At 60.9% G+C, this 230686-nt stretch carries 201 protein-coding genes, 2 tRNA genes, 1 other RNA gene and 1 pseudogene (1 of these 205 cut by a window edge); 77 read left to right on the forward strand and 128 right to left on the reverse strand.

What is annotated here, in order from left to right; translation table 11 throughout:
- A partial coding sequence (locus tag ACXJKE_RS12840) for a cysteine peptidase family C39 domain-containing protein (RefSeq protein WP_457280994.1) occupies positions 1–420 on the reverse strand: 420 nt, incomplete at its 3' end.
- A gap of 98 nt (positions 421–518) precedes the next feature.
- On the reverse strand, positions 519–1229 hold the full coding sequence (locus ACXJKE_RS12845) for a 4'-phosphopantetheinyl transferase family protein (RefSeq protein ID WP_457280995.1): 711 nt from the start codon (positions 1227–1229) through the stop codon (positions 519–521).
- A 573-nt stretch (positions 1230–1802) separates the two neighbouring features.
- Here ACXJKE_RS12845 and ACXJKE_RS12850 point away from each other — a divergent pair.
- Positions 1803–2255 carry a helix-turn-helix domain-containing protein gene (locus ACXJKE_RS12850; protein ID WP_457280996.1) on the forward strand — a complete coding sequence of 151 codons (453 nt, stop codon included), beginning with the start codon at positions 1803–1805 and terminating at the stop codon, positions 2253–2255.
- 395 nt (positions 2256–2650) lie between these two features.
- Positions 2651–2974: pseudogene (locus ACXJKE_RS12855) on the forward strand (IS3 family transposase); the annotation flags it as partial.
- Positions 2975–3043: 69 nt separating this feature from the next.
- Here ACXJKE_RS12855 and ACXJKE_RS12860 read toward each other — a convergent pair.
- Positions 3044–3283, reverse strand: a complete 240-nt coding sequence (locus tag ACXJKE_RS12860; protein WP_457280997.1) for a hypothetical protein — start codon at positions 3281–3283, stop codon at positions 3044–3046.
- A 428-nt stretch (positions 3284–3711) separates the two neighbouring features.
- On the opposite strand from ACXJKE_RS12860, the gene ACXJKE_RS12865 reads away from it, so the two are divergent.
- Positions 3712–4854, forward strand: coding sequence for a hypothetical protein (locus ACXJKE_RS12865; protein WP_457280998.1), 1143 nt, complete (start codon positions 3712–3714; stop codon positions 4852–4854).
- Positions 4855–4871: 17 nt separating this feature from the next.
- On the opposite strand, the gene ACXJKE_RS12870 is transcribed toward ACXJKE_RS12865, so the two are convergent.
- The 7 genes from ACXJKE_RS12870 to truD form a co-directional block, all read right to left on the reverse strand.
- Positions 4872–5330: an NUDIX domain-containing protein gene (locus ACXJKE_RS12870; RefSeq protein ID WP_457280999.1), complete on the reverse strand. Its 459-nt coding sequence runs from the start codon at positions 5328–5330 to the stop codon at positions 4872–4874.
- A gap of 17 nt (positions 5331–5347) precedes the next feature.
- On the reverse strand, positions 5348–6265 hold the full coding sequence (locus ACXJKE_RS12875) for a radical SAM/SPASM domain-containing protein (RefSeq protein ID WP_457281000.1): 918 nt from the start codon (positions 6263–6265) through the stop codon (positions 5348–5350).
- Between the two features lie 52 nt (positions 6266–6317).
- The gene (locus ACXJKE_RS12880) at positions 6318–7058 is read right to left on the reverse strand and encodes an SDR family NAD(P)-dependent oxidoreductase (RefSeq protein ID WP_457281001.1); all 741 of its coding nucleotides are present in this window, start codon (positions 7056–7058) and stop codon (positions 6318–6320) included.
- A gap of 8 nt (positions 7059–7066) precedes the next feature.
- Complete coding sequence (locus ACXJKE_RS12885; RefSeq protein ID WP_457281002.1) at positions 7067–7876, reverse strand: aminoglycoside phosphotransferase family protein; 810 nt, start codon at positions 7874–7876, stop codon at positions 7067–7069.
- Positions 7873–8874, reverse strand: a complete 1002-nt coding sequence (locus tag ACXJKE_RS12890) for an ATP-grasp domain-containing protein (RefSeq protein ID WP_457281003.1) — start codon at positions 8872–8874, stop codon at positions 7873–7875. The genes ACXJKE_RS12885 and ACXJKE_RS12890 overlap by 4 nt, the downstream gene beginning before the upstream one ends.
- Complete coding sequence (locus tag ACXJKE_RS12895) at positions 8871–10313, reverse strand: hypothetical protein (protein WP_457281004.1); 1443 nt, start codon at positions 10311–10313, stop codon at positions 8871–8873. The genes ACXJKE_RS12890 and ACXJKE_RS12895 overlap by 4 nt, the downstream gene beginning before the upstream one ends.
- Positions 10314–10478: 165 nt before the next feature.
- A complete protein-coding gene (gene truD / locus ACXJKE_RS12900) occupies positions 10479–11519 on the reverse strand; it encodes a tRNA pseudouridine(13) synthase TruD (protein WP_457281005.1) in 1041 nt (346 codons plus the stop codon).
- A gap of 857 nt (positions 11520–12376) precedes the next feature.
- Between truD and ACXJKE_RS12905 the strand changes: the two genes are divergently transcribed.
- The gene (locus tag ACXJKE_RS12905) at positions 12377–13018 is read left to right on the forward strand and encodes a hypothetical protein (protein WP_457281006.1); all 642 of its coding nucleotides are present in this window, start codon (positions 12377–12379) and stop codon (positions 13016–13018) included.
- Between the two features lie 117 nt (positions 13019–13135).
- Here the strand turns inward: ACXJKE_RS12905 and ACXJKE_RS12910 are convergent, their stop codons facing one another.
- The 4 genes from ACXJKE_RS12910 to ACXJKE_RS12925 are packed head-to-tail and all read right to left on the reverse strand — an operon-like array spanning position 13136 to position 19504.
- Positions 13136–13939, reverse strand: coding sequence for a DUF7281 domain-containing protein (locus ACXJKE_RS12910; protein ID WP_457281007.1), 804 nt, complete (start codon positions 13937–13939; stop codon positions 13136–13138).
- On the reverse strand, positions 13936–15168 hold the full coding sequence (locus tag ACXJKE_RS12915; protein ID WP_457281008.1) for a hypothetical protein: 1233 nt from the start codon (positions 15166–15168) through the stop codon (positions 13936–13938). The genes ACXJKE_RS12910 and ACXJKE_RS12915 overlap by 4 nt, the downstream gene beginning before the upstream one ends.
- Complete coding sequence (locus tag ACXJKE_RS12920; protein WP_457281009.1) at positions 15165–15821, reverse strand: hypothetical protein; 657 nt, start codon at positions 15819–15821, stop codon at positions 15165–15167. The genes ACXJKE_RS12915 and ACXJKE_RS12920 overlap by 4 nt, the downstream gene beginning before the upstream one ends.
- Positions 15818–19504: an ATP-binding protein gene (locus tag ACXJKE_RS12925; protein ID WP_457281010.1), complete on the reverse strand. Its 3687-nt coding sequence runs from the start codon at positions 19502–19504 to the stop codon at positions 15818–15820. Before ACXJKE_RS12925 ends, ACXJKE_RS12920 begins: the two co-directional genes overlap by 4 nt.
- 2422 nt (positions 19505–21926) lie before the next feature.
- Here ACXJKE_RS12925 and ACXJKE_RS12930 point away from each other — a divergent pair.
- From ACXJKE_RS12930 to ACXJKE_RS12940, 3 genes are read left to right on the forward strand one after another with little or no spacing between them, the layout of a single operon-like run.
- Positions 21927–22862, forward strand: a complete 936-nt coding sequence (locus ACXJKE_RS12930; RefSeq protein WP_457281011.1) for a PD-(D/E)XK nuclease family protein — start codon at positions 21927–21929, stop codon at positions 22860–22862.
- On the forward strand, positions 22863–26237 hold the full coding sequence (locus ACXJKE_RS12935; protein ID WP_457281012.1) for a UvrD-helicase domain-containing protein: 3375 nt from the start codon (positions 22863–22865) through the stop codon (positions 26235–26237).
- A gap of 30 nt (positions 26238–26267) precedes the next feature.
- Complete coding sequence (locus ACXJKE_RS12940) at positions 26268–27263, forward strand: 5'-nucleotidase (protein WP_457281013.1); 996 nt, start codon at positions 26268–26270, stop codon at positions 27261–27263.
- 1317 nt (positions 27264–28580) lie between these two features.
- On the opposite strand, the gene ACXJKE_RS12945 is transcribed toward ACXJKE_RS12940, so the two are convergent.
- The 7 genes from ACXJKE_RS12945 to hutC all read right to left on the reverse strand — a co-directional run bounded on the left by ACXJKE_RS12945 (position 28581) and on the right by hutC (position 34710).
- Positions 28581–28657 (reverse strand) — tRNA-Ile (locus tag ACXJKE_RS12945).
- Complete coding sequence (locus ACXJKE_RS12950) at positions 28635–29819, reverse strand: tyrosine-type recombinase/integrase (protein ID WP_457281014.1); 1185 nt, start codon at positions 29817–29819, stop codon at positions 28635–28637. The genes ACXJKE_RS12945 and ACXJKE_RS12950 overlap by 23 nt, the downstream gene beginning before the upstream one ends.
- A gap of 186 nt (positions 29820–30005) precedes the next feature.
- Positions 30006–31409: a formimidoylglutamate deiminase gene (locus ACXJKE_RS12955; protein WP_457281015.1), complete on the reverse strand. Its 1404-nt coding sequence runs from the start codon at positions 31407–31409 to the stop codon at positions 30006–30008.
- Positions 31399–32217 (reverse strand): N-formylglutamate deformylase, encoded by an 819-nt coding sequence (gene hutG / locus ACXJKE_RS12960; protein ID WP_457281016.1) that lies wholly within the window; start codon positions 32215–32217, stop codon positions 31399–31401. The genes ACXJKE_RS12955 and hutG overlap by 11 nt, the downstream gene beginning before the upstream one ends.
- Entirely contained in the window at positions 32214–33428 is a 1215-nt protein-coding gene (gene hutI / locus ACXJKE_RS12965) for an imidazolonepropionase (protein WP_457281017.1), read from the reverse strand. The genes hutG and hutI overlap by 4 nt, the downstream gene beginning before the upstream one ends.
- Positions 33425–34003, reverse strand: coding sequence for a HutD/Ves family protein (locus tag ACXJKE_RS12970; protein WP_457281018.1), 579 nt, complete (start codon positions 34001–34003; stop codon positions 33425–33427). Before ACXJKE_RS12970 ends, hutI begins: the two co-directional genes overlap by 4 nt.
- A complete protein-coding gene (hutC, locus tag ACXJKE_RS12975; protein WP_457281019.1) occupies positions 34000–34710 on the reverse strand; it encodes a histidine utilization repressor in 711 nt (236 codons plus the stop codon). Before hutC ends, ACXJKE_RS12970 begins: the two co-directional genes overlap by 4 nt.
- Before the next feature lie 234 nt (positions 34711–34944).
- Between hutC and hutU the strand changes: the two genes are divergently transcribed.
- The 5 genes from hutU to ACXJKE_RS13000 all read left to right on the forward strand — a co-directional run bounded on the left by hutU (position 34945) and on the right by ACXJKE_RS13000 (position 40890).
- Positions 34945–36651, forward strand: a complete 1707-nt coding sequence (gene hutU / locus ACXJKE_RS12980; protein WP_457281020.1) for a urocanate hydratase — start codon at positions 34945–34947, stop codon at positions 36649–36651.
- Between the two features lie 86 nt (positions 36652–36737).
- A complete protein-coding gene (gene hutH / locus ACXJKE_RS12985) occupies positions 36738–38282 on the forward strand; it encodes a histidine ammonia-lyase (RefSeq protein WP_457281021.1) in 1545 nt (514 codons plus the stop codon).
- 53 nt (positions 38283–38335) lie between these two features.
- Entirely contained in the window at positions 38336–39292 is a 957-nt protein-coding gene (locus ACXJKE_RS12990) for an ABC transporter substrate-binding protein (RefSeq protein ID WP_457281022.1), read from the forward strand.
- A 12-nt stretch (positions 39293–39304) separates the two neighbouring features.
- Positions 39305–40084, forward strand: a complete 780-nt coding sequence (locus ACXJKE_RS12995; RefSeq protein WP_457281023.1) for an ABC transporter permease — start codon at positions 39305–39307, stop codon at positions 40082–40084.
- Positions 40081–40890 carry an ABC transporter ATP-binding protein gene (locus ACXJKE_RS13000; RefSeq protein ID WP_457281024.1) on the forward strand — a complete coding sequence of 270 codons (810 nt, stop codon included), beginning with the start codon at positions 40081–40083 and terminating at the stop codon, positions 40888–40890. The genes ACXJKE_RS12995 and ACXJKE_RS13000 overlap by 4 nt, the downstream gene beginning before the upstream one ends.
- Here ACXJKE_RS13000 and ACXJKE_RS13005 read toward each other — a convergent pair.
- The 4 genes from ACXJKE_RS13005 to ACXJKE_RS13020 form a co-directional block, all read right to left on the reverse strand.
- Positions 40887–42302 (reverse strand): MFS transporter, encoded by a 1416-nt coding sequence (locus ACXJKE_RS13005; protein ID WP_457281025.1) that lies wholly within the window; start codon positions 42300–42302, stop codon positions 40887–40889. The two genes, ACXJKE_RS13000 and ACXJKE_RS13005, sit on opposite strands and share 4 nt — an antisense overlap.
- Positions 42303–42639: 337 nt before the next feature.
- The gene (locus tag ACXJKE_RS13010; RefSeq protein ID WP_457281026.1) at positions 42640–43212 is read right to left on the reverse strand and encodes a hypothetical protein; all 573 of its coding nucleotides are present in this window, start codon (positions 43210–43212) and stop codon (positions 42640–42642) included.
- A 69-nt stretch (positions 43213–43281) separates the two neighbouring features.
- Positions 43282–43503: a CsbD family protein gene (locus ACXJKE_RS13015; RefSeq protein WP_457281027.1), complete on the reverse strand. Its 222-nt coding sequence runs from the start codon at positions 43501–43503 to the stop codon at positions 43282–43284.
- Positions 43504–43985: 482 nt separating this feature from the next.
- The gene (locus ACXJKE_RS13020; RefSeq protein ID WP_457281028.1) at positions 43986–45596 is read right to left on the reverse strand and encodes an ABC transporter permease; all 1611 of its coding nucleotides are present in this window, start codon (positions 45594–45596) and stop codon (positions 43986–43988) included.
- A 124-nt stretch (positions 45597–45720) separates the two neighbouring features.
- Here ACXJKE_RS13020 and ACXJKE_RS13025 point away from each other — a divergent pair, with 124 nt between their 5' ends.
- The gene (locus ACXJKE_RS13025) at positions 45721–46815 is read left to right on the forward strand and encodes an ABC transporter ATP-binding protein (RefSeq protein ID WP_457281029.1); all 1095 of its coding nucleotides are present in this window, start codon (positions 45721–45723) and stop codon (positions 46813–46815) included.
- 4 nt (positions 46816–46819) lie between these two features.
- On the opposite strand, the gene ACXJKE_RS13030 is transcribed toward ACXJKE_RS13025, so the two are convergent.
- The 6 genes from ACXJKE_RS13030 to ACXJKE_RS13055 form a co-directional block, all read right to left on the reverse strand.
- Positions 46820–47566, reverse strand: coding sequence for a lysophospholipid acyltransferase family protein (locus tag ACXJKE_RS13030; protein ID WP_457281030.1), 747 nt, complete (start codon positions 47564–47566; stop codon positions 46820–46822).
- A 15-nt stretch (positions 47567–47581) separates the two neighbouring features.
- Positions 47582–48889: a dihydroorotase gene (locus tag ACXJKE_RS13035; protein ID WP_457281031.1), complete on the reverse strand. Its 1308-nt coding sequence runs from the start codon at positions 48887–48889 to the stop codon at positions 47582–47584.
- A gap of 17 nt (positions 48890–48906) precedes the next feature.
- Positions 48907–49869 carry an aspartate carbamoyltransferase catalytic subunit gene (locus tag ACXJKE_RS13040; protein WP_457281032.1) on the reverse strand — a complete coding sequence of 321 codons (963 nt, stop codon included), beginning with the start codon at positions 49867–49869 and terminating at the stop codon, positions 48907–48909.
- Positions 49870–49935: 66 nt separating this feature from the next.
- On the reverse strand, positions 49936–50439 hold the full coding sequence (gene pyrR, locus ACXJKE_RS13045) for a bifunctional pyr operon transcriptional regulator/uracil phosphoribosyltransferase PyrR (RefSeq protein ID WP_457281033.1): 504 nt from the start codon (positions 50437–50439) through the stop codon (positions 49936–49938).
- Complete coding sequence (gene ruvX, locus ACXJKE_RS13050) at positions 50436–50858, reverse strand: Holliday junction resolvase RuvX (protein WP_457281034.1); 423 nt, start codon at positions 50856–50858, stop codon at positions 50436–50438. Before ruvX ends, pyrR begins: the two co-directional genes overlap by 4 nt.
- On the reverse strand, positions 50855–51442 hold the full coding sequence (locus ACXJKE_RS13055; RefSeq protein ID WP_457281035.1) for a YqgE/AlgH family protein: 588 nt from the start codon (positions 51440–51442) through the stop codon (positions 50855–50857). Before ACXJKE_RS13055 ends, ruvX begins: the two co-directional genes overlap by 4 nt.
- 109 nt (positions 51443–51551) lie before the next feature.
- Between ACXJKE_RS13055 and ACXJKE_RS13060 the strand changes: the two genes are divergently transcribed.
- Positions 51552–53024, forward strand: a complete 1473-nt coding sequence (locus ACXJKE_RS13060) for a cryptochrome/photolyase family protein (RefSeq protein ID WP_457281036.1) — start codon at positions 51552–51554, stop codon at positions 53022–53024.
- An 83-nt stretch (positions 53025–53107) separates the two neighbouring features.
- On the opposite strand, the gene ACXJKE_RS13065 is transcribed toward ACXJKE_RS13060, so the two are convergent.
- From ACXJKE_RS13065 to ACXJKE_RS13090, 6 genes are all read right to left on the reverse strand, one after another.
- Entirely contained in the window at positions 53108–59290 is a 6183-nt protein-coding gene (locus tag ACXJKE_RS13065) for an Hpt domain-containing protein (RefSeq protein WP_457281037.1), read from the reverse strand.
- Between the two features lie 68 nt (positions 59291–59358).
- Positions 59359–61650, reverse strand: coding sequence for a methyl-accepting chemotaxis protein (locus ACXJKE_RS13070; protein ID WP_457281038.1), 2292 nt, complete (start codon positions 61648–61650; stop codon positions 59359–59361).
- Between the two features lie 31 nt (positions 61651–61681).
- Complete coding sequence (locus ACXJKE_RS13075; protein WP_092131850.1) at positions 61682–62212, reverse strand: chemotaxis protein CheW; 531 nt, start codon at positions 62210–62212, stop codon at positions 61682–61684.
- Between the two features lie 21 nt (positions 62213–62233).
- Positions 62234–62599, reverse strand: coding sequence for a response regulator transcription factor (locus ACXJKE_RS13080; RefSeq protein ID WP_007864987.1), 366 nt, complete (start codon positions 62597–62599; stop codon positions 62234–62236).
- Entirely contained in the window at positions 62599–62997 is a 399-nt protein-coding gene (locus ACXJKE_RS13085) for a response regulator (RefSeq protein ID WP_457281039.1), read from the reverse strand. Before ACXJKE_RS13085 ends, ACXJKE_RS13080 begins: the two co-directional genes overlap by 1 nt.
- A gap of 73 nt (positions 62998–63070) precedes the next feature.
- Positions 63071–63244, reverse strand: a complete 174-nt coding sequence (locus ACXJKE_RS13090) for a rubredoxin (protein ID WP_092131853.1) — start codon at positions 63242–63244, stop codon at positions 63071–63073.
- An 82-nt stretch (positions 63245–63326) separates the two neighbouring features.
- On the opposite strand from ACXJKE_RS13090, the gene thiD reads away from it, so the two are divergent.
- Both thiD and hemL read left to right on the forward strand, forming a co-directional pair.
- Entirely contained in the window at positions 63327–64292 is a 966-nt protein-coding gene (gene thiD, locus ACXJKE_RS13095; RefSeq protein ID WP_457281040.1) for a bifunctional hydroxymethylpyrimidine kinase/phosphomethylpyrimidine kinase, read from the forward strand.
- Positions 64273–65613 (forward strand): glutamate-1-semialdehyde 2,1-aminomutase, encoded by a 1341-nt coding sequence (gene hemL, locus ACXJKE_RS13100; protein WP_457281041.1) that lies wholly within the window; start codon positions 64273–64275, stop codon positions 65611–65613. Before thiD ends, hemL begins: the two co-directional genes overlap by 20 nt.
- 242 nt (positions 65614–65855) lie before the next feature.
- On the opposite strand, the gene purH is transcribed toward hemL, so the two are convergent.
- Genes purH through dusB form a run of 3 tightly spaced genes read right to left on the reverse strand, consistent with a single transcriptional unit; the run spans position 65856 to position 68819 of the window.
- On the reverse strand, positions 65856–67439 hold the full coding sequence (gene purH, locus ACXJKE_RS13105; RefSeq protein ID WP_457281042.1) for a bifunctional phosphoribosylaminoimidazolecarboxamide formyltransferase/IMP cyclohydrolase: 1584 nt from the start codon (positions 67437–67439) through the stop codon (positions 65856–65858).
- Between the two features lie 58 nt (positions 67440–67497).
- The gene (locus tag ACXJKE_RS13110) at positions 67498–67734 is read right to left on the reverse strand and encodes a Fis family transcriptional regulator (RefSeq protein ID WP_348047983.1); all 237 of its coding nucleotides are present in this window, start codon (positions 67732–67734) and stop codon (positions 67498–67500) included.
- The gene (gene dusB, locus ACXJKE_RS13115; RefSeq protein ID WP_457281639.1) at positions 67731–68819 is read right to left on the reverse strand and encodes a tRNA dihydrouridine synthase DusB; all 1089 of its coding nucleotides are present in this window, start codon (positions 68817–68819) and stop codon (positions 67731–67733) included. Before dusB ends, ACXJKE_RS13110 begins: the two co-directional genes overlap by 4 nt.
- 143 nt (positions 68820–68962) lie before the next feature.
- Here dusB and ACXJKE_RS13120 point away from each other — a divergent pair, with 143 nt between their 5' ends.
- A complete protein-coding gene (locus ACXJKE_RS13120) occupies positions 68963–69445 on the forward strand; it encodes a YqaA family protein (RefSeq protein WP_457281043.1) in 483 nt (160 codons plus the stop codon).
- A 15-nt stretch (positions 69446–69460) separates the two neighbouring features.
- On the opposite strand, the gene ACXJKE_RS13125 is transcribed toward ACXJKE_RS13120, so the two are convergent.
- From ACXJKE_RS13125 to ychF, 3 genes are all read right to left on the reverse strand, one after another.
- A complete protein-coding gene (locus tag ACXJKE_RS13125) occupies positions 69461–70198 on the reverse strand; it encodes an rRNA pseudouridine synthase (protein ID WP_457281044.1) in 738 nt (245 codons plus the stop codon).
- A gap of 41 nt (positions 70199–70239) precedes the next feature.
- Positions 70240–70596, reverse strand: a complete 357-nt coding sequence (locus ACXJKE_RS13130; protein ID WP_457281045.1) for a RidA family protein — start codon at positions 70594–70596, stop codon at positions 70240–70242.
- Between the two features lie 192 nt (positions 70597–70788).
- On the reverse strand, positions 70789–71880 hold the full coding sequence (gene ychF, locus ACXJKE_RS13135; protein WP_457281046.1) for a redox-regulated ATPase YchF: 1092 nt from the start codon (positions 71878–71880) through the stop codon (positions 70789–70791).
- 64 nt (positions 71881–71944) lie between these two features.
- Between ychF and ACXJKE_RS13140 the strand changes: the two genes are divergently transcribed.
- Positions 71945–73792, forward strand: a complete 1848-nt coding sequence (locus ACXJKE_RS13140; protein WP_457281047.1) for a sensor domain-containing diguanylate cyclase — start codon at positions 71945–71947, stop codon at positions 73790–73792.
- Here the strand turns inward: ACXJKE_RS13140 and ACXJKE_RS13145 are convergent.
- The gene (locus ACXJKE_RS13145) at positions 73780–74691 is read right to left on the reverse strand and encodes an MOSC domain-containing protein (RefSeq protein ID WP_457281048.1); all 912 of its coding nucleotides are present in this window, start codon (positions 74689–74691) and stop codon (positions 73780–73782) included. The two genes, ACXJKE_RS13140 and ACXJKE_RS13145, sit on opposite strands and share 13 nt — an antisense overlap.
- Before the next feature lie 93 nt (positions 74692–74784).
- Between ACXJKE_RS13145 and ACXJKE_RS13150 the strand changes: the two genes are divergently transcribed.
- From ACXJKE_RS13150 to ACXJKE_RS13160, 3 genes are all read left to right on the forward strand, one after another.
- On the forward strand, positions 74785–75906 hold the full coding sequence (locus ACXJKE_RS13150; protein ID WP_457281049.1) for an FAD-dependent monooxygenase: 1122 nt from the start codon (positions 74785–74787) through the stop codon (positions 75904–75906).
- A 27-nt stretch (positions 75907–75933) separates the two neighbouring features.
- The gene (locus ACXJKE_RS13155) at positions 75934–76650 is read left to right on the forward strand and encodes a DsbC family protein (RefSeq protein WP_457281050.1); all 717 of its coding nucleotides are present in this window, start codon (positions 75934–75936) and stop codon (positions 76648–76650) included.
- Positions 76651–76811: 161 nt separating this feature from the next.
- The gene (locus tag ACXJKE_RS13160; RefSeq protein ID WP_457281640.1) at positions 76812–78614 is read left to right on the forward strand and encodes a M61 family metallopeptidase; all 1803 of its coding nucleotides are present in this window, start codon (positions 76812–76814) and stop codon (positions 78612–78614) included.
- A gap of 32 nt (positions 78615–78646) precedes the next feature.
- On the opposite strand, the gene ACXJKE_RS13165 is transcribed toward ACXJKE_RS13160, so the two are convergent.
- Positions 78647–79465: an enoyl-CoA hydratase-related protein gene (locus ACXJKE_RS13165; protein WP_457281051.1), complete on the reverse strand. Its 819-nt coding sequence runs from the start codon at positions 79463–79465 to the stop codon at positions 78647–78649.
- A gap of 104 nt (positions 79466–79569) precedes the next feature.
- Here ACXJKE_RS13165 and ACXJKE_RS13170 point away from each other — a divergent pair, with 104 nt between their 5' ends.
- The 9 genes from ACXJKE_RS13170 (at position 79570) to mdoH (ending at position 89933) form a co-directional block, all read left to right on the forward strand.
- Positions 79570–80367, forward strand: a complete 798-nt coding sequence (locus ACXJKE_RS13170; protein WP_457281052.1) for an enoyl-CoA hydratase — start codon at positions 79570–79572, stop codon at positions 80365–80367.
- A gap of 138 nt (positions 80368–80505) precedes the next feature.
- Positions 80506–80582, forward strand: a tRNA-Met gene (locus ACXJKE_RS13175).
- An 89-nt stretch (positions 80583–80671) separates the two neighbouring features.
- A complete protein-coding gene (locus tag ACXJKE_RS13180) occupies positions 80672–81136 on the forward strand; it encodes a hypothetical protein (RefSeq protein WP_457281053.1) in 465 nt (154 codons plus the stop codon).
- A 115-nt stretch (positions 81137–81251) separates the two neighbouring features.
- Positions 81252–82595, forward strand: a complete 1344-nt coding sequence (miaB, locus tag ACXJKE_RS13185) for a tRNA (N6-isopentenyl adenosine(37)-C2)-methylthiotransferase MiaB (protein ID WP_457281054.1) — start codon at positions 81252–81254, stop codon at positions 82593–82595.
- Between the two features lie 32 nt (positions 82596–82627).
- Positions 82628–84049: a sensor histidine kinase gene (locus ACXJKE_RS13190; protein WP_457281055.1), complete on the forward strand. Its 1422-nt coding sequence runs from the start codon at positions 82628–82630 to the stop codon at positions 84047–84049.
- A complete protein-coding gene (locus ACXJKE_RS13195; protein WP_457281056.1) occupies positions 84033–84722 on the forward strand; it encodes a hypothetical protein in 690 nt (229 codons plus the stop codon). The genes ACXJKE_RS13190 and ACXJKE_RS13195 overlap by 17 nt, the downstream gene beginning before the upstream one ends.
- Positions 84719–86080 carry a sigma 54-interacting transcriptional regulator gene (locus tag ACXJKE_RS13200; protein WP_457281057.1) on the forward strand — a complete coding sequence of 454 codons (1362 nt, stop codon included), beginning with the start codon at positions 84719–84721 and terminating at the stop codon, positions 86078–86080. Before ACXJKE_RS13195 ends, ACXJKE_RS13200 begins: the two co-directional genes overlap by 4 nt.
- 266 nt (positions 86081–86346) lie before the next feature.
- Positions 86347–87957 (forward strand): glucan biosynthesis protein G, encoded by a 1611-nt coding sequence (locus tag ACXJKE_RS13205; protein WP_457281058.1) that lies wholly within the window; start codon positions 86347–86349, stop codon positions 87955–87957.
- Positions 87933–89933: a glucans biosynthesis glucosyltransferase MdoH gene (gene mdoH / locus ACXJKE_RS13210; RefSeq protein ID WP_457281059.1), complete on the forward strand. Its 2001-nt coding sequence runs from the start codon at positions 87933–87935 to the stop codon at positions 89931–89933. The genes ACXJKE_RS13205 and mdoH overlap by 25 nt, the downstream gene beginning before the upstream one ends.
- Positions 89934–90075: 142 nt before the next feature.
- Here the strand turns inward: mdoH and ffh are convergent, their stop codons facing one another.
- Positions 90076–91434, reverse strand: coding sequence for a signal recognition particle protein (gene ffh, locus ACXJKE_RS13215; RefSeq protein ID WP_457281060.1), 1359 nt, complete (start codon positions 91432–91434; stop codon positions 90076–90078).
- Positions 91435–91536: 102 nt separating this feature from the next.
- On the opposite strand from ffh, the gene ACXJKE_RS13220 reads away from it, so the two are divergent.
- The 10 genes from ACXJKE_RS13220 to ACXJKE_RS13265 all read left to right on the forward strand — a co-directional run bounded on the left by ACXJKE_RS13220 (position 91537) and on the right by ACXJKE_RS13265 (position 102462).
- Positions 91537–92337, forward strand: a complete 801-nt coding sequence (locus tag ACXJKE_RS13220) for a cytochrome C assembly family protein (RefSeq protein WP_457281061.1) — start codon at positions 91537–91539, stop codon at positions 92335–92337.
- Positions 92334–92576: a PP0621 family protein gene (locus ACXJKE_RS13225; protein ID WP_457281062.1), complete on the forward strand. Its 243-nt coding sequence runs from the start codon at positions 92334–92336 to the stop codon at positions 92574–92576. Before ACXJKE_RS13220 ends, ACXJKE_RS13225 begins: the two co-directional genes overlap by 4 nt.
- Positions 92577–92841: 265 nt before the next feature.
- Positions 92842–94557, forward strand: coding sequence for a two-component system sensor histidine kinase NtrB (locus ACXJKE_RS13230; RefSeq protein WP_457281063.1), 1716 nt, complete (start codon positions 92842–92844; stop codon positions 94555–94557).
- Positions 94558–94562: 5 nt separating this feature from the next.
- Positions 94563–96011, forward strand: coding sequence for a sigma-54-dependent transcriptional regulator (locus ACXJKE_RS13235; protein WP_457281064.1), 1449 nt, complete (start codon positions 94563–94565; stop codon positions 96009–96011).
- The gene (ampD, locus tag ACXJKE_RS13240; RefSeq protein WP_457281065.1) at positions 95980–96597 is read left to right on the forward strand and encodes a 1,6-anhydro-N-acetylmuramyl-L-alanine amidase AmpD; all 618 of its coding nucleotides are present in this window, start codon (positions 95980–95982) and stop codon (positions 96595–96597) included. The genes ACXJKE_RS13235 and ampD overlap by 32 nt, the downstream gene beginning before the upstream one ends.
- A gap of 443 nt (positions 96598–97040) precedes the next feature.
- Entirely contained in the window at positions 97041–99950 is a 2910-nt protein-coding gene (locus ACXJKE_RS13245; RefSeq protein WP_457281066.1) for a ribonucleoside-diphosphate reductase subunit alpha, read from the forward strand.
- Between the two features lie 131 nt (positions 99951–100081).
- Entirely contained in the window at positions 100082–101305 is a 1224-nt protein-coding gene (locus ACXJKE_RS13250) for a ribonucleotide-diphosphate reductase subunit beta (protein WP_457281067.1), read from the forward strand.
- 50 nt (positions 101306–101355) lie between these two features.
- The gene (locus ACXJKE_RS13255) at positions 101356–101490 is read left to right on the forward strand and encodes a hypothetical protein (RefSeq protein ID WP_457281068.1); all 135 of its coding nucleotides are present in this window, start codon (positions 101356–101358) and stop codon (positions 101488–101490) included.
- 14 nt (positions 101491–101504) lie between these two features.
- Positions 101505–101978, forward strand: coding sequence for a histone H1-like DNA-binding protein (locus ACXJKE_RS13260; RefSeq protein WP_431098248.1), 474 nt, complete (start codon positions 101505–101507; stop codon positions 101976–101978).
- A gap of 130 nt (positions 101979–102108) precedes the next feature.
- Entirely contained in the window at positions 102109–102462 is a 354-nt protein-coding gene (locus ACXJKE_RS13265) for a DUF167 domain-containing protein (protein ID WP_457281069.1), read from the forward strand.
- A gap of 82 nt (positions 102463–102544) precedes the next feature.
- Here the strand turns inward: ACXJKE_RS13265 and ACXJKE_RS13270 are convergent, their stop codons facing one another.
- From ACXJKE_RS13270 to ACXJKE_RS13300, 7 genes are all read right to left on the reverse strand, one after another.
- The gene (locus ACXJKE_RS13270) at positions 102545–103447 is read right to left on the reverse strand and encodes a carbohydrate kinase family protein (protein WP_457281070.1); all 903 of its coding nucleotides are present in this window, start codon (positions 103445–103447) and stop codon (positions 102545–102547) included.
- A gap of 18 nt (positions 103448–103465) precedes the next feature.
- Complete coding sequence (locus tag ACXJKE_RS13275) at positions 103466–104575, reverse strand: DUF3426 domain-containing protein (protein ID WP_457281071.1); 1110 nt, start codon at positions 104573–104575, stop codon at positions 103466–103468.
- Positions 104576–104646: 71 nt separating this feature from the next.
- The gene (gene prmA, locus ACXJKE_RS13280; RefSeq protein WP_457281641.1) at positions 104647–105531 is read right to left on the reverse strand and encodes a 50S ribosomal protein L11 methyltransferase; all 885 of its coding nucleotides are present in this window, start codon (positions 105529–105531) and stop codon (positions 104647–104649) included.
- Between the two features lie 131 nt (positions 105532–105662).
- Positions 105663–107012, reverse strand: coding sequence for an acetyl-CoA carboxylase biotin carboxylase subunit (gene accC / locus ACXJKE_RS13285; protein ID WP_457281072.1), 1350 nt, complete (start codon positions 107010–107012; stop codon positions 105663–105665).
- A 41-nt stretch (positions 107013–107053) separates the two neighbouring features.
- The gene (accB, locus tag ACXJKE_RS13290; RefSeq protein WP_457281073.1) at positions 107054–107509 is read right to left on the reverse strand and encodes an acetyl-CoA carboxylase biotin carboxyl carrier protein; all 456 of its coding nucleotides are present in this window, start codon (positions 107507–107509) and stop codon (positions 107054–107056) included.
- A 345-nt stretch (positions 107510–107854) separates the two neighbouring features.
- Positions 107855–108412, reverse strand: coding sequence for a TlpA disulfide reductase family protein (locus ACXJKE_RS13295; RefSeq protein ID WP_457281074.1), 558 nt, complete (start codon positions 108410–108412; stop codon positions 107855–107857).
- A complete protein-coding gene (locus tag ACXJKE_RS13300; protein ID WP_457281075.1) occupies positions 108409–109020 on the reverse strand; it encodes a hypothetical protein in 612 nt (203 codons plus the stop codon). The genes ACXJKE_RS13295 and ACXJKE_RS13300 overlap by 4 nt, the downstream gene beginning before the upstream one ends.
- 273 nt (positions 109021–109293) lie before the next feature.
- Between ACXJKE_RS13300 and mpl the strand changes: the two genes are divergently transcribed.
- Positions 109294–110721, forward strand: a complete 1428-nt coding sequence (gene mpl / locus ACXJKE_RS13305) for a UDP-N-acetylmuramate:L-alanyl-gamma-D-glutamyl-meso-diaminopimelate ligase (protein WP_457281076.1) — start codon at positions 109294–109296, stop codon at positions 110719–110721.
- A 113-nt stretch (positions 110722–110834) separates the two neighbouring features.
- Here mpl and ACXJKE_RS13310 read toward each other — a convergent pair whose 3' ends face one another.
- The 6 genes from ACXJKE_RS13310 to rodA all read right to left on the reverse strand — a co-directional run bounded on the left by ACXJKE_RS13310 (position 110835) and on the right by rodA (position 117516).
- Positions 110835–111146 carry a hypothetical protein gene (locus tag ACXJKE_RS13310; protein WP_457281077.1) on the reverse strand — a complete coding sequence of 104 codons (312 nt, stop codon included), beginning with the start codon at positions 111144–111146 and terminating at the stop codon, positions 110835–110837.
- Between the two features lie 88 nt (positions 111147–111234).
- The gene (locus ACXJKE_RS13315) at positions 111235–112359 is read right to left on the reverse strand and encodes a 3-deoxy-7-phosphoheptulonate synthase (protein WP_457281078.1); all 1125 of its coding nucleotides are present in this window, start codon (positions 112357–112359) and stop codon (positions 111235–111237) included.
- Positions 112360–112606: 247 nt separating this feature from the next.
- Entirely contained in the window at positions 112607–114130 is a 1524-nt protein-coding gene (gene tldD / locus ACXJKE_RS13320) for a metalloprotease TldD (protein WP_457281079.1), read from the reverse strand.
- A 139-nt stretch (positions 114131–114269) separates the two neighbouring features.
- Positions 114270–116015 (reverse strand): tetratricopeptide repeat protein, encoded by a 1746-nt coding sequence (locus ACXJKE_RS13325; protein ID WP_457281080.1) that lies wholly within the window; start codon positions 116013–116015, stop codon positions 114270–114272.
- A gap of 33 nt (positions 116016–116048) precedes the next feature.
- Positions 116049–116348 carry a hypothetical protein gene (locus ACXJKE_RS13330; protein WP_457281081.1) on the reverse strand — a complete coding sequence of 100 codons (300 nt, stop codon included), beginning with the start codon at positions 116346–116348 and terminating at the stop codon, positions 116049–116051.
- 13 nt (positions 116349–116361) lie between these two features.
- Positions 116362–117516, reverse strand: a complete 1155-nt coding sequence (gene rodA, locus ACXJKE_RS13335) for a rod shape-determining protein RodA (protein WP_457281082.1) — start codon at positions 117514–117516, stop codon at positions 116362–116364.
- Between the two features lie 206 nt (positions 117517–117722).
- Between rodA and ACXJKE_RS13340 the strand changes: the two genes are divergently transcribed.
- From ACXJKE_RS13340 to ruvC, 8 genes are all read left to right on the forward strand, one after another.
- The gene (locus ACXJKE_RS13340; RefSeq protein WP_457281083.1) at positions 117723–118319 is read left to right on the forward strand and encodes a YqiA/YcfP family alpha/beta fold hydrolase; all 597 of its coding nucleotides are present in this window, start codon (positions 117723–117725) and stop codon (positions 118317–118319) included.
- Between the two features lie 66 nt (positions 118320–118385).
- Positions 118386–120446 carry a ribonuclease catalytic domain-containing protein gene (locus ACXJKE_RS13345; protein ID WP_457281084.1) on the forward strand — a complete coding sequence of 687 codons (2061 nt, stop codon included), beginning with the start codon at positions 118386–118388 and terminating at the stop codon, positions 120444–120446.
- A 38-nt stretch (positions 120447–120484) separates the two neighbouring features.
- On the forward strand, positions 120485–121333 hold the full coding sequence (locus ACXJKE_RS13350) for a TonB family protein (RefSeq protein WP_457281085.1): 849 nt from the start codon (positions 120485–120487) through the stop codon (positions 121331–121333).
- A 48-nt stretch (positions 121334–121381) separates the two neighbouring features.
- A complete protein-coding gene (aroE, locus tag ACXJKE_RS13355) occupies positions 121382–122221 on the forward strand; it encodes a shikimate dehydrogenase (RefSeq protein ID WP_457281086.1) in 840 nt (279 codons plus the stop codon).
- Positions 122222–122234: 13 nt separating this feature from the next.
- On the forward strand, positions 122235–122984 hold the full coding sequence (locus ACXJKE_RS13360) for a transglycosylase domain-containing protein (protein WP_457281087.1): 750 nt from the start codon (positions 122235–122237) through the stop codon (positions 122982–122984).
- A 29-nt stretch (positions 122985–123013) separates the two neighbouring features.
- Entirely contained in the window at positions 123014–123646 is a 633-nt protein-coding gene (locus ACXJKE_RS13365) for a lysophospholipid acyltransferase family protein (protein WP_457281088.1), read from the forward strand.
- Positions 123647–123665: 19 nt separating this feature from the next.
- The gene (locus ACXJKE_RS13370; RefSeq protein WP_457281089.1) at positions 123666–124646 is read left to right on the forward strand and encodes a phosphatidate cytidylyltransferase; all 981 of its coding nucleotides are present in this window, start codon (positions 123666–123668) and stop codon (positions 124644–124646) included.
- 42 nt (positions 124647–124688) lie between these two features.
- The gene (gene ruvC / locus ACXJKE_RS13375) at positions 124689–125237 is read left to right on the forward strand and encodes a crossover junction endodeoxyribonuclease RuvC (RefSeq protein ID WP_457281090.1); all 549 of its coding nucleotides are present in this window, start codon (positions 124689–124691) and stop codon (positions 125235–125237) included.
- A gap of 18 nt (positions 125238–125255) precedes the next feature.
- Here the strand turns inward: ruvC and ACXJKE_RS13380 are convergent, their stop codons facing one another.
- The 23 genes from ACXJKE_RS13380 to ACXJKE_RS13490 form a co-directional block, all read right to left on the reverse strand.
- Positions 125256–125684, reverse strand: coding sequence for a hypothetical protein (locus ACXJKE_RS13380; RefSeq protein ID WP_457281091.1), 429 nt, complete (start codon positions 125682–125684; stop codon positions 125256–125258).
- 197 nt (positions 125685–125881) lie between these two features.
- A complete protein-coding gene (locus tag ACXJKE_RS13385) occupies positions 125882–126058 on the reverse strand; it encodes a hypothetical protein (protein ID WP_457281092.1) in 177 nt (58 codons plus the stop codon).
- A gap of 17 nt (positions 126059–126075) precedes the next feature.
- A complete protein-coding gene (lpxC, locus tag ACXJKE_RS13390) occupies positions 126076–126999 on the reverse strand; it encodes a UDP-3-O-acyl-N-acetylglucosamine deacetylase (protein WP_457281093.1) in 924 nt (307 codons plus the stop codon).
- Between the two features lie 86 nt (positions 127000–127085).
- The gene (locus tag ACXJKE_RS13395) at positions 127086–128063 is read right to left on the reverse strand and encodes a dienelactone hydrolase family protein (protein WP_457281094.1); all 978 of its coding nucleotides are present in this window, start codon (positions 128061–128063) and stop codon (positions 127086–127088) included.
- A gap of 99 nt (positions 128064–128162) precedes the next feature.
- Positions 128163–129392, reverse strand: a complete 1230-nt coding sequence (ftsZ, locus tag ACXJKE_RS13400; protein WP_457281095.1) for a cell division protein FtsZ — start codon at positions 129390–129392, stop codon at positions 128163–128165.
- 146 nt (positions 129393–129538) lie between these two features.
- Positions 129539–130768 (reverse strand): cell division protein FtsA, encoded by a 1230-nt coding sequence (ftsA, locus tag ACXJKE_RS13405; RefSeq protein ID WP_431098281.1) that lies wholly within the window; start codon positions 130766–130768, stop codon positions 129539–129541.
- A 4-nt stretch (positions 130769–130772) separates the two neighbouring features.
- Positions 130773–131576, reverse strand: a complete 804-nt coding sequence (locus tag ACXJKE_RS13410; RefSeq protein WP_457281096.1) for a cell division protein FtsQ/DivIB — start codon at positions 131574–131576, stop codon at positions 130773–130775.
- Positions 131573–132550 carry a D-alanine--D-alanine ligase gene (locus ACXJKE_RS13415; RefSeq protein WP_457281097.1) on the reverse strand — a complete coding sequence of 326 codons (978 nt, stop codon included), beginning with the start codon at positions 132548–132550 and terminating at the stop codon, positions 131573–131575. Before ACXJKE_RS13415 ends, ACXJKE_RS13410 begins: the two co-directional genes overlap by 4 nt.
- Positions 132547–133980: a UDP-N-acetylmuramate--L-alanine ligase gene (murC, locus tag ACXJKE_RS13420; RefSeq protein WP_457281098.1), complete on the reverse strand. Its 1434-nt coding sequence runs from the start codon at positions 133978–133980 to the stop codon at positions 132547–132549. Before murC ends, ACXJKE_RS13415 begins: the two co-directional genes overlap by 4 nt.
- On the reverse strand, positions 133977–135059 hold the full coding sequence (gene murG / locus ACXJKE_RS13425; protein WP_457281099.1) for an undecaprenyldiphospho-muramoylpentapeptide beta-N-acetylglucosaminyltransferase: 1083 nt from the start codon (positions 135057–135059) through the stop codon (positions 133977–133979). Before murG ends, murC begins: the two co-directional genes overlap by 4 nt.
- On the reverse strand, positions 135056–136312 hold the full coding sequence (gene ftsW, locus ACXJKE_RS13430; RefSeq protein ID WP_457281100.1) for a putative lipid II flippase FtsW: 1257 nt from the start codon (positions 136310–136312) through the stop codon (positions 135056–135058). Before ftsW ends, murG begins: the two co-directional genes overlap by 4 nt.
- Positions 136309–138099: a UDP-N-acetylmuramoyl-L-alanine--D-glutamate ligase gene (gene murD, locus ACXJKE_RS13435; protein ID WP_457281101.1), complete on the reverse strand. Its 1791-nt coding sequence runs from the start codon at positions 138097–138099 to the stop codon at positions 136309–136311. The genes ftsW and murD overlap by 4 nt, the downstream gene beginning before the upstream one ends.
- 5 nt (positions 138100–138104) lie before the next feature.
- Positions 138105–139283, reverse strand: coding sequence for a phospho-N-acetylmuramoyl-pentapeptide-transferase (gene mraY / locus ACXJKE_RS13440; protein WP_457281102.1), 1179 nt, complete (start codon positions 139281–139283; stop codon positions 138105–138107).
- Entirely contained in the window at positions 139273–140682 is a 1410-nt protein-coding gene (locus tag ACXJKE_RS13445) for a UDP-N-acetylmuramoyl-tripeptide--D-alanyl-D-alanine ligase (RefSeq protein ID WP_457281103.1), read from the reverse strand. Before ACXJKE_RS13445 ends, mraY begins: the two co-directional genes overlap by 11 nt.
- Positions 140679–142166 carry a UDP-N-acetylmuramoyl-L-alanyl-D-glutamate--2,6-diaminopimelate ligase gene (locus ACXJKE_RS13450; protein ID WP_457281104.1) on the reverse strand — a complete coding sequence of 496 codons (1488 nt, stop codon included), beginning with the start codon at positions 142164–142166 and terminating at the stop codon, positions 140679–140681. Before ACXJKE_RS13450 ends, ACXJKE_RS13445 begins: the two co-directional genes overlap by 4 nt.
- A 2-nt stretch (positions 142167–142168) precedes the next feature.
- Positions 142169–143902, reverse strand: coding sequence for a peptidoglycan D,D-transpeptidase FtsI family protein (locus ACXJKE_RS13455; protein WP_457281105.1), 1734 nt, complete (start codon positions 143900–143902; stop codon positions 142169–142171).
- A complete protein-coding gene (gene ftsL, locus ACXJKE_RS13460; protein WP_457281106.1) occupies positions 143899–144207 on the reverse strand; it encodes a cell division protein FtsL in 309 nt (102 codons plus the stop codon). The genes ACXJKE_RS13455 and ftsL overlap by 4 nt, the downstream gene beginning before the upstream one ends.
- Before the next feature lie 40 nt (positions 144208–144247).
- Positions 144248–145165, reverse strand: a complete 918-nt coding sequence (gene rsmH, locus ACXJKE_RS13465) for a 16S rRNA (cytosine(1402)-N(4))-methyltransferase RsmH (RefSeq protein ID WP_457281107.1) — start codon at positions 145163–145165, stop codon at positions 144248–144250.
- Between the two features lie 9 nt (positions 145166–145174).
- A complete protein-coding gene (gene mraZ, locus ACXJKE_RS13470) occupies positions 145175–145603 on the reverse strand; it encodes a division/cell wall cluster transcriptional repressor MraZ (protein ID WP_457281642.1) in 429 nt (142 codons plus the stop codon).
- A gap of 491 nt (positions 145604–146094) precedes the next feature.
- Complete coding sequence (locus tag ACXJKE_RS13475; protein WP_457281108.1) at positions 146095–147939, reverse strand: STAS domain-containing protein; 1845 nt, start codon at positions 147937–147939, stop codon at positions 146095–146097.
- A gap of 39 nt (positions 147940–147978) precedes the next feature.
- Complete coding sequence (gene dksA / locus ACXJKE_RS13480; RefSeq protein WP_457281109.1) at positions 147979–149028, reverse strand: RNA polymerase-binding protein DksA; 1050 nt, start codon at positions 149026–149028, stop codon at positions 147979–147981.
- A gap of 341 nt (positions 149029–149369) precedes the next feature.
- Positions 149370–150446: a CobW family GTP-binding protein gene (locus tag ACXJKE_RS13485; protein WP_457281110.1), complete on the reverse strand. Its 1077-nt coding sequence runs from the start codon at positions 150444–150446 to the stop codon at positions 149370–149372.
- A gap of 267 nt (positions 150447–150713) precedes the next feature.
- On the reverse strand, positions 150714–151904 hold the full coding sequence (locus ACXJKE_RS13490) for a class I SAM-dependent rRNA methyltransferase (RefSeq protein WP_457281111.1): 1191 nt from the start codon (positions 151902–151904) through the stop codon (positions 150714–150716).
- A 133-nt stretch (positions 151905–152037) separates the two neighbouring features.
- Between ACXJKE_RS13490 and ACXJKE_RS13495 the strand changes: the two genes are divergently transcribed.
- Positions 152038–153873 carry a sensor domain-containing diguanylate cyclase gene (locus ACXJKE_RS13495; RefSeq protein ID WP_457281112.1) on the forward strand — a complete coding sequence of 612 codons (1836 nt, stop codon included), beginning with the start codon at positions 152038–152040 and terminating at the stop codon, positions 153871–153873.
- 30 nt (positions 153874–153903) lie between these two features.
- Here the strand turns inward: ACXJKE_RS13495 and ACXJKE_RS13500 are convergent, their stop codons facing one another.
- The 3 genes from ACXJKE_RS13500 to dapF form a co-directional block, all read right to left on the reverse strand.
- Positions 153904–154968 (reverse strand): tyrosine recombinase XerC, encoded by a 1065-nt coding sequence (locus ACXJKE_RS13500; RefSeq protein WP_457281113.1) that lies wholly within the window; start codon positions 154966–154968, stop codon positions 153904–153906.
- A 24-nt stretch (positions 154969–154992) separates the two neighbouring features.
- Positions 154993–155688 carry a DUF484 family protein gene (locus ACXJKE_RS13505; RefSeq protein WP_457281114.1) on the reverse strand — a complete coding sequence of 232 codons (696 nt, stop codon included), beginning with the start codon at positions 155686–155688 and terminating at the stop codon, positions 154993–154995.
- Positions 155689–155769: 81 nt separating this feature from the next.
- The gene (gene dapF, locus ACXJKE_RS13510) at positions 155770–156657 is read right to left on the reverse strand and encodes a diaminopimelate epimerase (protein ID WP_457281115.1); all 888 of its coding nucleotides are present in this window, start codon (positions 156655–156657) and stop codon (positions 155770–155772) included.
- A gap of 183 nt (positions 156658–156840) precedes the next feature.
- Between dapF and ACXJKE_RS13515 the strand changes: the two genes are divergently transcribed.
- Both ACXJKE_RS13515 and ACXJKE_RS13520 read left to right on the forward strand, forming a co-directional pair.
- Entirely contained in the window at positions 156841–158487 is a 1647-nt protein-coding gene (locus tag ACXJKE_RS13515; RefSeq protein ID WP_457281116.1) for an MBL fold metallo-hydrolase, read from the forward strand.
- A 267-nt stretch (positions 158488–158754) separates the two neighbouring features.
- On the forward strand, positions 158755–159633 hold the full coding sequence (locus ACXJKE_RS13520; RefSeq protein WP_457281117.1) for a basic amino acid ABC transporter substrate-binding protein: 879 nt from the start codon (positions 158755–158757) through the stop codon (positions 159631–159633).
- Positions 159634–159704: 71 nt separating this feature from the next.
- Here ACXJKE_RS13520 and rnpB read toward each other — a convergent pair.
- An RNA gene (gene rnpB / locus ACXJKE_RS13525) (RNase P RNA component class A) lies at positions 159705–160045 on the reverse strand.
- A 63-nt stretch (positions 160046–160108) separates the two neighbouring features.
- Between rnpB and ACXJKE_RS13530 the strand changes: the two genes are divergently transcribed.
- The 3 genes from ACXJKE_RS13530 to ACXJKE_RS13540 are packed head-to-tail and all read left to right on the forward strand — an operon-like array spanning position 160109 to position 163123.
- Positions 160109–161779, forward strand: coding sequence for an NAD(P)/FAD-dependent oxidoreductase (locus ACXJKE_RS13530; RefSeq protein ID WP_457281118.1), 1671 nt, complete (start codon positions 160109–160111; stop codon positions 161777–161779).
- On the forward strand, positions 161779–162399 hold the full coding sequence (locus tag ACXJKE_RS13535) for a flavin reductase family protein (RefSeq protein WP_457281119.1): 621 nt from the start codon (positions 161779–161781) through the stop codon (positions 162397–162399). The genes ACXJKE_RS13530 and ACXJKE_RS13535 overlap by 1 nt, the downstream gene beginning before the upstream one ends.
- A 43-nt stretch (positions 162400–162442) precedes the next feature.
- Entirely contained in the window at positions 162443–163123 is a 681-nt protein-coding gene (locus ACXJKE_RS13540; protein ID WP_457281120.1) for a ProQ/FINO family protein, read from the forward strand.
- 40 nt (positions 163124–163163) lie between these two features.
- Here ACXJKE_RS13540 and lepB read toward each other — a convergent pair whose 3' ends face one another.
- The 11 genes from lepB to ACXJKE_RS13595 form a co-directional block, all read right to left on the reverse strand.
- Positions 163164–163832, reverse strand: coding sequence for a signal peptidase I (gene lepB / locus ACXJKE_RS13545; protein ID WP_457281121.1), 669 nt, complete (start codon positions 163830–163832; stop codon positions 163164–163166).
- Between the two features lie 67 nt (positions 163833–163899).
- A complete protein-coding gene (gene htpX / locus ACXJKE_RS13550) occupies positions 163900–164775 on the reverse strand; it encodes a protease HtpX (protein ID WP_457281122.1) in 876 nt (291 codons plus the stop codon).
- A gap of 97 nt (positions 164776–164872) precedes the next feature.
- Complete coding sequence (locus ACXJKE_RS13555) at positions 164873–165613, reverse strand: DUF3025 domain-containing protein (RefSeq protein ID WP_457281643.1); 741 nt, start codon at positions 165611–165613, stop codon at positions 164873–164875.
- 47 nt (positions 165614–165660) lie between these two features.
- Positions 165661–166443 (reverse strand): NYN domain-containing protein, encoded by a 783-nt coding sequence (locus tag ACXJKE_RS13560; RefSeq protein WP_457281123.1) that lies wholly within the window; start codon positions 166441–166443, stop codon positions 165661–165663.
- Positions 166443–167510, reverse strand: coding sequence for a dihydroorotase (gene pyrC / locus ACXJKE_RS13565; RefSeq protein ID WP_457281124.1), 1068 nt, complete (start codon positions 167508–167510; stop codon positions 166443–166445). Before pyrC ends, ACXJKE_RS13560 begins: the two co-directional genes overlap by 1 nt.
- Positions 167511–167607: 97 nt before the next feature.
- On the reverse strand, positions 167608–168345 hold the full coding sequence (locus ACXJKE_RS13570; protein ID WP_457281125.1) for an amino acid ABC transporter ATP-binding protein: 738 nt from the start codon (positions 168343–168345) through the stop codon (positions 167608–167610).
- Between the two features lie 55 nt (positions 168346–168400).
- Positions 168401–169090, reverse strand: coding sequence for an amino acid ABC transporter permease (locus tag ACXJKE_RS13575; RefSeq protein WP_457281126.1), 690 nt, complete (start codon positions 169088–169090; stop codon positions 168401–168403).
- 1 nt (position 169091) lies between these two features.
- Entirely contained in the window at positions 169092–169814 is a 723-nt protein-coding gene (locus tag ACXJKE_RS13580; RefSeq protein WP_457281127.1) for an amino acid ABC transporter permease, read from the reverse strand.
- 106 nt (positions 169815–169920) lie between these two features.
- On the reverse strand, positions 169921–170811 hold the full coding sequence (locus ACXJKE_RS13585) for a transporter substrate-binding domain-containing protein (RefSeq protein WP_457281128.1): 891 nt from the start codon (positions 170809–170811) through the stop codon (positions 169921–169923).
- Positions 170812–171352: 541 nt separating this feature from the next.
- Positions 171353–172315, reverse strand: a complete 963-nt coding sequence (locus ACXJKE_RS13590) for a LysR substrate-binding domain-containing protein (protein WP_457281129.1) — start codon at positions 172313–172315, stop codon at positions 171353–171355.
- Positions 172316–172477: 162 nt separating this feature from the next.
- Complete coding sequence (locus tag ACXJKE_RS13595) at positions 172478–174328, reverse strand: ABCB family ABC transporter ATP-binding protein/permease (protein WP_457281130.1); 1851 nt, start codon at positions 174326–174328, stop codon at positions 172478–172480.
- A gap of 48 nt (positions 174329–174376) precedes the next feature.
- Between ACXJKE_RS13595 and ACXJKE_RS13600 the strand changes: the two genes are divergently transcribed.
- The gene (locus ACXJKE_RS13600; protein WP_457281131.1) at positions 174377–174814 is read left to right on the forward strand and encodes an acyl-CoA thioesterase; all 438 of its coding nucleotides are present in this window, start codon (positions 174377–174379) and stop codon (positions 174812–174814) included.
- Positions 174815–174930: 116 nt separating this feature from the next.
- Here ACXJKE_RS13600 and ACXJKE_RS13605 read toward each other — a convergent pair whose 3' ends face one another.
- Positions 174931–175299 (reverse strand): AtuA-related protein, encoded by a 369-nt coding sequence (locus ACXJKE_RS13605; RefSeq protein ID WP_457281132.1) that lies wholly within the window; start codon positions 175297–175299, stop codon positions 174931–174933.
- Complete coding sequence (locus tag ACXJKE_RS13610) at positions 175296–176681, reverse strand: acyclic terpene utilization AtuA family protein (RefSeq protein ID WP_457281133.1); 1386 nt, start codon at positions 176679–176681, stop codon at positions 175296–175298. Before ACXJKE_RS13610 ends, ACXJKE_RS13605 begins: the two co-directional genes overlap by 4 nt.
- A gap of 108 nt (positions 176682–176789) precedes the next feature.
- On the opposite strand from ACXJKE_RS13610, the gene ACXJKE_RS13615 reads away from it, so the two are divergent.
- From ACXJKE_RS13615 to ACXJKE_RS13650, 8 genes are all read left to right on the forward strand, one after another.
- Positions 176790–177665 (forward strand): branched-chain amino acid ABC transporter permease, encoded by an 876-nt coding sequence (locus ACXJKE_RS13615; protein WP_457281134.1) that lies wholly within the window; start codon positions 176790–176792, stop codon positions 177663–177665.
- Between the two features lie 124 nt (positions 177666–177789).
- Entirely contained in the window at positions 177790–178866 is a 1077-nt protein-coding gene (locus ACXJKE_RS13620; RefSeq protein ID WP_457281135.1) for a branched-chain amino acid ABC transporter permease, read from the forward strand.
- Positions 178863–179660, forward strand: coding sequence for an ABC transporter ATP-binding protein (locus tag ACXJKE_RS13625; protein WP_457281136.1), 798 nt, complete (start codon positions 178863–178865; stop codon positions 179658–179660). Before ACXJKE_RS13620 ends, ACXJKE_RS13625 begins: the two co-directional genes overlap by 4 nt.
- Positions 179657–180454 carry an ABC transporter ATP-binding protein gene (locus ACXJKE_RS13630; protein WP_457281137.1) on the forward strand — a complete coding sequence of 266 codons (798 nt, stop codon included), beginning with the start codon at positions 179657–179659 and terminating at the stop codon, positions 180452–180454. The genes ACXJKE_RS13625 and ACXJKE_RS13630 overlap by 4 nt, the downstream gene beginning before the upstream one ends.
- A gap of 4 nt (positions 180455–180458) precedes the next feature.
- Positions 180459–182312, forward strand: coding sequence for an AMP-dependent synthetase/ligase (locus ACXJKE_RS13635; RefSeq protein ID WP_457281138.1), 1854 nt, complete (start codon positions 180459–180461; stop codon positions 182310–182312).
- Between the two features lie 62 nt (positions 182313–182374).
- Positions 182375–183550, forward strand: a complete 1176-nt coding sequence (locus ACXJKE_RS13640; RefSeq protein ID WP_457281139.1) for an ABC transporter substrate-binding protein — start codon at positions 182375–182377, stop codon at positions 183548–183550.
- A 177-nt stretch (positions 183551–183727) separates the two neighbouring features.
- Positions 183728–184348: a YdeI/OmpD-associated family protein gene (locus ACXJKE_RS13645; RefSeq protein WP_457281140.1), complete on the forward strand. Its 621-nt coding sequence runs from the start codon at positions 183728–183730 to the stop codon at positions 184346–184348.
- A 114-nt stretch (positions 184349–184462) separates the two neighbouring features.
- Positions 184463–185011, forward strand: coding sequence for an MgtC/SapB family protein (locus tag ACXJKE_RS13650; RefSeq protein WP_457281141.1), 549 nt, complete (start codon positions 184463–184465; stop codon positions 185009–185011).
- Between the two features lie 25 nt (positions 185012–185036).
- On the opposite strand, the gene ACXJKE_RS13655 is transcribed toward ACXJKE_RS13650, so the two are convergent.
- Positions 185037–185480 carry a hemerythrin domain-containing protein gene (locus ACXJKE_RS13655; protein ID WP_457281142.1) on the reverse strand — a complete coding sequence of 148 codons (444 nt, stop codon included), beginning with the start codon at positions 185478–185480 and terminating at the stop codon, positions 185037–185039.
- A 180-nt stretch (positions 185481–185660) separates the two neighbouring features.
- On the opposite strand from ACXJKE_RS13655, the gene ACXJKE_RS13660 reads away from it, so the two are divergent.
- The 7 genes from ACXJKE_RS13660 (at position 185661) to otsA (ending at position 193671) form a co-directional block, all read left to right on the forward strand.
- On the forward strand, positions 185661–186617 hold the full coding sequence (locus ACXJKE_RS13660) for a complex I NDUFA9 subunit family protein (protein ID WP_457281143.1): 957 nt from the start codon (positions 185661–185663) through the stop codon (positions 186615–186617).
- A 439-nt stretch (positions 186618–187056) separates the two neighbouring features.
- Positions 187057–187740, forward strand: a complete 684-nt coding sequence (locus tag ACXJKE_RS13665; RefSeq protein ID WP_457281144.1) for a glutathione S-transferase family protein — start codon at positions 187057–187059, stop codon at positions 187738–187740.
- Between the two features lie 12 nt (positions 187741–187752).
- Positions 187753–188058, forward strand: coding sequence for an NIPSNAP family protein (locus ACXJKE_RS13670; protein ID WP_457281145.1), 306 nt, complete (start codon positions 187753–187755; stop codon positions 188056–188058).
- 53 nt (positions 188059–188111) lie between these two features.
- Complete coding sequence (locus ACXJKE_RS13675; RefSeq protein WP_457281146.1) at positions 188112–189401, forward strand: multifunctional CCA addition/repair protein; 1290 nt, start codon at positions 188112–188114, stop codon at positions 189399–189401.
- 55 nt (positions 189402–189456) lie between these two features.
- Positions 189457–190305, forward strand: a complete 849-nt coding sequence (gene otsB, locus ACXJKE_RS13680) for a trehalose-phosphatase (protein ID WP_457281147.1) — start codon at positions 189457–189459, stop codon at positions 190303–190305.
- Positions 190302–192161, forward strand: a complete 1860-nt coding sequence (locus tag ACXJKE_RS13685; protein ID WP_457281148.1) for a glycoside hydrolase family 15 protein — start codon at positions 190302–190304, stop codon at positions 192159–192161. Before otsB ends, ACXJKE_RS13685 begins: the two co-directional genes overlap by 4 nt.
- Before the next feature lie 127 nt (positions 192162–192288).
- Positions 192289–193671, forward strand: coding sequence for an alpha,alpha-trehalose-phosphate synthase (UDP-forming) (gene otsA, locus ACXJKE_RS13690; protein ID WP_457281149.1), 1383 nt, complete (start codon positions 192289–192291; stop codon positions 193669–193671).
- 661 nt (positions 193672–194332) lie between these two features.
- Here the strand turns inward: otsA and ACXJKE_RS13695 are convergent.
- From ACXJKE_RS13695 to cadR, 7 genes are all read right to left on the reverse strand, one after another.
- Positions 194333–194824 carry a thioesterase family protein gene (locus tag ACXJKE_RS13695; RefSeq protein ID WP_457281150.1) on the reverse strand — a complete coding sequence of 164 codons (492 nt, stop codon included), beginning with the start codon at positions 194822–194824 and terminating at the stop codon, positions 194333–194335.
- 46 nt (positions 194825–194870) lie between these two features.
- Positions 194871–196841 (reverse strand): acetyl/propionyl/methylcrotonyl-CoA carboxylase subunit alpha, encoded by a 1971-nt coding sequence (locus ACXJKE_RS13700; protein WP_457281151.1) that lies wholly within the window; start codon positions 196839–196841, stop codon positions 194871–194873.
- A 39-nt stretch (positions 196842–196880) separates the two neighbouring features.
- A complete protein-coding gene (locus ACXJKE_RS13705) occupies positions 196881–198059 on the reverse strand; it encodes an acyl-CoA dehydrogenase family protein (RefSeq protein WP_457281152.1) in 1179 nt (392 codons plus the stop codon).
- Positions 198060–198092: 33 nt separating this feature from the next.
- Positions 198093–199751 (reverse strand): acyl-CoA carboxylase subunit beta, encoded by a 1659-nt coding sequence (locus tag ACXJKE_RS13710; RefSeq protein ID WP_457281153.1) that lies wholly within the window; start codon positions 199749–199751, stop codon positions 198093–198095.
- A complete protein-coding gene (locus ACXJKE_RS13715) occupies positions 199748–200632 on the reverse strand; it encodes an SDR family oxidoreductase (protein WP_457281154.1) in 885 nt (294 codons plus the stop codon). The genes ACXJKE_RS13710 and ACXJKE_RS13715 overlap by 4 nt, the downstream gene beginning before the upstream one ends.
- The gene (locus ACXJKE_RS13720) at positions 200629–201357 is read right to left on the reverse strand and encodes a TetR/AcrR family transcriptional regulator (RefSeq protein WP_457281155.1); all 729 of its coding nucleotides are present in this window, start codon (positions 201355–201357) and stop codon (positions 200629–200631) included. Before ACXJKE_RS13720 ends, ACXJKE_RS13715 begins: the two co-directional genes overlap by 4 nt.
- 72 nt (positions 201358–201429) lie before the next feature.
- Entirely contained in the window at positions 201430–201963 is a 534-nt protein-coding gene (cadR, locus tag ACXJKE_RS13725; RefSeq protein ID WP_457281156.1) for a Cd(II)/Pb(II)-responsive transcriptional regulator, read from the reverse strand.
- A 92-nt stretch (positions 201964–202055) separates the two neighbouring features.
- On the opposite strand from cadR, the gene ACXJKE_RS13730 reads away from it, so the two are divergent.
- Positions 202056–204314, forward strand: a complete 2259-nt coding sequence (locus ACXJKE_RS13730; RefSeq protein ID WP_457281157.1) for a heavy metal translocating P-type ATPase — start codon at positions 202056–202058, stop codon at positions 204312–204314.
- Positions 204315–204448: 134 nt separating this feature from the next.
- On the opposite strand, the gene ACXJKE_RS13735 is transcribed toward ACXJKE_RS13730, so the two are convergent.
- From ACXJKE_RS13735 to ACXJKE_RS13765, 7 genes are all read right to left on the reverse strand, one after another.
- Positions 204449–205516 carry an ABC transporter substrate-binding protein gene (locus ACXJKE_RS13735; RefSeq protein WP_457281158.1) on the reverse strand — a complete coding sequence of 356 codons (1068 nt, stop codon included), beginning with the start codon at positions 205514–205516 and terminating at the stop codon, positions 204449–204451.
- A 66-nt stretch (positions 205517–205582) separates the two neighbouring features.
- Positions 205583–206737: an NAD(P)/FAD-dependent oxidoreductase gene (locus tag ACXJKE_RS13740; protein WP_457281159.1), complete on the reverse strand. Its 1155-nt coding sequence runs from the start codon at positions 206735–206737 to the stop codon at positions 205583–205585.
- A complete protein-coding gene (locus ACXJKE_RS13745; protein WP_457281160.1) occupies positions 206737–208119 on the reverse strand; it encodes an FAD-dependent oxidoreductase in 1383 nt (460 codons plus the stop codon). Before ACXJKE_RS13745 ends, ACXJKE_RS13740 begins: the two co-directional genes overlap by 1 nt.
- A complete protein-coding gene (locus tag ACXJKE_RS13750; RefSeq protein WP_457281161.1) occupies positions 208116–208448 on the reverse strand; it encodes a (2Fe-2S)-binding protein in 333 nt (110 codons plus the stop codon). Before ACXJKE_RS13750 ends, ACXJKE_RS13745 begins: the two co-directional genes overlap by 4 nt.
- Positions 208445–209239, reverse strand: coding sequence for an ABC transporter permease (locus tag ACXJKE_RS13755; protein WP_457281162.1), 795 nt, complete (start codon positions 209237–209239; stop codon positions 208445–208447). Before ACXJKE_RS13755 ends, ACXJKE_RS13750 begins: the two co-directional genes overlap by 4 nt.
- A 10-nt stretch (positions 209240–209249) precedes the next feature.
- Positions 209250–210113, reverse strand: coding sequence for an ABC transporter permease (locus tag ACXJKE_RS13760; protein ID WP_457281644.1), 864 nt, complete (start codon positions 210111–210113; stop codon positions 209250–209252).
- A 23-nt stretch (positions 210114–210136) separates the two neighbouring features.
- Entirely contained in the window at positions 210137–211207 is a 1071-nt protein-coding gene (locus ACXJKE_RS13765; protein ID WP_457281163.1) for an ABC transporter ATP-binding protein, read from the reverse strand.
- A 208-nt stretch (positions 211208–211415) separates the two neighbouring features.
- Between ACXJKE_RS13765 and ACXJKE_RS13770 the strand changes: the two genes are divergently transcribed.
- Positions 211416–212237 carry an IclR family transcriptional regulator gene (locus ACXJKE_RS13770; RefSeq protein WP_457281164.1) on the forward strand — a complete coding sequence of 274 codons (822 nt, stop codon included), beginning with the start codon at positions 211416–211418 and terminating at the stop codon, positions 212235–212237.
- Positions 212238–212287: 50 nt separating this feature from the next.
- Positions 212288–212566, forward strand: coding sequence for a hypothetical protein (locus ACXJKE_RS13775; protein ID WP_457281165.1), 279 nt, complete (start codon positions 212288–212290; stop codon positions 212564–212566).
- A gap of 11 nt (positions 212567–212577) precedes the next feature.
- On the opposite strand, the gene ACXJKE_RS13780 is transcribed toward ACXJKE_RS13775, so the two are convergent.
- Positions 212578–213492, reverse strand: a complete 915-nt coding sequence (locus ACXJKE_RS13780) for a LysR family transcriptional regulator (protein ID WP_457281166.1) — start codon at positions 213490–213492, stop codon at positions 212578–212580.
- Positions 213493–213573: 81 nt separating this feature from the next.
- Between ACXJKE_RS13780 and ACXJKE_RS13785 the strand changes: the two genes are divergently transcribed.
- The 3 genes from ACXJKE_RS13785 to amaB are packed head-to-tail and all read left to right on the forward strand — an operon-like array spanning position 213574 to position 217351.
- A complete protein-coding gene (locus ACXJKE_RS13785) occupies positions 213574–214602 on the forward strand; it encodes a 2-oxoadipate dioxygenase/decarboxylase family protein (RefSeq protein WP_457281167.1) in 1029 nt (342 codons plus the stop codon).
- Positions 214599–215843, forward strand: a complete 1245-nt coding sequence (locus ACXJKE_RS13790) for an aminotransferase-like domain-containing protein (RefSeq protein ID WP_457281168.1) — start codon at positions 214599–214601, stop codon at positions 215841–215843. The genes ACXJKE_RS13785 and ACXJKE_RS13790 overlap by 4 nt, the downstream gene beginning before the upstream one ends.
- On the forward strand, positions 215840–217351 hold the full coding sequence (amaB, locus tag ACXJKE_RS13795; RefSeq protein ID WP_457281169.1) for an L-piperidine-6-carboxylate dehydrogenase: 1512 nt from the start codon (positions 215840–215842) through the stop codon (positions 217349–217351). The genes ACXJKE_RS13790 and amaB overlap by 4 nt, the downstream gene beginning before the upstream one ends.
- A gap of 172 nt (positions 217352–217523) precedes the next feature.
- Here amaB and ACXJKE_RS13800 read toward each other — a convergent pair whose 3' ends face one another.
- The 13 genes from ACXJKE_RS13800 to ACXJKE_RS13860 form a co-directional block, all read right to left on the reverse strand.
- Positions 217524–218321 carry an enoyl-CoA hydratase gene (locus tag ACXJKE_RS13800; RefSeq protein ID WP_457281170.1) on the reverse strand — a complete coding sequence of 266 codons (798 nt, stop codon included), beginning with the start codon at positions 218319–218321 and terminating at the stop codon, positions 217524–217526.
- 56 nt (positions 218322–218377) lie between these two features.
- Entirely contained in the window at positions 218378–219202 is an 825-nt protein-coding gene (locus ACXJKE_RS13805; RefSeq protein WP_457281171.1) for an acyl-CoA thioesterase, read from the reverse strand.
- Positions 219203–219230: 28 nt separating this feature from the next.
- Positions 219231–220109, reverse strand: a complete 879-nt coding sequence (locus tag ACXJKE_RS13810) for an alpha/beta hydrolase family protein (protein ID WP_457281172.1) — start codon at positions 220107–220109, stop codon at positions 219231–219233.
- 43 nt (positions 220110–220152) lie between these two features.
- On the reverse strand, positions 220153–221010 hold the full coding sequence (locus ACXJKE_RS13815; RefSeq protein ID WP_457281173.1) for an alpha/beta hydrolase family protein: 858 nt from the start codon (positions 221008–221010) through the stop codon (positions 220153–220155).
- Positions 221011–221100: 90 nt separating this feature from the next.
- The gene (locus tag ACXJKE_RS13820; RefSeq protein WP_457281174.1) at positions 221101–222300 is read right to left on the reverse strand and encodes an acetyl-CoA C-acyltransferase; all 1200 of its coding nucleotides are present in this window, start codon (positions 222298–222300) and stop codon (positions 221101–221103) included.
- 23 nt (positions 222301–222323) lie between these two features.
- Entirely contained in the window at positions 222324–222830 is a 507-nt protein-coding gene (locus tag ACXJKE_RS13825; RefSeq protein WP_457281645.1) for a DUF4442 domain-containing protein, read from the reverse strand.
- A 17-nt stretch (positions 222831–222847) separates the two neighbouring features.
- On the reverse strand, positions 222848–225262 hold the full coding sequence (locus tag ACXJKE_RS13830; protein WP_457281175.1) for a 3-hydroxyacyl-CoA dehydrogenase/enoyl-CoA hydratase family protein: 2415 nt from the start codon (positions 225260–225262) through the stop codon (positions 222848–222850).
- Positions 225263–225264: 2 nt separating this feature from the next.
- Positions 225265–226149, reverse strand: coding sequence for an alpha/beta hydrolase family protein (locus ACXJKE_RS13835; protein ID WP_457281176.1), 885 nt, complete (start codon positions 226147–226149; stop codon positions 225265–225267).
- Positions 226150–226173: 24 nt separating this feature from the next.
- The gene (locus ACXJKE_RS13840) at positions 226174–226608 is read right to left on the reverse strand and encodes a DUF2147 domain-containing protein (protein WP_457281177.1); all 435 of its coding nucleotides are present in this window, start codon (positions 226606–226608) and stop codon (positions 226174–226176) included.
- Between the two features lie 31 nt (positions 226609–226639).
- Positions 226640–228436: an acyl-CoA dehydrogenase C-terminal domain-containing protein gene (locus ACXJKE_RS13845; protein WP_457281178.1), complete on the reverse strand. Its 1797-nt coding sequence runs from the start codon at positions 228434–228436 to the stop codon at positions 226640–226642.
- Between the two features lie 16 nt (positions 228437–228452).
- Positions 228453–229172: a TetR/AcrR family transcriptional regulator gene (locus tag ACXJKE_RS13850; RefSeq protein WP_457281179.1), complete on the reverse strand. Its 720-nt coding sequence runs from the start codon at positions 229170–229172 to the stop codon at positions 228453–228455.
- Between the two features lie 260 nt (positions 229173–229432).
- Positions 229433–230281, reverse strand: a complete 849-nt coding sequence (locus ACXJKE_RS13855) for a fumarylacetoacetate hydrolase family protein (RefSeq protein ID WP_457281180.1) — start codon at positions 230279–230281, stop codon at positions 229433–229435.
- Positions 230282–230312: 31 nt separating this feature from the next.
- Positions 230313–230686: the 3' portion of an SDR family NAD(P)-dependent oxidoreductase gene (locus ACXJKE_RS13860; RefSeq protein WP_457281181.1), read on the reverse strand. It continues 373 nt past the right edge of the window; the window shows 374 of its 747 coding nt (coding positions 374–747); its start codon lies off the right edge, out of view; the stop codon is at positions 230313–230315.

Raw genomic sequence — 230686 nt, forward strand, 5'->3', positions numbered from 1 at the left:
ATAGATTTCTCTATAGATTTCTCTTGTGAGGAGCTCTATCTCTGAGATTTTGTAGCGGTATCTCTTTCCAGCTGCAGGATCCCAAATCCAAGCGCCCCCGCCATTCGGCTTAACAACTACAAATCTTTCATCATTAAATCTAACTACAAATGGATGCCCAAATTTCATTACCTCTCGTATGTTCGCAACAGGCATTCTTAAATTGAGGTCAAGCTCCCTTGCAAGACCAACAAGCCGGTCATAACTGTCAGCAGTTTTCTCAGAAAAACGCACTCGAATCTGATCAATATTCGGATTGCCCTTGTAATATTCACATAACATTACAAAGCATGAAACTGGAGCATCGCTTGATGAAATACTTCGGACCAATCGCATCCGCCGCATAAATCCCATATTTAAATCATCAAGATTCAGCTTCATATTCTCTCGAACTTGAAATTCATTGATTCAAAGCTATTCTGCGCCAGTAAATTCACTTATTGCTCAAGAGAATGTTCGGTCAGATTCAATATATTTTTTTAAATTTGCCATTCAATGCCCGTCCATACATGCCCAAAAATTATCTTGTAATTTCCTCTTAGAAGAGTTTTTTTTGGCAATTGAATTGCCAAGTTGATTTTTAACTCAACTTCAAATTTTTGAGCAACATCATCCAACTTCACGATTTCTGCGTCTAGAAAATCAAAATAGATGTCACATATCGGATTTAAGCATTTGAAAAGCGCTTCCTTCGCCGAAAACCCAATGAGGCGGCCATGCTCAACTGCTGATATGAGTCGCTCTTCTTCTGCTGAGAAGCAGACCGTCAAAGCTTCAAATGCACTTCTCGATTGCGCTAGAGATTCAACATCTGTTCCTATCGCGGCCTCAGAAGTTTGAACGATACAGACTGAAACCCAGATGAGTTCGTTGCTATGTGTGATCGAGCCGGCCACCTTAGCTGGCCAAATGGGCCGTCGCTCTGCGGAAGAAATCCATCCTCCTGCAGAAGTGACACCGCACTCTGAAATTAGAACATCTACAGCCAGCCGGCCAAGGATGTATTCGTATTGCCTAGCGGGAATGGAGCGACGAATCGCCTTGGGTAATAGGCTCTGAAATACGGATCGCGTAGTTTCGATTCGATCATCTCTTTTTGACAGCACGACACTCTTGACACTCGACGACCAAGGAAGAGGGGTCAGATCTAGAACGTCTGAAAATTCGACTAGCGCACTACGCAACGTCATAACGGCATTTGTCGGTTGCACTGGCGCTCTCGTCTTTCTCTGAAAGAAGTCGCTACATCCCCCACAGACGATTAGAAATATCGGCGAATGCCAATATCAGAAAGTACTAAAACGCCTTAGTACATTTTCTTTTTCGTCTATCAATCCAGAAGCTGAGCATCGTTAAAGAAAAATCTGTTTAGGCGTGAAATCATAGCTGAAATGGAAAAAATTAGCCCTGTAAATATTCGCATCGATGCCTTTGTTGTTTGCATTGAAATCAAGCTTTGAATTTTTAGAATGTTTGGTAGACAAAGTCGGCGTATAGAGCGAATTACTATCGATCTAAAGGAGCTTTTAGTTCCGCCAACACCAATTTGCCGCCTTAACCATTGCCGGTCTATATATAGAGACAACCGATAGCTAAAGCGTTATCAGCCATTGGGTATTTCCCATTAGAGTAGCCCTATCTTCCTATTTGCTGACTGAGCTTGCTTCCTAATATCCTACAATTGGGGTAGAAGATCGGCTTTGCGGCGCATTGCAAATTTGAACCATCACGCCGCCTGTATCTCAACCAGAACGGAGTGCATCATGGCTAATATTGCGGAAATTCTTAAAACTGAGATGGCTCGGCTGGCTCGTAAGGAGCTTCGCAACGAGCTTTCGCAAGTCAGGCAAGCGTTAGCGCAAAACCGCTTAGATGTTGCGGGTTTGAATCGCCGTGTGGTCGTACTGGAGAAACAACTCGCTGGGGCATTAAAGGCGAAGGCGAAATTTCCAACGGTGCCTTCCATCCGCGAATCGCAATCCCTAGGTTCCTTGCGATTCAGTTCAAAGGGATTGGTCTCGCTGAGGCGCCGGCTTGGGGTGTCCGCACCTCAGCTAGCTGCGTTGCTATCTGTTTCAGCGCAGTCCATCTATAAATGGGAAAACGGACAAACGCGTCCGAATGTCACCCAACTTCAGACTATCGCCGCACTCAGGAAGATGGGTCGAAAAGCGGTTGCCATTCAACTCGCCGACATCAGAACCGGCGAGTCTTAACTGCGCGTCAAGACAAGCTCGTTAAGGAAAAGCATTTGTTTGTCGAAACTGCAGCGATTCACCGAAATCGCCGAGCCATCCCCACTTCGATAGACATACCATTATTGAATACGTCAGGCGCTCGACATTGCCGAAATGCGTACTCATCACGAGATACAAGGCGTATATACCCGGCTCACCGCCAAGTGAGGACCGACGATCAAGTGGATGAAGGCTGGTCCCGGGTACTCACGGCGGGTCAGCGCAAGTGAGCGCTATCCCTCCGCCGAGAAGCGCCACGTCAATAACTCCTAAATTCCCTCTGCTTTTAAAACAAGCAGGGTAGTGCCAACGTGGGCCAGTTTTGGATGGAAATTAGGGTATGGACAAGAACTTGGACTACCAGGAGGTAGTTCATGTATTCATACGAAGACAGGATTGAAGCGGTCGAGCTCTACATCAAGCTCGGCAAACGCGTGAGGCCAACCATTCGTCAGCTAGGTTACCCAACCAAGAATGCCGTGAAGGGCTGCTACTGGGAATATGAGCAACGGCTCGATTTTCCGGTGGGCTATGCGGGTCGGGAACCCAAGTACTCGCAGACGCAGAAGGAGGCCGCTGGTGAACACTGCCTCACCCATGATCGCTGCATTGCCGCCACCATGAGGGCGATGGGCTACCCCGGTCGTGAGACATTGACCGCATGGGTTCGTGAGGCACTTCCTGAAAGCCGTAATTCGCAGCGCTGAGCGCCGAAGCTATCCATACGGCCTCCTTGAAAAAGGGGATCATATGGCTCAAGTTTGCTGTCAGCCTGTAGGACAGCTTCTAGGATTGCCTGCATCAAGGCCGCATTTTTTAGCTGATGATGTGCGTGCGATACCTTGGCACCAAGGGCGCACCACGGCGTTTGTGGTTTTGAGCCGCGAAATTCCTTCGATGCCAGCGACGACCTCAGCCGGCACGTCTACAGAAAGTGTCACCAGCTCATGCATGGCGCGGCACGCTGCAATTCTTGCGGCGCCGTTTTCATCACTTTTACTGGACATCTATGAAACCTTGGATCTGCGGACCGATCTGCGCAGCCCTTATCGTTGTCGGTGTTGTCGTGGCGCTCGCAATGACGCTTTGGTAGATTGATTCGTTCCTCGTTGCGCTTCGACTGCAACAGGAGACAGGCACTGATCCTCGGGTTGTAAGTGAACGAATAGTTAAAGCTACCAGCCAACTCAAGATCAAAAGGACTGCTTTGCTCTATACACACACCCTGCCAAGCAATCCGTTTCAGTTATCATCAAATCAATCTGAACTTCATACGTTAGCAGTTCCACAATTTACTCCTAAGTTACGAAGAGATGTTCGCTTCGAGATTTTCCCGTAAATTCCGCTCAGAGGAAGCCATTGAGTGGCCCAATAAACCTCAAGTGAAATTGTGCTTACTACCATTCGGGCACCCGTCACCGGATACAAAACGATAATGATAGCCATCCATCGACTTTTGGGTACGGCAGTCTCCGCCTCACAAATCAAAGCAGCGTTTAATGTGTGCGGTTGCAACGTTGAAATGTATGGAGACTTAGAGGAAAGAGATATCGCGCATGTACGCGATTTCCTACCGTACAAAAGTTCTTTGAGCTACCAGAGCACAGAGAAGATTTACTCCATTCGGGTTAAGAATATCCAGCATTTGAAGGACGAATGCGAACGGAAGGGCACCAGACAACCTGCGCGAATAGTGCATCTGGGAAGAGAGGTCACTCCGTATGATTTCGGAAATGGCCGCTACCTGTTCCTCAGCTCCGACCCGAGCGAACCAATTTTTGGCAGAGTCGATGGAACACGATTACTGTTCTATGAACAAACGGGAACACCCATAGGCCGACCACTGCACTGGCTTATTCTAGATATTTTGCGACGCAGAGCAGAGGGAGATGGCGGTGTGGCACTCCATGCGGGGGCATTAGCAGTTGGATCGGCTGGAGTTCTTGTTGTCGGCCCATCTGGGGCAGGAAAAACCACAACGTTGCTTTCCGTACTTACGGCCAGCAAACAGGCAAAACTATTGTGTAACGACCGCGCCATTATCACCAAAGACGCAACCTCGTTAAAGTTTTTACCTCTGCCAGTCCGATTGGGAATTGGGACAGCCCTGAATTGGATAGCCTTGACCGAAAACCCCGGATCTATTCCAAACACAGAACTTGCAAAAATCCCTAAGAAGCTCAACACCTCCATGCCCAATCAGATCGGGGATTTTGGTTCCAACGAAAAAATCATTCTGACACCCAAGACGTTTTCTAGTCTTTGCCAAGCAGAACTGACTGATCAGTCCAGCTTGACCGGAATCATCATTCCAAAGATCGCGGTATCTGATGCGAGGCCTCTGATTCGCCAGCTGCCTCGAAGCAAGCTAATGTCTTTGCTTTATGCAGAATGTCGAACTCCAATTGATAACGTTTGGCCAGAGGTGTGGCTTGAAACTGATAATCAAGTCACGCTAGATAACGTGTGCGGCGTACTAAATAGGCTGTCCCACATCCCGGCTATTGAGATTAGCTACGGCACCTCCAACGCTGAACCGGCGGCACACGAAGCTCTTTCATGGCTCAGTAAGCTATAACTAATTCGCCGATAAATTTAACGGCTCAACTTTGTATTCAGCAAAGAGTAGACATGCATCTGAGCTGGAAATAAATCGTACTTAGATAGCTCGTCATAGGTAACAAAAATGTGGTCATCGTGCAGGGTTGAATCCAGCACTATGCGCTTCGAAATTTCAGCGGAAGCAGCCGGGACGACCATTACCGTATCGTAGTAGTCGTCAAAAAACATGTTCACATAATCGACCTTCTCAAAGGCAATTGGCGACTGCCCCGTCTTCTTTTCAACCTGCCGAATAAATGCGTCTTGAATTCGCTCATTCTCGTTAATTTTCCCGCTGATTGCTTGCCATTTCCCCGGCATCACTACATCAGCTCGCCTTTTTAACAATAAGAACTGAATGCGATTGTCTTGATCCTTGAAGTACGGGTAGACATCTACATATAGCACTCCGACAGGCTTAGTCCGGCTCACAAAATTCGCGAAGTCTTTCATTTGGGTAGCTCCTTGGTTTATTCGAAAATTGCCAGTTTGCATCGATGGCACACATTTTGATCAACCGGAGTAATCGCTCCAGTAAATCGATTTCTCAAGGCTTCGTACGCCGCGCTATTCCAGACAGTCGATATATCAGTGTCTGCAACGTTACCGAGAATTACTTCCCGATGCCAATCTTGTGAGCAAATTATGCAGTCACCGTTACTCAGGATGCAGATGCGCTCAAACGGTCGATTTAAATCACATCCAATGACGCGCCGCTTGTGGGCGTTATACGGAAGAAGGTTTTGAACAGCGCCCGATCCAACTCGATCTAAATATCCAAAAATCGTTACTTTCGCGCCCAGGGGAGTCCAAATAGCCCTGCATGCATCAATCTCTTCTTGCCTCAGATCGGAGGTGGCAACCATGACCAACTCAACCGCCATTCCTATGGATTGTGCGGATCTAAGAAGGTACTCGATATTCCGCCTTGAGCGCTCCCAGGGCAACTGCATTCTACGTTCATAGGAATCTGGATTTCCTCCGAAAAACGAGATGCGCAATGTCGAGACGAACAGTTCACTACACAATTTATCAATCAGCGCGGGTACTAGAGCCGAAGCGTTAGTTGCCAACTCAACAGGAGCGCCAATCTCGCGCTTTATGAATGCAAGGACTTCGACCATCCTTTTATCCAGAAATGGTTCATTATTGTGATAGGGCACGATTTGAGCGATACGCTCACGATTCCGTACGCAATCTTCTAGGATCTTCCATAGCAGATCGTCGTCCATTCGGCCATGATGCTCCGCGTTGCTCAGCGCTTCGTAGGGGCAACATATGCACTTTGCATTACAACGAGTATGAGTCTGTATCTCTACCACAGAAGGGAAAGAAAAAGCCTCGTTGAGGTCCGGAAATAGACCTGGTTTCTGAACGCTTTGATGCATGGTATTCCTTATTCATTGGTAGCCCAATAAGCTCGCCTTCGATCAGCTATGACTACGACTGCATTACTCGCATGCCACCATCTACAACAATTTCAGTTCCGTTTATGTAACTTCCCTCCGAGCTACATAGAAAGGAAATAACCGCGGCTATTTCACTTGCCGAGGCTCCGCGACGAGCGGCTATTTTTGGTGCCAAAGAGCGGGCGATATCTGAATAGTTGAGACCTAACTTAGCGTACAGAGCCGTCTCCACTAACCCCGGGGAGACTACATTGCATCTAATTTGACGATCCGCAAACTCATTGCATAGGCTACGGGCTGCTCCGATGAGACCGCACTTGGCCGCGGCATATGCGGATGCCCCAGGAATACCCATAGTTGAGACAGAAGACCCCAGAAACACGATCGTTCCATTTCGCGCGATTGCCAGATGAATTTTCGAAAGCAATGACAAGGGGCCGCTCAAATTGATGGCCAATATATCTTGCACGTAAGTCGGCGCGGCAGTGCTAAGCTCGGAAAATCGGCCACCTCCCACCGCAAATATTAGGTTCTCGATGAGAACGTTGTCACATAGGAACTCACCGAACTGGTCTATTTCGGAGGGCTCCCGTACATCAAGTTTGATTTTTGTACCGAACACTTCTGGGCACGCCATACTCGAGTAATCGGGAAGATCACCAGAGAGACCCGTGAATATCACATTCTTTCCTTCACCGCAGAATTTCTGGGACAAGGATCTCCCTATCCCATCACTACCACCGATAACTATTTGGCAAAGAGGTTTGTTCATCAGCGCCTTTACGACTCATCCGCTCGTAGCTGATTCCACAAATCCGGGTCGTGTAAAAGTTCAACGCAATGTTTACTCAAAATCTGATTCATCGAGGGAGAGATATACCCCCCATGATTGCGGCTGAATAGCGCAAATTCCAAAACAAACATCAGAGCAGAGAGTTTTTTCCATTTTTTATAGGCATCTTGATTTAACTCGTATCCGGCACAAAATAGCTCAAGGCAGTTACGGGGTAACTCTGTTGCCTCTACTTCCAAAAATCGCCATACATCCGTGTGCGACACCCCAATCGCAGCATTTTCAAAATCTAACAAGAAGCATTTTTCGGAGATGGGATCGTAGATGGCATTTTTCAGCGAGATATCCCTGTGTAGAAAACATAATTCCCCATCCGGTTCTTTATAAGCCTCAGCTGCAATGGAATTTGCAATCATTAACGCACTGTCGGTTAGAAGCAATTTCGATAGTTTCGCCGCATAGGCTTCGTCTCTCACAGGAAGTGTCACACTGGGCAACTCCCGAATGCTAATTTCGTGCAACTCGCGAACTGATCGGCCCAATTGATAGCATGCCTGCGGAAGATGGAACGAACGTTCCTGAGCCAATTGGTCTAACGTATGACCTGATATCTTCTGCATCGTCACTTCACAATAGTCAGCCCGTGTAGTCACCTGTAAAACCGAAGGAGCCAAGCCAGTTTTTTCTAATAGTTTGAGAACTGCCAGCTCGATCAATCCGCTTCGTTTATCTGTGTAAACCTTAACTACCTCAGAACTGTTCTCGGTAACAGCTACCTCATTACGACTAACACTCATTGCATTGCTCCTGGCAGCGTAGTCATCGCCGCAGGAAACTCATCCTCCACATAAAAAACCGCTTCGTGATATCGCGTCATAGTCATTTTGTCGTCTATCACTGGCGATGAGGAAAGAATCTTGTCGAATAGGAAAAATTCAAGGATGTAAGTTGGAAAATCCGCGCCAGAAGCTATAGAAAGATCGGTACCACCACCGAAGCGCGGATTAGCCTCGATGAGAAAAGCGTCTTGCCCATTTCGAATGTATTGAAAATTGAAGATTCCGACAAACGGATTGAGAGCGCAAAGTTTCATTGCTATTTCTAAATAATGATGGTCCTTCTCTACTTTTGCAATCAACACCTCGCCCCCTCTAGTTTTAATTCTTCTCCGTGGAACTGCGGTGAATACCTGCCCGGGGGGCCAGCAAAAAACATCGACCGTGTATTCAGGTCCTTCGATAAATTTCTGAATTAAAGGTTGCTTTGCCAATTTGATTGCATATGCGAGATCCACCGAGTCGGTACAGGTCGTGACACCAACGGAGCCCTGGCCAAATCGAGGTTTCACCACGCACGGGAAATTCGCGGACGGTGGGAGATACTGCTCAGGAGTGAGCAGTCCTTCGCTAGAACACCAATCAGAAAAAGCGAATTTATCTAGGAACAGCCTAGTTGTACTTTCTGGTGGAAGTAAGACGCGGATACCTGCGGCCAAAAACTTGGCTCTATGCTCATTAATTATCTGTATTTCCGCATCATTCCAAGGTATGACAAGGTTTACTTCGGACGCCAAACATACTTCAAGAAGTCTATCGATATAGCCGTCTTCCCTACAATTTGGCACCAACAGGAATGGCCAGTCCAATCTAGCGATTGGATCTAGATCGTCAGTATCCGCTGTATATATATCCACAGCGTAATCTTTCTCTTCTGCCTGCTTCTGTAGCTTTTTGATAAAATTAATCCTCCGGCGAGCGCCTAAGAAGAGAATCGTAAGTTTTAAACAAGAGCTCATTTGAAGCCTCTCTCCGTTTTATATTTGACATATGGTTTTCCGGAGACGCACGTAGCTAGATACTTTGCTATGCCTACAACCCCGCCCCATCCGTGAAGGAGATAGCAAATAGGCAGCATTGCAAAAGCCCACCGGGAGAAATTAGAAATGCTTTGACTTTTTTCTTGAGGGGCTCTCCCAAGCCATTTCCCCGCGCAATAGCGCATCGCAATTGTTGGCAGCCAAAAATAGCCTCCCCATACGACCAAAGTTCCAAATATTAACAACGGCGATTGCCCTTTATCGGAAGGTATATCCACCAGTTGAAGTAAGGTATATAGGAATAGCAATGGCCCAGCTACCCACCAGAAGGCGTCAGAAAATGCTCGCGTCGCATACACCAACACTCTCCAACGACCCCGGGAAGGGATCTCAAATATCTTGAGTATTTTGCTCATGTAGTTAAAGCTCAGCAGCGGTCCCACTATCCATCCCTCCTGCTGCCTCAGTGTTGCCCCGACAGTTGATGCTGATTCCGCTATATCCAATGAATCCAATACCTGAGGATGGTGTCCGTAAAAAGGCAACGCGAAGCCAAATTCCGCATCTTCATTCGGTTGCTTCGCCGGAAGATAGTTCATCTGAATAAACTCACTTAACCTTATGTAGAGGCCATGAGCTACTGTGTAGCTGAACGGCAACCTCTCAAATGGTACGTAAGCCAAATCTCTCTTATCGAAAGATCTTGAGTTCACGACAAAAAGGCGCTCCGACTGTTCATACCTTACCTTCTCAACCAATAAAGACCAACGCGTTTGCCACAAAGCAAAGCCCTCACAGATCATCCTTTGTATCCATGTTGACGCAGGGCTCGTCACTACGTGGTACGCCGAAAGTTGCTGGAAACAAATGTGTTGCGAGGCTATAAAACGTCTCGCCACCTCCATGCACACGCCGACCTCCGGTTTACTATCAACGTTATAGACAGCAATAAACGTATTGTCTGGGTCAACTGCAACGTCGTAAGCCTCAAAAATGTATCGCACAGCGTAATTGACTTGATCGGCCATATTGCCGTGTGAGTATGGATAGTGAATATGCCGAAATATTCTCCGACCAGAGCTGTCTTCCACAATCGGAATTAACCTAGAAAGTGCTTCCGATGTGAGCTCTTTGTAATGCGGATGGGGATTCTTTAGTTCTTTCTCTGTCGTAACAAGGACTACGCGAATTCGCTCATCTGGATATTCAATTTGGCCAAAATGCTCAAGGCAGCCTTGAATTGCCGCTTGTTCACGTAAAACAGGAATCACAACCAAAAGATAAGGGAGATTCTCCGAGGGCGGCGTCGGCTCGCATGTTGAAGGGCGCTGCAAGGCCAATGCCCTAAGGATCAGAAAGCACGTATATGCTCCCACTGTCGAAATTGAACTTACGTTAATCAAATCAGTGAGACTCATAGGTTGTGCCTGAGCAGTTAAATTAGGCTTCCACTCGTGAAAGCAAACCTGATGAATGGAGCATCCCGGCCACCTCCTGAGCACGCGCCGTAGGCAAACGACGTTGCAGGTCCTGTGGCAGCAGACCCCTACACATTTTCTTGTCCTCATCTCGCATAGCTTTTCCTATGAAGCGAGAGCAGCCGATTGAAAGACAGAACACGCGTGTTCCAGCTGTTTCAATAGCATTGTTGCGTAGCAACCGCTAGGTAGAAAAAAGGACAGCTTTACGTGCTCAGTCCCTGAGGATTCCTTGCTCGGCGTGTGAACATAGAGTGTTGCTTCCGCGATTGAATTTCTTCGTCCGGCACCAGACGACGGCGCATGATCTAAATTTGAGTGGCGCCTCATCGTTGGTGCGCAACGATTAAGTAGCAGACTTAAATCGGGGAAATCATTAGGGAAGACGTAGATATGCCCTTCCCCATCGATATCATCGCAAGCGGTTCCGCATTTCTCGCGGACAAGCGACGCCAATGATATGTTCCAGTTGTATGCCTCGAATGCGTTTTTATATAAAACCGTCTCTTGTGGAGACGGCACGCTCCGATCATCACACTTGTCCGCCTGACCATTTCGCTTTTGCAGATAAAGTTTTTCGGCAAGAGAATCGTCACCTGCGAGCAGCGCCTTACCTATAAGGTGATTGATCTTCGGTTCCGACGGTCGCCCGAAACGCTGAACATCGTAATAGTTCAAGAATTGGAAAGTGACTCCCTTCATTGTTCGCAGCTTGGCCTGCGCCTCCTCGTTTACATTGCCAATGGTGACCGTAAAGGCGTTACCCAAAAGCAATCCAGGTCGAAGTCTTTCGCTGCCGTATCCGTATGCTGACAACGAAACTATTTGGCTTGCCGAATGTGTCGTTTTCAGTAGACCCATCCACTCGTCTGCACTCGGAGTAACGACTGAGCGGGGAATGCACAGAACCTGCTCTGTTACTCCTTCTTCATCCTTTAAGCCAGCCCAACTTATTGCGCTCTCGTCAATGGCGGCGGCAGCAGCAAGTTCAGCAACGGCATCCATCGTACTAATGCCTCGCTTCAGAAGTCGAAGGTAGGCGTACTTCGCGCCATCAGGGGATTCAAGGTTAAATGGAAGTAGCATTTCCCTGACCAAAAAATGCTCAGGTAAGGATTTGATTCTCCAATGGCCGCTTTGATTCATGTACTCCCTCTGTAAACCTCAGATGGTGGGAATCAGACTTGAATAACTGCCTTAGGTGCTCGTCAAGCGACTTAACAACCGACGCTCCACGAAGCACTTAATCAGCCTCTTCCCCGAAGTCCACTCTCATCTACAACTCTCGCGTTGAGGACATTTTTTATCGAAGATGGATTTCGTTCCCGAAAGAATACTAGTGTCAAATCAAGAAAAAATGTTTGCTAATAATACCGACACACGCGAGAAAGCGTAACTAAATTTTCTTGGAGCTAGCTATCCGTTGTGGAATGACAGTCCGTAAATAAACTAGTTATGAAGACGGCCGCGCCAGCAAACTCACTATGTTGGTAAGAAAGCGCTCAGCAACAGATGCGATGAGCCCATCTAAATAGTACTTGAGTGATAAGCGAATTGCATTCGAGCCGACCCAGGCAATCACGTAAATTAACACTGAAAATCGGTTGAGCAGTCGGATCTAGTTAAATGGAAACCGTAGCTCAATATTCGAGAAAAATAATGTGGCTAAACTTATTTTCTAGCCAGTGACGATAGCAACTTTGCCAGCTCTTAATCATGCCGCTTATGGTCGGAAGCGGGCATGTAAGCGTTGGATTTTGGGACGTTACTGAATATGCACCATGTAAGATACAAATAGATTGGTGAGCGGAGCGTCGACCGCTACCCCGACGTTGACGCCCAGTTGTCCTCTAAGGCGGCTATCGGCTCAACCGCTTCAGGCGAATTGCAAATACAGTATGCAAGGATCGTCGTGTGGCAATAAAGTTGTTCGACAAAGACATAAAAATGCATAGGTGCATGGTGCTCGTTGACCCGCCGATCAATTCAGACACGACAGCCGCATGGGAAAGATAGTTCCCATTCCTGACTGGGCAGCGCCTTCGCTGCAGGGTCTTGCATATTGGCTGGGTTCTCAGCATGCGTTGGGCCTTGCGGCGAATATCAGCGAAGGGGCGATCGCTTGGGAGTTGATGCGCCAGGTGTTCACACATCGAGTGGCTGAACGATTTCTAGAAGCCGAAGTGTTCTACCGGCACATCCCGGAATTTCGGACCACAGGGGTCGCTCAGAACTCGCGCGAGCGGGCTGATCTCGTGATCTCTAACGCGATTCGTGCTGACCGAGGTGCTTCATACTCCGTCGGCAATATTGAGGCTGTCATAGAAATCAAACACAGCAGATCAAGGAAGGACTTAGTGTGGCAAGACATTGATTATCTTGCGGAGAGACGTGCCCAAAATCCGGCGGTCCGAGCATTTCTGATTTATGCGTCAATTAATGAGCGGCCCGAGGAATTCACGAACACCAACGGTTCGTCCATAACTCCGCGCAACCGCCTGACTCCTGCCGGCAACCGGTACCGTGTTCGAAGAGTGTGCCGGGCGACGCAAATTATTCCCTCTCAAAATAAGACTGCGCGCGGGCACTACGCTGTATTGGTCGAAGTCGCTCCGCCAAAGGGGCCCGCCGCCAATGATGCCTAACTGCTAACTGTCGTCTAAGTCCAAGCCTCAGTGAGCGCGGCTCCTACGTCTGATTACCTTCGCTTTCGGATACCGCGCTCGTTGGGTCCTGAGCTATCCGCTGCACCCAATAAATGATCAATTATCTTCAGATGGAAAGTGCTCCTGATCCAACCCCAACGTAAGTTTTTTCATTCGAGACCACGCCAACGCTATGTCTGGATCCTTGCAACGATCCAACTGAGTTCTTGATTGGCCCACAGACTGGGCAAAGAGGTTAAGGCGGTTTTGTTCGAGGACTCGTGCCTGAAGAGACGCCCATGGCGGAAGACACAAGGCTTGCCGGCGCGGCAAGATGGCGGCCATGGCAAGCCCTGCTGGATCAAAATCAAAGAAGGCCAGCGTTGGTCGTGTATCGTCTCTGATCAATTTGGCCGCTACTTCGGTGCGAAACCAGGTGGGGGCCCCGCGGTAGAGAGCCAGTATCCTTCGATCTTTAGTGAAGACCTGCAGCCATTTATATTTGGACAATTGCAGCATTGGCTCCAGATTTTCAACCACCAGGATTGCATCGTAAGCCAACAACAACGCATCTTCCAGGGACGTGGCCATGAAGGTCCCTGTCGGAACCGGTACTTCTGGCATGTTCAGCGTAGAGACAGCAACCAGATTCTCAGTGACACGCAATGCGCCCGCTTTTTCCGAGGCTCCACGAGGAGCCTGCCCTCGCGTATATACACCGACAGGAGCTTGTACGTCATGCCCTCTGGAGGTGAGCATATTGGCTGCCCGCTCGTAATCTTGGGCGGTGTAAAGAATTCGGCTGCCCCGCAGCACACCGATGCCTTCTGTTTCCAGAACGACCATAGCTATCCCGGACTTGGAACGGCTGGCAGCCTGATCGGCAATGAGGCGGCGCAGAAAATTAACCTTGTTGCTCACGTCTTGACCTCTCGGCACTTCGGTCCTCGCGCCATAGCGTCAAAGAACACATCCCGGCGCCGAACCTTGTAAGTGGTGGGAACATAGGGCGTTAGCGGCGTGACGTCGATGCTTCTGGAGCGCAGGTCGAGCGTTGCGAATACTAGCCACACATTGGGTGGCAAGGACATGGCATCAGGATCGGTTCTACGCCACTGCATAACGCTCACGGCATCGGTCGCTTGCCGAACATGCTGGTTCAGCCGCTCTGCGGCGAGCATCGCTGGCGTCTTAGGTGGCCGAATCTTTGTGTCCACCAGTCGTTTGACCTTTTTGGGCGCCTCTGCGGGCGGCGGACGATCCAACATTGGTGGTAGGCTGCGCGCGCATTCCTCTAAAGCTCGTTGTACATCGGCATCCCCATCAAACGGTTCAACGTGCGGGGTGATGGCTGGGAGCCCGGCCCGCAGCAAAAAGTCTGGAATCACTCCTTCCAGATCGACCTCCACACCCGTCCAGCCAGGTTGCTGGCGCATCAGCATGTCTAGGCGGGCTAGCTGGCGATGATTGAGCTCCACCTGGTGAGTGCGAAATATTTCGTTGCGCATGCGCGTCTGCATCTCGCTTAGGCCATGCTGCCAAGCGCTCATGCGGGCGAGCAGGCTGCGACGAATGAACCGGGTCAATTCGTGGAGGCTCATGACCGAGGCATTCCGGGCAATGTCAGATCCCACAGTCGAGAGCCTGGCCAAATCCATGATCAAGGCAGAGCTTTGCTCTTGATACCACTTGTTCTGGCTCTTCTTTGCGGCAAGGGTCTTCACGTTGCCGTAACTGGTGCTCAGCAAATTCTGTAGCTTGAGAAGGTTGCGGTCCAAGCTGTCAGCCACATCCAACACTGTGTCCTGCAGAGCCTCGCGTAGCCGCATGGTTGCCTCACCCTCACCGGCCGAGATCATGTCTTCTATCTGTATCCACAAGGACTTGAGGCGAGACACATTGGAGCCAATTTCCGAAAGATCGGAATAGGCAGGGTACATCTGCAGGTGATCGAACAAATATTCGCGCAGGCGCGGGTGAAGGCGGTAGCCGTCCTCGCCCGCCGGGCGCAGCGCGCTTGCCTGTCTCAGCGCTAGGATTGAACTGGCCGGCGTTCCTGTTCGGGTGTCGAGCTGGCGCTCTAGTCCCTCCGAGACAAGATCGGCATGTCTTGAAAGGGTTTGCAGGGCATCCTTGATTGGGCTGCTCACGCGCCCTCCCTAGCCGACTTGCCATCCAGCCGAATTTGGGCGCCTTCCGCGCGATCCCCCTCGGTCTCCGCCAACTGGGGGGCGTTGGCAGTGATGAAGGCGATCATCTGGTATAGATAGTCAATTTTTCCGGTAATGCGGTATCCGCCGCTGGCCTCTTGAGTCTGATCCAGATAGCCGGCGTTTTCAAGTTCTTGAAGCATGCGTTGGATACGCTGGGGGGTCTTGTCGTCGAGCTTGGCATGACTGATGTAGCGCATTTCTTGGATACGGTTTTCCAGCATCGTCGACTTCCGAGCTTCTTCGGCTATCTCGGACACGTAGAGCATGTCACCGGCATGCACTCGAGGGTCGCGACCTTGGGACTGGCGGATGGCCTCCAGTATTCCGATATAGGGATGCATCTCCTTGCGGATAATGCGCATCTCTTCACGCAGCTGCGTCCGCATTTCGGCAGTGACCGTCGAATGAGCCATGAAGAATGCCCCCTCGTCAGAGAGCCTGGCCAGTCGGTAGCCGATGGCGGCCAGCCACTCCTCTGCCGCTTTCTGGTCTAGTTCGTTGCTCAAAGCGTCGTACTCGTCAGGAAAGCGCTGAGTGCAGATGAATTCGCCCTGGGCGAGCTTCTTGAGGGCTGATGTCAGGAAGGTCATGCTCCACCTTCCTCTGTGGTCAATGCGGTCAGGATCGATCCGTCCGGCTCAAAAATGCATTCCGTTTTGAAATGCCGCGCAATAGAAGGGTCTGCCGTAGGGGCCGCACATACAACGTTGATCTTCACTTTCTGCAACGTATCAAGGTAGGCCTGCATGTTCTCGGAGTCGAAACGCCCGACTTCATCAGTAAGCCACGTCATGTAGACCGGCGCGTCGTTGCGAACCATCTGCACAAAGCCCATCAAAAACATGGCAGTGATCAGGGCCGTCAACCCGTTGGAGGAGACCGCCTGGAACTGTTCCTGGTTGGTGATAATGTGGTGGTTCTTGTTCTCGCGCAGGTAGCAAATCATCTCCACCTGTTCACGCAGATTTACCCTAAAACCGCTATCGGTCTGCAGGCTGTCGCGAAAGGCGCGCATGAGGTTGGTATCTTCTTCGCTGGGCAATGCCCGATCACCCGCCACAAAACTGACTCGAGTACCGAACAGCGCCCGCGCTCTGTCTTCGATCTGTTCCAGGGTCTTGATGAACTCCAGCTTTCCTACGCGGGAGCGGATCTCTACCCGTAGCTCCCCGAAGCTTTCAAAGGCAGTGACTTGCCCCAAGGCTTTCAGAAGCTTCGAGTTGAAGCTGTCAATGCTGCTCTCCAGTGCCTTGATGTCGCGGATGAAACCGCTGACCTTGCCAAACATAGCTTTCATTTCATGATTGAGCTGGCTCAGGTATTCTCCGTGCTCCGCAGGCTCGAACCATCGGCTGACGAAGTCGGCACGAAGAGCGAGGTATTGATGCGGACGTACTGTCTGCTCATCGGGCAGATCACGCTCCCGTAGCTCAAGCCAATCGGCAGGTGCGCCCCCATGGCGCAGGAGTTCGCCGCGCAATAGTTTGTACTCCATGCGAAGGGATTCACCGCTGGCCTCCAGTTCACCAAGGGATTCGCGGACCCTGGCCTCCAAATCGGCCGGATTCCAGTTGGTTTGCAACGATGCGGAAACAAAATCCATAAAGTCCTTGAGTTCGTGCCCGTGCAGAGTCGCGAGCCGGTGCCGGCTACCGTCGATGCGCAAGATCTCTTGGTCCATTTCCTCGATATCTTTCGCGTGTTCTTCCTTAAAGGCTTTCAAATCCTCCCGAAGCTTAGTGGTGGCCGCTGACCTGGTTCGAATCTCATCAGTTTTGACTTGGAGCTCCCTCTTTCTAGCTGGCAGTCCGGGGATCACGTCGGCCTCAAAAGTCTTCCATGACTGCAAAACCGCAGCGGTCTCGGCTATGCGCTGCAGCGCTGAGAGGAGCTGCCCCTCTTCTTTTTTAAGTTCATCTATGCGCTCGGTGTTGATTCCCAAGGTCTTCTGTTCCTGCCGCAGATCTTCTTGGACGGTTCTCAGGTCCTTTTCTTTCTGAGCTTCCAGTTTCTCTCCTTGGTCTTTGAGCCCTTTCAGGAGGCGGTCCAGTTCATCATTCACTACCTGGCGTCTCTTCTGGAAATCCTCCCGAGTTTGCTGCTGGCGAAGTTCCAACTGCTGAGCCAGTTTCTGACTTTCCTCATTCAAGGCAGCGAGCTGCTCCTGAAGCGCGGTCAGTTCCAGAACTGTCGCTTCTCCCGCCGCCTTGACCTCGTCACGCAGGAGTTCACGCAGTCCAAGCAGGTTGTTGCGCGCATTCTTGAGCGCCTCATGGGTCAACGCATACTGCGCACCTGCAGCGGACAAGGCCAGTTCTGCTTTTTCCAATGCCTTACCTGATTTTTTGGCTTCGGACTCTGCATCCCGGAGCTGGCCGCCGAGTGTGACTAGCGCATCCTGCTGCTGGCCGATTTCCTTACGCAAGCCAGCCATGCTGACCCAATCAGGCTGGAAAACAGGCGAGACGTCCAGGTCCAATCCACCGACCTGCACTCGATCTGTCGCGGGCGGGGTTTCTTCAGTCCATACAGGCCGCAGGTCTTTTCTGGACAAGAGCTCCTCATTCAGAACTTTGGCTACAGGTTCCCAGTGATGTGCCTCCCGTTCTCGCAGGAACGCCATGAGTGTTCCTGGATCTGGCTCCAGCCGAGCCTGCAGTTGCTGCAATTTTTCGCGTGCGCGCCCAACGAGTTGCTCTAGTTGGGCGACTTTCCCCAAGGCTTCGTCATTCTCGGCTTTGGTTTGGCCGTGTTGGTGACGGGCGCTGGCAACGGCTTGGTCCTTGGTTTCCATGTCACGTTCGAGGGCCTGACACTGCTCATCGGCGGTTGCCATCGCGCTCTGAGTCTCGTTGCTGCCTTGAGGATTCTTTTGGCGAGCACCTAATTCTCCCTCCTGGCGTGTGAGACGCAGGGTCTGTTGCTTGATTTCTCCGGCTCGAGCCGGCGCTTGTAGCGCATGCAAGGAGCGCAATTCATCCTCATTAAGCTTGTCCTGTTGGTCCTTATCTCCAAGCAGCAAGTTTTCACGCTGCGCTCCAATGCTCTTTCCTGACTCATGGGCTGCAGCCTCTATTGTGCGGGCGCGAGCTTGGGCCCGGCTGATGGCATCCAATGATGCATTTTGCAGATGGATCAATTGCTGGCTTAGTGCGCCATGCTGGTCTTTTATTTGCGGCGCTTTTTCGTGGAGAGCCAGCACTTCATCGGTGAGTTCCTTCTTGAAGTGGGTGTGGCGGCCTTCATCCGCCGAGAGTGTCGACTTAAGTTCCTCATGTGCGGCGATAAGCTTATTGACATCGTTAGATTGATTTTCGATTTGATTGTCACGCTGGGTGACCTGTGCGTTGAACTCCTCGCCAAGGTGCGTTTTCGTGGCACTCTTTTCCCTCGTCGCGGCCAGAAGCTGTTCAATTGTTGCTTTAACCGCCACGTGCAAGGTGCACAGTTTTCGATCAAGATCCTTGATGCTGACAATGCGTTGTCGCAGTTTTTGCACTTCCGGTTCTTTGGTCAACAAGCTGGCCATGTGCTGGCGTGCCTCGATCCAACGAGACACCTCGTCGCGGCCTTGCTTGAGTGGGATACCTTCTTCACTGCCGGTTGATCCCGTGTGGTCTGTGACTTGGTCGAAAACGATGTTGAGCAAGTCCCGATAGGAGATTTTCTCGGTGGCCATGGCCACTGCAATGTGGTCCAGGTTATGCAGCGCGGCGGGTCCCAATGAAAACTCTGTCGCTAACTCCCACAATCCGAGCTTCTTCGCCTCTTTGGTGATCGCACGATCCCGAAGGATCACACTGCGGTACTGATGCATGCGCAAGGCCGGTGAAACGCGCTGGCCGCTGGCTTCCATGCGCGGTTTGAACTCTTCACGGGTGACGAATTCCCCATTCTCGTCCACGAAGAAGCTCTCATCGAAGCCTGTACGCAGTAAATAGAACTGCGGGGAATCCTCTCCAGGTAGGCAATACATGACTACGCAGCGCAGATCGTCTTCGCTTTCCCGCTCGTACTCGAAAACCATGGCACTACTCGGGTCGCGCAGCGTGTAGGCAACCATCGAGTTGCGGTGGGCTCCTTTTAAGATCTGTTGGGGCGTGGCCCCGTAGAACATGGGAATCATGCGCAACATAGTGGTTTTCCCCACTCCATTGGCTCCTAAAGCCAGGACGCCGCCGCGCAAGTCCAGACTGGCAATGCGAGCCGAACACTGCCCCAGCTTGGGAGCCCAAATATTGATGGCGTAAACACGCCGGAGCTGGTACGCCAAGAAATCTCCCTTGAACTATTGATTTGGGATGGTTATACCCGCTTGCATGCACGACTGAAAGCGCATTGCCTTGTTAAGGCATTTAGCACGCAGTGAAACTCTCCAGAAAACCTCTCACCAAAAATATCAATCGCTGATATCTGCGCAGGCCGTCTACTTCTCCCCTAAATGGAGGAGGGGTTAACCCGCTACATCTCCACAAAGACTAGGCCCACATTTGTTTGATACTAATAGTCGATTTTTATTTAAGAATTGCATACAAGTGAAGCGTTTTCTAGGTGCAGCCGCGTTCAGCTTGCTTTGCGTGTGCGGACAGACAAAAGAATTGCCGACCGTTGATCCAGGCCAAGTGATTGCGAGGCATGGAAAACCTGATCGGATCAAGTCAACGGAGTTCGACAAGCCACGCCCACCTTTCGTGACCAAAATCTTTGAGTATAAAAAGCAGAACGTAAAGATCGTTTTTTTGGCGAATGCTCCGATAGGGTCGCCTCCGCCATATTCGTCGTGGAAATTAATGGGTTTTCAAGATCTAAAAGGCAATAGCGTAATTTCCTCGGAAGAGGCGGAGCGCAGGATGGCCGTGCAAAAAAAATAGGCCGGCTGGTCTGTCCAACGCAGGGGAGATAGGAGAGTTTGAAGTAACCTCTCTCAGAACAAGCTTCCCCCCTATGGAGGCATAACCACAAGAAAGAGGCGGGGAGATATGAACACACCAATGCGTCACACGAAGGTTGTGTTTGGGAGGCTACAGGCTCGCGAACTACGGCTGGCTGCGGCGAGGCAGCGGCAGCACGGCATGCAAGTTCTGACTATCGAGCAGTTGGCATGCCGCCTTGCCGGGGGCTTTCACCAAGCTATTGATGACGAGTCCCTGCGTCCGGCTATTCAGGCAGCGCTCCCGTCCACTGATCTGGGTGAACTCAACGCAATTAAGCTTCTACCAGGTATGGTGGATGCTTGTGCAGATAGTCTGCGCAAGATCTGGACTGCGCAGATTCATCTTCAAGTCGACGGCGGTCATCCACGTTTAGTGTCTATGGTTGCTCTTGAGGCGGCCGTCCTCGCTGGTTTGCCGGCGAGCATGAAACGCCCCAACGAGCTGGTCGCTGCGGCTCTGGTGCGAGTCGACTGCGCTCCCAAAGTGCTAGGAACCATCGACATTCTAGGCATGACGGAACTTGAGCCCTGCTGGCGCCCTTTGTTGGTCGAACTCGCAAAGGTTACAAAGGTGACCTGGGTGGCCGGTGCTAGGTCCGTTCCTACCTGGTTGGCGGGCTGTGGGGTCGAAGTCATCACTCTCCCACGCTGTAACCCCCACATTAATGTCGTAAGTGGCTCCAACGCACTCCACGAGGCAATTGAAGCCTTGCGTTGGGCCCGGCATCTTATGGCCACAGGAGGTGTGTCTCCCTCTAACATTGCCATAGCATCGGTATCGCCCGGCGAGTTTGATGATCACTTTCTGGCGTTGCGTGCGGACGCAAACCTGGAACTTCATTTCGCACACGGCACTAAGATAACCGCCAGCCGCGACGGCCAAACGGTGGCAGCTTTGGCAGACATCCTTCTCAGGGGTATTTCTCAACGTAAGCTCAGGCGACTGGCTGCTCATGTTGCAGGTTCAGGCGGACTTCTGGCGGAGCTACCCTCCGAGTGGTTACAGGTGCTACCCAAGGATGCACCACTGTCATCGCCAGAATCTTGGCGTCGATTGCTCACAAACCTAACAGCGTCCAGCTGGCCGAGTGGTGCAGACCGTACGGCTGACCTTGGAGCAGTGGTGAATATGCTCCTGCAGGGAATAGATGCCGCCGCCGTGGTTGGTGAAGCGCTGCTGCGAGGCCGCCCGTTGGTGATATGGCGTAAGGCCCTTATCGCCGGCCCGGCCGCCTCACTCGATTTGACGTTGGAGTCAATGCGAGAAGACGATGGCTTGGAGGCTTGCGCTAGCGTTGCGTTTATGCCGGCAAGCTACTTGGCCGCATCGCCTCGGCGGCACGTGAGACTGCTGGGATTGAACAGCTCCCGGTGGCCCCGGCGCCTCTCGGAGGATCGGCTCCTATCGGACCACATTGTTCCAAGAGCTCTGCTCGATCCCCTTCCTGCTGCGGAGGCCGATCGCAGGGATTTTCAGACCATCCTGGCGACTACCGAGTGCAATGTCGTACTATCATTTTCTCGGCGTGACAGCGATGGACGACTTCTTGGTCGAAGTGGTCTGCTGCAGGGAATGCCCGAGCCCATTTACCTTCGCCGCCATCGAGTCGCAGAGCACGCATACAGCGAGACTGACCGTCTAGCTGCGCGAGGGGCAGAGTATCGTGAGCAGCCTCAGGCAGTTTTAGCAATCCAATGCTGGCGCAACTGGCTGAGTACAGAGCTGACGGCGAACGACGGACTTTTGCGCCAAGACCACCCTATGGCTCTTACGGTTCTGCAGCGTTTGCAGTCGGCAAGTTCTTTATCGTTACTACTGCGCAATCCACTGGGTTTCGTATGGAAGTACGGCCTACGACTTAAGACTCCGCAGAGTGCCGCGGAACCGCTTGTGCTGGATGCACTGGACTTCGGCAATCTCGTTCACGAAGTATTGGATGTCGCGCTTCAAAGGCTGATGGCAAATGCGCAAAGGGGAGGCGCAGCCGATATGCCAGCTGCGGTTCGAGCGGCAGTCCACCAGGTATCGACCTCATGGGAAGCCCTGCGGTCTATTCCACCGAGACTGCTATGGCGGCACACTCTCCTGGAGGTGGAGCAACTCGCGCTATATGCCATGGGTGCGACACAAACGAACGTTGAGGCCTGGCGCTCCTTCAGTGAGATTCCTTTCGGAGGTGCTGTCTTAAGGACTGATGCCCCACTCCCTTGGGACGCAGCCGCTGCCGTAGAAATTCCGACTACTGGCTTCCAAATTAGTGGGTATATCGATCGGCTCGACATCGATGCCGACACGCAATTAGCACGCGTTTACGATTACAAGACAGGAAAAGTGCCGAAAGACGCCATTGTGTTTAACAAGGGGCAAGAGCTACAACGCTGTCTTTACGCCTTTGCTGTTCGGGAGCTCTTGGGCGCAAATGTTCAAATTTCCGCTGCACTACTATACCTACGAGCGCAACAACAACTGTCCTTGGATGACACTCCATCGGCTCTGGCACAGTTGCAGACCTTTCTGGTAACTGCTCGTGCCAACCTTGTATCCGGCGGTGCCGTACCAGGGGTGGCTGCGGGCGGTGACTACGACGACCTGGCATTCGCTCTGCCCTCAAATGCTGGTAGCAGCTATTGCGTTCGCAAGATGCCTGCAGTATTGCAGCGGCTTGGCGCGGCAACTGAAGTATGGGAGGCAAATTAAGTGGCCACACAAGCTCTTATAGACGTCGAGGCACGCCGCGCCGCACTTATGGCTCATGACCGTACGCTACTTGTAGAGGCTGGTGCCGGGTCAGGAAAGACGGCGGTACTTGCCGGCCGCATTGCGATGATGATCGTACAGGGAATCGCACCAAAAAGTATCGCAGCAGTGACATTCACCGAGCTTGCTGCCAGCGAGCTATTGTTTCGTGTACGAGAGTTCGTTGCACGCCTTCGTCAAGGGAACATTCCGCAAGAGCTGCGCCTGGTGATACCAGACCAGTTGTCTGAGATACAACTGGAGCACCTTGCCGCGGCCGATGCCTTTATTGATGACATTACCTGCTCCACGATCCACGGCTTCTGCCAGCGTCTCATTGCACCCTATCCTGTCGAGGCAAATATTGACCCTGGTGCTTCCGTCATGGACCCGGACCAAGCCAAACTGGTCTTCATTGAAATCGTACAGGAATGGCTGCGAGAGCAGCTCAATGGGGATGCTAATGGCCTGCTGGCCGAACTGGTAATGGCCAACCCAGGCCAAGCTGTCGCACTTGTGAATGTCATAGTCAAGCACCAACGTGAGAACGAAGGGTTGCAAGCTCCTGCGGCACCGTCACTAGCAGGTCTGCTGTCCGCCTTCCAGGCAGCAGCAGCCGCCTACTCCAGCTTCATTACTACTGCTGCTTTTGTAGAGGAGAATACCGCCGGCTTCGCTACGATGTTCGCGACCATGGCTGCCGACGTAGAGCAGCTTGACAGTCAGTCGGCAGCTGGTCTGGTGGCCATCGTAATTTCGACTGCCGATTCCAGACTATGTACAGCGAATGGAAGTTTCAAGGTTTACAAGTTCAAGGGAAAATGGGTGGACGCAGCGAAGGCAGTGGGTCGCTCCAAGGTCGATGGCGAAGCACTCAATACGCAGGCAGAAGCACTGCACCAAAATTGCGGCCGAACTTGGAGTGACCTATTGGCGGGAGCTGCCTGTCAAGCGCTTCACGACCTTATGCCTCTACTACAACCGGCGGTGGAGCGAATGCAACAGTACAAGCGTTCCGCTGCATTGCTAGATTTTGACGACCTTCTGCGCTCGGCACGTAATCTCCTGCGCGCGCATCCTATGGTGCGTGCGGCACTTGCCGACAGGTACCGACACGTACTCGTAGACGAGTTCCAAGATACAGACCCCGTCCAAACGGAGATTTTTTGGCGACTTTGCGGTTCTCCTCCTACTGGCGTTGCCGATGGGGATTGGCAGCGCTATTGCATTCGTCGGGGTGCCCTGTTCTTAGTTGGCGATCCCAAGCAGGCCATTTACAGATTCAGAGGTGCTGACGTCAATGCCTACGTGTGGGCAAGAGACGCCTTCCAGCAGCAAGATGCGGCGAGCGTCGTCTCCATCTCCGTGAACTTCCGCTCCTGCGCTCCCATTCTGCAGTACGTCAACGAGAAATTTTCCGGACCGCTTACAGCAGCGGGGCAGCCTGGTTTTACAGCTTTGGATTCGTTTCACCCTGCGCGCGAAAACGGTCTTTCCGTCGCCGCATTGGACGTGACTGTTGCCAACGAGCAGGGAAGAGCTTCCGCAACTGAACAAAGGGATGCCGAAGCCGAGGCAGTAGCAAATCTATGCGAATTTCTAATTGGCCGCGAACAAATCGTCGACCCTGACACTCGCGAAGGCCGAACTTGCAGGGCTGGCGATATTGCGCTGCTGGCTCCCACGGGGGCAGATCTCTGGCGGTATGAGCAGGCCCTTGAAGACCGTGGCATCGCCGTAGCAACTCAGGCCGGAAAAGGCCTATTTCGTCGCCAAGAAATTCAGGATTTGCTCGCAATTACCCGCGTGCTTACTGACAGCCGTGACACCCTTGCCTTAGGCGCACTTCTGCGCGGTCCTCTGGTAGGCATTCCCGATGAAGAACTCCTAGATATCATCTGGAGCTTACGCGACGCCGATGATCAACTACCGGCGCTCAGCCTTCGTCTAGATGTCGAGCGCGTGGAGCCGCCGCTTGTTCAAGAAGTCCTCCGCACGCTTCAAGCGCTGAGGCAAATGGCCCGCGGCACGACCCCCCACAACCTGCTGTCCCAGGCTGTGGACGCTCTCCGAGTCCGCCCCGCTCTAATTCAACGCTGTGGCCGACAGGCAGAGCGTTCCTTAGCCAACGTTGATCTGTTCCTGGATTTCAGCCGTGCATACGACGTGCGCGGCCTGGCGGCATTCTCCGAGGCCATGACTGCGGCTTGGGAAGATGAGAGTCGCGCGGTTGAGGGCCGCCCAGATGCTCAAGAAGAGTCGGTAGCGCTCTACTCCATGCATGCGGCCAAGGGGTTGGAATGGCCAGTGGTCATCCCCATCAATGCGACAACATTGGTGAAAGCGCCAGACAAGGACGTGGTCGTTAGAGGCACTAATACTCTTTACTGCCCAGTGCTAGGCGTCGCTCCCACGGGCCATGACACGGTTGTAGCCGCAGAAAAGGACGAGCTGGAGAGGGAGCGAGTGCGGCTTTGGTACGTGGCATCCACTCGCGCCCGGGAGCTGATGATTGTTCCTCGTTCGGACGTGGTAGCTGGCAGCACCTCCTGGGCTGCGTTGGTGGACTTGGGGCTACCGAACCTACCTAACTACGATCTTCCGCAAGAAATTCCACCTCTCGCCCCAACAGCCGAAGGGACGCAGAACCTGCAGACGCGCGATGTGTTTAGTCAAGAAGCTGCAGCCATTTCAGCCCTGAAGAGACAAATTGCGTGGATTTCACCCAGCAGGAACGAAGATCCGGCTACACCATTGATCCAGGTCGAAGCACCCGTCGTGGTTGTTGCCTCGCTAACTGGAAAAATCAATGACAGCGGTCTGACTACATATCCAGTTCAGGGTGGGCGCGAACGCGGACTGGTTTTGCATAAACTGTTGGAGGAGGTTTTGACGGGTGAAACTTTGGATGATGTCCACGCATTGACAACCCGCGTTGAAGCACTTGCCGCAATGCTGGGAGTCGCCACTTTCGACGATCCCAGTAAGGGCCTTTCATCACTTGAACTTGCATCGACGACAAGGCGGGCGCTAGCGCTGGAAGCAGTTGCGGCGGTACGTGACCGCCTGGTGCCAGAATTCGGTGTTTTTTCCGCGAAGACTGTTGAAGGCAAAGAGCATGTCACCACAGGCGTTGCCGACGCCATAGCATTTAGTGCGGACGGCTCGGCAGAAGTGGTGATCGATTGGAAAAGCGATGTCGCACCCGGACCAGAAGCTATTGCTCATTACGAGAGGCAAGTCCGAGCGTACATGGAGATTACAGGTACCCCCACTGGACTCATCGTTTTTGCTACACCCGGAATGGTGCATCAAGTCACCCTTGCCGCTGCCTGATCTCGCCACCGGCCTTTTTGCATAAAGCTCATGGCTTATCCGATCGAGAAAAAACTTGTTGTCGCTGTATCGAGTCGAGCGGTGTTCGATATGGATGAGGCTAACTCAGTCTTCGACACGCATGGTATCGAGGCGTATCGTAGATATCAGCTAGAAAGACTTGATGCTCCATTCAGCCGTGGCGTCGCATTTCCGTTTGTCCGTCGTTTGCTGCGACTCAACGAACTTTATCCCGAGCAACAACCTGTAGAAGTAGTTGTCCTGTCTCGCAACAGTCCTGACACCGGGCGAAGATTTTTCCGCTCCTGCCAACACTACGGCCTCTCGATAAGCCGCGGAGCATTTCTTTCAGGTCAATCGCCACACCTCTACATAGGGGCATTCAATGCATCTCTTTTCTTAAGTGCGAATCGCGGAGACGTGGTAGACGCCATCCTACGTGGGTTTCCCGCCGGTCTTGTAATGCCAACAAAATCAGAAGATGATGAAACTGACCATGAACTCAGGGTTGCATTCGACTTCGACGGTGTTCTCGCGAACGACGAAGCCGAGCGGGTTTATGCGAAAGCGAATAAGTTAGAAGATTTTCATGATCATGAGGTGACGCATGCCACGACACCGCATGACCCAGGTCCTCTAAAGGATCTTTTTACGAAGATTGGCTTTTTTCAAAAACTCGAAGCGAAGCGGTCGCTCGAAGAGCCTTCGTACATGCCGGCGCTTCGAGTTGCCATAGTGACCGCTCGAAACGCTCCGGCGAATGAGCGCATGGTCACTACTTTACGCGAGTGGGGATTTGATGCCGCAGAGTTGTTTTTGATGGGAGGAATTGAGAAGAAGCGAGTCTTAGATGTGTTGCGGCCTCACATTTTCTTTGATGACCAAATATCTCATCTTGAGGGAACCGCTTCGACGACACCATCGGTGCTCATTCCGTTTGGAGTTAGAAATGAGGCGCTACCTAAGGCCGTAATTCCCACCGCCAGTGATCTCGATGTTGGCAATTCACGGAGTGCTGTCGCCTAGATTTCCAGGATAGATGGAACGCCTGGACGAAATGGAAAACTTACAAAGGGCAGCACAAGCAGCGAGGTATAACTATCGCAATGACATGCTTTGTCGTGCCTACCAGACAGGAGTGGAACAGCTCACCAATTCAGACACCATCCATGGAGTTGTAGCGATGGTGATGGGCGCCCCTGAGCGCAGGTTCCTCTACGGAGCACGTCGTAAAAGACATCTGCGTAGGTGTGCGTCCAATTGCGCCCTCCTAATCACCCTGACTTCAGTGAAGCTATCAATTCGAGAATCTGATCTTCCCGCAACAGTCTGAGATTTCTGGAGTCCTCTTTTTTTGCCATGATGCTTCCTAACGTATGTAAACCTTAGAGAGGCCACATGGTGCGTTAGCGATCATCAAATGAAAAGCTTAAGAGATATTTCACCGGACCGTCAAAAGTGTTTGATACTTTTGGCGCGTCTCTGCTGGGGTCAACTATGCGGCCTAGCGGCCGAATTCCTTGCTGGGTCGCCCGAAGTGAGCAGTAGAAGGCCGGCAATATGACGCCATAGTTTTACTTTTGCTGGGTTTGTGACCAAGGCGATTAAAGTGCGACTCCAGGTCTGGCTCCGTCGACTTGCTACCGGGGACAACGGTTCCGCCTTGGTCAACAGGCTTCCAAAGTTCGCACGTTTCCACCAAGTGACGCACTGTCAGCGGCAAAATTTCTAAGCCAACGAGTGCCCTCTTCGGGCTCGACGTCTGAGGCGGATAAACTGAGAATCGGCTGTTGATCGCATAAGACAAGAACTGTTTCGGCTGCACATAACTTTGCAGAGAATCGCTTTTATCCTTTATGCAGTTCAGCTTCCCAGTATCAATATCTGTCAGTACGACTGATACATAGCTAAGAAAAGTTTCGAGCCGTGAGAAGTAAGGTAGTTTTTATCTCAGTTGCTTTAATTCGCTCAATCGACCCTTTTTCTTCAAAGCCAAGACAGCGGGATCCATGAAGCAGTGCAGCGCCAGCGCATCTCCAACGCGAACGTATTCCTCTTAGGCATATTGTCTAAACGTGAGGTCGCCGGCCGTCACACGCTCAACGAACTCCGCAAGTTCGTCCTGAGTCCACTCACTCAGCCGTTTGGGACGATCCCCAATCAGTTCGATCCCACTTGATGGACGACTACGGTGGAACTTATCCCACGCAGCCGTCATCATTTGCATCGTCATCTTCTTCATCGCCATACCCTTCCACGGTAAAAACGGCAAAGAAGTGGCAACTGAATACCAGTCTGGCTGTCGTACGCAAGTAGTCACTTCCGCCGAAAGGCTTAAAGGAATGGTAGGGCGTGAGTGACTTGAACACTCGACCAAAGGATTATGAGTCCTGCGTCTCAGCGCACCGCACTCAGGCCCGCGGTATCCAAACGGTCTGCCCACCATTTCATCAACTTGACACGCTCCGGCAGATAAGTGGCGCGGTGATATGCAGCACGTACAACATTTAATTCTTTGTGCGCAAGCTGCCGCTCAATAGCGTCTGCATTCCAGCCTGCTTCGTTCGCCATCGTAGAAAACAATGCGCGGAAGCCATGGGCTGTTGCAATATTTTTATATCCCATGCGGGCCAGCGCCGAGTTAAAAGTGTTCTCACTAAGGGGTTTACTAGGGTAGACAGGGCTGGGGAAAATCAATTCACCACTACCGCTTAACGACTTCATGTCGTCAAGAACCGCGACAGCTTGTATGGAAAGAGGGACCTTATGTTCTACGCCCATCTTCATGCGCTCAGCCGGGATAGTCCAAAGCGCCAGCTCGAAGTCCACTTCTGCCCAGCGCGCACCCCGCACTTCACCGGGCCGCACAGCGGTAAGCATCAACAGCTTTAGTGCGTGGACTGTATGAGGGTCGCCATCATACTGATTGAGTTGCTTTAAAAATCTCGGTAATTCCTTCTCAGGCAATGCGGCGCGGTGGACAGCCTCGCGTGGTCTTAATATCTCCGCCACGACTAGATCAACCATCGGATTTGACTCCAAGCGACCGTGGGTCAGCGCCCATCTGAAGACAGATTTCACACGTTGCAGTACGCGACTAGCTTGATCCCCCGCGCCCCGAACTTCGATAACCTGAACAGCCCCCCTGATTTCCCCTGGTCTGATGCTCGCGATTGGCCGCGCTCCCAGGGACGGAAATATGTTGAGTTCAAATGAAGAGGCAATTCTCTGGGTTGTCACCTCAGCCCAACGAGCTGACTGATGCTTCATCCAATCTCTGGCACATGCCTCGAGGGTGTTCACTGCTTCGCTGACTGCTTGTATCTTTGCCAGCTTCTTTGCGGCCCCTGGATCGACACCGGAATGCAGTTGCCGCCGCGCCTCCAGCGAAAGCTCCCTAGCCTGCCGCAAAGAGACAACTGGATAAACACCAAAAGCAAGACGCTTTTCCTTACCTGAAAACCTGTATTTGAGGCGCCAGTACTTACCTCCGCTTGCCGTCACTTCGAGATAAAGCCCCGCGCCATCGAAGTAACGTCCTGGCTTTGCTAAAGTCCTTACCTTTGAATCCGTCAATTTCATCTGAAATTCCCTGTTTTTGGCTTGGGGGCACCTTTGGGGGCACATTTCCCATATTACTCAGTTTTCAGAGGGAAATCGATTCCTGTTGGTACCACATGCTCCTGTTTTAATAGCTGCTTGCGCCCGTCACTATTGGCCCGGAACGCTATTTCGCACATAACGGTGCACTTGGCGACCTTTGGCCTTTCAACGCCATAGTTCGCGCATGGTCTGGCTGAAGTTTTCTGCGAGCTGCCGCCTTTTCTCTGCACCTGGCCCGCTGGCCAGTACACGCTCCCCGGCTACAAATACCTCGCCAACCACTCCGCCTGGGCTCGAAAACACCAGCGCATCCAGCAGATGGTGAACCGGCACACCCAGCAACGCGGGCGAACCGGGATCCAGCGTCATGAAGTCCGCCCGATGCCCGGGCGCGAAACCACCCTGCATCAGGCCAGTTGCGGGGAAACCGCCCGCCAGTGCGGCTTCGAACAAGCCGGCCGCGCTGCTCTCGTGGCCCAGGATGCGGGCGGCAATGTTGCGCTGGCGCAGCGTGAGGCGTTGCGAATATTCGAGCAGGCGCAGCTCTTCGGGCCAGCTGCGGGTGACGTGGCTGTCGGAGCCTATGGACCACTTGCCGCCTGCCGCTGCGTAGGCCGGCAAATCAAACACGCCGTCGCCCAGATTTGCTTCAGTCGCCGGGCAGATCACGATGGATGCGCCCTTGCCTTGCACGCCTTGCAGCTCGGCCGGCGTGGCATGGGTGGCGTGCACCAGGTTCCAGCAGGCATCGACATCGGCGTTGTTGAGTAGCCATTCAATCGGGCGCTGGCCGGTGTGCTCCATGCAGTCTTCAACTTCCTGCGTCTGCTCGGCGATATGGATGTGCACCGGAAGACCCGCTGCTTTGGCCGCGCCTGTGAGCTCGTGCAGCGCGGCCGGGCTGGCGGCACGCAATGAGTGAACAGCCACACCCGCATTGATGCGCGCATCGCCCTTTGTCTGGCGCTGGATGTCTTCGACCATGCGCATCACGCTCTCGGGCGTGGATGAAAACCGGCGCTGGTCTTCACGCAGGCCGCTAGCCTTGAAGCCCGAACGCATGTAGAGCGTGGGCAGCAAAGTGAGGCCAATACCCGTGCGTTGCGCGGCGCGCACCAGCGCCAGCGACATCTCAATTGGGTTGGCATAGGGCGTTCCGCTGACGTCGTTATGCAGGTAATGGAAGTCACAGACCTGGGTATAGCCGCCGGCCAGCAGCTCGGCATAGAGCTGGCTTGCAATCGCTTCGAGCTGTTCGGGCGTGATGCGGTTGGCTGCGGTATACATGCGGTCGCGCCAGCTCCAGAAATCGTCGGATGCATGGGCGCCCGCGCTGCGGCGCTCCGTCAGGCCCGCCATCGCGCGCTGAAAGGCATGGCTGTGCGCGTTGACCAGACCAGGCAGGACCGGGCCAGACAGACGCGTGGCGCCTTCCTGCTGCTGCGCCGTAGCCCCGGGCTCCACGCTTTGCCAGGTGCCGTTGCCGGCGACCGTCAGTAAAACGTCTTTGGACCACGCACCTTTCACCCAGGCTGCTTCGGCGAAAAAACGCCTTGCTTCACTTTTCATAGCCGCTCACGCATGCCAGCAGCGCGCTGGAGACCATTTTCTCTAACAAGGGCTGAACTTTTGATGCCAGAATTTCGTCGTACGCGTAGGGAGGCACTTCCTGCATATAGAGGCTCTGGCACATCTCAAGCTGCACGGCATGCACATCGCTGGCCGGCTGGCCATAGTGGCGCGTGATGTAGCCACCCTTGAAGCGGCCGTTAACGGCGGTGGTGATGCGGGGCGCCGTGGCGCAGGCTTTCACCACCGCATCGGTGATGGCTGCGTTCGCACTCGCGCCGCTCGCCGTGCCGATGTTGAGGTCAGGCAGCTTGCCTTCAAACAGCCAGGGAATTTGCGAACGGATGCTGTGCGCATCCCACAACAAGGCAAAGCCGTGCTGGGCTTTCAGCCGCGCCAGCTCACCGGCCAGCGCCGAATGGTAGGGCTGCCAGAAGGCCTCGCGACGGCGCGCGCGTTCAGCGGGCGCTGGCTCATAGCCAGGTTTGTAGAGCGACGCACCGTTGAAAAACCGCGTGGGGCACAGCTCGGTGTTGGATGCACCGGGGTACATGGGCGCATCGTCGGGCGGGCGGTTCAGATCAATCACATAACGCGAATAACGCGGCCGCAACACGCTGGCGCCCAGCGCCGGCAGAAAGTTGTAAAGCAGATGCAGATGCCAGTCGGTGTCCTCGACCCGGAGGGCTTCATCGGTGTAGGCGCCCTTGAGTTCGGCCGGTATCTCGGTGCCGATGTGCGGCATGCTGACCAGCAGGGGAACCATACCCTGGTGCAATGTAAAAACTTCGCTCGAGCGTTCGTTCATAAGACCTGTCCCTTGAAAACTGTTTGAAGGCGCGGGTTCGCACCAAAGGCGTAGCTCAGCTCCGCCGGCCGCTCAACGCCCCACAGTACAAAATCAGCCCGCATGCCGGCGGCCAGCACGCCGCGGTCACGCAGGCCCAGTGCAGTAGCCGCATGGCGTGTGACGCCGGCCAATGCTTCTTCAGGCGTCAGGCGGAACAGCGTGCACGCCATGTTGAGCATCAGCAGCAAAGAGGTGCAAGGCGAGCTGCCCGGGTTGCAGTCGGTAGAGATCGCCATCGGTATGCCGTGCTCACGCAGCAAAGGCACGGGCGGCAGCTTGGTTTCACGTAGAAAGTAAAACGCGCCGGGCAGCAGCACTGCCACCGAACCAGCCGCTGCCATCGCCTGCGCGCCCTCGGCCGACAACCATTCCAGGTGATCGCAGCTGAGCGCGCCATAGTGCGCCGCCAGCTGCGCGCCACCACTGTCGCTGAGCTGCTCGGCATGCAGCTTGACAGGAACGCCCAGGGCCTTGGCCGCGGCAAAGACCCGCTCGGTCTGCGCGGGGCTGAAAGCAATGCGCTCGCAAAACGCGTCGACCGCATCAACCAGTCCTTCGGCATGCAGCACTGGCAGCATTTCCAGTACGGCGTCGACATAGGCGTCTGTGCGGCCGGCAAATTCAGCCGGCACCGCATGTGCACCCAGGAAAGTGGTGCGAACATCCACCGCATGGGTCCGGCCCAGCGCGCGCGCCACTGACAGCGTCTTGCGTTCGTGCTCCAACGCCAGGCCGTAGCCGGACTTGATCTCGAGTGTGGTCACGCCTTCGGCGATCAGGCGCTGCAGCCTGGCTGCGCTCTGCGCTTGCAGCTGCTGCGCAGTGGCAGCCCGGGTCGCTTTCACGGTAGAGGCGATGCCGCCGCCGGCGCGAGCAATCTCTTCATAGGTCGCGCCGTTGAGCCGCAACTCAAATTCATGGGCGCGGTCGCCGCCATAAACGAGGTGGGTGTGGCAATCGATAAGGCCGGGCGTGATCAATGCACCGTCGGCATCGTGCTGCGTGGTGCAGCGAGCCAGAAGATCTGGGGGCACATCGGCACGCGGGCCAACCCACGCAAGGGATTCGCCGTCCACCACCAATGCAGCGTCTTCTATCAAACCATAAGCCTGCGCAGCACCGGCTTGCAGCGTGGCCACGCGGCAGTTTGTCCAGAGTTTCAGGCTCATGCGGGGATCTCCATCCAGAGGGCGTGCTGTGCGGAAATTCGCACCGCCGCACTGCCCGTCACCGTGCGCCAGGCCAGGCTGGCGGGCTCCAGCTGCAAAACTTCTTCATCAAATAGCACGGTAGCGCCCAATTGATGAGCGTAGACAGCTATCATTTTCATAGCACGTAACGTTTCCGAGAAACGCCCGGCCACTCGAACCATGCGGGATAGCTCGCTCCCACGGCGCACCATCAGGTTGAAATCCCGCGTCTTGCCGTCTATCAACTCGCAATTCGTTATAGCAGCCCCATCAAAGAAGAGCGGAGCATCCTCGGCCGTCACACGGTGCGGAACACCCGCCACATCCAGCTGCACGCCCGCGCCTTCGAGCACCGCAAACCATCGCTCGATGCCATCGAACTTCGAAAAAGGCCCGCTCTTGTCCACATCGGCCACCGACATGCGCCAGACCCAGTCACCCGCATTGGGCCACATGGCCAGCTCGCGCGTCACACCGCCGCCATTGCGCCACGGCGTCGCCGCAATGTCGGCCAGCCGCACGACGTTCCAGCCGGAACCATTCGAAGATGTCACGCCTGAAACTTTCCCGCAAAGCTGTAGCGCGATCCCGGGTACACCAGGCGCGCCACACTGGCGATGTTGCTGCCGCTCACGGTCCGCCGCATCATGGCGAGGCACGCCTCTGCCGGCTTGATGTCCAGGTGTTTGGCCTCCAACGCCGAGGGCAGGCAGGCCTCAATGGAATAGCTGGCCTCGGTGAGCGGCGCCTGTTCCAGCAAATGATGGGTGGGTGTGGTCTGGGTGAAGTCGGTCTTTAAATAGTCGGGTGCCGCTGCCGGGTTCACATAGCGGTCTTCATACTGAATCGGCACGCCATTCTCCAGGTGAATCAATATGGTGTGAAACACCCGCCCGCCCGCCCGCAGGCCCAGGGTGCGCGCCAGGTCGGCGCTGGCTTTTTCAGATTCAGCGAGCAGCACGCGCGAGGTATGCACATGCCCGCGTTCGACAACCTCCTCGTGAATGTCACGAATGGTCAGGGTGGAAGAAATGCGGTGCAGCTCCGCCACAAAAGTGCCGGAGCCCTGGATGCGCGTAACCATGCCCTCGCCCATCAACTCGCGCAGCGCCCGGTTGACCGTCATGCGGCTCACGCCGAACTGCTCCATCAGTACAGCTTCGCTGGGCACCGGGTCGCCGGGCTTCCAGGTGCCGGTGCTGATGCGTTTTTTGATGAATGCCTTGACCTGACCGTAGGCAGGCAGTGGTGTGGTGGCCATGGTTCAGCGGAATGCTCGCGTGTGTAAAAAAACATTGTCACCGCAAAAGTCCGACCCTTCATCGGCCAGTCAGGGTTGCCGGGCCGGCTTTTGCGCACAAACCATAGATTACCGCAGTTGACACAAGTTGTATAGACAACTACGATTTATCCCATCGCCGGTTGATTCCTGGTTGATTCCTTTTTCTGGCGCTGTGAAATTCCCCTGTTATCCCGTCTTCTCCGGAGCAATCTCATGTCCGATCTTTCCCAAACCCCTTTTCTGGATAGCAAGGCCCGCCCCGTGCGTGCGCCCCGCGGCAGCACCCTTACCTGCGCCAACTGGCAAATCGAGGCGGCCTACCGCATGATCCAGAACAACCTGGACCCGGAAGTCGCCGAAAACCCCGACGAGCTGGTGGTATACGGCGGCATCGGCAAGGCGGCCCGCAACTGGCCGGCCTTTGACGCCATCCTTGATTCCCTGCGCAAACTCAAAGCCGACGAAACCCTGCTGGTGCAGTCGGGCAAGCCGGTTGGCGTGTTCCGCACCCACACGGGCGCGCCGCGCGTGCTGATCGCCAATTCCAACCTGGTACCCAAGTGGGCGACCTGGGAGCATTTCAACGAACTGGACCGCGCGGGCCTGATGATGTACGGCCAGATGACGGCCGGCAGCTGGATCTACATCGGCACCCAGGGCATCGTGCAAGGCACGTATGAAACCTTTGTGGAAGCGGGCCGCCAGCATTTCAACGGCGACCTGGCCGGCCGTTGGGTGCTGACTGCCGGCCTGGGCGGCATGGGTGGCGCGCAGCCGCTGGCTGCTACCTTTGCCGGCGCCTGCTCGCTCAACATCGAGTGCCAGCAGTCCAGCATCGACTTCCGGCTGCGCACACGTTATGTCGACAAGCAGGCCAAAGACCTTGACGAAGCGCTGGAGATGATCAGGTACCACACCTCACGCAAGGAGGCCGTTTCCATCGCCCTGTGCGGTAATGCGGCCGAAATTGTTCCCGAGCTGGTCAAGCGCGCCAAGGCGGGCGGCATTCGCCCCGACATCGTCACCGACCAGACCTCGGCCCACGACATCATCAATGGTTACTTGCCCGCCGGCTGGACGGTGGCGCAATGGCGCGCCGCGCAAAAAGACCCTGCGCAGCATGCCGCACTGACAAAAGCCGCCGGCGAATCCTGCGTGGCGCACGTCAAAGCCATGCTGGCCTTCCACGAAATGGGCATTCCCACGGTGGACTACGGCAACAACCTGCGCCAGGTTGCCAAGGATTTCGGCGTCGACAACGCCTTTGACTACCCCGGCTTTGTGCCCGCCTACATTCGCCCGCTGTTCTGCCGTGGGGTCGGCCCCTTCCGTTGGGTGGCACTCTCAGGCGACCCGGAGGACATCCAGAAAACCGACGCGAAGATGAAAGAGCTCTTCCCCAACAACAAACACCTGCACCGCTGGCTGGACATGGCCGAAGAGCGCATCGCTTTTCAGGGCCTGCCGGCGCGCATCTGCTGGATAGGACTGGGCGAGCGCCACCTGGCGGGCCTGGCCTTTAACGAGATGGTGAAAAACGGTGAGCTCAAAGGCCCCATCGTGATCGGCCGCGACCACCTGGACAGCGGCTCCGTCGCCTCGCCCAACCGCGAGACCGAGGCCATGAAAGACGGCAGCGATGCCGTGAGCGACTGGCCGTTGCTAAACGCGCTCCTCAACACCGCCAGCGGAGCGACCTGGGTCAGCCTGCACCATGGCGGCGGTGTCGGCATGGGCTATTCGCAGCACTCGGGCGTGGTCATCGTGTGCGACGGCACTGCCGAGGCCTTCGAAAAATTAAGCCGCGTGCTGTTCAATGACCCGGCCACCGGTGTGATGCGTCATGCCGATGCAGGCTATGACATCGCCAAACAATGCGCCAAAGACAACGGGCTGAACCTGCCCATGCTGGGCGACTGAACAGATGCGCGATAGCGGTAGTCATATCCATAGCGCCGCCAGGCACCTATGACACCGCAACCTCCTCCTTTTCCAGATACAACACCATGAAGATCACCATCCAACCCGGCCTGCTGACGCTGGCACAGCTGCGGGATATCCATACCAGCCGCCCGCTGCTTGCCATTGATCCAGCCGCCACGACAGGCATTCGCGCCAGCGCCGCGCTGGTGCAAAAGGCCGCGCAGGGCGGCGACGCTGTCTACGGCGTCAACACCGGCTTCGGCAAGCTGGCCAACCAGCGCATCGCTCAGGCTGATCTTGAAACACTGCAGCTCAACCTGCTGCGCTCACATGCCGTGGGTGTGGGCGAGCCCATGCCCGAACGCGTGGTGCGCCTGGTGCTGCTGCTCAAGGCCGCGAGCCTGGCGCGCGGCTTCTCAGGTGTGCGTGAGGTCGTCATCGACACCCTGATGGCGCTCTACAACAAGGGCCTCACACCCGTGATCCCTTGCCAGGGCTCGGTCGGCGCTTCGGGCGACCTCGCGCCACTGGCTCACCTGTGCCTGCCGCTGATTGGCGAAGGCGAAGTCTTCTATCAGGGCCAGCGCATCGCCGCAGCTGAGGCACTCAAGCAAGCCGCCATCACGCCGGTCAAGCTGTCGGCCAAGGAAGGCCTGGCACTGATCAACGGCACGCAGGTCTCGACCGCGCTGGCGCTGGATGCGCTGCTCGCCACCGACCGACTGTTTGAAGCCGCCGTGATCTCGGGCGCTGTCACACTGGACGCCGCCCGCGGCAGCGACGGACCGTTTGATCCGCGCATTCACGCGGTGCGCGGCCAGCCGGGCCAGATCGACTGCGCCGCCGCCTACCGCGCCATCATGGTGGGCAGCGAGATCCGCCGCTCGCACCTTGAGGGCGACGACCGCGTGCAAGACCCTTACTGCCTGCGCTGCCAGCCGCAGGTGATGGGCGCCTGCCTGGACCAGATGCGTTATGCCACGCAGGTGCTGATGCGCGAAGCCAACGCCGTGACCGACAACCCGCTGGTGTTTGCCGATGACGCAACGCTGCTCTCAGGGGGAAACTTCCACGCAGAACCGGTTGCGCTGGCTTGCGACGCACTGGCCGTTGCCATTGCCGAAATCGGCGCGATTACCGAGCGCCGCATCGCCATGCTGGTCGATACCGTGGCCTCGCGCTTGCCGGCCTTCCTCACACCCGAGCCGGGCCTCAACTCTGGCTTCATGATCGTGCATGTCACAGCCGCCGCGCTGGCCTCTGAAAACAAATCACTGGCCCACCCCGCCAGCGTCGACAGCCTGCCGACCTCGGCCAACCAGGAAGACCATGTGAGCATGGCCACCTTCGCGGCGCGCCGGCTTCAGCCCATGTTGCGCAATACCGAATACATCGTCGCCATCGAACTGTTGGCCGCCGCGCAGGGCATTGAATTCTTGCGCCCGCTCAAGAGCTCCGCTGTGCTGGAAGGCGTGCTGCAACTGGTGCGCCAAGCCTCTCCGGCCATGATGCATGACCGCAGCCTTGCACCCGACATGGAGAAGGTGCACCAATTGGTAGCGGGTGGACGTATTGGCCTGGCCGGAGAAGCCCAAATCACCGAGTTGACCGCCTTGCGGCTGGCATGAAGCCTGCATACATTAGCAATACCTCAGTCGATACCCCCAACAGGAGCAACTTCATGAAGAAACAACTCGCCCTTTCGATGCTGGCCGGCGTCGCAGCTCTCGCCATGGGCAGCGCCCACGCGCAAGAAACCAAAGTCGCCGTCGGTATCTCCGGCTGGACAGGTTTTGCCCCGCTGACCCTGGCCAAAGAAGCCGGCATCTTCAAGAAGAACGGGCTTGATGTGTCGATCAAAAAGATTCCACAAAAAGACCGCCACCTGGCGATTGCTTCAGGTGACGTGCAGTGCGCCGCCACCACAGTCGAGACCTGGGTGGTGTGGAACGCCAACGGTGTGGCCACCACGCAGATCTTCCAGCTCGACAAGAGCTACGGCGCAGACGGCATGGTGGTCAAGCCCGCCATCACCAAAATCACTGACCTCAAAGGCAAAACCGTGGCCGCCAGCGCGCCCGGCACCTCGCCCTATTTCGCCCTGGCGTGGATGCTGAAGAAAAACGGCATGAGCACCAAGGACGTGAAGGTAGTCAACCTTGAGCCGCAGGCCGCGGCAAACGCCATGATTGCCGGCACCGACGGCGTGGATGCCGCGATGACTTACGAGCCCTACCTGGGCGCAGTGCGCGCCAAGCCAGAGGCCGGCAAGATCCTCGCCACCACACTTGACTACCCCATGGTGATGGACACCTTCGGTTGCACGCCCAAGTTCCTGTCTGAAAACCCCAAGGCTGCCAAGGCCCTGGCCGACAGCTACTTTGAGGCCGTCGAGATGATCCAGAAAGAACCGAAAAAGAGCTTCGAAATCATGGGCGCCGACGTGAAGCAGACCGGCGAAGCCTTTGAGGCCTCGTCCAAATACCTGCGCTGGCAAGACCGCGCGGCCAACCAGAAATTCTTTGCCGGCGAACATGCCGCCTTCAGCAAGGAAGCGGCTGACCTGCTGCTGGAAGCCGGCATCATCAAGGCGCTGCCTGATATGAGCAAGCTCGCCGACACGCGTTTTCTCAAGTAAGCACGCGAAAGCATGCGGCCACTACAACCCGTCTCGCCCGGCGCGCGCATCGCGCTGGGTGTGAGTTTCTTCGTTCTCTTCTTCGTGGTGTGGGCCATCTTCACGCTGGGCGGCTATGTCTCCAAGACATTTCTGGCCGACCCCATCACCATGGTTAAGTCAGGTTACGACCTGCTGGCCAACCAGGGTTTCGCCAAGGACATTGGCATGACGGTCTGGCGGGTACTGGGCGGCTTTGCGATTGCCGCCTTGCTGGCCGTTCCGCTGGGGGTGATGATGGGCGCCTACAAACCGGTTGAAGCGTTCTTTGAACCCTTTGTGAGCTTTGCGCGTTACCTGCCCGCCTCTGCGTTTATTCCGCTGCTCATCCTCTGGGCAGGTATCGGAGAGGCACAGAAGCTCGCCGTGATTTTTATCGGCTCCTTCTTTCAACTGGTGTTGATGATTGCCGTGAGCGTCGGCAATACCCGGCGCGACCTGGTCGAGGCGGCCTACACGTTGGGCGCGGCCGACCGCGGCATCGTGGTGCGCGTGCTGCTGCCCAGTGCAGCGCCCGAGATTGCCGAGACCTTGCGCATGGTACTGGGCTGGGCCTGGACCTATGTGATCGTCGCGGAGCTGATAGGCGCGTCCAGCGGCATCGGCCACATGATCACTGACAGCCAGGCACTGCTGGCGACAGACCAGATCATCTTCGGCATTATCGTCATTGGTGTATTCGGCCTGGTCACCGACCTGGTATTTAAAGCGCTCAATAGAAAACTTTTCCCGTGGGCTCAGTTAGGCCGATGACTTCTTCCTCCACATCGATCCTGACCGTCAACCAGCTGTCGAAAACCTTTGCCGCCAACAAGGGCCCCGGCACCGTCGCGCTGCAAGCAACTGATCTGGCGGTTGCCGAGAACGACTTCATCACCATCCTCGGCCCTTCAGGCTGCGGCAAGTCCACCCTGCTGCGCATGGTCGCCGGGCTGGACATCCCCACAAGCGGCACCATCGTGCTGGACGGCAAACCCATAGCGGGCCCTGGCGCGGACCGCGGCATGGTGTTCCAGAGCTACACGCTCTTTCCGTGGCTCACGATTTTGCAAAACGTCTGCTTTGGCCTGCGGGAAAAAGGCATGCCACTGGAAAAGCAGCACGATATCGCGCACCAATTCATCAAGAAGGTCGGACTGCAGGGATTTGAGAACCATTTCCCCAAGCAGCTCTCGGGCGGCATGCAACAACGCACAGCACTCGCTCGTGCCCTTGCCAACAACCCGCGCATCCTGCTGATGGACGAGCCCTTCGGCGCACTCGACCATCAGACGCGCGAGCTGATGCAGGAGCTGCTGCAAGGCATCTGGGAGGCCGAGCAGAAAACCGTGCTGTTCGTGACGCATGACATCGATGAGGCCATCTTTATGGGCAGCCGCGTGGTCGTCATGAGCGCAAGACCGGGCCGCATCAAGTGCGACATTGCGGTGCCCCTGGAGCATCCACGGCATTACTCGGTAAAGACGACCCCGGTTTTCACGGATCTCAAGGCAAAACTTACCGAAGAAATCCGCGTCGAGGTGCACCGGGCGGCGGGCCTGCAGGCGCCCGTCGTTTAATCCGTCTGAGTTTTGGTTCGTGCTGCCTGCGTCATGCGCAAGGCGCTGCAAACACCGGCCGTGGCGGCAAAGGCAGCGGCCAGCCAAAGGGCAATCAAGGGACCCTGACCGCCTTCGCCGGGACTGGACACGGCAAAAATCATCGCCAGCAAAACCGCGCCCAATGTCTGTCCCGTCAAACGCGCCGTGCCCAGCATGCCGCTGGCGCCGCCGCTGCGGTGTGCGGGCGCCGAGGTGATGATGGTGTGGTTGTTGGGTGACTGAAAGAGGCCGTAGCCGATGCCGCACAGCGCCATGCGCCAGACGATGTCGGCCTGCGCCGGATGCACGGGCAACACGGCCAGCAACACCAACCCCAGGCAGAGCATGGCCATGCCAACGCCGCCCAGCAGGCCGCCTGGATAGCGCCCTATGAGCCGGCCCACCAGCGGCGAAGTCACCACAATCGCCAGCGGCCAGGCGGTGAGCAGCAAGCCCGCCTCGAGGTGGCTGAAGCCGTAGCTGCCCAGCAGCAAAAAGGGCAGACAGATATAGGCCAGCGTCTGCGCGCAGAAGGCGCCTATCGACGTGCCCATGGACAGCGCGAACACGGGAATGCGCAGCAAATCAAGCGGGAATAGCGGCACGGGCATGGCCAGCTGGCGGCGCACGTAGATCACGCCGATGACGATTCCGGCGGCCAGCTCGGCCAGCGGCAGCCACAAGGATGATGCAGCACCCGGCACAGCTTCCACACGTACACCCAGGCCGTCTACGCCCAGGAACACCAGGCCGAACATCAGGGCGTTGAGCACCACATCGACCAGTGAGAGCTTGAGGCTCTCTGCCTTGGCGGTGTTCTCGGGCAGGGCCTTTCGACCCCACCACAACGACATCAGGCCGAATGGCACATTGAGCGCAAACAGCCACGGCCACGAACCGACGGAAAGAATGCCGGCCGCAATCGACGGGCCGGCCACCGAGGCGGTGGCCACCACCAGCGAGTTAATGGCGATGCCGCGGCCGAGCAGGTGTTTGGGGTAGATGAGCCGAACCAGCGCGGTGTTGACGCTCATGAGGCCAGCCGCGCCCAAGCCCTGCAGCACGCGGGCCAGCGCCAGTGTGGTCAATGAATCAGCCAGCGCACAGAGCAGCGAGGCCAGCGTGAACACGGCCATGCCCGCCAGGTAAACGCGACGGTAACCGATGATGTCGCCTAATGTGGCCAGCGGCAGCAAGAGCGCCAGCGTGGCGACCTGGTAGGCGTTGACGACCCAGATGGACTGGGCGGGCGCGGCGTTCAGTTCTCGGGCGATGTCCGGCAGCGCCAGGTTGACGATGGTCCCGTCGAGCACCGCCATGACAATACCGAGAACGATGACCAGCAACGCACGCAAGCGTTCGCGAGCGGGCAAACCATCCTGAACAATCATGCGTACCTTTGCTGGAACTGATGGGGATCAGGGCAGTCGCCATGAAGGCAGCCGCTGAATCCCAAAGGCCCCGATTTTACGGGCGCAGGATGGGATGCGCAGCGCGGGGGCCGCTGAGGGAAAATGCCGCGCGCGGGCTCAGGCGCATGGCCTGCGGTCGGTGGCTTTTCGCGGTCTTCGTGCCATTTTTTGCACAAATTGCCGACAGATCATTCGCATCGTGCGCAAGCAGCTATTCATTTGATAGCAAGGAATAAAAAATCCCGGGCTGCAAATGCAGGACCGGGATTGGGGTTGCCATTCCGACAGGCCTTGCCGAGGCCAACCGGTGGGCAGCTTACTTCATGCCGTACTTCGCCTTGGCATCGTTCTGGCAGCTGTCCTTGGCGGTTCCGGTGAGGGCATCGCAGCGCTCTTTGGCGGCCTTGTAATCGGCCTCGCGCTTTTCGGCGTTGGCGTCCTTCCTGGCTTCGGTCACTTTTTCAGTCTTGTTCTTGCTGGTGTCGGCTGAGGTCTTGGCGACCTTGGCGTCTTCCTTGGCTTTGACGTGGGCCGCTTTGGCATCTTTCACGCAGACGTCCTTGTCATTGCCTTTCAGGTCGTCGCACTTTTCCTTGGCGGCGTCGTAGGCGGCATCGCCTTTGGCCAGAGCCACCTTTTCGGTGTTGCGCGGGCTGGGCTTGTACTGGGCTTCCAGTTCGGCCTTGGCGACTTTTTCAGCGCCTTTGGCTTCGGCCACGCAGATGTCTTTGGCATTGTCTTTCAAGGTGGCGCACTTGTCGCGACCGGCTTTGTAGTCGGCCGAGATGCGGTCGCTCTGGGCTTTATGTTCCTCTTTGGTCATAGCCAGGGCCTGGCCGGCAAAAGCGCAAGACATCACGGCTGTCAGCATCAGCAATTTGGTTTTCATGGATTTTCCTTTGGATGAGTTGGAGTTATGGATTGGTTGGGGATGGACCCTGGAGCGCTCAACGGCGGATCAATAACGCTCAAAAAAATCGGTCGGGTTGCGGTCCTTCCAGGCGGCGACCTGCTTCTCAGCCTCATCCTTGCTGAGGCCGTGGCGCTCCTGGATGCGGCCCAGCAACTGGTCGCGTTTGCCGGCGATCACATCAAGGTCGTCGTCTGTGAGCTTGCCCCACTGTTCTTTGACCTTGCCTTTGAATTGAAGCCAGTTGCCTTCCACGCGGTCTTTGTTCATGGTGTCCTCCTGAACGTCAATTGATAAATTCGCCCGTGGCACTGATGTCCTATTCGCTGCGTGCTACTTCCCGGGCGGCATATTCACACCATAAGTTCGTTCTTTTTCTCCCACCGTAGGTCCCCGTATTTGATGAGCGTAGGTTCATGCTTACAGGGCTGTGTGCCGCGCTGCGAGAGCGCGCCATTGCGCGAAGGAAAGCAACAAAATTCGCAACGGCTTCCTGGCCGGAACATAGTTGCATAGCACGCTGGCCAGCCAAGGCAAGAACGGTTTTTCTTTCGACATCAAGGGGGTGCGAGGTGCCAACACCAAAGATGAAAAAGCGCAGTACGTCGCGAAGCCTTTTCCTCCTTCTGCAAGCTGCTGGGCAATGTGCACGATGTGCGCGCCGAAGCCTGCGGCTTGGTGGCCCGACACAGGAATACCGCTACATCAAGGCCAAGGCCTGAGTGCGGGTGACGGGGACAGGCTGGTTGCGTTTACTTAGACCGCAGTGTGCGGCTGAGCAGCGCGACGGGCAGCAAACCCACCAGCACCAGCGCCAGCGCGGGCAAGGCGGCCTCACCGAGCCGCTCGTCGCGCGCGAGCTGGTAGGTGATCACGGCCAGGGTGTCGCTGTTGAAGGGCCGCAGCACCAGCGTGGCGGGCAGCTCTTTCATCACATCGACAAACACCAGCAAGCCGGCCGCCGCGACCGAGCGCTTGAGCAGCGGCCAGTGCACGCGGCTGAGGATGCCCATACCGCTGGTGCCCAGCATGCGCGCGCTGTCGTCAAAGCTGGCCGGGATGCGCGAGTAGCCGCTTTGCAGGCTTTGCAGTGCCACGGCGCTGAAGCGCACCAGGTAAGCCCAGACCACGCCGAGGATGGTGGCGGTGACCCAGTAGCCCGCGCTTGTCTGCGGCGCGGCGGATTGCAGCCAGCTCACAGGCAGCAAGAGGCCCACCACAATCACCGCGCCGGGCACGGCATAACCCAGACCCGCCAGGTGCACGGCAGCGCGGGTGAGCAGGCCCGGTTGCCGGCGCACCGCAAAGGCCAAGCCCAAGGCAAGCGCGGTGGCCAACAGCGCGCTCAAGCCTGCGAGGCCAATGCTGCTGAGCGTCCAGCCAATGAATTTGTCCCAAAGCAGGTTGTCCCAGCCCAGCGCCAGCGGGCGCAGCATAAAGAGCACCGGCAGCACAAAGCCCAGCGCGATGGGCACGGCGCACACGAGCCAGGCCGAAACGGCGCGCAGGCCGCGCAACTGCGCGGGGGCCGCGTCTTGCGCGCCCGCGCGTGCACCGCGGCCGGTGGCAAAGCGCATGCGCTTTTGCGCGCTGTGCTCTATCCACAGCAGCAGCGCGACAAAGAAAAGCAGCACGGTCGCCAGCTGCGCCGCAGCGATGCGGTTGTCCATCGAGAGCCACGCCTTGTAGATGCCGGCGGTGAAGGTCTGGATGCCGAAATAGCTGGAGACGCCGAAGTCGGCCAGTGTTTCCATGAGCGCCAGCGCCACACCAGCGGCCACGGCAGGCCGCGCCAGCGGCAGCGCTACACCGCGGATGCGGCGCGACAGCGGTGCGCCCAGCAGGCGCGCCGCTTCCATCAGGTGCACGGCGCGCTCAGACAGGGCCGTGCGCGCAAGCAGGTACACATAGGGGTAGAGCGCGACGGTGAAGACCAGTACGGCACCCCCCAGGCTGCGCACCTCGGGCAGCAGCCGGCCCTGCAGGCCGAAGCTGGCACGCAGCCAGGTCTGCAGCGGGCCGGCGTATTGGAGAAAGTCGGTATACGCATAGGCCAGCACATAGGCCGGCATGGCCAGCGGCAGCAGCAAGGCCCACTCAAACACCCGGCGCCCGGGGAAATCAAACAGCGTGACCATGCTGGCGGTGGCCATTCCCACCACCGCCACGCCAAAGGCCACGCACAGGCACAGCAGCAGTGATGTGCGCGTGTAATCGGGCAACACGGTCTGCAGCATCTGCAGCAGGATGGATTGCGCATCGCTGTTGAACTGCAGCCAGGACAAGGCGACGGCCAGCACCGGCAGCGTCAGCAGCCCAACCAGCAAAAACAGCACAACAGAAGGGAAATATCGGCGAAACATGGAGCCCCGGAAAGCCTCAGCAAAAAGGCCTCTCGCGGGAAGGAGCCCTGCCCCCGCCTGCGTTCGCCACGCTTTTGCAGTCAGTCACTGCAAATGAGAATTGTAAGCATCTACAATTGTCTGCATGTTTCTGGATATCTCCCAGTTGGGCGTGCACTACGCCGGCCGCTCAAAACCCGCCGTGGACGGCGTGTCGTTCAGCCTCCAGGCAGGGGAAATCGGCGTTCTGATCGGGCCTTCAGGTTGCGGCAAAACCACCTTGCTGCGCGCAGTGGCTGGCCTTGAACGGGCCAATGCCGGCAGCATTACGCTGGCAAAGGATGTGGTGAGCACCGCCGCCTTGCATGTGCCGGCCGAATCCCGCCGCATTGGCATGGTGTTTCAGGACTACGCGCTGTTTCCGCATCTGGATGCCGCGCACAACGTGGCCTTCGGGCTCACTCATCTAACACCCGCTCAGCGCAAGCAGCGCGTCGGAGACGTGCTGGAGCTGGTCGGCTTGGGCAATGTGCACAAGCGCTTTCCGCATGAGCTTTCAGGCGGCCAGCAGCAACGCGTGGCACTGGCGCGCGCGCTGGCGCCGCAGCCACGCCTGCTGCTGCTGGATGAGCCTTTTTCCAACCTGGACGTGGACCTGCGCGAGCGCCTGGCGCACGAGGTGCGCGGCATCCTGAAGGCGGCTGGCGCCACAGCGCTGTTCGTCACACATGACCAGCTGGAGGCTTTTGCCATCGGCGACCGCATCGGCGTAATGCACCAGGGCAAACTGCACCAGTGGGATGAGGCTTATGCGCTGTACCACCGCCCTGCCACCCGATTTGTGGCTGACTTCATCGGCCATGGGGTCTTCGCACAAGCCCATATCGAGCAACACGGTGACGACGTGGTGGTGCATACCGCGCTCGGTGACCTGACGGACATGCTGGAGTGCCCGCTGCCCGGGGCGTACGCCGGCGGCTTGTGCGATGTGCTGCTGCGTGCCGACGACATCGTGCATGATGACAACGCCCCGGTGAAGGCGCAGATCGTGCGCAAGGCGTTTCGCGGCTCGGAGTTTTTGTATACGCTCAAGCTGCAGACTGGCGAGACGGTGATGGCGCATGTGCCGTCGCACCACAACCACGCGCTGGGCGAGTGGATAGGCATACGTGCCGAGGTCGACCATGTGGTGACCTTTCCGCGCGAAGTTGGCGCGGCGCCGGCTATAACACCAGCCTGACGTTTCAGCGTCCTTGCGTCTGCCTCAGACGCTCAATGTCCTCGCGCAGCGTCTGTGCCCACACCCGCCGGGTCTGGCCTTGCGGGGCCTGCGCCTGGCCAAAGGTGACGACCGCCTTGAGCGGCGGCGCTGTCAGGGTCCGCCAGATTGATCCGACCAAGGTTTCGTCATCCACATAACTGGGCGCAAAGCTGGTCGCGCCGCTGGCGGCGTCAACGAACTTCAGAGCCACCGGCTGCACCGGCACAGACGCTTCAATGGCCGCCTGGATGAGGTTGGCGTGAAAGTGCTTGAGGGTGATGCCGTCGCCGGTGGTGCCTTCAGGAAACACCGCCAGGATGTCGCCCGCGCGAAGGCGGTCCGCCATTTGCGTGACGACGCGATGGGCGTCGCGCCGGGACTCGCGCTCGATATACAGCGAACCTGCGCCGTCGGACAGCGTACGGACAAAGGGCCAGTCCCGCACGTCCGCTTTGGAGACAAAACGGCAGTGCCGCGAGGCATGCATCACCAGGATGTCCAGCCACGAAATATGGTTGGCCACCAGCAGCACCGGGCCACCTGCCGGCGGCGTACCGTTGACCACCAGCTCAATGCCCACAATGCGCAGCATGGCCCCGGCCCATGCCTGCACGCGGGCCTCCTGCTCAGCCTGGGGCAGCTTGGGGAAAACAGTCTTGATGGTCCAGAACCCCGTTACGGCGTGCACGGCGGCGCGCAGCAAGGTTCCGCAAAAGTGAAGCCATTTCATAAATGAGCAGGCACCTCAGTGCGAGGCTTCGGGGGCTTCATAGGCCAGCTGCCCGCCTACGATGGTCCAGCGCACACGCGCAGGCATCTGGTGACCCGAGAACGGTGTGTGCTTGCCCTGGCTGCGCAAGGCGGCGGGCTCGACTGTCCATTCACCGGTGGGGTCAAACACGCAGATATCGGCCACGCCGCCTTTAACGAGCTGCCCCGCGCTGGCCTGCAGCGTGCCAAGCGCGTTGCCCAGCACTCGCGCGGGTTCACTCGTGAGCACTGCCAGCGCGCGCTGCAGACCAACATCGCTGTCAGTACCCCATTTGCAGGCCAGGCCCAGCAGCAATTCAAGCCCCGTGGCGCCGGGCTCAGCCTCGGCAAAGGGCAGGGTTTTGGCGTCTTCGTCGACGGGCGTGTGGTCTGACACCAGTGCGTCGATAGTACCGTCGGCCAGTCCCTGGCGGATGGCGTCGCGGTCGCGCTGCTGGCGCAGCGGCGGGTCCAGCCGCATCCGGCTGTCGAAGTAGCCGATGTCCACGTCGGTCAAGTGCAGGCTGTTGATGCTGACATCGCAGGTCACGGCCAGGCCTTCTGCCTTGGCCTTGGCCACCAGAGCCACACCCGCGGCGCTGCTGATGCGGCACAGGTGCACGCGCGCGCCGGTGGCCCGCACCAGTTCGAAGATGGTGTGCAGCGCAATGGTCTCAGCGGCAACCGATACGCCGCTCAGGCCCAGGCGTGTGGCCAGTGGGCCGCTGGCGGCGACGCCGCTGCCCAGGTACATCTCCTGCGGGCGCAGCCAGACGGTGTAGCCGAAGGTCGAGGCGTATTGCAGGGCGCGCATCATGACTTGCGTGTTGGCCAGCGGCACCTCTGCCTGGCTGAAGCCCACGCAACCCGATTCCGTCAATTCGACCATCTCGGTCAGCGTCTCACCCTTGAGAGCACGCGTCAGCGCGCCCAGCGGGAACACGCGCGACTGGTGCAGCTTTTCAGCGCGGAACTTGAGCATTTCAACGAGGCCGGGCTCGTCGAGCACCGGATCGGTATCAGGCGGGCAGACAAGGCTGGTCACGCCGCCAGCGACGGCCGCGGCCAGTTCGCTTTCGAGCATGCCTTCGTGCTCGTGCCCAGGTTCTCGCAAGCGGGCGGACAAGTCGATCAGACCGGGGGCGACGATGCAGCCCGTGGCATCAATCGTCTTGTTGGCCGCGAAATCAGCAGGCGTGCCTTTGAGCGAGACGATACGGCCCGCGGCAATTGCCACGTCGCAGATCTCGTCGAACTTGGAAGCCGGGTCGATAACGCGGCCGTTCTTGATGAGTATCTTCATTCTTTTTTTCTCCGCGTTCAGGCTTCATTCCCAGCGACGATGCTCATCACCGCCATTCGGACCGCGATACCAAAAGTCACTTGCGGCAGGATCACACTTTGCGTTCCGTCGACCACGGCGGAATCAATTTCAACACCGCGGTTGATGGGGCCCGGGTGCATGACAATGGCGTCTGACTTGGCCAGTTTCAATTTTTCGGTGGTGAGGCCGAAGCTCTTGAAGAACTCCTGGCTGCTGGGCAATAGCGCGCCGGACATGCGTTCGTTCTGCAGCCTGAGCATGATGATTACGTCGGCGTCCTTGATACCTTCTTCGAGCGTATTGCAGACGCGCACGCCCATCTGCGCCATGTCGGCGGGCACGAGGGTCTTGGGGCCGACCACGCGCACTTCGGGGCAGCCCAGCGTGGTGAGTGCATGGATGTCGGAACGCGCCACGCGCGAGTGCAGCACGTCACCGACGATGGCGACCGTGAGCTTGCTGAAATCTTTCTTGTAGTGCCGGATGGTGTACATGTCGAGCAGGCCCTGCGTGGGGTGCGCGTGGCGACCGTCGCCGGCATTGATGACGTGCACATGCGGTGCGACGTGCTGGGCAATCAGGTAGGGTGCGCCCGATTCGCTGTGACGCACCACAAAAAGATCGGCGGCCATGGCGCTCAGGTTGGCGATGGTGTCGAGCAGCGACTCGCCCTTGGAGGCCGATGAGCGCGCGATGTCCAGGTTGATGACATCGGCCGACAGCCGCGTGGCGGCGATTTCGAAGGTGGTGCGGGTGCGGGTGGAGTTTTCAAAGAAAAGATTGAAGACACTCTTGCCGCGCAGCAGCGGGACTTTTTTGACTTCGCGGTTGTTGACGCTGACGAAGTTGGCGGCGGTGTCGAGTATCTGCGTCAAGGTGGCCTTGGGCAGGCCTTCAATCGACAGCAGGTGGATCAGCTCGCCGTTTTTGTTGAGTTGCGGATTTCGTCGATACAGCATGTGATGGACTCCTTGGGGTCTCTTGGTTTTTTGGGGGTGGCCTGGCAGTAATAGTGATGGTGACGATCAGCCCTGAACCTGGAAGCTGAACTTGCCGTCCTCTGCGCGGGCCAGCTCAAGCGACTGCGAGGCGGGCAAGGCCACGCGCGCCACCGCCAGGTCGGGCTGCACCGGCAGCTCGCGCCCGCCGCGGTCCACCAGTACGACCAGCTTGACACTGGCGGGCCGGCCGTAGTCAAACAACTCATTGAGCACCGCGCGGATGGTGCGGCCGGTGTAGAGCACGTCGTCGACTACCACCAGGTGGGCGCCGTTCACGTCAAAGGGCAGCAGGGTCTGGCCGCTGGAGGCCAAGCCCCGCTGCGAGAAATCGTCGCGGTGCATGGAGGAAGACAGCACGCCGGCTTCGCCCTCCAGACCCAGGTCTTTTTGCAGGCGCTGTGCCAGCCAGGCGCCGCCGGAGGCCACGCCGACCAGCTTGGGCGGCAAGGGATAGGACGCCAGTTGCTGGCGCATGCCGCGCAGCAGGTCGTTGTATAGCGCCTCGGCGTCAAGGGTCAGGCTGCTCATGGGAAACTCCTTAAAAACTGCTCGAGAATGATGCAGGCCGAGGCCGCGTCGGCATCGACTGCGCCGCCGGCGAGTGCCTCGGTGGTGCTGTAGCGCTCATCCACCTCAAAGACCTGCAGACCGAAGCGCCCGCGAAGCTGGCGGGCGAACTTCTGCGCCCGCGCGGTATTGTCGTGGCTGGCACCGTCGGGGTGAAAGGGCACGCCGACGACGAGGGCGTCGGGCTGCCACTCCTTGATGCGCGTCTCGACGGCCTTGAGGCGGGCGTCGCCACCTTCAGCGTTGATGGTGGGCTGGGGGGTGGCGGTACGGGTCAGCACGTTGCCGGTGGCAACGCCGGTGCGCTTGAGACCGAAGTCGAAAGCCAGAAAGGTTTGGAGGCCAGTGGCCCGAGGGGAAGGCATGGCCGCAAGGCTCATGCGTGACCGGCCTCGGGAGAGAGCATCCAGCTTTGCAGGCCCAGCAGCATGAGCGCCTTGTCGTAGCGTTGCTCTACCGGTGTGTCGAAAATCACACCGACGTCGGCAGCGACCGTGAGCCAGCTGTTGTCCGAGATTTCCGATTCCAGCTGGCCTTCACCCCAGGCCGAATATCCGAGGGAGACAAACACCCTGCGCGGGCCGGCGCCCGTGGAGAGCGCTTCCAGCACGTCTTTGGAGGTGGTCATTTCGAGGCCGCCGGGGATCGTCATCGTCGAGGCATAGACCGATTCGTTGCCCGGCATCATGGATTCGTGGAGAACAAAGCCCCGTTCGGTCTGGACCGGGCCGCCCTGGAATACCGGGGACTGGGTCAGGTCGTCGCGCCGCAGAGGCAACTCGACCTTGTCGAACAGGTTCTTGAGATTGATATCGCTGGGCTTGTTGATGACCAGCCCCAGCGCACCCCGGTCGCTATGTTCGCACATGTACACCACGCTCTTGGCAAAAGCTTCATCATCCATCCCCGGCATGGCAATGAGGAAGTGGTGCGTGAGGTTGATCGATGCAGAATCCGTGGCCATGGCGGGATTTTACGCCGGACGGGACGGCGCGGGGAGCCCACCCTGCCAGCCGCCCGCCAATCCGCGGGGGATCTAAGGCCGGATAGCCGCTTTTCGCTACGATGGCCGGATGCACAAGAAGTATGAAACGGGGTTAATGTGGTTCAGGCGCGACCTGCGGGTTCAGGACAACGCCGCTCTGTACCACGCGCTGAAGTCATGTAAGCAGGTGTATTGCGCACTTGTTTTTGACAAAGCCATTCTGGAGGCTTTGCCTCGAACTGACCGCCGCGTGGAATTCATACGGGAATCGGCACTGAGCCTGGATGGTCAACTGGAGAAGCTGGGCGCAGCGGCTGGCAGCCTAGGCGTCGGCCTGTTGACGGCCCATCACGATGCCGTGGACGCGGTGGTGCGGCTGGCGGCAGAGCTGGGCGCCGATGCCGTCTTTGCCAATCACGATGACGAGCCGCGGTCGCTGGCGCGCGACGCCGCAGTACAAGCGGCGCTCGAGGCCGGGGGCAAGGGCTTTTACAGCTTCAAGGACCACGTTATTTTTGAACGCCAGGAGGTGCTGACCCAGGCGGGCAAGCCTTACACCGTGTTCACGCCTTACAAAAATGCCTGGCTGAAGAAGGTGGACGACTTTTATCTCAAGCCTTATCCCGTCGAAAAGTATGCTGCGGCCCTGGCGTCCGTATCGACAAGCCGACGTCCGGTCCCATCACTGGGTGACCTGGGGTTTGAGGTCAACAACCTGACGGCGCTGAAAATTCCCACGGGCAGCGAAGGCGGTGCCCAGCTTTTGGGGGATTTCGTTGGCCGCATGGCGCAGTACAAGGAGGTACGCGACTTCCCTGCCGTCAAGGGCCCGAGCTACCTGGGCGTGCACCTTCGGTTCGGCACAGTGTCGATACGGCACATGGCTGCGTTCGCTTTAAACGCTGCAAAGCGAGGGAATGAAGGTGCCGCCACCTGGCTCAGCGAATTGATCTGGCGTGATTTTTACGCGCAGATCCTTGCCAATTTTCCGCACGCCGTCGGCAACGCGTTCAAGCCGGACTATGACGCGATACAGTGGGAGAGCGGCGATAAAGCCCAAGTGCTTTTCCAGGCCTGGTGCGAAGGCCGGACGGGCTACCCGCTGGTGGACGCGGCAATGGCCCAGATCAACCAGACGGGCTATATGCACAACCGCCTGCGCATGGTGACTGCCAGTTTTCTGGTGAAAGACCTTGGCATCGACTGGCGTTGGGGCGAACGTTACTTTGCCGAAAAGCTCAACGACTTTGACCTGTCGGCCAACAACGGCGGCTGGCAGTGGGCGGCAAGCACTGGTTGTGACGCGCAGCCTTATTTTCGCATCTTCAACCCGGTCAGCCAGAGCGAGAAGTTCGACGCCGCGGGTAAATTTATTCGCAAATACCTGCCGGTGCTGGCACAGCTGCCAGACAAGGCTTTGCACAGCCCTTGGCTAGCGAACCCGCTGGAGCTGGCCGCCGCGGGCGTGGTGTTGGGCCAAAACTACCCGACGCCCATCGTGCAGCACGACGAAGCGCGGGCGCTGACGCTGCAGCGCTATGCGGTCGTAAAAAAGGCCTGAGAGGAACTCTCAGGCCTTGCTATTATTTTAGGAGCTGCTTGCGCACGTTCTGCCTGGACTACAGCCTGATTTGGCTGTTTTTCTCAGGCAGAAGCGGCGGTTTCGGCGGCGCAGTAGTGGCGCACCAGACTCATCAACTCTTCTTCAGAGAACGGTTTGCCCAGATAGTGGTCGACGCCCAGCTCCTTGGCATGTTCACGGTGCTTCTCGGCGATGCGGGACGTGATCATGATGATGGGCAGGTTATTGAGGCGCACGTCAGCCCTGATGTTGCGCGCCAGGTCAAAACCATCCATACGCGGCATTTCGATATCTGACAGCACCACGGCTGGCCGCTCTTCCTGCAGGCGTTCAAGCGCTTGCAGACCGTCGGCCGCCATGGAGACACGGTAGCCTTCACGCTGAAGCAGGCGTTGCGTAACCCGGCGAACCGTAATGGAGTCATCGACCACAAGAATCAACGGGATCTGCGGGGCGACAGGTGCCGACATCGTCGTTTTCGCGACGCTGCCGCTGCCGCCGTCGGTGGTTGCCGCGGTAGCGCCGGAGCCTTCAAGCATGTGCGGCTCGGCCCGGTCTGAACTCCATGCGCGCGCCTGCTGGCCATACACGGAAGCCAGCGCAACCGGGTTGTAAATCAGCACGACCGCACCGGAAGCCAGCACTGACATACCGGCCAGGCCAGGCAAACGGGACAACTGGGGGCCCAGGTTCTTGACCACAACCTCCTGGTTGCCCAACACTTCATCGACGTGCAGGGCAATGCGCTGTGCGGCGCTTCGGAAGATCACGACCGGTGTGGTTTTGCCCTGGGCTTCGGCGCTGTGGTGCGAGGCCTGCAGCAATGCGCCGGACCAGAAGAAGGGCATCGACTCACCGGCAATCTCCAGTGTGCCGGTGTTATAGGCTTGCTGCAGTTCTTTGGCCGAAGCGCGCCTGACGGTTTCCACAACGTTGGCAGGTACGCCGATTGAGAGATTGCCCGAGCGGATCATCACCACCTGCGTCACAGCAGTAGTCAGCGGGAGTACCAGCTTGAAGTGCGTTCCCTGACCGGCGACGGTGGAGGTTTCGATCCGGCCACCGAGCGCGTTGACTTCAGAGCGGACCACATCCATACCGATGCCGCGTCCTGCCAGCTCGGTCACTTGCGCGGCCGTAGAGAAGCCGGGCATGAAAATCAGGTTCGCGGCGTCGCCGTCTTCCAGCGGTTGATCAGCCGTGATCATCCCGAGGCTGACGGCCTTTTCGCGGATACGTGCCAGGTTCAAGCCGGCGCCGTCATCGCTGAAGTCAACCGAAACGTCGTTACCTTCCTGGCGCAAGTGAACGGTGATCAGGCCGACCGGGTCCTTGCCCGCATCGGTGCGAACCTGCGTACTTTCAATACCGTGGGCCACGCAGTTACGCAGCAAGTGCTCAAAGGCCGGCGTCATACGGTCCAGCATGCCGCGGTCCATTTCCATGGTGCCGCCCAGCAAGTCCAGGCGGACCTGCTTGCCGGTTTCCTTGGAAGCCTGGCGCACCACGCGGTAAAGACGCTCGGAGATGCCTTCGAACTCCACCATGCGGGTACGGAGCAAGTCGCGCTGCAGCTCTCGGGTCTGGCGAGCCTGAGCGATCAAGTCGTCTTCGGTGGCTTCCACCGTGCGCTGCAAGGTGCGCTGCACGGTTGCCACGTCATTCACCGACTCGGCCATCATTCGCGTCAGTTCCTGCACGCGGGTAAAGCGGTCGAACTCCAGCGGGTCGAACCCTGCCTGCGCTTCCTTGGCCTGAGCCAATCGCGACTGCATCTGGGTTTCAGCCTGCAACTCAATGTCCCGCAGCTGCTGGCGCAAGCGGTTCAAGTTACCGCTCATGTCGTTCAGCGAGCCCCGGAGCTGGCTGAGTTCGGCTTCCAGCCGGGAGCGCGTGATCATGACCTCACCAGCCTGATTCACCATGCGGTCAAGCAACTGGGAGCGCACGCGGATCGAGGCGTTGGCCGCCTGTCGCAGCGGCTGCATGGCCATGGTCTGCGGCGCAGGCACCGTGAGCTTGCGGCCCGCACCCACGGCAACCGGAGCGGCGCTCTCGGCTGGAGTTTCCTGTGCATCCACAATTGGGGCGGGCTTGTCCTGCGTGGTCGACTTCAGTACGGGCTCAACGGCCGCAATAGGCGCAACAGGCGTAATAGGCGTAAGCGTGACGGGGGCAGCCGCAGCAGCCGCATCAGCTCGGCGCAAGGCCTCAAATGTCGCTTCCATGGCGTCAAAACGCGTCATCAGGGGTTCGAATTCCTGGGTTGAAGCCGCATCAGAGCCGAGATGTTCGATTTCGGACTCAATCCGGTGAGCCATTTCGCCTAGCCGCAATGCACCTGCCAGCCGGGCGCTGCCTTTGAGCGTGTGAAGTGCGCGCAGGACTTCCATGCGTGCGCCCTGATTATCAGGACGTGAAGACCACTGCCGCAGTGCGCCCCCCAGCTGGGGCATGAGTTCTGCAGCCTCTTCTTCAAAAATCGGGAACAGGTCGGGATCAATCGCATCGACCGCATCGATTTCGTCGTCCTCGTCTTCCTCGAAGTTCGAGTTCACTGGTGCAGCCATGGTCGCTACCAGCCGGGCAGGCGGGGAGACGACAGCCGCAGGGGGAGGCACCGGCGTGACCTGAGCGGGGACCGGCATTTCAATTGCCTGAGCCAGGATCACTTCTGGTTCTGGCTCCGGTGAGCGCACTGGCTCTACAGAGACCGTTTCAACCTCCACCGATTCGGGGGAGAAGTCAAAGTCGGAAAAATCGTTACCCGGGGGCAAAACCGAATCAGAGAAATCGAGTTGCTTTAGCCTGTCAAGGATGGTTGCATCCGCCTCCTTGAGAAACCCGGCGGCAAATTGGTGCAGAAGCCGGCGGATGTCTTCCGCTGCATCAACAAATACCTGGCCATACCTGGCAGCGCCATTGCTGTGATGAACGCTGGACTGCTGCAAAGCCTGTTCAAGCGCCCGAGCCATTCCGGACAGGGCATGGAACCCGACAGTCGCGGAACTTCCCGCGAGGGAATGGGCCAGGGCGACGGTAGAGTCGCTGACCGGCTGGTTCAGCTCGAGCGCCCATTCGGCCACTTCAGTCACAAGCCGGCGTGACCATTCATCAGCTTCATTCAGATAGACGTTGTAAAGCGGAATTCCAATGCGCAAGGCACCGATGACCTTGACCTGTTCGTCACCATTGCCATCCAATGGCAGCACACTGTCAGTTGCATCGACATCATCCGTCTTCAGAACTTCGGCAGCCTGCAGGTGTTGCGGTTGCCCGGCCAGATCGGCGCCTTCGGCCGCTGTCGACAATTGTTGCTGCCCCTCAGGGGTGAAGTCAAAAACCACAGGCGCCGACTGTTCGGCCGCCACAGGCTCTGCCTGAAAGTGCTTGTCGAAATCCGCGTCCGACAGTTCGATCGCTTCTGTTGCATCCATCTCCGGGGACGCGAACGGCTCCGCCGCAGCGGGCTGCGTTGACGCAGGTGTTGTACCAGCCGTCGCAGAAACCGCGGACAGACTGCCGAAATCAATGCCTTCAATTTCTGCCACAGACGGACCTGCAGGCTCCACAGGGCTCGCGATCGCAGCTGTACCTTCCGACTCAAACATGAGGTCAAAATCCAAATCCGTCACGACGGCCGGGTCGGCAACAGGTTCAGCACCAGCAGTCTCGGGAACACCTGAATCCAGCTCCAGCTCAGGTGCCAGCGCTGTTGGCATTGCTGCCGCCACGGCGACCACAGGAACCTCGGCAATATCGACTACGGCAGTCACCAGGGGGCTGTAACGGCCCTCGGTGCGCATTGCATCGGCGCTGGCACGGAAAGTAGACGCCGACCACGAGCCATCGCGATTTCCTGCAATGTCTTCAATCCACTTTGCAAAACCGCCCATGGCTTCCAGCGACAAAGCCCGGAATTCATCCGTGGCAACCTTCTGGTCCGCCAGCCAGCTATTGAGCATCTGCTCAAGCGACCACGCCGCCTCGCCGAACTCGTTGAGCCCCACCATGCGGGAACTGCCCTTGAGCGTATGAAAAGCACGCCGCAAAACCGTGAGTTGAGATACATCGGCCGGATCATTGACCAGTGCAGCCAAAGCTTGCTGGCCGTTGCCGACAACTTCGCGTGCCTCTTCAAGAAAGATGTCACGGAGATCGTCTTCTTCAAAATCATCCGACGCGGCCGGGCTCTCAGGCGCCGCCTGCACCGGCGTTACGGCAAATGCCAAGGTCGTCAGCGCCTCCGCGGCAACACTCGCGTTGCTTCCGGAAACAGCGACGGCGGCTTCGCGCGCACTTTGGGCAAGCGCAGGCTGTTCGGCCAGCGCCGCATGCGTGGCCAGCGTGTCAAGTTTGAGCGTGAGGTTGTGGTCAGTTTCGCCAAGACCCGCATCCTGCACAACAGAAATCACTTCCTGTGACAGCACATCATTGTTGACCGTGACAGAGGTCGCCGCACTGGCGGCGTTCTGGGTACGGCCCATCAAAGGTTTGAGCTCGCCTTTTTCCGCGTCATAAACAAACAGTTTTTTCGCCAGCGCCGGCTGGTAATTCAACATGTCGATAAGGAAACTCAAGGCGCCAAGGTTGTTTCCGAGGTGCTCGAATGTTCCAGCCGCACGCGCGAGCTGTTCATCAATTTCAGTGACCAGCATCTGCTCGACGCTGTCTCGCATGCGCAGCACGGCGTGCGAGGCCTGGTCAAGCCCCAGTACCGACAGCACGCCACGCATTTGTGAAAGCTGGCCGGGCACGGATTGAAGCGCGACTTTGTCCTGCGGGTTGCGAAAAAACACATCAAGTGATTTTTCAAGCTCACCCAGCGACACACGCAACTCACCGACTACGCTGCCCATGGTCTGCTTGTCGCTGACCCGGCGATACAGCTCTTCCATCCAGCCTTCCAGGGGCTGTGGCTCACCGCCTGCACGGACGCCTTCCAGCCGCTCAGCAAGATTGGCTGTTCTCACAGCCAGCTGGGGATCGTTGGGATCCAGGTCATCAAAAGCGGCTTCAAGGTAAAGCACGGAGGTGGCCACTTCCATGGCCAGTTCTATTCCAGGGGCCTGACCAGACCGGACCGTCGTATCCACGGCGCGAGTCAATGCCTGCGCAAGTGGTTCGCTGGGCGGATGAAGCTTGAGCAGAGAATCCGTGACGAGGCTGAACTGGTCCGTCACGGACTTGAATTTATTGGCGTCCCCGGCGGAAAGCGACGACCAGGTTTCTTTCGCAGACGTGATGCGCTTGCGGGCCTGGGCGAGCAGAGCCGGATCAAAACGTCCGAACTGAACGAGCTCATAGTCCACCGGTTTGAAGCGGTTGAGACCATAGGCTGACCGGACTGCCGAAAGCGCAGGCGTGTCGCTGGCACGGGGAGAAACAGCCTGTGAACAGAAGAAGAGCAAATCCTGCGCCAGCCGATCAGATACCCCCGTATCACCCTTGGCAAGCGAGGCATACTGCATCAGGATTCGTGATGCAGCTCGCCGTACATAGATGTCCGACCCGAGCAACTCATGCGCGACCGCTTCGAAATAAGCCGCCGCGATCTTCCAGAATATCCTGGGTTGGCGGTCCGCCTGTCTGGCCGCAAATCCGAGGCTGAGCTCCTTCATTTTTTTGGCTGCCTGCGGTGCCTTACCCTTCATGATTTGAAGCACCGATTGATCCATGACAGCGCGAGCACCATCATCGTAATTGCGGGGCTCCGCTGTCGTCGCCAGTTCCGGCTCCAGCCAGCGCCACTCAAGCGGCCACAAGTCAGCCGGATGAATGCGGTCGGCCCGCACCAATTCCTGCACATCACGGTATTGGGGGAAAAGCGAAACGGGCGACACGGGCTTGTCGGCCAGCACACCTTCCAGATACTCGGTCAGCGCAAAACTGGCGCGTTCGATTTTGCCGGCAGCGTCCTGGCTGCATTGCTCAGGTTGCTGCACAAATTTCTGTACCGCAGCTTCCATCGCCCGCAACACCAACGCTGGCCCGGCAAGGCCCACCATTTCAAGCGCGCCCACGGCCTGATGCAGTTGCTGCCGTGCGATGCGCAACTGGCTGGCATCAAGCGCCGCAAGATCGGACCCACGCGCGGCTTCCGCGTCCCGCACAAAACGCTTCAGCGCTTTGGCAGCACCGTCCAGCGACTTGCGAAGTTCGTCAAGTACCCAGGCCAGGGGGCCCAGGTCATTGACAGCGAGGTCGAGCTCGGCAGCTGTTGAGTTCGGGACGTTGGATTGCATAGATAACGGGCCGGTTCAGGAATCGGTGTCAGGGGCGAAAGCTGCGTTCAGCGCACGACAAGCTGGCATCAGGCGATCTTGAATCGGGACACCGACTGGCGCAGCTCTTCAGCCATGCGGGAAAGGTCTCGCACCTGCTGTGCCGTGGAACGGGTACCTTCTCCCGTTTGCTCCGTCACTGCGAAAATGTGCTGAATGTTGCCGGCCACCACGTTCGCCGATGCGGCTTCGCGGGAGGCGGAGTTTGAAATCTGCTCAATCAGGTCAGCAAGCCGGCGTGACACCTGGTCAATCTCGGTCAGCGCGGTACCCGCGTTATCGGACAGCTTGGCCCCTTCAACCACACCCTGCGTGGAGCGTTCCATAGCGGCCACGGCATCCTGCGTGTCGGTCTGAATGGCTTTCACCAGGGCCGAAATCTGGCGCGTAGCATCTGCGGAACGTTCAGCCAGTCGCTGCACCTCTTCCGCAACCACGGAGAAGCCTCGCCCGGCTTCACCGGCCGACGCGGCTTGAATGGCGGCGTTCAGTGCCAGCACGTTGGTCTGTTCGGTAATGTCTGAAATCAGTTCGGTAATTTCACCAATCTCCTGCGAGGACTCACCGAGTCGCTTGATCCGCTTGGAGGTTTCCTGAATCTGGTCGCGGATGGAGTTCATACCGCCGATGGCGTTCTGCACAGCCTGCAGGCCGGATTCGGCGGCTGTCAGCGATTGGCGCGCCACCTGGGAAGATTCCTGCGCCTGCGTGGACACCTCGTTAATTCGGGATGCCATGTCAAGCACCGACTGGCCGGTTTCACGAATCTCGCGCAGCTGCTCAGTGGACGCTGCCAGCAGTTCGGTCGAGGTACTTTCCACCTGGGCCGTCGTTTGCGCAACGCGGGTCGCCGTGTTCTGTACGTTACCCACCAGCTGCCGCAACTCTTCAACCGTGTAGTTCACCGAGTCGGCGATAGCGCCGGTAATGTCTTCGGTCACGGTCGCTTCCTGCGTCAAGTCACCTTCAGCCACTGTCTGCAACTCATTCATCAAACGCAAAATGGCGGCCTGGTTGGCGTCGTTGACGCGCTTGGCGTCCTGCTCCTGTCCTTTAGCTTCCTGTCGCTGGGTTTCAGCAACCGCCTGGCGCTGCTTGCTGTCCTCCACCTGCAGCTTGGCCAGGCCGGCTGCGCACAATAGCGCAAAGGTAGCAGCACCCGCAAGGATGGCCAGCGACAAAACGCTCAGGCCGGTCTGCAACGACAACTTGCCCTGCAAATCCTCAAGGCCTCGGCGAAGGGGCTCGCTGTCCGCAATAATCGAAGATTGCGCTTCACGAGCAGACACCAGACCCTGCAAGTTACCCAAAATGGCACCGGCTTGCACACGGGTTTGCTCATAGAGCGCCATCAGGGCTTCCAGCCGCTCGCGCGTTTGCGGATCTTTGGAGCCGGCCAGGCGCAACTCGGGGCTGCCTTCTTGCAAACCCTGAGCAATTTCCTTGAACGAGTTCAAATCCTTGCCCAGCAGGAACACGGCTTCAGGGCTCACGCCCTCCATGGTCAGGAACTCATTGGCAGACTTACCAATCCGCTGGGTCAACATCACCAGCTGACCGGATGCCGAAATTTCAGCCGGCGCCGCATTCTGCTGGAGTTTGAGTGATGACACAGTTTCTGCAATTTCCAGCAAATCCGAAGACTGGCGGTTAATGGTGCGCAGGGCGTTGCCCACCTGGGTCAGAATATTTTGCTGGCCCATCACGGTTTTCGCGTTCTTTTCAGCGCGCTCCATGAAAGGCGTGACCTTTTCCACGTCAGATTGCAGATCATCGCTCACAGGCGCCAGACGCAGAGTTTCTTCACCGGATTTCAGGCCACGCACGGTTTTGGCCAGTACATCAGAACTCTCACGCACGTCAGGGAAGGCCTGGGCACTGCCCACCAGCGCCTGAGACACCGATTTCGCCAGACGCTGCGACTGCATCAATGACTGTCCGGTAGCCGCCACCTGTTGGGCTACTTTGTCCGCCTGGCTCAGCGCCAGAAAAGTCACCGTACCCAGGACAGCCACCGCGACGGCAAGGAAAAACACCAGCACCCGCTGATGCTGACCGATGGTCCTGCGGCCCAATAAAGGCAGACGCAGCAGCTCTTGATTTACCGCAGGTGCGCCGTCCTCGGCGGTCGCCATGCGGCTGGGCGCGAAAGCATCGTCACTACCGCCCGGCTGCCGAACCGCCGCGGTCTGAAGCGAAGCCTGATCCATGGCTCCGGTCGCAAGAGGATCTGGCGTACCGACGGAAGCCATGTCCATGCTGTCCTCAGGCTGATCGGGCTTGGTTTTAAATAGCTTCTGGATATTTTCAATAACAGACATGGTGAGCCTTCCGGGAGAGAAACAGTGTGCGCTATGCGCCTATCGTCAAAAAATGCGCTTGCTGGGCAAGCAACTGAAGGTTGATTTCCTGCCAGGTTGCACCATTGAGGTCAACGTACTGGTTGCCAAAGAAATCGGGCGCGTCGGGCGCTTTTTCGGAAAAATCACTGAACGCCTCCTGATTGCGCAGCCCGGACAGCTTGTCGATCAGCAATGCGCAGTTAACTTCCAGGGCGCTGTTGAGTGCAACAAGCCTGGAATCCGTGCGTGCAAGTTCGTTTTTGGGAGGGGGTGCTTTGCCGCTGACGTAACTCGCCAGATCCACGACGCCAAACAGGCCACCGCGCAAATTGGCAACACCGGCGAACCAGGCTTGCGTATACGGAACAGGCTGCGTACTGACCCAAGGGAAAATCTCACCGGATTGGCTCAGGGGAAACAGGTATTTCTTCCCGCCGGCCTCCACGGCCAGCCAGGACGCGGCAACGCCTTGCGTCCGCGCAATCTGCAACCTGTCGGCCAGCCGGGTTTGTAGCTCTCTAAGTGCTTGTCTGTTCGCCATGCTTTGGTTTTACGCCGTAAATCAGCCAAGGGCCTTGATTTTGGCCATCAGCTCATCAGCATCCACCGGCTTGGTGATGTAGTCGCGGGCGCCCTGCCGCATACCCCAGACACGGTCAGTTTCCTGGTTCTTGCTGGTGCACATCATGATGGGGATATCCGAGTACAACGGGTCGCGCGTGATGGCGCGCGTCAGCTGGAACCCGTTTTGCCCCGGCATCACCACATCCATCAGGATCAGCTCGGGCTTGTCTTCCGCCAGGCGGCGAAATGCGTCTTCTGCATTTTCAGCAGTTTTGACGGTGAAACCATTTTTGACCAGCAGATCGGTCAAGAACATCAATTCGGTTTTGGAGTCGTCAACTACCAGTATTTTCTTGATTGCCATCACACTACTCCTTGTTTAGCGCTGCCGAGATCCTGTACGGTCTGCAGCAGCTGATCTTTTGTAAAAGGCTTGGTCAGGTAGTCTTGCGAACCCACCATACGACCCCGCGCCTTGTCGAAAACGCCGTCTTTTGAGGACAGCATGACGATCGGGACACCAGCAAACTTTGCGTTGCGCTTGATAATCGCACAGGTTTGATAGCCATCCAGGCGGGGCATCAAAATGTCGCAGAAAATCAGGTTGGGTTCGTAGTCGTTGACCTTGGACAGGGCATCAAACCCGTCTTCGGCCAGCAATACTTCATGCCCCCCCTGCTTCAGGAATATCTCGGCGCTGCGCCGAATGGTATTGCTGTCATCGATGACCAAAACCTTCAGTCCGGAACTGGGAATACTCACTGCCTATGCTCCTCATGTTGCAGGCCCTCGGCAACTGCCGGCCTGCGATTGTCCAGGCAAGTGCCTAAGACGCTTAAATCTGAACCATTTCAAAGTCTTCCTTGCGGGCTCCGCATTCGGGACAGGTCCAGTTCATGGGCACTTGCGCCCATGGCGTCCCGGCGGCAATCCCGTGTTCGGGCGCACCGGCAGCTTCGTCGTAAATCCACCCACAAATTAAACACATCCACGTCATTGATTGAGTCACAGCTTAAGTTGCCTTCGAATAGAATGCAACAATTGTATCGAGGCGGCGTTGCTTATTCGCGTACAAGGCAAAATCGCAGCCTATGGCAAACCCCAAAAATCCTCAACTGGACAGCCGACAACTCCAAATCGAGGATACCGACGCATCGCCGGCTTGCGTCATGACATTCAACGCCAACGACCCCAGCGGAGCGGGCGGACTGACTGCGGATATTGCATCGATCACCTCTGCCGGAGCCCACGCGCTGGCAGTTGTAACAGGTGCTTATGTGCGCGACACGGCCGAAATTTTCGACCATTTTTCATTCGACGAAGAGGCTGTAACCGACCAGGCCCGCTCGGCGCTGGAAGACATGGCGGTATCCGCCATCAAGGTCGGATTTGTCGGCAGCCCCGAGAACATCAGCACCATTGCCGAGATCGCCTCGGACTATGCCGATGTGCCGCTGATCGCCTATATGCCCAACCTGTCGTGGTGGGAAGAAAGCGAAATCGACAGCTATCTGGACGCCTTTCGCGAGCTGATGCTGCCGCAAACCACAGTGTTGGTCGGCAACCACAGCAGCCTGTGGCGCTGGCTGCTGCCGGACTGGTCCGGGGAGCGCAATCCCTCGGCTCGGGACATTGCCAAGGCCGCCGCCGACCTGGGTGTTCCCTACACGCTGGTCACCGGAATCCCCATGCCCGACCAGTTCATCGACAACGTGCTGGCCACGCCGCAAGCCGTGCTTTACAGCGAGAAATTCGAACGTTTCGAGGCGGTCTTTGCCGGTGCAGGCGATACGCTGTCTGCGGCCCTTTGCGCACTGCTGGCCAACGGCCATGACCTGCAGGCGGCCACCTCCGAGGCACTGACTTACCTGGACCACAGCCTGGATGCCGGCTTTCATCCCGGCATGGGCAATATCGTGCCGGACCGCCTGTTCTGGGCACAGGCTGATGTCGATGAATCCGAAGACGAAGCGGCCGATGCCGAGACTGGCGATGACGCCGCCCTGGTTTTGAAGACTGAAATTGACCTGCCCCCCAATGGAACAACCAAACACTAAGCCCCCTGCCAAACCCCTTTCCGCCGAACTTTCCCGCAACAACGCGCTGTTTGAGCGCGCCAAAAAACTGATCCCCGGCGGCGTCAACTCCCCGGTTCGGGCCTTCAAGGCGGTAGGCGGCACACCCCGTTTTATCCAGCGCGCACAGGGCGCCTACTTCTGGGATGCGGACGGCCAGCGTTATATCGACTACATCGGTTCCTGGGGTCCCATGATCCTGGGCCACGGCCATCCGGCGGTGGTAGAAGCCGTGCAAAAAGCCGTGCTGGAAGGCTTTTCCTACGGCGCACCGACCGAACGCGAAGTCGAGCTCGCCGAAGAAATTGTGCGCCTTGTGCCTTCGCTCGAAATGGTGCGCCTGGTGAGCTCTGGCACCGAGGCGGCCATGAGCGCGATCCGCCTGGCGCGCGGCGCCACGGGCCGCAGCAAGATCATCAAATTTGAAGGCTGCTACCACGGCCATGCCGATGCGTTGCTGGTCAAGGCCGGTTCGGGCCTGGCCACTTTCGGCAATCCGACCAGCGCCGGCGTGCCGCCCGAAGTGGTGCAACACACCCTGGTGCTCGAGTACAACCACCTCACCCAGCTCGAAGAAGCCTTCGCCCTGCACGGCAAGGACATCGCCTGCCTGATGATCGAGCCGATTGCCGGCAACATGAACTTTGTGCGAGCCAGCGTGCCCTTCATGAAACGCTGCCGCGAACTGTGTACGCAGCACGGTGCCCTGCTCGTGTTCGACGAGGTCATGACCGGCTTTCGCGTGGCGCTGGGTGGCGCCCAAAGCGTTTACGCCCGCAGCATTCCCGGCTTCAAGCCCGACATGACGGTCATGGGCAAGGTGATAGGCGGCGGCATGCCGCTGGCCGCCTTTGGCGGCACGCGTGCCGTGATGGAGCAACTGGCACCGCTGGGGCCGGTCTACCAGGCGGGCACGTTGTCAGGCAACCCCGTGGCCACCGCCTGCGGCCTGGCAACCTTGCGCGAGATCGCCAAACCCGGCTTTTACGAAGCCCTGGGCGCCCGAACCCGCAGCCTGGTCACCGGCCTCACGCAGGCTGCCGGCAAGGCCGGTGTGCCGTTTTGCGGTGACAGCGAAGGCGGTATGTTCGGCTTTTTCCTGCTCGGCCAATTGCCGCAGAACTACGCCACGGTCATGACGACCGACAGCCCTGCGTTCAATCGCTTCTTTCATGCGATGCTGGACAGCGGGGTGTATTACGCGCCGGCGCTGTATGAAGCGGGCTTTGTGAGTTCGGCGCATACGGACGCGGATATAGAGGCCACCGTGGCCGCAGCAGCGAAGTTCTTTGCTGCTGGCTGAAGCCGGCTTCACGCCGGCCATTTCTTGCCTACTCGGGCTCTAGGCCAATGGGGACGTGCGCAAGCAGCTATTAAATCAATAGCAAGTATTCATTGACATGAGGGTTGATGGCGCGTGGCAGGTTCTTGCCCCGCCTTTGGTCCGCTCACAAGAACGGGAAAGAAGCACCAATTGCTATCAATTTGATAGCTGCTCGCGCCCATTCCCATTGAGCTATCGATCAAAAACCCTTAAAACGTGACTTAATGCCGGAAGTGCCGGACCCCTGTCAGCACCATCACCACTTCGCGCTCGTCGGCTGCCGCGATAACCTCGTCGTCCCGCATGCTGCCACCGGGCTGGATCACGCAGGTCGCGCCGGCGTCCACCACCACGTCGAGGCCGTCGCGGAAAGGGAAAAAAGCGTCGCTCGCCACTGCTGAGCCCTGCAGCGTCAGCCCGCCGTTGGCGGCCTTGATGGAGGCGATGCGCGCCGAATCGATGCGGCTCATCTGGCCGGCGCCGACGCCCAGTGTCATGCCGTCCTTGCAAAAGATGATGGCGTTGGACTTGACGTACTTCGCGACCTTCCAGGCAAACAGCATGTCATGCAGCTGCTCCTGCGTCGGCTGCAGCTTGCTGACGACTTTCAGGTCGCCGATGGCCAGTTCGTGGTTGTCTGCGGTCTGCATCAACAGGCCCGAGCCAACGCGCTTGACGTCCATCAGGTTGCGGCCCTGCTTCCAGGCCGTGTCGCCGCCGGGCGGCAGGTCAATCTGCAAAATCCGCACGTTGACCTTGGTCTTGAATACTTCCAGCGCTTCGGGTGTGAAGGCGGGCGCCATCAATACTTCAACAAACTGCTTGGAAATCTGCTGCGCGGCGCGCTCGTCGAGCGGGCAATTGAGGGCAATGATGCCGCCGAAGGCCGAAGTCGGATCGGTCTTGAAGGCCTTGCTGTAGGCCTCCAGGCCGTCTTTGCCCACGGCCACGCCACAGGGGTTGGCATGCTTGACGATCACGCAGGCCGCACCGTCCTTGAGCAGGTCAAAACTCTTGACGCATTCCCAGGCGGCGTCGGCGTCGGCGATGTTGTTGTAAGAGAGCTCTTTGCCCTGCAGTTGTTTGGCCGTCACCAGCGAGCCGGGTGCGGGATACAGATCGCGGTACAGCGCAGCTTGCTGGTGCGAGTTTTCGCCGTAGCGCAGGTCCTGCACTTTCACGAAACGCCCGTTGGCCTGGCCGGGGAACATGCCGTGGCTGCCGTCGGCCTGGATGCCCGAGAGATAGTCGCTGATCGCGCCGTCGTACTGGCTGATGCGGTTGAATGCCGCTACCGACAAGGCGAACTTGGTCTTGTCGGTCAGTTTTCCACCGGTTTTCAATTCGGCCAGCACACCTTCATACTGCGAGGCATCGGTCAGCACGCCGACATCCTTCCAGTTCTTGGCCGCCGACCGCACCATCGCGGGGCCGCCGATGTCGATGTTTTCAATCGCATCTTCCAGCGTGCAGCCAGGCTTGGCGACCGTCGACTCAAACGGATAAAGATTGACCACCAGCAAGTCGATGGTGTCAATGCCGTGGGTTTTCAGCGCGGCCATGTGCTCCGGCACATCGCGCCGGGCCAGCAGGCCTCCGTGGATCTTCGGGTGCAGCGTCTTGACACGGCCGTCGAGCATTTCCGGAAACCCGGTGTGGTCGGCGACTTCGGTCACAGGCAGGCCGGCGTCAGCCAGCAGCTTGGCCGTGCCGCCCGTGGACAGCAGCTTGATGCCCAGGGCATGCAGCGCCTGCGCGAATTCGAGGATGCCGGTTTTGTCCGAAACGGAAATCAGTGCGTTCATTTTTGTCTTCTCTAAAGAGGATGGCCGGCGAAAGGGCCGGACCATGGGAGCGTGTTTTTTATTTGATGAGCTTGTGCTCAACCAGCTTCTTGCGCAGGGTGTTGCGGTTCAGGCCCAGCCATTCGGCGGCGCGCGACTGGTTTTGCTCGGCATGTTGCATGACAACTTCCAGCAGCGGTTTTTCCACCACCTTGACCATCATCTCGTACATGCCGTCGGGCTCGGTGCCACGCAGGTCCTTGAAATAGCCTTCCAGGCTGGTGCGTACGCACTCTTCGATATGTTTTTTGCTCATGCAGCAGCTTCTTCCTGATTTTCCTGATTTTTATCTTTGTCCGCCCGTGCCTGCATAGGCGCACCCTCGTCATCCACCTCGGCGGCAGCGGCCGGAATCCGGTCCATCTGCGCGCCCAGCTCCTCAAAAAAAGCACTCACCGCCTTCAGTTGCGCTTCGCAGTCTTCCAGCAGGTTCATCTGCGCGCGAAACCCCTCACCGCCGGGCAAGGTCTTCACATACCAGCCGATGTGTTTGCGCGCCGTGCGCACGCCGGTGTATTCACCGTACAAATCGTAGTGGTCGCGCAAATGGTCCAGCAGCAGGCGTTCGACTTCTGCCACCAGCGGCGGCGCAAGATGCGTGCCGCTTGAAAGGAAATGCGAAATCTCGCGAAAAATCCACGGACGCCCCTGCGCTGCACGGCCGATCATCACGGCGTCAGCGCCGGTGTAAGCCAGCACATCGCGGGCCTTTTCAGGGCTGGTGATGTCACCGTTGGCCACCACCGGAATACGCAGCGCGGTTTTCACGGCGGCAATCGTGTCGTACTCGGCATACCCTTTGTAGCCCTGCTCGCGCGTGCGGCCATGCACGGTGATCATCTGCACGCCGGCGCTTTCGGCGGCGCGGGCAATCGCCAGGGCGTTCTTTTCAGCCTGGCACCAGCCGGTGCGCATCTTGAGCGTGACCGGCACGCCGTGCGGCACGCAGGCGGCGACCACGGCCTCCACGATCTGCAGCGCCAGGGGCTCGTCCTGCATCAGCGCCGAGCCCGCCCACTTGTTGCAAACCTTCTTGGCCGGGCAGCCCATGTTGATGTCGATGATCTGCGCGCCGCGGTCGATGTTGTAGGCGGCGGCCTCGGCCATCATCTGCGCGTCGGTGCCGGCGATCTGCACAGCGATCGGCGCGGCCTCACCCTCGTGGTTGGCTCGACGAGAGGTCTTCAGTGTGTTCCACAGGTCGCGGCGAGAGGTCACCATCTCGCTGACCGCATAGCCCGCACCGAGCTTCTTGCTGAGCTGGCGGAACGGCCTGTCCGTGACACCGGCCATGGGCGCGACAAACAAATTGTTTGCCAAAGCGTAGGGGCCGATGTTCATGGGAAGTGAGCGCTGCGAGGTTGCTGAAAAAGGAGGCACGATTGTACCTGCTCAAAATTTCAGCAATTGAAATTTGCACACGGAGTTGTAAGCGTCTTCCCGACACGGTGGCTGGCCCGTCTTGCCTATACTCAAATAGATATATGGAAGCCTGGATTCACCGCCTGATAGAACTTTTGGCCCTGCCCGAATACGGTTTGAGCACGGTATTTGTGGTTTCCTTCATCTCGGCCACGCTGTTGCCGCTGGGCTCGGAGCCGGTGGTCTTCGGCCTGGTCAAGCTCAACCCCGCCATGTTCTGGCCCGCGGTGCTGGTAGCAACTGCAGGCAACACGCTGGGCGGCGCGCTGGACTGGTGGATGGGTTACGGCGCCCACAAGGTGGTGGACAAATACCAGCATTCATCGCATCACGGCCGTGCAGTGCGATGGCTGGAGAAACTCGGCCCGAAAGCCTGCCTGCTGGCCTGGTTGCCGGTGGTCGGAGATCCGCTGTGCGCGGTCGCGGGTTGGCTCAAGTTTCCGTTCTGGCCCTGCCTGGCTTACATGGCGGTCGGCAAATTTTTGCGCTACTTTTTGATGACCGGCAGCCTGATCTGGGCCTTCCCAGGCGTGGTGACCGGCTAGGCACCAGAAGAAGGATCAGAAGCGCTCATGTGGCAGCAGGTAGCGCCACTGACCGGGTTGCAGCTGGCTCATCGCCACACGGCCGATACGCAGCCGTTTCATGCCTTGCACCTGAAGGCCAACGCTCTCGCACATGTAGGCAATCTGCCCCGGGACTTCACCCTTGAGGGCAAAGCGCAAGCGCTTTTCACTTTGCCAGCTCACCTTGGCCGGCGGCAACAAAACACCCTTGAAGGTAAACCCGTGGTCAACCCGGTTCAGCCGGTCCAGCCCGCCGGGTTTGATGTCACCGCTGACATCGACGATCACTTCATGCTCCATCACGCGCGTATCTTCGCGCAGCTTGCGCACCACGCGCCAGTCCTGCGTCAGCACGACCAATCCGCTGGCAGGTGTTGCCAGCGGCGTCACCAGTTCCGCCGTGGAGAAATGCTTCCTGAGCGGCCGGATGCCGGAGCGGTCGTCGGGCGATTGCGTGGCGGCCGACAGCAACCGGGCCACCTGCGCCGCGCCGCCATCGGAACTCGCGTCCTGACCGGCCGGCTTGTGCAGCAGCAAAGTCACCGGCGTCATCGCCAGCAGGCTCGCATCCTTGTCCAGCACGATGGCCTGGTCCGACACCCGGAACTGGGGCTCTTCGACAGTCACCCCGTCAACAGTAACCCACCCGCCTTCGATGTACTGCTCGGCTTCGCGGCGTGAACAGGACAGCATTTCAGCCAGGCGTTTGGCAAGGCGAACGGGTTCTGTCATCGCGGCGTGGCCTTCATGGCGGGTCAAGCGTGGATGAGAGATCAGCCTTGGGCCGCCACCACACCGATTTCCACGTGGTACTGCGGCGCAGCCAGGCGCGGGCTCATGACCGTGGCACGTGCGGGCGTGGCGCCGGGCACCACCCAGGTTTCCCAGGCACGGTTCATTTCACCGAAGCTGTCCATATCGGTCAACCAGATGGTGGCACTGAGCAGAAGCGACTTGTCGCTGCCGGCTGCTGCCAACAGGCGGTCGATATTGGCCAGGATGCTGAGAGTCTGCTCGTACACGCCGGAGCCGGCATCGTTGCCGGCCACCTGGCCTGCCAGGTAAACGGTTTTGTTATGGATAACGGCTTGGGACATGCGTGGGCCGGTTTCGATGCGCTGGATGGACATGGTGTTCTCTTTCTTTCTCAAAGCGAGGGTTTCGGGGGGGATGGCCTGCTCTGGCAAGCCGGTAACGGGGCCGCCACCCGATGGTGCGGGTCGTCGTGAGGTATTGTGGCGCGACTTCTTCCATGATGCCGCCACCGTGATGTCCAGGCCTCGCAGTAAATCGGCCCCAGGTTACCCGGGGGCCCTGGCAACTCAGCTGCTGAACAGGAAGTTCATCACGTCGCCATCCTTCACAACGTATTCCTTGCCTTCACTGCGCATCTTGCCGGCATCTTTGGCGCCCTGCTCGCCTTTGTAGGCGATGAAATCGGCAAACGCAATCGTCTGGGCGCGGATGTAGCCCTTTTCAAAATCGGTGTGAATGACGCCCGCGGCTTGCGGGCCGGTGTCGCCCACGTGGATGGTCCAGGCGCGCACTTCCTTCACGCCCGCGGTGAAATAGGTCTGCAGGCCTAGCAGCTTGTATGCCGCCAGGATGAGGCGGTTGAGCCCCGGCTCATCCTGGCCGATCTCCGCGAGGAACATCTTTTTGTCCTCTTCCTCCATGTCGGCCATCTCGGCTTCCATCTTGGCGCAGATCGCCACGACCGGCGCCTTTTGCTCTGCCGCGTAAGCCTTGAGGCGGTCCAGGAAGGGGTTGTTCTCAAACCCGTCCTCGGCCACGTTGGCCACAAACATGGCCGGCTTGGCGGTGATCAGGAAAAACTGGCCGAGCAGCGGCAGTTCTTCCTTGCTGAAGTCCACAGTGCGCACCGGCTTGCCTTCATTGAGCGCGGCCTGGCATTTCTCCAGGATGGCAACCAGCTTGACAGACTCCTTGTCGCCCGAGCGGGCCGTCTTGGTCACGCGGTGCAGGGCTTTTTCAACTGCTGCCAGGTCGGCCAGACAAAGCTCCGTCTGGATGACTTCGATGTCGGAAATCGGGTCCACCTTGCCGGCAACGTGGATCACGTTGTCATCTTCAAAGCAACGCACCACATTGACTGTGGCGTCGGTTTCGCGGATATGGGCCAGGAACTTGTTTCCCAGTCCCTCGCCCGTACTGGCGCCCGCCACCAGGCCTGCAATGTCCACAAACTCGACGATCGCCGGAACAATGCGTTCAGGCTTGACGATTTCAGCCAATTGCGCCAACCTCGGGTCGGGCACTTCCACGATGCCAACATTGGGCTCAATGGTGCAAAAGGGGTAGTTTTCAGCCGCAATCCCCGCTTTGGTCAACGCATTGAAAAGGGTGGATTTACCGACGTTAGGCAAGCCTACAATGCCGCACTTCAAACTCATGAGAAACCTTCAAAAACAGGCTGAGAAGTGTATTCGATGCGCGCCCGGCCGGGGTTGGAGCGCTTTGTGGCAGGCATTCGCCATCTTTGTGCTGGCCGGTTTTTTGGGTGTTCTGGCGCATCCTGCGCAGGCCCAGCCCATCGTGGCTTTAAACGACGCCAAGCCGACCCTGGACGTGGCAGCAGCGAGTTTGACATGGATTGACAGCGACGGCCAGGCCGGCATCGACCAATTGGCCGGCGGCCATCCAGGGGCCTTGTTCGTCCCCTCGGTTGCCGATACGGTGCATTCGCTCGGCCCGCACGCGGCGCTCTGGCTGCATTACCGTTTTGCCAGATCATCCGGCTCGCGCCAGGACTGGTTGCTTGAGTTTCCCCTGCCCCTGCTGGACCTGGCGACGGTGTACCAGCGTGCACCGTCGGGAGGGTGGATTGCCGAAACTGCCGGGGACACCGTGCCTGTCTCCAGCTGGCCGGAACCCGGCCGTTACGGGCATTTCCGCCTGAACCTGCCGGACAACGGCGTGCATGACGTGTATGTGCGTATACAGCACCAGACGGAGGTCAGCATTCCGGTTCGGGTCAGCACGCGAGGCAACCTGACGCAGCGACTTCAGCTGGAATACCTTGCGATTGGCGTGGTATTCGGCGCACTGGTGCTGTTGATCATTGCCTGCGTTGTCCAGAGCTGGGTTTACAGCGACCGGGCCTATGGGTGGTATTCCGTGTACGCCGTCATCATGGCCCTCGTCGTAGCGGCGTGGACGGGAGTGGCAGGCCATTTCCTCTGGGGCAACTTCAGCACCTGGAACAACATGGCGCAGGGCTTCCTCGCCATCCTGGGCGGCGGCTCGGCGCTGCTGGTCGTGCATCACCTGTGCGGCACCGGTTCACGCCACAAGTGGTTTGAGCGGCTGGCCTACTGGACAGGCATGGCCGGAGCGCCGCTGGCGCTGGCCTATCTCGTGCTGGAGCGCGGCCTGGGCATAGGCCTCCTCGCGACTTACCTGGTTGCCGTTGTCGCACTGGGAACAAGCCGGGCCTACATGACGTGGCGGCGCCACGATGTCGTGGGTTTCTGGGTACTGGCGGCTTTTTCCCCGCTGGGGCTGGTAACGCTCCTCACCGTCATCAGCATCCTGGGCCTGTTTTCCCTGTCGTGGCTGTCTCATTACGGCCTGATGGCAGCGCTGACCATTGAGGTGCCCCTGCTGCTGGTGGCGCTGAACACGCGTTCACATGAGCGCCACGCAGTGGAAGCGCGCGAGCAGGCCATGTCCAGCCAGGACGCCCTCACCGGCCTGCTTGCCGCACATCTTTTCCACGACCGCTTCAAACAGGTGGTGGGCCGGGCACAGCGCCACAAGGAGCCGGCGGCCGTGGTGTACATCGAGCTGGTCAATTACCGGTATATCAAGAAAACCTGGGGCACAGCGGTGGCCGAGCAAAGCCTGCTGCGAAGCGTGATCAAGTTGCGCCGGCTTCTGCGCGATGTCAACACCGTGGGGCGCATCGACGAGGCGCGCTTCGGCCTCATTCTTGAAGGCGTCGCATCACGCCCACCAGTCACCGACCTGGCGGCACGCCTGATCGCGGCCGGCCTCATGCCGCTCAAGGGTCTGAAACCGGAGGTCGTTCTGCAATTTCATGTCGCGGGCGTGCTGTTGAGCGAGCGCCTTGGCAGCCACGAGGAAATTTCCACGGCCCTGGCCGACCTGCTGCACAGCATGGCGGCTCGCACCCGCCGCCCCATCCGCTTTCTCGAACCGGAGTTGACACACCCCATGCCGCTGGACGCCGAATCAACGCTGGACAGCCTCTCAAGCGGTCCGCAGGCGCCGGAGGCGCTCCCTGCGTCCACGGCCGCCCACGCCCCGCCGCCCCTGCGGGCGGTCAAAAGTCATTCAAACTGATAACTCGCACCCACCGGCTGGCCCACCTTGAGCTGGTGGTCAATGCCCGTCAGCACAATGGCATTCATGCCGAACGTCAGCGCACCGTTCACCCGCGCATCCTGGCGATAGGTTTGCAGCATGTCGCCCACTTCCGGGCTGCTGACAGCCGTCGCGGGATCGATATTCGGAATCGGGCAACGCGGACAGGGCTTGACCGGCTTGAGCTGGACCACGCCTTGCGCCGTGGCAACCTGCAGTACCTCAATACGGTCCTCATCGTGCGGCGCCAGACTGTCGGCACCAGCGGCATCGCCCAGGACGATGTTTGGACGAAAGCGCTCCATGCCCACCGCGGAAGTGCCGGCGGCCACCAGCTTTTCGTTGAAATGCACCAATGAGGCTTCGCTGAGTACCAGCAACGGGTAACCGTCGCTGAACTGGTTAAGCGCTTCCACATCGCCGGTCCACTGCGGACTGCAAACCCGCTTGTGTTCGGGGTCAAACCGCACCAGGCGTGCAGTCTGGCCCAGGAAGTCGGTGAACCATTGCGCCGCGATGGCACCCATGTCATACGCCTGGACTTCGTCTTTCCAGACCTGCACGCGAACGGGCTCTTCCACCTGGTCCAGCGCAATGTGAAGGGCCAGCATGCCGGGCGCACGCAGCACCATGTCGTGGTACCTCAGCTGGGGCCTGATCAATGCCATGCGCGGCAATTCACGCTGGGTCAGAAATTCGCCCTTGCTGTCCACCACCATCCAGGCACGGTCAAATTCCAGCCCGGTTTCAGTCAGCAGGGCTTCCTGCACCTGCACGCCGGCACAGGATTTCACCGGATACACATAAAGGCGCGAAATCACGGCCCTGAGGTCAGAAGGTGCGTCGGCCGGTAATGTTTCGTTCAATGGATCGCTCACTTTTCAAGCCTTTAGGTTCAGATGCACGGCCAGAAACCGCGCAGTAATTGTTTGCCCAAGACGTCAATTTTGCCCTGCCTCCTAAAATGGGCCATGTCCAAGACCTTTGATGTCTGTATTCGCGGCGATGGTGTGGTAGGCCGCACGCTGGCCCTGCTGCTGGCGCGCGAGCGCCTGCGCGTAGCTTTGGTCACCAGGCCTGAAAGGCCGCCGGGGATGCACACCATGCCCGACGTGCGTGCTTACGCCCTCAACAGCGCGTCTCGCAGCGTGCTGGAAACCCTGCGCGCCTGGCCCGACGCGGCCTTTGCCACGCCGGTGGTCGAAATGCAGGTTTGGGGAGACAACGGCGGCAAGCTGGATTTCACGGCGCGCAGTGTCGGCCAGGAAGCGCTGGCCTGGATTGTGGAGGTCCCGGCGCTGGAGCAGCAATTGAGCCAGGCGGTTCGCTACCAGCCGCAAATCGAGACGGTGGACGCGCCTGCCAAGGCCGCGCTCAACGTAATCTGCGAAGGCCAGAAAAGCGCCAGCCGTGATGAGTTCGCCCAGATCCGGCCGGTCAACTGGACCATCAAGCCCTATCCGCAAAAGGCCGTCGCAGCACGGCTTGAGCTGGACAAGCCCCATGGCGGCATTGCCCGCCAGTGGTTTACCCACGGCGACATACTGGCTCTTTTGCCTTTATCGGGTGCCAACGGGAACTTGGCGGCGCTGGTGTGGTCTGTCCCTGTACAGCGGGCCGCCATGCTCGAAAAAATGCCCGCGGAAGAATTTTGTAACACCCTCAAGGCCGTGTGCGGCGAAGAGACAGGCAACCTGCGCCTGACGAGCGAGCGGGCAAGCTGGCAGCTTTCCCTGTCAAGCGCCGGGCACTGGGTCGGCCCCGGCTGGGCTTTGGCGGGCGATGCAGCGCATACGGTGCACCCGCTGGCCGGTCAAGGTTTGAACCTGGGCCTGGCCGATGCGGCTTGCCTGGCCGAGGTGATTTCGCAACGTGAGTATTGGCGCGGATTGGGTGATGAAAAACTGCTGCGGCGCTACGAAAGGGCCCGCAAGGCCGACGTAGCGGCAATGGGCGCGGTCACCGACGGTTTGCACGGCATTTTTGCGCAAACCGATGGGCGCTGGCAGGCCCTGCGCAATTGGGGCATGAAGGGGTTCGAGCGCAGCGGTTTGCTCAAGGCCTGGCTGACGCGGCAAGCAGCGGGTTTATGAACGACTGAGAAACAGACTGGAACTGAAATGAAAATAGTGAAATTGATCGGCCTGCTCAGTCTGGCGGCGTTCAGCCTGGTTCCTGTTTTTGCGCAGGAAGCCGTCATCCGCAAAAACCTGTCCGAGAAATTTCCGGCTTTTGCAAAAATCGATGAAGTCACCAAAACACCGATGAACGGCCTCTATGAGGTACGTATTGGCTTCGAAATTTTCTATACCGACGAGCAAGGTAACTACCTGTTGCAGGGTCAACTTCTCGATGTAAAAAACAAAAAAAACCTGACCGAGGAACGCATCGGGAAACTCAGCGCAGTCGATTTCGACAAACTCCCTTTGAAGGACGCTTTCAAGATTGTCCGCGGTGACGGGAAACGCAAGCTGGCGGTGTTTGAAGACCCAAATTGCGGCTACTGCAAACACTTCGAACGGGACCTGACCAACGTCGACAATGTCACCGTTTATCTCTTCCTGTACCCCGTGCTCGGACCGGACTCCGTCGCCAAGTCGCGCCACATCTGGTGTGCCAAGGACAAGGCAAAGTCATGGAACGACTGGATGCTGCGCAACACCGTGCCTGCGGCTGCCGAATGCGACATCTCGGCCATCAAGCGAAACCGCGAGTTTGGCCAAAAATACAATATCACCGGCACGCCCACCCTGATTTTTGCTGACGGATCCCGCGCGCCAGGCGCGGTCAGCGCCCAGGAAGTCGAAAAAATGCTGCTCAGTGCAAAAACTCCCTGAAAACGGGCCAGAAGGCCCTGTTTAGACACAAAATCGACCTCCAGCCCGCACACCATTTGCGCGAGCAGCTCCTTTTTTCATAGCACTTACAGCCCGATCGACTCGATCCGTCGGGCGCCGCCATGCAGCTGGCGGCAGACGTGGAGTATTCTTTGCGCAAGATGCCAGGCACCCCCAAAAACACTCCCCCTCCCCTTCACTACCGCGTCGAAACAGGCGATCTACACGCCCACCTCTTTCGCGTGACCCTCACGATCGCACAGCCTGACGCCTTGCAAAGGGTCTCGCTGCCTGTGTGGATCCCCGGCAGCTACCTGGTGCGGGAATTCTCCAAAAATCTGCAGAATCTGGAAGCCCGCCAGACAGGCCGCACGCCGCTTAGGGCAGAGCAGCTCGATAAATGCACCTGGGAGATTCAGTGCTCGCCTGCCAGACCGCTGGTACTGCGCTATGAGGTGTACGCCTGCGATAACTCCGTGCGCAGCGCCTGGCTGGACGCCCATCGCGGCTTTTTCAACGGCACCAGCCTGTGCCTGAAAGTGCAGGGCCAGGAAAAAGCCGTGCATGTACTGGAGATCCCTGCGCCGAAAGCCGCCAAGGGCTGGTCACTGGCCACAGGGCTCACGCCGCAGGCAGTCAACAAGCATGGGTTTGGTACCTACCTGGCGGCCGATTACGACGAACTGGTGGACTGCCCCGTGGAAATGGGCGCTTTCTGGAGCGGTACTTTCACGGCGCGCGGCGTGCCGCACCGCATGGTGGTAGCGGGCGCGGCCCCGAGCTTCGACGGCGCCAGGCTGCTGGCGGACACCCAGAAGATTTGCGAAACGGAGATCCGTTTCTGGCATGGCGCGAAAAAGCCTCCCTTCAAGAGTTACCTCTTCATGCTGAACGCGGTGGACGACGGCTATGGCGGGCTCGAGCACCGCAACTCGACGGCACTCATCTGCAACCGGAAGGACTTGCCGCGCCTGGGTGAATCCCGCACGGCAGAAGGCTACACCACGCTGCGCGGCCTCATCAGCCACGAATATTTCCACACATGGAACGTCAAGCGGCTGCGTCCCGCGGAGTTTGAACACTACGACTACGGCGCCGAGAATTACACCGGGCTGTTGTGGTTTTTTGAGGGCTTCACCAGTTACTACGACGACCTGCTGCTGCGCCGCGCCGGCCTGCTGGACAACGCCGGCTACCTCAAGCTGCTCAACAAGACCATCAACCAGGTCATGCAGACCCCGGGCCGGCTGGTTCAATCCGTCGCCCAGGCGAGCTTCGATGCCTGGGTGAAGTATTACCGGCAGGATGAAAATACGCCCAACGCCACCGTGAGCTACTACACCAAGGGAGCGCTGGTGGCGCTGTGTTTTGATCTGACGCTTCGGGCAGAAGGCGGAGCTGCCGGGGGCGCGACACTGGACCACGTGATGCGCGCACTCTGGCAGCGCTGCAAAGCCGGCCCCCTGCGCGAGACAGATTTTGCAGAGGAGCTTGCAGCCGCAGGACACCGCCCGTTTGCCGCCGAGCTGGCCCAATGGGTGCACGGACGCGAAGAACTCCCGCTCAAGGCCTTGCTGGAACAGCATGGCGTGACAGTCGCCGAAGAACCTGCGCAACTGGCCCAGCGGCTGGGCTTGCGCGCCAGCGAAAACCAGGGCGTGGTGCAGGTCAAGACCGTGCTGCGCGGCGGCGTTGCCGAGCGTGCCGGGTTTGCGGCGGGAGATGAATGGCTGGCGGTGGAACCCATTGCCGCAGGCGCACGGCAGCCGGAGGGCGGTTGGCGCATGAACCGGCTCGATGACCTGCTGCACTACGCAGGCACGGCCAAAAAAGTCATTGCCCTGGTCGCACGCGACAAACGACTGCTGCGGCTGGAGCTGTCCATGCCGCCCGCACTGACCACCTGGCGCCTGGCGGTACGGGATGCCGCGCTGATGGACCACTGGCTCGGCCAGAAGACCTGACCCGGCCTGGCGCGACTCACTTCTTCAGAAGGTTATTCGCCCTTGAATACCGCGGGACGCTTTTCAAGAAAGGCCGTCACGCCTTCCATGTAATCGTGGCTGCGCCCCAGGGCGGCCTGCATGTCGCGTTCCGCATCGAGTTGCTGATGCAGCGTGCGTGTGGCGCCTTCACGCATCAGCTGACGGGTGGCCACCAGCGCCAGAGTCGGCAGGCTGGCCAGCCGCTGCGCCAAGGCAACAGCCGCCGCCACGGGGTCGTCCGCTACCTGCCAGATCAAGCCCCATTCCAGCGCCTGCGCCGCCGGCAATTTGTCCCCTGTCAACGCCAGCCCCATGGCGCGCGCCAGCCCCAGCTTTTGCACCAGCAGCCAGCTGCTGCCCGCATCGGGCGCCAATCCGATCTTGCTGAATGCCTGAATGAAACTGGCGCCCGGGGCGGCCACGGCCATGTCGCACGTCATGGCCAACGATGCGCCGGCACCTGCGGCCACGCCGTTGACGGCTGCCACCGTCGGCATGCGCAGCCCCAGCAGTTTGCGGGCCGTGGGGTTGAAGGCCTGGTCAATGACGGGGCCTGGGTTGGCCCGCTCAACCAGGTTGGGGCCGGGCGCGAAATCGAATTCGGACAGGTCGGCACCGGCACAAAACCCGCGGCCGGCGCCAGTGATGACCAGGGCGCGAATCTGTGGATCAGAGTGCGCCTTGTCCAGGGCGACCCACAAGTCCCGGTGCATCTGCCGCGTAAAGCTGTTCAGCGCCTGAGGGCGGTTCAACGTAAGGATGCCCACGGCACCATCGATGGCATACAGCACGGTGGGATCGGCAGCGGGGCCGGGATGGGAAGCAGTCATGGCGGCGGTCTCCTGTTCCCGAATCTAGCATTGCGGCAAGCCATGGGCGGCCACGAGCCCGTGGCATCATTGCCGGACGCATTTCCAGCCAAAGGACCTATTTCATGTCTTCCACGACCTACGAAACCATTGAGACCCGCACCGAAGGCCCGGACTCCCGCAAGGTGGGCATTGTCACGCTGAACCGGCCCAAGCAACTCAATGCATTGAACGACCAGCTCATGGATGAGCTGGGCCGGGCCCTCAAGGCGTTTGATGCCGATGAGACCGTCGGCTGCATCATCCTGACCGGCAGCGAAAAGGCCTTTGCCGCAGGCGCCGACATCGGCGCCATGGCCACCTACAGTTTTGCCGATGTTTACAACAACGACTACATCACCCGCAACTGGGAGCAAATCCGCAGCATCCGCAAGCCAGTGATTGCCGCCGTCAGCGGCTTTGCGCTGGGCGGCGGCTGCGAGCTCGCCATGATGTGCGACTTCATCATTGCTGCCGACAACGCAAAGTTCGGCCAACCTGAAATCAAGCTGGGCATCATCCCCGGTGCTGGCGGCACACAGCGCCTGCCCCGTGCCGTGGGCAAGGCCAAAGCCATGGACATGACCCTGACGGGCCGCATGATGGATGCCCAGGAGGCAGAGCGTTCAGGCCTGGTCAGCCGTGTGGTGCCGCTGGAAAAGCTCATGGACGAGGCCCTGGGCGCCGCGCTGATGATCTGCAGCTACGGCCAGACCAGCGTCATGGCCGCCAAGGAAGCCCTCAACCGGGCATTTGAAAGCGGCCTCAGCGACGGCGTGATGTTCGAGCGGCGCCTGTTTCATTCGCTGTTCTCCACCGAAGACCAGAAAGAAGGCATGGACGCCTTCGTCAATAAGCGCAAACCGATCTTCAAAAACCGCTAGAAATTGGGCCCAATTGGGCCCAAAACCAAGCAGAAGCCGCGGAACCGGCTTTGCCGGGCCGCAGGCGAACGGCCCCCTCGGGGGGCAGCGAACCACGCGCAGCGGGGAGCGTGGGGGTGTTATATAATCTTGGGTTTCGGTCGTATAGCTCAGTTGGTTAGAGCGCAGCATTCATAATGCTGATGTCGGTGGTTCAAGTCCACCTACGACCACCAAGAATGCGTCAAAGCCTCAGAGGGTCCTTCCCCCTGAGGCTTTGTTCTTTGTTATTCTCCTATTTATTAACAGCCTCTGGACACATACCATGAACCGCTGCACTTCCCGCCTGGCCGCACTCCTGATGATGCTGGCTGCTTTTGCCGGCCTGATGAGCCTGCCAGCCCTGGCCCAGACCGATCCCGCCGAGGCTGTCAAACCCAACATCCGGAAATTCCCTCCCAAGGCCGTCCGCGGCGAAATGGTGGTGGTGGCGCCGCCGGTGATCTCCATGGACGGCAAGCAGGACAGGCTCTCCGTAGGCTCACGCATACGCGACATCAACAACAATTTCGTGTTGTCCGGCGCACTCCTGAACCAGAAGCTGGTGGTGAACTACCTGCGCAGCAACACCGGCGAGGTGCATGAGGTCTGGATCCTCAACGCGGAAGAGGCCAAGGAAAAGCGGGCGGGCGGCACCGGCACGGTGTTCAATTTCAGCAGCGGCACCCCTGCCAAGGCAGTGGACAACGGCAAGACGCCGTACGACCAGTTACCTGCCTACAAGCAGTAACGCTCACAGCCTTAAGCAAAATCAGTCTGATGCCCTTTAAACATGGGCGCAAGCAGCTATTAATTTAATAGCAATCGCCATCAGCCCGCGGACAAACCGCAAATCAGCCAGCATCATGAGCAAAAAAGTCTTCATTAAAACCTTCGGTTGCCAGATGAACGAGTACGACTCGGACAAGATGTCCGACGTGCTCCATGCCGCCGAAGGCTACGAGCCTACCCAGGACATGGAACAGGCCGACCTGATCCTGTTCAATACCTGCTCCGTGCGCGAAAAAGCCCAGGAGAAGGTTTTCAGCGACCTGGGTCGCGTCAAGCACCTGAAAGAAAAAGGCGTACTGATCGGCGTCGGCGGCTGTGTAGCCAGCCAGGAAGGCGCGGCCATCATCCAGCGCGCACCTTATGTCGACGTGGTCTTCGGCCCGCAAACCCTGCACCGCCTGCCGCAGCTGCTGGCCAACCGGACCCGGCTGGGCAAGCCGCAGGTCGACATCAGCTTTCCCGAGATCGAAAAATTCGACCACCTGCCGCCGGCGCGCGTCGAGGGCGCCAGCGCCTTCGTGAGCATCATGGAAGGCTGCTCCAAGTACTGCAGCTACTGCGTGGTGCCCTACACCCGTGGCGAAGAGGTCTCCCGGCCCTTTGAGGACGTGCTGGTCGAAGTCGCCGGTCTGGCCGACCAGGGCGTCAAGGAAGTCACGCTGCTCGGGCAAAACGTCAACGCTTACCGTGGCCCCATGGGTGGCACGGCCGAGATCGCCGACTTCGCGACGCTGCTTGAATACGTGTCCGACATCCCCGGCATCGAACGCATCCGCTATGTCACCAGCCACCCCAACGAGTTCACGCAGCGCCTGATTGACGCCTACGCCAAGCTGCCCAAACTGGTAAACCACCTGCATCTGCCGGTGCAACATGGCTCCGACCGCATCCTCATGGCGATGAAGCGCGGCTACACCGCCATGGAATACAAGAGCACCATCCGCAAGCTGCGCGCCATCCGCCCGGATCTGGCCATGAGCAGCGATTTCATCGTGGGTTTCCCCGGCGAGACCGAAGACGACTTCGGCAAGATGATGAAGCTGATCGACGAGATCGGCTACGACACCTCGTTCAGCTTCATTTACAGCCCGCGCCCCGGCACCCCCGCCGCCGCGTTGCATGACGACACACCGCACGAGGTCAAGCTCAAGCGTCTGCAACACCTGCAGGCCACGATTGACGACAGCGTGCGCGCCATCAGCGCCAGCCGGCAGGGCACGGTGCAGCGCATCCTGGTTGAAGGCGCTTCGCGCAAGGACCCGACCGAACTCATGGGCCGCACGGAGTGCAACCGCGTGGTCAACTTCAAGGGCCAACCGCGCCTCATCGGCCAGATGCTGGACATCACCATCACCCAGGCCACGCAGCGTTCGCTGCGCGGCGAAGTCCTGACGCAGGACGTCGCCGTGGCGGCCTGAGACCGCCCGCGTTGCTCAAGCACTCGACACGCATGCTGCAACGATTTTCGTTCCGGCAACTTCTGGTGATCGCTTTCCTGCTGATTGCTGCCCTGCTGGGCGCCGCCTCGCTGCGGGCGCTGTTTACCCTGGAAGACCTTTCGCTGCAAAGCCGCAGCAATGCCGCACGTGCCCTCGAACTCAGCAGCGCGGCGCAGTCCCTGGCCGAGCGCAGCGTATCGATGGAGCGCACATCCCGCCAGTCGGTCGTCCTCGATGACCGGGTATTGCGTGAGCGCTTCGGTGACGAGGCCCGTGAAGCCGCGAGCATCCTGACCAGTCTGGCGCGAGAAGACGTACCGGTTGCCAAAGCCCGGCAATGGCGCGCGCACATGCAGAGCATCGGCGATCTGCTGACCGGCCCGGCGGGTACCGCGCTGGACCGGGAGCGCCAGCTGGCGCAGGAATTCCGTGAACTGGAAAGTGTCAATGCCGCCATCGCCGTGCAGGTGCAACAGGCGATTCAGCAACGCAACAGGTCGCTGGAAGGCAAACTTGAGGCCAGCCGCCAGCGGCTGACCCAGCAGGTAACCTGGGCCATCGTGCTGGCTATCGCCATGGCGCTGGCATTCGGCGTGTGGTTCACGCTGCCGCTCAGGCGCCTGGAGAACGCCATCGTGGGCCTGGGGGAAAACCGGCTCGACCAGGTCATCACCATCCAGGGACCGGCCGACCTGGCCCTGGTGGGGCAGCGGCTGAATTGGCTGCGCCTGCGGCTGGTGGAGCTGGACGCCGACAAATCGCGTTTCCTGCGCCATATTTCGCACGAACTCAAAACACCGCTGGCATCGCTGCGCGAAGGGGTGTCGCTGCTGGAAGACGGCGTAGCCGGCACGCTGAGCAATGACCAGCGCGAAATAGCGCAAATCCTCAGGCACAACACCGGCGTACTGCAAAGCCAGATTGAAGACCTGCTGCGCTTTAATACGGCCGCGTTCGAGGCGCGCCAGTTGAATCGCCAGAATGTCGACCTGTTGCAACTCCTCGAGGAGCAGGTGTACGCGCAGCGCCTGCAGTGGCGCGCACGGGAACTGACGGTCAGCGTCGTCGGTGAACCCGTTGTGATGGAAATCGATCCCGAAAAAATCGGCACTGCGCTGGCCAACCTGCTGTCCAACGCCATCCGCTATTCACCACCCAAAGGGCAGATCCGGCTGGAACTGAGTCCGCTGCGGGGTTTCGTTCGCATCGACATCCACGATCAGGGCGTCGGTGTGGCGCAGGCCGACCGCGAACGGATTTTCGAGCCCTTTTACCGCGGTGAACGCCAGCCGGTCGACGTGGTTCGGGGCAGCGGTATCGGCCTGTCCATCGTTCACGAATACATTGCCGCACATGGCGGAAACATCATCCTGATGCCCGATCAACCTGGCGCACACTTCAGAATAGAGCTTCCTCATGTTTCCAAGTACTGATTTTCTTCCCCCTCCGCCTGCGACCCGCCTCTCCGGGCGCGGCCTGCTGCCGGCCCTGGTGACGTCGGCATTGCTGGCCGCGTGCAGCAGCGGTGGCCCCGCCCCCGAGCGTGGCACCAACACCGCAGCCGTCCTGGCAGCCCGGGCTGCGGCCTCTGCTGCCGAAGCCGCGCGGGCCAGCGCCAGCCAACCTGCGCCGCTCCCGGAATCGGTCGTTTTTGCCAGCGGCATGACCTTGCGCATGCTGGCTTACGCCGAGCGCGTACGCCTCATGCAGCCGCCGGAACTCACCCAGGAAACCGGGCGGCTCGGAGACGCCGCCAGCCCCGAGGCCCAACTCCAGCTCTCACTGGTGCTGGCCCAACTGCGGCAGCTGCCCGAACTGATACGTGCGCAGGAGCTGCTGGCCCGCGTATTGGGCAATGCCGATGCCCAGCCGCTGCATCCGCTGGCAAGGCTGCTGGCGTCACGCTATGCCGAACAGCGCCGCCTGGAAGAGCAGCTTGACAAACAAGGCCAGCAACTGCGCGATGCGCAGCGCAGGCTGGACCAGACCAACGAGCGGCTGGAGGCGCTAAAGGCCATTGAGCGCAGCCTCACCAGCCGGCAGCCGGCGGCAACAGCCTCGGCGCCCATCCCCCCTGCCAGCCGGGCCCGCCCCACCGCGCCATGAGCGACTCGGCCCTGACAGCGCCCCACCTGCTCGTCGTTGATGATGACGCCGACATGCTGCGCCTGCTCACCATGCGGCTCACTGCAGCGGGCTATCGCGTCACGGCGGTCACGTCGGCCGAAGCGGCGCTGACGCAGCTTCATATTGAACGGCCGCAGCTGGTACTCAGCGATGTGCGGCTTCCCGGCCGGGACGGCCTGGCGCTGTTCGACGACATACGCCAGCAGCATCCTTCGCTGCCGGTGATTTTGCTGACTGCGCATGGCACCATTCCTGATGCCGTGGAAGCCACCGAACGCGGCGTGTTCACCTATCTCACCAAGCCCTTTGACGGCAAAAGCCTGCTCGACAAGATTGCCCAGGCGCTGGCGCTGAGTGCCCCCGCGAACCCGGCCAAACAGGGCAGCCCCGAAGCCTGGCAAAACCAGATCATCAGCCGCTCAAGCCGCATGGCCGAAGCCCTGGCTGAAGCGCGCATGGTGGCGCAGTCGGACGCCAGCGTGCTGCTGCGCGGTGAAAGCGGCACCGGCAAGGAGCTGCTGGCCCAGGCCATCCACCAGGCAGGCGCACGGGCCAGCAAGCCCTTTATTGCCGTGAACTGTGGCGCCATCCCCGAGGCTTTGCTGGAATCCGAGCTGTTTGGCCACGTCAAGGGCGCCTTCACCGACGCAGTGGCCAATCACAAAGGCCTTTTCCAGGCCGCAGACGGCGGCACTTTGCTGCTCGATGAAATCGGTGACATGCCGCCCGCGCTCCAGGTCAAGCTGCTGCGCGTGTTGCAGGAACGCGTAGTGCGGCCGCTGGGCTCCAGCCAGTCGATTCCGGTGGATGTGCGCATCATCTCGGCCACACATCGCGACCTTGACGCTGCCATGGCTGAGGGCCAGTTCCGCGCCGACCTTTATTACCGGCTCAACGTCGTCACGCTGACCTTGCCCCCGCTGTCGGAGCGCCGCGAAGACATCCCGTTGCTGGCCAACCACTTTCTCCTCAAACTGGCGGCCAAGTACGACAAGCGCCTGAGCGGTTTCGCACCCGAGGCCCTCAAGGCCCTGACCACGGCCGCCTGGCCAGGCAACGTGCGCCAGCTTTACAACGTGGTGGAGCAGGTTTGTGCCCTGTCCACCACCCCGCTGGTGCCGCTGGCGTTGGTGCAGCGGGCCTTGCGCTCACCCAGCGTGCAAGTGCTCACCTATGCGGAAGCCAGGCAACACTTCGAGCGGGATTACCTGGTCGGGCTGCTCAAATTGACGGACGGCAACGTGGCCGATGCGGCCCGGCTGGCCGACCGGAACCGCACGGAGTTTTACCGCCTGATGCAAAAGCACGGGCTCACGCCGGGACACTTCAAGGTTTAGACCGTAAAAAGGTTCCAGGAGCTCCGGTTCGACCTGGGTTTGTCGCTGTGCCGCCGTGGGCCGTCGCTGGTTGGCGACAGGTTTAAGCCTTTGATTTAAAAGGATTTAATCGAGCCATCTGCGGAAGTTGTCGCTCACCGGCGACAAAACCCGCGATTCTGGGCGCTTTTGAGCCGGATTACATTTGGTTAAATCAAGTATCACGCCCAACTTGTTGATTTAAAACAATTTTTCGAAGCTGGCACAGGGTTTGCCCTAGTCATGGCATGCCAGCTTTTTTCCTGCCTTTTTTGGCATCCTCCGGCGGCCCCAAGCGCCGCTTCAATTTTCTCCTGCGGGCCCGTATCGCGGCCTGCGCGAGCCTTGCAGCACTGACGCTCGCGGCGGGCCAGGCGCATGCCTTCGATCTGGACGATGTGGCCGCTATCGCGCGCCAGCGCTCGCAAGCGCCCTGGCGCGAAGCGTCCCACGCGGTGCCCACCGAGCTCGCCAGGATGGCGTACGACGACTACCGCGACATCCGGTTCAACGCCGCCAGCACGCTGTGGCGTACCGACAAACTTCCCTTTGAAGCGAATTTTTTCCATGTCGGCCGGCACGGTGATTCGGTTCGCATTCACGAAATCACGACAGCGGGCGTGAAGCGTCTGCCTTACGACCCCGCCACATTCAATTTCGGAAAAAACAAACTGTCACCCGAGACCTGGGGTGACCTGGGCCACGGCGGCGCGCGCTTTTTCAGCAACCTCAACTCACCCACCTACAAGGATGAACTGGTGGTATTCACCGGTGCCACCTACTTCCGGGCGCTGGGATCGGGTCAGCGCTACGGCCTTTCGGCACGCGGCCTGGCGGTGGACACCGCAGGCGGTGCGGGCGGAGCCAAGGAAGAGTTTCCCCGTTTCACGGATTTCTGGCTTCAAAAACCTGCAGTCGACAGCAAGCAGCTGACCGTCTTTGCCGTGATGGATTCGGAGCGCATGACAGGCGCCTACCGGTTCGACATCCAGGCCGGCGAGCAAACCACCACGAATGTACAGGCGCGCATCTTCATGCGCCCGGCCACAACCTCCGGCAACAGCGCGCCCGTGACCTCGCTGGGCATCGCGCCCCTGACCAGCATGTTTTTCTTTGGCGAAAACCAGCCCCGCCCCGGCGATTTCCGGCCCGAAGTGCACGACTCCGACGGCCTGATGATGGCTACGGGTGACGGTGAATGGCTCTGGCGGCCCCTGCAAAATCCGTCCTCCCCGCTGGTGACGTCTTTCGCCATGAAGTCGCTCAAGGGCTTTGGCCTGATGCAACGCGACCGCGCCTTTGCCAACTACGAAGACACCGAAGCTCGCTATGAGACGCGGCCCAGCGCCTGGGTCACGCCCGTGGGCGACTGGGGCGCCGGCCGGGTCGAGCTGTTTCAATTTGCCACGCCGGATGAGACCCATGACAACGTGGTGGCCTATTGGGTACCCGAAAAAATGCCAGCACCTGGCCAGTCGCTGGACATCGCCTGGCAAATCAGCTGGCAGGGCAAGAACCAGCAACTGCCGCCCAACAGCTGGGTCACGCAATCACGCCGCGGCACCGGGTACTCGAAGGCCGGAACCGATCTCACGGGCCAGGTCCAGTACGTCATCGACTTTGCCGGCCCGGCGCTGGACGCGCTGCCCGAGGACGCCAAGGTCGAAGCCATCTCCAGCGCCAACGCCAATGGCCGTGTGCTCGAAAGCATGGCCTACAAGAATCCCGCCACCGGCGCATGGCGCATGACGCTGCGCGTGCTGCGGCTGAACCCGGCCCAGCCTGTTGAGCTGCGCGCCTTCCTCAAACATGACAACCACACTGTGAGCGAAACATGGACCAACCTGATCACACTCTGATTCCATCCGCTGCACGCAGCGCCCTGCGCGAGGAACGCCACCCCAATTCGGTGACGGCGCCACCGCTGAATCGCGGCTCCATGGTGCCCCGGCCCTGGCGTGGCTTCTGGAACAGCATGGCCACCGCGCTGCTGCTGCCCATGCTGTCGATATTCCGGGTTTCCGCGCCGGCACCATCCCATCGCCTGCCTGCCCCCCGGCTTGAGCGCTGGCAGCAGGCTGCCCGGCGCCGGCGCACGGTGTTCCTGCTGCTGACCGTCATCAGCACCGTGCTGGCAACCAGCATCTTTGCGGACATGCAGCCCGACTATGACAACGCCTGGCTGCAGTACGGCCAGATCAGCCTGTTTGCCCTTCTGTCAGCCTGGGTAGTGACCGGCTTCATGACGGCGATGATGGGCTTTTACGTCACGATCTTTGGTGACAAACACGCGCTGTCCGCGAAAAAGGTTCAGCACTACCCGCTGGATGCGTCCACACGCACCGCGATCATCATGCCGATCTGCAATGAAGACGTACGCACCGTGTTCGCCGGCCTGCGCGCCACCTGCGAGTCGGTCGCGATGACCGGCCATGTACAGAGCTTTGATGTCTTCGTACTGTCGGACAGCAGCAACCCGGCCATCATCCAGGCCGAGCGCGCCGCCTGGGAAGACCTGCGCACCCAGCTGGCCGGACACCCCGACCAGCCGCAGATCGAGGTCTATTACCGCCTGCGCAAACGCCGCACCGACCGCAAGGCCGGCAATGTGGCCGACTTCTGCCGCCGCTGGGGCAAGGATTACCGCTATATGGTGGTGCTGGACGCCGACAGCGTGATGAGCGGCGACTGCCTGGTTTCCATGGTCAAGCTGATGGAAGCCAATCCCAGGGCCGGCATCATCCAGACCGCAACCCAGGCCATCGGCCACGTCACGCTGCACGCACGGGCGCAGCAGTTCGCCTCACGCGTGACCGGGCGCCTCTTCACGCTGGGGATGCAGTTCTGGCAGATGGGCGAGTCCCACTACTGGGGCCACAACGCCATCATCCGTATTGAGCCCTTCATGAAGCATTGCGCGCTGGCGCATATCAAGGGCACGGGCGGCATGGCGGGCAGCATCATGTCGCACGATTTTGTCGAGGCCGCGCTGATGCGCCGCGCCGGCTACCACGTCTGGCTGGTGGGTGACCTGGTGGGCAGCTACGAGCAGCAGCCGCCCGATTTGCTGGCCGAGCTGCAGCGCGATCGCCGCTGGTGCCAGGGCAACCTGCAAAACTCGCGCCTGATCGCCGAGCCGGGCATTCACCCGGTACACCGCTCCATGTTCGGCACGGGCGCGATGGCGTATCTGTCGGCGCCGCTGTGGCTGTGCTTTCTCACGCTGGGTACGGCGCTGTGGCTGTCCGGCTCGCCGATGATTGCCGACTGGACGCTGCTTCCCGGCGAGCTGATGTCGCTTTGGGCCTGGACGCTGTGCATGCTGTTCCTGCCGCGCATCCTGGGCATCGTGGCCGTGCTGGTCAACCGCCAGCAGCAATCCTATGGCGGCACCGTCGCCCTGCTGCGCAGCGCTTTGCTTGAAACCCTGATCGCGCTGTTGCAGGCACCCATCCGCATGCTCGCGCATTCGCTGTTTGTGGTGGTGGCCCTCACCGGCCTGAAGCTTGAATGGAAATCGCCCCCGCGCGAAGCGGCCGCTGTGCCCTGGCGCCATGCGCTGGCGCAGTTGGCGCCCATGTCCGGCGTGATCGCGCTGCTGGCTGTCGGCATTGCCGTGATCGATGCACGGGCTTTGATCTGGCTGATCCCGGTCGGCCTGCCGCTGCTGCTGGCGATCCCGATGACGGTGCTCACCAGCAAGGTAGGCGTGGGCACGGCCCTGCGTGCGCAGAACTACCTGCTGATCCCGGAAGAAACCCGTTCGCCGGCGGTGCTGCGACGCGCCTGGCTGCATGCAAGCCGGCTGGCCAAGCCACGGCTGAAGGCGGCCTGAGAATGGCCTGACTTCAGGGCAACCCATGAAAAAAGCCGCTTGAAGCGGCTTTTTTCATGACAGGCAAACGCTATTAATTCAGGAGCTGGTTGCGCCCGTCTTTATTGGGCTGCAGCCATTTTTCACTTAAAGATCGAATCAATCAAAACTTGGGCATGCCTTTCATGCCGCCCATGCGTTTCATCATTTTCATCATCCCGCTGCCTTTCATCTTCTTCATCATGCCCTGCATCTGCTCGAATTCATTGAGCAGGCGGTTGACTTCCTGAACATGCACGCCGGAACCGGCAGCAATGCGGCGCTTGCGGGTGGCCTTGATGAGTTCGGGCTTGCGGCGCTCCAGCGGCGTCATGCTCTGGATGATGCCCTCCTTGCGCTTAATGTCTTTCTCGGCCTTGTCCATGTCGACCTGGCCAGCCTTGGCCGCCATTTGCGCGGGCAGCTTTTCCAGAAGGCTGGAGAGCCCGCCCATGTTCTTCATTTGCTGCAACTGGCTCAGGAAGTCGTTGAGGTCAAAGCCGTCGCCGGACTTGATCTTGGCGGCGAGCTTCTGGGCAGAGGCCATGTCCACCCCGGCGGCCACCTGCTCGACCAGCGCCAGAATATCGCCCATGCCGAGGATGCGGCCGGCGTGGCGCTCGGCGTCGAACACCTCCAGGCCGTCGATTTTCTCGCTGGTACCGGAGAATTTGATGGGGGCGCCGGTGATCTGGCGCACGCTGAGCGCCGCACCGCCGCGCGAATCGCCGTCGGTCTTGGTCAGGATGATGCCGGTGAGCGGCAAGGCTTCCTTGAAGGCCTTGGCGGTGTTGACCGCATCCTGGCCCTGCATCGCATCGACCACAAACAGCGTTTCAACCGGGTTCAGGATCGCATGCAGCTCCTTGATTTCCGCCATCAGGGCCTCGTCGATGGCCAGCCGGCCAGCCGTATCGACCAGCAGCACGTCAAAGAAATGCTTGCGGGCGTAGTCAATGGCGGCTCGCGCGATGTCGGCCGGCTTCTGGTCAGGCGTGCTGGGAAACCATTCGGCGCCGGCCTGTTTGGTGACCGTCTTGAGCTGTTCAATGGCGGCCGGGCGATAGACGTCGCCTGAAACGGTCAGCACCTTTTTCTTGCGCTTTTCGATCAGGTGCTTGGCCAGCTTGGCGGTAGTGGTGGTTTTACCCGCGCCCTGCAGGCCGGCCATCAGGATGACCGCCGGCGGCTGGGCTGCCAGGTTGATATCGCTCACCCCCTCGCCCATGGTAGCGGCGAGTTCCTTGTTAACGATGCCCACCAGCGCCTGGCCCGGCGAGAGAGAACCCATCACTTCCTGGCCCAGCGCTTTTTCCTTGACCCGGGCAATGAAGTCGCGCACCACCGGCAGCGCAACGTCGGCCTCGAGCAAGGCCATGCGTACCTCGCGCAGCATGTCCTGCACGTTGGATTCGGTGATGCGGGCCTGGCCTCGCATTTCCTTGACGAGACGGGATAACTTGTCGGTAAGAGCTGAGGCCATGGGAAGGCGCCACAAACGCGGCGCAGTTAGGTGGAAAAGAAAGGCTGCAGCGGAAGGCTGCCAGAAAGGGGGGAAAGAGGCAGTAAAGGCTAAACTCTAGCCATGATTTTAGCTTTGAGCGACTGGTGGGGTCTTGCAGCGGCAGCCGGTGCTGCCGTCGCCTACGCTGCATTGGCACTGGGCTCCCCGCGCCTCGGCCCCGCCGCCATCCGCGGCCTGCTGCTGGCGGCCTGGCTGCTGCACGCGCTGGCGCTGGCCGATGGCCTGCTGGGCGAGCCCCCGCGTTTCGGCTTTGCACCGGCGCTGTCCATGACGGTCTGGCTGGTGCTGACCGTTTACGCCATCGAAAGCCGCCTGTTTCCACAACTCCAGGCCCACTGGGCGTTGGCAGGGCTGGGCAGCGCAGCTGTCATCCTGACGGTCATTTTCCCCGGTACCACCTATCACGCCATCGCGTCCCCCTGGCTGCCGTTGCACTGGGCCCTGGGCATCGCGTCTTATGGGCTGTTTGCCGCCGCAGTGGTGCACGGCTGGCTGATGACGCGCTCCGAGCGCTCCATCCGGCTGGCCGCACAAACCGATGCGGGTGTGCCGCTGTTGACGCTGGAGCGGCTCACCTTCCGCTTCGTGGAGGCCGGCTTTGTATTGCTGTCGGCCACGCTGTTTGTAGGCTGGCTGTTCGCCGAAACACTCTACGGGCCCGGCCTGGCCTGGAAATGGAACCATAAAACCGTGTTTTCGGTCCTGGCCTGGCTGACGTTTGCCGGCCTGCTGATCGGCCGGGCGCGCCTCGGATGGCGTGGCCGCAAGGCCGTCCGTGTGCTGTACCTGGGCTCCGGCCTGCTGCTGCTGGGCTACGCCGGTTCGCGCTTTGTACTTGAAGTCATTCTGAGGCGGGCATGAAATACCTTCTGGTCCTGGGATTCGTGCTGGTGGTTTTCTGGCTCTGGCGTCACAACCGCGATGCGGAAAGAAACGATGCGGCGGCTGCCCGTCCCCGCCAGGCACCGGGCCGCGAAACGGCCGTTGCGGAGATGATCGCATGCGATGTCTGCCACGTGCATTTGCCGAAGTCCGACGCCCTGACAGGCGGCAAGGGGATTTATTGCAGTGACGCGCATCGCCGCCAGGCAGGAGACTAGGGCCTGCCAACACTATGTTTACAAATGCGAATGGGGTGAAAACGGCGCCAATCAAGGCGCGCGACGAATCCCAGACCGGGAGTCTGGGTGAGGAGCGCAACGCCGAGTGGCGCCGTTTTCACCCCATTCCCTCCGGGTTGCGCTCAAAAAGGCCTTGCGCGGCGTTGCAAAGCCTTGACGGGGTCTACCCCGCCTGCGTTTTGCGCCTTGCTCAAGGCCTTTTTGAGCGCAACGCATCTTGCAAACATAGTGTTAGCAGGCCCCAATGAGCACGCCATCCCACTGGTTTGAAACGGGAGGCAAGGCATCAGGCGCGTGGGAGACCGTGCCCGAACTGGGCTCCTTCGGCCGTTTGTGGCGTGTCTTCATGACGGCACGCGTTGCCATCGCCACGGTACTCGTCATCCTTCAGGCGGTTATCTACGCGCTGGGCAACATCACCAACCGCTGGTCGATTGGGGTATGCATCGCCTACCTGTGCGCCACACTGGCCGTGCGCCTGTGGGCCAAACCGCGGCCACCACGAAGCACCTTTGACGCACAGTGGTTACTGACCATCGGCGTGGACGTCATCACGTTCTCCACACTCAATTTCCTGCAATCGAGCGGCATCAACTACACGCCGCTGTTTGCCCTGCCGGTGCTCCTTGCCTCCATCCTTGGACCGATTTTGCTGGCCTTCGGAACCGCAGCCAGCGTGACCTTGCTGCTTCTGGCCGACGCCTGGTGGAGCTCACTTCAGGTATTGGGCGACTTCAATGCCCGATTCCTCCAGTCGGGCTTGAGCGGTTCCGGTTTTTTCCTGGTCGCGCTGCTTGCGAACCACCTCGCCTTGCGGCTGGCCCGTGAAGAGCAGTTGGCAAAACGCAGCCAGTCCGCCGCGCGCATGCAGACGCAGGTGAACGAACTGGTCATTGAAACCTTGGCCGACGGCGTGCTGGTGGTCGATATCAACGGCATCGTCCGGTCGGCCAATCCGGCATCCAGGCGCCTGCTGGGAGCCCGGGATTCAGTTCGCAGCGCGCCTTTCATCCTCGTCATGGAGGCGGCCTGGTTGCCCCTGGCGGAACTGATGCACAGCACGTTCAGCACGCAAACCCCCCAGGAAGCGGACATCAGCCTTGAATACCCGGGCAGCAATACCCGGCGGCTTCATGTACGCACTCGTCTTGCCGCCTCGAAAAATGGCACCCACGAAAGCCTTTGTGTAATGTTCCTGGAGGACCTGCGTGAAATGGAGGCCCGCGTGAGGACCGAGAAGATGGCAGCCATGGGACGCATGTCGGCCGCAGTGGCACACGAAATCAGGAATCCGCTGGCGGCGATCTCTCAAGCCAATGCCTTGCTGGAAGAAGACCTGCAAGACGAGCCGCACCGCCAGCTCACAGGCATGATCCGGCAAAATGCGCAACGTCTCGCCAGAATCGTCGATGAGGTATTGAACATTTCACGTGCCCAGGCGCACCTGCCCTCGCCACAAACCACCACCCTGGCACTGGACGAAACCGCTCACAAGATTACCGCGGACTGGGCAGGGCAGACTGAAGCGTCCCGACGCATGAAGATCACGGCAGATTCGGGTAATGCCGTTGTGTGCTTTGAGCCCGAGCATTTGCGCCGCCTGATGGTCAATCTGCTGGACAACGCCCTGCGTTATGCCAGCACATCTTCTCACGCCATTGAAGTCTCCACCCAGCTCGTTACGCCCGGGCAGGCCCGTCTGTCCGTATGGAGCGATGGCCAACCCATGGAGCAAACCGTGCAAACACACCTGTTCGAACCATTTTTCTCCTCTGAAAGCCGCTCAAGCGGGCTGGGCCTGTACATTTGCCGTGAATTGTGCGAACGCTATGGCGCCCTGATCGGCTACCAGCGCGTGCAGCGCAGCGGCATTGAGGGAAACGAATTTTTTGTCATATTCGCACCCTCCAGTCCGTCTATGACCTTGCCTGCGGCTTCTTTTGCCACAATGCCAACCTGAAAACCATGAGCACCCCCATTCCCGTTCCCCAGCAGGCACGTATCCTCGTCATTGACGATGAACCGGATTTGCGCACCCTGTATGAACTGACGCTGCTCAGGGAAGGGTATCGGGTGGAGGCAGCCGGTGACCTGCTGCAGGCCCGGGAGCAGCTCAAGGCGCATCACTTCGATGCTGTGATCACCGATATGCGCCTGCCAGATGGCCTTGGCCTCGAATTACTGCGAGACATGATAGACCAGCAAAGGCCCGAACGATGCGTGGTGATTACGGCCCACGGCTCGGCCGAAAATGCGGTGGAAGCACTCAAGGCCGGCGCGTTTGACTACCTCACGAAACCGGTCGACCTCAAACAATTCCGCAGTGTCGTGGCATCCGCCGTGCAGGGTGCCAAGCATCCTGCACTACAGGCCAAAAGCGATCGAAGCGCACCGGAACACGGCACCGCCCCCTCCGCCCAGAAAAAAAGCGGGGACGGCACCCAGATTCTGCAAAAACTGGTGGGTGAATCTGCCGTCATGCGCGCCGTCAAGTCGCGCATCGTCAAAGTGGCGGGAAGCATGGCGCCGGTCCTCATTCAGGGGGAATCGGGCACCGGCAAGGAACTGGTTGCACGCGCCGTACACGGCTGCAGCCACCGCGCGACAGGGCCTTTTGTAGCCGTCAATTGCAGCGCCATACCCGAAAACCTCCTCGAAGCGGAGTTCTTCGGTGCACGAAAGGGCGCTTACACCGGATCAGCGCAGGACCGGCAAGGCTACTTCCAGGCAGCCAAGGGCGGCACCTTGTTTCTCGATGAAATCGGCGACCTGCCGCTGGCCATGCAATCCAAACTTCTGCGCGCCATCCAGGAGCGCACCGTCAGGCCGCTGGGTTCGCCGCAGGAGGACACCGTTGACGTGCGCATCGTCAGCGCAACGCACAAAAACCTGGCGGCGGAAGCCCAGGAAGGAACATTCCGCCAGGATCTTTATTACCGGCTCAATGTGATTGAAATTGCCGTGCCGGCCTTGCGCGAACGCCGGGAGGATTTGCCGGCACTCTGCAATGCCCTGCTGTCAAGAATCTGCCAGGAGTCCGGCTTCAAGATGCCCGAGTTGACGGATGCCGTGATGGAGCAGCTGCAGTCCAGGCCCTTTAACGGCAATGTCAGGGAGCTGGAAAACATCCTGCACCGGGCCGTGGCGCTCGGCGAAGGAAGCGTGCTGCATTTTGATGCGCCGGTCGAAGAGCACGTCGCCGTCCCGGAAAACCTGCAGGATTATCTGGACGGGCAGGAGCGAAACATCCTGACCAAGGTTTTGCTGGAGACCGGCTTCAATCGTACCGCCGCCGCCGCGAGGCTGGGTTTGAGCCTGCGGCAGATCCGCTACCGCATTGCACGCCTGAATATCGCCACGCCGGGCAATGACGACCTGGCCGATGGACTTGACCCTGCTGATGACCCCGCCTGAGAGCCCCAATGCCCTTCCCCGGCCTTTGTGGCAAAACGGCTGGTACCGCTGTGCACGCGCACTGGCTTCGCCCAACTTTGGTCCACGCCCTCCCGGCGCGCAAATCGACCTGATCGTCATCCACTCCATCAGCCTGCCGCCAGGTGAGTTCGGCAATGGCAACGTCGAACGCCTTTTCACCAACCAGCTCGACTGGGAGGCACACGCTTACTTTCAGGGCATTCGCGGCCTGCAGGTTTCATCGCACTTTTTCATCGCCCGAACCGGCGCTCTGTGGCAGTTTGTGAGCTGTGACGACCGCGCCTGGCATGCCGGGGAATCCAGCTACCGCGGACGCACCAACTGCAACGACGATTCCATCGGCATCGAACTGGAAGGCCTTGAGGGAGATACCTTTGAAGCATCCCAGTATGAAACCCTGACCGGGCTATGCGCCTCGCTTCTGCAGCGCTACCCCATTGAGCACATCGCCGGGCACGAGCACATTGCACCCGGCCGCAAGCAGGACCCGGGCCCTGGCTTCAACTGGCCTCTGCTGCAAAACTCGCTGTCGTCACCGGCTAGGTGTTTTCCCGAAATCATGTGACTGGTGCACCTGCACGCACTCACCATTGCGGTGCGTCTTGCTGTTGAAATTTCCGGTTATTTTTACCGCGCCAGCAGTGGCCGGCGCTCTCAACCCAAGCCCGCGAAAAGCCGCGCCACAACGCCGCATCAGCTTCACAAGCCTGATGGCATCAGGCTTTCAGCGAAGTTGAACGAGCCACCATCAAGCCCTGATCGAGGCGTCTGGAATGGGGCCTAAAAAGCCACAAAACGTAACGGTGCATTCAGTCAGCGATACACTACCTGTAGTGGCTTGTATTCCCTCCATACCCTAGGTATAGTGTCTAAGCCCTAATTCAGTTTGATGTAATTTGGGTCAGGAAATGAAGGAGCAGGTTGATAGGCCTGTGCAATACCTCAATATATCCAGAGACCCCCGAACAGCACATCAAACCACCCATAAAACAAAGCAAAGAGGAAGTCATGCAAACTGCACAACACGCGGTGCCCGTCACGTCGAGCGTTCTGGCAAGCAACCCAGCAACCGGCGATACCAACGCGCAAAGCAACCCGCTCGCCCATTACCAGATCATTCGCCGCAATGGCGGCGTGGTGCCGTTCGAACCCAACAAGATCGCCGTGGCCATGATGAAGGCTTTCCTGGCCGTGCATGGCACGCAGGGTGCGGCTTCGGCCAGCGTCCGCGAAACCGTTGACGGCCTGACCCAGGCGGTCATCCGCGCCCTGATGCGTTCGCGCCCAGGCGGCGGAACCTTTCATATAGAAGACGTTCAGGATCAGGTCGAGCTGGGCCTGATGCGCGGCGGCCACCACGAGATCGCCCGCGCTTACGTGCTGTACCGCGAAAAGCGCACGCAAGAGCGCGCACGCCAGCCGCAAACCCAGGCGCCCGCAGCGCCGCTGATCCATGTGACCGACCGCGGCAACCGCGTCGCGCTGGACATCCGCAACCTGCAGGCGTTGATTGAAGCCTCCTGCGCCAACCTGGGCGCGGATATCAAGCCCGACCCGATCGTTGCGGAAACCATGCGCAACCTCTATGACGGTGTGCCCATTGACGAGGTCTACAAGGCGTCCATCCTGGCAGCGCGCACCCTGATCGAGAAAGACCCTGACTACACCTACGCCACCGCACGCCTGCTGATGCACACCATCCGCCGCGAAGTGCTGGGTGAAGAAGTCAGTCAGGAAGACATGGCGATTCGCTACGCCGAGTATTTCCCGCAGTTCATCGCCAAGGGCGTACAAAACGAGCTGCTCGACGAAAAGCTCCAGCAGTTCGACCTGGCCCGCCTGGGCGCCGCGCTCAAGCCCGAACGCGACCTGAAATTCGACTACCTCGGCCTGCAAACCCTGTTTGACCGCTACTTCCTGCACGTGCGCAAACAGCGCATCGAGCTACCACAGGCTTTCTTCATGCGCGTGGCCATGGGCCTGTCGCTCAACGAGATCAACCGCGAAGAACGCGCGATCGAGTTCTATGAAATCCTCTCGTCCTTCGACTTCATGTCGAGCACGCCCACCCTGTTCAATGCCGGCACGCTGCGCTCGCAGCTGTCGTCGTGCTACCTGACGACCGTCGCCGACGACCTGGGCGGCATCTACGACGCCATCAAGGAAAACGCGCTGCTGTCCAAATTTGCCGGCGGCCTGGGCAATGACTGGACGCCTGTGCGCGCCCTGGGCGCCCATATCAAGGGCACCAACGGCGAATCGCAAGGCGTCGTGCCTTTCCTCAAAGTCGTCAACGACACCGCCGTGGCGGTCAACCAGGGCGGCAAGCGCAAGGGCGCCGTCTGCGCCTACCTGGAAACCTGGCACCTGGATATTGAAGAGTTCCTGGAACTGCGCAAGAACACCGGTGACGATCGCCGCCGTACGCACGACATGAACACCGCCAACTGGATTCCCGACCTCTTCATGCGCCGCGTGATGGAAAAGGGCAGCTGGACGCTGTTCTCACCGTCGGACACACCCGACCTGCACGACAAGTTCGGCAAGGACTTCGAGAAAATCTACACCGCCTACGAAGCCAAGGCCGAGCGCGGCGAAATCAAGCCATCCCGCAAGCTGCAGGCCACCGACATGTGGCGCAAGATGCTGTCGATGCTGTTTGAAACCGGCCATCCCTGGATCACGTTCAAGGACGCCTGCAATGTGCGCTCGCCGCAGCAACACACCGGCGTCGTGCACTCGTCCAACCTGTGCACCGAAATCACACTCAACACCAGCGACACCGAAACTGCTGTCTGCAACCTCGGCTCGGTCAACCTCGTCCAGCATCTGAAGGACGGCGCAGTCGACCACGAGAAGCTTAAAAAGACCATTACCACGGCCATGCGCATGCTGGACAACGTGATCGACATCAACTATTACGCCGTCAAGAAGGCCCGCGATTCCAACATGCGCCACCGCCCTGTGGGCCTGGGCATCATGGGTTTCCAGGACTGCCTGTACGAGCTGCGCGTGCCTTACGCTTCCCAGGAAGCTGTCGAGTTCGCCGACAAATCCATGGAGGCTGTCTGCTACCACGCTTACTGGGCATCGACCGAACTGGCCAAAGAGCGCGGTAAATATGCCACGTACAAAGGCTCGCTCTGGGACAAGGGCATCCTGCCGCTGGATACGCTGGACATGCTGGCCGAGCAGCGCGGCGGCTATGTGGAAGTCGACCGCTCCGCCAGCCTTGACTGGGACGCTTTGCGCAAGAAGATTGCCAAAGACGGCATGCGCAATTCCAACTGCGTGGCCATTGCGCCCACAGCCACCATCTCCAACATCATTGGGGTGGATGCTTGTATCGAACCCTGCTTTGGCAACCTGTCGGTCAAGTCCAACCTGTCGGGTGAATTTACCGTCATCAACCATTACCTGGTCCGCGACCTGAAGCGCTTGGGCCTATGGGACGACGTGATGGTGGTGGATCTGAAGCACTTTGACGGCTCCCTGCGCCCGATCGATCGCGTACCGCAGGACGTCAAAGCGCTCTACGCCACGGCGTTTGAGATTGAAACTTCCTGGATTGTCGAGGCGGCAGCGCGCCGCCAGAAGTGGATTGATCAGGCACAGTCGCTCAACATCTACATGGCAGGCGCTTCGGGCAAAAAGCTCGACGACACCTACAAGCTGGCCTGGCTGCGCGGCCTCAAGACGACTTACTACCTGCGCACGCAAAGCGCGACGCACGCCGAGAAGTCGACCGTGACCGCGGGCAAGATGAACTCGGTGTCATCGGGTACCGCGACGGCAGGCGGCGGCATGAGCGCGCTCGAAGCGGCAGCCGCCGCAGCGCAGGCGCAGATGAGTGCATCGCCCGCGACCGACATCAAATTCTGTGCAATCGATGACCCAGGTTGCGAGGCCTGCCAATAAAACACCGAATCGTGCGCTGAGCTTCATCGCACGATTCGATGTAATTGAGCAACACAATTTTGTAGCGATGTGAATGAACACTTTTCATTTTGTATCGCTGCTTTCATAATCCCAAAGTATTGGAAACCTCTATGTTGACCTGGGACGAAGAAGTCAAACCATCTTTGCAAACATCTCACAACAGCGGCTTGCCTGAAGGCCGCTCGATGGAACTTCCGCCTCTTTCTTTGAACACTGCCGAGCAGCCCCAGGCGCAAGTGCGCATGCTCAACGACGGCGCGTTCGCACCTGTGCAAGCTGCAGCACCTTCTACGTCTGCCGCCGCACCCGCCAAGGCACAACGCGTCAAGGCCTCCGACAAACGCATCATTAATGGCCAGACCGACGTCAACCAGCTGGTGCCGTTCAAATACAAGTGGGCTTGGGAAAAATACCTCGCCACCTGCGCCAACCACTGGATGCCGCAGGAAGTAAATATGACGCGCGACATCGCGCTCTGGAAAGACCCGAACGGCCTGACCGAAGACGAACGCCGTCTGGTCAAGCGCAACCTGGGTTTCTTCGTGACCGCCGACTCGCTGGCAGCCAACAACATCGTGCTGGGCACCTACCGCCACATCACCGCACCCGAATGCCGCCAGTTCCTGCTGCGCCAGGCTTTTGAAGAAGCCATTCACACCCACGCCTACCAGTACATCACTGAATCACTGGGCCTGGACGAAGCCGAAATCTTCAACGCCTATAACGAAGTGCAATCGATCAAGGACAAGGACCAGTTCCTGATTCCTTTCATTGAAGTGATTTCCGACCCTCACTTCAAAACTGGCACTACCGAAGCTGACCAGACCCTGCTCAAGTCGCTGATCGTGTTTGCTTGTCTGATGGAAGGCCTGTTCTTCTATGTGGGCTTCACGCAGATTCTTGCCCTGGGTCGCCAGAACAAGATGACCGGCGCCGCCGAACAGTACCAGTACATCCTGCGCGACGAGTCCATGCACTGCAACTTCGGCATCGACCTGATCAATCAGCTCAAGCTGGAAAACCCCCATCTCTGGACGGCGGACTTCAAGGCCGAAATCAAGGCATTGTTCATGAAAGCCGTCGAACTGGAGTACCGCTACGCCGAAGACACCATGCCGCGCGGCGTGCTCGGCCTCAATGCGTCCATGTTCAAAGGCTACCTCCGCTACATTGCCAATCGCCGTGCCACGCAGATCGGACTTGAAACTCTCTTCCCCAACGAGGAGAATCCGTTCCCATGGATGAGCGAAATGATCGACCTGAAAAAAGAGCGTAACTTCTTTGAAACCCGTGTGATCGAGTACCAGTCCGGTGGTGCCCTTTCCTGGGATTGATTGACCAGAAAAATACGCGAGACAAGCGAACAATGATTTCAAGAATTGCAATGACCAGTGACAGCACCGAAGAGTGCGCGTTGGGCTTTGCTCCTGTGTTCGCGGCGCTGGGACCGGTTTATCCGGGGCCCAACGCCGTGAATCGCTTTACGTACTCCAACCGTGAAGTGCTCTTTGCAACGTGATCAAGGAGAAAACTATGGCAACTGCGAAAAAAACTGCGGCTAAAAAAGCTGCTCCAAAGAAAGCCCCTGCGAAAAAAGTAGCGGCTAAGAAGGCTCCTGCGAAAAAAGCAGCAGCGAAAAAAGCTCCGGCTAAAAAAGCTCCAGCGAAAAAAGTAGCGGCCAAAAAGCCAGCTGCGAAAAAATCGCCAGCGAAAAAGCCAGCAGCCAAGAAGGTAGCGGCCAAGAAGCCAGCAGCGAAGAAAGCTGCAGCGAAAAAGCCAGCAGCCAAGAAGGCCGCGAAAAAGGTAGCGAAGAAACCAGCGGCGAAGAAAGCCGCTGCGAAAAAGCCTGCCGCCAAGAAAGCAGCGAAAAAGCCCGCTGCGAAGAAAGCCGCGAAAAAACCTGCTGCCAAAGCTGCGAAAGCACCCGCTGCAGCGGCTGCCCCTGCGGCTCAGACTACTCTGAACCCGCAAGCTGCCTGGCCGTTTCCGACAGCCAGCAAGCCGTAAGCAGTAAGGTAATTCTGCTTAGAGCCCGATATCGAAAGATGTCGGGCTTTTTTCATGGCTGGGCCGTTCCTGAGGCCATCCACAATTGACACCCCTGACCCCTGTTTACCGCCGCCGGACCACTCCAGCCATGAAACCGTTCCCCGCGCTGCCCGAACTTCCTTTTCTGCGACGGGAAAAGAATGGGGACGTTCTGATCGACATCCATGTGGTGCCCAACGCCGCCAAAACCGAGATGATGGGCCTGCATGGAGAGGCCGGCCAGCAGGCGCTGCGCCTGCGGCTGCAGGCACCGCCCGTGGACGGCAAAGCCAATCAGGCGCTGGTGAAGTGGCTGGCCGGTTGCCTCGGCGTTCCGCAGCAGGCGGTCACGCTGGCCCGCGGAGAGGCTTCAAGGCGCAAGCAGTTGCGCGTCAGCGCTGCAGCGGCAAGCCAGGCTGCGTGGAATGAATGGCTGAAAGCACTGGACCACCGCGAGCCATAGCCCCGCGTAAAGCGCCGCGAGAAGTAGGCGAAAGGGGGCGTAGCTATTAATTCGATAGCTTCTTGCGCCCGTCCAGTCACGCTCAATCGCCGATTTTCTCTGAATTCAGCGTGTAGTTCTGGCCGCCGCGCGTCGCGATCTTGTGTGCACCTACCCGGTTGCCCAGCGCGGCGCAGCGGTCCAGCGCCCAGCCTTTTTCCAGGCCAAACAGCAAAGCGCCGCGAAAGGCATCGCCGCATCCCGTCGGGTCGACCACAGTTTCGGCTTTCACCGGCGGCACGAGGGTTTTCTCGCCGCCAATCCAGACCTCGCAACCTTCCGCGCCCAACGTCACCACCAGGCCCTGCACCCGGCGGGACAATTCGGCGCATGACAGGCCCGTGCGGTCACACAGCATTTTGGCCTCGTAATCGTTGACGGTCACCCAGGTGGAAAGTTCCACAAAGTGGGAAAGCTCCTTGCCGTCAAACATGGGAAGGCCCTGGCCTGGATCAAAAACGAAGGGGATACCAGCCAGCTTGAACTGCTCGGCATGCTGCAGCATGGCATCGCGCCCGTCAGGCGAGATAATGCCCAGCTTGATGTCATCGCGTGCGTCAATGCGGGTGACATGGGCCTGCATCATGGCACCCGGATGAAAAGCCGTGATCTGGTTGTTGTCCCGGTCGGTCATGATCATCGCCTGGGCGGTGTAGGTGTCGCCCACCTGCCGCACAAATTCCGTGCTGATGCCCAGCGTCTTCATGCGCTCCACGTACTCAGCGCCGTCGCTGCCGACCGTGGCCATGGGCAGCGGCTTGCCGCCAAGCTGCTGCAGGCTGTAGGCGATGTTGCCGGCGCAGCCGCCAAATTCACGGCGCAGCGCCGGCACCAGAAACGACACATTCAGAATATGCAGTTGATCGGGCAGTATCTGCTCCGAAAAGCGCCCCTCAAAGGTCATGATGGTGTCAAACGCCAGGGAGCCACAAATAACAGCAGACATTCAGTTCTCTCGTTTCAATCAGGGGTAAAAAACCAGGACACGATAGCCAGCCACTCGCAAGGGAGCCGCCGGCGCAGAAGACGGCGGCGACGCTGCAGCTGCAGTGTCCGGATCACCGGATATTTTCATGATGACCAGGCCGGGCATTTCGGAGCGGGGGGCCAGGGTCGGCGATTTGGCGCCAAACTGTGCCGGCGTCAGGATGCGGCGCACCACGGCCTGGTCCTGCGAATCGGTCAGGGTCACTTCCAGGGAAGGCATTTCCAGCAGCGTCACACCCGTGTTTTTGAGCGTAAAACTGAGGCGATAGGCATCAGGGCCGATGCGGTTGAAGGTGGAGCTGTCTATGACCAGCGACTCGATATGCCGCGGCGCACGAATGTCACAGTGCAACTGGCCGCAAATACCCTGAAGCGCCGGCACGAGCCGGGGCTCCAGGGCGGCCAGCGTGTCCCTTTGCTGGACAGCCCACTGCAAGACCAGCACGGCCAGCAGCAGCAGGGATAACAAGGCCATAGTCCACCGGGTCAGCGGCCGTTTCCAGAACGCCTTGCGCTTGGCCTCCCGCACAAAAGACACATCGTGCTCCACGCGCGAATCCGGCATGCCGGAGTCCACGTCCGAAAAGGCAAAACTGGAATCATCATCGACCGCCGGACGCACCATCACCGGCCGGCGGGCTGGCGGCTCATCCGGCAACACGCTATCGGGCAGTTCCATCGGATCCTGCTGACGTTCCTGTTGAGCCCGCTTCCAGCGTACAGGGTCAAAATCAGCCGCACTGTCCTGCGCATCGGCAGGGCCAGTGCCGGAAGGCCTTAGCGGCACCCGGTCGGCAAATGACCTGGCCGGCGCCCATTTCTGTGGGTCCGCAGCAGCGGCAACAGCCACGACTGGCGGCGCCGGCGCAGAAGGGACAAATTCCGGCAGCGGCATGGGTTCGGTGTCCGCGACCGCAAACGGTACGGCGGGCACGGGCGATGCCATGTCACGCGGCAGCAGATGCGCGGACGCATCAAAGACTTCAGCGCAATGCCCGCATCGCACCCAGCCCTGTGAGACTTTGAGTTGGTCGGTCACGACTTTGAACATCGTGCCACATGCGGGGCAGCGCGTAATCAGGCTCATTTAGCGCTGTATTGTAGGGGGCTCCCCCCCGCTGACGGCCTGAAAACCGCCAGGCACCGGGTTGAGCCGGCTCAGAAGCCGGCGGTCATCAAGATCCAGCCTTCTTGCGCATCGTGCACGGTGAGCTGGCAATAGGGTGCGTAGGCCTCTTTCAGTTCTTCAGCCTGGCGCTCCAGAATGCCGGCCAACACGAGATGGCCGCCCTTTTCGACATGTGCGCACAGCAGCGGTGCCAGCACTTTCAGCGGTGTGGCCAGGATGTTGGCCAGCACGGTCCGGTATTGACCGGACGCCTTGTCGGGCAAGCCAGCGTTGAGCGCCACATGGTTGGCTTCGGCATTGGCGCGCGTCGATTCGACGGCGGCCGGGTCAATGTCGACGGCGTCGATGTCGGCGGCGCCAAACTTTGCCGCGCCGATCGCAAGGATTCCGGATCCGCAACCATAGTCGAGGACGCGCCCCAGGTCCTGCCCGGCCCGGCTTGCGATCCAGCGCAGGCACATACGTGTCGTCGGGTGCGTTCCCGTTCCAAAGGCCAGGCCCGGGTCCAGGCGAATCACCTGTCTGGCCTCGGCAGGTGGTTCATGCCAGGTCGGCACGATCCAGAATTCAGGCGTGATGTCCACCGGCTCGAACTGCGACTGCGTCAGGCGAACCCAGTCCTGCTCAGGCACGGGCTGGATGGCGACCACGCGGCAACCCGCGAAAAAATCCTGGGCCGCCAGCAAGCCGGCGGCATCGCGTGCCAGGGCTTCTGTGGAAAACAGCGAGACGATGCGGGAGCGCTCCCAGCCCGCCTTGGGCGGCGGCATGTCGGGTTCGCCGAACAGCGCCTGCTCGGCCGGCGTCTGCGCATCGGCGTCTTCCACCGACACGCTGAGCGCATCGAGCGCGTCCAGCGCCTCACTCAGGGTTTCGACTTCATCGACGGGGGCCAGCAGAACCAGTTCAAACATCATTGATCGTAGAAGAGTTGGATGCCAGTTTTCAGTTCAAGCCGGGGCCGCGGAACCGGCTTTGCCGGGCCGCAGGCGCAGCGGCCCCCTCGGGGGGCAGGGAACTACACGAAGTGAGCGACCGTGGGGGCTCACCTTTCTCGCTTTGACAACCACTCTTCAAGGTAGTGAATGTTGGTGCCGCCGTCCATGAACTTGGCATCCACCATCAGCTCGCGGTGCAGCGGGATATTGGTGTTGATGCCTTCCACCACGGTTTCAGCCAGCGCCGTGCTCATGCGGGCCAGCGCCTGCTCGCGCGTATCGCCGTGCACGATGATCTTGCCGATCATCGAGTCATAGTTGGGCGGTACAAAATAGTTGGCGTAAATGTGCGAGTCCACCCGCACACCCGGCCCACCCGGTGTGTGCCAGGTCGTGATACGGCCCGGCGAAGGGACAAACTTGTAGGGATCTTCCGCGTTGATGCGGCATTCGATTGAATGGCCTTTGAGCTGGATATCGCGCTGGGCAAAAGGCAGCTTTTCACCGGCCGCCACCATGATCTGGGTGCGCACGATGTCCACGCCGGTGATCCATTCGGTGACCGGATGCTCGACCTGGACACGTGTGTTCATCTCGATGAAGTAGAACTCGCCGTTTTCGTAGAGGAACTCAAAGGTGCCCGCACCGCGGTAGCCGATTTTCTTGACGGCCGCGACGCAGCGCTCGCCGATGCGCTCAATCAGCTTGCGGGGGATGCCCGGTGCCGGCGCTTCTTCAATGACTTTCTGGTGGCGGCGCTGCATGGAGCAATCGCGCTCACCCAACCAGACCGCGTTTTTGTGCTGGTCGGCCAGGATCTGGATTTCGATGTGCCGCGGGTTCTGCAGGAATTTCTCCATGTAGACCTCGGGATTGCCGAAGGCCGCGCCGGCTTCGGCCTTGGTGGTCTGCACCGCGTGCAGCAAAGCCGCTTCGGTGTGCACCACGCGCATGCCGCGCCCGCCGCCGCCGCCGGCCGCTTTGATAATGACCGGGTAGCCGACCTGCTTGGCAGTGCGCTTGATGACGACCGGGTCATCGGGCAAGGCGCCTTCGGAGCCAGGTACACAGGGCACACCGGCCTTGATCATGGTCTGCTTGGCCGAGACCTTGTCGCCCATGATGCGGATCGACTCCGGCGTGGGGCCGATGAACTTGAAGCCGCTTTTTTCCACGCGCTCGGCGAAGTCGGCGTTTTCACTCAGGAAACCGTATCCGGGGTGGATGGCTTCAGCATCCGTCACCTCGGCGGCCGAGATGATGGCGGGCATGTTGAGGTAGCTGTCTTTGGAAGGCGCCGGGCCGATGCAGACCGACTCGTCGGCCAGCTTGATGTATTTGGCCTCGCGGTCGGCTTCGGAATAGACCATCACGGCCTTCACGCCGAGTTCGCGGCAGGCGCGCTGGATGCGCAGGGCAATCTCACCCCTGTTGGCGATCAGTATTTTCTTGAACATGCGTCGGTAAGCCTGGTTTGGAAAGGAGGCAAGGCGCCCGCTTACTCAATGATGAAGAGGGGTTGGCCGTATTCGACAGCCTGGCCGTTTTCCGAAAGGATCTTGGTGACGGTGCCCGATTTGTCGGCTTCGATCTCGTTGAGGATCTTCATGGCCTCGATAATGCAGATGGTTTCGCCTTCCTTGATGACGCTGCCGAGTTCGACAAAAGGCTTGGCGCCGGGGCTGGCAGAGCGATAAAAAGTGCCCACCATGGGCGACTTGACGGCATGGCCGGCGGGGGCTGCGGGCGCTGCTTCGGCAACCGGTGCGGCAGGCGCGCCGGCCGCGGGCGCCGCTGCGGGAGCTGCTACCATGGCAACCGGCTGCTGCATCACCAGGGGAGCGCCGCTGGATTTGACAATACGCACCTTGCCTTCGGCTTCAGTGATCTCCAGCTCGGAGACGTTGGACTCTGAGACGAGGTCAATCAGGGTCTTGAGTTTTCTTAAATCCATAGGTTCTCTCCAACGACGGTAGATGCTGGCGCGGGATCTCGGCGCAGCTTTTTTGACTGAAAGGCTGGAAACGGAAGGCACTTGACGCGGCCACCGATCTTCCTTCTTTTTTCACTTACTTTCTGCTTTTACGCTTTAAAGCGCTTATCAGTTAATTACTGCGGGGACGAGCCAGGCGGCTTACCCCGGGAAAGCGCAGAGTGTACATCAAGCCGGAGGCCATTCCCCACCGTCTGGCGGCTGGCCGCTCTGCCTCAAAAACCCCGCGGAAGATGCCGTTAGAAGCTGTTCCCGGCTGTTACCGAAGGTTTCGATGCAGCACGGCCCATCAGCAATGTTCTGCCGCTAATTGAGCTTGGCCCAGAGCGCCAGGTCTTCCGGCAGGACTTTGCCGATCTTGCGATGAAGCAGTTCGCCGGAAGCGCTGAACACCGCGGTAAAAGGCAGGCTGCCTGCGAGATTTCCCAGCGATTTGCTGAGATCGGTTCCGCCCAGACCGGCCATGCCGACCGGAAAATGCAGCGGCTTGGTTTGCAGCCAGGTTCGCACCGCGCTGGGCTGGTCGACAGCCAAACCCAGCACTTGCAGGTTTTTATCGCGATTTTCCTGGTAGAAGTAATCCAATAATGGCAACTCCTCCACACAGGGCGGGCACCAGGTGGCCCAGAAATTTACCAACAGCAGCTTGCCGCGAAAGCTGCTCATGGACAGGTTCTTGCCGTCGGGCGTGTCGAAGTTCAGGCTCCAGAATGCGTCGGTCGCGCTGCCAGATGTACTGCCGGGAGTGGGCGCCACCACTTTTTCATCCACCGCGTGAGGCTGGAATTTCCACCAGGCGACGCCTGCACCGGCCAGGCCGGCCAAGGCGGCGGCACTGCCATAAAGCATGTTTCTGCGGTTCACGTGTCTGAAGTTCCGGGTTGGGGGGAAAGCAATTTTTGCACGGCAGCCAGGTCCCCCCGCGGGGTCCGTCCCTTGGCGTCGGGCCTGAGGGCGCCCCGCAGGTCGTCGTGGTCATAGACCATCAGATGCACGCCCACCGTCTCGTTCAAAGGTTTGCACACACTTCGCAGACTGAGCGCTTCCACGCTGTCACCGGTGAAGCCGGTCACGGTACGCGGCTCGTAGTCCACATTGTGCTCAATCAGGGCAATCTCGGCTGATTTGGGGTCATCGCAAAACAGCTGGATATAGATGTCGGACAGCCGCGTGGCCGTACCGTGCCAGACGGCGCCGCCCAGGTAGGGCCGAAATTGCACTAGCCGTTCCATCCAGACCAGCGCCAGTTCACGCAGCGCTGCCAGCTCGGCGGGCTGGGTGTCGGCACAGAAAAGCGCGATGTATTCGCGGACAGCGTCTTCCAGCTCGTCATTGCCCGGCAGTTCGGTACGGGCGGGCAATGCCATCTGTTTGACGGCGCGGCGTTTGGCCGGACCATATTCCAGCCCTTCTTCCACCACCAGCGCGGCGGCCGTGGCGGCGATTTCGGATTTAAGGGTATGAGGTGTCAAGATCGGCTGGCTTCGACCAGGCAAGGCCAAATCGAAGGTCAATGGGTGATGCGGATAAATGATACGGGTGCGGGCGAAGCGATTGTGCCCCGGGTTGGGTTCCCGCCAGACGCTAAAGTTCACCCCGGCCCACGGCACACCCTGTTGCTATGAAATCAATAGCTGGTTGGGCCCGTCCACATTGACCAGGAGGCGCTTTTTCCTTGAATTTCCGCGCAGCCACCGGATCCAGGTCTGTGGGGCCCGCGGATAGCCCTGCCTAGAATACAGGCCATGCACATACATATTCTGGGAATCTGCGGCACCTTCATGGGGGGCCTGGCCGCCCTGGCGCGGGAAGCCGGGCACAAAGTGACAGGCTGCGACACCGGCGTCTATCCGCCCATGAGCGACCAGCTGCGCGGTTTGGGGATTGAGCTGATCGAGGGCTACGGCGCCGACCAGATGGCCTTCGAGCCCGACGTGTTCGTGGTCGGCAACGTGGTGTCCCGTGCCCGGCTTGCCGATGGCAGCGCGAAATATCCGCTCATGGAAGCCATTCTGAACAGCGGCAAACCCTACACCAGCGGCCCGCAATGGCTCTCGGGCCACGTGCTGCACCACCCGACCCACCACCCGACCGGGCCACGCCATGTGCTGGCAGTGGCCGGCACGCACGGGAAGACCACCACCACGGCCATGCTGGCCTGGATTCTCGAAGCTGCCGGGCTGAAACCGGGTTTCCTGGTCGGCGGCGTGCCGCTGAACTTCGGTGTATCCGCCCGGCTGGGCGAAGGCAATACCTTTGTCATTGAAGCCGACGAATACGACACGGCCTTTTTCGACAAACGCAGCAAGTTCGTGCATTACCGCCCACGCACGGCCATCCTGAACAACCTTGAGTTCGACCACGCCGACATTTTTGACGACCTGGCGGCCATCGAACGGCAGTTCCACCATCTGGTGCGTACCGTGCCTTCGCAAGGCCGCGTGGTCGTCAATGCCGCCGAAGCCAGCCTGCAGCGCGTGCTGGCCCAAGGCTGCTGGAGTGAGCAACTGCTCTTCGGCAACGGCCTGCTGAACAAGAGCGGCTTCATGGCCCACGGCGAGCCGCACGATTTTCACGTGCTCAAGGCTGGCGAGGCCGTGGCCCATGTGAAATGGGGCATCAGCGGCGTGCACAACCAGCTCAATGCGCTGGCCGCCATCGCGGCGGCCGAGCATGTGGGCGTGGCGCCCGAGGCCGCGGCCCAGGCACTGGCGGAGTTCCAGAACGTCAAACGCCGCATGGAAGTGCGCGGCGTGATCCCGCGCAAAGGTGGCGACATCACCGTGTACGACGACTTCGCCCACCACCCCACCGCCATCCACACCACGGTAGACGGCCTGCGCCGCCAGCTGCAAAGCGCCGGCCGGGGCAGCGAACGCATCCTCGCCATCTTCGAGCCGCGCAGCAACACCATGAAACTGGGCGCCATGACGGCCCAGCTGCCCTGGAGCCTCGAGCAAGCCGACCTGGCTTTCTGCCACGCCGGCGGACTGGACTGGGATGCGCGCGCCGCGCTGGCCCCCATGGGCGAACGCGCCCAAGTGGCCGGCACCATTGACCAATTGCTCGAGCAGGTGCTGGCCGCAGCGCGGCCGGGCGACCATTTGCTGTGCATGAGCAACGGCGGGTTTGGCGGGATTCACGTAAAACTGCTGCAGGCGCTGAAAGCGTGACGGCGAGAATGCCGTGAACTGAAACTTATTTTGCTATTAATTTAGTAGCGATCAGCGCATGATTGGCACTGGCTAGAGGCCTAAATTGCTTAAGAAAAGCGAGGCGTGGGGACCTAGAAGCTGATGCTTAATGTTGTGACATCTACATGCACAACCGGCTTGCCCAGCGCCGCGCTCGACGCCCGGGCAAATTCCTGAGCCCACTTGGCTTCGGCAAACTTCACCGGCCCAGCCGCCTGGGCCACCACCACCACCTTGTCGGCGGTCAGCAGCTTGCCCGTGGGCCGAAACGGCTCACAGCCCATTTGCGTGAACTGGTCGTCCAGCCACCCCCTTGCCACATCGTGCGGCATGGGCTGCACTTCGTTGAGGTCCAGGCGGATGGGCGCCACGTCCTTGAAGGTCACACTGACTTCGCTGCGCATGATGGGCTCCTGATCAGGGGTTCATGGTCGGCGACTTGCGGGCCTGGCGGCTATTCGCACAAACCCGCACGGTGGCTTACTTGCCGGGTTACTTGCCGGCGCGGCGCTTGAGGACGGCGGCCGACAGCACTTCCAACACGTCCAGCGAGTCGCTCCAGCCCAGGCAGGCGTCGGTGATGCTTTTACCGTATTCCAGCGCTTTCGAGTCGTCCTTGCCCGGCGTGAACTTTTGCGCGCCGGGGTTGAGGTGGCTTTCCACCATCAGGCCGAACACATGGCGCGAGCCGCCGGCCACCTGGCCTGCGATGTCGCGTGCCACTTCGACCTGCTTTTCATGCTGCTTGGAGCTGTTGGCGTGGCTGCAATCCACCATCAGCGTGGCCGGCAGCTTGGAGGCTTCGAGCTCCTTGCAAGCCGCCGCGACGCTAGCCGCGTCGTAGTTGGGCGCCTTGCCGCCGCGCAAAATCACATGGCAGTCCTTGTTGCCGTTGGTCTGCACAATCGCGACCTGGCCGTTCTTGTGCACCGACAGGAAATGGTGGCCCCGCGCCGCCGCCTGGATGGCGTCGGTCGCGATGCGGATGTTGCCGTCGGTGCCGTTCTTGAAGCCGATGGGCGCCGAGAGGCCCGAAGCCAGTTCACGGTGCACCTGGCTTTCAGTAGTGCGCGCGCCGATGGCGCCCCAGGAAATCAGGTCACCGATGTATTGCGGCGAGATCACGTCGAGGAATTCGCTGCCGGCAGGCAGGCCGATACGGTTGATATCGATCAGCAGCTGCCGCGCGATGCGCAGGCCTTCGTCGATGCGGAAGGTTTCGTCGAGGTAGGGGTCGTTGATCAACCCCTTCCACCCGACGGTGGTGCGCGGCTTTTCGAAGTAGACGCGCATCACGATTTCCAGCGTGCCTTCGTACTTCTTGCGCTGCTCGACGAGTTTGCGGGCATAGTCCAGCGCAGCCATCGGGTCGTGGATGGAGCACGGCCCGACGACGACAAGCAGGCGGTCATCCTTGCCCTGGATGATGTTGTGGATGCTTTTGCGGGTTTTGCTGATCAGCGTCTCGACGGCGGTGCCGCGGATCGGGAAAAAGCGGATGAGATGCTCGGGAGGGGGTAACACGGTGATGTCCTTGATGCGTTCGTCGTCGGTCTGGCTGGTTTTTTCGACGTTCGCATACCAGTTGTCGCTGGTGGAGATGGGCTTGGCATTCATCGCTGTTTTCCTTTTCTTTCGGGATATCAATCAGGTCGTCACAAGTCAGGGCATTTAAAAATTGAACGGGCAAAAAAAAACCGCCGGAGGCCGGCGGTTTTTGGAGAATCGGTGCGTTTTATCGGGTCACGCGTTGATCTCTCTACCGCCGGAAGCGCTTGAGAACCAAAAGTAACCGAAGTAAAACTTGGCCGAATTCATAAGCTGAAATGTAGCACAGGTCAAAAAAGAGGCAATCCGGGCTGGATCAGGCCGTCCCGCCCACTGTCAGGCCGTCGATACGCAGCGTTGGCTGCCCCACGCCCACCGGAACGCTCTGGCCTTCCTTGCCGCAGGTGCCGACGCCGCTGTCCAGCGCCATGTCATTGCCCATCATGGTGACGCGGGTCAACGCGTCCGGGCCGTTGCCGACAATCGTCGCGCCCTTGACGGGATACAGGATCTTGCCGTTTTCGACCCAGAAGGCTTCGCTGGCCGAAAACACGAACTTGCCGGAGGTGATGTCGACCTGGCCGCCGCCGAAGTTGGTGGCGTAGAGGCCTTTTTTGATGCTGGCCACGATTTCTTCGGGCTGCTTGTCACCGCCCAGCATGTAGGTGTTGGTCATGCGGGGCATGGGCACATGGGCGTAGCTTTCGCGGCGGCCGTTGCCCGTGGGCTTGACCTTCATCAGGCGCGCATTGAGCGAATCCTGGATGTAGCCCTTCAGGATGCCGTCTTCAATCAGCACGTTGCGCTGGCTGGCGTTGCCTTCGTCGTCCACGTTCAGCGAGCCGCGGCGATCCGCAATTGTGCCGTCATCCAGCACCGTCACGCCCTTGGCTGCCACGCGCTGGCCGATCTTGCCAGAAAACGCGCTGGAGCCCTTGCGGTTGAAATCGCCTTCCAGACCGTGGCCGATGGCTTCGTGCAGCAGGATGCCGGGCCAGCCGGAACCCAGCACCACCGTCATTTCGCCGGCTGGCGCGGGGCGAGCATCCAGGTTGGTCAGTGCCGCTTTCACAGCGTCGTTCACATATTCGGTAATCTGGGCGTCGTCAAAGTAGGCCAGGCCAAAACGCCCGCCGCCGCCACCCGAGCCGACTTCGCGCCGGCCTTTTTGCTCGGCGATCACCGTCACACTCAGACGCACCAGCGGGCGCACATCGGCGGCCAGCGTGCCGTCGGCGCGCGCCACCATCACCACGTCGTATTCGCTGGCCAGCCCGGCCATCACCTGCACGATGCGCGGGTCCTTGGCTTTGGCGAGCTTTTCGACTTTCTCCAGCAACTGAACCTTGGCAGTGCTGTCCAGCGTGGTGATCGGGTCCAGGCCCTGGTAGAGCGAGCGGCTGCCGGCCACCTTGCGGACGGCCGTCTTGACGCGGGCAGCCTTGCCGCCGGCAGAAATGCTGCGCACCGTGCGTGCCGCATCCAGCAGCGACGCCTCGGAAATGTCATCGGAGTAGGCAAAAGCGGTCTTTTCGCCACTGACAGCGCGCACGCCCACGCCCTGGTCAATGCTGAAGGAACCGGTTTTCACGATGCCTTCTTCCAGGCTCCAGCCTTCGCTGCGGGTGTACTGAAAGTAGAGATCGGCATCATCGGCGCCGTGGGAGGTGATCTCGCCCAGCGCGCGGCTCAGATGCGCCTGCGTGAGGCCGAAAGGCTCCAGCAGCAGCTTTTCGGCAATCTCCAGCCGTCCGGATGTGGACTCCGTGGTCGGCCGCGCAGCGGACGAGACAGTGGATTTGTTGGCGGTGGAAGCGGGCGTGGAGCGAAGGAAGGTCATGCGGCCATTGTAGGCAGTCTGCCCTGCCCCGTCAGGGCCTGTGCACAGGCCGGTACGAGGCCCAGGGCTTTGCCCGCCGAGTTCCGGCCGTCGCAAGGCAAGTCGCGGTCATGATGCCTTGCGCGGGCCCTCAGTGAACTCAGGCAATTAGCGGCTGGTAACGCGTTGACAGCGCTTCGCGCACCTGCTCCAGGGGTTGACGCCAGTCCCCAGCCGTGGCCTGGCGAAATAACCTTGCACTCGGATACCAGGGGCTATCGCTTCTCTCCAGCAGCCAACGCCAGTCGGGGATGTAGGGAACCAGAATCCATACCGGTTTACCCATAGCACCCGCAAGGTGTGCCACGCTGGTATCCGACGTGACGACCAGATCAAGTGAGTCGATCACCGCCGCCGTATCGGCGAAAGTCTTCAGCGCCTCGCCCGGACGGAGGATGTGAGGTTGCGTCTTCATGACAGGAATGTCCACTTCACGAAGCACGGGTTGAAGGCATATTGCCGGCATTCCGTCGGGCAGGGCTTGCAGAAATTCCGCAAGTCGCAGAGAGCGTAGCCGGTCGCGCTTCTGTTTGGCGTTGCCGGACCAGACAATGCCCACCCGAGGGGTAGCCGATCCAGCCATGGCAGCAAGCCCCTGTTGCCAGGCCGCCTTTTTATCGGGATCGGCTTTCAAATAAGACAAGCTCGCCGGCACAAACCCGGTCCGATGATGCCCCAGGGCCAATGGAAGGCTCATCAAGGGGCAATAGCAATCAAACGGCGGCAAGGGCTCATGTTCCTCCAGAACGCGGGTCACCCCTGGAAGAGTACCCATCAGCTCTTTAAGTCCCGCCTGCACCTGAAGCACCACGTGCGCGCCCAGCGCGGCCACTTCCGTGGCGTATCTGCAAAACTGGATGGTGTCCCCAAACCCCTGTTCACACGAGAGCAGGATCGTTTGACCGGCGATGACCTCTCCACCGAGCCAAAGAGGCTTGGCAAAGACCTTGCGCTCTTTCACATCTTTTTCTTTCGCGCTCCTGAGCCGCCACTCGTATTCCGTCCAGCCCGTTGCATAGTCGCCATGCAGCAGGGCGCCAAAACCGAGATTGAAATGGGCAGCAAAATGCCCGGAGTCCAGCTCAAGGGCTGTCCGGTAGCATTTGATGGAGTCATCATGGAAGCCCTGTTCACCCAAAGAAATACCGAGGTGAACCAGCGTATTTGCGTCCCCTGGATTGAGATCCAGTGCCCGCCGCATCAACGGAATCGCCCGTGCGAAATCTCCCGCGGCCTCGTACGCGGCCCCCAGGTTGCTCATGAATTGGGCGTTCTCCGGCTCCAGCGCAAGGGCTTTTTCGTAGGGCGCTATCGCCTTGAGCGGCAAATTCTGGGCGCTGTACAGGTTTCCCAGATTGCAGAGAAGCCCGACTGATTCGGGAAATCGGCGAATGCCTTCCTGCATGATCTCTTCCGCCTCTGTCATCTGCTCATGTTGAAAGAGTTCATAGCCCAATTCACGATAGGCCGGTTCAAACTCTGGCGCAAGCAGCACAACCTTCTTGAATCGGTGAATGGCCTGAGATACGTTTGCCTCCCGCTGTGCGAGCGTTCCCAACATGAAATGCGCGTCATGCTGTGTGGGATCCAGACTTACGGCCTGTTCAAGTGCCGCCTTGGCTTCCAGAAGGTGACCCTGCTCACTTAATACATATCCGAGATTGATCAATGCGAAGACATCTTCCGGATCGGCCTTCGTTGCCTCGCCGTAGCACAAAGCCGCCTCATAAAGCTTGCCTTCTGCCAACAAGGCATTGCCATTCTTTTTGAGTTCAGCGCAACGATCCTTGTCAGGCGCACCAACGCTGGCTACCGCGCTCGACGAGGTCGGCAGGATTTTTTTCAAAAGTCCGAACATACTGCCCCAAAAACCGAAAAACTACAGCTGCAAGGAAAGCCACCGCGTCAAATCGTCGGCATAGGCATCATTAACGCCGCGGTCTTTCAATGTCCACAAAAAGGCATTACCCAGCTTGGCTTTTTGGTAGGTATTGAGTTTGTTGGCCCGTTTAAAGGCAGCGAGTTCATGCGACATCTTTATCAGCGTTTTTTCTGCTTTTTCCGCAAATTTCTTTTCTTTCACCGACTCTTTGGCCGGCAGCTCGCGGATCACGAGTTCCGCCAGCGAAATGCCGCACTGACTTGCGGCCCGTGTATCAAACCAGTCAAAAAACCCCATATGAACCTCCTTGTTAGCTCTGCACCAAGCGCTTGGCCTTGGCGATCGACATCAGCATGCCGATGGCCAGTCCCAGCGTCACCATGGCCGTGCCGCCATAGCTGATGAAAGGCAGCGGCACGCCCACCACGGGCAGGATGCCGCTGACCATGCCCATATTGACGAAAGCATAGGTGAAAAAGATCATGGTCAGCGCACCGGCCAGCAGGCGCGAAAACAGGGTCGATGCCTCCAGCGCAATGGCCAGTCCGCGCAAAATCAGGAAGATGAATGCAGCAATCAACAACAGATTGCCCAACAGACCGAACTCTTCGGAGTACGCCGCGAAGATGAAGTCGGTGGTGCGCTCGGGAATGAACTCCAGGTGTGTCTGCGTTCCGGCCATAAAGCCCTTGCCGGTGATGCCGCCCGAGCCGATGGCGATCATGCCCTGGATGATGTGAAAGCCCTTGCCCAGCGGATCGCGCGACGGGTCGAGCAGCGTGCAGATGCGCTGCTGCTGGTAGTCGTGCAGGATGGGCCAGCGCACGCCGTCGGCGCAGATTTGCGGCTCGAACCACACCACGAGGAACACGCCAATGAGGCCCAGCAGCACCGGCGGCAGGATCAGCTTCCAGCTCAGCCCGGCAAAAAAGATCACCGCGAGCCCCGCGGCCAGCACCAGCAGGGAGGTTCCCAGATCAGGCTGCTTCATGATGAGCCCGACCGGAACGACCAGCAACAGCCCGGCGGCCAGGAAGTCCAGCGGGCGCAACTGGCCTTCGCGCTTCTGGAACCACCAGGCCAGCATCAGCGGCATGGCAATTTTCAGGATTTCGCTGGGCTGGATCACCACGCCCACATTGAGCCAGCGCCGCGCGCCCTTTTTGGTGACGCCGAAAATCGCCACCGCCACCAGCAAGGCCACGCCGGCGATGTACAGCGGCACGGCAAACGCCATCAGGCGCTGGGGTGGAACCTGGGCCACCACAAACATGATGGCGCCGGCAATCAGCATGTTGCGGCCATGGTCAACAAACCGGGTGCCGTGGTCATACCCTGACGAATACATGATCAGGAGGCCTGCACAGGCCAGCAAAAACACCGCAAACGCCAGCAGGCCGTCAAAGCCCTGGAGCAAAGGCAAGGTTCGCTGATAAAGGGAGGGTTTGTCGAAAACGGCGGCCATGCGCGGATTATCCGTCAGCCTTGAAGCCGAAAACGCGTGGCCGGGCATCCCGCGAAAGCGGGCATTGCTATCAATTACATAGCTGCTTGCGCCCGGCCTGATTGACCAAAAACCCTGTTTCACTTAAAACCGGCATCAAACACCGCGAAACCCGGGAAATCGGCTCCGGCAAAACCTGGGGGTGGCCGGCCCGTCTAACATGCGGCATGCGCACCACCCACCTGCTCTATCTCCACGGATTTCGCTCGTCCCCGCAATCCGTGAAGGCCCGGAAAATGGCCGCTGCCGTGCAGCAGCGCCATCCCGCCGTTCACTGGTGGTGCCCGCAGCTGCCGCCTTCGCCGCACGCCGCGCTGCAGATGGTGAAGGACGAAATTGCCGGTTGGCCCGGCAAGTCGGGCTACCAAAGCATGGGCGTGATCGGCTCTTCGCTGGGCGGCTTTTACGCCACTGCGGTGGCCGAACAGGCTGGGTGCAAGGCCGTGCTGCTCAACCCGGCCGTGGAGCCGGCGCGCGACCTCGCCCGCTACATCGGCGAGCAAACGGCCTGGCACAACCCGCAAGAGCACTTTTTCTTCGAGCCCCGCTTTGTGGATGAGCTGAAAGCGCAGCACGCCGGGCCGCTGAAAGCGCCGCAAAACTACCTCGCCATCATTGCCAAAGGGGATGAAGTGCTGGACTGGCGTGAAATGACGGCCCGTTATGCGGGCGCTCACATCCGGCTGCTGGAAGGCGGTGACCATGCACTGAGCGACTTTGACCGGCATCTGCCGACCATCCTCGACTTCCTGGCATTGGCCTGAAATCTCTCTGAAGCAGCCCTGATTACACTAGTCCCAAGTCATCAAAGACACCAAAGGGATCCCGTTTTGTTTGTATTGTTTGAAGAAGCCGGCAAGTTCCTGGCCGGCCGCATTTTGTCCGAGAGCGATGCGTCGCTGCAGGTTGAGCTCGACTCGGGCAAGCGTGTGAAGGTCAAGGGCGTTAATGCCCTGCTGAAGTTTGAAAAGCCATCCCCTGCCGAGATGGTGGCCGCCGGCCAAAAGCTGAGCCACGATATTGAGCTGGATCTGGCCTGGGAATTCGCCAGCGAAGACGAATTCGGCTTTGCCGACCTGGCGCGCGATTACTTCAGCGCCGACGGCAAAGCCGCCTCGCTGGAGCAACAGGCCGCCGCGCTCTTTCGCCTGTATGACGCGCCGCACTACTTTCGCCGTGCCGGCAAGGGCCGCTTCAAGAAGGCACCGGCGGAAATCCTGCAGCAGGCGTTGGCCGCCATCGAAAAGAAAAAGCAGGTCGCAGCGCAAATCACCGCCTGGGCCGAAGAACTGGGCCGCGGCGAATGCCCGGCGCCGGTGCGCGATCAGCTTTACAAAATCCTCTTCAAGCCCGACAAGAACAGCGCCGAATACAAGGCAGTCGTCGAAGCCTCGCGCGCCACGCACACCGCGCCGCTCGATTTGCTGCAAAAGGCCGGTGCCATCGCTTCGCCTTACCAGTTTCACTGGAAGCGCTTTTTGTTTGAGAACTTCCCCAAGGGCACGGGCTTTCCGGCGCTGCAAGCGCCTGAAGTCAAGGACGAGCTGCCGCTGGCCGATGTGAAGGCTTTCTCCATCGACGACTCAGCCACCACCGAGATCGACGATGCGCTGTCCGTGCAGGGCCTGGGCAGCGGCACTGTCACGCTTGGCATCCACATCGCCGCGCCAGGCCTGGCCGTATTGCCCGGCAGCCCGATCGACACCGTGGGCCGCGCGCGGCTTTCCACCGTGTACATGCCCGGCTACAAGCTGACCATGCTGCCGGATGAAATCGTCAAAAGCTACACGCTGCAGGAAGGCCGCAACTGCCCTGCGCTGTCGCTGTACCTCACGCTGGATGAGGCCACACTCGAAATCAAGGAAAGCGCCACCCGACTGGAGCTGGTGCCCATCGTCAGCAACCTGCGCCACGACGTGCTGGACAGCACCTTCACCGAGGCTTTTTTTGAAACCGCGCAAAGCAATCCGCCTACCGGCGTGCAATGGGGTGTGGAGCTGACCTTTCTGCACCGGTTGGCCAAACATCTGAAGGCGCAGCGCGAAATCGTGCGCGGCAAGCCAGAAAACTTCAACCGGCCAGACTACAACTTCAGGCTGGACAACCCCACAGGCGCCGAGCCCCAGGGCAACGAGACGGTCAGCATCAGTACGCGCCAGCGCGGCGCACCGCTGGATTTGATCGTGGCCGAGGCCATGATCCTGGCGAACAGCACCTGGGGCGAGTGGCTGGCCGCGCACGGCGTGCCTGGCATTTACCGCAGCCAGGCCAGCCTCTTGCCCGGCGTGAAAGTGCGCATGGGCACCAAGGCCCTGCCGCATGCGGGCATCGGCGTCAAAAGCTATGCCTGGAGCACTTCGCCACTGCGCCGCTACACCGACCTGGTCAACCAGTGGCAAATCATTGCCTGCGCACGCCATGGCCGCACGGCGGCACTGGCTGCGCCGTTCAAGCCCAAGGACGCCGAGCTGTTTTCCATCATCTCGGGCTTTGATGCCGCCTACAGCGCCTACAACGGTTTCCAGGCCGGCATCGAGCGCTACTGGACACTCAAATACCTGCAGCAGAACAGCCTCACCGAGCTGACCGCCACCGCCTTCAAGGACAACCTGGTGCGCGCCGACGAGTTGCCGCTGGTGCTGCCGGCCGCCGGTGCGCAGGGCCTGCCGCGTGGCGCGAAAGTGCGTATAAAGCTGGGCGAGATCGACGAGATCACACTGGATATTTCCGGCACAGTGGTCGAGCGGCTGGACGTGGAGATGGATGAGTCTCCTGATCCGCTGGGCGAGGAGGATGGCGAGTCCGAGATGGCCGCCGGCCCGATCTCGATTGCAGTCGATGTCAATGAGCCACAAACCGATGCCGCTGTGGCGGCTCCGGTCGCCGGTTAACACCGCAATACGCTCATAAACACCGATAATCTCTTCCTGTGAAGTCACCAAGCACACTGCAAATCGCCCTGGGCGCCTCCATCGCCTTTCATGCGGTGTTGCTGACGGCGCGTTTTGTTGATCCGGACCGCTTCAACCGCGTCTTTCAGGACACGCCGCTGGAAGTAATCCTGGTCAACGCCAAGTCCAACGAAAAGCCTGACTTTGCCAAAGCCATCGCGCAGGCCTCGCTGGCCGGTGGTGGCGAGATGGAAAAAGGCCGCGCCACCTCCCCCTTGCCGCCTTCGGCCCTGATGGAGCTGGGCGACGCCACCGAAGACGCCCAGCGCAAGGTCGATTCTCTGCAGGAGCAGCAAACCCAGTTGCTCGCGCAAATCAAAAAGCAGCTGGCCTCCATGCCACCGCCCGACCCAACACAGCCCGCCAACAACCCGGCGCAGGCCGAGCGCGAGGAAAAACGCAAGCAGCTCGTCAAGATCCTGGCGGAAATCGAGCGGCGCATCAACGAAGAAAACGCACGGCCGAAAAAGCGCTACATCAGCCCGGCCACACGTGAAGAGGTCTACGCCGTTTATTACGACGAACTGCGCCGCAAGATTGAAGACAAGGGGACGGTGAACTTCCCCGAGCTGGCCGGCAAAAAACTGTACGGTGAACTCACGATGATTGTGACGGTGAATTTTGACGGCAGCGTGATCGACACGGAAGTCGTGCAGACCTCGGGCAACCTGACGCTGGACCGGCGTGCGCAAAGCATCGTGCGCGGCACCGGGCCTTTCGGCAAGTTCAGCGATGCGATGCGCAGCAAGGCGGACCAGATCGTGGTGGTGTCGCGCTTCAAGTTCACGCGCGATGACACGCTTGAAACCAAACTCACCAGCCGCTAGCCCCGACTGCTGCTTTCAGCCCCACGCACATGAACACCCGGCCCCGCCATGGATAAATACTACGTCCTGGGCAACCCGATCGCGCACAGCAAGTCTCCGTTGATTCACGCACGATTTGCCGAGCTCACGGGGCAATCCCTGCAGTACGAACGCCTGCTGGTGCCGCTGGAGGCGTTCGGCGCCACACTGGCTGAACTGGTACGGGGCGGCGTAAAAGGCTGCAACGTCACCGTGCCTTTCAAGCTGCAAGCTTTTGAAGCCGCAAGCACACGGACCGACAGGGCGCAATTGGCCCAGGCCGCCAACACGTTGGTGCTGCAAGGCGGCGCCATCCACGCCGACAACACCGACGGCGTAGGCCTGGTGAACGACATCCAGAACAACGCCGGTGTTTCGCTGGCCGGGCGCGACGTGCTGCTGATCGGAGCGGGGGGTGCCGGTGCCGGCGCGCTGGCCGCCCTGCTGGGGGCCGGGCCACGCCGTCTGGTGCTGGTCAACCGCACGCGGGCGAAAGCCGACGTGCTGGTGGCACGGCACCGGGCACACTCGTCCATGCAAGGTTTGCTACAAAAAACGGAGCTGCTCGCGCACGACTTACAAGGGTTGCAGGGCTATTTCGATGTAATTGTCAATGCCAGCGCAAGCAGCCTGGCGGGCGCGGGTGTGCCGGTTCCGGCGAGCGTACTCAAGCCCGGCGCGCTGGCCTGCGACATGATGTACGGCCCCCCAGCTGCGGGCTTCATGGCCTGGGCCCGGGAAAACGGCGCGACGCCGCGCGACGGGCTGGGCATGCTGGTGGAGCAAGCCGCCGAGGCCTTCGCGCTGTGGCGCGGGGTTCGTCCGCCCTCTGCCCAGGTATTGCGGGAAATGCGGGCGCAGCTGGCATGAAGGCACGCACGCCATGAAAGCGCTCTTCAGACTCATCGGCCTCGGGCTGCTGGCAGGTCTGGCGCTGCAACTGTTTTTTGTGGCGCGCATTGCCATGATGGCCGTGGTGGACCCGGAATCCACCGCTTTTCAGCGCTCGGAAGCCTACCTGGTAGTTCGCAACACCGGATCCCTCAAATGGCGGCAGCAATGGGTGCCTTACGACGACCTGCCGGACAACCTCAAGCGTGCGGTAATCGCATCGGAAGACGCCAGCTTCGCCGAGCATGACGGCGTGGACATGGAGGCACTTGAGAAAGCCTGGGACAAAAACGCCAAGGCCGAGCTGCGCGCCGCACAGTCCGCCAGCCGCCTGGCTCCCGCCAAGGCAACGGCGACACCCGCCAGACCGGTGAAAATCATTGGCGGCTCTACCATTACCCAGCAGCTCGCCAAAAATCTTTTCCTGTCGGGTGAGCGCACGCTGCTCCGCAAAGGCCAGGAGCTGGTGCTGACGCTGCTGCTCGAAGCCCTGCTCGGCAAGGAGCGCATTCTGGAGATTTACCTCAACAGCGTGGAGTGGGGCGAAGGCATTTTTGGCGCCGAGGCCGCAGCGCAGCATTACTATCGCAAGCCTGCGTCAAAACTGAGCGCCTATGAATCCGCGCGGCTGGCCGTCATGCTGCCGCGCCCCAAATACTTTGAAACGCGGCCCGGCTCGGGCTACCTGGCTTCGCGCGCCAGCACCATCACGGCCCGCATGGGCGGTGTGGAACTGCCCTGAATGCTGAACAGCAAAAAGGGCCGAACCCCATGAACGACAAATTTTCTCCCATCCTGGCCAAGCTGATGGGGCTTTTCCTGCTGGGGCTGATCCGCACGCTGACCGGTGCACAGGCCCGCTGGCAAGGCTGCCCGCCCAAGGCGGAACAGCGTATTTATTTTGCCAACCACCAGAGCCATGCCGACCTGGTGCTGATGTGGGCGGCGCTGCCGGAAGAGCTTCGCAGCATCACGCGGCCGATCGCCGCGAAAGACTACTGGACCAAAACGCCTTTCAAGAAATGGATCACCACGGCGGTCTTCAATGCGATTTACGTGGACCGTGCCAAGACCGGCGACCAGGACCCGCTGGAGCCGCTGATCGAGGCCCTGACCAGCGGTGACTCGATCATCCTCTTTCCGGAAGGCACACGCGGCAACCACGAAGAGCCGCAAAAATTCAAGGCGGGCCTGTACAACCTGGCACTCAAATTCCCGCAGGTGGTGCTGGTGCCGGCCTGGATCAACAATGTGCAGCGCGTCATGCCCAAGGGGGAAGTCGTGCCGGTGCCCATTCTCTGTTCGGTCACCTTCGGCGCGCCGATTGCGCTGGGTGCCGGGGAAGACCGGGGCGAATTCCTGACGCGTGCGCGCCAGGCCGTCATGGATCTCAGGGAAACCTGACACAAGGCCTGGAATCCTGATGAACACCTTTTTGCGCAACCTTTCTCCCTCACACCAGGTCGGCCTGCTGTTCGTGCTGGTGTTCGGCATCCTGACACTCATCAGTGTGGCCGCCTTCGTGATGTCGCTGAAGGACACCCATGAAGACGACCTGCACACCCAGAAGCTGAAAGAATTCAACGGCCTGCTGCGCACCTCGTGGTTCATGTCCACGGTGTTCTGGATCGGCTGGACGCTGGGAGAAACCGTGGCGACCGTGCTGTTCGGCATGGTCGCCTTTTTTGCGCTGCGCGAGTTCATCACGCTTTCACCCACCCGGCAGGGTGACCACCGCAGTCTGGTGCTGGCTTTTTTTGTCGTGCTGCCGGTGCAGTTTGCACTGGTCATCACGCGGCACTTTGACCTGGTGACCGTGTTCATTCCGGTCTACGTGTTCCTGGCGATCCCGGTGGTCAGCGCGCTGGCCGACGACCCGCACCGTTTCCTCGAACGCAACGCCAAGCTGCAATGGGGCATCATGGTCTGCGTCTACGGCATCAGCCATGTGCCTGCCCTGCTGCTGCTGAAGTTTCCCAACTACCAGGGCAAAAACGCCTTTCTGGTGTTCTTCCTGGTGTTTGTAGTGCAAAGCTGCATGATCGTCCAGCACCTGGTGGGCCGCAAACTGCAACGGCCGGGCAGCGCGCCCAATGTCAGCAAGAGCTTTAACTGGACCAGCTGGTTGATCGCCGTCGTTGGGGCCAGCCTGCTGGGCGGCCTGCTCGCGGGCCTCACGCCCTTCAAGCCGGCGCAGGCGGTGGCCATGGCCTTCATTGCCTGCGTATCAGGCTCGCTCGGGCACCTGGTGATGAAAGCCCTCAAGCGTGATCGCGGTATTCCCAACTGGGGGAACCGCGGCGTGGGCGTCACCGGTGCCAGCGGCCTGCTGGACCGCGTGGATGCGCTGTGCTTTGGCGCACCCATATTTTTTCATTCAGTTAGATGGTATTTTGGCCTGTAACCCAATGAAACCATGCGCGAGCAGCTATCAAATGTATAGCATATGAGAATCCTCGGCATCGACCCCGGCCTGCAGGTCGCAGGTTTTGGCGTGATCGACATGGACGGCCAGCATCTGCGTTATGTGGCCAGCGGCACCATCAAGACCACGCATATGGAACGCAGCGATTTGCCGGGCCGGCTGAAGGTGCTGTTCGAGGGCGTGTGCGAAGTGGTGGAGCGCTACCAGCCCGATGCGGCCTCTGTCGAAATCGTCTTTGTGAACGTCAACCCGCAGGCGACGCTGCTGCTGGGCCAGGCGCGCGGGGCCTGCATCACGGCCCTGGTCTCGCGCCAGCTGACAGTGGCCGAATACACGGCGCTACAGCTCAAAAAGGCGGTTGCGGGCTATGGCAAGGCGGGCAAGGCCGAGGTGCAGGAGATGGTGATGCGCCTGCTGAAGCTGCCCTCCCTGCCCGGCAAAGACGCGGCCGATGCGCTGGGGCTGGCGATTACCCACGCCCATGTCGGTACCGCGATGCAGAGGCTGGCTGCGGCGGCGGGAACCGGCGCAAAACCCACGGGGAACTACAGGAACGGACGAAGCCGTTAGATCGCGGTGATCTGCGCCTTAGCGGCCGCGGTATTCAGCGACCACCTCATCCAATGAAGGGTTCGACTTGGCTTTTCCGCGCACCAGCACTATGGGCAGTTCGCCACTCATGATGGACGAGATGCGCTGGGCGTCGGCGGCATCGCCACTTGTCACGGTGAAGCTGATACTGTGGGTGCGGGTAACCGGAATCCCCTTGCCCGAAAGTTGCTCGGCCAGGCTATTCGCGCGCTGGGCCGCCTCTTCCGGGCAATCCTCGGCGGCAATAACCTGTACCGCATTGGAAGCGGTACTGCTCGTTCCGGGCAACGCCACAAATCCATTTGAACCTGAGCTTCCCGCAGAGCCAGTTGAGGCCACCACCGGCTGGCCCTCACGGTGTTTGGTCCAGTATTGATACCCAAAACCAGCAAGGCCGAGCACGATAAGGATTTTGATGAAGCTCATGGGTCATCTCCGGGAGTTATGCCGGGGGGCAGGTCATCGAACACCACAGGCGCATGCACACGGCGCCTCAGCGTTACCGCCCGGTGCAGGGGCAAATCGTTATAAGCGAACTATAGCGGTAAGGACCATAAAACGGACCAGCCGACAATCGCCAACAGGCAGCGGCTGGGCCGCCATCGCAGTCACGATGGCTGACGCTATGCCAGACGCTCAAGTACCAATACGCCGAAAAAGCCAAACGCGGCGATCAGCGTCCACTTGAGAATGGTGAGCCCGAACTGCTTGAACCGTGGCTGTCCGGTGCCGGCGTAAAACATGAACGACACCACCGCGGCCAGCAAAAACAGCAGGATGAGCCAGCGAAACAGCAGCATGGCGTGTTCCGCCGGCCCTACCAGGCACGCGCCAGTGTGGCGAAGCCCTGCGGTGCTTTTTTCTCGTCCTCGAAGGTGACGACTTCGTAGGCGTCCTGGTGCGACAGCAGCTCGCGCAGCAGCTTGTTGTTCATTGCGTGGCCGGAGCGAAATGCGCTGTAGGCGGCCAACAGCGGTTTGCCCAGCAAATAGAGGTCGCCCATGGCATCGAGGATCTTGTGCTTCACGAATTCGTCGTTGTAACGCAGCCCGTCGCTGTTGAGCACCTTGTAGTCGTCCATGACGATGGCATTGTCCAGTCCGCCACCCAGCGCCAGACCATTGGCGCGCATCATTTCCACATCCTTGGTGAAACCGAAGGTACGGGCCCGCGCGATGTCGCGTGTGTAGGCGCCCGAACCCATGTCGAACTCCACGCGCTGGCCGGTGGAGTCCACCGCAGGGTGGTCGAAATCAATTTCAAAACTGAGTTTGTAGCCTTCGTAGGGACTCAAACGCGCCCACTTGGCCGTGGCGCCCTCGCCTTCGCGCACTTCCACAGGCTTGATCACGCGGATAAAGCGCTTGGGCGCGGCCTGCAGCGCAATGCCGGCAGATTGCAGCAAAAATACAAAAGAGGAAGCCGAACCATCCAGAATGGGAACCTCTTCCGCCGTGATGTCCACATACAGGTTGTCAATCCCCAGGCCCGCGCAAGCCGACATCAAATGCTCTACCGTGTGCACCTTGGCGTTGCCGCTGGAAATGGTGGAAGCCAGCCGTGTGTCCGTCACGGCCTGCGCGGAGATGGCGATGTCCACCGGCTGCGGCAAATCCACACGGCGAAACACGATGCCCGTGTCCGGCGCGGCGGGGCGCAAGGTAAGTTCCACCCGCTGGCCGCTGTGCAGGCCCACGCCCACGGCTTTGGTCAGGGATTTAAGGGTACGTTGCTGAAGCATATGGGTGATTTTAAGTGTTGCAGCCGATTGCCGCAGTTGGAGTCTTTGATGGCCACCATAGCCAAAGTGCTACAAGTCTTGCCCTGCTACAGGTGCTGCCTGAAGAATGCCGTCCAGTGCGGCACCGCGACGAAGCGATTCTTCCAGTAGCCCGTGTGGAAAACCTTGCTGACACATCGGGCCATCATGGCGTTGACGTCGTCGCCGGGCATGGTGATGCCGCTGTTAAGTTCGGTCACGCCCGATTCGTCGACCAAAACATCGCATTTGGCATAGTGCGGCCCAAAGACATTGCGTTGCCGTTTGTAAGGCGCGTCGAAACTGTGGCCCTCGCCTTCCAGTACCACGATCTTCGCGTTGCCGCCGCGCCCGTTCATCCAGCCCACGTGGCGTTCACAGTACCGGCTCGGGGTTTCGTCGTCCACTTCACCCGTGATGAAAAGAAATGGGGAATTCACGTAGGCGTCACGCCGGGCATTGCGGTAACCGCAGTAGCCATACAAACCCACCACCGCATCGACGGGTTTGAGGTTGAAGTCGTCGGCGTACAAGCGCCGCATGTTGCGCTCAATCAGTGCGTGGGCGAATTTCTGCTGCATCATGACTGCGGCACCGCCACCCTGCGACTCACCGATGCTGCCGACCTTCTCGAAACCGCGGCCGCGCAACCAGCCGGCAGCTGCGAGGCTGTCAATGGCCATATTGAATTCGTTACCGCCTTTGCGCGACGCCGCCGAATAGTCGTTGTGCGTCACGTCGATGCCTCGAGGCTTCCAGTGATCGATCACCAGCGCTGCGAAACCCTCCTTCTGAAGGCTGTCCACATAGTCGAACATGCGGCTGTCGATACCCTGCGATCCGTGCGAGATCAGCACAATCTTCGTCTGCCCGGGCTGGCTGAACAGGTAGCCCTGCGCATGGAGCTTGTTGCAGACAAAGGGAGTACCCGCACACACCATGCTGGGCCAACTCACTTTTTCGGCCGCCTCGGGCCTGGCGGTCTGGGCAACCGCAGGTTGTGCGAAAAGAACGACCAGCGCGGCGCAAAGCCCTCGCATGTCCATGGCGACCTCCTTCTTCCTGAGATGCTCCGAATTGGAAAGGCCAGAAAAAAGGGCGGACTGCAACCAGTCCACCCTTTTAATGATCCACTTGCGAGAACCTTAATCGGCCTGCTTGCGCAGAAAGGCAGGAATCTCGAAGTCGTCCATCCCGCCGGAAGCCAGGGCATCGACTTTTGCCGCCGCCTGGGTCCGGTTGGTGCGCCACACGCTGGGCACCGACATGTTGCCGTAGTCAGGCTGTGCCGATCCCATGGCCGTCTGCGCCGTGCCGGCGCCATTGGCCGTTGTGTTCAGCGTCGGGACGTTGAACGGCACGTTGTCAGTACCCGTGCGCAGCACCTGCAGCGGCGGCGCATGGCGGCGCACGCCCTGGCGGGACAAGCCCGTTGCGACCACGGTCACACGGATGTCGTCGCCCAGCTCATCGTCGTAGGCCGTGCCGTAGATCACATGCGCATCGGGGGAAGCGTATGCGCGGATGGTGTTCATCGCCAGCTTGGATTCGCTCAGCTTGAGCGAGCCCTTGGCCGCGGTGATCAGCACCAGAACGCCTTTGGCGCCCGACAGGTCAATGCCTTCCAGAAGCGGGCAAGCTACAGCCTGTTCGGCGGCGATGCGCGCACGATCAGGACCGTTGGCCTTGGCCGTTCCCATCATGGCCTTGCCGGGTTCACCCATCACGGTGCGCACGTCTTCAAAGTCGACGTTGACGTGGCCGGGCACGTTGATGATTTCGGCGATGCCGCCGACGGCGTTTTTCAGCACGTCGTTGGCATGGGCAAAAGCCTCATCCTGCGTGACGTCGTCGCCCAGCACTTCGAGCAGCTTTTCATTGAGCACCACGATCAGTGAGTCAACGTTGGCTTCGAGTTCGGCCAGGCCGAGGTCGGCATTGGTCATGCGGCGCCCGCCTTCAAAATCAAACGGCTTGGTCACCACGCCGACGGTCAGGATGCCCATCTCCTTGGCCACGCGCGCGATCACAGGAGCCGCACCGGTACCGGTGCCGCCGCCCATGCCCGCGGTGATGAACAACATGTGCGCGCCAGCAATGGCGCTGCGGATATCGTCCACCGCCAGCTCGGCTGCATCGCGCCCTTTGTCGGGCTTGCTGCCCGCGCCCAGGCCGCTGGCACCCAGCTGGATGGTCTTGTGCGCGCTGCCGCGGCTGAGCGCCTGCGCGTCGGTATTGGCGCAGATGAATTCGACGCCTTGTACGCCGCATTCGATCATGTGCCCAACGGCATTGCCGCCACCGCCGCCCACACCGATCACCTTGATCTGTGTGCCCTGGTTAAATTCTTCGATTTCAATCATTTCGATGCTCATTGGGAGCCTCCTAATCAATAAACTGCAGTTGCCAATAATCGGAAATTTGTATTTATGGTTGACATGGCTTCTTCATGCAGGGGGATCCGCCCCGCCGGAATGCATACAACGGGATGGTCTGCCGATAAAAGTGAAGTAGGTTTTCATCAGAAGTTCCCCACAAACCAGTCTTTGACACGGCCGAATGCGTTGTGCACACTGCCTGCCTTTTGCGACACCTTGTAGCCCCGCATGCGCGCAAGCCGGGCTTCTTCGAGCAAGCCCATGACCGTGGCTGCCCGGGCCTGGGCCACCATGTCTGACAGCGCACTGTTGTAGCGCGGTATGCCGCGTCGCACGGGCTTGAGGAAGATGTCCTCGCCGAGCTCCACCATGCCGGGCATGACGGCACTGCCACCGGTAATGACGATGCCCGAAGACAACACCTCTTCGTAGCCCGACTCGCGGATCACCTGCTGGACCAGCGAAAAAATTTCCTCGATGCGCGGCTCGATCACGCCCGCCAGTGCCTGCTTGCTCAGCATGCGCGGCCCCCGGTCTCCCAGACCCGGCACTTCCACCTGCGTGTCGGGGTCGGCCAGCAGCTGCTTGGCGTAACCGCTTTCCACCTTGATGTCTTCTGCGTCCTTGGTGGGCGTACGCAGCGCCATCGCGATGTCGCTGGTGATCAGGTCACCGGCGATCGGGATCACCGCGGTGTGCCGGATGGCGCCACCGGTGAAGATGGCCACGTCGGTGGTGCCGGCACCGATATCGACCATGGCCACACCGAGCTCCTGCTCGTCCTGTGTCAATACCGCCAGGCTCGAAGCCAGCGGATTGAGCATGAGTTGATCGACTTCAAGCCCGCAGCGCCGCACACATTTGATGATGTTTTCAGCAGCACTCTGGGCGCCCGTCACGATGTGCACCTTGGCTTCCAGGCGTATGCCGCTCATGCCGATGGGTTCGCGCACGTCCTGGCCGTCGATCACGAACTCCTGCGGCTCCACCAGCAGCAGGCGCTGGTCGGTCGAGATGTTGATGGCCTTGGCCGTCTCGATCACGCGCGCCACGTCGGCCTGCGTGACTTCCTTGTCCTTGACCGCCACCATGCCGCTGGAGTTGATGCCGCGGATGTGGCTACCGGTAATGCCGGTGTAGACGCGGGCGATCTTGCAATCGGCCATCAGTTCGGCCTCTTTCAGGGCCTGCTGGATGCTTTGCACCGTGGCGTCAATATTGACAACCACCCCGCGTTTGAGCCCGTTGCTCGCCGCGATGCCCAGGCCGGCAAGCTTGAGCTCCCCGCCCGGCATGACCTCGGCCACCACCGCCATGACCTTGCTGGTTCCGATGTCCAGCCCGACCACCAGATCTTTGTATTCCTTGGCCATATGTTTACCTTTTTTTCTTTCCGTCGTCTTTGTCAGCGGGGCTTCCCGTGGTGACACCCCTGAGCCTGATCGCATAACCATTGCCGTAACGCAGGTCGGCGGACTCCAGGTCCCGCCCGTACCGGGATGACACCTGCGTCACCGTGGCAATAAAGCGGCGGGTGCGTGCCTGTATTTCGTCCAGTGACCCGTGCCCGAGCTCGATCACGGCGCCGCTGTCCAGCTGGGCACGCCAGCCACCCTGGCCGGTCATCTGCAATTGCTCCAGCGTGGCATCTGTTTCATCGAACATCGGCGCAAGCGCCTGGTAGGCCTGCAGTACCTGCGCCGCCTGACCCGGCGGCCCATTGAGCACCGGCAGGTCTTCTGCCTCGACGTCGCCCTGGTTGGCCTCAAACACTTCACCAAAGCTGTTGACGAGCCGGGCATCGCCCTCAGCCCCCCAGAACGCCACCGGCTTGTGTTCCTGCAGCACCACCTTCAGCCGGTTGGGAAATTCGCGCTGCACCAGCGCCCTGCGCACCCAGGGAACAGACTCGAACACCGCGCGCGTGGCACCCAGGTTCACCGTGAAAAAATTGCCGGACAACCTGGGCGCCACATTGGCCCGCAGCGTCACCGCGTTGTTGTGCGCCAGGTCGCCCTCCACACGGATCGCGCTCAGGCTGAACAGGGACTGGCGCATGAGCCACGCCACAGCCAGTGACGCAACCATGGCGGCAAACGCCAGGCCCAGAACCACCGAGAAGGTGTTCATGAGCTTGACGTCCAGCGGCAAGGAAGGCGGCAGTGGCAGGGCTCTGCTCAAGTGGCGGCTCCTCCGTGTTTCTGGTGATCGAGCGAAGCAGTCTTCAGCACTTCGATGCAAAGGTCTTCATACGAGATTCCGGCCGCACGGGCGGACATGGGCACCAGCGAATGCCCGGTCATTCCCGGCGACGTGTTGATCTCCAGCAGGTAGGGCTTGCGCGTGGCCTTGTCTATCATCACGTCGGCGCGGGCCCAGCCGCGGCAATTGAGAATGCGAAAGGTGTCCAGCACAAGCTGCTGGATGACCGCCTCTTCGCCCTCGGGCAGCCCGCAGGGAACCAGGTACTGGGTGCTGTCGGTGAAGTATTTGTTCTGGTAGTCGTAGTTACCGTCGGGCGCTACTATGCGGATGACCGGCAGCGCGCGCGCGCCGGCACCGGTACCCAGCACCGGGCAGGTCACTTCGTCACCGCTGATGAATTGCTCGCACAGGACATCGGCATCGAGTTTTTCGGCCTGTGCCACTGCGCCGGCCATGGCGGAGCGTTCCGTCACCTTGGTCAGCCCGATCGATGAACCTTCGCGTGCCGGTTTGACGATCAACGGCAGGCCGAGCGCATCCGGCAACGCGGCAATGTCGGCAGCGCCATAAGTGCCGCGGCGCAACAGGCGGTATTGAGGTGTCGGCAATCCTTCGGAGATCATCACGCGCTTGGTCATGACCTTGTCGATGGCCATGCTGGAAGCCATGACGCCGGAGCCGGTGTAGGGAATGCCCAGCAATTCGAGCGCGCCTTGCACCGTGCCATCCTCGCCGAAGCGTCCATGCAATGCGATGAAGCAACGCTCGAACCCATCCTCCTTCAGCTCGCTCAGGTCGCGCTCGGCAGGATCGAAGGCGTGGGCATCCACGCCACGCGAGCGAAGCGCTTTCAGTACCCCGTTACCAGACATCAGCGAAACTTCGCGTTCGGCCGATAGCCCGCCCATCAGGACGGCGACTTTTCCAAAATTCAACATGTCTGCTTTCATGTCCGGACCTCCCTGGTGCCGCCATGCCCTGCCGGCTCCAGCATTTCTGCAACCCTTGCGGGCACCATGCCGATGGATCCGGCACCCATGCACATCACGATGTCGCCATCCAGCGTGTTGTCGAGGATGGCCTGCGGCATGGCATCGATCTCGTCCACAAAGACAGGTTCTACCTTGCCGGCCACGCGCAAAGCCCGCGCCAGCGAGCGTCCGTCTGCGGCCACGATGGGTGCTTCACCGGCGGCATATACCTCGGACAGCAGAACCGCATCGGCGTTGCCGATGACCTTGACGAAATCTTCAAAACAGTCACGCGTGCGGGTGTAGCGGTGCGGCTGGAAAGCCAGCACCAGTCGCCGGCCGGGGAAGGCGCCGCGCGCGGCAGCCAGCGTCGCGGCCATTTCCACCGGGTGATGGCCATAGTCTTCTATCACGGTGAAATGCCCGCCGCCCTTGGCCGGCATGTCCCCGTAACTCTGGAAGCGCCGTCCGACGCCCCGGAATTCAGCCAGCGCTTTCTGTACTGCCGCGTCGGGCACGTTGAGCTCAACGGCAATGGCAATGGCCGACAGGGCATTGAGCACGTTGTGCTCGCCGGCCAGGTTGAGCACCACGTCCATGTCGGGCAAGGTCACGCCATTGCGGCGCTGTGCCGTGAAATGCATTTGTGCGCCCACCGGCCGCACATTGACGGCGCGCACCTGCGCATCTTCGCCGAAACCATAGCTGGTAATGGGGCAGGAAACCTGCGGCAGGATGTCGCGCACGGCCGGGTCGTCGGTGCACAAGATCGCCGTACCGTAAAAAGGCATGCGGTGCAGGAAGTCGACAAAAGCCTTCTTGAGGTTGCCGAAATCGTGGCCATAGGTTTCCATGTGGTCGGCGTCAATGTTGGTGACGACGGCCATCACGGGCAGCAGGTTCAGGAATGAAGCGTCCGATTCGTCAGCCTCGACCACGATGTAGTCGCCGGAACCAAGTTTGGCGTTGGCGCCGGCGCTGTTGAGGCGCCCGCCGATGACAAAGGTCGGGTCCAGGCCGCCTTCGGCCAGCACGCTGGCGACGAGACTGGTGGTGGTGGTTTTCCCGTGGGTCCCCGCGATCGCGATGCCCTGCTTCAGGCGCATCAGTTCGGCCAGCATCAGCGCGCGCGGCACCACGGGAATGCGTTTTTCACGCGCCGCCAGAACCTCGGGGTTGTCGGCCTGTACGGCGGTGGATGTCACCACGGCGTCGACCATCTCAAGGTTGCCGGCGGTGTGGCCGACGAAGGTCTTGATGCCGAGCTTGCCCAGGCGTCGCAGCGTTGGGCTGTCTGACAGGTCAGACCCCGAAATGACGTATCCCAGGTTGTGCAGCACCTCTGCGATGCCAGACATGCCGGCGCCGCCCAGACCGATGAAGTGAATGTTTTTGATGGCGTGTTTCATGTCGCCAGCTCCTCACAAGCGGCCACCACACGGGCCGTGGCTTCAGTTTTTTGCATCGTTTTGGCCTGTAAGGCTTTCTGGACAAGCGCAAGCCGCTCTGTTTTTTGTAGCATTTCTGCCAGCATTCCGGCGCTGAGGTCGCGCTGCTGGATCAGCCATCCGCCTCCCTGGTCGACCAGGAACTTCGCGTTGACTGTCTGGTGGTCGTCGACCGCAGCGGGAAAAGGCACGAACACTGCCGCAGCGCCCACCGCGGCGATTTCCGTGACCGTACTGGCGCCAGCGCGGCAAATGATCAGGTCGGCATCGGCGAAGGCCTTCGCGGTGTCTTCAATGAAAGGCGTGAGCTCGGCCGATACGCCAGCCGCCGCATAGTTGGCGCGCAATTCTTCAATCTGCAGCGCGCCGCTTTGGTGGAGGACCTGTGGTCGTTCTGCTTCAGGGATCAGTGCGAGGGCTTTGGGTACCAGCTCGTTCAACCCCCGGGCGCCCAGGCTCCCGCCGACCACCAGCAGTTTCAGGGCACCGCTGCGTCCGGCAAAACGCTCTTGCGGGCCGGGCTGCCGGGTAAATGCTGGCCGCAGGGGGTTGCCTACCCATTCGGCTTTGGGCAACACGCCCGGAAATGCGGTGAAGACGCGGTCAGCCACACTCGCCAGCACCTTGTTGACCATACCCGCCACCGAGTTCTGCTCGTGCAGAACCAGGGGCTTACCCAACAGCACGCTCATCATCCCGGCCGGAAAACTGATGTAGCCACCCAGGCCAACCACCACATCGGGCTTGACGCGGCGTACCACCTGGATGCTTTGCCAAAACGCCTTGAGCAGGCGCAGGGGCAAGAATGCCAGCGTGACCGGCCCTTTGCCTCGCACACCGGAAAAATCAATCGATTCGAAAGGGAAGCCGCGGGGCGGCACCAGCTGGCTTTCCATGCTGGGGCGGACTGCGCTGCCACGCCCGCCCAGCCAGTGCACCCGCCAGCCGCGCTCCCGCAGGGCCTCAGCCACTGCCAGGCCCGGAAAAATGTGCCCGCCCGTTCCTCCGGCCATCACCAAAGCACAGTGTTGCTTGCTCATGCGCGGCCTCCTCTCATGAGCAGGCGATTCTCATAGTCAATCCTCAACACCACGGCCAAAGAAATCAGGTTCATCAAAATCGCCGAACCGCCATAACTCATCAGCGGCAGTGTGAGACCCTTGGTAGGCAGCGCACCGAGGTTCACGCCAATGTTGATGAAGGTCTGGAAACCTATCCAGATGCCAACGCCTTGCGCCACCAGACCGGCAAACAGGCGGTCCAGGGCAATCGACTGGCGGCCGATGTGCATGATGCGGCGGGTCATCCACATGAACATGCCGATCACAGCCAGCACACCCAACAGGCCAAACTCTTCGCCAATCACGGCCATCAGGAAGTCGGTGTGCGCTTCGGGCAGCCAATGCAGCTTCTCAATGCTGCCGCCCAGACCCACACCGAAAATCTCGCCGCGGCCGAAGGCAATCAGGGAGTGGGAGAGCTGGTAGCCCTTGCCCATGGAGTATTTATCGCTCCACGGGTCGAGGTAGGCAAAGATGCGCTCACGCCGCCATTCGCTGAGCATCACCATCAAGCTGAAGGCAACCACCACCACAGCCGCGATGACAAAGAACATGCGGGCATTGACACCGCCCAGGAAGAGAATACCCATCGCAATGACCGAGATCACCATGAACGCGCCCATGTCGGGTTCGGCCAGCAATAACAATCCGACAATTGCTATGGCCACAGCCATGGGCATCACCGCGCGGAAGAAGCGCTCTTTCACTTCCATCTTGCGAACCATGTAATCGGCCGCATAGAGAAGCACCGCGAATTTCGCGAGCTCTGAAGGCTGAAAGTTCATGATGCCCAGCGAAATCCAGCGGCGGGCGCCGTTCACGCCTTTTCCGATAAAGGGCACCAGGACCAGTATCAGCAGCAACAGGGAGAGGACAAACAGCCAGGGCGCCAGTTTTTCCCATGTGGCCAGCGGCACCTGGAATGCCAGGACGGCAACGATGAGAGCGACCACCAGCGACAACACATGGCGCAGCAGGAAATGGGTATGCGCATAGCGCGCGAATTTGGGGTTGTCGGGCATGGCCACGGAAGCTGAATACACCATCACAAGGCCCCACATCAACAAGGCCACGGTGACCCACAGCAGCGCCTGGTCAAAACCGGCCATGCGAACAGGAGGTGCGGCCAGCGTCTGTGGCCGGCTGTGTCCGCCAAGCCGCACGGGAAGGACTTCCGACGCGGCCTTGCCGAAACCGGAGAACCAGCCGAAAAAGCGTGCGGCAGCCGTCACAGCACTTGCCCCTGTTCTTGCGCCAGCGCCTGCACGGCTTCACAAAAGACCTTGGCCCGGTGCTCGTAGTTGTCGAACATGTCGAAGCTTGCACAGGCCGGCGACATCAGGACGGCGTCACCGGTCTGTGCCTGCTGCGCGGCCAGGGTGACCGCTTCCTCCATGGATACGGCGTCGAACACTGGAATATTGCGGGGCAAGACCTCCTTGATGAGAGGCGCATCGCGCCCTATCAGCACCACGGCCCGGACGTGGCGTTGCACCGGGTCGGCCAGCGGTGAGAAGTCCTGCCCCTTGCCTTCGCCGCCCAGAATGAGCACCAGCTTGCGCTCCAGTCCCAACCCTGTCAGAGCCGCCACGGTGGCGCCCACGTTGGTGCCCTTGCTGTCGTCGAAGTATTCAACGTCATTGACGACAGCCACCGACTCCACGCGATGGGGCTCACCGCGGTATTCGCGCAGGCCGTGCAGCATGGGGGCGAGGTTGCAGCCCGCAGCCACAGCCAGGCCCAGCGCCGCCAGGGCGTTGGTGGCGTTGTGCCGCCCGCGTATGCGCAGGGCTTCGATAGGCATCAGGCGCTGCACGTGCAGCTCTACCTCTTCGTCTTTGCGGCGCTTGATGGTTTCGTCGGCCTCGGCCGCGCGCACCAACCAGGTCATGCCGTTGACGGTTTCAATGCCGTAGTCGCCGGGACGCTGCGGCTCGCCGGCACCGAAGGTCGCATGGGCGCGCACTTGAGGTGGCTTCAGGCGCACCTTGACAGGCGGTGGCAGCATGGCCATCACGCGGGCATCGTCACGGTTGAGCAACATAAAGGTGCTGACACCGAAGACCTTGGCCTTGGCCGCGACGTAGGCGTCCATGTCGCCGTGCCAGTCCAGATGGTCCTGCGTGATGTTGAGCACCACGGCAGCCGTCGGCTCAAAACCTTGCACATCGGCCAGCTGGAAGCTGGACAGCTCCAGCACCCAGACTTGGGGCAGGGTTTCGGCGTCCATATGGGCCGACAGCGTGTCGAGCAGCGTCGGGCCTATGTTGCCGGCCACGGCCACGGTTTTTCCGGCGCGCTGCACCAGTTGGCCCAGCAGCGAGGTCACCGTGGTTTTTCCATTGGTGCCAGTGATGGCCAGCACTGCGGGGCGGTAGCCCGGCACAGGTTCGACTTGCACCAGGGCCAGCAGGGCCGCGGGCAGTGTGGCATCTTCACCGGCTTCATCTGGAACCGGCGCGTCGTCCGCGGCATCCGGTGCGGCAATGACCGTCTCTTGCAGATCGCCTGAAGTGTCGGCCGCCACAGCGGCCTGGTCTTCGGGTGAATCAGCGGCATCGGCTACAGCGGCTTCGTCAACAGCTTCGGGCGCATCGGGCAAGGGCACGTCAGCCATTGGCTCGGGAGCTACAACAGCTTGGTCGGATTCTTCGACTACCTCAATGGTCGGTGGCTCGCGCAGATCCGCCAAAGCCCGCGCGAACAAATCCAGTTCTCCACCCACAGGCAATCCCATGGCGCGCGCGGCATCAGCCACGGACGCGATGGTCTCGGGCGTCAGACCGGGCGAGCGATAGACGGCGCGTACGGCCGTACCCTGCACCAGCTCGGGCGTGAAGGCGCCTCCCACAAATTCCACACCCGGAAGTTCTTCGCGCAAGGTGGCGAGCAAGGGTGGCGCTTCGCGCGTGTCGGCGACCGTCACGTGCGCCCCATGGCGCGAACACCAGCGCGCCATGGCCAGGCCGGACGCGCCCAGGCCCAGAATCAACACGGTTTGGTCTTGTAAATGCCGCATGCCTGTTACCTGAGCTTCAAGGTGGAAAGGCCGATGAGGCACAGCAGCATGGTGATGATCCAGAAACGCACGACCACCTGCGTTTCTTTCCAGCCGCTTTTCTCGAAGTGATGGTGCAGCGGCGCCATCTTGAGGATGCGGCGGCCTTCGCCGTAGCGCTTCTTGGTGTACTTGAACCAGGTCACCTGCATCATCACGGAGAGCGCCTCGACGACGAAGATGCCGCCCATGATGGCCAGCACGATTTCCTGGCGCACGATGACCGCGATGGTGCCCAGCGCGGCGCCCAGCGCCAGCGCGCCCACGTCGCCCATGAAGACCTGGGCCGGGTGCGTGTTGAACCACAGAAAGGCCAGGCCGGCGCCTGCCATGGCCGAGCAAAAAATCAGCAGCTCACCCGAGCCGGGGATGTGCGGGAAGAACAGGTATTTGGAGTAGACCGAGCTGCCGGTGACGTAGGCAAACACACCGAGCGCCGAGCCCACCATGACGACCGGCATGATGGCCAGGCCGTCCAGGCCGTCAGTCAGGTTGACGGCATTGCTGGAGCCCACGATCACGAGGTAAGTCAGGATCACGAAGCCGAACACGCCCAGCGGGTAGCTGATTTCCTTGACGAAAGGCACCAGCAGGCCAGCTTTGGGCGGCAGGTTCACGTCAAAGCCCGACTGCACCCAGCTGAAGAACAGTTCGAGCACGCGCATGTTGGAGCTCTCGGAGATGCTAAACACCAGGTACAGCGCCGCGATGAGGCCGATGATGGATTGCCACAGATATTTCTCACGTGACCGCATGCCTTCCGGGTCTTTGAGCACGACCTTGCGCCAGTCGTCTGCCCAGCCTATGGCGCCAAAGCCCAACGTGACGATGAGGACGATCCAGACGAAACGGTTGGACAAATCGAACCATAGCAATGTGGAAATTCCGATGGACAGCAGAATCAGCACACCGCCCATGGTGGGTGTGCCGCTCTTGCTCAAATGGGTCTGCATCGCGTATTCCCGAATTGGCTGCCCGATCTTCAGCGAGATCAGCCGCCGGATCACAAAGGGGCCCGCCAGCAGACCGATCAGCAGGGCTGTGAGCGCGGCCATGACTGCACGGAACGTCAGGTACTGGAACACCCTGAAGGACCCGAATTCGGGGGAGATTGACTGGAGCCACTGGGCCAGACTAAGCAGCATGGGGCTCTTCCTTCTGATGTTGTTGATGTTGTGTTTGATCTTGCGCATTGGCCGTGATGGCCTGGACCACACGCTCCATCCTCATGAAGCGAGAACCCTTGACCAGCACGCTGCCGGTGTGGGGCAGCTCGGCCAGCACGGCGGCGGCGAGTTCGTCCATGCCGCCGAAAATCTGCGCACCGCCAAATCCGGCCGCTGCCTGCTTTGACTGCTCGCCCAATGTGAACAATTTTTCAATACCCAGCGCGCGTGCATGGCGGCCGGCTTCATCGTGGAACTGCGGCCCCTGGTTGCCGACCTCGCCCATGTCACCCATCACCATCAGACGCGGGCCGGGCAGTTCGGCGAGGACCTCCAGGGCGGCGCGCATGGAGTCGGGATTGGCGTTGTAGCTGTCGTCGACCAACGTCAACACCCGGCCCGGCAGGGCCACGGCGATGGCACGGGAACGGCCCTTGACCGGCACAAAAGCCGAGAGGCCCACGGAGATGGATGCCAGGGGAACGCCCGCAGCCAGCGCGCAGGCCGCGGCGGCCAAGGCGTTCTTGACGTTGTGCCGGCCGGCGATGTGCAAAGAGAAATCAGTGTTGCCCGCCGGGGTCGTAGCCACCACCTTCCAGCAGCCGTCATCCCATTGCGCGGTAGCTGTGATGTCGGCGGCGCCCGCGAGCGCGAAGGTCAGTACCTTGCGCGTGCCGACCAGTTCACGCCACAGGGGGGTGTAGTCGTCGTCGGCCGGAAAGACCGCCGTGCCGCCCGCATCCAGCGACGCAAATACCGAGCCGTTTTCGCGCGCCACCGCTTCCACCGTGGCCATGAATTCCAGATGTTCGCGCTGCGCATTGTTGACCAGCGCGACGGTGGGCCTGGTAATTTCAGCCAGATAGGCGATCTCGCCCGGGTGGTTCATGCCCAGCTCGACCACCCCTACTTCGTGCTCGGCCGACAGGCGCAGCAGCGTGAGCGGCACACCGATGTCGTTGTTGAGGTTGCCTTCAGTGGCGAAGGCCTTGTTGGCCTTCCAGGCGCGCAAGATGGCCGCGATCATTTGCGTGACGGTGGTTTTCCCGTTGCTGCCCGTCACAGCCACCAGCGGCAGACGGAACTGCGAGCGCCAACCGGCGGCCAGTTGACCCAGCGCCAGGCGCGTGTCGGGCACTTCCAGCCCCGGCAGGCCAGCTTGCACCAGACCATGATGGGCAATCGCCGCGACTGCGCCCTGTGCCTTGGCTTGCGCGAGGAAATCATGAGCATCGAAGCGCTCGCCCTTGAGCGCCACAAAAAGGTCGCCCGCCTGCAGGCTGCGCGTGTCGGTGTTGACCCGCAAGGCCTGCACGCCGCCGTCACCCACAAGGCGAGCAGCGGACAACCAGCCCAGGGCTTGCTGCAGGCGCATCATGGCCGGCCTCCTTGTTTGGGCGAAGCCAGGGCATCGAGCGCCGCCTGCGCATGCTCGCGGTCGGAGAAGGGAAGCTTCACACCGCCCACTTCCTGATAACTTTCGTGGCCCTTGCCGGCCAGCAACACGATGTCTTCGGGGCAAGCCAGGCTCAAGGCGTGCGTGATGGCGGCTGACCGGTCGGCCTGAACGTGCACAGCATCGCGGCGGCTCAGGCCAAGCAAGACCTGGCAAATGATGGCCAGCGGGTTTTCGCTACGCGGGTTGTCGCTGGTCACTACCACCTGGTCGGCATTTTTTTCAGCTACAGCCGCCATCAACGGACGCTTGGTGGTGTCGCGGTCACCACCACAGCCGAACACGCACCAGAGCTGGCCATTGCGGTGTGCCGCAGCCGGCCGCAGCGCGAGCAACACCTTTTCAAGAGCGTCGGGCGTGTGGGCGTAATCAATCACCACCAGCGGCCGGCCCGGGACGGCCAGCGTCTCGGTGCGCCCAGGCACGGGCAGCAGGCCGGCACAGGCCTTGACCGCATCGGCCAGCGACACACCCATGGCGCGCAGGGCTGCGAGCACACCGAGCAGGTTGGACACGTTGTACTGGCCCACCAGCCGGGCAGCCAGCGTATGGCTTTCGGCACCCTCGGTCACCTCAAAACTCAATGCTTCGGTGCCGTGCTCGATCTTGCGCGCCTGCAGGCGTGCCGGTTCCGCGCAGGATACCGTCCAGAGGTCCAGGCCGCTCCCCGCGAGCGACTCCTTCAGTTCTGCACCCTTGGCATCGTCGATATTGATGACCGCCGCCTTCAGACCCGGCCAAGCGAACAGCGCGGCCTTGGCCTCCCAGTAGGCTTGCATGGAAGCGTGGTAGTCGAGGTGGTCCTGCGTGAAGTTGGTAAATATCGCGACCTCAATGGCGGTCGCGTCCAGGCGGTGTTCGACCACGCCGATGGAGGAGGCCTCCAGCGTACAGGCGACAAAGCCCTGGTCGGCGAAGCGCCGAAGTTCCTGTTGCAGCAGCACCGGGTCCGGCGTCGTCAGGCCGTTGGAAACCATGGCACCAGGCTCACCTATGCCCAGCGTGCCAATGACGCCGCATTTGTGACCCAGCCGGCCCAGAGCCTGCGCCAGCCACCAGGCGGTGGAGGTCTTGCCGTTGGTGCCGGTCACAGCGGAAATCCGCAATTGCCGGCTCGGCTGGTTGAAGTAGACGGCGGCGATAGGCCCGGTGGCGGCCTTGAGACCGGCGTATTCGGCGATCTTTTCGTCCTGGAAACCGAAGGCGGCCGCGCCTTCCTGTTCGACCAGACAGGCAGTGGCACCCGCAGTCAACGCACTGCCCACGAACTTGCGCCCGTCGGTCACGGTGCCGGGCCAGGCGACAAAGCCGTCGCCCGGGGTCAGCCTGCGGCTGTCCGTGCACAGGCTGCCGCTCACGCGTTCGCGCAACCAGCCGGCGGCTTGTTCAGGGGTGTGGAGTTGCATGCTCAAAACGACTCCTCCACGGCCTGGGTGGTGATTTGGGGCTTGACGCTCATGTCAGGCTGCACGCCCATCATGCGAAGCGTTTGCTGCACCACCTCGCTGAAGACAGGTGCAGCGGCCACGCCACCAAAGTAATTGCCGTCACTGGGCTCATCGATCATCACGCCAACGATGATGCGCGGGGCCTCGATAGGCGCCATGCCTGTGAACCATGCGCGGTATTTGTTGGTGGCATAACCTTTGCCGACCTGCTTGTGCGCCGTTCCCGATTTTCCGCCTACCGAATAACCCACCGTTTGCGCCAACGGGCCAGTACCACCGGGTGCGGCGGCCATTTGCAGCATCCGGCGAACGGCATGCGCGTTCTCTGCAGAAAAGACCTGTACACCCACGGCGGGCTCGCTGCTTTTGAGCATGGTGGCGGGAATGATCTGACCGTCATGCGCGAAAGCAGTGTAGGAGTGCGCCATCTGGAACAGCGAGGCCGACAACCCATAACCATAGGCCATAGTCGCCTGCTCGACAGGGCGCCAGGTCTTCCAGGGCCGCACACGTCCGGTAACCGCGCCTGGGAACTGGATCTGCGGCTTTTGCCCATAACCCAGCGCCATGTAGGTCTCCCACATTTCCTGCGGGCTCATCTTTTGCGCAATCTTCAACGCCCCGACGTTGCTGGATTTCTGGATCACACCTTCAACCGTCAGCGTGCCGTAGTTGTGCGTATCGCTGATGGTGAAGCCGCCGATGCTGTAACGACCGGGTCCGGTTTCGATGATGGTTTGCGGCTTGATGCGTCCGGCCTCGAGCGCCATGGCGACCGTGATCGGCTTCATGGTAGAGCCGGGCTCGAATGTGTCGGTCAGGGCGCGGTTGCGCAACTGCTCGCCGGTCAGGTTTTTCCGCTTGTCGGGAACGTAACTGGGATAGTTCGCCAGGGCCAATACCTCGCCGGTGGTGGAGTCCAGCACCACGACACTGCCGGCCCGGGCTTTGCGCGCAATGACCGCGTCGCGCAGCTTCTGGTAGGCGAAGAACTGCACCTTGCTGTCTATGCTCAGCTGGATGTCCTTGCCTTCGACAGGCGGCATCTGTTCGCCGACATCCTCGACGACACGACCCAGGCGGTCCTTGATCACGCGGCGCGAACCGGCCTTACCGGCCAGGTCCTTGTTGAAGGCCAGCTCAATGCCCTCCTGGCCGCGATCCTCAACGTTGGTGAAGCCCACCACGTGGGCCACGGTTTCGCCCTCGGGGTATTGGCGCTTGTACTCCTTGCGCTGGTAGATGCCCTTGACGCCCATGGCATGGATTTTTTTTGCCACCGGCTCGTCAACCTGACGCTTGAGCCAGACAAAGGTCTTGTCCTCTTCGCCCAGTTTTCTGTTGAGCTCGACCAGCGGCATTTCCAGCAGCACGGCCAGCTCGGCCAGTTGCGACTTGCTGGCTTCGACGTCTTCGGGAATGGCCCAGATGCTGGATGCCGGTACGCTGGATGCGAGGATCAGCCCATTGCGGTCCAGGATGCGGCCGCGGTTGGCGGGCAACTCCAGTGTGCGGGCAAAGCGCACCTCACCCTGGCGCTGGAAAAATTCATTGCCAAAAATCTGGATATAGGCCGCACGACCCGCTAGCCCGGCAAAAGCCAACGCGATACCGGCCACGATGAATTTGCTGCGCCAGACGGGAGTCTTGCTGGCCAGCAGGGGGCTGGACGAATAAAGCACGCTGCGGCTCATGGCCTGGGCCCTTCCGGCGCCGAAGCCGCCGTTACCGGAGCGTCCTTGTAGCTCACATATTGCGTGATGGCAGGTGTCACCGTGCGCATCTGCAGCTTGTCCTTCGCAAGCTTCTCGACCTTCAGCGGCGTAGCCTGGGCGCGCTTTTCCACCTGCAAACGCTCGTTGTCCATTTCGATTTTGCGGGCTTCGGCCGTCGCTTTTTCCAGCTCGACATAGAGGCGTCGCGACTCGTACTGAGTGCGCACGAGGTAAAGCGCGCTGGCCAACACGGCGAGAAGCAACACGAGGTTCAGCCTGGCCATGATATGACCCCCACGTTTTTCGCTTCGCGTACTACGGGGTTCATGCCGCCACCCCCGTGCGTTCGGCGACGCGCATCACGGCGCTGCGCGAGCGCGGATTGCCTTCGACCTCTTCTGCGCTGGGCTTGGTGCGGCCAAGCGCCTTGAGCTGCATGGCCTTGGGTTCGGCGAAAGGCGCGCGACGGTCGAACACCTCGCGCGAATGTGCGGCGATGAACTGCTTGACGATGCGGTCTTCGAGCGAATGAAAACTGATCACCACCAGACGGCCTCCCGGTTGGAGAACTTTCAGCGACGCAGCTAGCGCCTGTTGCAGCTCTTCAAGCTCGGCGTTGATGAAAATCCGAAGAGCCTGAAATGTGCGCGTTGCAGGGTCCTTGCCCGGCTCGCGGGTTTTGACCGCGCCAGCCACGACTTCGGCCAGCTCAGCGGTGGTTCGAAGAGGGCCCCGTTCCTGTCGGCGACGATCAATCGCCTTTGCAATCTGTTGAGCAAACCGTTCTTCGCCATATTCACGAATCACCTCCGCCATGGTTTCTATGGATGCATCCACCAGCCACTCGGCCACGCTCTGGCCACGCGTGGTGTCCATGCGCATGTCCAAAGGCCCCTCTTGCCGAAAAGAAAAACCGCGCACCGGGTTGTCGATCTGCGGTGAGCTCACACCCAGATCCATCAGGACACCGGCCGCACTGGCGACGGGCAACAGACCCAAATGCATGAAACCCTCGTGACGGATGGAAAACCGCGGGTCGGTGATGGTGTGCGCCTCGGCAATGGCGTCGAGATCCTTGTCGAAGGCGGTAAGCCGCCCTTGGGGTGAGAGCTGCGACAGCAACAACCGCGAATGGCCGCCGCGCCCGAAGGTCGCGTCGACGTAGTGGCCGTCCGGGTTGACAAGAAGCGCCGCTATGGCTTCGTTCAACAAGACGGTGCGGTGTGTCCATGTGCCGTTCACCGTCTTCTTTCAGAACGAGAAGTCTCTGAAGACATCGGGCATCTCGCCCTTCATTTGCTCGGCCTCCTGGGCTGCGTAGGTGGCGGCGTCCCAAAGCTCAAAATAACCACCCATGCCCAGTAGCACCGTGTCTTTGCTGATGCCGGCAGCCGCCCGCAATTCGGGCGACACCAACACACGGCCGGTGGCGTCCATGTCGACGTCCATTGCGTTGCCGAGGAAGATGCGCTTCCACCACTGCGCCTGCATCGGCAACGAAGCGATGCGGTCGCGGAATTTCTCCCACTCGTTGCGGGGAAAAATCATGAGGCAACCGTGCGGGTGCTTGGTGATGGTGAGTTGGCCGGAAGCTGTGGCGCTCAGCACGTCACGATGCCTGGTAGGCACGGAGAGCCTACCCTTGGTATCGAGAACTAACGATGAAGCGCCTTGAAACACTGCTACAAACCCTTGAAAAACACTTTTCACCACTAAATTGCACTTTTCCCCACTTTAGCAGGAAACCATTTGCAAACAAGGGATTTGAAACAAATTTTTTCAATGAAATCAAGGACTTAGGAGTATCTTCGGATCCAGGGCCTATATTAAAAAGTGTTCTAAATTAAGCACTTAGACGGTGCACTGAAAGTATTGCTTTAAGCGCCAGCAACTGAGCACCCGCCAAAATGGAAAAAAGAGGAACTATTTCCATCCATTCAAACGCTCAGCGACCTGTTTTTACACAGTGCAAGCATGGCATAGCTATGAAAAATATAGCAGGTAAYGGCCGCCACATAACAAGAATGGGCGTGACCGCAGGGATAGCGTGTTTTTTTGAAGGGATACGGTGCAGAAAGCACAGGGCACCGGAAGACCTGTCGGACCAATCCGACTAGACGCCGAATGGCATGACAACACTACCCAAATCGGCCAGCAGAAAGGCCGCAAGGTCAGTCGATGCGGACTGTGACCCTTGCGTGCTCAGTGATGCCGATCACATTGAAAAACGCTGCAACGAGGCGATTGACTTCCGTGAATTGCACTGACCGGTTTTCTTCTTCGCGGGCTGACACCCAGTTCAGCAGCGTTCCCGCAGCCGAAAAATCCACGCGAATGAGCTTGGCACAGGAGATCAGCATCATGTCTGCACCCATCAGCTTAACTTCCAGTTTGTCCAGCACCGCTATCGCATCACCCTGGATCTGGCCTGACAGTTCGACCGACAGCACATTGCTCATCTGTGAACTCGGTGCATCCATCTGGGTGTCTCCATCAATGGCGCTCAGACTGGAGGACACGGAATCACGGTACACGTCGCCAATGATGGCCGACCCATCCGTGACGCCGCCCTGCGCATCGATCGGTTTGTATTCGCAACGTGCACTGTCCCAGGCTGGCGGGGAGACCTCGTAGGTAACGCAGAAGTCGAGTGCGGCCAATTCAAAGTCGTCGGGGCGATGCGTTACACGCAGCGCCTCCATGCGCAAAAGCCACCATTGCTGGGCGGTATCGCGGCTGCCTGAAGGGGTGGCGTTCTGCAGTACCTTCTGCAACTGCGCATCACCCATGAAACGCAGCTGAACAGGCTGGGTCGCCCACCCGCTGAAGACCTTGTACAAAGGCTCGACAGCATCAGGTTCGATGGATTTGAGGTTGTTCCAGTTCAGGCGCCACGGCATGGGCGCCTTGGCGGTGGCCGCCTTGAGGGCTGCCACGGTCTGTATACCCAGCACAGAGGGACAGACCCAATCAACAGCAGGACCATTCGGATTGGCGGCAGCCTTGCCCGCCGCCGGAACGCTGAGCATTTTCACCATGTCAGGCATGGAGAACCACTGCGGTGCCGAACGGTCAAACCGCTCGACAAACTGGATGGCTGCCGTTTCAAACTTATCCTGCTGGGCCGTGGCCCGGTACAGGTCAAACAAGGTCAGCCAGGTATCCGGGTGGCCCGCGCGTACGGCACCGGGGGCAAGAATTTCCAGCAGGCCGGCTTCGGCACCCGCATCGTCGCCATTGGCAAACCGGATAGCGGCCTCCTCCAGCTCTGCATCATGGGCAACCACTTCCTCCACATCCACCGCAGTGAGCTTGGAAGGAGAAAAGCTGGAACCGCCGCCGCTGTCGTAACTGCCGCCGATACCCGCCAGGCCGCCGATTGCAGGAGGTTTGGCAGGAGGTTGGGCGGGAGGCGTAGATCGGGCTGCGGCCAGCGCAACAGACAGGGAATCGGGCTGGGTCTGGGAGGGCTCGTGAGCGGCTTCCCGGGCCGCCTGCTGCTCGGCGGCCAACCTGGCTGCGTTCAGCTGCTGCAAACCTGCCGGCGCCGTGGCCCTGTATGCGGTGGGCAATGCGTTGTCCAGCATGGGGGGCGCCTGCGTCGATGGGCTATGCAAGGGCGCGTGCACCGAGTTGTCCGGCATGCCGCCATTCTTGGTTTTCCACCACTGCATGGACATCTGCGCTTCGATCTCGTCGATCTTCTTGAGCGTGGTGGCCCTGTCGTCGGGCTTGGAGGGCATGCTGCTCTGGAAGAACGAAGGCCGGCCGCCTGGGTCCTGGCCCACACCCACCATGGCTTCACGCTTGCGCATCTTGCGCAGCATGTCGAATTCGCGCTTGCGCACGAAGTCGTTTTGCCGCTTGCGCTCAATCATTTCCTTGAGCAATTGCTTGCTCATGGCTTCGTCGCGGTCTGTTTGCGCGCCGTCCAGATCCGACCAGTTCGTGGCCGGATTCCGGACGAACTTCACCATCTTGGAGAGCAAGCCTGAAGCGGTATCTTCTTTGGACATGGCAGGACGATTAAATAAACTTCAACCGGTAATCTGGGATCAATCGCCAAACATCTTCTGTTTAAGTTCCCGGCGTTGCTGTGCTTCCAGGGACAAATTGGCCGTGGGACGGGCGATCAGCCGGCCTACGCCGATGGGTTCGCCGGTTTCATCGCAATAACCGTAGTCGCCGGAGTCGATGCGGGCAATCGACTGTTCGATCTTCTTGAGCAGCTTGCGTTCCCGGTCACGGGTGCGCAATTCAAGGGCATGTTCTTCTTCAATCGTAGCGCGGTCCGCCGGGTCGGGCACCACAACGGTGTCTTCCCGCAGATGCTCGGTGGTTTCACCGGCGCTGTTGTGGATGTCCTGCTTGAGCACCGACAGCTTGTGGCGAAAGAAAGCCAGCTGCTTTTCGTTCATGTACTCGGAGTCCGGCATCGCCTTGACTTCGTCGTCGGTCAGCTGCTCGGCGGATTTGGTCTTCCAGTTGTTGGCGAGCTTGGGGTCTTTTTTGGCCGCCGCCTGGGGTGGCGGCGCGATCACGCGTTCGGTCATTGTGGAGTAACTGGCTTTGGCTGCGTCAGGCGCATGGGTTGGCACCATGGGTGCGGGAGGGGGTGACTGGGTGGCTACGCGGGCGGAGCTGCGCCTGCCGGGTTTCAGTGGAGGCGGGGCCATCAGCCCGGCCCTGACCGGTGCCGGGGCGGGTACCACCACGGCGGCGGGGGCCGGCTTGGCGCTGCTTGCAGGTTTTACGGCCGGTTTTGCAACGGGCTTGGCAGCTGATTTTGCAACAGGCTTTGCCGCAGGTTTTGGGGGAGATTTGAGCACGGGCTTGACGGGTTTGGCGACGGCCTTTGCTTTGGGCAAGGGCTTGGCAGCGGTTTTCTTGACAGCTGCGGTGGCAGGCTTTTTCGTGGAAGCAGCCTTGACAGCCGGCTTGGCGGCTTTTTTGGCAACGGGTTTGGGTGCCGGCTTGGCTTTGGCAACAGGTTTGGCCGCTTTCTTCACAGCTTTGGCGGCGGGCTTTGGCGCCGGCTTGGCTTTCGATGCAGGCTTGGCGGCCGGTTTGGCAGGTGTCTTGGTCTTTTTTGCTTGGGCTTTCACAATGTGTCTCCTCTGGGAAGCAGCCCCGGAATGGCCCATGGCCCTCCGCGGCAGCTTCCTGGCCAAACCGCTGCAGCGCAGTTCAACCCTACCTGTTGCCAGATTTCCTGGTTTGTCTGCCGCCTGCCAGCCTCGAAAACCACACCTGGGTGGCTTTCAATCCGCTTTGTAGCCGATTTTGTGCCTGGCTTGCCTCCCGAATTGATTTTCCGGGTATTTTGGTCGGCGCGCGATTGTAGCGGCTGCGCAGCCTGCCGTAGCACCCTTGGAACAAATCGTTGGAGAATCGAGACAAACATGAAGCCCTCCGCCTTTTACAGGCCACAGGCGGACAGCCTACCTCAAACCAGGCATTGCTCCAGGCCCTGCAGAAAAATATCTTTGGGCAAATCGATGCCGATGAAGACCATCTTGCTGTTTTTCTTCTCGCCCTCGGCCCAGGCGGGCCCCAGGTCGCTGCCCATGAGCTGGTGCACCCCCTGGAAAATCACCTTGCGGTCGGTGCCTTCCATATTCAGCACGCCCTTGTAGCGCAACATGCGCGGGCCGTAAATGTTGACGACCGCACCCAGGAAGTCCTCCAGCTTGGCTGGGCTGAAAGCCTTGTCCGACCGGAACACAAAGCTCTTGACGTCATCGTCGTGGTGGTGATGGTGGCCATGGCCCTCATGCCCGTCCTTGGCGTCGTGCGCATGTGAAGGGTGATCACAGTGCTCCCCGTGCTCATGGTCATGATCGTGGTCATGCCCGGCATGGTCGTCTTCCTTGAGGAAGTCGGGGTCGATGTCCAGCTTGGCATTGAGGTTGAAGCCGCGCAGGTCAAACACGTCCTTGATGGCGACTTCCCCGAAATGCACCGCTTTCTGGGGCGCGCGCGGGTTCATGTGCTTCAGGCGGTGCATCAGCGCGTCAACTTCGTCCTTGGCCACCAGGTCCGTTTTGCTGATGAATATCTGGTCGGCAAACCCGACCTGGCGGCGCGCCTCCTGGCGGTCGTTGAGCTGGGTCGCGGCGTGTTTGGCGTCGACCAGGGTCAGGATCGAGTCAAGCAGGTACTGCTCGGCAATTTCTTCGTCCATGAAAAACGTCTGCGCCACCGGCCCCGGGTCGGCCAGCCCGGTGGTTTCAATGACCACGCGCTCAAAGTCGAGCAGGCCCTTGCGCTTTTTGGCGGCAAGCAACTGCAGTGTTTCGCGCAGGTCTTCGCGGATCGAGCAGCAGATGCAGCCGTTGTTCATCTGGATGATGTTTTCTTCGGTGTCATTTACCAGGATTTCGTTGTCGATGTTTTCTTCACCGAACTCGTTCTCGATAACAGCGATTTTCTGGCCGTGCGCCTCGGTCAGCACGCGCTTGAGCAGCGTGGTTTTGCCGGAGCCCAGGAAGCCGGTGAGGATGGTGACGGGGATCAAGCTCATGGTGTTACCTAAAAACAGGAATTGCAGGGGTAGCGCGAAGGGCGAAGCAGGTCGCAGCCACACAGGTGGGGGAGTTTAGCGGCGGGTTCAAGCCCGCCACGCAGCCCCCGTGAATACCACCTTGGCCAGCAGTTACTTTACAGGTCGTGTCAAGCGCAGGGGCCCCAAAAACAGCGCAGGCCGGTAATTTCCGTCCTGTATCCGCTATATTTTTAATAGCTGCTTGCGCCCGTCTTTATTAGCCTGCAGCCACTATTTATATAAAAATCAGCCGCCCACCCGTTTCACCAGTACGAGCCCCTTCAGGTACTCGCCTTCCGGGAAGGCGACCGTCATGGGATGGTCGGGTGCGCCACCCATGCGCTCGGAGATGAAAGCGTCCACCCCCGCATCGATGCCGGCCGAAGCCACGATCTTGTGGAACAGGTCGGCGCTGACCCCGCCCGAACACGAGTAGGTAAACAGCACGCCGCCGGGCGCCAGAATCGACAACGCCAACCGGTTGATGTCCTTGTAGGCACGGGCGGCACGCTCGGCATGCGTCACCGTGGGCGCGAATTTGGGCGGGTCCAGCACGATGGCGTCGAACATCCGGCCTTCCTTCTGGTACTGGCGCAGCGAGGCGTTGACATCGGCATCCAGCAGGGTGGTGCGGCTGGCGTCAAAGCCGTTCAGTGCCACATTGGCCCGGGCCCGTTCGATCGCCGGGCCGGACGAATCGATCGACGTGACGTGCCCGGCGCCGCCGGCCAGCGCAGCCACGGTGAAGCCGCCGGTATAGCAATAACAGTTGAGCACCTGGCCGAACCGCAGGCGGCGCGTGTAGGCGGCAAACTTCTGCCGGCTGTCGCGCTGGTCCAGGTAAAAGCCGGTTTTATGGCCTTCGGCCACGTCCAGGCTGAGTTTCCAGTCGTGCTCAGTAATGGTGATGCCGGTTTCGCCCGAGCCGGCCAGCCAGCCGGTCACTTCGGGCAGGCCTTCCAGGGCACGGGAGCTCGCGTCGGAGCGTTCATAAAGGCGCGTGAGGCCGGTCTGGGCCAGCAGGGCTTCGACAATCACACTTTTCCATTTTTCTGCACCGCAGCTGGAAAACTGCGCCACCAGCGTGTCCGCATAGCGGTCCACCACCAGGCCTGGCAGGCCGTCGGATTCCCCGTGAATGAGCCGCCGTCCGTCGCTCTGGATGTCAAACAGCTCCCGTGCCTTCAGGGCCTGGGCGATGCGCGCTGAAAAGAAGGCCGCGTCGATGCGTTGGGCTTCGTCAAAGCTCCAGACCCGGGCCCGGATTCTGGAGGCCGGGCTGAAAGCGGCCCAGCCCAAAAATTCGCCGGCGTGGCTTTCAACCCGCACGGTCTCGCCCGCGTCACCGCCCCCTTTGGCGATGGCGCCGTCAAAAATCCAGGGGTGGCGCCGCAGCAATGAGCGCTCCTTGCCGTCCCGCAGTCGAATTATTTTCATGGCGCTATTGTCGCGGCTGATGGCATCGCCCCCTTCTTGGGCACGGAGCGTCCACGCTGACAAATGAGCCGGCTGACAGCGGTTTGACAGCTCAGCGTAATTTTCGTGAAAGTTTTGCGACAATCGCAGGTTAATGTTTTTGACCTCATTTTCGCGGCAATGGAAGAAACACGGGCCGCTGGCAAGCCCGGCCATGCGCACGCCCGCACCCGTCCGTACCCTGTTGCTGGGGCTGGTTATCAGCCTGTTCATGGGCTCGCTGCTGGCGCTGACCAGCCTGGATGCACGGTCGCGCACCATACTGGACCTGGACACCCAGACAGAACCTGTCGCACTGCAGGACTGGGGCGATTACTGGATAGACACGACCGGCCAGTTCACTCCCGAGCAGGTTGCCGCCACCCCCGACCTCCCCTGGAAGCCGACACACGGCAATGCGATCTACCCGGTGACCAGCGGCCAGGCCATGTGGGTGCGCTTTAACGTGCCGCCTGCGCCCGACGCAGAGCGCTGGTACCTTGAGGTTCCCTACCCGTCCATCGACCGGGCTTCGCTGTATACCCTGGACGGTGTCGGCCGCTGGAACGAGCAGCGCGCCGGCGACCTGGTGGCGGTAGACAAATGGCCGGTGCCGCACCGCCATCCCCTGCTACCCATCGCGCTGTCGGCCGAGGTACCCACCCACTACCTTTTGCGCCTGGAGAACGGCCATGCGTTCAGCGCGCCGCTGCAGTTCATCAGCGAGGGGCACCTGAGCCACTCAGAACAACGTGTTTCCCTGATCCTGGGCATCTTCTTCGGGCTGACGGGGCTGGCGGCGCTGATCTCGGCGCTGGGCGCCATTTCACTGCGCGACACCGCGTACGGTTACTACGCCCTCTGCGTGACCTTGATGGGCCTGACACAGGCAACCGTCACCGGCATCGCGGGCTTGCACCTGTGGCCGGCGTGGCCGGAGTGGAGCGACATTTCGACATCCGTGCTGCCCATGCTGGCGGTGTCGGCCACCCTGCTGTTCATTTCCGCGGTGGTGGCCCTGCCCGAACGCTCATTGCGCCTGCATTGGCTGATGGCGGGCCAGGCCGCGCTGGGCGTGCTGGCGGCTGGGGTGCTGGCGCTGGTGCCATCTGCATCGCGCATGGGCCTGTTCATCCCCATCGTGCTGCTGCTGGAATTCAGCAGCGTGCTGGTCATGGGCTGGGCCTGGCGGCGTGGCGACCGGTTTGCGCCCTGGCTGATGCTGGCGTATGTGCCGGTGCTGGCCGCCGCCGGATGGACCATGGCCCGCAATGCCGAACTGGTGCCCATCGGTTTCCTGACGCAGCACGGCATGCAGCTGGGCGTGGCGCTGCATTTGCCCATCGCCATGCTGGTATTGATGCTGCGCAGCCAGCACCGGCGCGAAAACATCCGCCGCATCCAGGGCCTGGACCGGGTAGACCCGGCCACCGGCCTCATCAACGGCCACGTGTTTGCCGAGCGCCTGATCCGCATGATTGCGCGTTCCGAACGGCTGCGCCACCAAAGCGCGGTGATGATCATCGACCTGGTCAACTCCGAGCAGATCCAGCGCGATTTCGGGCGCAAGGCCGCCGAAGAATTGCCGCTGCACGTGGCTGAGCGCCTTTTGTCCACCGCACGCGAGATCGACAGCGCTGCGCGGCTGTCGGAGCGGCGTTTCGGCATGCTGGTCGAAGGCCCCTTCAATGCCGAGGACGCCGGCACGCTTGGGCCGCGCATCGTGGCGCGCTGCCTCATGCCCTACAAAGGCCTGCACGTGGACTGCGTCGCACAGGTGCATGTCGCGTACGCCCTGGTGCCCTACCAGGGCTCCAACGCCCAGGGCCTGCTGACCCAGCTTGAAGAGCGCCTGGCCGCTGCCCCGGCCGACAGCAAGCGGGCCGTATTCATGCTCGGGGACGTGCCGCCGGCACGTCCGGCAAGGCGCGGCAACCCCAGTCCAGCCTGAGCACCGCCCGGCACCAGTGCGATGCCAGGCTCAGGCTTTGTCTTTCGCGTCTTTGTCCGCCTTCGCCAGGCTTCCTGGTGATGCCGGCGCGCCCGCGCCGGCCTTTCCGGCTTTCGACAGGGCCCGCGGGTGCGCCGCGTCATACACCTTGGCCAGGTGCTGGAAATCCAGCCGGGTATAGACCTGCGTGGTCGTGATGTTGGCATGGCCCAGCAGCTCCTGAACCGCACGCAAATCACCGCTGGACTGCAGCACATGGCTGGCAAAGGAGTGACGCAGCATGTGCGGGTGCACCGGCGTGGCCAGCCCCGCTTTGAGCGAGCGCTGCTTCAGCCGCACCCGTATGTGCTGCGGCGTCAGGCGGGTGCCGCGCTGGCTGATAAAAAGCGCATGGTCTTCACGCGCCCAGCCGGCCCGCGCGGCAAGCCACTGCTGCAGTGATTGCAGCGCAGCCCGGCCGACCGGCACGCTGCGCCTTTTGGACCCCTTGCCCAGCACATAAGCTTCGGCCGCATCCGTGTCGATCCAGCCGCGCGCCTGCGCACTCGCCTTCACATCCAGGCCCACCAGCTCGCCGATACGCAGCCCGCAGCCGTACAGCAGCTCGGTGATGCATTGGTCGCGCAGCTCCAGCAGCGGGTCACCATCCGAAGCGTCGGCCTGGTAGCCCGCGAGCTGCACGGCTTCGTCTACGCTCAGGGCTTTGGGCAGGGGCTTGGCGGCTTTGGGCGCCCGCACATCCTGCACGGGGTTGCCGCTGATCAGGCCTTCGCGGCCCAGCCAGGTGTAAAAGCCGCGCCAGCCTGAGAGGATGAGGGCAATGCCACGGCCGCTGCGCCCCGCACCATGCATTTGCGCCACCCAGCGCCGCATGTGAACGTTTTGGACCGCCGCCAGCGCCACCCTGGCCTGGTGTGCATTGGCTTCGAGTTTTTGCAGATCCAGGGCGTAGAGCTCCACAGTGCGCTGGGCCAGGCGCTTTTCCACCCGTACATGCTCCAGGTAACGCTCGACCAGCGGATCGGAAGGCGGCGGCGCCGGCTGCCCACCGCCGGATTCAGAAGCGGAAGGCGGCGTTTGTGGTGTTTGCGTCATGGCCGTGGTGCATGGCCCCGGTGCCTATTCGGCAGTGACCGGCTGGGGCCGCAACCGCGTCAGCGCCGCGCCGGCCAGCTCACCCAGACGCTCCAGGAAATCTGTGCCCATGCCGCTGTGAAAGCGTTCCGGGTCGGGCGAGGCCAGCACGAGCAGGCCCGAGACTTCCGCGCCCGCTGCGGCGCGCAGCGGTATCAGCGCGATCGACAGCGCCACCGCCGGCTCGGGCAGCCAGTTGACCGCTTCGAAGCCCGAATTGACGCCGCAGTAGGGTGCGCTCAATGACGACGCAAAGGTTTTGGCGTCCTCACTCACGTCAGTCGCAAAGCTTTCATCCGAAAAAATCCCGTTCACGTCCCAGACCTTGATGGCGGCCTGTGGGATCAGGAATTCGCCGGTGATGCCTTCGACAATGGCGCCCGGCAGGTCGCGCGCCTGCGTCGCCTGCAGCAGCTTGCGTGTCCAGCGCTGCATCTTGTCGGCAATGGCCACGTTGTCCTGCCCATGTCGGATCATGTCGACCATCCGCGTTTCCAGGCCCTTGATCTTCTCGCGCAGCATGAGCGCCTGGCGTTCCTGCAGGCTGACGGCACGGTTGCCGTGTCCGCTGGACAGTTGCACCGAAGCCAGCAGTTCGGCGTGGCGCTCGAAGAAGTCGGGCGTGTTGGCCAGGAAGTTGGCGATGTCGTCTTCGGTGATGGGGTGTTCGGTTGGATTCATGCAGGCATTGTCCTCAGTTTTGTGGCGGGCGCAAAGGCGCAGGGTGCCCGCGTTACATCCGCTTTCGTCGAAAGGCGGTTTTCAAATCCCGTCAGGGATTTCGATTTCGGACTCGAATACAGTCGTAGCCGGGCCGGTCATCATGACAGGCGCATCCAGTTGGCCCGGCCATTCAATGGTGAGCTGTCCGCCCCGCGTCATCACATCGACCCGCGCATCCAGCAGGCCCCAGCGTATGCCCGCCACCACTGCCGCGCAGGCGCCCGTGCCGCAGGCCAGCGTCTCGCCCGCGCCGCGCTCAAAGACCCGCAAGCGAATCTGGCTGCGCGAAACCACCTGCATGAAGCCGGCGTTCACACGGCGCGGAAAACGCACATGGTTTTCAATCAGCGGGCCGGTTTGCAACACCGGCGCAGCGTCCACGTCGTCCACCAGCTGTACCGCATGCGGGTTGCCCATTGACAAAGCCGCTATCAAAAGAGGAGCTGCTTGCGCTGGACCATCAAGGGCCAGCGGCCATTTTTGCCATAAACCCTGCGTCACAGGCGTAAGGCCCGAAGGATCAAAAGGAATCCGCACCGGATCAAACACCGGGGCGCCCATGTCGACCGTGACGCGCCCGTCAGCCTGCATGCGCGGCTCGATGATGCCGCCGAGGGTCTTGACCCTCACGACGTCCTTTGTCGTCAGCCCCTGCTCGCGCACAAAACGCACAAAGCAGCGCGCACCGTTGCCGCACTGCTCAACCTCGCCGCCGTCGGCGTTGTGGATCACGTACTCAAAGTCGATGCCCTCCCCCGCATCCGCAGGCGGCGGCCGCACCGAGAGAATCTGGTCGGCGCCCACGCCGAAGTGGCGATCGGCCAGGAAGCGGTATTGCGCGGTGGAGAGGCCCAGCGGGGCGCGGGTTTCGTCGAGCATGACAAAGTCATTGCCCGCGCCCTGCATTTTGGTGAATCGGATTCGCATGGGGGAATTATCTGCGGTGCGAAGGCCGCGCTTAAAGAGGTGAATCGGCCATTTCGCGCCCACCGGCCGTGGTTTTGAAGGAATTCGGGGCAATACGCTTGGTTTGCCTTGGGCATTGCACAGCAGAAAACCCTCCAAATCCCGCCGGCAACACCCGCGCAGCCCCGAAGCCATAATTTGCGGATGCCACGTCCTTCCCAATTGCTCCATCCTTCGCGCGAACCCGCGCCTGTACGCCCGGCGGCCACCGTGCTGTTGCTGCGCGACACCCCGCACGGCGTCGAAGTCCTGATGACGCGGCGATCCATGACCGCCAGCTTCGCCCCGGGGGCTTATGTCTTTCCCGGCGGCGGCATCGACGCGGCGGATGCCGCGGCGCATGCACAGTCTACGCGGCGGGCCACGCAAAGCGACCTGCACCTGACACAGGCCATCGCGGCTATCCGCGAAAGTTTTGAGGAACTCGGCGTGCTGCTGGCGCGCCACGTCGACGGCAGTTATGCCACGACCGCCGACATCGCAGCACTGGACCGCAAGGCGTCCTTCGCCGTGCAATGCCGGGAGCGCGGCTTGACGCTGGCCGGTGACCAGGTGTTTGTGCTGGCGCACTGGATCACCGACCGCGACCTGCCGCGCCGCTTTGACGTGCCTTTTCTTGTTGCCCGCATGCCCGAAGGGCAAAACCCGGTGGCCGACGAGGCCGAGCAGTTTGAGCCGGTCTGGGTGCGGCCGGCCGAGGCGCTGGCGCGGCACGCGGCAGGGGGTTTCTTCATCATCTTCCCCACGATACGCACACTGGAAAGACTGCAGCACTACCCCGACGTGGCCTCGGTGCTGGCGGCCTGCGCGTCCGAAGTCCCGCTCTGGACCTCCTGCCCGCGCGCCGGGCTGCTGGCCGGCAAGGAAGCGCGCTATATGGAACACGAAGCGCCCTACGGCGAGCTGGCGCTGACCTGCCCGGACGGGCAGATCGTGCACGCGCTCGACTGGCAGACATCACAGCCCGTGGCGCTGCTCAACAACGTGATGCGCCTGACGGCGCCCAACCCCGGCGTGATGACCGGGCCGGGCACCAACAGCTACCTGGTCGGCGACCCGGGCAGCGGCTACATCGCCATCGACCCCGGCCCGGCCGATCACGACCACCTGCAGCGCCTCTGGCGGGCGGCCGGCGGCGACATCCGCATGATTGTGTGCACCCACTCGCATCCCGACCATTCACCCGGCGCCAAACCGCTGCAGGCCATGTGCAGCGTTGCGCCGCCGATTCTGGGCCTGCCTTCGGCACCCACGGCGCGCGCCGCCAGCGCCTTCTCGCCGGATCGATCGCTATCAAATCAGGAGCTGCTTGCGCTCACCAGCAAAGGGCCGGAAGGCGAAATTACCCATACCCTGAAGGTGCTGCACACACCCGGCCATGCCGCCAACCATGTGTGCCTGGTGCTGGTGGAAGACGGCCTGCTGTTCAGCGGCGACCACATCCTCAACGGCAGCACCACGGTCATTGACCCGCCCGATGGCGACATGAGTGCCTACCTGGATTCCCTGGACGCGCTGAGCGCGGCCTGCGACGAACACCAGATCGGCTTCATCGCCCCGGCGCATGGCTACGTGCTGGCGGACGCAAAGAATGCGATCGCCCGGCTCAAGGCGCATCGCCTGCAGCGCGAAGCCAAGATCATGCGCGTGATGCAGGCCCACCCGGAAGGCACGATCGACGACTGGGTCGCGGGCGCCTACGACGACGTGGACCCGCGTATCTGGCCGGTGGCCAAACGCTCGCTGCTGGCGCACGTGGACCGCGTGCGTGAGCTGGGCCTTGTCCATTAACGATTTCTGCACACGCGCCAGGCATCGCTATTGATTTGCAAGCCGCCACCGAGTACCCACACTACTGTGGCGTGAAAGTTGCTAAACCTTGGACCGTACGTAAGGGTATATACCGGCGTTAAGGCCTTGAACAGTCACCAAGGCTACTGAAAGGGGCTGTTTGACCCAGGGCTGCGGTTTATACTTTTTGTTCGTATGCCGGAAGCCGTGCCTGACCGCATGGCTTGACGGGCATCACCATCATTTCAACCTTTTTTGAGGGACTTCATGTCTTCCTACTCCATCTCAACGCGACGTTTCCTGCAAACCGCCGGCACCCTGGTCGCCGGTATCGTTCTGGCCGCTTGCAGCAAGACCGAGCCGCCGGCACCCGCAGCCAGCGCACCCGCTCCCGCCGCCTCGGCACCCGCACCTGCGGCCAAGGTGTACGTCGTCGGCACGGATGCCGCGTATGTACCTTTTGAGTCCCAGAACGACAAAGGCGAGATCGTCGGTTTCGACATCGAAGTCGTCAAGGCCGTGGCACAGAAGGCCGGCATCGAAGTCAAGTTCCTGAATACGCCATGGGAAGGCATCTTTAACTCCCTGAACCAGGGCGACCGCGACCTGCTGGTCTCGGCCATCACGATCACGGCCGAGCGCAAGCAGACCATGGATTTTTCGTCGCCTTACTTTGACGCGCAGCAACTGATCGCCGTGAAGAAGGATTCGAAGATCGCCAAGTTCAACGACCTCAAGAAACTCAAGGTCGGCGTGCAGAACGGCACCACGGGTGACGAAGTCATCACCAAGCTGCAGGGCAAGGACAGCGCCAACATCAAGCGCTTTGAAGCGACGCCACTGGCACTGAAAGAGCTGGAAGCCGGCGGCGTGGACGCCGTGGTCGCCGACAACGGCGTGGTGGAGCACTACGTCAACAACAACACCGGCTCGAAGTTCAAGACCATCGCCGACGCCAGCTTTGCACCCGAGCAATACGGCCTGGCCGTGAAAAAGGGCAACGCCGAGCTGCTCGCAAAACTGAACAAGGGCCTGGCCGACATCAAGGCCGACGGCACCTACGACAAGATTTTCGCGCAGTACTTCGGTAAAGCGCCAGCCGCCACCGCACCGGCACCAGCTGCCGCCGCCTCTCCCGCCAAATAAGACGCTGCAGGCAGGGCCGGCAAGGCCCAAAGACAAAGCCCCGTTCATTGCTGAACGGGGCTTTTTTATTAGTGTGAAGCCCGCCGATAAGCCGGATTCTGTGCACCGGACCCCCTTGGAGAAAGTCCGGCGTGACCGCCATTAATCTGGGCCGGGGGTCGCCCCCACGGCTCAATGCTACCTACCCGCCAACTCTGCGGAACCACATCAACGTTGGCCTACTTGGTATTGCTGCGCGTAGAGATTGCCCGTTTCACCCGGCCCGGGGTTGCCCCAAGGCCGACTCGTCTCTGTTGCTCTGATCCTCACCTCACGGTGGAGAGGTATTACCTCCTACGCTGTCCTGTGCAGTCCGGACGTTCCTCCAGTGCCTGGTTTCCCAGATTGCACCAGCGGCGGTCTGGCGTGCTTCACGGGGCCCATTATCCGCCAGTCCTTTAAAATGCAGGTTGCTTGATCAACACGAGCCCCTCTCATGATTCGCCTGACCGAACTCAAACTTCCGCTGGACCACGCGGAGGATGCCCTGCCCTCCCTGGTGGCCCAGACACTGGGCGTCGCCGCAGCCGCCCTGCAGAACGTCCACATCCACAAACGCAGCTTTGATGCCCGCAAGGCAGACCTGCTCAAGGTCTACATCGTCGACGTCACGCTCGCCGATGCGGCCCAGGAAGGCGCACTGCTGGCGAAATTTTCCGGCAACCCGCACATCTTTCCCACACCGGACATGGCCTACCGCACGGTGGGCCAGGCGCCCGCCGGCTTGCCGTTGCGACCGGTCGTCGTCGGCTTCGGCCCCTGCGGTATGTTCGCAGCCCTGCTGCTGGCGCAGATGGGCTTCAAGCCCATCGTGCTGGAACGCGGCAAGACGGTGCGCCAGCGCACCCGGGACACCTGGGGCCTGTGGCGCAAGAACGTGCTCAACCCGGAATCGAACGTACAGTTCGGCGAAGGCGGCGCCGGCACCTTTTCCGACGGCAAGCTCTACAGCCAGATCAAGGACCCGCGTCACCTGGGCCGCAAGGTGATGAACGAGTTCGTGAAGGCCGGCGCGCCCGCCGACATCCTGTTCGAGGCGCACCCGCACATCGGCACCTTCAAGCTGGTGAAGGTGGTCGAAAACATGCGCGCGCAAATCGTCGCCCTGGGCGGCGAGATCCGCTTCGAGCAGCGCGTGACCGACGTGCTGATCGAGGACGGCCCGCAAGGCAAACAGCTGCGCGGCCTCACGGTACTGGACCAGGCCACGGGCCAAAGCCACGAGATGCGTGCCGACCAGGTGGTGATGGCGCTGGGCCACAGCTCGCGCGACACCTTCGCCATGCTGTATGCGCGCGGTGTGTACATCGAGGCAAAACCCTTTTCCATCGGCTTTCGGGTCGAGCACCCGCAGGGCATCATCGACCGCGCGCGCTGGGGCCGCCATGCCGGCCATCCGTCGCTGGGCGCGGCCGAATACAAGCTGGTGCACCACGCCAGCAACGGCCGCTCGGTCTACAGTTTTTGCATGTGCCCGGGCGGCACGGTGGTGGCCGCCACCTCCGAGCCCGGCCGCGTGGTGACCAACGGCATGAGCCAGTATTCGCGCAATGAGCGCAATGCCAATGCCGGCATCGTGGTGGGTATAGACCCGCGCGACTACCCCGGCTTCGAGGCGGGCGACGCGCTGGCCGGCATCGCGCTGCAGCGCCAGCTCGAATCGCACGCGTTTGTATTGGGCGGCAGCAATTACCAGGCGCCGGCGCAGCTGGTGGGTGACTTCGTGGCGGGCCGCCCCTCGACCGCGCTGGGCAGCATCACCCCATCCTACAAGCCGGGCGTGACCATCGGCGACCTGTCGTCTGCCCTGCCTGCGTACGCGATCGAGGCCATGCGCGAGGCCTTTCCCGTGTTCGGCAAAAAGATCAAGGGCTTTGACACCCATGACGCGGTGCTGACCGGGGTGGAAACGCGCACTTCCTCGCCGATCCGCATCAGCCGCGGAGAAGACCTGCAAAGCGTCAACGTGCGCGGCCTCTACCCGGCCGGCGAAGGCGCCAGCTACGCCGGCGGCATCTTGTCGGCCGGCGTGGATGGCATCAAGGTTGCGGAAGCCCTGGCGCGCAGCGTGCTGCAGGACGCCGAACAACAGCGGATGGCCGCGTGATGGGCCAGGACTTTCACTACTACGAGCCCTCGAAAGGCCACGGCCTGCCGCACGATCCCTTCAACGCCATGGTGGGGCCACGCCCCATTGGCTGGATTTCGTCGCAGGACGCCAGGGGGCAGCTCAACCTGGCACCCTACAGCTTTTTCAACGCCTTCAACTACACGCCTCCCATCATCGGCTTCGCCAGCATTGGCGCCAAGGACAGCCTGCACAACATCCGCGAAACCGGCGAGTTCGGCTGGAACCTGGCGACGCGGCCGCTGGCCGAGGCCATGAACCGTTCCTGCGCGATGGTGCCGCCCGAGGTCAACGAGTTCGAACTCGCGGGCCTCACGCCCGTGGCCTCGCAACGCATTGCCGTGCCGCGCGTGCAGGAAAGCCCGGTATCGTTTGAATGCCGGCTGACGCAAATCCTGCAGCTGCAGGGCGCCGACGGCGTGCCGGTGCCCACCTGGCTGGTCCTGGGCGAGGTCGTCGGCGTGTACATTGCAAGGCATCTGCTCAAAGACGGCATTTACGACACGGCGGCTGCCGAGCCGATTCTTCGCGGCGGCGGCCCGGCTGATTATTTCGCCGTCACCCCCGACAACCTCTTTCGCATGTTCAGGCCCCGCTGAGCTTTCTGAACACCCCGCCACACCATCTTTTTCACCCACACACATGACCGAAACCACCACACCTTCCCCGCGTGCCAAACGCCCCCGCCCCCCGCAGCGCCCCCGGCCGGCCAATCCGCAGCAGCAGCGCACTCGCGAAGTCCACCCCGTGCTGGAAAAGCTGTTTGAGCTCTATCCGAAAATGTTCGGCGCACAGTTCCTGCCGCTCAAGCTGGGCGCTTTCCAGGACCTGCTGGCGGAAAACCCCGAAGCATTCAAGCGCGACGAACTGAAAGTGGCGCTGGGCCTGCATGCCCGTTCCACGCGTTACCTCGAATGCGTGGCGGCTGGCCACCCGCGCCACAACCTGCAGGGCGAGCCCGTCGAGCCGGTAGCGCCCGAGCATGTGCATCACGCGATCATGGAAGTGTTCCGCCGGCGCCAGGCACGTTCAAAGGAAGACCTGCGCCCCAAAGTGCGTATGCGCCTCATCGAGGCCATTGAAGCGTCCGGCTTGAGCCGCGAAGAGTACGCAGAACGCACCCGCACGCAGGATGAGGTGTCGAACACCTTGCTGGACGAGGCTTTTGCGGAGATGGCAGTGCAAACTGCCAAACGCGAAGCACTGATGCGTGCCTTTGAGGCCAGCGGGAAAACGGCTACGGAATTTGCCGAGATGTATGGACTGGACCCCGCGCAAGTGACACACGCCATAGAGCTGGTACAGAGAAGCCGCCAGGCCTGAGGCTTCCACTGTAGCCTCAGTCAATCAGCAGATCGGCTGATCAATAGAGCGAGCGGCCAAAACGCTCAAGGCGGGGTTGCCACTTCTCCAGGATGTCCGCCGACACCAGGATCCGTTCCGCACGCCCAATCAGCAGGTTGCGCGGCACCAGGCCTATGTAGCGCGAATCTGCGCTGTTGTCGCGGTTGTCACCCAGCATCAGGTACTGGTCAGCGGGAATCGTGATCGGCCCCCAGCTGTCCTTGGCCTTCACACCGGCCAGCCACTGGATTTCATGTTGCTCCTGGGCTGTGGCTTCTTTCACGTGCGTGGCCACCAGCACGCCAACCGGCCCGGCCGGCTCCAGCACCGTGTCCAGCGCCTCATAGCGGGCTGACTGCCCGTTGATGATGAGCACCTTGTCGCGCATTTCCACGACGTCGCCCGGCACAGCCACCAGCCGCTTGATCAGGCGGACGCCGTCCACCGGCGAGGAAAAAGTGACGACGTCGCCGCGCTGCGGATCGGTGGTGCGCGCCAGCACGGTATCGGTCAGCGGAATCTTGACGTTGTAGGCCAGCCGGTTGACGAAGACCACGTCACCTTCGAGCAGGTTGGGCCGCATGGAGCCTGAGGGAATGGGGTTCCAGTCCGCGATTGCGGTACGGAACAGCCCGAACAACAACAGCAACACCAGAAAACTGCGGTTCTGCCTGATCCAGCTTTTCATGCCTGCACTCCTGTGAAGAAAATGGGAAGAAAAAAAGGGCGCCCTGTGCGGGGCGCCCTTTGATGGTTCAAGCCTGGCTGTTCTGCAATGCTGCGATGCGCTCTTCAATCGGCGGGTGCGTGGCAAACAGCTTGCCGATGCTGCCGGTGATACCCATGGCTTCCACCGCTTTGGGCAATTCGCCCGGCTGCATGCCGCCCAGGCGGGCCAGCGCGTTCATCATGGGCTGGCGACGGCCCATCAGCTGCGCGGCGCCGGCGTCGGCGCGGAACTCGCGCTGGCGCGAGAACCAGGCCACGACGATGGCGGCGGCAAAACCCAGCACGATGTCCAGCACGATGGTGCTGACGTAGTAGCCGATACCGGGGCCGGAGTTGTTGTCGCTGCCGCGCCGCAAGAAGCTGTCGACGGCGTAACCGATCACACGCGAGAGGAAAACCACAAAGGTGTTCATCACGCCCTGGATCAGCGTCATGGTGACCATGTCGCCATTGGCGATGTGGGCGATCTCGTGGCCGAGCACGGCTTCGATTTCTTCCTTGGTCATGCCTTGCAGCAGGCCGGTGGACACGGCCACCAGCGACGAATTCTTGAACGCGCCGGTGGCAAAGGCATTGGGTGCGCCTTCAAAAATGCCGACTTCGGGCATGCCGATCTGGGCCTTGTCGGCCAGCTTGCGCACGGTCTCAACAATCCAGGCCTCATCGGCGTTTTGGGGCGACTCGATCACCCGCACGCCGGCGCTCCATTTGGCGACGGGTTTGCTGATCAGCAGGGAAATAAAGGCGCCGCCGAAGCCCATGATCAACGCAAAGCCGAGCAGCGCGGTCAGGTTCAGCCCGTTGGCCGTGAGAAAGCGGTTGACGCCAAGCAGGCTGGCGACAATGCCCAGCACCACCACGACAGCGAGGTTGGTCAGGACAAACAGAAAAATACGTTTCATGGGTTCTCCGTGGGGTCGGTGAAAAAAGCCCGCCTTGCGCAGGATATGAGGGCTTGCCAGCCCAGTTCAAGCTGCGGGGCAAATTGACGGCTGGTCTCTATCTGTTGTTTTGCAGCCGTGGCGGTCGGAATACAAGGGAGTCATCATAAAAGGAAAAGTTCTCGTTCCCGGGCCACCAGCCGGGCACGCCCAGCACCGGCAAGGGCGCAAACGGCTTGCCGGCCAGCTTGTCCGCGCTCAGATCCGCGGCAATCCAGCGGTCCAGATCTGCTATTGAATTGATAGCTGGTTGCGCCCGGTACACATGGGCTGTGATCGGTTTTCGTGGATAAATCAGCTTTTCCAGCAGCGCATGGCCAAACAGCACCAGCCGGGCCTGCTGCCAGAGTGGGCGCAAACCTACAAAGAGTTGCTGCCAGTCCCGGGCCGCCAGCGCGTCCCACAAGGGTTGCGGCGCCGACAGGAAAGCAGCGTTCTCGTCAAAAAGCGTCAGCGCATCACGGACCGGGCCGCGCACCTTTTGCACGCCGGCCTGCGTTATTTCCGCAGCCTGCAACTGATTGAGCCTCTTTTTGGTTTCAGGGAACTGCATCCAGCAGAGGCCATTGAAAAAATCATGGGCACCTTCGCGCGTGGGGCATTCACCTGTCCTGAAAATAAAGCTCTCGTAAGCCTCGCCGGCGGGCAATGCACTTTGGGGAACAAAGCGCACCGGGGCACGCTTCTCGGCATTCAGGGCCTGGTGCAGCGCAGTGCCCGCCGCAATGGCCTGGGCGACGCGTTCGCCAGGCTCCTGCCAGGGTTGCAGCCAGGGCTGGTTCCATGCCGGCATCGGCATGGCCGGCGCTGGCTGCAGGGCTGCAGCGACTCGCACCTGCAGGCCCCCTAGGCCCGGGCCGACTTGTTCAGTCGCTTGTCGCGCACTGCGACGGTCGACTTGCCTTCGTCGGCGATGTCAAACAGCTGGGTGGCCACCAGCAGCTTGGTCAGCGTGGCATAGCCGTAGTTGCGATGGTCAAACGAGGCCTGGTTGGCGATTTGCGTGCCCACAGCACCCACGCGCGCCCAACCCTCGTCGTCGGCTGCGGCCTGGACGGCATTGCGCAGCAGCATGACCAGCTTGGCGTCCTGCTTGAGCTGGGCGGGTGTTGCCCTGAGGGGCGCGGCGGCAACCGCCTCGCCATCGTCACGGCTGTCTCCGTGGGCACCGCCCGCCGCATCACTGACGGCGATGGGGCGCAGCTTGTCGAGGAACAGGAATCTCGAACACGCATTGACAAAAGGCTCCGGCGTTTTCTGCGCGCCAAAGCCGTAGACCGCTGCGCCCTTGGCGCGCAGGTGCATGACCAGCGGCGTGAAGTCGGCGTCCGACGAGACGATGCCAAAGGCGTCGGGCCGGTCGGTATAGAGCAGCTCCAGCGCGTCGATCACCATGGCCATGTCGCTGGCGTTCTTGCCTTTGGTGTAGTCGAACTGCTGCATGGGTCGGATGGCATGCTCGTGCAACACCTCTTCCCAGCCCTTGAGTTCATTCTTCTTCCAGTTGCCGTAGGCGCGGCGGATGTTCGTTTCGCCGAAGGTCGACAGCTCGTTGAGGATCAGGTCGATCTTGGACGCCGGCGAGTTGTCGGCATCAATGAGCAGGGCAACACGCGGCTTGTGGTCCATCAGGTGCTTTCTGAAGTGTGCAGTTTCCAGGGCAGGTTTTCACCCGAGCGCAAAGGCTTGAGCTCGGCTTCGCCGAAGGCAAAGCTCTCAGGCGGATGCCAGCTCTCCTTTTTCAGCGTGATCCGGCCGGTATTGCGCGGCAAGCCGTAAAAATCCGCACCGTTGAAGCTGGCAAAGGCCTCCAGCTTGTCCAGTGCGCCGGCGGTATCAAAAGCTTCGGCGTAGAGCTCCATGGCGGCGTGGGCGGTGTAGCAGCCTGCGCAGCCCGTTGCGTGCTCCTTGAGGTGCGCGGGATGCGGTGCGCTGTCAGTACCCAGGAAAAACCGGTTGTTGCCGCTGGTGGCGGCTTCTACCAATGCCAGACGATGCGTTTCGCGCTTGAGCACCGGCAAGCAGTAGTAATGCGGGCGAATGCCGCCCGTGAAAATGGCATTGCGGTTGTAGAGCAGGTGGTGCGCGGTGACGGTCGCACCCGTGAACTGGCCGGCATCGCGCACGTAATGGGCGGCTTCGCGGGTGGTGATGTGCTCAAACACGATCTTGAGCTCAGGGAAATCGCGGCGCAGCGGAATCAACTGGGTGTCAATGAATACCGCTTCCCGGTCGAACAGGTCGATGTCGGAGGACGTCACCTCGCCATGCACCAGCAGCAGCAACCCTTCCTTTTGCATGGCCTCGAGTGCCTTGTAAGTCTTGCGCAGGTCGGTCACACCGGCATCGCTGTTGGTGGTGGCGCCGGCCGGGTATAGCTTGAGCGCCACAACACCGGCGTCTTTCGCGCGCTTGATCTCATCGGGTGGCAGGTTGTCGGTGAGGTAGAGCGTCATCAATGGCTCGAACTGCACGCCGGCCGGCACAGCGGCCTGGATGCGCTCCCGATACGCCGCCGCCTGGGCGGCCGTGGTCACCGGCGGGCGCAGGTTGGGCATGATGATGGCGCGGCCAAACTGTGCGGCCGTGTGCGGCACCACGGTGTGCAGGGCCTCGCCGTCGCGCACATGCAGGTGCCAATCGTCGGGCCGGGTGATGGTCAGGGTGGAGGCGGGTGTGCGGGTGGCTGAAGTCATGGCCTGAATTGTCGCACTGGTCACACCACCCGACCATCATGAGCCGCCATGAAAAAAGCCCCGGGGTTCGGGGCTTTTTTTCCGGGGCGCATGGCTTTCAGTGCGCCAGGATCTTGTTGAGGAAATCCTTGGTGCGCGCCTGGCGGTTTTCCGGGTGACTGAAAAACTCGTCCTTCGAGCAGTCTTCCAGAATCTTGCCGCCGACATCCATGAAAATCACGCGACTGCCCACTTTTTTGGCAAAGCCCATTTCGTGGGTCACCACCATCATGGTCATGCCTTCGACAGCCAGGCCCATCATGCAGTCCAGCACCTCGCCCACCATTTCCGGGTCCAGCGCGGAGGTGGGTTCGTCAAACAGCATGGCGATCGGGTCCATGCTGAGCGCGCGGGCAATCGCCACACGCTGCTGCTGGCCGCCGGAGAGCTGGCCGGGGAATTTATCCTTGTGCGCCATCAGGCCCACGCGATCCAGGTATTTGAGGCCGTGCTTTTTGGCCTCGTCGGGCTTGCGGCCCAGTACCTTGACCTGCGCCAGCGTCAGGTTCTCGGTCACGCTCAGGTGCGGGAACAGCTCGAAATTCTGGAACACCATGCCGACGCGGCTGCGCAGCTTGGGCAGGTCGGTCTTGGGGTCATGCACAGCCTTGCCGTCGACAAAGATCTGGCCCTTCTGGAAAGGCTCCAGCGCGTTGATGGTCTTGATGAGGGTGGATTTGCCCGAGCCCGATGGGCCGCAGACCACAACAACTTCACCCTTCTTGATGCTGGTGGTGCAGTTATTGAGAACCTGCACTTCACCGTACCATTTGGAAACTTCTTTCAACTCAATCATCTTCTTCTCCAGTGTGCTCTTTGAGAGATAGGGGGTGTTTTAAGAAACAGCGATCTCAGCGAATGATGGCGATTCTGCTGTTCAGGCGTTTGACCATGAAGGACAGCCCGAAGCAGATCACGAAATAAACCACGGCGGCCAGCAGGTAGGCCTCTTCAGGACGGCCGAAGATCTTGCCGGCGGTGCTGAAGCCCTTGAGCAGGTCGTAGGCGCCGATGGCGTAAACCAGCGAAGTATCCTGGAACAGGATGATGGTCTGGGTCAGCAGGATGGGCACCATGTTGCGGAAAGCCTGCGGCAGGATGATCAGCTTCATGTTCTGCGAATAGGTCATGCCCAGGGCACGGCCCGCATTGACCTGCCCACGCGAGATGGACTGGATGCCCGCACGCATGATTTCGCTGAAGTACGCAGCCTCAAAGGCCACGAAGGTGATGATGGCCGAAATCTCGGCGCGGTAGTTGGCCCCCCAGGCGCCGAAGGTCGTGTAGAACGACGCAGGTACCAGCAGGAAGAACCACAGGATCACCATGACCAGCGGAACGGAACGCATGCCGTTGACGTAGATGGTCGCGGGAACCGTCAGGAATTTTTTGCCCGACAGACGCATCAGCGCAAGCACGGTGCCGAAAATAATGCCGCCTATGGTGGCGATGACGGTCAGCTCGATGCTGAAAATAAAACCCTTGACGACGAACTGGGAAATCATCTCCCAGTTCAGGAAGCTCATGTCGAGTCCAAGCATGTCAGTGCCCTCCGCCCGTTGAGCCGGCTACGACGAAGCCGGGAATCTGGACCTTCTTTTCAACAAAGGCCATGACCCGGTTGACCGCGAAGGCAGAGATTGCATAAAGGGCCGTCACCGCCAGGTAGATCTCAATGCCGCGCGAAGTTTCTTCCTGCGCCTGCATGGCGAACATAGTGAGCTCGGCGATCGACACCGCGAAAGCCACGGAGGAATTTTTCAAGAGGTTCATCGACTCGCTGGTGAGCGGCGGAATGATGATGCGAAAAGCCATGGGCAGGATCACGTAGCGGTACGTCTGCACGGTGGTAAAGCCCATGGCCATGCCGGCATAGCGCTGGCCGCGCGGCAAGGCCTGCACGCCGGCCCTGACCTGCTCGGCAATACGCGCCGAGGTGAAAAATCCGAGAGCGAACACCACCAGGATGAAGCTGGGCAGCTCCTTCATGGCGGGGAAAATTTTGGGAACCACAAAGTACCAGATGAAAATCTGGACCAGCAAGGGAACGTTGCGAAACAGCTCGACCCAGGCATTGGCAAAGCGGACAAGCCACGGGCTGTTGGGCAAGGTGCGCAGTGTGCCGACCAGCGCGCCAAACAGCATGGCGATCACCCAGGATGCACCGGCGACGGACAGCGTCCAGCCCCATGCGTCAAACATCCATTGCAAGTAGGTTCGGCCACTACCGTCGTCATTTAGAAATACCTGCCAATCCCAAGTCATCACGGCTCCAGCAAAGGGTTGTTGTGTTGTTTTTCCATGCCACGGTAAACGAGAAACCCCGCCAGAGCATGATGTCCGGCGGGGTTCTCAATTTACCTGACCCGAATTACTTCTGGGCGTACTCTTCCATGGGCTTGTCGTTCGGATTGTCCCAGGCAGCCTTGGTGCTGGCGCTCAGTGCCAGGCCCACCTTGGTGTTCTTCGGAGGAATCGGCGACAGGAACCATTTGGTCCACAGCTTGTTCATCTCGCCCGACTTGATCATGCCCTTGACCGTGTCGTCGGCCAGGCGCTTGAGCAGCGGGTCATCCTTGCGGATCATGATGGCGATGGGCTCGACGCTCAACACTTCACCAACGATCTTGAAGTCCGAAGGCTTCTTGGCGGTGGCGATGTTGCCGGCCAGGATGGAACCGTCCATGACGAACGCATCGGCGCGGCCCGATTCGAGCAGCAGGAAGCTGTCGGAGTGGTCCTTGCCGAAGATTTCCTTGAACTCGACGCCGGTGGCGCGCTTGTTCTTGCGCAGCGTCTGCACGGAAGTGGTACCCGTGGTGGTGGCCACGGTCTTGCCGCTGAGCTGGGCAACGGAGGTGATGCCGGAGGTGGCTTTCACCGCGATGCGGACTTCTTCGACGAAGGTGGTCACGACGAAGGCCACGTCTTTTTGACGGGTCGCGTTGTTGGTGGTGGAGCCGCACTCGATGTCGACTGTGCCGTTTTGCACGAGGGGAATGCGGTTTTGCGAGGTCACGGGCTGGTATTTGACTTCCAGCTTGCGCTCGGCGGCTTTTTCGAGGCCGGCCAGGATGCGCTGGCAGATTTCGACGTGGTAGCCGGTGTATTTGCCGTCACCGAGGGTATAGGACAGTGCACCGGAGGAGTCACGCACGCCCATGGTCACAACGCCTGAAGCCTTGACTTTGGAAAGGGTGTCGGCAAACGCACCGCCGGTGGCGAGCAATGCAACAGACAGAGCGACTAGCTTGAGTTTCATGGAATCTCCTGTAATGAATGAAACGATTAGCGAACTATTCTAGAGAGTTGGTTCCCGGGCTACGCCTAGGTTTACCCGGCCTCTAAAAATGGGGGAAAGCGGACGGCGTGAAAGGGTTGATGGTTTTGCAAACCCGCAGCATTGACAGCAATTTCTGGGGTTTTCCAAAATGGTGCACGCATTAAAAGTCCGGAACTATACGGCAGATGTAAGCAGTCTTTGTGCCAGCGGACCGTCAGGCCGCCTGCACTCGTGGCCGCACAGGCTGGGCGATCACCCGAATGGCGCCGTGCCTTGCGCAGACCGATGCCGCACAAAGGGCCGTAAGGAAGGCAACGCAGACAGCAAATGAATCAACAAGCACGGGCAAGCACCAAAATTTGAACGTCACGAACTGTAAATTTGGAGATGTCAAAACACCAATGCTGTTTCGACGATCTTCCATGCATTTTTCTTATAACCACTTAGGGTTACTACTAGTCGTCAGTCTGATGCCAGCATTTGACCGCAAGGCCAGCCCGCTTAGGCAACTAGCGGTCGGCTAGCGCGATGCCGGTGCCCCCGCGCCGCGGCCGCCAGCCTTTTCCTTGCCGCCGGTTTGTGCCTGCAGGTAAGTCCACAAGGCCTGGGCATGGGTTTTGGCAGACTCCTTGGAGGTGGGCCGCTCACGGTACACGCGCACGTCCATGGTCATTTCCAGATTACCGCCGGCGCTGACCAGTTTTTTGGCCCTCAATTCCTTCTTGACGGCGCTGAGCGGCAAAAATGCGATGCCGTGGCCTTCCAGCGCCATCGCCTTCAGGCCTTCGGCCATATCGGTTTCGTACACCCGGTCCAGGTGGATGGCCGTGCTCGACTGCTTGAGGATCATGTCGACCATGCGGCCCAGGTAGGCGCCCGGCGCATAGCCCAGATAAGGCAAGGGCTGGCCGGCGCGGCCCGGCAGGCTGAACTCGGGCTCACCCGCGGAATTGGCCCTGACAAAAGGTGCCAGCACTTCCTGGCCCAACGACACCATTTCATAGCGGTCCGGGTCCAGCTGGAAAGGCTGGGAATCGTGGTGGTAGGCGATCAACAGGTCGCAGCTGCCTTCAACCAGTCGCAATACGGCATCGTGCACGTTCAGCGCGATCAAGCGGCTCTTGATGGGGCCGAACTTCTCGCGCAAGCTGCTGACCCAGGCCGGAAAGAAGGTAAATGCCAGGGTGTGCGGCACCGCGAACTCGATGACGTCCTGCCCGGCCGAGGTGTGGCCGCGCAGCATGGCGCGGGTCGACTGCAGGCCCTGCAGCATCTCCAGCGACTGGCTGTACAGGGTTTCTCCGGCAGGGGTGAGCCGCGTGGGATATGAGCTGCGGTCCACCAGGTCGGTACCGGCCCAGGCTTCCAGCGCCTGGATACGCCGTGAAAACGCGGGCTGGGTGACATGACGCAATTGGGCGGAGCGGCTGAAACTGCGGGTTTCAGCCAGGCTCACAAAATCTTCCAGCCATTTGGTTTCCATGAACCAATTATGCGAGCTCAGGCAGTCTTTCTACCTACGGGGAATCCCATGGCTACCTGGAAACCGCAAATTCCGGCCAACCGTGCCGGCATCAGCTTGCTATTAATTTTATAGCTGCTTGCGCCCGTCAGTTATGGTTAAAACCTGGATTTCACTTAAATCTCAAGCCTCTGCCGAACTCTGCTGCAGCGCCCACATGCGTGCATAAGCGCCCTCCATGGCCAGCAACTGTGCGTGCGTGCCGCGCTCCACAATGCGCCCGGCGTCCATCACCAGGATCTCATGCGCGTCCACCACGGTAGACAACCGGTGCGCAATCACCAGCGTGGTCTTGTTTTGCGCGGCAGTGCGCAGCTCGGCCTGGATGGCGCGCTCATTGGCCGAATCCAGCGCCGAAGTGGCTTCGTCAAAAATCACTACCGGCGGGTTTTTCAGCAAGGTGCGGGCAATGGCCACCCGCTGCTTTTCGCCGCCCGACAGCTTCAGGCCCCGCTCGCCCACCATGGTCTGGTAACCCAGCGGCGTAGAGGCAATAAACCCGTGGATGCGGGCCGCACGCGCCGCTTCCTCGACCTCGGCATGGCTGGCGCCCGGCTTGCCGTAGGCGATGTTGTATTCCACCGTGTCGTTGAACAGCACCGTGTCCTGCGGCACGATGCCGATGGACTGGCGCACGCTGGACTGTGTGACCTGCTTGATGTCCTGGCCGGCAATGGTGATGCAGCCCTGCTGGACATCGTAAAAGCGGTAGAGCAGGCGCGCCAGCGTGGACTTGCCGGCGCCCGAAGAGCCCACCACCGCGACGGTCTTGCCCGGCGGAATTTCAAAGCTCACGTTGTGCAGGATGGGCCGTGCCGGGTCGTAGGCAAAATTTACATTCTCAAAACGTACCGCCGGCGTACCTTCGATGACGATAGGCTGGGCACCCGGCACGTCGGCGATTTCACGCTCCCGCTCCATCAACACAAACATCTTGTCCAGGTCGGTCAGGCTTTGCTTGATCTCGCGGTAGATCACACCCAGGAAACCGAGCGGAATGTAGAGCTGGATCATGAAGGCATTGACCATCACCAGGTCGCCCAGCGTCATGCGACCGTCCACCACGCCCTGGGTTGCGCGCCAGAGCATGGCCACCAGCCCGATGGCGATGATGAGCTGCTGCCCGGTATTGAGCAGGCTCAGCGTGTTCTGGCTCTTGATGGCGGCGCGCCGGTAACGCTGCAGGTTTTCGTCGTAGCGTGCGGCTTCAAACTCTTCGTTGTTGAAATACTTGACGGTTTCGTAGTTCAGCAGCGAGTCGATGGCGCGGCTGTGGGCCGACGAATCGAGCTCATTCATGGCCTTGCGGAACTGTGTGCGCCATTCGGTCACCGTGACGGTGAAGAAAATGTAGAACACGAGCGCGATGCCCGTGATGCCGGCAAACCAGACGTCGAACTTGACGGCCAGCAGCGTCAGCACCAACGTCACTTCAATCAGCGTGGGGATGATGCTGTAGAGCGAGTACGAAATCAGCGAATGCACGCCGCGCGTGCCGCGCTCGATGTCGCGCGTCATGCCGCCGGTTTGCCGCTCCAGGTGAAAGCGCAGGCTGAGCGCATGCAGGTGCCGGAACACTTCCAGCGAAATCCGCCGCGCCGCGCCTTCGGTGGCTTTGGCAAACACCAGTTCGCGCAGTTCGGTAAAAAGCGTGGTCGACAGGCGCAGCAGGCCGTAGGCCAGCAGCAGCGCCACCGGCACCACCAGCACCGCCTGTGCGTCGCCCGGTTTGAAGTTCATGGCGTCGACCAGGTTCTTCAGCAAGAGCGGCACACCAACGTTGGCCATCTTGGCGCCCACCATGAAGCTCAGGGCCGCCAGCACGCGCCATTTGTAATCCCACAGGTAGGGGAAAAGGCGTTTGAGGGTGCCAAGGTCCGAGCGCTGGAGCGCGAGCGCCTTGCCGGCGCCCGGCGCTGACGCGGCGGCAGGCACGGCCAGGGAAGAATCAACAGCGGAAGCTCGGGAGCGCATGAGGGACAATCGTGTAGGTTGTTGTAATAACTTTTTCAGATTGTGCCTATGTCTACCGAATCAAGCACCCATACGGACATTCACGCCGAGGACGCCCTGAACGTCCAGTTGCCCACCGACAAGGAACTGGTGCTCAAGGTCATTCCCATGCCGGCCGACTGCAATGCCAACGGCGACATCTTCGGCGGCTGGGTCATGGCGCAGGTCGACCTGGCCGGCTCGGTGGTACCGGCCCGCCACGTGGACGGGCGCATGGCGACCGTGGCCGTCAACCAGTTCATTTTCAAGCAGCCCGTGCGGGTCGGCGACATCCTGTCGTTTTTTTCCTGCGTGACCCGTATCGGCACCACGTCCATCACGGTCCAGGTTGAGGTCTACGCCGAGCGCTTCCGCGCCCAGGGCCGCTACATCAAGGTCACGGAAGCCAGCCTGACTTACGTGGCCATTGACGATTTCGGCAAGCCCCGCAAGATTCCCAAGGCCTGACGCCCGGGTGCCAGGCACCTTCACCCGCCACCTGTATGCTATTTATTTGATAGCTGCTTGCGCCCGATACAAAAGGCGTACAGGCTTTTTTTGCTTAAATTTTTACGCAATCCCCGTCAGGCACCCCACCAGCCCGCACGAGGGGCAGCCTGAGCTTCTTCCAGCTCTGCCTCGCTGACTTCGATCTCCATGCGCAGCAGCGCTGCTGCCATGGCCTTGCCCAGGTTGTCCATGCGCAGGTTGCGCGCGCCACCGCCTTGCAGCGCGCCCTGCAATACCAGCTTGAGGGCCAGGATACTGGGCAAGCACCAGCATTGCACCGCGCCCGGCAGCCAGGGCGCAAAGTGCGCCTGCACGCGTTCGGCCGTCACCTCGCGCTCCATGATCCGGTAGCCCGCCTCGTTCCAGGCAAAGAGGCCAAAGTCCACCCAGTCGGCCTTGTCGCCGCTGCGCGCATGCGCGAGCTTCACCAATTGCACCCTCATGACTGCAACACCTCCACACACACCGCCGCCTCAACCGCTTGCCGGTCAATCAGCGCAGGCCAGATGCCTAACAACTCACTGCTGCTGTTCAGGCCGTGAAAGCCGCAGGTATAGGCCGGCCCGCTCAAGGCCATCCACGGAAAGAGCCGGCCAAAACCTTCGGCCACCGCTTTGTCCTGCGTCCTGATCGCCATACGAACCCAGACCTCGTTGAGCTCCGCCAGCACTGCAGGCGCAGGCAGTGGCGCCAGTGGGCCATGTGCCGAGTTGAGCCCCGGGAATTCGACAAAGAGTTCGTCATGCGCCTGGCGCTTTTCCCTCAGCCGGGCTTTCACCATCTCCACAGCTGCCAGTGCCTTGTCATGCGCATCAGGCCAGCTAAAGCCCCAGGTGACCTCGGCCTTGTAGCCGTCGCGAAACCCGCCCACCACCTTGAGCTGCGCGGGCCGCGCGTGGCCGCGCACGCCCGTCATGCGCACGGCATCGTCGCCCAGGTCTTCGAGCCGCACCGCCGATAAATCCATCACCACATCGGGCGAGGCATAGTGCCCCGGGTCGTGCACTTCATACAGCAGTTGCTGGCGCACCGTATCGAAATTGATGCGGCCACCCGTGCCCGGTGCCTTGGTGATCAGCGCCGTGCCGTCTACGCTGACCTCGGCGATGGGATAGCCGATGTGGGCGAGATCGGGAATGGCCTTCCACGCCTGCTGGCTGCCAAAGTTGCCGCCGCTGCCCTGGCCCGAACATTCGAGCAAGTGCCCCACCGCCAGCCCTTGCGCCAGCCGATCCAGCTCGGCCGGCGTTTTTGCGTCCTCCAGCTTCCAGTTGAATTCATGCACCAGCGGCGCCAGGAACAGCGCCGCATCGGCGACGCGCCCTGTCACCACAATATCGGCGCCCTGCTGCAGCGCCGACACAATAGGCCGCGCGCCCACATAGGCATTGGCAAACACCATGCGCTCCCGCACGGACTCAAACGCCTGGCCGTTGAACATATGCGGCGGCGCGAGCTCTGCGAGCTGCGGCAACACTTCGTCACCGGTGACCACCGCGATGCGCGCCTTCCATCCCTTGGCCGCAAACGCCGCGCGCAAGGCAGCGCCGGCGCCCGCAGGATTGAGCCCGCCCGCGTTGCAGATGAACTTGACGCCGCGCGCCTGCATCAACGGCCACAGCTTCATCAGCATGGGGACCACATCGCGTGCATAGCCCAGTGCAGGGTCGCGCTGCCGGTCCTTTTGCAGGATGGCCAGCGTCAGCTCGGCCAGATGGTCGCTTGCGATGTAGTGAACACCACCACGCTCAATGCTCGCGGCCACAGGCTCCCATGCGTCGCCGTAGAAACCCAGGCCGGCGCCGATTCGAACATTTCGTTCCATCTAGGGATTACGCTTGATCACCAAGGCGACACGTATTCGGAACAACCCCTAGCGACAGACCTTTAGGCGACAGCTATAACCAAAGCTCATTACAGGGGAGACCGCGACGTGCAATTCTTGCAACTGCTCATCAGCGGTATTGCCCAAGGCTGCATCTACGGGCTGATCGCGCTGGGCTTTGTGCTCATCTACAAGGCCACCGAGACGGTCAGCTTCGCGCAGGGCGAACTGATGATGCTGGGCGCGTTCGGCGGCCTGGCCTGCATGACCTTGCTGGGGTTTCCCTTCTGGTTGGCGGTGATCAGCGCGATTGCGGGTATGGCGTTGTTCGGCATGGTGCTGGAGCGCCTCGTAATACGCCCCATCCTCGGCCAGCCCGCGTTTTCCATCGTCATGCTCACCATCGGCGTCGGCTACACGGCGCGCGGCCTTATCACCATGATCCCCGGCATAGGCACCGAAACCTATGTGCTGCCCGTGCCCTACAAAGACCAGATCTGGAGCCTGGGCGCGCTGGTCATCAATGTCGAGCAGGTTGCCATCATCGTCACCACCGCAGCGCTGTGCCTCGTCTTGTTTGCGATGTTCAAGTACAGCAAGCTGGGCATCGCCATGCAGGCGTCGTCGCAAAACCAGCTGGCTGCGTACTACATGGGCATTCCCGTCAAGCGGCTTAACGGCCTGGTGTGGGCACTGGCCTCGGCCGTCGCGGCGATTGCCGGGCTCCTGCTCGCGCCCATCACCTTTGTGCATGCCAACATGGGTTTTATCGGGCTCAAGGCTTTCCCGGCCGCGGTGGTAGGCGGTTTCGGCAGTCTGCCCGGCGCGATTGTGGGCGGGCTGGTGATCGGCCTGGTTGAATCGTTCTCGGGCTTTTATTTGCCCGACGGCTTCAAGGACATCGCCGCCTATGTGGTAGTGCTCATCATGCTGATGGTCAAGCCCAGCGGCCTGTTCGGCGAGAAGCTCCGAAAAAAAGTATGACGAACAAGCAGGTCAACGCGTGCCATCCCTTAAAGCCAGGCCACCGTGGAACCGGCTTTGCCGGGCCGCTAGTGGCGCCCCCCGAGGGGGAGGCGCCGAAGGCGCTTCGGGGGGGAGCCTTCTCATGAGGTTCATCTTTAAAACCGATTACGGCCAGGACATCAAACTGGCCAAGCACGCAGGCCATGTGTTCTGGTACGGCGCACTGATGTTGCTGTTGCTAGCGGCACCGTGGTTGTTCCCCGAATACTGGCTCGCACAACTCACCTTCGTGATGATCTACGCCATCGCCGGGCTGGGCCTGATGTTGCTGGCGGGTTTCACCGGCCTCTTCTCTTTGGGGCACGCGGCCTTTCTGGGCGTCGGCGCTTACACGCAGGCGGTGATGACCAACGCCGGCCTGCCCTTTCCCATCGCCTTGTTGTGCGCCGCCGGGCTATCAGCCGCCGTGGGCCTGGTCGTGGGCCTGCCCGCCCTGCGCGTGAAGGGCATTTACCTCGGCATGGCGACGCTGTCTTTTGGCTTCATTGTTGAAGAAGTGTTTGCACGCTGGGAAAGTGTTACCGGCGGCAATGCGGGCATCCACATCAAGGCACCCGACATGTTCGGCTGGAAGCTGGCCAGCGGCGAGTCCTTCTATTTCCTCTGCCTCCTCATCACCGTGGCGGCCACGCTGGCCATCCTCAACCTGCTGCGCTCGCCCACGGGCCGGGCCTTTGTCGCGATCCGCGATTCCGAGATTTCGGCGCAGAGCATGGGTATCCACCTGGCGCGCTACAAGACGCTGTCTTTTGCGCTGTCTGCGGCGCTGGCCGGCGTGGCCGGCGCGCTCTATGCGCACAAGCTGCAGTTCATCTCGCCCGACCAGTTCAACATCCTGCAGTCCATCGACCTGCTCTTGATGATCGTGATCGGCGGCGTGGGCTCGGTACACGGTGCTTTTCTGGGCGCCATCTTCCTGATCTCCATGCCGCAGGTGATTGGCCTCACCAAAGACTATTTGCCCGCCACCATAGGCCAGGCCCCCGGCCTGCAGGCGGCGGTCTACGGCATTGTGCTGATCGCCTTTGTGCTGTTTGAGCCGATGGGGCTGTATGGCCGCTGGCTGAAGATTCGCACCTATTTGCAGCTCTTTCCTTTCTACAGAAAAGGGCTCTTTAAACGGCAGAAATCATTCCAGAAGTCAGATCGCCTGAAATGAGCACGACCCTCCTTTCCGCCAAAAACCTCAGCGTTCGCTTCGGCGGCGTGCTGGCGGTCAACAACGTGAGCTTTGACGTCAAGCAGGGCGAAGTCTTCACGCTCATCGGCCCCAACGGCGCGGGCAAGACCACGGTGTTCAACCTGATCAGCCGCATCTACACACCCACCACCGGCGAGATTGAATACCGCGGCGAAAAGCTCACCTACCAGCCGCCCCACAAGATTGCTTCGCTGGGTATTGCGCGCACCTTCCAGAACATCGAGCTGTTTGAGCACGCCACCGTGCTGCACAACCTGCTGATTGGCCGGCACACGCACCGGCAGACAGGTTTGCTGCACGACCTGTTTTTTACCGCCAGGGCGCGAGATGCCGAACTGCTGGCACGCGAAAAAGCCGAGCAGGTCATTGACTTCCTCGACCTGCAACATCACCGCGATTCGATGGTCGCAGGTCTTCCCTACGGCGTGCGCAAGGTGGTCGAGCTGGCGCGGGCGCTGTGCACCGAGCCGCAGTTGCTGCTGCTCGACGAGCCCTCTTCCGGCCTCAATGTGGAAGAAACCGGCGACATGGCCTTCTGGATCCAGGACATCCAGCAKGAGCTGGGCATCACGGTGCTGATGGTCGAGCACGATATGTCACTGGTCTCCCGCGTGTCAGACCGCGTGCTGGCCATGAACCAGGGCGAGGTGCTGGCCATGGGCACGCCGCGCGAGGTGCAGAACGATCCTGGCGTGATTGAGGCTTACCTTGGTTCGGTGGATGAGGTCACGTCTTTAAGGAGAACGGCATGAGTGCAGTTCCCCCACCCGTCAGCGACCAACCGGTACTGAAGCTCCTCAACGTCGAGAGCTCCTACGGCCCGATCAAGGCCATACGCGGCATCAGCCTGCAGGTGCGCCGCAGCGAAATTGCCACGGTGCTGGGCTCCAACGGCGCGGGCAAATCCACCATCCTCAAGACCATCTCGGGCATCCTCGATCCGCGCAAGGGCTCCATCGACTTCAAGGGCGAGGACATCACGGCGCAGGACCCGGCTCATATCGTGCAGCAGGGCTTGTCGCATGTGCCTGAGGGACGCGAGGTATTCCCTTTGCTCAGCGTACGCGACAATCTGCTGATGGGTGCCTACACCCGCAAGGACCGCGACGGCGTGGCGCTCGACATGGAAGCGGTGTACGGCTACTTCCCGATCCTGAAAGAGCGCGCCCTGCAAGACGCCGGGCTGCTGTCGGGCGGGCAGCAGCAGATGCTGGCAATCTCGCGCGCGCTCATGGCTTCGCCCGACCTGATCCTTCTCGACGAACCCAGCCTGGGCTTGTCACCCAAGCTCACCAAGGAAATTTTCGAGATCGTGGTGCGCATCAACCGCGAGCGCGGCACCACTATCCTGCTGGTCGAGCAGAACGCCAACATGGCGCTCAACGCGTCGGACTACGGCTATGTGCTGGAAAACGGCCGCATCGTGATGGAAGACACCTGCGCCCGCCTGCGCGAGAAAGAGGACATCAAGGAGTTCTACCTCGGCATGAAAGAAGACGGCGTGCGCGGCGAGCGGCGTTGGAAGAAAAAGAAGACGTGGCGGTGACTGAATGAGCAATCTTTGGGATCTTTCACACATCCAGCCCGAGCATGCCATCGTCATGCCAGGCGAAACCATCCCTGCGGTGTTCTGGAACGCGGTGGAGCAGCGCAGCCACAAAACCTGGATGCGGCAGAAAAAGCTCGGCATCTGGCGCAGCTGGACCTGGACGCAAACCGGCGATGCGGTGCGCGAAATCGCCGCCGGGCTGCTCGCCCTGGGCTTTCCGCGCGGCGAATGCGCCTCCATCCTTTCCAACACCGTCATCGAATGGGTGCTGGCCGATCTGGCGGTGCTCAGCTGCGGCGGGGTTTGCAGCGGCATCTACCCCACCGACGCCGCCTCGCAGGTGCACTACCTCTGTGAAGATTCGCGCACCACCACGCTATTTGTCGAAGACGACGAGCAGCTCGACAAGGCGCTGGAAGTGCGGCCGCAATTGCCCCTGCTCCGCAAGATCATCGTGTTCGACACCGAGGGCCTGCGCGACCTGAATGACCCCGGCGTGATGGGACTGGACGAGCTGCGCGCGCTGGGCCGCAGCTACCTGGCCGACCATCCCAACACGGTGAAAGACAGCGCCGCTGCCTGCAAACCTGAAGACCTGGCCATCCTGGTCTACACCTCTGGCACCACCGGCAAACCCAAGGGCGCGATGCACAGCCAGCGCGGACTGGTGTTTACCGCACGTGGCTACAACACACTCGTCGCGCAAAACGAAGACGACGAGCGCATGTGCTTTTTGCCGCTGTGCCATATCGCCGAGCGCATGGGCGGTGAATACTTTGCGATGTACGCGGGCGCCAAACTCAACTTTGTCGAGAATCCCGAGACCATTCCTGAAAACGTGCGTGAGATCGCACCCACGGTGTTCACCGCCGTGCCGCGTGTGTGGGAGAAGTTTTATTCCGGCGTGATGATCGCACTGAAGGAAGCCAGCTGGCTGCAGCAGGCCGCCTATACCTGGAGCATTGGCGTGGGCATGCGCATCGCCGACACCGTGCTGGCCGGCCAACCGGTCAGCACATCGCTCAAGGCCCGCTTCACGCTGGCGCGCTGGCTGGCACTCAACAACACGCGAAAGCTGATCGGCATTCACAAGGCGCGGTTTTGCGTCACGGGTGCGGCGCCCATTTCGCCCGACCTGGTGAAGTGGTACATGGCGTTGGGGGTTCCCATGCTGGAGGTCTGGGGCATGACGGAAACCTGCGGCGCCGCCAGCGGCGTGCCGGCCAGTTGCATGAAGCCCGGCTCCATAGGCCCGGCCGCCGGCTACAACGAGATGCGGCTGGACCCGGCCACTGGCGAGATCCTGGTGCGCGGCACCAATGTTTTTTTGGGTTACCTGAACCAGCCTGAAAAAACCGCCGAGACGCTGGATGCCGAGGGCTGGCTGCACACCGGCGACGTTGGCGTGATGGACGCGCAAGGGTTTTTCCGGATCACCGACCGGATGAAGGACATCATCATCACCGCCGGCGGCAAGAACGTGACGCCCAGCGAGCTGGAAAACGAACTCAAGTTCTCGCCCTACATCACCGACGCGGTGGTCATCGGTGACAAGCGCGCCTACCTCACCGTCATCATCATGATCGACCAGGAAAACGTCGAGAAATTCGCCCAGGATGCGGACATACCCTTCAGTAATTACGCCAGCTTGACGCGGGCCACTGAAGTGCAAGAATTGATCCAGTCGGAGATCGACCGGGTCAACAAGAAGTTTGCGCGGGTCGAGCAGATCAAGAAATTCTTCCTGCTCGACACGCAGCTCACGGCGGAAGACGAAGAGCTCACGCCGACCATGAAGCTCAAGCGCAAACTCGTAGAAAAAAAATACGCCCCGCAAATTGAGGCCATGTACTGAGCCCTTCGCCAGCACCGTGTATCGAGTGAACCAGAAACAAGAACCATTAAGGAGACAAAACCATGAAACTGAAGTCAACCGCCGTTCTTTCCGCGCTGGCCTGTGCAGCCGCCTTGTCGGCAGCCACAGCACAGGCGCAAAGCCAGGGCGTCAGCAAAACCGAGATCACGCTCGGCTCCATCCAGGACCTGTCGGGACCGCTCGCGGGCTTCGGCAAACAGATCCGCAACGGCATGACGCTGCGGGTGGACGAACTTAACGAACAAGGCGGCATCAACGGCCGCAAGGTCAAGCTGATCGTCGAGGATTCGGGCTACGACCCGAAGAAGGCGGTGCTGGCGGCGCAAAAGCTGGTGAACCAGGACAAGATTTTCGCCATGGTCGGCCACCTGGGCACGGCGCAAAACCTGGCCGCCATGCCGGTGCAGTTCGAAAAAAACGTCATCAACTTCTTCCCGGTGACGGCCGCACGCGAAATGTACGAGCCCTTCCACAAGCTCAAGTACTCCTTCGCTGCCACTTACTACGACCAGATGAAGTCGGCCGTGCCCAAGCTGGTGAAGGAAAAGAACGCCAAAAAGGTCTGCTCGATGTACCAGGACGATGAGTTCGGCCTCGAAGTGCAGCGCGGCGCCGATGATGGCCTGAAGACCCTCGGCATGACCATGGTCGAGAAAACTTCCTTCAAGCGCGGCGCCACTGATTTCTCGTCGCAGATCGCCAAGCTCAAGGCCTCTGAATGCGACCTGGTTGTGTTGGGCACCATCATCCGAGAAACCATTGGCGGCATCGGCACCGCGCGCAAGCTGGGCTACAACCCCGTCTTCCTGGGCTCCAGCGCCGCCTACACCGACCTGATCCACAAGCTGGGCGGCAAGGCCATGGACGGCCTCTACGCCACCATGACGGTGCAAAACCCCTACCTGGACGAAGCCTCGCAGCCCATCCGCTTCTGGGCCAACAAGTACAAGACAGCCTTCAATGAAGACCCCACGGTGTTCTCGGTCTACGGCTATACAGTGGTCGACAGCTTTATACGCGCTTCGCAAAAGGCCGGTGCCAACCTCTCGACCGAGAGCTTCATCAAGGCCATGGACACCATGGTGATCCCGGCCGACATCTTCGGCAGCTCTGAAGGCAAGTTTGGCCCGCAAAAGCGCCTGGGCAACAACCAGTCGCGCCTGTCGATGTTGCAGGACGCGCGCTGGAAAGTGGTGTCTGACTACATCACGCAGTAAAGCCAGACGCGACCGCCAGCCGTGACTCCGAAAACCACCTCCGGGTGGTTTTTTTATGCGAAAAGTGGCTGAAACCCTTTAAATACGAGCGCTAGCAGCTCCTGAATTAATAGCACTCACCTCCACCTATCGCCCCCATGGCTTGCCCTGAATCCCGCGCGTCACGCAAAATGCGTCATGCCCACCTCCGTCAAACCCGCTTCCAAAACGCCTGCCAGGACTCCCGCCGCCCCGCTTGCCACCGTGCGCTGCAAAGACACCCAGGCCTTCACCAAGTGGTTGGCCAAACACCACGCAAGCAGCGCCGGTGTCTGGCTGCAGATCGCGAAGAAGGATTCAGGCATAGCCTCCATCACCCACGCCCAAGCCCTGGAAGCCGCGCTCTGCCACGGCTGGATAGACGGCCAGAGGAACTCCATGGACGCGCAATATTTTTTGCAAAAATTCACCCCGCGGCGTGCCCGCAGCACCTGGTCCAAAGTCAACTGCGCCAAGGCCCTGGCACTGATTGAATCCGGCGACATGCAGCCGGCGGGACTGGCCGAGGTTGAACGCGCCAAGGCCGACGGCCGCTGGGATGCGGCCTACGACGCGCAGAGCAAGATGGCAGTGCCTGACGACCTGGCGGCGCTGCTTGCGAAAAGCGCCAAGGCCAAAGCCTTCTTCGAGTCGCTGGACTCGCGCAATCGCTTCGCCATTTTGTTCAGGCTGCAAACCGCCAAGAAAGCCGAGACACGCGAGCGCCGGCTGGTGAAGTTCGCCGACATGCTCAAGCGGGGCGAAAAAATCCATCCCTGACGGTGGACAGGGCTTTTTCGGTGACGCCGTACGGCAGACGCGCTACAGTCAATCGGGCGAGCCCATCCCTCAACCGAACACGCAAGAACCTGTTTACGATCTAAAGGAGTCCGCATGGCGTCCACCTGGTGGCAGCAAGTCGGTGAAACCATTGCCTCGGAGTTTTCAGATTTGCCCGATGCCGAGCAGGCCACGCGCGTCATGGTTCGCCTCACGCTGGCGGCGTTGCTGGGCGGCCTGCTGGGCATAGAGCGCGAGCAAAAAGGCAAGGCCGCCGGGGTGCGCACGCACATGCTGGTGGCCATGGGTTCCGCGATGTTCGTGCTGGTGTCGCAGCAGTCCGGCATGATCACCGCCGACTTGAGCCGGGTGATTCAGGGCGTGATTGCCGGCATCGGCTTTCTGGGCGCGGGCACCATACTCAAGGGCCACATCAAGGGCAACCCCGACGAAGAGCAGGTCAAGGGCCTGACCACCGCCGCCGGCATCTGGCTGACGGCGGCCATTGGCGTGGCGGCCGGCATGGGGCGTGAAAGCACTGCGGTCCTCAGCACCCTGCTGGCGCTCGGCATCCTGGCGCTGGTGCCGCGCCTGGTGCGTTTTCTGGAAAAGCCCGAACCGCTGCTCAAGCCTGACAACGACAAGCGCGGGGACGGTTCATAAGCTCGTCCAGGGGCGCCGCGGTGGTTTAATTTTTCGTGCGCTGCGAGACGAACTCGCCTTCATAGCCCTTGGCCAGCGACAGCTTTTCGGCTTCGGTCAACACTTTGCCTGCCAGCTGGAACACACCCTGCTCCTCGTCTTCAAGGTGGTGATAGATCTTGTGGTGCAGCTCTTTGGCCGTGGCCAGCCAGGCGGGCGAGCTGAAATCGGTTTCTTCCAGCGTTTCCACCAGTTTGTCCATCTGGTGGTGTTCGGCAATGCCGTGGCGTGAGGGTTCCTGCGTCATGTCGTGCGCGATCAGCGGCACATAAAAAAAACGCTCTTCCGCCGCGGCATGTGCCGCGAGTTCAAGCTTGAGCTCCTTGAACAGCGTGGCTCTTTCCTTGCTGTCGCCCTGCGTTTTGATGAGGTTGTCCGCCAGGGCGCGCTGGGTGACGTGGCTTGTTCGCAGTGCTTCAAAAATGTTCATTCAATCATTATGGGGACGGTGCAGGCCCCGGCGTGTAGGCCAAGGGCGGATCCTGCAAGGCCAAAAATCGCTATTAATTTGATAGCTGCTTGCGCTCATCCAGCCTGGCCTGGAGGCCTGAATGGCCAAAGAATGAGCCAACCGGACGCAAGGCACGGTAAAAGCGCTAAATTAGGGGTTATGAAAAAAATCCTTCTTCTTGGCGGCACCGGCTTTGTCGGTGCGCACGTCTGCGAAAAGCTGGCACGCCTGCAATGCCGCGTCACCGTGGTCACACGCCGGCAGGCCAGCGCCCGCCACCTGCAAATGCTGCCGCTGGTCGATGTGATTGAGGCCGACGCCCACGATGCCTCCTCGCTGGCACCGCTGCTGGCCGGCCACGACGCCGTGGTCAACCTGATTGCCATCCTTCACGGCACAGAGGCCGCGTTCGACAAGGCGCATGTGCAACTGCCGCTGGAGCTGGCCCGGGCCTGTGAAGCCAGCGGCCTCAGGCGCATCGTTCACATCAGCGCCCTGGGCGCTTCGCCCGGTTCGGCATCGATGTACCAGCGCAGCAAGGCGCGCGGTGAAGCCGTGCTGCTCAGCACCGGGCTGGATGTGACCGTGCTGCGGCCCAGCGTGATCTTTGGCGCTGAAGACAAATTCCTCAACACCTTTGCCCGGCTCCAGCAGATCTTTCCGGTGGTTCCGCTTGCAGCCGCCGATGCGCGCTTTCAACCCGTCTGGGTGGAAGACGTCGCCGACGCCATCGTGCACTGCCTGCAAGACCCCGACACCGCCGGCCAGATCTATGAAGTTTGCGGGCCCGACGTGTTCACGCTGCGCCAGCTGGTCGGGCTGGCCGGCCGCTACGCCGGTATCAACGGTGGCAAAGGCCGTCCGGTGATCAGCCTGCCGGATTCCCTGGGGCGCCTGCAGGCGCGCCTCATGGAGCTCGCGCCCGGAGAGCCGCTGCTGAGCCGCGACAACCTCGACGCCATGGCCACCGACAACGTGGCCACCGGCAAGCTGCCCGGCCTGCAGGCACTGGGTGTCCACCCTGCCGCGCTGGATGCTGTGGGGCCTACTTATCTGGGAGCACAGGGCTTGCGCAGCGGGCTGACGGCTAAACGCAAAACCGCCGGCCGTTTTTAGGCCCCCACGGTGGAATAGGGCCCCCACGGTCGCTCACTTCGTGTAGCTCCCTGCCCCCCGAGGGGGCCGCCCGCCTGCGGCCTGGCAAAGCCGAAAACAGGCACACCCCTATCGGGCTCACTGTGTGTAGCCCTTTTCCCCTTGCAGGGGACTGTGCCTGTGGCCCGGCAAAGCCGGTTCCACGGCTCACGCTGGCTTGAAGAGTTCAATGGGCGTGATGAGTGCTAGGCTATTTCGCCAGCGGGGGCCGCGGGTCCGGCTTTGCCGGCCCCAGGCGCCGCCCCCTTGAGGGGGGAACGGGCTACACGCAGTGAGCCTGGACGGGGGTGGGCATTAATTCAGGGGATTTTTTGCATCAATAGCGCGTTGGTGCGGCGGTAGCATCGCAAGTCGTTTCACTTTGACTTCTTTCCTTCATCGTCAGCAGAACAGGGACACCATGCTCAAGCTCTACATCGGCAATAAAAACTACTCCTCCTGGTCCATGCGCCCCTGGGTGCTGCTCAAGCAGGCCGGCATTCCCTTTGAAGAAATCAAGCTGCGCTTTGACTCGTTCGATGCCAACTCGAGTTTCAAGGAAAAAATCGGCGGCGTGAACCCGACCGGCCGGGTGCCGGCGCTGGACGATGACGGTTTTGTCGTCTGGGACACGCTGGCGATTGCTGAATACCTCGCGGAACGCTTTCCCGAGAAAAAGCTCTGGCCGCAGGATGTGAAAGCGCGCGCCCGGGCGCGCAGCGTATGCGCTGAAATGCACAGCGGCTTTGGCGCGCTGCGTTCGGCCTGCCCCATGAACATCGAAGCAGACCTGTCGGACATGGGCCAGCTGATTTGGCGCGACAAATCGGCCGTGCGTGCCGACGTGCAGCGCATCGTCGAGATGTGGAGCGAGCTGCTGGAGCAGCACAAAGGCCCCATGCTGTTCGGCGAATTCAGCATTGCAGACGCTTTTTTTGCACCCGTCTGCATGCGCCTGAGCCGCTACGGCTTGCCGGTGCCTGCCGGGATCGGCGCTTACATCCAGCGCGTGAGCGCCTTGCCGGGCGTGAAAGCCTGGATCGACGACGCGCTGGCCGAGAACGATTTCCGCGAATTCGAAGAGCCCTACCGTGTCAAGCGCTGAGCGGGAGACATCATGGTCACCATCTATCTGCGCTACGTGCTCAACACCGCCAAACTCAAGGAGTTCGAGCACTACGGCAAGCTGTGGATTCCGCTGGTCGAGAAATTCGGCGGCACGCACCACGGCTACTTCATGCCCAGCGAAGGCGCCAACAACATTGCATTGGCCTTGTTCACCTTTGAGAGCCTGGCGGCCTACGAGATTTACCGCCAGAGCTCTTTTGCGGACCAGGAATGCCTGGCGGCTTTCAAATACGCGGAGACCACAGGCTGCATCATCAGCTACGAACGAAGCTTCTTCCGGCCGGTGTTCTCCTGAGTCCAGGCCTGGGGCCTATCCCCAGGCAAAGCCCAAGCCGCTAAACTGGCTGGATGCAGATTTACATGGTAGGTGGCGCGGTGCGCGATGCCTTGCTGGGCTTGCCCGTGCAGGATCACGACTGGGTGGTCGTGGGCGCCACACCCGAGGCGCTGGTCGCCCGGGGCTACCTGCCCGTGGGCAAGGACTTCCCCGTCTTCCTGCATCCCGATACCCGGGAAGAGTACGCACTGGCCCGCACCGAGCGCAAGACGGCACGCGGCTATCGCGGTTTTTTGGTGCACGCCGAGCCCGACGTCACGCTGGAGCAGGACCTGGCACGGCGCGACCTTACTATCAATTCGATAGCGGCTCCCGCTCGTCCAGAAACAGCCTCCACCAGTTTTGACCCCGACTTTTCGGCATTAATCGACCCGTTTGACGGGCAGCGGGACATCCGGGACAAGGTGTTGCGCCACGTGACGGATGCCTTTCGCGAAGACCCTGTCCGCATCCTGCGCCTGGCCCGCTTCGCCGCGCGCTTTCCGGATTTTTCCGTGGCGCCCGAAACCATGGCGCTGATGCAGGCGATGGTGACCGAAGGCGAAGCCGACGCGCTGGTGCCCGAACGCGTGTGGCAGGAGATCGCACGCGGGCTGATGGAAAAAACACCGTCCCGCATGTTCGAAGTGCTGCGCGAAAGCGGCGCGCTGCAAAAACTGCTGCCCGAAGTAGCGCGCCTGTGGGGCGTGCCCCAGCCTGCCGCTCACCACCCCGAGGTCGACACCGGCGTTCACCTGATGATGGTGCTGGACATGTCGGCGCAGCTTGAGGGCTCGCTGGCCGTGCGCTTTGCCTGCCTGTGCCACGACCTGGGCAAGGGCACGACACCGGCCGATGTGCTGCCGCGGCATATCGGCCACGAAGATCGCAGTGCCCAGCTGCTAAGAGACGTGTGCGAACGCCTGCGTGTGCCGGTGGAATGCCGCGAAATGGCCGACGTGGTGGCGCGTGAGCACGGCAACATCCACCGCAGTGAAAGCCTGAACGCCGCGTCCCTGGTGCGGTTGATGGAGCGCTGCGACGCCTTTCGCAAGCCGCAGCGTTTTTCCGATGTTCTGCTGGCCTGCGAATGCGATGCTCGCGGACGGTTGGGCCTGCAGAATTCGCCTTATCCCCAGCGGGCACGCCTGCTGGAGGCTTTATCCACGGCACAAGCGGTAGACACCCATCAGCTGGCGCTTCAAGCCCAGGCTGCGGGACGGGGCGGCCAGCAGATCGGCGAGGCCATTCACAGGGCGCGCGTCAACGCGGTGCAGGCCTGGAGCACCGATACAGGGCAGCCGCCGCCGGCTGGGCCGTGAAAAAGCGAAACCGGCCTACAGCCATTTGACGGAGGCCCTGCTAAGGTGAGAAGTGATGCATTCATCCTCATCACAACCCTTGGCACCGCCCTCGCCCGCAGCCGCTTCAGCAAACACACCGGCCTCCTCGCCGCTTCTGGATTTGCCGGCCATCGGAGCGCAAACCGCCCTCTTCCTGGACTTTGACGGCACCCTGGTCGACCTGGCGCCCCAACCCGAAGCCGTGCAACTGGTGGCCGGCCTGGTGCCGGCGCTGGCGCGGCTTTCAACACTGCTGGACGGTGCGCTGGCGATCGTGTCGGGTCGCACACTGGCCGACCTGGACGGCTTTCTGGCGCCGCTACGGCTTCCATCGGCGGCTGAACATGGTGCGCAGCGCCGCGTTGCGGGCGGCGTTGCCATCAGCCTGGCCGCGCCTGACCTGCAAGAGGTGGCGCGCCGCGCCGCGGAACTGATGGTGCACCATCCAGGTCTGCGCGTAGAGGTGAAATCCGCCGCGGTCGCCTTGCACTACCGCCATGCACCCGAGCTCAAGGCGCTTTGCCTGCAGGCCATGCAGGAGGCCGCTTCCAGCACGCCAGGCGTGGAACTGCTGCGCGGCAAATTCGTATTCGAGGTGAAGCCTGCTGGCGTCAGCAAAGGCACGGCCATTGAGGCCTTCATGGCCGAGCCGCCGTTTGCCGGGCGCATCCCTCTTTTTGTCGGCGACGACACCACCGACGAGGCCGGCTTCTCGGCGGTCCAGTTCATGGGCGGCGAGGGCATCAAGGTGGGCGAAGGCGCCACACTGGCGCGCTGGCGTTGCGCCTCGCCGGCCGCACTGCGGCTGTGGCTCGGTGATGCCCTTACATCCGACGCGCACGCATCACTCGCAAACGCAGCCACCCAGGGAGCCCACTCATGAGCGTCGCCGCCGACTCCCTTCACTTTGCGCCGCCCGCCCAGCCATCTCTGGCCATGGGCGTGATCGGCAACTGCGCCTTCAGTGCGCTGATCGACGCACGCGGCCGCATCGTCTGGTGCTGCCTGCCGCGGTATGACGGTGACCCGGTGTTCAATGCCTTGCTGGAGCCTCAGCCTGCACAAGACGACGCGACGTTCCCCGGCACGCCTGACTCCCAGTCCAGCGCCTTCGCCATCGAGATCGAGGACTTCGCCGAAGCAAAGCAATGGTATGAACCCAATACCGCCGTGCTGCGCACCCAGCTGTTCGACAAGCATGGCCAGGGCATCGAGATCACTGATTTCGCGCCGCGTTTTTTCAGCCGCTCGCGCTTTTTCAGGCCCATGACGATCGTGCGCCGCGTCAAACCCATCCACGGCGCGCCGCGCATCCGCGTATCGCTGGACATCCGCTTCGACTGGGGCCGGCGCAAGCCGCTGATCACCCAGGGCAGCAACCACCTGCGCTATGTGGGCGACGAGCTGACGCTGCGGCTGAACACCGACGTGTCGATTTCACACCTGCTGTCAAAGCAGCCTTTTGTGCTGACACGTGAGCACAATTTTCTGCTCGGCGCCGACGAGTCGCTGCCCGACGGCATTGCCGACACGGCGCGCCTGTTTGAGCAGGAAACCATTTCCTACTGGAAAAAATGGAGCCAGCGCCTGCACATTCCGCTGGAATGGCAGGAGGCCGTGATACGCGCAGCCATCACGCTCAAGCTTTCGCTCTTTGAAGACACCGGCGCCATCGTCGCCGCCATGACCACCAGCATTCCCGAAGCCCCCGGCAGCCAGCGCAACTGGGACTACCGTTATTGCTGGCTGCGCGACGCCTTTTTTGTGGTGCGCGCACTCAACAGCCTCTCGGAAGTCGGCACCATGGAAGACTACCTGCGCTGGCTCAGCAACGTGGTGGTGCAGTCCAAGGGCGGGCACATCCAGCCGCTCTACGGCATAGGCCTGGAGCGCGAGCTGCCCGAATCCACCATGCTGCACCTGGGCGGATACCGCGGCATGGGACCGGTGCGCGTGGGAAACCAGGCGCAGGAGCATTTCCAGCACGACGTCTACGGCAATGTGGTGCTGGGCGCGGCCCAGGCCTTTCACGACCATCGCCTGCTGCACCGCGCCGGCATTGCCGAATTCAAGCGGCTCGAGGAAGTTGGCGAGCAGGCCGTGCACAGCTATGACAAGCCAGACGCCGGCATGTGGGAGCTGCGCACGCGCGCGCGTATCCACACCTCATCGGCCCTGATGTGCTGGGCCGCCTGCGACCGGCTGGCCAAGATCGCGCTGGTGCTCAAGCTGCAGGATAGGGCCGACTACTGGCGCCGCCATGCGGCAGTGATGCAGGAACGTATCCTGCGCGAATCCTGGAGCGAAGAACGCCAGGCCTTTGCCGAAAGCTTTGGCGGGCGCGACCTCGACGCCAGTGTGCTCTTGATGATTGAAGTGGGTTTTATCGACCCCAAAGACCCGCGCTTTGTCGCCACGGTAGACGCGCTGGAAACCCATTTGTGCGACGGCCCCTACATGCGCCGCTATGAGGCACCGGACGATTTCGGCAAGCCCGAAACGGCCTTCAACATCTGCACCTTCTGGCGCATTGACGCGCTGGCACGCATAGGCCGCAAGGAGCAGGCCCGCGAAATTTTCAACACCATGCTGGCCGCGCGCAACCATGTGGGCCTGCTCTCGGAAGACACGCATCCCGTGACCGGCGAGATGTGGGGGAATTTTCCGCAGACGTATTCGATGGTGGGGATCATCAATGCGGCAGTGCGCTTGTCTGCGTCTTGGGAATCTCAAGTATGACTATGAATGTGGCTCACCCCCGTCGGTGGCTCACTGCGTGTAGCCCCTTCCCCCCTTCCAGGGGACGGCGCCTGCGGCCCGGCGAAGCCGGTTCCGCGGCCCCTGCTGGGCTGGAAGGTCGCAGCCTATGAGTCGCCTGGTTGTTGTTTCGAATCGCGTGGCGGATCCGCGCAAGGCGGCGGCCGGTGGGCTTGCTGTGGCACTCGGGGACGCGCTGAACGCTACCGGTGGGCTATGGTTCGGATGGAGCGGCACGGTCGTTGAGGGCGGTGCCGCCGGTGAAGGCGAGCTGCATGTGCAGCAGGCGGGCAACATCAAGCTGGCCACGGTGGACCTGTCGGCCGAAGACCATGCCGGCTACTACCTGGGCTACAGCAATGGCGTGCTCTGGCCGGTATTTCATTACCGGCTGGACCTGGCGCGTTTTGACACGGGCTTTATCGAGGCCTACCGCCGCGTGAACCGGCTGTTTGCGCACAAGCTCATGGGTCTGCTGCAGCCCGACGACATCATCTGGATCCACGACTACCACCTGATCCCCATGGCGGCCGAATTGCGCGCCATGGGCTGCAACAACCGCATCGGTTTTTTCCTGCACATTCCGTTGCCGCCGCAGCAGGTGCTGGCCGCCATTCCCCAGCACGAATGGCTGATGCGTGCGCTGTTCGCCTACGACCTGGTCGGTTTCCAGAGTGAAAACGATTTGCTGCACTTCTCGCGCTACGTACAGGCCGAAGCCGGCGCGGTGGCGCTGGGCGACAACCGCTTCAGGGCCTTTCACCGCACTGTGCGCGCGGGCGCTTTTCCCATCGGCATAGACGTGGACGAGTTCGCGGCGCTCACGCACGCGCAGGATGCGCGCGACATGTACGAACGCATGAAGGAAGAGTATTCACGCCGCAAGCTGCTGCTGGGTGTGGAGCGGCTCGACTATTCCAAGGGCTTGCCGCAGCGGCTGCGGACGTTTGAAATCTTGCTGAAAAAGTACCCGGAAAATCTCCGCAGCGCCACACTGATCCAGATCGCCTCGCCCAGCCGTGAGGACATGGGAACCTACACCGATCTGCTGCAGGAACTGGAAAGCCTGTGCGGCGCCATCAACGGCAATTTCGGTGAGCTCGACTGGATGCCCGTTCGCTACATCCACCGCAACGTGGCGCGCAAGCGCCTGCCGGGTTTGTACCGCGTGGCGCGGGTGGCGCTGGTCACACCGCTGCGCGACGGCATGAACCTGGTGGCCAAGGAATTCATCGCCGCGCAGGACCCGGCCGACCCCGGGGTGCTGGTGCTGTCCCGCTTTGCGGGGGCTGCGGAGCAACTGGAAGACGCGTTGCTGGTCAATCCCTACGACATCGACGGTACTGCGGACACCGTACAGCGTGCGCTTCAAATGCCGCTGGAGGAGCGGCAGGCGCGGCATCAGAAGCTGCTCAAGACCATCCGGGAACGCGATGTGCATTGGTGGCGCAGGGAGTTTCTTAACGCCCTCGGCTACGAGGGACCGGCTTAGTTGCCGGTTCTTGCTCTGGCCTTAGCGCTCTTTGCTGAGGGTTGCTGGCCGGGGGTTGCCCGGCATGCAAGTAACTTTCTTTTGCTTCGCCAAAAGAAAGTCACCAAAGAAAAGGCGACCCTGCTGGCTGCGTCCCTACGCTTCGCTGCGGGCAACCTGCGGTGCTCGGTCCAGGCGGGGTCTCGCTCGAACTCGCCTTCGGCTCAAACAATCGCGATCCCTGATCCGCCTGAACCTGCGCTCCTCGGCGCATCCAGAAGGGCAAATCGGGAACGGGGACAAAATGCCAAAGACAAATACCAACTCCAATACCAACAAGGACACGCCATGGCGTGTCCTTGTTTCTTCCGTATTCGGGTTCTTGTTTTTGGCTGTTGGTATTCCTTCCCCCACCCCTTGTGGATGCGCCGAGGAGCGCAGGGCCAGACGGATCAGGGCAAAAACTTGTTTGAGCCGAAGGCGAGTTGTTTTTGACCCCGGCTGGACCGAGCACCGCAGGTTGCCCGTAGCGAAGCGTAGGGACGCAGCCAGCAGGGTCGCCTTTCTTTTGCTTACTTTTCTTTGGCGAAGCAAAGAAAAGTGAGTTGCATGCCGGGCAACCCCCGGCCAGCAACCCTCAGCAAAGAGCGCTAAGGCCGGAGCAAGAGCCGGCCAAGAAAACTTAAGAAACGATATAAGCCCCAGCCCCAGTAGAAAACAATTTCCCGTCAGCCCCCAGAAACTCCATCCGCGTACTCGCCACCCGCGACCCCAGCCGCATCACCTCAGCCCGCAACTCAAAAAACTCACTGATGCCAGGCCGCAAATAATCCACCCGCAGATCGATGGTGCCCAGCTTGGCAAAGCGGTGCAGCCGCTGCAGCGGCGATTCGTCCATGTGGCGCGCGCCTATGGCCGCCATCACCGCGAGTCCGCCCATGGCGTCCAGCCCTGCGCTGATCACACCGCCGTGGATGCGGTTGTGGGCGTAGTGGCCTATCAGCTCGTTGCGCATGTCGATGCGGGCGGTGACCCGTTCCGCCGTCACCGAGGTGATCTTGAGCCCCAGCAACTTGTTGAAAACGATTTTTTCCTCGAACAGCTCTTTGAGGCTGGCGACAAATTCCGGTTCGAACTCAATCGCGCCGGTGGGGGTGGGCTGTGCTTTGGTCATGGTGTCAATTGTCGTGCAGCGAAATCTTTCCTGATTTTCCGGGTTCTCATGCTTCGGCCTCATCGAACCTCAGCAACACCTGCCCGGGACTGGTCTGCTGGCCCACCTCTGCCATCACGGCCGCCAGCACGCCATCGTGCGGGGCATTGACCGCGTGCTCCAGCTTCATGGACTCAATCACCAGCAGCGTGTCGCCGCGCTTCACGGCCTGGCCGGGCGCCGCATGGACCGCAATCACCTTGCCGTTGAAGGGCGCTCGCAACTCCCGCGCGGCTGCAACAGCACCGGATGCCGACGGCTCCAGCGTGGCATCTTCCAGAAACAGGTCCACAGAGCCCGTCTGCACATGCCAGCGTGCGTCGGGTTGCCCGGCAGACTCCTTCAGGTGCACCGCCGATACGCGCTGCCCGGTCCAGCCCGTGCCTCCCGTCAGAGCACCATCAGGTCCCTGTGTGATCACCGCCTGCGACAGCTCGCCGCCCGCTTCGATTTCCAGCGCGCCCCCGCCCAGCTCACGCACGCGCAAATCCAGCAGCTGCGCGCGGTGGCGCAGGCGGACCGGCCTGGGAAAGGGGCACGGCAGGCTGTTTGCGACACTGCCTGAGTCAGCATCTTGGAAGAAAATGGCCACCAGGCCATACGGGACGAGCGCAAGCAGCTCCTCTTTTTGTAGCACTTCGCGTATCGCATCGCCCTGCTCCGCCAGAAAAGGAATCAGCGCATGCCCGGTGCGGAACATCGGGTGGGCCAGGCAAGCCGACAAAAACTGCCGGTTGGTGGGCAGGCCCAGCACTTCTGTACGGCCCAGCGCCGCCACCAGCCGGTCTATGGCTTGCTCACGTGTCGCGGCATGCACCACCAGCTTGCCCAGCATGGAGTCGTAGTGCGGCGACACCACCTGGCCTTCGAACAGCGCGTGGTCAAAGCGCACGTCGCCGGGCTCACGAAAGCGCTGAACGATGCCCGTGTGCGGCGTGAAATTCTCGTCTTCGGCACACAGGCGCACCTCCATTGCATGACCGCTAAACACCACCTGATCCTGCGCAAGAGACAGCGGCTCGCCTTGCGCTACGCGCAGCTGCCATTCGACGAGATCAAGGCCCGTGACTGCTTCAGTGACGGGATGCTCAACCTGCAGGCGCGTGTTCATCTCCATGAGGAAAAAATCTGCACCCTCCACCAGAAACTCCACCGTCCCTGCACCCACATAACCCGCGGCTTGCGCCAGCGCGACCGCCGCCCCACACATGCGCGCACGCAGCGCAGCATCCACCGCCGGGCTGGGCGTTTCTTCGATGATCTTCTGGTGGCGGCGCTGCACCGAGCAGTCTCGCTCTCCCAGATGAATGCAATGGCCGTAGGCGTCGGCAAACACCTGCACCTCGACATGGCGTGGATTCAACAAAGCCCGTTCCATCAGCAGCTCCCCGCTGCCAAAGGCCGAGAGCGCTTCAGAACGGGCGCTTTGCAGCGCCGTCGAAAGGTGCGCGGCATCCCGCACCAGCCGCATGCCGCGCCCGCCGCCGCCCGCCACGGCCTTGACCATCAGCGGGTAACCGATGCCCGTGGCCTCGGCTTCAAAGCGCGCGTCGGACTGGTCATGGCCCTGGTAGCCCGGCAGGCAAGGTACGCCCTGAGCGGTTGCGAGTTGCTTGGCGGCCGACTTGCTGCCAAGCTGCCGGATCGCGGCCGGCGGCGGCCCCACCCAGGTCAGCCCCGCAGCAATCACCGCGTCGGCAAAGGCGGTGTTCTCGCTGAGGAAGCCGTAGCCCGGATGCACCGCATCGGCGCCGCTGGCCTGGGCCGCAGCAACCAGTTTGTCGATGCGCAGATAGGAATCAGCCGAAGTGACACCTCCCAGCGCACATGCGATGTCCGCCTCCTGCACATGCAGCGCACCGGCATCGGCGTCTGAATACACCGCCACCGTCTGCATGCCCATGGTTCGCGCGGTGCGCATGATGCGGCGGGCAATCTCCCCGCGGTTGGCCACCAGCAGGCAGCGGATTTTTTTCATGCGGATGTCCCGCCTCGCGCGCCAGGCATGGCCATGAACTCAGCCACCCTTTTTGCCGGACTTGGCCACGCCCATCATCTTGGCGATGATCCCCATCATGACTTCGTCGGCCCCGCCGCCTATGGAGCCGAGCCGGCCGTCGCGGAACATGCGCGCCACCTTGTTTTCCCAGGTGTAGCCCATGCCGCCCCAGAACTGCAGGCAGGTGTCGGGCACGAGGCGGTTGAGCCGCCCGGCCTTGAGCTTGGCCATGGAGGCGAGCTCGGTCACATCCTGGCCCTGCACATAGAGCTCGCAGGCGCGGTAGGTCATGGCGCGCAGGCTCTCGACTTCGGTCTTCATCTCGGCGAGCTTGAACTGCACCCATTGCTGGTCAGCCAGCGTAGCGCCGAAAAGCTTGCGCTCGTGCGCCCACCCGACCGTCCATTCAATGCAGTTGGACAGCGACTGGATGCAACTGGCCGCACACCACAGGCGCTCTTCCTGGAACTGCATCATCTGGTAGACAAAGCCCGAGCCTTCGCTGCCGATCAGGTAGCGCTGCGGCACACGCACTTCGTCAAAGTAGATCAGGCCGGTGTCGGATGAGTTCATGCCGATCTTTTTAATCTTCTTCGCCGCTTCAATGCCTTTACGCAACTTGCCCTTGTCGCGCATGGGCACCATGACCAGGCTCTTGTTTTTGTGCACGGGGCCCTCGCCGGTGTTGACCAGCATGCACATCCAGTCAGCCTGCAGGCTGTTGGTGATCCACATCTTCTGGCCGCTGATGATGTAGTCGCCGCCGTCCTTGCGGGCATGGCTCTTGATGGAGGCGACATCGCTGCCGGCACCCGGCTCGCTCACACCGACGCAGCCGACGGCATCGCCGGCAATCGCTGGAACGAGGAATTCGCGCTTGAGCTCGTCGCTGCCGAAGCGCGCCAGTGCCGGCGTGCACATGTCGGTCTGCACGCCAATGGCCATGGGGACGCCGCCGCAATCGATATGGCCCAACGCTTCGGCCATGGCCATGGCGTAGGAGTAGTCCAGGCCCGCGCCGCCGTATTCCTCAGACTTGGTCAGGCCCAGCATGCCCAAGTTGCCGAGCTTCTTGAACACTTCATGCGCGGGAAAGATTTCAACGGCTTCCCATTCATCGACGTGCGGATTGATCTCGGCGTCAATGAACCGTTTCAGGGTTTTCTGGATTTCAAGGTGTTCGTGCGTGTATTGCATTTCGTTGTCTCCGGTTCTTTTTTTGCAGGCGGTCTACATGCGCGCCACGCCAAACTGCATGGGCCGCAGCTGCCGCGCATCGGCCTCGGCGCACATCGCCAGGCACTGTGCCAGCACCGCGCGCGTGTCGCGCGGGTCTATCACGCCGTCGTCCAGCATCAGGCCCGAGGTGTAGAACACATCGGCCTGCGCCTCGAACATGGCGACAATCTTGTCGTACTGGGCTTGCGACTGGGCCGGGTCCGGCGCGATGCCTTTGCGCGCCAGGGCCGCCTCGCCCACGATCTGCATGGTGCGCGCAGCCTGTTCGCCGCCCATCACTGCCGTCCTGGCGCCGGGCCAGGTGAAGAGAAAGCGCGGCGCGTAGCCGCGGCCGCACATGCCGTAGTTGCCCGCGCCAAATGAAGCGCCGCACTGGATGGTGATTTGCGGGACGGTGGCATTGGTCACCGCCTGGATCATCTTGGAGCCGTGCTTGATCATGCCGTCCTGCTCGCTCTCCTTGCCCACCATATAGCCGGTGGTGTTCTGCAGGTAGATGAGGGGGTGGCCCAACTGGCACATCAGCTGGATGAAGTGCGTGGCCTTGTTGGCGCCGGCCACATCAATCGGGCCGTTGTTGCTGATGATGCCGACGGCATAGCCGTCAATTGATGCCTGCACGCACACCGTGGCCGCACCGTAGAGCGCTTTGAAAGGCAGAAAATCGGAGCCATCCACCAGCCGCGCGATGACCTCGTGCATGTCCAGCGGCTGTCGCAGGTCGTCAGGAACCAGGCCCAACAGCTCGTCGGGCGGGTAAATCGGCTCACGGGGGAGATCGGTGCTTGCTATTGAATTAGTAGCTGCTTGCGCCCGTCCTGCTTCGCTTGCTGCCCGATTCGACCATGAAGTCCGGGCCACTACCTGGCGCGCCAGCCCCAGCGCATGGCGATCGTCATCGGCCAGATGCTCACCCAGGCCCGACACGGCGGTATGCATTTCGGCGCCGCCCAGTTCCTCCTCGGTGGCGACTTCGCCGGTAGCGGCCATCAACAGTGGCGGGCCGGCAAGGAAAGCGCGGGAGCGCTTGCGCACCATGATGACCACATCGCTCAGGCCCGGCATATAAGCACCGCCCGCCGTGCCCGAACCGTGCTGCACGGTGATGACGGGGATGCCCGCCGCCGACAGCCGCGCCAGGTTGCGAAAGAGGCTGCCGCCGTGCACAAAGCCTTCGACCCGGTAGCGCATGAGGTTGGCGCCCGCACTTTCCACCAGGTGGATAAAGGGCAGCTTGTTTTGCAGCGCAATCTCCTGCATGCGCAGGATCTTTTCCAGCCCCATGGCCTGGACGGCACCGGCTTCTATGCCCGAGTCACTGGCCACCACCATGCAGCGCACGCCGCTCACAAAGCCGATGCCGGCCACCACGCCGCCGCCCGGCACCGACTGAGCTGCATCCTTGTTGTCCTGCAAATAACCCGCGAGGGAACACAGACCCAGCCAGGGCGCGCCGGCATCCAGCAGCAAGGCCACACGTTCACGCGGCAAGAGCTGGCCACGCTTGTCGAAGGCGGGCCGTGATTTGGCGGAGGCGGCGGCGCTGCACTCTTCCAGCGCGCGCAATGCGGCGATGCGCGACAGCATCGCCTCACGCCGCTGCATGGCTTGGGGCGATTGCGCATTCCACGCGGAATGGAACAGCGTCATGACTGGAAAACCTTGGGGGTCTCCGCCAGGTGAAAACCGTCGAAAGGTTTGATCGCATCGCGCTGCAAAGCCTCGGCATCGGGCCGCTTCATGGGCCAGCCCATGCGCACCTGGGGCCGGGCGCCGTCGACGCGCAAGGTGCTGCCACTGACGAAGTTGGCGGCCTTGCTGAGCAGGAAGACGACGGCCGCCGAGGTTTCGCTTTCGGTGCCGAAGCGGCCCAGTGGCACCGTGTGGCGCATCTCGCGCAGCATGGGGCCGGCCTCTGGCGGGTAGTGGTCCATGCCGCTGGAGGCGATGTACCCGGGTGCCACCGCGTTCACCCGCACGCCGCTACGGGCCCATTCGGCCGCCGCGGTTTCGGTGAAGCTGACCATGCCGGCGCGCGCGGCGCCGCTGTGGCCCATGCTGGGCATGGAGCCCCACATGTCGGCCACGATGTTCACGATGCTGCCGCCTTTTTCCTGCATGGCTTGCAGGTAGCATTCGCGCGCCATCAAAAATCCGCCTGTCAGGTTGGTGTTGATCACGGCCTCCCAGCCTTTGGCGCTGATGGACTCCAGCGGCGTGATGTACTGACCGCCCGCGTTGTTGACAAGCCCATCGATACGGCCCTGTGCCACCACGATGGCGGTGATGGTGGTTTTGACAGCCTCTTCCTGGCGGATGTCACAGGGGTGGAAACTCACGCGCCCGCCTTGCGCCACGATTTCGCCGGCCACGCTGTGCAGTTTCTCGATATTCCTGCCTATCAACACCACATGCGCGCCCAGCGCGGCGAGTTCATGCGCGATGCAGCGGCCAATACCGGAGCCACCGCCGGTGACAACAATGACCTGACCGGCAAAGAGGCCGGGTTGGAACACGGATTGGTAACTCATGCGCGGACCTTTCTTGCCGGGGATTTCGGAGTCTTTTCGCCAATGAACAGCGCCATGGCCGCATCCGCCAGATCATCCAGCGATGCATCTTTCTTGGCGTCAAACCACTGCACCGACCAGTTGAGTGCCCCAAAGATCAGAAGGCGCGACAGCTTCACCGGCCCCTTGAGTTGCCCTGCCGCGGCCAGCGCCTTCAGCACGGGCTCCCAGACAGCTTCGTAGTCGCTTTGCAGTCTGGCCAGCAGGTTGCGCTGCCGGGCTGTGATCGAACGCGACTCGTAAAGCATCACAGGGATGAAGTCGCTGCCGGGGCCCAGCAAGACGTCAAAGTGATTGCGGATCAGCACGTGCAGCAGCGCTGGCGCCTCAGCGGTAGAGAGCCCCGCCGCCTGCAAGGCCGCGGCCTGGCGCTGAATCGCCGAGCGCATGCCCTCTTCCATCACGGCATGGAGCAGCGCGCCCTTGCTTTTGAAGTGATAGAAGGGCGAGCCGCTGTGCATGCCGACGGCCGCCGCGATGTCGCGCGTGCTGGTGGCGTCAAAGCCTTTTTTCCGGAACAACCGGGCGGCCGCATTGACGAGTTCGACCCGCCGGTTGCCGTCGTCGCGTTCGTCCAGGGTTTTGCGCGGCCGGCCGCGCGGACGCTTTTCAGCGCTGCCGGTTTCGGTTTTCGAAGGGGTATGAGCGCGTGCGGCAGGTCGCGAACGCGCGGCAGGTTTGTCCATAAGGACGGACCTTAGCAAAACCCGATATTTTTAGCAAGCAAGTGCTTTGTAAAAATACCGGGCCGCGTTTCGTCACTTGCGCTCGGCAGCCGCCTTGCCGGTAGCGGGCTTTTGGCGGCCCTCTTCTTTGGCGGGCACACCGACCTGCGGGTGCGCGCCGTGGATATGCGCATGGCCGCGCCCGGCAGGGGTACGGTTCTGGCTTTGCCGCAGTGCAGCTTTTTCCAGGCCGCTGAGGATGCCGCAGTCGCCCCCGGCCTGGCCGCTGGCACACTGCTCACGCAAAACCTTGAGGTCTTTTTCCAGTGCCTTGAGTTCGCGGATGCGGGTGGCGACGTGGCTGATGTGCTCGTCCAGCAGGCTGTTGACGTCGTCGCAGCTGCCGGCCGGCGCATCCTTGAAGTTCAGCAATGCGCGAATTTCCGCCAGCGTCATGTCCAGCGACCGGCAGTGGCGTATGAAGGCCAGGCGCTGCACATGGCTTTCGTCATAGATGCGGTAATTGGCGTCGGTGCGCGCCGCTTCGGGCAACAGACCCTCACGTTCGTAGTAACGGATGGTTTCCGTCTGGGTCTGCGCGGTTTTGGCCAGTTCTCCGATTTTCATGGCGACTCCTTGAACATCGTCCCCACATTGCTGTAGGGTCACTTCAGCAGCCAGCTTGACTCTAAGGCCGCTACAGGGTTTCCAATTAGGCCATGAAATCTGAAAAAACCCTTGTTTCCGGCGTGGATGCCCCTACCGGCGACTGCTGTGGCGGCGCCCACGCCGCACACGCACCTGTATCCAATGCCGCCGGTGCCGCGGGGCGGATTTTCCGCATCGCCACCATGGATTGCAGCGCCGAAGAGTCTGACATCCGGCGCGCGCTGGAGCCGATCGCCGGTATCCGGTCCCTGGGTTTCCAGCTGGGTGCACGTACGCTACGAATAGACGCCAGCGAAGAGGCCTGTGCGACTGCCCTGGACGCCATCCGCAAGGCCGGGTTTGACCCGCAGCCTGCCCGGACGGGTGCCAACGCGCATGCAGGCGGCCACGACCATGAGGGGCATGGGCACGACTACGGCCATGATGGCGGTTTCGGCGGTTTTGGCAGCGGTGTCACCCGCCTGGCCGCGGCGCTGGTGCTGGCCGTGGGCGCCGAGGCTGTGTCTTTTTTTGCACCCGAGCTGCTGGCCTGGAAAATCGCCGGCATGGCGGTGGCGGCGCTGGCCATTGGCCTGGCCGGCCTGGACACCTATAAAAAGGGCATGGCCGCCCTGCTGCGCGGCAGGCTCAACATCAACGCGCTGATGTCGGTCGCCGTCACCGGCGCTTTCCTGATCGGGCAGTGGCCGGAAGCCGCGATGGTGATGGCGCTCTATGCCATTGCCGAGCTGATCGAAGCCAAAGCCGTGGACCGCGCGCGCAATGCCATCAAGGGCCTGCTGGACATGGCGCCAGAACAGGCCTTGATGCAGGGCGAAGACGGCGCGTGGGCCAACACGCCGGTGGCCGCCGTGCCGCTGCAGGCCCTGGTGCGCATACGCCCCGGCGAGCGCATACCGCTGGACGGCCTGGTGACCCAGGGCAGCAGTGCGGTCAACCAGGCGCCCATCACCGGCGAAAGCATTCCGGTCGACAAGGAGCCCGGCGACAGCGTCTTTGCGGGCACCGTCAACGAAACCGGTGAGATCGAGATCCGCGTCACGGCGGCGGCCGGCAACACCACGCTGGCACGCATCATCCACGCTGTCGAGCAAGCCCAGGGCAGCCGTGCGCCCACGCAACGTTTTGTCGACCGCTTTGCCGCCGTCTACACGCCGGCCGTGTTCGCCATCGCCGTTGCGGTCGCCGTGTTGATGCCGCTGCTGGCGGGCCTGAGCTGGCAGGAGTCGATCTACAAGGCGCTGGTGCTGCTGGTAATCGCCTGCCCCTGCGCCCTGGTGATTTCCACGCCCGTCACGGTGGTGAGCGGGCTCTCGGCCGCCGCGCGCCGGGGCATCCTGATCAAGGGCGGCACCTACCTCGAGCAGGCGCGCCTGCTCAAAGCCATTGCGCTCGACAAGACCGGCACCATCACGGAGGGCAAGCCCGAGTTGGTGGATTGGCGTACCTGGGGCAATGCAGACGCAGCGGTGGCCGCACAGCTGGCCGCCGGCATGGCCTCACGATCTGATCATCCGGTGTCCAAAGCGATTGCAGCGGGCCTGAACACCGAAGCCGCCGACGTGCAAGCCTTCAAGGCCCTGCCGGGCCGGGGCGTTGAGGGAACGGCCCAGGGCCAGCGCCTCGTGTTGGGCAATCACCGCCTTATCCATGAGTTGGGCTTGTGCGGCGTGGAGCTGGAAACTGAACTCGCCCGGCATGAACAGCAAGGCCGCACGGTGACACTGCTGGCCGACGGCACGCGCGTGCTGGCCCTGTTCGCAGTGGCCGACACCATCAAGCCAACGTCCCGGCAGGCGATTGCCGACCTGAAGGCGCTGGGCGTCACACCCGTGATGCTGACCGGTGACAACGCCGCCACGGCGCGCGCCATCGCAAGCCAGGCCGGCATCGACGACGCCCGCGGCGACCTGCTGCCCGAGGCCAAGCTCGACGCCATTCGCGAAATGCAGCGGCACTACGGCGCCACCGGCATGACGGGCGACGGCATCAACGACGCACCGGCGCTGGCGCAGGCCGACATCGGCTTCGCCATGGGCGGCGCCGGCGCCGACACGGCCATGGAAGCGGCCGACGTGGTGATCATGAACGACAACCTGGAGCGGGTGGCCGAAACGGTGCGGCTGTCAAAACGCACGCACGCCATCCTGTGGCAGAACATCAGCCTGGCACTGGGCATCAAAGGCATCTTCCTGCTCCTGGCCGTTTTCGGCACGGCGACGATGTGGATGGCGGTGTTTGCCGACATGGGCGCCAGCCTGCTGGTGGTGGGCAACGGCTTGCGTTTGCTGCGCGGTCGGCACAATTAAATTGCTATAGATTTAGTAGCTTCTCGCGCACATCCCTATTGACCCGAGGACCTAAAAGTACAAAACCCGAAGTGACTCAGGAAGCCTGCTTCGGGTTTTTGCATGCGCCTGCGAAAGGCGCTGGCAATGGATGATCAGCGCTCGACTGTCTTGTTCCAGCGCGCATTCCAGGCTGGGCGGTTCTCGTTGATGGCATCCCAATCCACCGTAGTCGCCGTCTTCATGTAGGTGTTCATCTGGGTCACAAGCGCGGCAGCCTTGCCACTGGCCTTGGTTTTGGGGTTGGACGGGATCTGGTCGCCAAACTCCAGCGCCGCAGCCTGCGCCTCAGGCGACAGCAGGTACTGGGCAAGCTTGTGGGCCAGCGCGGGTTCACTGTTCTTCGCAATCACGCATTCACCGACCGTCAGCACGGCCGAGCCTTCCTTGGGCTGCACATATTCCACCGGCAGGCCTTTTTCCTTGAGCACGCCGACGGCGGTGGGCGTGAGGGGGAACATCGCGGCCTCGCCGGTCTGCACCATTTCAGCCAGCTTGGCCGAGCTCGGGATGTACTCGAGCACATTGGGTCCTATGGTCGTGGGCCAGGCCTTGAAGCCGGGCTCCACGTTCTTGTCGTTGCCGCCCTGGATGCGGTTGAACAGCAGGAAGCCGTGCAGGCCGAAGGTCGACGACGACAGCGACTGGAACACCACCTTGCCCTTGTACTTCGGGTTGGCCATGTCCATCCACGAGGTGGGCGGAGCCCAGCCTTTTTCGGTGAACATCTTCTTGTTGTAGGCAATGCCGGTCATGCCGATGTTGACGCCGGCGGCCATGTCGCCCTTGAAGCGTGCCGTGGGAAACAGGTCATTCAGCGCAGGGGTGGCCTGCATCTTCTCGCACAGGCCCATGCCGATGGCGCGGTACATGATGCCGTCGTCCAGGAACATCACGTGCATCTGCGGGTTGTCCTTGTTGGCCTGCGCCTTGGCCAGGATGTCCGAGGAAGTGCCGGGCACGACCACGACCTTGACGTTGTTGGCCTTCTCGAATGCACCGAAGACGTTCTCGGTGTAGGTTTTTTCCATGGTGCCGCCGTTCATGCCGATGTACAGCGTCTTGGTCTGGGCCATGGCGTTTCCGCCGGCCAGGCCGGCGGCTGCAACGGCAAGCGACACCGCTGTAGCGCGGGCGGTCAGGAATCGTAGGGAGATGTTCATGGAAAGCTCCTGGTGGCGTTGGTGAAGTGAAGGCAGTGAAATCGAGGAGGACTATGGAGAAGAGGACTAGACAACGGTGGAAGAAACAAGCCCGGCGGTTGTCGCACGCGGGTTTGCGGAAAAGCGTTCAATCGAAAAAGCGTCGATAGGCGTGGCACTCTCACCGCTTTGCACCAGGTCAGCCAGCACCGCGCCCACACCCGGCCCCAGCTGGAAGCCGCCGCCAGCGAATCCGAATGCATGAATCAGGCCCGGTGTGGTGGCGCTCGGTCCTATGACCGGCTGGCGGTCGGGCAGGTAACCTTCGGTGCCGCTCCAGGTGCGGATGATGTGCGCGTGTTTCAGCGCCGGCAGCAGCTCGACGGTTTGCTGCATCAGGCCGGCCAGGCCGCTGCGCTGTGCGCGGGCACGCTGGTCGTCCAGCGCGTAACCCCGGCCGCCACCGATGACGCAGTTGCCGCGCGCTACCTGGCGGGCATAGACGCCGCCGCCCTCCACGCCGAGGCTGAGGTTCATGAATGCGGGTAGAGGCTCGGTCACCACCATCTCGGGATGACCGGCCTCCATGGGCACCGGCTCACCGAACTGCGCCGCGAGGGCGCCTGCCCATGCGCCCGCGCAATTGAGCAGGTGCTTGGCGCGAACCTCCAGCGCATCGCCCGAACGCAGTACAAACACCGCTCCGTCGCGCGCCACTTCATCCACGCGGGTCTGTTCGCGCACGTCGGCGCCGAGCTTGCGCGCGGCCAGTGCAAAGGCCGGCGACACGAGACGCGGGTTGGCCTGTCCGTCACCGGGGCACAGCGACGCACCTATGGCAGCTCTTCCCAGCCACGGGCAGCGTTCGCGCAAGGCACGCATGGAGAGCATTTGCAAATCCATGTCGAAGCCCAACGTGCGCTCGCGGTAGCTTTCGAGCGAGACCATGTCGGCTTCGCTGCGCGCGATCTTGAGGTGCCCCGAAGGGAGGTATTCGCCGTCGATGCCGATCAGTTCGGGCAATTGCGCCCACAAGCCCTGCGCGCGCTGCGACAGCGGCAGCTGGCTGATCGGCCGGCCCTGGCGGCGCACGCCGCCGTAGTTGACACCGCTGGAACGCGAACCGCACAGATCACGCTCGAGCAGCACGACCGACAAACCCATGCGGCGCAGGAACAGGGCCGCCGACGAGCCCATGATGCCGCCGCCCACAATCGCAACGTCGGCCGTGACGCATTCCATTACACGCCCTCCTGCTTCATCGCCTGGACGGCCATGGCCGAAAATGGCAGCGGCTTGATGGGCGACTGCCCGCGCAGCCGGCCGACACCATCTGGCTGTACAGCGCAGGCCTGCGCAAGGATTTCCGCCGCCGCCACGCCGCAGGTACGCCCCTGGCAGCGCCCCATGCCCACCCGCGTCAGCGCCTTGAGGCGGTTCATCTCGCGTGCGCCGGTGTCGGCCACGCACTGGCGCAGTTCACCTGCGGTGATTTCTTCACAGCGGCAGACCACCAGCTCATCAGGGGCGGCTGCAGCCCAACCAGCGGGAAACGGAAAGGCGCGTTCCAGCCCCCGGCGAAAGGCCGCCGTACGCGAAAGCTGGTTTTCGAGCGAGGCCGCGCGCGCCACATCGATCCTGTGCCCGGTGTCCGCCAGCAGCGCCAGCGCGGCACGCTCGCCAGCCCATTCCGCGGCATCAGCGCCCATGATGCCGGCACCATCGCCGGCCAGGTAAACACCTGCCACGCTGGAACGGCCCATGGCGTCGCGCTCGGGCAATGCGCCACGCTGCAGGCTGTCATAGCGAAAAAGGCAGCCCAGCAAATCGGCCAGTTGAGTTTCGGGCCGCAGCGCGTAGCCAAAACCCACGCCGTCGCAGGCGATCTCGTGCGTGCGGCCGGCCTTGCGCCAGTGCATAGCCTGCACGCATTCGTCGCCTGTGGCGCGTACCAGCTCCACGCCCTGGTGCACCGCGATGCCATGCATGCGCAACCAGCCCAGGTAATAAAGGCCCTTGGCCAACAGCGCCGGCTGGCGCAGCATGGCGGGCACGGCGGCAGCCTTGCCTGCAAAACTGGCCGTATCAAGTACCGCCGCAACTTTGGCGCCGGCCCTGGCATACTGGTAAGCAATCAAATACAGCAGCGGCCCCGTGCCGGCAAACACCACGCGCGAACCAATCGCGCAGCCCTGGAATTTCAGGGCCACCTGCGCGGCGCCCAGCGTGTAGACGCCGGGCAAAGTCCAGCCTGGAAAAGGCAGGACACGGTCCGCCGCGCCGGTGGCAACAATGAGGTGGCTGTAGCGCAGCGTGCTCATCAGCCCGTGATGAAGCAAGTCGAGCTTGCCGCCTTCAGCGCTCCAGACCAGGGTGTCGGGGCGGTAATCGACCTTGTCCAGGATGCCGGCCATGGCCTCATGTACCGCGTCGGCGCGCCCGGCTTCAAAACCATAAAGAGCCTCTTTGGGCCGCGAGAAACCCGCGGGCGGCTGGCGGTAGATCTGCCCGCCCCAGCGCGGCGCTTCGTCCACCACCACGGGACGCAGGCCGTGCGCCACCAGCGCCTCGGCAGCGCGCACGCCTGCCGGGCCGGCACCCACAATCACCGCCTGCGTGCTCATACCGGTCCCTCCGCGCCAGTCACCAGCCGCATGCCTTCTTCGATGAAGGTGCTGCAGGCACGCAGGCGCCGGCCCGATTCGGTGGCAACCCAGCAGTCCTGGCAGGCGCCCATCATGCAAAAACCGGCACGCGGCTCGCCGCTGAATTCGCTGAAGCGCAACTGCGCGCTCTGCGTCAGCACCGCCGTCATCACGGTGTCGCCGGCCAGGGCCTTCAGGGCCTGCCCATTGAGCACAAAGTTCACCGGTTTGCGGTTGCCTTCGGCCAGGCGGTGAAGCAGGGCTGCAGGCTTGTGGCTCACCCCGGCAATTTCAATGGTTGATTTCATTTGTGTCCGACCAGGATCTTGTCGAGGCCGTAGATGCGGTCCAGCACCAGCATGGCCACAGCCGTGAGCGCCACCATGAGGGCCGAGACGGCCGCCATCAAGGGGTCTATCGACTCGGTCGCATACATGTACATCCGCACCGGCAAGGTCACGGTGGAGGGCGCAGTGACAAAGATCGACATGGTGACCTCATCAAAGCTGTTGATGAAAGCCAGCAGCCAGCCGCCGGTGACGCCGGGCAAGATCATCGGCAGCGTGACGCGCACAAACACCGTCGCCTGGCTTGCACCCAGCGAGAGGGCCGCCTGCTCAGCGCTGCGGTCGCTGCCTTCAACCGAAGCCAGCACCAGCCGCAGCACATAGGGCGTGATGATGACCACGTGCGCCAGCGCCAGCCAGAAGAAGCTGCCGGTCGCGCCGATCAGCGAGAAGGTGCGCAGCAAGGCCACACCCAACACCAGATGTGGAATGATCAGCGGCGAAAGAAACAGGCCATTGAGAAAATCACGGCCTGGGAAGGTATGGCGGGCAATCGCCAGCCCGGCCGGTACAGCCAGCAGCGTAGCCAGCGTCGCAGATATCGACGCCAGCCAGAGGCTGTTCTTGAAGGACTGCACAAAGTCCGAATGCGCGAACACCGCACGAAACCAGCGCAATGAAAACTCCGTGGTCGGAATGGCCAGCGTGTTGCCGGGCGTGAAGGCCACCACGCACACGATGACCAGAGGCGCCAGCATGAAGGTGATGACGAGTGCGTTGAAGAGCAGAGCGAGAGGACCGTTCCTGGACATGGCGCGCTCCTTATCCCAGCGATTTCTTGTACGAACGCTCGAGCACGCGGTTGTAGCTCAGCATGATGGCCAGGTTGGCCAGAAGCAGAGTGAGCGCGATCGCCGCGCCCAGCGGCCAGTTGAGCTCGTGCAGGTATTCGTCATACACCACCGTCGCCACCATCTTCAAACGCCGCCCGCCCAGCAGGCCCGGGATGGCGAAGGCGCTGGCGCTCAGGCCGAACACGATCAGGCTGCCCGACAGGATGCCCGGCAGCACCTGCGGAAAGATGATGCGGCGCAAGGTGGTGAAGTGCGAGGCCTGCAGCGACAGCGCCGCGTCTTCCACACCCGGGTCCAGCTTCTGCAACGATGTCCATACCGGGATCACCATGAAAGGCAGCATCACATGCACCAGCGCGATGACCACGGCGGCTTCGGTGTAGAGAATGCGCATCGACGGCAGGCCCACGGCGCGCATGGCCTGGTTGACCACGCCTTCGGGGCCGAGCAGCATGCTCCACCCAAACGCCCGCACCACCACCGACACCAGCAGCGGCGCCAGCACCACCAGCAGCAAAATCGAGCGCCAGGGGCTGCGCATGCGGCTGAGCACATACGCTTCGGGCGCGCCGACAACGATGCAGATCAGCGTGGTGAGCGCCGAAATCCACAGCGTGCGCCAGAAGATGCCGTGGTAGTAGTCGTCTGTCAGCACGGCGGCGTAATGCGCCAGGGTGAAACTGTTCTTCACGCCGGTGGCGTGGTCAAACACCTGGAAGGACAGCACTGCCGTGAGCGCCAGCGGCACCAGCAACAGGCAGGCAAACAGCGTGAAGGCCGGCGCTGACAGCAGCCAGGGCGTGCGCGATGCACTGGCCCGGGCCGATGTCATCGGTGCAGCCACGGCCGTACTGTTCACGCCGGCACCCCTTGTGCGCCGGGCAGCAGGCGCACCTGCTGGGCGGCCCAGTCCAGGCCCACGTTGGCGCCTTCTTCGGCGGGCGCCGTGCCGTCATTGGGGCTGACCACTGCGAGCTTGCCAGCGGCGGTCGACACCTGGTAGAGCCATTGGCTGCCGAGGAAAAAACGTTCATGCACCGTGCCGCCTATACGGCCCTGGGCTTCAGGCACCAGGCGGATTTTTTCGGGACGCAGACTCAGCACCACGGCGTCGCCCTCTGACACGCCAGGGGCCTGAAGCTCCAGCGGCACGTTGCCGCCCACATGCACGGTGGCCCAAGGGCCGGTGGCCATCACACGGCCTTCCAGCAAATTGGCCTTGCCGACAAAACTGGAGATAAAGCGTGTCTGCGGGTGTTCATACAGGCGGTACGGCTCGTCGATCTGCGTCACGCGGCCGGCTTCCATCACCACCACGCGGTCGCTGATAGACATCGCCTCGGTCTGGTCGTGCGTGACCATCACGGTGGTGGTGCCGACCTTGCGCTGGATCTGCCGCAGCTCAAACTGCATCTCTTCACGCAACTTGGCGTCGAGATTGGACAGCGGCTCATCCAGCAGCAGCACCGGCGGCGAAATGACCAACGCACGCGCCAGGGCCACGCGCTGGCGCTGGCCGCCCGACAGCTCACGCGGGTAGCGTGTGGCGTGCGCCTCAAGATGCACCAGAGCCAGCGCGGCTTTCACGCGCTCGGCACGTTCTTCTTTGGGCACACGGCGCATCTCCAGGCCGAAACTGACGTTGTCATACACGCTCATGTGGGGGAAGAGCGCATAGCTCTGGAACACGATGCCCAGGCCGCGCGAATTGGGTTTGGCGTGGGTGATGTCGCGGCCGTCCAGCGTGACCTGACCCGACGTCACCTCACAAAAGCCCGCAATCATCTGCAAGGTGGTGGTCTTGCCGCAGCCCGAAGGACCGAGCAGCGAGACGAATTCGCCCTTTTCCACCGACAGGTTCATGTCGGCCACGGCGCGGGTAGCGCCGTAAGACTTGTTCACATTCGCCAGGGTCAAAAAAGACATGGGGAGCACCTCTGCAACAAAGGGAATGACCAGCGCCGCACAGACAAACGACGTGCAAAACGATGACACCCTGATGACTTCATGCTATGGCATCCTATAAAAAATCGTCAATAGGTTATTCCATATAGAGATATCTTTATTTGATTTATTCCGTTTAATGGAATTTATATACACTTAATGCCATACTGATTCCGCCAAAGGAGACGCCATGAAAGATGAAGACAATAGCTCCAGCAGCGTGCAGCGCGCCTTTTCCATCATCCGGGCACTGGCGGCCACGCAGGCCAAGGGTGGGCGCATCACACACATCGCCAAAGCCACGGGTCTCACGCAGGCCACCACGCACCGCATCCTGCAAAGCCTGGTGGCCGAGCGTGTGGTGGAGCAGGAAACAGGCTCAAAGCTGTATCGCCTGAGCATTGATTTTTTTGCACTGGCCGCGCAGGCAGGTAACACCATGGACCTGCGCAGCCTGTGCCGGCCTTCAATGCTGCGGCTGTGCGCCAGCCTGGGTGACACCATCTTTTTGCTGGTGCGCAGCGGCTTTGACGCCGTCTGCCTGGATCGCAGCGAAGGCCCGTTTCCCATCCGCTCTTTCACCGGCGACATCGGCGGTCGCGTGGCGCTGGGCATGGGCCAGGGCGGTCTGGCCATCCTGGCTTTCTTGCCCGAGACAGAGCGTGAAGAAGTGATCCGCTACAACCTGCCGCGTGTGCGCGAGTTCGGTGTGTACGACGAGGTGTATCTGCGCACCGAGATTGAGCGCGTGCGCGAGCTTGGCTACGCCGGGCGCAACACCAACCTGCTCGACGGCATGGCCGGCGTCGGTGTGCCGGTGCTGGACCGCGAAGGCCGCGCCGTCGCCGCGCTCAGCGTGGGCACGATCTCGTCACGCCTGAGCCCCGATCGCCTGCCCACGGTGGTGGAGCTGCTCAAGCGCGAAGCCACGGCCATCAGTGCGCAGATCAATCCGTTTGACAGCACGCTGCGGCGGCCGGCGCAGAGCCTGGCTCCAGCGGACAGCACCTGAGACACTCACACAACGACAATTTTTCTGCCAGGCTTAAAAGAAGGAGCCCCATGGACAACGAACTCGCCAAGAAGCAACGCGCGGGCTTTTCGGTCAAAGAGCGCGCCATTGCAAAACTGGGAATCGCAGCGATTTCGTTTTGCCTGGCCTGGATGGAATGGCTCACGCCTTCCGTTCCGCCCTTTACCGGCAAGTGGGCCTGGACAAAGATCTGGGCCTTCGAAGTGATGGGGCCGCGCGGAATTATCGGCATCTGGATGGCACTGGGGACGCTCATGCTGGCTCTGGGCCTTGTACAGCTATGGAACTCAGGAAAAAGCGTCGACTGAGGCACGCGGGATCAAGGCAAAGAAATCGCCTGCTCGCGCAACCAGCCGCGCAGCTGCACCAACGGCCGCCAACTGGTTTTCTGTGAAGGCCAGACCAGGTAGTAGGCAAAGTCAGAGCTCAGCGAAAGATCAAAGGGCACAGCCAGCGTGCCGTCGGCGATGTCGTCGGCCACCAGAAAGCGCGGCAGCACCGCCAGCCCCAGCCCGGCCTTCACTGCCTGCGCGATCATGGAAAAGAGTTCGTATTTGGGGCCCGTGCCTGCGCCTTGCGCGTCGTCAATGCCGGCCAGCTGGAACCAGTCGCGCCAGGCATGCGGGCGCGTGCTCTGGTGGATGAGGGTGAACTTCAGAACATCGGCGGGGCGGCGCAGTTGCCGCTTTTTCATGAGCGCCGGGCTGCACACCACCACGCTGTCTTCACCCATCAGGTATTCAGACTCGGTACCGGGCCAGTCGGGCCGGCCGTAATGGATGGCAGCGTCCAGCCCCGTCAGTGAAAAATCAAAAGGCTGCAGGCGCGTGGCCAGGTTCAGCGTCACATGCGGGTGCGCTTTCAAAAAAGACGGCATGCGCGGGATCAGCCACTTGGTGGCAAAGGTGGGCACCACGCCCAGCTCCAGCGTGCCGCCCTCGCCTTTGGAGGACACCAGGTCCAGCATGGCGGCCTCGAGTGAATCCAGCGCGGGGCTGACACGCGCCAGCAACGAGCGGCCGGCGTCCGTCAGTTCCAGCTGGCGAGGCAGGCGCAGGAAAAGGCTCACGTCCAGATCCTGCTCGAGGCCCAGAATCTGGTGGCTGACCGCGCTCTGGCTCACCGAGAGGTCTTGTGCCGCCAGCGTAAAGCTGCCGCGATGGGCCGCCGCTTCAAAGGCCAGCAGGGCCTGGGTGGATGGGATTTTTCGGCGCATCGCATGAATATATCTCATGGCTCCATCGAAATACATCCTTTGTGCGTGGCGCTGAAACTGCCGAAAATCCGGCTTTCACCTGCCAATTACACGACTGATATGACCCATCTTAAGAAGCTCCTCGCCTGCTGCCTGCCAGCCGAAGCCGTCAAAAATATCCATGAACAGATGTACGTTCACCCGTCGCTACAGCAAGCCGCTTCGGGCATCGTCACCCGGGCCGAGTTGGCCCAGGCGCTGAACATGGCGCTGTTTCACGGCCTGGTGCAGCGTGTGCCGGCCGGGCAGGACTATATCGCCAGCGACGTGGTGGCGCAAAAGCGCCAGGTGGTGTTTGACCACGGCGCGCTGCGTACCGTGCGCTGGGCCAGCGGCGCCCTGCCCGCGGGCGAAGCGGCCTTCACCCGCGTGCTGCGCCCGCTGGGTTTTGAACTGCAGGGCACCTACCCGCTGCCGCGCCTGAAGATGACCGGCCGCGCCTACAGCCACCGCGATTTTCCTGAGGACATCGCGCAGTTTTTTGTGTCTGAACTGCACCCCGAGCAGTTCTCCACGCCCTTCCAGTCGGCCGTGACACGCGTGCTGTCGACCTCGCGCGATCCACTGGGCCCGCAGGACGTGGCCGACCTGGAGCAGCTCACACGCGATGGCATGCTGCCCCTGGCACTGGCACTGCGCTTGCTGCCACAGCTGCTGCAATGCTTTGACCGCCAGCACGGCGTGTTTGGCATGGACGACTATGAATTGCTGCTGGCCGAATCCGCCGAGATGGCGTGGATTGCCACCGAAGGCAATGCCTTCAACCATGCCACCGACCGTGTAAGTGACGTGGACGCGGTGGCCGAACGCCAGCGCGCGCTGGGCCGGCCCATCAAGGACAAGGTCGAGGTGTCGGCCAGCGGGCGTGTGCGGCAGACGGCCTTCCGTGCGGCCACGGTGCAGCGCGAGTTCATCACCGCGCAGGGCCGCGTCACGCGCGACGTGCCGGGATCCTTCTATGAATTCATCACACGTGATGCACTGATACCCATCGCAGCAAACGACCCCGTGCAGGCGCCGCGGCTGGACCTGGCCTTTGACGCCGGCAACGCCACCGGCATTTTCGGCATGACGGCTGCACGCGCATGAGCGCTGTGCGTGCGCTGTACGCGCAGGCCAGCGGCTCACCGATACGCGCCATGCTGGCACTGGCCGGCCAGGAGGGCATGATTTCGCTGGCCGGCGGGCACCCCGATCCGGCCCTGCTGCCTGCCGACTGGCTGCGTGAATCGCTGCAGGACGTGACCGGCAAACTGCAAGGCCGCAACCTGCAGTACGGCGCTACCGAAGGCCTGCCCGAGCTGCGTGAAGCCAGCGCGGCCCTGCTCACACACCGCGGACTGGCGGCCAAGGCGAGCGAGTTGCTCATTACCACCGGTTCGCAGCAGGCCATCGATTTGTTGGCCCGCGTACTCATCGAACCGGGCGAAGGCATCGCGGTCGAGTCGTTTAACTATCCTGCGGCACTGCAGGCTTTTCGTTTTGCGGGCGCGCGGCTGATTGAAGTCCCAACCGACGCACAGGGCATGGATATCGACCGGCTCGAATCCATTCTGCAGGCCGAACGCCCGCGCGTGCTGTATGTGGTGCCCAACTTTGCCAACCCGACCGGCGCCGTGATGCCGCTGGCGCGGCGCGTGCGCCTGCTCGAACTGGCCGCGCAATACGGCGTGACCTTGATGGAAGACGACCCGTATGGTGAGTTGTGGTTTGGCGAGGCGCCGCCACCTCCGCTCGCACAACTCAACCAGCAGGCCGGCTCGCCCGCGCAGGTCGCCTACATGACCAGCTACTCCAAAGTGGTGGCCCCTGCCCTTCGCCTGGGTGTGCTCCTCGCACCGGCGGACATTCTGCGCGCGGTGGTGCTGGCCAAGCAGGCGGCCGACGTGCACAGCGGTTCGCTGGAGCAGCTCACGCTGGCGACCATGCTGGGCTCCTACCGCCTCGCGTCGCACCTGGCCTCGCTGCGCACAGCCTACGCGGCCAAAGGCGCCACGCTGGCCAACGCCTTGCGCGCGCATGCCGGCGGGTTGCTCGAATTCGATGCGCCGCAAGGCGGCATGTTTGTCTGGGCACGACTGCGCAGGGACTTGCCCCTGTTGCCGACAAAAGATTGGGTGGACTTCGGGCTTCGGCATCGAGTGCTGGTAGTACCAGGCGCCGCCTTCAGCATCAGCAACGCCGCACAACCCTGGTTGCGTTTGAGTTTTGCCAACCCATCACAGGCCGCGCTGCAGCAAGGCGCCGAGCGCCTGGGCCGCGGGCTGCAAAGCCTCGCCACCCACACAGCTTCCGATTTCAGGACAACCCACGAAAGGACTTCCGCATGAGTCACTCCAGCGACGTTTCATCCCTCTTTAAAACCCTGGGCGTCAACGCCGACCTCGGCAGCAAGGCGTCCGCGGCCATCGAAGTGGTCACTCCCATCGATGGCAGCCTCCTGGCGCGCGTAGCCATCCACAGCGCCAACGAAGTCGACAGCGCACTGAACGGCGCACACCAGCGTTTCATAGCCTGGCGCAATGTGCCCGCACCCAAACGCGGTGAACTGGTGCGCGCTTTTGGCGAAACCGTGCGCCGCCACAAGGCAGAGCTGGGCCGGCTGATCTCGCTGGAGACCGGCAAGATTTTGCAGGAAGGCCTGGGCGAGGTGCAGGAAGTCATCGACATCTGCGAGTTCGCCGTGGGCCTTTCGCGCCAGCTCTACGGCCTCACGATTGCCAGCGAGCGGCCCGACCACAAGCTGCTGGAAACCTGGCACCCCGTGGGCGTGGTCGGCATCATCTCGGCCTTCAACTTCCCGATGGCGGTGTTTGCCTGGAACGCCGCGCTGGCGATGGTATGCGGCAACACGCTGGCCTGGAAGCCGTCAGAGAAAACACCGCTGTCGGCCATCGCCCTCAACGGCCTCCTGCTGCAAACGGCGAAAGACCTCGGCCTGGCCACCGAAGGACTGAGCGAGCTGCTGATCGGCGAGCGCGCCACCGGCGAGGTGCTGGTCAAGCACCCGCATGTGAAGCTGGTGAGCGCCACCGGCTCCACCGCCATGGGCAAGAACGTGGCGATTGCCTGCGCCGGCCTTTTCAAACGCTCGCTGCTGGAGCTGGGCGGCAACAACGCGGCCATCGTCTGCCCGTCGGCAAATCTGGAGCTGGTGGTGCGCGGCGCAGCCTTTGCTGCCGCCGGCACTGCGGGCCAACGCTGCACAAGCCTGCGCCGCCTGATCGTTCACCGCTCGATCTACCCGGAGCTGGTCAAACGCCTCGTCGCCGTGTTTGAACGCCTGCCCATCGGCAACCCCCTGAAAGACGGCACGCTGGTCGGCCCGTTGATCGATGGCCGCGCATTTGACGCCATGCAAGCGGCCCTGGGCGAAGCGAAGAAGCTGGGCGCCACCGTGCATTTTGGTGAGCGCCAACCAGGCGACGGCACAGCCCACTATGTGCGACCTGCCATTGTGGAGTTGAAGGAGCAGGCCGGCCCGATGTTGCACGAAACCTTCGCGCCAATTTTGTACGTCGTGCCTTACGATACTTTTGACGAAGCCATTGCACTAAACAACGCCGTGGTTCATGGCTTGTCATCGGCGGTCTTCACGCAGGACCTGCGCGAGGCCGAGCAGTTCACCTCTGCGCGCGGCTCCGATTGCGGCATTGCCAACGTCAACATCGGCACCAGCGGCGCAGAAATCGGCGGCGCCTTTGGTGGCGAGAAAGAAACCGGTGGCGGGCGCGAGTCGGGATCGGATTCGTGGAAGGCGTATATGCGCCGCGCGACCAATACCGTCAACTACGGCAGCAGCTTGCCGCTGGCGCAGGGAATCCGCTTCGAGATTTGAGGCGTCATACAACTGCTATCTTTTTAGTAGCTTCTTGCGCCCGTTATATAAGCCCTAAAGGCCGATTTCACACAAAATTATCGAACCCAAGGTACCGTGAACCGCAATGCCGAAATTCGGGCGGGGGCTATTGACACCGGCCTGCTTCGCAGTAGCCCTTCGGGCACAGGCTTCAGACTGCGCTGAAGTCTGGCCGGCGCTTTTCCATAAAGGCGGTGAAGGCTTCGCGCGCAGCGGGTTCGCCCAGCATGCGGCCGAAACTTGCACCTTCTTCAGCCATGCGCTCTGCCACCACGGTGGCGTTGCCTTTTTTCATGAGGCGCTTGGTTTCCATCAGTGCACTGAGTGGTTTGGCCACCAGCTTTTGCGCCTGCCGCTGTGCCAGCGCATTGGCCTCGGCGGGCGGCACGATGCGGTTGATCAGGCCGATCTCAAGTGCTGTTTCGGCGGTGAAGGGCTCGCCCAGCAGCAGTGCCTCGGCGGCACGCGGGTAGCCCATTAGCTGCGGTACCAGAAAGCTCGACGCGGCTTCAGGGCACAGGCCCAGGTTGACGAAGGGCATGGAAAATGCAGCATTGTCCCCGGCGTAGACCAGGTCGCAGTGCAGCAGCAGCGTGGTGCCTATGCCGACCGCGGGGCCGCACACAGCGGCTATCAGCGGTTTGGGAAAGCTGCTGATGCCGCGCAGGAAACGGAAAACCGGCGAATCGGGCGTTGAAGGCGGCTTGTTAAGGAAGTCGCCGATGTCGTTGCCGGCGGAAAAAATGGTTTCATGTCCCTGGATCACCACCACACGAACAGCCGCATCATGGTGGGCCGACTCCAGTGCATCGGCCATGGCGCCATACATGGCCGAAGTGATGGAATTTTTTTTGTCCACACGGTTGAGCGTGATGGTCATCACGCCTGCATCGACGTGGCTCAGGATTTCGGGAATGCTGCCGGTGGAAATGGGGGTAGGAGTGTTCATATGTTTTCCGTTAAGACGCAAGTGTAGGGGCCAGCCATGCATGCTGTCCTGCGGGCCTATTCTTTGTAATAAACAACCTGCGTGCTGGTAGCCAGCAACACTCCGGCTTCGCTCCACAGCTGCGCAGTCTGGTCAAAAAAGCCGTTGCGAAAGGCCTGGGCCCGGGCCTGGCCCAGCAAGAAGCCGTCGCCGCATTGCGCTAGCTGTCGGCTGTCCGCATGGAAGTAAGTGGTGATGGAAACCGTACCTGCGGGCACGCGCGTGGCGCGGCGCAGCCAAACACGCGGGTAGAACACGTCAGACATGGCCGCCAGCGCCGGGAAATCGAGCGGGCGCGGCGGGTCGTCGCGCACCCATAGCTGCGTGAGGCTGTCTACGCCGCTGCCGTCCCAAACGTGCGGAATCGCGCCGCGCACCGGCCGCATGTCGTAGCGGTTGGTCCATGCGGATGTTGAAAATCGCAGCCGGTCCGCAGCGTCGGCCAGCGTGACCGCGGGCATGGGCGTGTCGTTGAGGCTCCAGGTCTCGCGCCGCACGGCCGTGACGGCTGTGGCTGTCATCACGGCACCGGCGACGTCGCCGTCCTGCGACAACTCCACTACCCAATGCTGGGTGGAACGGTTGGTGCGGGCCGGCCTGGCCGTGACGGTGAACGGCCCTTCTGCCATGGCCGCCGCATAGTTCACAGTCAGCGCGATCGGCTCGCCCAACAGCGCCGGGTGCAGCAGGATGGCACGCAGGGCCGTGGCCGCGGTAGTGCCGCCGAAGGGGCCCACCATGTTCCAGTACTCAGGGCTGCTGTGACCCAGCCAGGTGTCGGGCCTGTCGCTGCCGGCAGCTTCCAGCCTGAGCGCGTCGTCAAAAGTATGCGTGCTTGTCATGTCGGCAGGTGTGATGGAGCTTTCCGCTTCAAACCGGGGCTTTGGCGGCACCGGTCATGCCGTCGATGATCTGCTGGGCGCGCGGCCACAAGGTCTGGTTGAACTGTTCGCGGAAGAAGCCAAAATGCCCGATGCGCCTGACCTTGAGGTCTGCCGGTGCGATGCGTTCAAAGCTGCGCGGTGCATTGCTGTACAGGTTGATGAGGTTTTGCGTGCCGCGCCAGGTCATCAGCTCGTCGTCTGTCATGGACAGCGCAGTCACCGGAAAACTGACCCGCCCATAACTCAGCCGTGCGCTTTCTCCCTCGGCCCCCACGCTGTAGTGCGGATCCAGGCACCACTTGCGCCACTGCAGCATCACGCCGGCTGGCAGGTCGCCGACTTTTTTGAGCCTGCGCCCGGGGAAATAACCGCAAAGACGCGTGGCCAAAGGCACCAGCACATACCAGAAGTACAGAATCAGGCGCCTGAGCTGCGGTGCGTTGTCGCGCCAGTAACCGCTTCCTGCCGCAATGCTGACGAGGCCATCGATCTTGTCCTGATTTTTCAGGAAACCCGGCAGCTGCGCACCCAGGCTGTGACCCAGCAGGTAAAGCGGTGTATCCGGCAAGGCTGCCTTGGCGGCATCCACCACAGCCTCATAGTCGGCGGCCCAGTCGAGCAGGTCGGCCTTGAAACCACGCAGGCTGCCGCTGGCGGTGTTGGGCAAGGACTCGCCCGAACCCCGGTAGTCAAAAGTGGTGACGCAAAAGCCCTGGGCAGAAAGCCACTGCGCAAACGGTGCGTAATAGTCTTGCCGCACACCCATGGCGCCACCGATGACCACGCTGGCACGCGCAGGCGAAGAAGGCGCATAAACGCGAGTGGACAGTTGCGCCGTGCCTGAACTGAGGATCTGCATCTGCATCACGTGCTCCTGGAAATGGATGAACTGAAACCGGGCACACGCATCAGGCGTGAAGGTGTTGCACCAGCTGGGGCCAGAAGCTGGCACGCAGCTTGTCGCGAAAGTAGCCGAAGTGGCCTATATGCCTGACACCCAGATTTTCCGGCTCAAGGGTCATGCATTGCACCGGTTCACGTCGCGCACCGAACAAGGCCACAAACCGGTCTGACGACCACTGTGAAAAGACCTCGTCATCGCTTGAGTTGAAGTAGGTGATGGGCGTCTGCACGCGTTCAAAACGTTCACGCTGGTGGGCATCACGCGCCAGGTAGTCCGGATGGCGGCACCAGCGCGTCCATTGCCGCATCACACCTGCGGGAATGTTGCCAACCTTGCGCAGTTTTCTGCCCGGGAAATAACCGAACAACGGTACCAGCAAGGGCGCCCAGATCTGGGTGGCGGCAAACAGGCCCCAACGCGGCACGGCGTTGCGCAGGCGCGGCCAGTAACCGCTGCCGCTGGCAACCAGGACGGCACGCTGAAAGAGGTGAGTGGTTTCGGAGCTGGCAAACAATTGCCCGCCCAGGCTGTGCCCCAGGTAGTAAAGCGGGAGGTCCGGCACGCGTTGCCGCAGGAACCGGGCAGCGGCGCTCACGTCCTGCTGGCCCCAGGTATCGAAGGTGGCATCAGTGGACGCCACGCGCTCACCGCCGGAGGCAAAAGTGCCGCGGTAGTCGAGCGTCAGCACGGTAAAGCCTTGCGCGGCCAACCAGCGGGCGAAGGGCTCGTAATGTTGCTGGGGCGTGGCCATCGCACCGGCCAGCAGTACGCCGCCGCGGGCCTCGCCTCCCGCGGGCTCCGCTGCAAATACCGTCGCTGCCAGCGCCCAGGAGTCCTGGGTCAGAACCGTGATTCGCTCCATCTTCTGTCTCCAGTCAGGAAAAGCCCAGTCTGCCCCGCAGCTGCCATAACCGCTGCCGCAAGCGCGACAGCGGGGCCGCCGCCGACGGCCTTACACGCGCTCGAAAATACCCGCAGCGCCCTGACCCATACCTACGCACATGGTCACCATCCCGTACTTGAGCTGGTGGCGATGCAGCGCATGGATCACGGTCGCGGCGCGGATCGCACCGGTCGCGCCCAGGGGATGGCCCAGCGCGATGGCGCCGCCCATGCGGTTGACCTTGCTGGCATCGAGCTTGAGTGTGTTGATCACCGCCAGCGACTGCGCGGCAAACGCTTCGTTCAGTTCAAACCAGTCGATGTCTTCCTGCTTGAGGCCGGCGTAGCGCAAGGCAGCAGGAATGGCTTCGATCGGGCCTATGCCCATGATCTCGGGCGGCACGCCCTTGGCGGCATAGCTGACAAAGCGGGCCAGCGGCTTCAAGCCGAAGTCCTTGACCGCTTTTTCGCTGGCCAGCACCAGCGCACCCGCGCCGTCGGACGTCTGCGAGCTGTTCCCGGCCGTGACCGAGCCGCGCGCGGCAAACACCGTCTTGAGTTTGGCCAGGCCTTCGAGCGAGGTGTCGGGGCGCGGGCCTTCGTCAAGGCTCACGGTGCGGGTCTTGCTGATAACTTCACCGGTTTCCAGGTTGGCCGTGCGGTCGGTCACTTCAACCGGCGTGATCTCGTTGCTGAACTCGCCGGCCTGCTGCGCCTTGATGGCCTTGAGGTGCGACTCGAGCGCGAACTGGTCCTGCGCCTCGCGCGAAACTTTCCATTGCTGCGCCACCTTTTCGGCCGTCAGGCCCATGCCGTAGGCGATGCCGACGTTCTCGTCGTTCATGAACATATTGGGTGACAGCGAAGGAGAATTGCCGGACATGGGCACCATGCTCATACTCTCGGTGCCGGCGGCGATCATCACGTCGGCCTCGCCCACGCGGATGCGGTCGGCCGCCATCTGGATCGCCGAGAGGCCGGAGGCGCAAAAGCGGTTGACGGTGATGCCGCCCACGCTGGTGGGCAGGCCGGCCAGCACCGCGCCTATGCGCGCCACGTTCAGGCCTTGCGGGCCTTCGGGGATCGCGCAGCCGCAGATGATGTCTTCAATTGCCTTCGGATCGAGCGAAGGCACTTGCGCCAGCGCGGCCTGCAGCGCCTTGACCAGCAGGTCGTCGGGCCGCATATTGCGGAAATAGCCGCGGCCCGAGCGCCCGATGGGCGTGCGGGTGGCGGCGACGATATAGGCTTCCTGGACTTGTTTGGCCATGATGGTTTCCTTCAATTTCTCGGTTAACTTTTCCGCGGGCCGGAGGGAATCCAGGCCCAGACAAATTCGCATTCGACCGGGTTGACGCCGGCTTCATCGGTCACGATGACCGGCACAGTGACTTCACCCTTGTCGCTGGCCTGCATGGCGGCGCGCTGTTCATCGCTCAGCGTGGCCACGGCGCGCAAGGCGCCGGTGGCGCGCTTTTTAAACGCCATCTTCAGTTCCTTGGCCAGCGGGATGCAGTCGTCGCGCACATTCATGCCGACCACCATGCCGGTGGCGGTTTCCGCCAGCAGGTTCATCGCAGAGGCGTGCACGCCGCCAATGTGGTTCTGTACCTTCTTCTCATTCCTGATGCCGATCTCGACCCGGCCTGTGCCCATCTCGAGGAAGTCCAGACCGGCGGTTCCGGTAAAAGGCACAGCGCGGCGCAGCACCACGCTGCGAAACCAGCCGCGCGCAAAGGCCGGCACTTCCTCGAGCCGCTGCAGTTGCCGTGCCAGGCGGTTGGGCTTGTGATCGCTCATGGCGGTTTGGCTGGTCATCAGTTACGAACAGGTTTGCCAGTGCTCATCATTCCCATGATTCGCTCCTGGGTTTTTGGATGCTCAAGAAGAGAGCAGAAAGCTTTGCGCTCCAGGGTCATCAAATACTCTTCCGTCACCAGCGTGCCGGCATCGACGTCCCCGCCGCAGACCACATTCGCGATCAGGCTCGCAATATGGAAGTCGTGCGCGCTGATGAAGCCGCCGTCGCGCATATTGACCAGCTGGCCCTTGATGGTGGCCAGGCCGCTGCGGCCCACCACCGGGAACTGGCGCTTGTGCGGTGCGCGGTAGCCGGAGTTGAACAGCGCGCGCGCTTCATTCAGCGCGACGAACAGCAGCTCGTCCTTGTTCGGCACGATCACGTCGCTGTCGAGCAGGTAACCGATCTTGCGGCTTTCGATGGCACTGGTGCCCACCTTGGCCATCGCGGCGGCCGTGAAGCCTTCGGTGAGGAAAGGCAGGATGTCCTTGTTGGTCGAGGTGCCGGCGTTTTCCGCGGCACGGCGGGCGATGTAGGCCAGGCCACCGGCGCCGGGCACCAGGCCCACACCGACTTCGACGAGGCCGATATAGCTTTCCATCGCGGCGACACGTTTGGCCGAATACACTGCCATTTCGCAACCGCCGCCCAGCGCCAGGCCGCGAATCGCCGACACCACGGGAACCGCCGCGTAGCGCAGCTTGAGCATCACGTTCTGCAGTTCGGCCTCGGCCCCTTCAATCGCCTTGGCGCCGCCCATCATGAAGGCGGGCAGCATGGCTTGCAGGTCGGCGCCGGCAGAGAACATCTCGTCATTCGACCAGATGACCATGCCCTTGTAGCTTTTCTCGGCCAGGTCCACACCCATCGCCAGACCTTCGGCCACGTCCGGGCTGATGGCGTGCATCTTGGTCTTGATGCTGGCGATCAGCACGTCGCCATCCGCACCGTCCAGCGTCCAGAGGCGGATCGCGTCGTCTTCATGCAGCGTGGTGCCTGCCGTCTCAAAAGCAGGTGCCTTGGCACCGAGCACGTCTTCGGGGAAGAACTGGCGCTCATAGACCGGCAGCTTGCGGCGAGGGATGAATTTTTTGGCCGAGGCGCTCCACGAGCCTTCGGCCGTGTGCACGCCACCGGCGTCGGCCACCGGGCCCTTGAACACCCACTCGGGCAGCGGCGCCTTGGACAGCGCCTTGCCTGCATCAATGTCTTCCTGGATCCAGGTAGCGACCTGCTTCCAGCCGGCTTGCTGCCACAACTCGAAGGGGCCTTGCTTGGCGCCAAAGCCCCAGCGCATGGCGAAGTCGATGTCGCGTGCGGTTTCGGCGATGCTTTCCAGGTGCACCGCAGCATAGTGAAACTGGTCGCGCAGGATGGCCCAGAGAAAACGCGCTTCAGCGCCTTCGGCCTCGCGCAAGAGCTTGAGGCGTTCGCCCGCGGGCTTCTTCAGCATGCGACCGACGACTTCATTGGCCTTGGCGCCGGCGGGCACGTATTCCATGCTCTCCGGGTCCAGGCGCAGGATGTCGCGGCCTTGCTTTTTATAGAAGCCGGCGCCGGTCTTCTGGCCCAGGCTTTTGGATTCGAGCAACTTGGCCAGCACGGGCGGCGTGCCGTAGACATCGGAGAACGGGTCTTCGACCTTGCCGGGGCCCAGGTTGTCTTGCAGCGTCTTGATGACGTGGGCCATGGTGTCCAGGCCCACCACGTCGGCGGTGCGGAAGGTGCCCGAGCTCGCGCGGCCCAGCTTCTTGCCGGTGAGGTCGTCGACCACGTCATAGGTCAGACCGAAAGTTTCGGCTTCCTTGATGGTAGCCAGCATGCTGGCGATGCCCACGCGGTTGGCGATGAAGTTGGGTGTGTCGTGGGCACGGATCACGCCCTTGCCCAGCGCGCTGGTGACAAAGGCCTCCAGGTCGTCCAGCACCTTGGGTTCGGTGGTCGGCGTGTTGATCAGCTCCACCAGCGTCATGTAGCGCGGCGGGTTGAAGAAGTGAATGCCGCAAAAGCGCGGCTTGATGGACTCGGGCAGCGCCTCGCTGAGCTTGGTGATGGACAGGCCCGAGGTATTGCTGGCCACGATGGCGCCCTCGGCAATGAAGGGCGCGATCTTGTGGTACAGGTCGGTCTTCCAGTCCATGCGCTCGGCAATCGCCTCGATGATGAGGTCGCACTCCCTGAGCAGCTCCATGTTCTCTTCGTAGTTGGCTTGCTGGATCAGCGCCGCGTCTTCGGGCACACCCAGCGGCGCTGGCTTGAGCTTCTTGAGGCCTTCGACCGCCTTGATGACGATGCCGTTCTTCGGGCCGTCCTTGGCCGCGAGGTCAAACAGCACCACCGGCACCTTGACGTTGACCAGATGGGCGGCGATCTGCGCGCCCATGACACCGGCGCCGAGGACGGCGACTTTTTTGACTTGGAATCGGGACATGGTTAAGACCTGGTTGAGGGAATCTGGTTGAAAAATTCGAGCACAGCGCTCCAGTAGCGTTGTGGCTCGTCGCGCATGCCGTGGGTGTGGTCGGCGCGTTCGAGGATCAGGCGCTGGATGCGTTCAGGCCGTGAAGCAGCCTGCTGCAAGGCATCGCCGAAATGTACCGGCGTCCAGCGGTCGCCCTGGCTGTGGATCAGCAGCACGTCTACGTCGCGCATGTTGGCAAGGTGGTGTACGGGCCGCAGGCGCAACTCGCCTTGCGGGTTAATGCGCCGGCTGATGTTGAGCACGGCATGGGCAAAAGGATAAGCTTTCCAGAAATCGGGCAGCGAGGGCGCGCAAGCTTCAGCCACCACCTTGTCGTAAGGAAAATCCGCTTCGTCAATCGCACTCAGCGTGTTGATCGCGCCGAAAGACGCCGTCAGCGCATGCACCGGCAGCCCGGCAAAAGCGCCACGCGCCCAGGAGCCCACCGATATCACGTCACCGGGGTAATCGAAGTTGGTCGACGGGCTTTCACCGAAACCGTTGAAGTCGAAAGCCACCACATGAAAGCCCGCATCGAGTAGCGCCTGGGCATGGCCGTGGCGCAGCCAAAAACCCTTGCAGGCAAAACCCATGGGATGGGCGCACACCACCACACCGCGCGGTGCCAGCGGTGTACGCGCCACGATGGCCTCAAGCTGGCTGGTGCTTCGGCTGGCTATCTGCACCCGTTCCCAGCCTTCTTGCGGCACGTCCGCGGGCCAACGCCAGGGTTTCATAAAGCGGCCGAAAAACGGCTTCTTGAGAAGATGGTGGCCATACCAGCGGCGCGCGGCCGGCACAGTGCTGCCACCGGCGCCGAAAGGCAGTGACCGCAAACGGGAAATGGCTTCACCCATGGCGAGTCCTCACTTTCAGCATGCTCATTGCACACGCACCCAGGTTTGGGTGCGGCCAAAAGGCCCGATTGAACCGCGGACTTCCATCTTCTTGCCACCCTCAACGGGTGTCATCTTGAGGGAATAGCTTTTGCCGTTCTCGGGGTCGAGTATCTTGCCGCCTTCCCAAACGTCGCCATCGGGTGACTTCTTGGCGCCCCGAATGATCTCAAGGCCCAGCCGAGGCTTGTCCTTGCGGTCATCCGTGCATTCGGTGCAGATGTCGTCGGGTTTGACGCCCGGGGACAGGCGCTTTTCGACTTTTCCGCTCAACACGCCACCTGTGTCGACAATACGCACCTCGACTTTGGGGTCGCCGGTTTTTTCATCGAAACCGCGCCACAAGCCTACGGGCGTGTTCTGGGCAAGCGCGGGGATAGCGAAAAGACTGAATGCCAGGAACAACAAATTGCGTTTCATGGTGGTGTCTCCCTTGATCTGTTCAGATGGTTCAGGCCAGTGCTTCGTCTGTTTCCATGAGCGCCTTGCTGCCCGAGCGTGCGGTGCGCATCAGCGTTGCGGTTTCGGGGAACAGCTTGGCGAAGTAGAAGCGTGCGGTTTGCAGTTTGGCGACATAGAACTTGTCGGTGTTGCCGGCAGCAATTTCACGCAGCGCGGTTTGCGCCATCAATGCCCAGAAGTAGCCAAACACCAGGTGGCCGGCCACGCGCAGGTAGTCCACTGCGGCGGCGCCCACTTCGTCGGGGTTCTGGAAGCCCTTGAAGCCCAGCTCGGTGGTGAACTTGGTCATCTGGTCGGCCAGGTAAGCCAGCGGGTTGATGAACTCGGCCATCTTCTCGTTGACGCCTTCTTCGGCGATCAGCGCACCGATCACCTTGCCGAATTTCTTCAGCGTGGCGCCATTGTTGCCCAGCACCTTGCGGCCCAGCAGGTCCAGCGACTGGACGGTGTTGGTGCCTTCGTAAATCATGTTGATGCGGTTGTCGCGCACAAACTGCTCCATGCCCCACTCTTTGATGAAGCCGTGGCCGCCGAAAACCTGCATGCAGGCGTTGGTGGAGATGTGGCCGTTGTCGGTCAGGAAGGCTTTGACGATGGGCGTGAGCAGTGCAACGATTTCGCCGGAGTCCTTGCGCACTTTTTCATCGGGGTGATGCAGTTCCTTGTCGAGTAGCAGCGTGCAGTAAATCGCCAGCGCCCGGCCGCCTTCGGCATAGGCCTTGGCCGTCAACAGCATCTTGCGCACGTCGGGGTGCACGATGATCGGGTCGGCCGGTTTGTCTTTGGCTTTGACGCCGGACAGTGAACGCATCTGGATACGGTCCTTGGCGTAGGCCAGCGCATTTTGAAAGGCTACTTCGGTCAGGCCCAGCGACTGGTTGCCCACGCCCAGGCGTGCGGCATTCATCATCACGAACATCGCGGCCAGGCCCTTGTTGGGCGCGCCCACCATGGTGCCGACAGCGTCTTCCAGCACCATCTGCGCGGTGGCGTTGCCGTGGATGCCCATCTTGTGCTCCAGGCCGCCACAGTAGATGCCGTTGCGCGAGCCGATGGCGCCGTCTTTGCCGATGTTGAACTTGGGCACCGCGAACAGGCTGATGCCCTTGCTGCCCTGGGGCGCATCAGGGAGGCGGGCCAGCACCAGGTGCACGATGTTGGCGGCCATGTCGTGTTCACCGGCGCTGATGAAGATCTTGTTGCCGGTCAGGCGGTAGGTGCCGTCGGGTTGCGGTTCGGCCTTGGTGCGCAACAGGCCCAGGTCGGTGCCGCAGTGCGGCTCGGTCAGGCACATGGTGCCGGTCCATTCGCCGCTGGTGAGCTTGGGCAGGTAGAGCTTTTTCTGTTCGTCGGTGCCGTGGGCATGCAGGGCTTCGTAAGCGCCGTGCGACAGGCCCGGGTACATGGTCCAGGCCTGGTTGGCCGAGTTCAGCATTTCATAGAGGCACTGGTTCAGCACAAAAGGCAGGCCCTGGCCGCCATATTCCGGGTCGCAGCTGAGCGCGGCCCAGCCACCTTCGACGTACTGCGCGTAAGCTTCCTTGAAGCCTTTGGGCGGCGTGACTTCGTGTGTCGTCTTGTCGAGCTTGCAACCCTCTTCGTCGCCGCTGATGTTCAGCGGAAAAGTCACTTCAGCGGCAAACTTTCCGGCCTCCTCGAGTACAGCGTTGATGGTCTCGACATCGACGTCCGCATGCTTTGGGATGGCCTTGAATTCATCGGTGACCTTGAGCACTTCGTGCATGACGAATTGCATGTCGCGCAGGGGCGGGCTGTACTGAGGCATGGTGGATTCCTTTTGCTTAAACTGGTTTGGAAGGGGATGCCTTGCCGGAAGCTTTCTTCGGCAAGGTGGAAAGGGGGGCGTCGCTGCCATAGCGCGCCAGGATGTTGGCAAAGCCGGTATTGGCGCGATCCATGGAGCCCGGCGTCTTGAGGAAGCGGGCTTCGTAGTGCAGCGCCAGGATCAGGCCGTGGATCTCAAAGGCCATCTGGTGCTCGTCAGCGTCAGCATGCAGGTGACCAGCCTCTTTGGCCTGCACCACAGCGCGGTACATGGCGGCCAGCCAGGTTCGTACCGAACCCGCCAGCGCATCGCGCACCGGGCCGGGCCTGTCGTCAAATTCGACGGCGCCGCTGATGTAAAGGCAGCCCGAGTCGATTTCAAGCGAGGTGCGTTTCATCCAGTTATGAAACAGTGCCGCCAGACGAGGCAGGCCGCGCGGCTGCTGCAGCGCCGGGAAGAAGACCTCTTCTTCAAAGCGCACGTGGTATTCGCGGATAACGGAGATTTGCAGCTCTTCGCGCGAGCCGAAATGGGCGAACACGCCCGACTTGCTCATGCGCATGACCTCGGCCAGCGCGCCTATGCTCAGGCCTTCCAGCCCGATCTGCGTGGCCAGGCCCAGGGCCGCATCCACAATGGCGGCCTTGGTCTGCTGGCCTTTTTGCTGGCTTTTGGCCACGGCGCTGCCCGTTGCCGGGGCGCGGGAGGCTTTAGCGGGAAGTTCTGTGATGGCCATGAGGTGCTACAAAATAAAACGAACGGTCGTTCTATTTTGCAACACTTTGATGACCATGCAAAGGCCATAGGCTTTTCTAGGGCATTCGGCCTAGGACCAACACGGGTAAACCCTCGGATGTTGGCTCACCCCCGTCCAAGCTCACTGCGTGTGGCTTGTTCCCCCCTCCAGGGGGCGGCGCCTGGGGCCGGCGAAGCCGGACCCTCGGCACCCACTGGTGGAATACCCCACCCTGGATACGCGGCTAGAGAGCGTGGGGGCTACTTCTTGTAGGGAACGACAGTCTGGTGCTGCTCGCCCAGGCCTTCGATGCCCAGGGAGATTTTGTCGCCCTTCTTCAGGTACACAGGCGGCTTCATGCCCAGGCCCACGCCGGGCGGGGTGCCGGTGGTGATAACGTCACCGGGCTCCAGCGTCATGAACTGGCTGACGTAGCTGACGATTTTGGCGACGCTGAAGATCATGGTCTTGGTGTTGCCCTTTTGCACGCGCTTGCCGTTCACCTCGAGCCACAGGCCCAGCTTTTGCGGGTTGGGTACTTCGTCGCGCGTGACCAGCCAGGGGCCGAGCGGGCCGAAGGTGTCGCAACCTTTGCCCTTGTCCCAGGTGCCGCCGCGCTCAATCTGGAATTCGCGCTCGCTCACGTCGTTGATGGTGCAGTAGCCGGCCACGTAGTCCAGCGCTTCCTTTTGCGACACGTAGCGGGCCGTCTTGCCGATGATCACGCCGAGCTCGACCTCCCAGTCGGTCTTGACCGAGCCTTTGGGCAGCATGATGGGGTCGTTCGGGCCCTGGATGCAGCTGGTGGCTTTCATGAACACGACCGGCTCGGCGGGAATCGGCAAGCCCGATTCGGCCGCGTGGTCGGCGTAGTTCAGGCCGATGGCGATGAACTTGGGCACGCCGGTGACGGGGCTGCCATAACGCGGCGAGCCTTTGACCAGCGGCAGCTTGTCGGCTTTGAGCTTGCGCAGTTTGGCAATCGCAGCATCGCCAAGCTGATCCGGGCCGATGTCCTTGATGACAGCGCTCAGATCGCGCAGCTTGCCGTTGGCATCAATAAGGCCGGGCTTTTCCTTGCCGGGGTTGCCATAGCGAACGAGTTTCATGGTTTTTCCTTTTGATAAATCGGATGAAAGATTAATAAGTGGAACGGCCGCCCGAGAGATCGAAAACGGCGCCGGTTGAGAACGAGCAATCTTCGGTGCACAGCCAGCCGACCATGGCGGCTACCTCATCGGGCGTGCCGAAGCGGCCCATGGGGATTTTAGAAAGCATGAACTGTATGAACTCGGGCGTCATTTGCTCAAAAATCGGCGTTTTCACCGCGGCCGGTGTGATGCAGTTGACGCGCACACCTGTATCGGCGAGTTCCTTGCCCAGGGATTTTGTCAGGGCGATCACCGCGGCCTTGCTCGCGCTGTAGGCGCTGGCATTCGGGTTGCCGTCTTTGCCGGCCACCGAGGCAACATTGACGATGCGACCATAGTTGCGTGCACGCATGTGCGGCACGA

It is taken from the genome of Polaromonas sp. P5_D5 (genome assembly GCF_054049435.1).

Coding starts and splice junctions, on each gene's coding strand:
- ACXJKE_RS13030 (WP_457281030.1), bottom strand. CDS start 47,566: ATGAAATGGCTTCACTTTTGCGGAACCTTGCTGCGCGCCGCCGTGCAC.
- ACXJKE_RS13650 (WP_457281141.1), top strand. CDS start 184,463: ATGGCGTCCACCTGGTGGCAGCAAGTCGGTGAAACCATTGCCTCGGAG.
- hutC (WP_457281019.1), bottom strand. CDS start 34,710: ATGGCCACCACACCACTGCCTGCCTACGGTCAGGTCAAGGCATTCATC.
- ruvX (WP_457281034.1), bottom strand. CDS start 50,858: ATGAGCCTTGCGGCCATGCCTTCCCCTCGGGCCACTGGCCTCCAAACC.
- ACXJKE_RS13500 (WP_457281113.1), bottom strand. CDS start 154,968: ATGACGCAAACACCACAAACGCCGCCTTCCGCTTCTGAATCCGGCGGT.
- ACXJKE_RS13660 (WP_457281143.1), top strand. CDS start 185,661: ATGAAAAAAATCCTTCTTCTTGGCGGCACCGGCTTTGTCGGTGCGCAC.
- hemL (WP_457281041.1), top strand. CDS start 64,273: ATGGAACAACCAAACACTAAGCCCCCTGCCAAACCCCTTTCCGCCGAA.
- ACXJKE_RS12905 (WP_457281006.1), top strand. CDS start 12,377: ATGGGAAAGATAGTTCCCATTCCTGACTGGGCAGCGCCTTCGCTGCAG.
- ACXJKE_RS13360 (WP_457281087.1), top strand. CDS start 122,235: ATGAAAGCGCTCTTCAGACTCATCGGCCTCGGGCTGCTGGCAGGTCTG.
- ACXJKE_RS13745 (WP_457281160.1), bottom strand. CDS start 208,119: ATGAGCACGCAGGCGGTGATTGTGGGTGCCGGCCCGGCAGGCGTGCGC.
- ACXJKE_RS13620 (WP_457281135.1), top strand. CDS start 177,790: ATGAGGTTCATCTTTAAAACCGATTACGGCCAGGACATCAAACTGGCC.
- ACXJKE_RS13220 (WP_457281061.1), top strand. CDS start 91,537: ATGATTTTAGCTTTGAGCGACTGGTGGGGTCTTGCAGCGGCAGCCGGT.
- hutI (WP_457281017.1), bottom strand. CDS start 33,428: ATGAGCCTGAAACTCTGGACAAACTGCCGCGTGGCCACGCTGCAAGCC.
- ACXJKE_RS12845 (WP_457280995.1), bottom strand. CDS start 1,229: ATGACGTTGCGTAGTGCGCTAGTCGAATTTTCAGACGTTCTAGATCTG.
- ACXJKE_RS13490 (WP_457281111.1), bottom strand. CDS start 151,904: ATGAAAATAATTCGACTGCGGGACGGCAAGGAGCGCTCATTGCTGCGG.
- pyrR (WP_457281033.1), bottom strand. CDS start 50,439: ATGAGCAGCCTGACCCTTGACGCCGAGGCGCTATACAACGACCTGCTG.
- ACXJKE_RS13825 (WP_457281645.1), bottom strand. CDS start 222,830: ATGAGCGATCACAAGCCCAACCGCCTGGCACGGCAACTGCAGCGGCTC.
- ACXJKE_RS13275 (WP_457281071.1), bottom strand. CDS start 104,575: ATGAGCCTGATTACGCGCTGCCCCGCATGTGGCACGATGTTCAAAGTC.
- ACXJKE_RS13695 (WP_457281150.1), bottom strand. CDS start 194,824: ATGACCAAAGCACAGCCCACCCCCACCGGCGCGATTGAGTTCGAACCG.
- ACXJKE_RS13235 (WP_457281064.1), top strand. CDS start 94,563: ATGAGCACCCCCATTCCCGTTCCCCAGCAGGCACGTATCCTCGTCATT.
- ACXJKE_RS13495 (WP_457281112.1), top strand. CDS start 152,038: ATGTTTTTGACCTCATTTTCGCGGCAATGGAAGAAACACGGGCCGCTG.
- ACXJKE_RS13715 (WP_457281154.1), bottom strand. CDS start 200,632: ATGAGTTACCAATCCGTGTTCCAACCCGGCCTCTTTGCCGGTCAGGTC.
- ACXJKE_RS13505 (WP_457281114.1), bottom strand. CDS start 155,688: ATGAATCCAACCGAACACCCCATCACCGAAGACGACATCGCCAACTTC.
- ACXJKE_RS13770 (WP_457281164.1), top strand. CDS start 211,416: ATGAAAGATGAAGACAATAGCTCCAGCAGCGTGCAGCGCGCCTTTTCC.
- ACXJKE_RS13415 (WP_457281097.1), bottom strand. CDS start 132,550: ATGAAAGCAGACATGTTGAATTTTGGAAAAGTCGCCGTCCTGATGGGC.
- ACXJKE_RS12950 (WP_457281014.1), bottom strand. CDS start 29,819: ATGAAATTGACGGATTCAAAGGTAAGGACTTTAGCAAAGCCAGGACGT.
- ACXJKE_RS13815 (WP_457281173.1), bottom strand. CDS start 221,010: ATGGAGCGAATCACGGTTCTGACCCAGGACTCCTGGGCGCTGGCAGCG.
- ACXJKE_RS13560 (WP_457281123.1), bottom strand. CDS start 166,443: ATGGACCACAAGCCGCGTGTTGCCCTGCTCATTGATGCCGACAACTCG.
- ACXJKE_RS13150 (WP_457281049.1), top strand. CDS start 74,785: ATGTCCAAGACCTTTGATGTCTGTATTCGCGGCGATGGTGTGGTAGGC.
- ACXJKE_RS12895 (WP_457281004.1), bottom strand. CDS start 10,313: ATGAGTCTCACTGATTTGATTAACGTAAGTTCAATTTCGACAGTGGGA.
- ACXJKE_RS13635 (WP_457281138.1), top strand. CDS start 180,459: ATGAGCAATCTTTGGGATCTTTCACACATCCAGCCCGAGCATGCCATC.
- ACXJKE_RS13610 (WP_457281133.1), bottom strand. CDS start 176,681: ATGGAACGAAATGTTCGAATCGGCGCCGGCCTGGGTTTCTACGGCGAC.
- mdoH (WP_457281059.1), top strand. CDS start 87,933: ATGGACCAACCTGATCACACTCTGATTCCATCCGCTGCACGCAGCGCC.
- ACXJKE_RS12880 (WP_457281001.1), bottom strand. CDS start 7,058: ATGAACAAACCTCTTTGCCAAATAGTTATCGGTGGTAGTGATGGGATA.
- mraY (WP_457281102.1), bottom strand. CDS start 139,283: ATGCTGCTTAGTCTGGCCCAGTGGCTCCAGTCAATCTCCCCCGAATTC.
- ACXJKE_RS13340 (WP_457281083.1), top strand. CDS start 117,723: ATGCGCACCACCCACCTGCTCTATCTCCACGGATTTCGCTCGTCCCCG.
- ACXJKE_RS12990 (WP_457281022.1), top strand. CDS start 38,336: ATGAAGAAACAACTCGCCCTTTCGATGCTGGCCGGCGTCGCAGCTCTC.
- ACXJKE_RS13035 (WP_457281031.1), bottom strand. CDS start 48,889: ATGAAGATACTCATCAAGAACGGCCGCGTTATCGACCCGGCTTCCAAG.
- ACXJKE_RS13840 (WP_457281177.1), bottom strand. CDS start 226,608: ATGAAACGCAATTTGTTGTTCCTGGCATTCAGTCTTTTCGCTATCCCC.
- ACXJKE_RS13600 (WP_457281131.1), top strand. CDS start 174,377: ATGTCTACCGAATCAAGCACCCATACGGACATTCACGCCGAGGACGCC.
- ACXJKE_RS13125 (WP_457281044.1), bottom strand. CDS start 70,198: ATGACAGAACCCGTTCGCCTTGCCAAACGCCTGGCTGAAATGCTGTCC.
- ACXJKE_RS13790 (WP_457281168.1), top strand. CDS start 214,599: ATGAGCGCTGTGCGTGCGCTGTACGCGCAGGCCAGCGGCTCACCGATA.
- ACXJKE_RS12890 (WP_457281003.1), bottom strand. CDS start 8,874: ATGAGCTCTTGTTTAAAACTTACGATTCTCTTCTTAGGCGCTCGCCGG.
- cadR (WP_457281156.1), bottom strand. CDS start 201,963: ATGAAAATCGGAGAACTGGCCAAAACCGCGCAGACCCAGACGGAAACC.
- murC (WP_457281098.1), bottom strand. CDS start 133,980: ATGAAACACGCCATCAAAAACATTCACTTCATCGGTCTGGGCGGCGCC.
- ACXJKE_RS13110 (WP_348047983.1), bottom strand. CDS start 67,734: ATGAGCAAAAAACATATCGAAGAGTGCGTACGCACCAGCCTGGAAGGC.
- ACXJKE_RS12940 (WP_457281013.1), top strand. CDS start 26,268: ATGGCTTATCCGATCGAGAAAAAACTTGTTGTCGCTGTATCGAGTCGA.
- ACXJKE_RS13250 (WP_457281067.1), top strand. CDS start 100,082: ATGTTGACCTGGGACGAAGAAGTCAAACCATCTTTGCAAACATCTCAC.
- ACXJKE_RS12995 (WP_457281023.1), top strand. CDS start 39,305: ATGCGGCCACTACAACCCGTCTCGCCCGGCGCGCGCATCGCGCTGGGT.
- dapF (WP_457281115.1), bottom strand. CDS start 156,657: ATGCGAATCCGATTCACCAAAATGCAGGGCGCGGGCAATGACTTTGTC.
- ACXJKE_RS13475 (WP_457281108.1), bottom strand. CDS start 147,939: ATGTCCAAAGAAGATACCGCTTCAGGCTTGCTCTCCAAGATGGTGAAG.
- ACXJKE_RS13705 (WP_457281152.1), bottom strand. CDS start 198,059: ATGCAATACACGCACGAACACCTTGAAATCCAGAAAACCCTGAAACGG.
- ACXJKE_RS13805 (WP_457281171.1), bottom strand. CDS start 219,202: ATGACAAGCACGCATACTTTTGACGACGCGCTCAGGCTGGAAGCTGCC.
- ACXJKE_RS13080 (WP_007864987.1), bottom strand. CDS start 62,599: ATGGCAATCAAGAAAATACTGGTAGTTGACGACTCCAAAACCGAATTG.
- ACXJKE_RS13195 (WP_457281056.1), top strand. CDS start 84,033: ATGTTTCCAAGTACTGATTTTCTTCCCCCTCCGCCTGCGACCCGCCTC.
- ACXJKE_RS13590 (WP_457281129.1), bottom strand. CDS start 172,315: ATGGAAACCAAATGGCTGGAAGATTTTGTGAGCCTGGCTGAAACCCGC.
- ACXJKE_RS13385 (WP_457281092.1), bottom strand. CDS start 126,058: ATGCTGCTGTTTCGCTGGCTCATCCTGCTGTTTTTGCTGGCCGCGGTG.
- ACXJKE_RS13015 (WP_457281027.1), bottom strand. CDS start 43,503: ATGAACAAAGACCGCGTGGAAGGCAACTGGCTTCAATTCAAAGGCAAG.
- ACXJKE_RS12885 (WP_457281002.1), bottom strand. CDS start 7,876: ATGAGTGTTAGTCGTAATGAGGTAGCTGTTACCGAGAACAGTTCTGAG.
- ACXJKE_RS13260 (WP_431098248.1), top strand. CDS start 101,505: ATGGCAACTGCGAAAAAAACTGCGGCTAAAAAAGCTGCTCCAAAGAAA.
- ACXJKE_RS13270 (WP_457281070.1), bottom strand. CDS start 103,447: ATGTCTGCTGTTATTTGTGGCTCCCTGGCGTTTGACACCATCATGACC.
- ACXJKE_RS13755 (WP_457281162.1), bottom strand. CDS start 209,239: ATGTCCAGGAACGGTCCTCTCGCTCTGCTCTTCAACGCACTCGTCATC.
- hutH (WP_457281021.1), top strand. CDS start 36,738: ATGAAGATCACCATCCAACCCGGCCTGCTGACGCTGGCACAGCTGCGG.
- ACXJKE_RS13265 (WP_457281069.1), top strand. CDS start 102,109: ATGAAACCGTTCCCCGCGCTGCCCGAACTTCCTTTTCTGCGACGGGAA.
- ACXJKE_RS13605 (WP_457281132.1), bottom strand. CDS start 175,299: ATGAGGGTGCAATTGGTGAAGCTCGCGCATGCGCGCAGCGGCGACAAG.
- otsA (WP_457281149.1), top strand. CDS start 192,289: ATGAGTCGCCTGGTTGTTGTTTCGAATCGCGTGGCGGATCCGCGCAAG.
- thiD (WP_457281040.1), top strand. CDS start 63,327: ATGGCAAACCCCAAAAATCCTCAACTGGACAGCCGACAACTCCAAATC.
- ACXJKE_RS13555 (WP_457281643.1), bottom strand. CDS start 165,613: ATGCCGATGCCGGCATGGAACCAGCCCTGGCTGCAACCCTGGCAGGAG.
- ACXJKE_RS13380 (WP_457281091.1), bottom strand. CDS start 125,684: ATGAGCTTCATCAAAATCCTTATCGTGCTCGGCCTTGCTGGTTTTGGG.
- ACXJKE_RS13685 (WP_457281148.1), top strand. CDS start 190,302: ATGAGCGTCGCCGCCGACTCCCTTCACTTTGCGCCGCCCGCCCAGCCA.
- ACXJKE_RS13370 (WP_457281089.1), top strand. CDS start 123,666: ATGAACACCTTTTTGCGCAACCTTTCTCCCTCACACCAGGTCGGCCTG.
- ACXJKE_RS12850 (WP_457280996.1), top strand. CDS start 1,803: ATGGCTAATATTGCGGAAATTCTTAAAACTGAGATGGCTCGGCTGGCT.
- ychF (WP_457281046.1), bottom strand. CDS start 71,880: ATGAGTTTGAAGTGCGGCATTGTAGGCTTGCCTAACGTCGGTAAATCC.
- ACXJKE_RS13120 (WP_457281043.1), top strand. CDS start 68,963: ATGGAAGCCTGGATTCACCGCCTGATAGAACTTTTGGCCCTGCCCGAA.
- ACXJKE_RS12865 (WP_457280998.1), top strand. CDS start 3,712: ATGATAGCCATCCATCGACTTTTGGGTACGGCAGTCTCCGCCTCACAA.
- ACXJKE_RS13455 (WP_457281105.1), bottom strand. CDS start 143,902: ATGAGCCGCAGCGTGCTTTATTCGTCCAGCCCCCTGCTGGCCAGCAAG.
- ACXJKE_RS13800 (WP_457281170.1), bottom strand. CDS start 218,321: ATGAACACTCCTACCCCCATTTCCACCGGCAGCATTCCCGAAATCCTG.
- ACXJKE_RS13585 (WP_457281128.1), bottom strand. CDS start 170,811: ATGAAACTCAAGCTAGTCGCTCTGTCTGTTGCATTGCTCGCCACCGGC.
- ACXJKE_RS13070 (WP_457281038.1), bottom strand. CDS start 61,650: ATGTCTGTTATTGAAAATATCCAGAAGCTATTTAAAACCAAGCCCGAT.
- ACXJKE_RS13540 (WP_457281120.1), top strand. CDS start 162,443: ATGACCGAAACCACCACACCTTCCCCGCGTGCCAAACGCCCCCGCCCC.
- ACXJKE_RS13670 (WP_457281145.1), top strand. CDS start 187,753: ATGGTCACCATCTATCTGCGCTACGTGCTCAACACCGCCAAACTCAAG.
- ACXJKE_RS13740 (WP_457281159.1), bottom strand. CDS start 206,737: ATGGAATGCGTCACGGCCGACGTTGCGATTGTGGGCGGCGGCATCATG.
- ACXJKE_RS13225 (WP_457281062.1), top strand. CDS start 92,334: ATGAAATACCTTCTGGTCCTGGGATTCGTGCTGGTGGTTTTCTGGCTC.
- prmA (WP_457281641.1), bottom strand. CDS start 105,531: ATGTTTGAACTGGTTCTGCTGGCCCCCGTCGATGAAGTCGAAACCCTG.
- amaB (WP_457281169.1), top strand. CDS start 215,840: ATGAGTCACTCCAGCGACGTTTCATCCCTCTTTAAAACCCTGGGCGTC.
- ACXJKE_RS13850 (WP_457281179.1), bottom strand. CDS start 229,172: ATGGCCATCACAGAACTTCCCGCTAAAGCCTCCCGCGCCCCGGCAACG.
- ftsA (WP_431098281.1), bottom strand. CDS start 130,768: ATGGCCAAGGAATACAAAGATCTGGTGGTCGGGCTGGACATCGGAACC.
- ACXJKE_RS13830 (WP_457281175.1), bottom strand. CDS start 225,262: ATGTCCCGATTCCAAGTCAAAAAAGTCGCCGTCCTCGGCGCCGGTGTC.
- ACXJKE_RS12920 (WP_457281009.1), bottom strand. CDS start 15,821: ATGACCTTCCTGACATCAGCCCTCAAGAAGCTCGCCCAGGGCGAATTC.
- ACXJKE_RS13710 (WP_457281153.1), bottom strand. CDS start 199,751: ATGACGCTGTTCCATTCCGCGTGGAATGCGCAATCGCCCCAAGCCATG.
- ACXJKE_RS13530 (WP_457281118.1), top strand. CDS start 160,109: ATGATTCGCCTGACCGAACTCAAACTTCCGCTGGACCACGCGGAGGAT.
- ACXJKE_RS13665 (WP_457281144.1), top strand. CDS start 187,057: ATGCTCAAGCTCTACATCGGCAATAAAAACTACTCCTCCTGGTCCATG.
- hutG (WP_457281016.1), bottom strand. CDS start 32,217: ATGAACGAACGCTCGAGCGAAGTTTTTACATTGCACCAGGGTATGGTT.
- ampD (WP_457281065.1), top strand. CDS start 95,980: ATGGACTTGACCCTGCTGATGACCCCGCCTGAGAGCCCCAATGCCCTT.
- purH (WP_457281042.1), bottom strand. CDS start 67,439: ATGAACGCACTGATTTCCGTTTCGGACAAAACCGGCATCCTCGAATTC.
- ACXJKE_RS13180 (WP_457281053.1), top strand. CDS start 80,672: ATGAACCGCTGCACTTCCCGCCTGGCCGCACTCCTGATGATGCTGGCT.
- ACXJKE_RS13055 (WP_457281035.1), bottom strand. CDS start 51,442: ATGGCCACGGATTCTGCATCGATCAACCTCACGCACCACTTCCTCATT.
- ACXJKE_RS13750 (WP_457281161.1), bottom strand. CDS start 208,448: ATGAAATCAACCATTGAAATTGCCGGGGTGAGCCACAAGCCTGCAGCC.
- ACXJKE_RS13785 (WP_457281167.1), top strand. CDS start 213,574: ATGACCCATCTTAAGAAGCTCCTCGCCTGCTGCCTGCCAGCCGAAGCC.
- ACXJKE_RS13575 (WP_457281126.1), bottom strand. CDS start 169,090: ATGCTTGGACTCGACATGAGCTTCCTGAACTGGGAGATGATTTCCCAG.
- ACXJKE_RS13170 (WP_457281052.1), top strand. CDS start 79,570: ATGTCTTCCACGACCTACGAAACCATTGAGACCCGCACCGAAGGCCCG.
- ACXJKE_RS13330 (WP_457281081.1), bottom strand. CDS start 116,348: ATGGGGTTTTTTGACTGGTTTGATACACGGGCCGCAAGTCAGTGCGGC.
- ACXJKE_RS13810 (WP_457281172.1), bottom strand. CDS start 220,109: ATGCAGATGCAGATCCTCAGTTCAGGCACGGCGCAACTGTCCACTCGC.
- ACXJKE_RS13820 (WP_457281174.1), bottom strand. CDS start 222,300: ATGGCCAAACAAGTCCAGGAAGCCTATATCGTCGCCGCCACCCGCACG.
- ACXJKE_RS13190 (WP_457281055.1), top strand. CDS start 82,628: ATGCTGCAACGATTTTCGTTCCGGCAACTTCTGGTGATCGCTTTCCTG.
- ACXJKE_RS13160 (WP_457281640.1), top strand. CDS start 76,812: ATGCCAGGCACCCCCAAAAACACTCCCCCTCCCCTTCACTACCGCGTC.
- ACXJKE_RS13065 (WP_457281037.1), bottom strand. CDS start 59,290: ATGCAATCCAACGTCCCGAACTCAACAGCTGCCGAGCTCGACCTCGCT.
- ACXJKE_RS13025 (WP_457281029.1), top strand. CDS start 45,721: ATGTTTCTGGATATCTCCCAGTTGGGCGTGCACTACGCCGGCCGCTCA.
- murD (WP_457281101.1), bottom strand. CDS start 138,099: ATGCGGCATTTACAAGACCAAACCGTGTTGATTCTGGGCCTGGGCGCG.
- ACXJKE_RS13645 (WP_457281140.1), top strand. CDS start 183,728: ATGCCCACCTCCGTCAAACCCGCTTCCAAAACGCCTGCCAGGACTCCC.
- ACXJKE_RS12860 (WP_457280997.1), bottom strand. CDS start 3,283: ATGTCCAGTAAAAGTGATGAAAACGGCGCCGCAAGAATTGCAGCGTGC.
- ACXJKE_RS13165 (WP_457281051.1), bottom strand. CDS start 79,465: ATGACTGCTTCCCATCCCGGCCCCGCTGCCGATCCCACCGTGCTGTAT.
- lpxC (WP_457281093.1), bottom strand. CDS start 126,999: ATGCTTCAGCAACGTACCCTTAAATCCCTGACCAAAGCCGTGGGCGTG.
- ACXJKE_RS13630 (WP_457281137.1), top strand. CDS start 179,657: ATGAGTGCAGTTCCCCCACCCGTCAGCGACCAACCGGTACTGAAGCTC.
- ACXJKE_RS13060 (WP_457281036.1), top strand. CDS start 51,552: ATGCACAAGAAGTATGAAACGGGGTTAATGTGGTTCAGGCGCGACCTG.
- ACXJKE_RS13640 (WP_457281139.1), top strand. CDS start 182,375: ATGAAACTGAAGTCAACCGCCGTTCTTTCCGCGCTGGCCTGTGCAGCC.
- ACXJKE_RS13675 (WP_457281146.1), top strand. CDS start 188,112: ATGCAGATTTACATGGTAGGTGGCGCGGTGCGCGATGCCTTGCTGGGC.
- ACXJKE_RS13760 (WP_457281644.1), bottom strand. CDS start 210,113: ATGACATCGGCCCGGGCCAGTGCATCGCGCACGCCCTGGCTGCTGTCA.
- ACXJKE_RS13365 (WP_457281088.1), top strand. CDS start 123,014: ATGAACGACAAATTTTCTCCCATCCTGGCCAAGCTGATGGGGCTTTTC.
- truD (WP_457281005.1), bottom strand. CDS start 11,519: ATGAATCAAAGCGGCCATTGGAGAATCAAATCCTTACCTGAGCATTTT.
- aroE (WP_457281086.1), top strand. CDS start 121,382: ATGGATAAATACTACGTCCTGGGCAACCCGATCGCGCACAGCAAGTCT.
- ACXJKE_RS13130 (WP_457281045.1), bottom strand. CDS start 70,596: ATGTCCATCCAGCGCATCGAAACCGGCCCACGCATGTCCCAAGCCGTT.
- mpl (WP_457281076.1), top strand. CDS start 109,294: ATGCACATACATATTCTGGGAATCTGCGGCACCTTCATGGGGGGCCTG.
- pyrC (WP_457281124.1), bottom strand. CDS start 167,510: ATGACTTCAGCCACCCGCACACCCGCCTCCACCCTGACCATCACCCGG.
- ACXJKE_RS13775 (WP_457281165.1), top strand. CDS start 212,288: ATGGACAACGAACTCGCCAAGAAGCAACGCGCGGGCTTTTCGGTCAAA.
- accB (WP_457281073.1), bottom strand. CDS start 107,509: ATGGATTTAAGAAAACTCAAGACCCTGATTGACCTCGTCTCAGAGTCC.
- miaB (WP_457281054.1), top strand. CDS start 81,252: ATGAGCAAAAAAGTCTTCATTAAAACCTTCGGTTGCCAGATGAACGAG.
- htpX (WP_457281122.1), bottom strand. CDS start 164,775: ATGAAACGTATTTTTCTGTTTGTCCTGACCAACCTCGCTGTCGTGGTG.
- hutU (WP_457281020.1), top strand. CDS start 34,945: ATGTCCGATCTTTCCCAAACCCCTTTTCTGGATAGCAAGGCCCGCCCC.
- ruvC (WP_457281090.1), top strand. CDS start 124,689: ATGAGAATCCTCGGCATCGACCCCGGCCTGCAGGTCGCAGGTTTTGGC.
- ACXJKE_RS13570 (WP_457281125.1), bottom strand. CDS start 168,345: ATGATTGAGTTGAAAGAAGTTTCCAAATGGTACGGTGAAGTGCAGGTT.
- ACXJKE_RS13595 (WP_457281130.1), bottom strand. CDS start 174,328: ATGCGCTCCCGAGCTTCCGCTGTTGATTCTTCCCTGGCCGTGCCTGCC.
- ACXJKE_RS12955 (WP_457281015.1), bottom strand. CDS start 31,409: ATGAAAAGTGAAGCAAGGCGTTTTTTCGCCGAAGCAGCCTGGGTGAAA.
- ACXJKE_RS12870 (WP_457280999.1), bottom strand. CDS start 5,330: ATGAAAGACTTCGCGAATTTTGTGAGCCGGACTAAGCCTGTCGGAGTG.
- ACXJKE_RS13315 (WP_457281078.1), bottom strand. CDS start 112,359: ATGAATGCCAAGCCCATCTCCACCAGCGACAACTGGTATGCGAACGTC.
- ACXJKE_RS13735 (WP_457281158.1), bottom strand. CDS start 205,516: ATGAACATCTCCCTACGATTCCTGACCGCCCGCGCTACAGCGGTGTCG.
- ACXJKE_RS13000 (WP_457281024.1), top strand. CDS start 40,081: ATGACTTCTTCCTCCACATCGATCCTGACCGTCAACCAGCTGTCGAAA.
- ACXJKE_RS13245 (WP_457281066.1), top strand. CDS start 97,041: ATGCAAACTGCACAACACGCGGTGCCCGTCACGTCGAGCGTTCTGGCA.
- ACXJKE_RS13485 (WP_457281110.1), bottom strand. CDS start 150,446: ATGAGCTTGATCCCCGTCACCATCCTCACCGGCTTCCTGGGCTCCGGC.
- ffh (WP_457281060.1), bottom strand. CDS start 91,434: ATGGCCTCAGCTCTTACCGACAAGTTATCCCGTCTCGTCAAGGAAATG.
- rodA (WP_457281082.1), bottom strand. CDS start 117,516: ATGGCCGCCGTTTTCGACAAACCCTCCCTTTATCAGCGAACCTTGCCT.
- ACXJKE_RS13515 (WP_457281116.1), top strand. CDS start 156,841: ATGCCACGTCCTTCCCAATTGCTCCATCCTTCGCGCGAACCCGCGCCT.
- ACXJKE_RS13720 (WP_457281155.1), bottom strand. CDS start 201,357: ATGGACAAACCTGCCGCGCGTTCGCGACCTGCCGCACGCGCTCATACC.
- ACXJKE_RS13230 (WP_457281063.1), top strand. CDS start 92,842: ATGAGCACGCCATCCCACTGGTTTGAAACGGGAGGCAAGGCATCAGGC.
- ftsL (WP_457281106.1), bottom strand. CDS start 144,207: ATGGCCAGGCTGAACCTCGTGTTGCTTCTCGCCGTGTTGGCCAGCGCG.
- ACXJKE_RS13395 (WP_457281094.1), bottom strand. CDS start 128,063: ATGGACATGCGAGGGCTTTGCGCCGCGCTGGTCGTTCTTTTCGCACAA.
- ACXJKE_RS13310 (WP_457281077.1), bottom strand. CDS start 111,146: ATGCGCAGCGAAGTCAGTGTGACCTTCAAGGACGTGGCGCCCATCCGC.
- dusB (WP_457281639.1), bottom strand. CDS start 68,819: ATGAACATCGGCCCCTACGCTTTGGCAAACAATTTGTTTGTCGCGCCC.
- ACXJKE_RS13730 (WP_457281157.1), top strand. CDS start 202,056: ATGAAATCTGAAAAAACCCTTGTTTCCGGCGTGGATGCCCCTACCGGC.
- ACXJKE_RS13450 (WP_457281104.1), bottom strand. CDS start 142,166: ATGCAACTCCACACCCCTGAACAAGCCGCCGGCTGGTTGCGCGAACGC.
- ACXJKE_RS13255 (WP_457281068.1), top strand. CDS start 101,356: ATGACCAGTGACAGCACCGAAGAGTGCGCGTTGGGCTTTGCTCCTGTG.
- ACXJKE_RS13700 (WP_457281151.1), bottom strand. CDS start 196,841: ATGAAAAAAATCCGCTGCCTGCTGGTGGCCAACCGCGGGGAGATTGCC.
- ACXJKE_RS13010 (WP_457281026.1), bottom strand. CDS start 43,212: ATGAAAACCAAATTGCTGATGCTGACAGCCGTGATGTCTTGCGCTTTT.
- ACXJKE_RS13205 (WP_457281058.1), top strand. CDS start 86,347: ATGCCAGCTTTTTTCCTGCCTTTTTTGGCATCCTCCGGCGGCCCCAAG.
- ACXJKE_RS12930 (WP_457281011.1), top strand. CDS start 21,927: ATGGCTCTTACGGTTCTGCAGCGTTTGCAGTCGGCAAGTTCTTTATCG.
- ACXJKE_RS13040 (WP_457281032.1), bottom strand. CDS start 49,869: ATGCTGTATCGACGAAATCCGCAACTCAACAAAAACGGCGAGCTGATC.
- ACXJKE_RS13535 (WP_457281119.1), top strand. CDS start 161,779: ATGGGCCAGGACTTTCACTACTACGAGCCCTCGAAAGGCCACGGCCTG.
- murG (WP_457281099.1), bottom strand. CDS start 135,059: ATGAGCAAGCAACACTGTGCTTTGGTGATGGCCGGAGGAACGGGCGGG.
- lepB (WP_457281121.1), bottom strand. CDS start 163,832: ATGAAAAGCTGGATCAGGCAGAACCGCAGTTTTCTGGTGTTGCTGTTG.
- ACXJKE_RS13520 (WP_457281117.1), top strand. CDS start 158,755: ATGTCTTCCTACTCCATCTCAACGCGACGTTTCCTGCAAACCGCCGGC.
- ACXJKE_RS12875 (WP_457281000.1), bottom strand. CDS start 6,265: ATGCATCAAAGCGTTCAGAAACCAGGTCTATTTCCGGACCTCAACGAG.
- otsB (WP_457281147.1), top strand. CDS start 189,457: ATGCATTCATCCTCATCACAACCCTTGGCACCGCCCTCGCCCGCAGCC.
- ACXJKE_RS13445 (WP_457281103.1), bottom strand. CDS start 140,682: ATGATGCGCCTGCAGCAAGCCCTGGGCTGGTTGTCCGCTGCTCGCCTT.
- ACXJKE_RS13835 (WP_457281176.1), bottom strand. CDS start 226,149: ATGGGTGAAGCCATTTCCCGTTTGCGGTCACTGCCTTTCGGCGCCGGT.
- ACXJKE_RS13580 (WP_457281127.1), bottom strand. CDS start 169,814: ATGACTTGGGATTGGCAGGTATTTCTAAATGACGACGGTAGTGGCCGA.
- tldD (WP_457281079.1), bottom strand. CDS start 114,130: ATGACCTTCCTTCGCTCCACGCCCGCTTCCACCGCCAACAAATCCACT.
- ACXJKE_RS13765 (WP_457281163.1), bottom strand. CDS start 211,207: ATGTCTTTTTTGACCCTGGCGAATGTGAACAAGTCTTACGGCGCTACC.
- ACXJKE_RS13005 (WP_457281025.1), bottom strand. CDS start 42,302: ATGATTGTTCAGGATGGTTTGCCCGCTCGCGAACGCTTGCGTGCGTTG.
- ftsZ (WP_457281095.1), bottom strand. CDS start 129,392: ATGAGCATCGAAATGATTGAAATCGAAGAATTTAACCAGGGCACACAG.
- ACXJKE_RS13155 (WP_457281050.1), top strand. CDS start 75,934: ATGAAAATAGTGAAATTGATCGGCCTGCTCAGTCTGGCGGCGTTCAGC.
- ACXJKE_RS13020 (WP_457281028.1), bottom strand. CDS start 45,596: ATGTTTCGCCGATATTTCCCTTCTGTTGTGCTGTTTTTGCTGGTTGGG.
- ACXJKE_RS13780 (WP_457281166.1), bottom strand. CDS start 213,492: ATGAGATATATTCATGCGATGCGCCGAAAAATCCCATCCACCCAGGCC.
- ACXJKE_RS13655 (WP_457281142.1), bottom strand. CDS start 185,480: ATGAACATTTTTGAAGCACTGCGAACAAGCCACGTCACCCAGCGCGCC.
- ACXJKE_RS13075 (WP_092131850.1), bottom strand. CDS start 62,212: ATGGCGAACAGACAAGCACTTAGAGAGCTACAAACCCGGCTGGCCGAC.
- ACXJKE_RS13855 (WP_457281180.1), bottom strand. CDS start 230,281: ATGAAACTCGTTCGCTATGGCAACCCCGGCAAGGAAAAGCCCGGCCTT.
- accC (WP_457281072.1), bottom strand. CDS start 107,012: ATGTTCAAGAAAATACTGATCGCCAACAGGGGTGAGATTGCCCTGCGC.
- ACXJKE_RS13845 (WP_457281178.1), bottom strand. CDS start 228,436: ATGCCTCAGTACAGCCCGCCCCTGCGCGACATGCAATTCGTCATGCAC.
- ACXJKE_RS13200 (WP_457281057.1), top strand. CDS start 84,719: ATGAGCGACTCGGCCCTGACAGCGCCCCACCTGCTCGTCGTTGATGAT.